Consider the following 230,686-nt stretch of genomic DNA (forward strand, 5'->3'; position numbering starts at 1 on the left):
ATACTATTTGCTTTACTGATTTTTGCGCTTTGGGGTTATGCCCAATCACCTATAAAAAATAAGGTGCTTAAATATTCGTTAAAAGATGGGCTTTCTTTTGGCATCGTAAATAGCATTACGCAGGATAATAAAGGGTTTATGTGGTTTGCCACCAATGAGGGGCTTAACCGTTTTGATGGTACCACCTTTAAGGTTTTCAGATCTCGCCAGGGCGATTCAACTTCATTGGCAAGCAACTTTGTACAAAGTATAATTTTAGGAAAACAGGGATATATCTGGGTTTCGTCCAGGAGCGGCCTGAGCAGGCTTGATACCCGTACCGAAAAATTCTCGCATTATAAATTCACGTATGGCAATAATGTTAAAAATGCCGTAAACAACATTGCCAAAAGTACCAACGGTAATCTTTGGATAGCATCATATGGCGTAGGCTTTTCCTATTTTAATACGCAAACGTTAAAATTTAAAAATTACAACAGCAAGTCGCTGCCGGGGTTGTCAAGTTACCGGATAACCGCCTTGCTCGAAGATTCAAAAGGTTTGCTCTGGTTAGGTACAGATAATGCCGGTATCAATATAGTTAATCAAAAAAATGGCGTAGTTGCCAATAAGGCAAACCTGCCTGTGCCTATAAACAACTTTATGGTTGGGCGCATAAACGATATTTTCGAAGATCATTTTCACAATGTATGGATAGCTACAGGCAAGGGTATTATATATTATAACCGCGATAAAAACATGTTTTCGCAATTGCAAACTGCCCAGCCTGCTTTTAAAAATAAAAGATATTTATCCATAATTGAAGATGGCAGTAACCAGTTGCTGGTTGGCTTACAGGATGGCGGCGTGTACAAGGTTTTGACAGACCGGGACCCAACGTCAATAAATTTTTCGCTTTTGCCAATTACCGGCGATGATGATCATTACATAACACAACGTTCTGTTCAAACCCTGTTTATAGATAAGGACAAAAATACCTGGCTTGGCACCTATGATGATGGTATTGGAATGATAAGTAATATCAAGGCGCGGTTTACTAATATCCAAAAGAAAAGGGTTGAGAAAAGTGGCGAAAGTTGGGTCCGGTTTTACGGAATGTGCCAGGACGGCGATGGCTATTTATGGCTTGGTACCGATGGCGACGGTATTTTTAAAATGCGGACCGATGGAAGCCTGGTTAAACAATACAAAGCCAACAACCGCCCTGGAGGCCTTACGGATAGCGCTTTTTTGTACGGCTATACGGATAGGAATAAGAATGTTTGGTTTGGCACTTATGCACGGGGGCTTTTTTTATACAATAAAAAAACAGACTCGTTCACAAACTTTAGCCATGACGCAGCAGATAATAAAAGTATCGGGGGGAATGATGTAAGAGCTATTTACCAGGATATACATAAAAATTTGTGGGTTGGTACCAACGGAGGTGGATTGAGCCTTTTTAATCCTGCTACCAAAACGTTTACCAATTACACCCCGGCCAACAGTGGCTTTGGGTCATATGACGTACGGGCCATAGCCGAAGACGAAAAAGGGAATTTGTTTGTAGGTACCTATGGTAATGGATTGATATACTATGATGTTGCGCAAAAAAAGTTTTCGCGGCTGTTTAAGGATGATGCCGAAAAAAGGAATTTCCCGAGCCAGATCATTTTTTCACTTTATCCTGATAAGAAAAATCAATTATGGATAGGTACCGAAGGCGATGGACTGATTGTGTATAATCTTAAGTCAAAAACGTTTAAAAAATTCAATGAAAAAAACGGACTGGCAAACAATACCATAAATGCTATAAAAGAAGCAGGTAATGGCACGGTTTGGATTAGCACCAACCAGGGTTTATCATGTATTGACACTTATACCAATAAAATAATCAACTACGATAAATCGGATGGATTACAATCAGGGCAATTTAATGCCGGGTCGGTTGTAATGGATACCGTGGGTAAACTGATGTATTTTGGCGGAACTGAAGGGCTTAATATTTTTGATCCCGAAAAAGTAAATCAAAATCATTACAAATCGCCGATAATGATAACCGGTTTGCAGATTTTTGATAAGCAGATAGAGGTAGGCATCCAGGGCAAGGACGAAACCGTATTATCAAAGACCATTAGCGAAACCGCTCAACTTACGCTTCAGCCAGACCAATCGGTGTTTTCAATTCAATACACTGCTTTAAATTATGTTTATCCTCAAAAAGGCAATTTTGCGTATCGGCTGGATGGGCTTGATAAATCATGGAACTATGTGGGTAACCAGCGGTCGGCAACCTATCGTTATCTGGGGGCCGGCGATTATGTTTTTAAGGTAAAAGCAGCCGACCAGGACGGTATCTGGATGGATGACTATGCAACATTGCATATAAAAATTTTGCCTCCATGGTACAAAACATGGTGGGCTTATTTATGCTACCTGGCTACAATAGGAGTTGTTATTTATTACTATATACAATATAGGGCCAACCAGTCGAAGCTAAAATATGATATTAAAATAGCTCAGCTCTCGGCCGAAAAAGATAAAGAGCTGAATGAGCGGAAGCTTTCGTTTTTTACTAATATATCTCACGAGTTCAGAACACCGCTAACCTTAATTATTAACCCTGTAAAGGATATGTTGTTTGGTCCGGCAGATAAGGGCGATGTGGGCAACCTGCACATTGTTTACAGAAATGCCAGGCGGCTATTAAGCCTTGTTGACCAGTTACTGCTGTTCAGAAAAGCCGAAAGCGATACCGATAAACTAAAATTAGTTAAGCTAAATATTGTAAACCTATGCCGCGAAGTTTTTTTATGCTTTAACCACCAGGCCAAAACAAAACAAATACAGTTTGATTTTATAAGCCAAACAGACGCGATTGAAATATTTGCCGACCGCGAGAAGATAGAGATTGTTTTGTTTAATTTGATATCAAACGCCCTTAAGTTTACACCGGAGCGCGGCGCTGTAAGCTGTACGGTAATAAACGAAGCCGACAACGTAAGGATTGAGATACGTGACAACGGCTGCGGCATAACCGAAGGCACGGGCGAGCAACTATTTAACAGGTTTTACCAGGTTGAAAATGCTGCCCCCATGGCAGGTGGGTTTGGTATTGGCTTGTACCTGGTTAAAGTGTTTGTTGAAAACCATAAGGGTAAAATTGCTTATGAAAGTAAACCCGGTAGCGGCACCGTTTTCAATATTTGTTTATTAAAGGGGAAAGCCCATTTTGGGCAGCAATTTGTTTTTGAGGATGTTGCTGAAACCTCTGTTTTTTTAGATGAACTGATAGAAAATAAAGGGGAGTTAACACCGGATGCCCCAGGTGGTAAACAGGCAAAAGCCAAAAATGCCGATCCGCTGAGCTCTGATACCAAAACCATGCTGCTTATAGAAGATAATCAGCAAATCCGCGATTACCTAAAGCAAATATTTAATGATGACTTTGAGATTTTTGAGGCGGACAATGGTACAGATGGGCTTGCGCTGGTTTATCAGCTTGTGCCGGATATTGTTATCAGCGATGTAATGATGCAGGGTTTAAGCGGTATCGAAGTTTGCCATAGGGTGAAGGAAGATCCTATTTTAAATCACATACCGGTAATTTTGTTAACAGCAAGTTCATCTGCCGAGATAAAATTAAAAGGGATTGAAGGCGGTGCCGACGATTATATTACAAAGCCATTTGAAAAAGAAATATTAATAGCCCGTGTTAACGGCATTTTGAAAAGCAGGAACAACCTGCAAAAATACTTTTATAACGAGATAACCCTCAAATCAAACGATCTGAAGATATCGCAGGAATACAAAGAGTTTTTAGAAAAGTGCCTGGTTATTGTAGAACGACATTTAACCGACCCCGAGTTCAGTATAAAAACACTGGCTGCCGAAATAGGGATGAGCCACTCCAATTTGTACCGGCGTATTAAGTCTATTTCGGGGCAATCTGCCAATAGTTTTATCCGGTTTATCCGATTAAGGAAGGCCGCCGAGATCCTGTTAACTACCGATAGCACCATTTATGAAACCGCCTATAAAGTGGGCCTAAATGACCTTAAATATTTCAGGGAACAGTTTCATAAGCTGTTTGGAGTAAACCCGTCAGATTACATCAAAAAATACCGAAAACCATTCCATAATAATTACAACGTAAACCGCGATGTAATTAAAGAAAATTGATGGTGATTAATTTACCCCCTAAGCAAAACCCGCTTAAATCACGTATTTAAGCGGGTTTTGCTTATTTACCCCCTATTTAATTGAGAATTTACCCCTCACTCAATTTTACTATTTAACCCCATTTTGGCCTTACCAATTAACCGGAGATAAATCGTAATTCATTACCGGCCATTTTAATAACATGTAAAAAGCTTTGTAAAATCATGAGTTTACGCGGCTTGATGCAGCTGTTTTAATTGCCCGGAAAATGCGTTCGATCGACATCCTGAATTTAGAAAACCCAGTAAAATATGAAATCAAATTTACACGTAAAGCATTCCCCTCACCGGAAAAGATTACCCCGGCTTTTCTTATTAGCCACAAGTATGGCCATTGCTTGTTTAACTACTACTGCAATACCAACCCAGGTATATGCGGGAGTTAAAAACGTTAACAAGCAAGACCTTAAAATAAGCGGTGTTGTAACCGACGAAAAAGGTGAAACCCTGCCAGGCGTATCAGTAACTTTAAAAGGTACTACTACCGGTGTTATTACCGACATTAACGGTAAGTTTACACTAAACGTGCCCGATGCTTCGGCCACATTAGTTTTTACCTATATCGGTTATACCAGGCAGGAGGTACCCGTTAACGGCCAAACAATTATCAACGTAAAATTAGAGGCCGATGCAAAATCACTAAACGAAGTTGTGGTTGTTGGTTACGGCACACAAAAGAAAGCTACATTAACCGGTTCTATTTCCCAGGTTAAGGGCTCGGAATTGGTTAAAAGCCCGCAGCCCAACCTTTCAAACGCATTAGCCGGAAGATTCTCAGGCGTTATTGTTAACAACCGCAGCGGCGAGCCTGGATACGATGGATCAAACATCACCATTCGTGGTTTGGCTACTACCGGAAGCAACAACGTGCTGATAGTGGTTGACGGCGTGCCAGGCCAAATAGGTGGTTTGGAAAGGCTTGATCCTAATGACATCGAAAGTATGTCGGTGTTGAAGGATGCATCGGCGGCCATATACGGTAACAGGGCGGCAAATGGTGTTATCCTGGTTACCACTAAACGTGGTAAATCGGGTAAGCCAACCATTAACTACAGCTTTAACCAGGGCTTCAGTTCGCCAACGCGTTTGCCAAAAATGGCCGATGCTGCAACTTATGCCCAAATCATGAATGAGATCAGCCTTGACTCGAATCCTGGCGGAGGCCCAAACCAGTCGTACTCGGCAGACCAGATCCAGAAATTTAAAGACGGTTCAGATCCATTAAATTACCCTAATACCGATTGGGAAAAGCAAACACTTAAAAGCACTGCCTTACAAAATCAGCATAGTCTTTCGGTTGCCGGTGGTAGCGAAGATGTAAAATACTTTGTTTCGCTGGGTACTATTTACCAGGATGGCTTATACAAAAATGGTGTTACCAAATATCACCAGTATAATTTCCGTTCAAATATTGATGCTAATGTTACCAAACGTTTAAAAGTAGGCTTGTCACTTTCAGGCAGGGAAGAAGACAGGCAGTTTCCTGAAGTAGGCGCCGGCGACGTATTCCGTTCTGTGTACCGCGCAAAACCTATTGTTGCAGCCTACTATCCAAACGGATTGCCAACAACAGGTATCGAAAACAACAACCCGGCCGTTCAGGTAACCGATATTGGTGGTGTTAACAATAACCCTACCCAGGTGTTTAATGGCATTTTAAAGGGCAGTTACGCACTTCCGGGTATTGAAGGTTTGTCTTTGGATGGATTCTTTTCTGTTGATAAATCGTATGCGTTTGACAAAAACTTCAGTAAGCCTTATATTCTGTACAGCTATGATGCCAATGCAAAAACTTACAACAAAAATGTGGTTGGCGGTAATAACAACGCTCCAACACTGTTTGAGTCGCAAACCAACCAGGCATTACTTACCTCAAACATTAAGCTGAATTATGCACGCAAATTTGGCAAGCACGATGTAAATGCTTTTGTTGGTTACGAGCAAAGCAAAAATCACCTTGAATATTTTGATGCCACGCGCTACAACTATTTATCATCACAACTGCCCGAGCTTTCACAGGGTGGCAGTGCCGCAACAGATTACCTGAACTCGGGCTATAGCTCAAACTATAACCGTCGTAGTGTAATCAGCCGTTTAGCATATGCCTTTGATGAAAAATACTTATTTGAAGGCCAGCTTCGTGCTGATGGTAGTTCGATATTCCCTTCTGGCAAGCAATGGGGTTATTTCCCATCGGCATCAGTAGGATGGAGGATCACCAAAGAAAATTGGTTTAAAGATAATGTTAGCTTTTTTGATGATCTAAAACTAAGGGCATCGTACGGTTCGTTAGGTAACGACAACGTAAACGGCTTCCAGTATTTTGACAATTATGTTTTGGTTAACAACGGTTTTGTAGCCAGCGTTCCGGGCAGCGGGTCAAATACCATTCAGCCAAACGTTAACCTGGTAAAACTGGCTAACCCTAACATTACCTGGGAAGTTGCCAAAAAGCTGGATATTGGTGTAAATGCTACATTCCTGCACGACTTTACAGTTGAGGCCATATACTTTAAACAAAAACGTTCTGACATCCTTGCTGCAAGGAACGCGTCGTTGCCAGGTACTTCGGGTATCGTAAATCCATACGGTTCTGATCCTTTGGTTCCGTCGGAAAATATTGGTAAAGTAAACAGCGAAGGTTTTGAGGCAACCCTGGGCTATAATCACACCACTAATAAATTTAGCTGGGGTGTAAGCGGCAACATAACCTATGCTAAAAGCAAGATTGTTTTTATTGATGAAGCCAGTGGTGCTTTAAGTTATCAGCGCCAAACCGGCAGGCCTTTGAATACTTACCTGCTTTACAATGCCATAGGCATTTTCCGTACCCAGGCAGATCTTGACAGTTATCCGCATGTTACCGGCGCCAAAATTGGCGACTTAAAATACCAGGACTTTAACGGCGACGGTCAAATAAATGCCGATGACCAAACACGAACCAAATACGGTAACATCCCACAAATTACTTATGGATTTACGCTGAATGCGGCTTACAGCAATTTCGATCTTTCGGTATTGTTTTCAGGCCAGGCGCAGGTTAGTCAATATGTTTTACCTGAATCGGGAAGTATTGGTAACTTTTACAGCAGCTGGGCCGATAACAGGTTTAGCGCCTCGAATCCAAACGGAACCTATCCAAGGGTAACAGATCGTGCATCTAACGCTATCAGCGGCGGCCAGTACAACAGTACGTTTTGGCTTAATGATGCTTCGTTCTTCAGGTTGAAAAACGTTCAGTTGGGTTATAACTTCAATACAGCTTTCCTTTCAAAAATTAAAGTAGGCGGCTTAAGGGTGTATGCAAGTGCGTTCAACTTGTTCACCATCACCAAGGTGAAGGATTATGACCCTGAAGGAACCAGTGGCAGCGGTCAGTTTTATCCGCAGCAGCGAATTATCAACTTAGGTGTTAACGTTAAATTTTAATTAGCAAACAATCATGAAACTACAATATAAAGCCCCGCTGTATTTAATGGTGTGTGGTATGCTGGGTACAACAGCGTGTAAAAAAAATATATTAGATGTGCAGCCTACCGATAGGATTGCTACATCTGCCATTCAATCGGACACGGCTGTATTCGAGGCTTATGTAACCAATCGTTATATCGGTGCTAAGTTACAGGATAAAGAGGGTGATGGATCAAACCCGGGTTTTGGCCGCGGTTTTGAATACAGTATGTGGAGTTCCCTTACCGATGAGTCTATTTATAATAACGATGATGCTACCTGGCTCATACAGCGCGGGCAATTGGCACCCGAAAATTTAGGCGGAGCGGGCGTGCTTTGGGCCCGGAGTTACCGTAGTATAAGGGAATGTAACTATGCTTTAAGCATTTTACCAAACCTGCCTTTAAGCGCCGGGCATAAAACACATATTGAAGGTGAGTTGAAATTTATCAGGGCTTTCCGTTACCAGGACCTTATCCGCAATTATGGCGGGGTAGTGCTAATGGGCGACAAGGTGGTAAATTTGGGTGATAATTTACAGGATCCATCCCTATTCAAAAGAGCAACCATTAAAGAAAGCATTGATTATGTTACAGCTCAGCTTGATGATGCCGCTGCTAAGCTTCCTTTAAATAATGACGGAACCTGGTTGTTAGGCCGTGCTACCAAAGGTGCTGCATTGGCTTTAAAATCACGACTAAAGCTTTATGCTGCAAGTCCGTTGTATAATGCCGGCACATGGGCCGATGCTGCAACAGCGGCACAAGCGGTTATCAGCTTAAATAAATACGGTATTTATTCAGGCGGTTATGATAACATGTTTTTAGTTAACGAAACTAACGAGGTGATTTTTGAGCGTTTGTACACTAAAAATGCCAACCATACCCACATGGAAATTGCCAACGGGCCAAATGGTTATGGCGGTTGGGCCGGTAATACGCCGCTGCAAAACTTAGTTGATGATTATGAAATGGATAATGGTAAGCCAATTACCGATCCTACATCAGGATACGATCCAACACATCCTTACGATCATCGTGACCCAAGGTTTGATGCAACTGTATTACACAACGGATCTCCATACAGGGAGCGTACTGTTGAAGCATTTATACCGGGTGGAAAAGACAGTAAAGATGGCGATAGCAACTGGAATACCACTAAAACAGGTTACTATTTACGCAAATATATGGACGATGCTTACCCGCTTCAAAACCCTTGGGGTAATGCTGGTTTTCATCCATGGATTTATTTCCGTTACGCCGAAATCCTGCTGAATTTTGCCGAAGCAGCCAACGAAGCTTACGGAGCCGATGTTATTCCGGCTGGTTCAACCATGTCGGCAAGGCAGGCTATCAATATGATCAGGGCAAGGCCGGGTGTTAATATGCCTGCATTAGCCGCCGGATTAAACCAATCACAAATGCGCGATGCTGTTAGATACGAAAGGCGTGTTGAGCTGGCATTTGAAGAACATCGTTTTTATGATGTACGCCGTTGGAAAATTGCCGATGTTACCGAAAACAAGCCGGCGGGAGGTGTAATAATCACCAAAAATGCCAATGGTACATTTTCATATACGCCTAAAGTGGCATTGGATGGACGCAGTTTCCAAACCAAACATTATTGGTTGCCAATACCACGCACCGAGATACAGGCATCTGGTGGTCAGTTGCAGCAAAATGCAGGTTACTAAAAAGAGCCTCACCTAAATCCTCTCCAAAGGAGAGGACTTAAAAAATGGGCTAATCAAGAACCCTCTCCTTTGGAGAGGGCAGGGTGAGGCTAAACAGAAGGGAGTATTACTTGCTCCCTTCTGTTTTAACGGGGCTAAGAAACTACATCAATCATGAAAAAAATATTTAGTTTACTAATCGCAGCGGGTATTTTAATAACCGGCTGTAAAAAAGATAATAGTCCTGCAACTCAACCTGTAAAAACAGAAGTGACCACTCCGGATAAGCCCCTCACTGTTGATTCAACCCCGGCAAGCGCGCTAAAAGGGGTTAACTGGGCTTGCGATGGTGATAACTTTAGCGATGGGATATTGGTTTTAAGCGGCCTGGCATCAACCGATAGTTATGCCACCGTATCGGCAAAGGCCGATGCTGTAATATCAGGCCTTCAAACCAACACAGGTGCAAATACGCTGCGGTTGCCGGTAAATTACCCAACAGTATCACAAACCTGGTGGAACTCCTATACAGGAGTAATTGATAAAGCCCTGAGCAAGGGTATGAACGTAATATTAGGTTGCTGGGAGTCAAAGTCGGCTGCGGATGGGGTAATAGATAATACAACCCAGTTTTGGTCTATGTGGCAAACCATCGTCAATAAATATGGCAGCAACACACACGTTTACTTCGAGATATTTAACGAGCCACACGGTTATACTTTAAGCGCGTGGACAACTATTTGCGCGCAATGGCTAAGCAATTATCCATCCATACCAAAAGGCCGCATTTTGGTTAGCGGTACTTCCTACTCGCAGGATATTACTGGCGTTGGGGCCGATAGCCGTTTTAGTGGTTGCTTGTTATCTATACATGATTATACTTTTTTCAGCAACGGCACCAACACCACTGCCGCGCAATGGGAAAGCAGGCTGCGGGGCAATATCGGCAGCTACAGCAGCCGAGCGGTATTAACCGAGTTTGGCGTACCCATGACGGGTGGTAAAAATTACACCGGCGCCATAGGCGGCGATCAGGAAATTGCGTACCTGCAGGGCTTAACCAACCAGGTACGGGCATTTGGCATGGGCAGCGTTTACTGGCCTGGCATCCGCACCGGTGATAGCTATGCCATGGAAACTTTGGGCGGTACAGGTACAAGCCTTACCGTTTCAAACACCAATGCTTCGGGTTTAAGCCGGCTAAAATATTGCTGGGGCGTGGGCGCAGGTGGTACCGATACCTTTTACCCAACAGCTTACTACCGTTTGTTAAACGTCAACAGCGGTTCGGCTTTAGATGTAAATGGCTCGTCGACAGCTAATGGCGCGGGTATAATACAATGGCCGCAAAACGGAGGCAATAACCAGCAATGGATAATAACCAGCAATGGCGGCGGGTACTACAAAGTAACCAACCGTAACAGTACACTGGCACTTGATGTTAACAGCGCATCAACCGCCAACGGCGCAAGCATTATTCAATGGCCGTGGAATGGCGGCAATAACCAACAGTGGCAGTTTACAGCCGTAACCGATGGCGTTTACAAAGTAATTAACCGCAATAGCGGGCTTGTGTTGGATGTTAATGGCGGCGTAACCACCAATGGTGCCGGCATTATTCAGTGGCCATGGAATGGCGGTAATAACCAGCAATGGCAAATTGTACAACAGTAAATTTTAAGTTCTGAGTCTTGAATGTTGAGGTCTGAATTTTGAGTAATGAGTATTTGGTCTTAAGCCGCAAATTTGATTTGTTGTTTTTTGACTCGATACTCATAACTCAACACTTTAAACAAAAAATAATACGGTTACTAAACATGAATATTAAAAACGTCATCTGCTTTTTTTTACTGGTAACGCTTCCGGCGGGTTTGTTTGCGCAAGATAAATCCAGGCCGATATTGTTTAATTCGGGATGGGGGTTCCATAAAGGGGATATTACCAATGGCGATAAAGGCGGCGCAGCCGGTGTTTTATGGAAAGCCGTTGATTTGCCGCACGATTGGAGTATTGAAGGACCCTTTAGTGAGGACTGGGCCAGCGCCACGGGCTATTTACCCGGTGGCATAGGCTGGTACAAAAAGACATTTAACGCCGAAGCCGGATGGCAAGGCAAACAGGTTTACATTTACTTTGATGGCGTTTACAAAAACAGCGAAGTTTGGATAAACGGCCATTACCTGGGCAAGCGCCCCAACGGATTTATTCCGTTTCAGTATGAACTTTCAAAATACCTTAATTACAAGGGACAAAATATAGTAACTGTAAAGGCAGATCATAGTGAGTTTGCCGATTCAAGGTGGTATACAGGTTCTGGAATCTACCGCAACGTTTACCTGGTGGTTAAAAATCCGGTCCATGTGGATCTGTGGGATGTGGCTTTTACTACACCAAAAATATCTGCAGATAAAGCGGACATCAACCTAAAAGTAAACATCAGCAACGGCACAGCAACCCAGGCAGCTATCGGCATTAAAATAAACCTGGTTGATAATACCGGTAAAATTGCCGCAGCTGTACAAAAGCAGGTTAAGGTAAAACCTGGCAAACACGAAACAAGTTTTGATGCCGAAGTATCGTCTCCTCATTTATGGGATGTTGAACACCCGGAACTATACCAATTACAGGTACAGCTAAGCCGCAACGGCAAACAAATTGATGCTGTAAACCAGGCGGTAGGTATCCGCAACATCCGTTTTGATAAAGATCAAGGGTTCTTTTTAAATGATAAAAGTACCAAACTAAAAGGCGTATGTATCCATGACGATGCCGGTGCTTTGGGCGTAGCCGTTCCGCGGGAAGTTTGGGTGCGCCGTTTAAAAATATTAAAAGACGCCGGGGTTAATTCACTGCGCCTGAGCCATAACCCTCACGCCGATTATTTATACGACCTGTGCGATAAAATGGGCTTCTTAGTAATGGATGAAGCATTTGACGAGTGGGAACTGGGCAAAAATAAGTGGGTTAAAGGATGGAATGTAGGCACCCCATCTAAAGATGGCTATCACGAATATTTTAAGGAATGGGCTACTCGCGATCTATCCGATATGGTATTACGTGCCCGCAACCATCCGTCCATTATTATGTGGAGTATTGGAAACGAAATTGATTACCCTAATGATCCATACACCCACGAAGTATTAAACACAGGTAAAAATCCGCAGATTTATGGTAAAGGCTACCTGCCTGATCATCCTGCTGCAAGTGGGTTAACCGTAATTGCCAAACAGCTGGTTAAGACTGTTAAGGCAATTGATACTACCCGCCCGGTTACTGCAGCGCTTGCGGGAGTAGTGATGTCGAACGAGGTAGGTTACCCGGAAGAACTTGATGTTGTAGGCTATAATTACCAGGAGTACCGTTACGCCGATGATCATAAAAAATACCCCAACCGCATTATTTATGGCAGCGAGAACGGCATGCAACGACAGGCCTGGACTGCGGTTGACAGTAACGAATACATATCTGCCCAATACCTTTGGACAGGGATTGACTACCTGGGCGAGGCCGGTAAATGGCCACAGCGCAGCAACGGGGCAGGGCTTATTAACCTGGCCGGCTTTAAAAAGCCCGAATACTTTTACAGGCAAAGCCTTTGGGCTGATAAGCCGATGGTTTTTATTGGCGTCAAGCCTATTACGCAACAGGAAGATAAAGGTATCTGGAGCCACAAAGCCATTGAGCCCGTATGGAACTGGCCGGCCGGCAGTAAAATAAGGGTTGATTGTTTTACCAATTGTCAGGAATCAGAATTGTTTTTAAATGGCAAATCGCTCGGTAAAATTTCACGCGCCGATGCTAAAGGCCAAATACCATCATGGGCGGTTGATTATGAGCCGGGAGAACTACTGGTAAAAGGCTATAATAACGGAATTGAAGCAGCCAGCTACACTTTAAAAACAGCCGGTGAGGCTTCTGATATCAAAATAATTGCCGATGGCACAATATTTAACACCAAAACAAAAGGATTAAGCCAGGTAGAGGTACAGGTTACCGATAAAAATGGAGTCTTGGTAGCTAATGCCGACAATGAAGTTGTGGTAAAGCTAACCGGTCCCGCTAAATTATTGGGATTAGAAAGCGGGAGTACCACCAGTCATGAAAACTATCAGTCAAATACCAGCAAGGTTTTGAAAGGCCGCCTGTTGGCCTATATACAAACAACCGGCAAGCCGGGCAAAACCACCGTGCAGTTTAGCGCTGCCGGGCTTAAGTCTGCATCAATCACTTTAACCACAAAATAGCTTCTATCGTCAACCCTAATAAACAATTGCCTGCATTTTTTTAATTTATGAAATTTTTTAAACTATTAATTTTACCCGTTATTCTACTATGTGGCATCAGCGCGAATGCGCAAATGGCCAAACATACTTTTGCATTAACCGATAGCACATTTTTGCTGGATGGCAAACCATTGCAAATTATATCCGGCGAAATGCATTACCCCCGCGTACCGCGCGAAGCCTGGCGTCAGCGTATGAAAATGGCAAAAGCAATGGGGTTAAACACAATAGGTACTTATGTTTTCTGGAATGTTCATGAACCACAAAAAGGGCATTTTGATTTTACCGGTAATAATGATGTAGCCGCGTTTGTAAAAATGGCGAAGGAAGAAGGCTTGTGGGTTATTTTACGCCCAAGCCCGTACGTTTGCGCTGAATGGGAATTTGGCGGATATCCTTACTGGCTGGAAAAAGAAAAAGGCCTGGTAGTGCGCAGTAAAGAACCGACATATTTAAAAGAATATGAGCAATATATTAAAGAGGTGGGCAAACAGCTTGCCCCCTTACAGGTAAACCATGGCGGCAACGTTTTAATGGTGCAAATAGAAAATGAATACGGATCATACTCCAACGATAAAGATTACCTGGCGCTAAACCGTAAAATGTTTATCGACGCCGGTTTTGATGGACAGCTATATACCTGCGACCCTGAAGCTGCTATTAAAGACGGGCACCTTCCCGGGTTACTGCCGGCGATTAACGGTGTTGATGACGTGGCAAAAGTAAAAAGGCTGATTAAAGAAAACCATGATGGTAAAGGCCCGTTCTTTATTGCTGAATGGTACCCAGCCTGGTTTGATTGGTGGGGAACAAAACACCATACCGTACCTGCAGAAAAATACCTGGGTAAATTAGACTCGGTTTTGGCCGCAGGGCTTTCTATCAACATGTACATGTTTCATGGTGGCACAACCCGTGGCTTCATGAACGGCGCCAACTACAACGACAAGGATCCCTATGAGCCGCAAATTAGCAGCTATGACTATGATGCCCCGTTAAATGAGGCTGGTAATGCTACCGATAAATATAATAAGTTTAGAGAGGTAATCAAGAAACACCTTCCGGCCGGCCAAACACTGCCTGATGTACCAGCTGCCAAACCGGTTATGAACCTTCCGGCCGTTAAGCTCAGCCAAACAACAGGTTTGTTTGATATACTGCCAGCTGCCAAACTTAGCAAAACACCCTTAACTTTTGAAGACCTTAACCAGGCCTATGGTTTTGTTTTGTACCGTACTACCATCAATGGTGGTAAAAAAGGTATCATCAAAGTAAATGGTCTGCGCGATTATGGGATTGTATTTGTAAACGGCAAACGCGTAGGTATCCTGGACAGGAGGCTGAAACAGGATAGCCTGTTAGCTAATTTGCCAAAAGGAAAAGTACAACTGGATATCCTGGTCGAAAATCTGGGCCGTATCAATTTTGGGCCTTATTTATTGAAGAATACCAAGGGTATAACCGAAAATGTAACTTTTGCGGGAACCGAAATAACCAACTGGAAAATGTTTGGTTTACCGTTTGACGATATCAGCAAAATAAAGCCCAAAGCAGGCAAGCTAAGGGCAAATGAGCCGGTAATTAAAACTGGAACTTTTAAACTGGCCGAAGTTGCCGATACCTATTTGGATATGAGTAAATGGGGTAAAGGCGTGGTTTGGGTAAACGGACATAACTTAGGGCGTTATTGGAATAACGGGCCGCAACAAACATTATATTTACCTGCCGAGTGGTTGAAAAAAAGTAACAATAATATTGTAGTTTTAGAACTGATTAAACCGTCGGTAAATGTGATAGACGGGTTGGATAAACCAATTCTTGACCAGCTTCAGTAACTCATCAAATGTTAAAAATATCAGGTAAGCAAAGCAGGCAAAAGCAGGGGTATCTCCTGGTATTGCTTGCTTTTATTGTTTTGGCAGGTTGTAAATCGTCATCCAGCGCCGATAAGCCAGGTGATACATTGTTTCGTTTGCTAAAACCAGAAGAAACCCATGTCGATTTCAGCAATACTTTAACCGAAGGCTTAAATACCAACGTGTTAATGTATGAGTATTTTTATAACGGTGGAGGGGTCGCCATTGGCGATCTGAACGGCGATGGCTTACAAGACCTGTACTTTACTGGTAACATGACCGATAATAAATTGTATTTGAACAAAGGTCATTTACAGTTTACCGATGTTACCGCCGCTGCAGGCGTGGCAGGGCGCCCAGGCCCCTGGAAAACGGGTGTAAGTTTGGTTGACATTAATGGCGACGGAAAAATTGATATTTACGTTTGCTATTCGGGGAAATTAAGCGCCGAAAAAAGAGTTAATGAGCTGTTTATAAACCAGGGGAATGATAGTAACGGCACGCCGGTATTTAAAGAAATGGCGGCAGATTATGGTCTCAATTTTCCCTCTTTTAGCACACAGGCCTATTTTTTTGATTATGACAGAGATGGCGACCTGGATATGTTACTGGTAAACCACAATCCTAAACGCCCAAATAGCATTGACGAGATTACCATAAGCAGTCTCATGAGTAAAACCGACCTTGAGTCGGGCATTAGGTTGTTCCGCAATGATAACGGACATTTTCAGGATATAACCAGCGAGTCGGGTATTGTAAACACTTCGTTATCGTATGGCTTGGGCGCAGGTATTGCCGATATTAATGGTGATGGCTACCCCGACATATACATATCCAATGATTACAATGTGCCGGATAGGCTGTACCTCAATAATAAAAATGGAAAATTTACCGACGAACTGTCCAGACAACTGGGACACACGTCGTTTTCATCAATGGGTAACGATGTAGCAGATATTAATAATGACCTTAGCCCCGATATCTACACATTGGATATGCTGCCGGAAGATAACAAAAGGCAAAAAATGTTATTCGCATCGGATAATTACGAAGCTTTTAACCTTAACCTTAAAGTTGGTTTTTACTACCAGTATATGCGTAATATGTTGCATGTAAATAATGGTAACAACACATTCAGCGAAATTGGGCAACTATCGGGTATATCAAATACCGATTGGAGCTGGGCTCCCTTATTTGCAGATTATGACAACGATGGCTGGAAAGATCTTTTTGTAAGCAACGGTTATACCCGCGATTACACCAACATGGATTTTTTGAAATATGCCGGCGATAAATTAAGCGACAGGCGTGTAATGCGGCAGGATCTTTTGAACCTGGTTAGCCAAATGCCATCGTCGGAAGTAAAGAGTTACTTTTTCAAAAATAACGCCGATCTCACGTTTGCCAACACAAGCGCACAATGGGGGATAACCCAACCATCAAACAGCAATGGCGCCGCATACGCCGACCTGGATAATGATGGCGACCTTGACCTGGTGATTAACAATGTGAATAAGCCGGCATTCATCTACGAAAACCAGTCGGTACAGCAAAATAAAAATCATTACCTGTCGGTACGGCTAAAAGGGTCAAATAAAAACACCGAGGGTATTGGCGCAAAAGTTATAATTTATGCAGCCGATAAAAAGCAATATCTTGAACAAATGCCCACCCGTGGGTATGAATCTACTGTATCGACGGTATTGCATTTTGGCTTAGGCGGAGCTAAGGAACTGGATTCGCTGCGTATTATATGGCAAAGCGGTAAAGCGCAAGTGGTGAAAAACGTCAAATCAAACCAGATTATTACGCTGTCCGAAAAAGACGCGGCAGCACCTTATCTCGCGCAAAATATAGCAGAACCTTTGTTTACTGAAGTGCCATCGCCGGTTAAGTATCATAGCACCATGAGCCTGGTTAATGATTTTAAACGGCAACCGCTGTTGGTTAATCCGCTATCTTACAACGGTCCATGCATGGCCAAGGCCGATGTAAATCACGATGGGCTGGAGGATGTTTACGTAGGCGGCGACAACGGTAGCCCCGGTGCTTTATATCTTCAGCAAAAAGGAGGAGGTTTCACATTAAAAAAAGAAACTGCTTTTGAATCCCGTAAAACCAGTACCGATGCCGCCGCAGTTTTTTTTGATGCCAACAACGATGGCAAGCCCGATTTATATGTATGCGCCGGTGGATACCACAATTATATGCCCGATGATGCTGCTTTACAGGACAGGTTATATATAAATGACGGTTCAGGGAATTTTACGGAATCAACTAATGCCCTGCCTAAAATGACGGGCAGCAAAAGCTGTGTTAAAGTGGCCGATATTAATGGTGATGGGTACCCCGATTTGTTTGTTGGTGGCAGGGTAATACCAGGCCGGTACCCCGAGGCGCCCGAAAGTTATGTGCTGCTAAATGATGGTAAAGGCCATTTTACAGATGCCACAACAAAATTAAATCCTGCTTTGAAAAGGATAGGGATGGTTACTGATGCCGCCTGGGTAGATATGAATGGCGACAACAAGCCCGACCTGGTCGTAGTTGGCGAATGGATGCCAATAACCGTTTTTGAAAACAACAACGGCAAACTCACCGATGCCACCGCTAAGTATTTTGACAAAAAATACACAGGCTGGTGGAACTGTTTAACCGTGAGCGACGTTAACCATGACGGCCACCCTGATCTTATTGCCGGTAACATGGGCCTCAATACACAATGCAAAGCAACCGATAGGGAGCCTGCCGAAATGTATTACAAAGATTTTGACGATAACGGATCAATTGACCCGATACTATGTTTTTACATCCAGCATAAAAGTTACCCTTATGTTAGCCGCGATGAAATGCTTGACCAGATAAGCATGATGCGTGGCCGGTTCCCGGACTATAACAGTTATGCTGATGCAACTATCGACAAGATTTTTACCCCCGAAGAAATGAAAGGAGCAGGGCACCTGTCGGCAAATTGCCTTTCAACCATGTGCTTTGTAAGCAACAACAAGGGTAAACTACACCCAATAGCCTTGCCATTGCAGGCACAGTACGGGCCGGTGTTTACTATAACAAGTTTGGATTATGACAAAGATGGCCAAACCGATCTTTTATTATGCGGAAACATTAACCATGCAAGGGTAAAGTTTGGTAAGTACGACGCCAATTATGGAGTATTACTCAAAGGAAATGGCAACGGAACATTTAACTATTTGCCCCAGCAAAAATCAGGGTTTAAATTACCCGGCGATGTAAGGGCGGTTTTAAAAGTAAATGATTTGTATTTATTTGGAATTAACGGCGTGGGCGTAAAAGCTTACCGGTAATAGTTGTCGATTTATTCCCGACACCGTTACATATATATATATACAGACGAATCCCGGATGCTACTTGCACCCGGGATTTGCTTGTTTAAAGGCATAGCAGTTTAGCCTTCGGCGCTAATCGACCCAATGTGCTCCGGCAGACTCAAAAAAATATCATTTGAGAAAACGAATAGGCGAGGCAGACAGAGGAGGTTGCCGGTTTTATTTTAATGATTTAAAATAGCTGAATTATAAACCGAAGATATTTCAACCTAAAACAGAATGCCGGTTAACGGTGCATTTACAAAAATTTAAATATCCTTTTTCAACCATTAAATTACTTATCCGCATCGCATGCATATCTATAAAAACCTTTTTAGGTTATTTTTAACCCTCGCTGTTTTGTTTGTTACCAATTTGCCCGGTATAGCCCAGGTGAAACAGCAACAAAAAAACTATTCGCAAAAACTACTTTCTGGTTTTAAAATGCCGCCCGATTCTATCCAAACCAGTATATACTGGTATTGGATGTCGGATAATATCTCGAAACAAGGTGTTATTAAAGACCTCGAATCAATGAAGCGGGTAGGCATCAACCGGGCCTTCATTGGCAATATCGGTATTCCCGAAACTCCATATGGCAAAGTGAAATTATTCTCGGCCGAGTGGTGGGATATCATGCATACCGCGTTAAAAACCGCCACAAAACTCGGAATTGATATCGGCATTTTTAATGGTCCCGGATGGAGCCAGTCTGGCGGCCCCTGGGTTAAGCCGGAACAGGCCATGCGTTATCTTACATCATCGGTAAAACAGGTAAAAGGCCCATTCGTTTTTAAGGGGAAATTGAATAAACCTGCCGATCAGTTCCAGGATGTTAAGTTGTTAGCCTATCCAGTATCCCAGGATAATGATTTAACAATTAGTGATTTAAAGCCCGTAATTAGTGCCCAGCCATCAATGGATAATATTACCAATATCATGGATGGCAATGAAAACACTGTTCTGGAACTTCCCGACAGTAAAACATTTACTGTTGATATAAAAGCAGGCACTTCATTTACCGCTCGGGGCCTAACTATTTACCCGGCCAAAACTGCCATGCGTTTTGAAGGCGACATCCAGGCAGATATCAATGGCAACTACCAAACTATTAAACATTTTGTGGTTGACAGAAGCAATAGCGAACTTAACGTGGGCTTTAGCCCCTACGGGGCAGCAGGCGTATCAATACCAGCCACCACGGCCAAAAACTTCAGGATAGTCTTTAATAACGAAAGCCAGCACAGTGCCATTGCCGAACTGAAATTATCCGCATCGCCGGTGGTTGAGAATTATATCGAAAAAACGCTGGCTAAAATGTTCCAGACACCTTTCCCGTATTGGAAAGAGTATCAATGGCCCGTGCAGCCGGCCGTTGATGCTGCACGCTACGTGATAGACCCGCAAAAAGTGATTGACATTTCAAAATATCTTGCTGCCGATGGTACTTTAAAATGGAATGTTCCGGCAGGTAACTGGGTAATTATGCGTAGCGGGATGACACCTACCCAGGTAACCAATGGCCCCGCATCGCCGGAAGGCAGGGGGCTTGAAACTGATAAGATGAGCAAAAAGCACATTGCCGAACATTTTAACGCCTTTTTAGGCGAGATTCTGCGCCGCATACCGGCTGCCGACCGCAAGAGTTTTAAGGTAACTGTTGAAGATAGCTATGAAACCGGCGGCCAAAACTGGACAGACGGATTAACCGATAAATTTAAATCATCGTTTGGCTACGATCCAACTCCCTACATCCCAGTAATGAGCGGTAACGTGGTGGGCAGCCAGGATATGTCTGACAGGTTTTTATGGGATATGCGCCGGTTTATTGCCGACGAGGTTGCCTATCAATATGTTGCAGGTTTAAGGGATGTTAGCCACAAAAATGGCCTTACTACCTGGCTGGAAAATTATGGTCACTGGGGATTCCCTGGCGAATTTTTGCAGTATGGAGGCCAGTCAGACGAGGTAGGTGGCGAGTTTTGGAGCGAGGGCGACCTGGGTAATATCGAAAACAGGGCGGCATCGTCATGCGCGCATATTTATGGCAAAAACAAAGTATCGGCCGAATCATTTACCTGCGGCGGCGGAGCATATTCGCGCTACCCGGCTGTAATGAAACAGCGTGGCGACCGCTTTTTTACCGAAGGCATCAACAATACATTACTCCATGTTTATATCGAGCAGCCCTATGAGGATAAGATACCGGGCGTTAACGCAGGCTTCTCCAACGAGTTTAACCGGTTAAATACCTGGTTTTATGATATGGATATGTTTGTCCAATACCTTAAACGCTGTGGGTATATGTTACGCCAGGGTAAATACGTAGCTGACGTTGCCTATTTTATTGGCGAAGATGCACCTAAAATGACGGGTATCCGCGATCCTGAACTGCCCAAGGGTTATTCATTTGACTACATTAATGCCGAGATATTAAATGAACGTGCAACTGTGGCGAATGGTAAACTGGTATTGCCAGGAGGTATGGCCTACAAAATACTGGTGCTGCCTAAACTGGAAACCATGCGGCCGCAATTGCTCAAAAAAATAAAAGAATTGGTAGGGCAGGGGTTAACTATTTTAGGGCCTGCGCCAAAACGGTCGCCCGGTTTGCAAAATTATGGCCTTGCAGATGTTGAGGTTAAAAAAATAGCCGCCGAACTTTGGGGAGATATTGACGGGGAAAAAATAAAAAAACATACCTATGGCAAAGGCTTGGTGATTAATGGACTGGATATGCAACAGGCGCTTAACCTGGTAAATGTTATACCCGATTGTAAATTTAATAAAGCTGATGAAGCCTTGTTTATCCATCGCAAACTTGACAATGGCGACATATACTTTGTATCAAACCAAACCAGTAAAGAAGTTGATTTAAATGCCACCTTCAGGGTTCATGGAAAACAGCCCGAGCTATGGGATGCGGTAACCGGAGCGGCCCGCGATTTGCCTTCATTCAAACAAACAGGTAGTGTTACTGAGCTGCCACTTAAACTATCGGCCAATCAAAGTGCATTCATTGTTTTTCGTAAAGAGAGTAAAGCTGGTAACGAACCTAATGTTGATGTTAACTTTCCCGAAGGAAAAAGTGTAGTTAAATTAAATACGCCATGGACTGTAAAGTTTGACAGTAACAGATGGGGGCCTGCCAAACCGGTAGTTTTTGATAAACTTACCGACTGGACTGAAAGGGCCGAAGATAGTATAAAATACTTTTCAGGACATGCCGCATATCATAACACCTTTAAAGCTTCTAAACCTGTAAATGGTCAGCATTTAATACTTAACCTGGGCGCTGTTACAGCAATGGCTAAGGTAAAGATAAATGGGGTAGATGTAGGTGGCGTTTGGACAGCCCCCTATCAGCTGGATGTTACCAAAGCCATTAAACCGGGTGTAAATACCATTGATATTACCGTAGTAAATACCTGGGTTAACCGCTTGATTGGCGATAGCAAGCTGCAGGCCGATCAAAGAAAAACATGGACTGTGGTAAACCCTTATAACGAAAATAGCAGGTTACAATCATCTGGGCTTACAGGCCCTGTAACAATAAGTTCAGTGAATTATTAATAATGGATATTTTCTGGAATAATAGATGGCTTGATAGTTGAAATCAAGCCATGATAAACTTAACGTTTATTAAAGTGATAAGGTTTAGGTTTATAAATCACTATCGGGTTGGTTAACTAACTTGCCCCTTTAGTTTCTTTATGATGCTAAATTAGTGTTAAACCATAAGCCCCGCAATACTGAAAAAGGGGTATATCATATAGCGCGAAATTTGTTTATGGCTTCCACTTTATTTTGTACCTGCAGCTTGGTATAGGTATTGCGTATGTGCTTTTTAACGGTACCTGTGCTAATATCAAGTTTGTCGGCTATTTCTTTGTATTGAAGGCCGCGCGCCAGGTGGTTAAGTACTTCTATTTCTCGTTCCGTTAGGTTTTCGGTAGCAGTGGCTTGTTTTGGCCTGGCGTCGTTAAATGAAGCAATTACTTTACGCGATATATAGGCACTCATGGGTGATCCGCCCGCTGCAATTTCGGTAATCGCGTTCCTTATCTCGTTGGCCGATGATTCTTTGAGTATATAACCTGTAGCGCCGCTTTTAAGCGATTCAAAAATGTGGGTGTTGTCGTCGTTTATAGTACACATCAAAAACTCGGCCTTGGGCATCACTGGTTTTGCCCGCCTGATGAATTCTATGCCCGACATGCCTTCCAGGTTTATATCAACAATAAAAATATCCGGCTTAAGCACGTCTATTTTTTTTAATACAGTTTCGGCATTGGTGTATGATCCCATCAGGCTTACGCCGCTCATATCATGAATAATTTGTTCCAGGCCACGCCGGTAATGTAAATTATCTTCTAACAAAATTATCTGGAGCATGCTTGCGGTAAATGTAAAATGCTAATATCCTAAAATTATCCTTGATTAAAATACCTATTATGGCCACCATTTAAAGGTTCAGTTTAAGGCTAATGGATGTGCCCTTGCCAGGAGCGGTGTCAATTTTTAAATCGGCATTCAACCTTTTTGCGCGTGCATAAATGTTACGGATGCCCATGGTTTCGTGTTTGCGTACATCGGGCACAAAGCCCCGTCCGTCATCCCGGATGCTAATATGCAGCCGGTTTTTGTAAAGGCTAATTGCCAGGAACGCGTTTTGTGCGTTGGAATGTTTAATAATGTTGTTTAAAACCTCTTTCACCAGTAGGTATACCTGCCGTCTTTTTTCGCCGCTAATGGCAATAGTGGTTTCACCAACCGAGATACTTTCCTGTAGGCTGATGTCGCTGCTGTCAAATAATTTAATAGCTTGTTTATGTATAAAATTAGCCAGGCTGCCTACCTCATCATTTTCAACGTCAAGGCTCCAGATAATTAACCTCACCTGGGTAGATATATCGGTAATGGCCTCATGAATGGCATCTATTTCTTTAAAAACCGGTTGGTTGGTTACTTTCCGGCTCAGCATTTCGGTTTGCAGTTTTATGCCCGATATACTTGCCCCCAAATCATCATGCACTTCGCTGCTGATGCGCTGGCGTTCACGTTGCAAAGCAAGTGCGTTTTCATAATCCTTTTTTTGTAATCCAATGATAGACAGGTAGTATTTTCGTATAAGCAAAAAGCTTATAAATATAGCGCCTGTAACGGCAATAACTTGCAGCCACAGTTGCTGGTACCATAACGGCATTACAGTAAATTGAAAAACAAGTGGACGGCTTAATTGGTTAAAACGATCGGCGGCTACCGCTTCTAACTCGTAATGGCCGGGTGGCAGCAGGTCAAACCGCTTCTCTCCGGTTGGCGCAGCTGCCCAATTTTTATCAACATCTTTGAGCCTGAACCTGTATTGTATTTTACCCATGCTTTTGTAGGATAAGGCAACGCAATTAAACACAACCGGCTTGCCATAAGTGAAACTGCGTTGTTTTCCGGGTATGCCATCATCAAGCAATATTGGCCTGGGCAAGTTGGTATTCCATAAATTTTGAGTAACAGCTATGCCCTGATCGGTAGCTATGTAATAATCATTTCCATGGCGAACTACATCGGCAACATTATCTGACGGAAGCCCATTACTGGTATTTAACCGGTTTACCCGGTAAGTTTGGTAATTATTGTTAAAGTTAATGATACTTACACCATTGGCCGTGCATGCCCATAGTGTATTAGCGTCTGTCCATATCAGTTTGCGGATGTTGCCCGATGAAATAGCAGGTGAGGTAAATTGGCTAATGACTTTACCGGTTAACAGGTAAACCCCTTTATCTTCGGTGCCTATCGCGCATACCTGTCCATTAGATGCCAGGCATTTTACAGCATTTATTCCTTTATCTGCCAGTATTCGCACATATTTAAAGTGGCTCGCGTTAATTGGGGGGACCATTTGATATAGTCCATAAAGTGAGCCTATAAGGATGTGTCCTTTATGGCAGGTGATGGATGTTGTGCGTATAAGGTCGAAAGGATACCCGATGATATGTTTAAATTGATTTGATACTACACAAAGCGTCGATTGCGTAAGGAAATATACTGTATCGGGCCGCTCGATAATGCCCTTTACCGGCCCATTTATATATGACACAGGGCGCCAAAATGGAGGGTTGGTATTTAATAAATCTAACCTGAATATGCCATTATCAGTACCAATCACAAGCCTATTACCGGTAATTGGCAGCAAGCTGGTTACCCGGTTAAAATCCGACCGGTTTTGTTTTAAATACAAGGTGCCTATCGAGGTGTTTTGATTAGCGCCAAGTTTCATATAGCTCAACCCGGTTAAAATGTGCCCTGCAAAAAGGTAACCACCGGCTATGCCCAGTTTTAAAACGTTTTCATTTATAAGGCCGCTTTCTTTATTGATGACTTTTACTTCGGGATTGGTACTTAAAAAAATACCGCTTTCATAGGTACCAAACCATAAATTATTTTCTCGGTCAATAAGCGTAGATGTAGTAATTTGATTGTTAAGGTAATTTTTCCGCTCGCCGGTAATGTAGTTAATGATGTATGTGCCCTGTTTTACCGTTGTAACAGCAAAAGTATTTTTACCTGTAAGGTAAACCGATGTTACATTGCCGGTAAAATTGATTTGATTAAGGGGGATGATTCCGTTTTTTTGATATTGATAAACGTGTACCCAATCTTTAGATATCAGCAACAAATGATTTTGTTGTAAGGCCAATCTATATGGCTTGGTATTGGTATTGGCTGTTATATAACTTAAATGCGCAGTGTCAAGTTCGTTTTTAAGTACGGCGAGGTCATTTTTAGATAGAATAATCCTTTCTCCTTCAGCGCCGTAAATACAGTTGCCCTGTTGTTGGCCCTGGTGATTCCGGGATACTAATTCCGCAAAACGATAAACTTTGGTATTAAGCTCATAATTTACACAAAGTTCATTGAAACGGTTAAAAAACAGGTTGGCAAATGGCGATACGAAAATTTTTTGAGTTGAAGCAAGCTTGTGTATAAGCCCGTTTTCGTAGTAACAAACCCGATAGTTATTACAGTAAAAAAAAATCCGGTGGTAATTGTCTTCGGCTACCCGGAAAACCTCGTTACTTTCAAGCCCATCGGTCGTTGTGAAATTTTTGAAGTGCTGCCCATCAAACCGGCTCACGCCCTTATCTGTGGCTATCCAGATAAAGCCTTTGCTGTCCTGCATTAAATAGTTAACCTGCGAGCCGGGAAGGCCGTCGCTTGCTCTATAGTTTTTTAAATAAACTACCTGGTACGGCGTACTTGCGTATACGCCTGTGATTAAAAATTGAAGTAGCAGTAAAAGTTTTAGAGTATGACTTCTTAGGAACATTTTATTATCTATTATGTATGGCCACCATTTAAAGGTTCAGTTTAAGGCTAATGGATGTGCCCTTGCCAGGAGCGGTGTCAATTTTTAAATCGGCATTCAACCTTTTTGCGCGTGCATAAATGTTACGGATGCCCATGGTTTCGTGTTTGCGTACATCGGGCACAAAGCCCCGTCCGTCATCCCGGATGCTAATATGCAGCCGGTTTTTGTAAAGGCTAATTGCCAGGAACGCGTTTTGTGCGTTGGAATGTTTAATAATGTTGTTTAAAACCTCTTTCACCAGTAGGTATACCTGCCGTCTTTTTTCGCCGCTAATGGCAATAGTGGCTTCACCAACCGAGATACTTTCCTGTAGGCTGATGTCGCTGCTGTCAAATAATTTAATAGCTTGTTTATGTATAAAATTAGCCAGGCTGCCTACCTCATCATTTTCAACGTCAAGGCTCCAGATAATTAACCTCACCTGGGTAGATATATCGGTAATGGCCTCATGAATGGCATCTATTTCTTTAAAAACCGGTTGGTTGGTTACTTTCCGGCTCAGCATTTCGGTTTGCAGTTTTATGCCCGATATACTTGCCCCCAAATCATCATGCACTTCGCTGCTGATGCGCTGGCGTTCACGTTGCAAAGCAAGTGCGTTTTCATAATCCTTTTTTTGTAATCCAATGATAGACAGGTAGTATTTTCGTATAAGCAAAAAGCTTATAAATATAGCGCCTGTAACGGCAATAACTTGCAGCCACAGTTGCTGGTACCATAACGGCATTACAGTAAATTGAAAAACAAGCGGACGGCTTAATTGGTTAAAACGATCGGCGGCTACCGCTTCTAACTCGTAATGGCCGGGCGGCAGCAGGTCAAACCGTTTTTCGCCCGATGGCGCAGCTGCCCAATTTTTATCAACATCTTTGAGCCTGAACCTGTATTGTATTTTACCCATGCTTTTGTAGGATAAGGCAACGCAATTAAACACAACCGGCTTACCATACATAAAATTACTCTGTTTTCCGGGTACGCCATCATCAAGCAGTATTGGCCTGGGCAGGTTGGTATTCCATAAATTTTGAGTAACTGCTATGCCCTGATCGGTAGCTATATAATAATCATTTCCATGGCGTACTACATCTGCAACGTTATCTGACGGAAGCCCGTTACTTGTATTTAACCGGCCTACCCGGTAAGTTTGGTAATTATTGCTAAAGTTAATGATACTTACACCATTGTCCGTGCATGCCCATAATGTATTAGCGTCTGTCCATATCAGGTTGCGGATGTTGCCGGATGAAATAATAGGCGCGTTAAACTGGCTAACGGCTTTATCAGCCAATAAAAATATGCCTTTATCTTCTGTCCCTACCGCGTATACTTCATAGTTAGATGCTATGCACTTTACAGAATTTATTTCTTTATCGGCAAATATGCGCTCATATTTAAAGTGATAGCTGGTTATTGGGAGTGTAACTTCATATAGCCCATAAAGAGAACCTACAAGAAGGTATTTTTTTAAACATGCTAATGATGTTATCCGGATAGGAGCAAATTCGTAACCGAATTTGGTTGATAACATTCCAATACCTTTGGTGTTAAGATAGTAAACTGTATCGTGCTGGTATGCGATTCCTTTTATCGGTCCACCGGTATAAAAAGCGGGGTGCCACGATGGCGGATTGTTGTTGGAAATATCTAACCCAAACATCCCATTATCAGTGCCAATCATTAGCCTATTGCCAGCAATTGGCAGCAAGCTGGTTACCCGGTTAAAATCCGACCGGTTTTGTTTTAAATACAAGGTGCCTATCGAGGTGTTTTGATTAGGGTTAAGTTTCATATAGCTCAACCCGGTTAAAATGTGCCCTGCAAAAAGGTAACCACCGGCTATGCCCAGTTTTAAAACGTTTTCATTTACAAGGCCGCTTTCTTTATTGATGACTTTTACTTCGGGATTGGTACTTAAAAAAATACCGCTTTCATAGGTACCAAACCACAAATTATTTTCGCGGTCAATAAGCGTAGATGTAGTAATTTGATTGTTAAGGTAATTTTTCCGCTCGCCGGTAATGTAGTTAATGATGTATGTGCCCTGTTTTACCGTTGTAACAGCAAAAGTATTTTTACCTGTAAGGTAAACCGATGTTACATTGCCGGTAAAATTGATTTGGTTAACGGGGATGATCCCGCTTTTTTGATATTGATAAACGTGTACCCAATCTTTAGTTATCAGCAATAAATGATTTTGTTGTAAGGCCAATCTGTATGGCTTGGTATTGGTATTGGCTGTTATATAACTTAAATGCGCAGTGTCAAGTTCGTTTTTAAGTACGGCGAGGTCATTTTTAGATAGAATAATCCTTTCTCCTTCAGCGCCGTAAATATAGTTGCCCGGTTGTTGGCCCTGGTGATTCCGGGATACTAATTCCGCAAAACGATAAACTTTGGTATTAAGCTCATAATTTACACAAAGTTCATTGAAACGGTTAAAAAACAGGTTGGCAAATGGCGATACGAAAATTTTTTGAGTTGAAGCAAGCTTGTGTATAAGCCCGTTTTCGTAGTAACAAACCCGATAGTTATTACAGTAAAAAAAAATCCGGTGGTAATTGTCTTCGGCTACCCGGAAAACCTCGTTACTTTCAAGCCCATCGGTCGTTGTGAAATTTTTGAAGTGCTGCCCATCAAACCGGCTCACGCCCTTATCTGTGGCTATCCAGATAAAGCCTTTGCTGTCCTGCATTAAATAGTTAACCTGCGAGCCGGGAAGGCCGTCGCTTGCTCTATAGTTTTTTAAATAAACTACCTGGTACGGCGTACTTGCGTATACGCCTGTGATTAAAAATTGAAGTAGCAGTAAAAGTTTTAGAGTATGACTTCTTAGGAACATTTTATTATCTATTATGTATGGCCACCATTTAAAGGTTCAGTTTAAGGCTAATGGATGTGCCCTTGCCAGGAGCGGTGTCAATTTTTAAATCGGCATTCAACCTTTTTGCGCGTGCATAAATGTTACGGATGCCCATGGTTTCGTGTTTGCGTACATCGGGCACAAAGCCCCGTCCGTCATCCCGGATGCTAATATGCAGCCGGTTTTTGTAAAGGCTAATTGCCAGGAACGCGTTTTGTGCGTTTGAATGTTTAATAATGTTGTTTAAAACCTCTTTCACCAGTAGGTATACCTGCCGTCTTTTTTCGCCGCTAATGGCAATAGTGGTTTCACCAACCGAGATACTTTCCTGTAGGCTGATGTCGCTGCTGTCAAATAATTTAATAGCTTGTTTATGTATAAAATTAGCCAGGCTGCCTACCTCATCATTTTCAACGTCAAGGCTCCAGATAATTAACCTCACCTGGGTAGATATATCGGTAATGGCCTCATGAATGGCATCTATTTCTTTAAAAACCGGTTGGTTGGTTACTTTCCGGCTCAGCATTTCGGTTTGCAGTTTTATGCCCGATATACTTGCCCCCAAATCATCATGCACTTCGCTGCTGATGCGCTGGCGTTCACGTTGCAAAGCAAGTGCGTTTTCATAATCCTTTTTTTGTAATCCAATGATAGACAGGTAGTATTTTCGTATAAGCAAAAAGCTTATAAATATAGCGCCTGTAACGGCAATAACTTGCAGCCACAGTTGCTGGTACCATAACGGCATTACAGTAAATTGAAAAACAAGTGGACGGCTTAATTGGTTAAAACGATCGGCGGCTACCGCTTCTAACTCGTAATGGCCGGGCGGCAGCAGGTCAAACCGTTTTTCGCCCGATGGCGCAGCTGCCCAATTTTTATCAACATCTTTGAGCCTGAACCTGTATTGTATTTTACCCATGCTTTTGTAGGATAAGGCAACGCAATTAAACACAACCGGCTTACCATACATAAAATTACTCTGTTTTCCGGGTACGCCATCATCAAGCAGTATTGGCCTGGGCAGGTTGGTATTCCATAAATTTTGAGTAACTGCTATGCCCTGATCGGTAGCTATATAATAATCATTTCCATGGCGAACTACATCTGCAACGTTATCTGACGGAAGCCCATTACTGGTATTTAACCGGTTTACCCGGTAAGTTTGGTAATTATTGTTAAAGTTAATGATACTTACACCATTGGCCGTGCATGCCCATAGTGTGTTTGCATCTGTCCATATCAGTTTGCGGATGTTGCCGGATAGTATAACAGGCTTATTAAATTGACTTATTTTTTTGTCATTCAATAAAAAAAAACCTTTTTCTTCGGTACCCACTGCGCATACCTCCCCGTTAGATGCCATGCACTTTACAGCATTTATTCCCTTATCGGCCAGTATACGTACATATATAAAGTGATCATCATTAATTGGGAACGCAATTTGATATAGTCCATAAAGCGAGCCCACAAGCAGGTGCCCTTTTCGCCATGCCAGGGATGTTACGCGTATAGGTTCAAATAGGTTCCCGTTTAATTTTTTGAGTTGATTTGATAGATTGCCAAGAGAAGATTGTGTAAGGAAATATACCGTATCGGGCCGTTCAAAGATACTTTTTATAGGGCTATCATAATACAGTACGGAATGCCACGATAACGGGTTGCTGTTTGATACATCTAACCCGAATATCCCATTATCTGTACCAATCATAAGCCTTTTGCCGGAGATTGAAAGCAAACTGGTTACCCGGTTAAAATCCGACCGGTTTTGCTTTAAATACATGGTGCCTATTGAGGGATTTTGATTAGCGCCAAGTTTCATATAGCTCAACCCGGTTAAAATGTGCCCTGCAAAAAGGTAACCACCGGCTATACTTAGTTTTAAAACGTTTTCATTATCCAGACCGTTTTCTTTATTGATGACTTTTACTTCGGGATTAGTACATAAAAAGAAACCACTGTCATAGGTGCCAAACCACAAATTATTTTCGCGGTCAATAAGCGTAGATGTAGTAATTTGATTGTTAAGGTAATTTTTCCGCTCGCCGGTAATGTAGTTAATGATGTATGTGCCCTGTTTTACCGTTGTAACAGCAAAAGTATTTTTACCTGTAAGGTAAACCGATGTTACATTGCCGGTAAAATTGATTTGATTAAGGGGGATGATTCCGTTTTTTTGATATTGATAAACGTGTACCCAATCTTTAGATATCAGCAACAAATGATTTTGTTGTAAGGCCAATCTATATGGCTTGGTATTGGTATTGGCTGTTATATAGTTTAAATGCGCGGCCCCAAGTTCATTTTTGAGTATGCTAAGGTCATTTTCAGATAAAACGGCCTCTTCACCACTTGCACCATATATATAGCTGCCGGGCCGTTGTTCCTGATGTTTTCGGGACTTTAATTCCTCAAAACGATAAATTTTGGTATTAAGCTCATAATTTACACAAAGCTCATTGAAACGGTTAAAAAACAGGTTGGCAAATGGCGACACCGAAACCTTTTGAGTTGAAATAAGCTTGTGTATGAGCCCGTTTTCGTAGTAACAAACCCGATAGTTATTACAGTAAAAAAAAATACGGTGGTAATTGTCTTCGGCTATCCGGAAAACCTCATTGCTTTCAAGCCCATCGGCCGATGTGAAATTTTTAAAATGCTGTCCGTCAAATCGGCTCACGCCCTTATCTGTGGCTATCCAGATAAAGCCTTTGCTATCCTGCATTAAATAGTTGACCTGCGAGCCGGGAAGGCCATCAGCTGCGTTGTAGTTTTTTAAATAAACTACCTGGTACGGGGTGCTGGCGTATACACCCGATAATAAAAATTGAGTAAATAATAAAAGTTTAAGAAAAGGGGTTTTTAGCGGCATTTTATTACTGTATCAACTTAACATCAGCGCTTTCATACAATTACGTGCAGGCACAATTTTGCGCGGTTGTATTACCTGATAAATATAAAATAAATAGCCAATAATCAATATTACTTCTTAATATTAAGCAAAACGGTCTCTAAACATTTATTATATTGCCATCCCTTAATTATGAGACCGCAATGAACAAATTGCCCGATTTGGAACTGAAAATTCAAGCCGAGATTGATAAAATACACGCCGTTGCCAACCTACTGCCGGGTGTAACCATTATACACCGGATGCCCGATTTTAAACTGGAGTATATGTCCCAAAATGGGTTAAACCAATTGGGAATAACTTTAGCTGAGCTCAGGAGTTATTCTACCCCTGATTATACTGCAAAATATTTTAACCCCGAAGACGCAGAAACTTATGTGCCAAAGGTAAAAGATATGGTTGAAAGAAATACCGACAATGACATCACCTTTTTTCAACAGGTAAAAATAAATAATAGCCCGGATTGGGTATGGCATTTAAGTACTATGAAAATTTTAATGCGCAATGATGAAGGCCTTCCCTTACTTGTGATTAATATGGCTTTTAAAGTTGATCCCATTCAGCACGTTACGGCCAAGGTGGAGCGGATGCTGGAAGAAAATATCTTTCTGCGTAAGAATTTCGGAAAGTTCTCCAACCTCACCAAACGCGAGTGTGAAATTTTGCGCCTGATGGTACTGGGCAAAAGCTCGCCCGAAATTGCCAGTCAATTGTTTATAGCTGCAGGCACCGTCGATACACACCGCAAAAACATCAAGCACAAATTAGGGGCAAATTCATCTTTTGAATTATCGCAATACGCGCGGGCTTTTGATTTGATATGAGCGCCGGCAACAGATTACAAAGACAGACGGGCTGCATAAACCTGTTATTCAATATGATAATAACGTAACTGTGGTTTCTTGATTCAAAATCGAAAAGAATAAAGGCTGACGAAAAGACTTGCTTAGTCAATTTTAAGCGGCATAGCCATCAAGCTACACCATTAAAATCAATATTGTAGCCCGGCTTAAAAAATTGCACCCCTAATCCAAAGCTATAGGATGTATTTTATATTGCTCTTCTTGGCCTTTTGGCTTTTGGCGTGTCGTCGGCAGGTCTTTTATAGCTGCTGTTACTTTTGCCGTAGCTGCTACCGCTACTACTACTACTACTACTGCGGTTAGTATTACTGCTATAACCTCCGAAACTCCTTTTGGGTGGTGGCGGTTTTACTGCATTTTCTTCGTTTATTTTTACATTCAGCGTCCTGTCGCCCATGGGGGTACCATCTAAGGCAATTACTGCGTTTTCAGCACCTTCACGGTCCTTCATCTCTAAAAAGGCATAACCTTTACAAATTCTCGTTTTTTTATCCCGTACTATTTTAATCGTACTCACTTCCCCGTGCAAGTTAATTATCTTAACCAGATCAAGTTCTGTCATGTCCAAAGGGAATCCGCCGACAAATAATTTCACCATTAGCTTTAATGCTTTATTTAGATTTAAAGTTACTCATTAACCAACGAATATCGGTTTCGTTTTATATTATTAGCTAAAAAAAAGAATTTTTTTTTTGAACGAGGCGGCGTATCGGAGCTTATCAAATCAGAAACTATTGGTTAACAGCAGGTTTACCAGGCTTTCGTCCTCAAAATTGTTAAGCTTAAAATGTAAAAGCTTCATCGCCTACGCTGTAAACCGGCCTGGAAAGCCAAAGATTAACTTGAAATTCCCGTTCGTCCCCAAACGGCTGCGCCTATGTATTTTCGCTTTATATTACCAAATAGTTTTTGTTGGTTTGTTAAGCCAGACAAGACAACAGTGAAACAGCAAAAAAGCATATCGTTATATTGGTCATGCCAGCTCATTGGCTGGTCATTAGCTGGTTTGTTCTGGGGATTTTCGGCCTGGATGCAAATGTTTACCGGCGGCCATAGCGGGCAATATAGTTACACGCTTGCACTGTTTCATTTTGGGTTTGATCTTGGTATTGGCATCCTGATTACCCATGCTTATTATCGCTTTGCGCATAATTTTAACTTCACCCGTTTAAAATTGCAAAACATGCCTGTGCGCCTTATTCCGGCGGTGCTTTTAATGGGTATATGCTACATGTTGCTGGTTACTGTTAAACTGTACGTAGCCCGCTATTATTTTACATTTGCTTACAGTGAAAGCTTCGGGATGTTTTTTCGTCAAAATTACCTGGTGCTGTTGGCTACCGGTATTAGGCTTATGGCCATTTGGGTGCTGGCTTTTCACCTGTACCATTATGCCCTGATGGAGATTGGCACGGCCACCGATAATGCCCGTTTACAGGTAGTTGCCCGCGATGCGCAAATGCAGCAACTATCGGCACAGCTTAACCCGCATTTCTTTTTCAACTCCCTCAATAGTGTTAAAGCATTAACAGCTATCAACCCGGTAAAAGCCCGGCGCGCGATAGATTTACTGTCCGATTTGCTGCGCGCCACTTTGTATGGCAGCAATGCAAAGCTTATATCCTTACGTGACGAGGTTAATTTGGTTAATGATTACCTGGAGCTTGAAAAGATCCGTTTTGAAGAAAGATTGCAATTTACCGTTGATATGGAAGAGGGGACAGAACACTGTTTGATACCGCCGTTAAGTATCCAAACTTTGGTTGAAAATGCTATTAAACATGGCATTGCACATCAGAAAGCGGGAGGCGAAATTAAAATAACTATCAAAAATACCGACGGGGAAATACGCATTGCCGTTTTAAACCCCGGCCGGCTCTCTGCTGCGGGTAACCAGCATGGCCTTGGTTTAAAAAATCTAAAAGACCGTTTACTATTGCAATATCAAAACCAGGCCAGTTTTGTAATTGAGGAGGTATATGGCGATAAAGTTTTATCAACCATCATTTTGCCTGCATTATGAAAAAGATAAAGATAATTATTGTGGACGACGAACGGCTTGCCCGCGAAGAGGTAAGAACAATGCTGGGCTATTATGATGATGTTGAAATTGTTGCCGAGGCGGCAAATGCCGATGATGCAAAGCTTTTAATACAAGAGCATCAACCTCAAATGATATTCCTTGATGTGCAAATGCCCGAAAAATCGGGATTTGATTTGTTGGAAATGCTGGATAGTGTGCCCGAAATTATTTTTACTACCGCCTTTGATCAATATGCTGTAAAAGCGTTTGAAGCTGACGCCCTCGATTATTTGGTAAAACCTATCCGTGATGAGCGTTTTGCCAAAGCTATGGAAAAGGTGAGGGTTAAGCTAAACACAACCACGGATAACAGGCAGATTTTTATAAAAGATGGCGGCAAATGTTATCTTTTAAAGGTAAATGAAATTCACCTGATTGAATCGATGGATAATTACGCGGTATTATATTTTGGTGATAAAAAAACGTTCCTGAAACGCTCACTAAACCTGATGGAAGAAAGGTTGGACGCCGCAACGTTTTTCAGGGTAAACCGGGCACAAATCATCAACCTGAACTACATCGATCAAATTAGCCATCTGCCGGGCGGAAAGCTGAGCATCAGTTTAAAAACCGGGCAGGTAGTTGAAGTGTCGGAAAGGCAATCCGTAAAGTTTAAGGGGAAGCTGAAGGCTTAAAGCCCGATGTAAGGAATAGGTGAAAGGATAAAACTGAAAGGCAAAAGGCCGGATTGTAATTAATTACCAATAAATAACAACTGTTAATACAAAAAAGCTTTCTGCTTTTGCTCATCATAAACTAAAAAATAAACATGAAAAAACTAATGCTATTACTGGCTTTAATAAGCCAGGGGGCAACTCTTTTTGCCCAAAAATCGGCTGATGCTGATGTGGAAAAGTATATTATTAATGATAGCGTGCTTATTAAAACCCCGCAGGGGCATACGTTATCGGCTGTTGTTGTGCGCCGGCGCGATATGGCCGGGCCGCAACCGGCAGCCCTGTTGTTTTTTATTTACTCGGATACTAAAAGAAGTTTGCTTGAAGCCAAATACGCTGCAGATCGTGGCTACGTGGGCGTAGTGGCCGATGTGCGTGGCAAGCGTTTAAGCCCCGAAGAAGTGATCCCCTATGAAAACGATGCCGAAGATGTTTATTGGGTAATTGACTGGATAAGCAAACAAAGCTGGAGCAACAGCAAAGTGGGAATGTATGGGGGCAGTTATTCGGGCTTTGCGCAATGGGCAGGTTTAAAATATAAGGTGCATCCCGCGCTCAAAACCATTGTACCCTATGTTTCGGCAATTCCGGGTATGGGGCTGCCTATGGAAAACAATGTGTTTATTAACGCCAATTATGGCTGGGCCTTTTACGTAAGCAATAATAAATACCTGGATACCGCTACTTACAATAACCAGCAGCGCTGGCGTAATTTAAATGAAAACTGGTACCAAAGCGGAGCTGCCTATAACAAAATTGATAGTGTTGACCATGCGCCTAATAAGTGGCTGCAGCGATGGCTTAAGCACCCCGATTTTGATAAATACTGGCAAGCTATGATCCCATACGGTAAGGAATTTGAAAAAATCAATATCCCGGTGCTGGCTTTTGATGGTTATTATGACGACGGGCAAACATCCGGCTTATATTACCTGCGCCAGTTGGCCAAATATAACCCCAGGGCCGACTATTACCTGATACTTGGCCCGTACGACCATTTTGGCGCACAAAGGGGAGGCGAACCTGTTTTACGGGGCTACAAGGTTGATTCGGTAGCTATCATCCACACCAAAGCAATTACTTTTGAGTGGTTTGATTATATCATGAAACAAGGTAAAAAGCCTGCCATTATCAAAGACAGGATCAATTACGAGGTTATGGGTGCCAACCGCTGGGATCATGCCCCATCCCTGGATAAAATGTACCAAAGCATGCTCCGGCTTTACCTGAGTAATGTAAAAAAGGATGATGGGTTTAGGTTATCTTCCCAAAAGCCGGTTAAACCGGCATACCTTGAACAGGAAGTTGACTTTGCCGATCGCACTACATCCAATAACTACGCATATCCGTTCCCTATTATTCAAAAAGATGTTTACAGCAACGGGTTTACCTTTATAAGCGACAGTTTAAAACAACCACTTATTGTGAACGGCGCCTTCCTTGGGCAAATCACGGCTGCTATAAACAAAAAGGATTTTGACTATAGTGTAGTACTTTATGAAGTGATGCCCAACGGCGGATATTTTGAGCTTACCTACTTTTTGGGGCGGGCCAGCTATTCGTGGGATATCAGCAACCGCAAACTGCTGCAACCAGGAAAAATAACAACGCTACCGTTTTCGAATACAAAGGTGGTAAGCAGGCAACTGCGCAAAGGCAGCCGCTTACTTGTAATTATCAACGTAAACAAAAACAATTTTTGCCAGGTTAACTACGGCACCGGTAAAGAAGTAAGCCAGGAAAATGTTAACGACGCCAAAACACCACTTAAAGTAAAATGGTACAACAGTAGTTATATCGATGTGCCGGTATCAAAATGAAGGCTGTACGACAAACTTGGCTGTACACGCAGGGTAAACGCATCTAACTGGGTTAACATAACTTAACACATTTCAGATAAAATATTTACAAATACTTTATAATCAATATTTTATATTTTATTATGGTTAACACTAAAATCATCGCCCAATTTAGCATCCAAATATTTGTGCCGGTTGCTGGCCAATATATTCGATCATCAATTAATGACATTTATTGTAACCGTTTTTTCCGGCATCAACGGGTCATATTTACGAACGGGACACTTACGCAGGTAAATATCGTGTCAAATAAAACAGCATGTTCTCAATTATAAAACAAGTCGGGCTCTATTAGTGTTAGTTATTGTACCTGCTTAACACAAGGATGATTATGGATACCTCGACATTAAAAACCATTGCTTACCAACTGATGCAAGGCAACAAAGGTTTGCTGGCCATGGACGAAAGCACTGCCACCTGTAACAAGCGTTTCCAGGAACTGGGCATCCCACAAACTGAAGAATATCGCCGCAAATACCGTGATCTGATTGTAAACGCACCAGGGTTGGAGGAATACATTAGCGGGGCGATCCTGTTTGATGAAACCATAAAGCAAAGTACTGCCGATGGCACGCTGTTCATAGATATTTTAAAGCACAAAGGGATAATTCCGGGTATTAAAGTTGATGAAGGCGCTATACCTATGGCTGGTTTTCCCGGCGAAAAGATAACCGAAGGGCTGGATGGCCTGGGCGACCGTTTGAAGAACTACTATAAAATGGGCGCCCGTTTTGCCAAATGGCGGGCTGTTATCACTATAGGCGCCGATATCCCGTCGCCAACCTGTATAAAGGCAAATGCTTACACCCTTGCCCGTTACGCCATGTTTTGCCAGGAAGCCGGTTTGGTACCCATTGTGGAGCCCGAAGTAGTGATGGATGGCGATCATTCGCTCCAAAAATGTGCCGAGGTTACTACCGAGGTAATACATGCCCTATTTAACGCCTTGTACCAGCACCGGGTCGACCTGGAAGGCATTATCCTGAAACCTAATATGATATTGCCGGGCGAAAATAGCCCCGAAAAGCCGGGTTTAGACGAAGTGGCCGAAGCAACCATTAAATGCTTCTTAAAAACCGTACCTGCATCGGTACCTGGCATAGCCTTCCTTTCGGGCGGCCAACAGGCAGCGCTTGCTTCCGAAAGGTTAAATCGTATGCACACCCGCTTTGGCGATGTAATGCCCTGGGTGCTTACTTTCTCTTTCTCGAGAGCGATACAACAACCAGCGCTGGAGCTTTGGAAGGGTAATGATGATTACATTGTTGCAGCCCAACGTGCATTAGTACACCGCGCTGCTTGCAATAGTGCCGCCAAAATGGGTGTATACAGCGCCGATATGGAAACCGGCCCTCAGTAGTTGTTTGCCGATTACGCCCTGTTTGGTAAAAATCTGTCGGTTGTTATTTTTCTAATGACCGGCACGCCCTTTTGAAAAACTTACTCCTTTATTCACGCTGTCCTATCCAGTCAGCCAAAAGTCTTAACTTGATTCCTGACTCTTGCCTCTGTTCTCCCGCTCTGTAACAATCTTTAAACATGCTCAAATAAAAAAAAGCATTAATTTGCGCTTTAAACATAAGTTGACACTCATGAATAAATATTTACTCACCATTCCGGCGTTTGCCTGGGTTATGTCGGCGTATGCCCAGCAGGGTAGCCCCTTAACCACAAAGGACTATGAACATGCCGAAAGTTTTATGACCTACAATACCGCCCCGTTTGTTGACAGGGCCGATGTAAGGCCTAACTGGCTACCAGGCGATAAATTCTGGTACCGGGTACTCACCGCCCAGGGCAGCGAATTTGTATTGGTTGACCCGGTTAAGAAAACACGCGAAGCAGCTTTCGACCATCAAAAACTGGCCCAACTGCTGTCAGCGGCTTCGGGCAACAAATACGATGGCAATATGCTGCCTTTTCAAACCATCAACTTCTCGGCAGATGGAAAAAAAATAATGTTTACGGCAGCCGATAAACACTGGCAGTATGACCTGACCACAGACCTGGTTACTGCCGGGGCGGAACCGGAACGGGGCCGCATGCAGCCTGGCGGACGCAGGGGCAAAACAGAAGAAGTATTATCGCCAGACGGCAACCGGGCAGCCTATATCAAAGATTACAACCTTTGGGTGCGCGATACAAAAACAGGCAGCCAAACCCAGCTGACTACCGATGGTATTAAAGATTTTGGCTACGCAACAGATAATGCAGGCTGGCAAAACTCCGACGCGGCAATTTTACGCTGGTCGCCCGATTCAAAGAAGATAGCCACCTTTAAGCAGGATCAGCGTAAGGTAAGCGATATGTACCTGGTTACCACCAATGTGGGCAAACCGGTATTAAAGCAATGGAAATACCCTTTGCCGGGCGATGAAATTGCAATGATAACCAGGGTGATTATTGAAGTAGACCATCCTAAAGTAATTACCCTGCAGGTACCCCCTGATGCACACCGCGCTACGCTGAGCGACGACATCAGCAGTAGCGGCACATTTGATGATGTGGATTGGAGCTCCGATGCTTCGAAACTGGCCTTTGTATCCACATCGCGCGATCATAAAAACGAGAAATTCCGCATTGCCGATGCAGCCACGGGCGCAGTTAAGGAGGTTTTTGAAGAAACCGTGAAAACTCAGTACGAATCGGGCTGGGGTACTATTAACTGGAAGTTTTTGCCCAAAACCAACGAGATCATCTGGTTTTCTGAGCGCGACAACTGGGGCCATTTGTATCTGTACGATGCAGCCACCGGGAAGGTCAAAAATCAGATTACCAAAGGCGATTTTGTAGTAACCAGGCTGTTGAAGGTTGACGAGAAAACCCGCACGGTTTATTTTATTGCCGGTGGCCTTGAAAAGGAAAACCCATATTACAGCCAGTTATGTAAAGCAGGCTTTGATGGTAAGCATTTTACCGTGCTTACGCCCGAAGAAGGCAACCATAATATTACCCCATCGCCGGGGGGAGGTTATTTTGTTGACAGCTACTCTAAACCAGACGTTCCGCCGGTTACCGTTTTACGCGGCATGGATGGCAAGCTGATAACCAACCTGGAAAAAGCCGATGTATCAAGGCTAACCGCTACCGGCTGGAAAGCGCCAACCCCGGTTAGATTAATTGCAGGTGATGGCAAAACCGATATTTACGGATTGATTTTTACGCCGACCAACATGGATGCCGGTAAAAAATACCCGGTTATTGATTACATATACCCCGGTCCGCAAGGCGGGAGCGTAGGCAGCTGGTCGTTTGTGGCTTCAAGGGGTGATAATCAATCACTGGCCGAGCTTGGTTTTATTGTGGTAGTAATTGAAGGTACCAGTAACCCGCTGCGTTCAAAAAGTTACCATGACATGAGCTACGGAAATATGTCTGAAAATACTTTGCCCGATCAGGTTGCAGGTATCAGGCAGTTATCAAAACAATACCCCATTGATACCAATAAAGTAGGCATATGGGGCCACTCGGGCGGTGGCTTTGCAACGGCTGCGGCCATGTTCCGCTACCCCGATTTCTTTAAGGTGGGCATCTCCGAATCGGGCAACCATGATAACCGCAACTACGAGGACGACTGGGGCGAACGGTATGACGGCCTGGTATCAAACTCCGATTATGCCGCCCACGCCAACGAAACGTATGCCAAAAACTTAAAAGGCAAGCTAATGCTGGCCCACGGTTTAATGGATAATAACGTACCACCGTACAATACCCTGTTGGTTATTGAAGCGCTGGAAAAAGCGAACAAAGATTATGATCTGGTAGTGTTCCCCAACATGGCGCACGGTTATGGCCCTTACTCGCCCTACATGATGCGCCGCCGATGGGATTACTTTGTGAAAAACCTGTTGGGCGCAGAACCGCCGCATGAATACGTGTTGAAATCGAAAACAGATCCGAGGAATGTGGTAAAGTAGAATAATAATATCGAACACCGGATAACCAATGTAGAATGATGAAGTAAATTCATTATTCGATATTCAAAATTCGGTGTTCGATATTTAATTGGGTTATTTATGTATTTAGCTTAATATCACAGCTTCCCCTTTAGCCTTTCCTTAACCCCGCTTTCCCATTCATCTTTTAAAATACTCAGTACGATAGAGTCGCGCCTGCCTCCATCTTCCAGGGGCATGTTACTGCGTAAAATGCCTTCAACCTGGCAGCCAATGCTTTTCATGGCGGCAATGCTGCGCTCGTTACGTGCATCGGCCCTGAATTCAACCCGCATCATATTCAATTCTTCGAACGCGAATTGCAACAGCAAAAATTTACAATGTTTATTTAAACCAGTTCCCCTGAATTTCTCGCCATACCAGGTATAGCCCAGCTGAAGCGAGTTTAGCTTGGGCTGTATATCGTAATAACGGGTACTGCCTGCAAATTCGCCGGTTTGCTTGTCAATCACTATAAAAGGATATTCACGGCCTTCTGCGAGGGCTTTGAGGGCGTCGTTAACATAACGGCGCATGCCATCCTCGTATTTGGCGCTCACGTTGGAGTATTGCCAGGTAGTAGGCTCATTAATAGCAAAAGGCAGTAGGTTTTCAAGATCATCGGCCTGTAAAGGGCGTAGTATTACGCTGTCATCCTCTAAAGTATAGTTGGCTGTTGTGTCAAAATGAGAGATCATTAATTATTGGATTTTTTATAAATCTACAGGAATAAAGTGGCTCCCTCATCCATAAAAGTTAAATTTTCAGGAGTGGGCCAGCCTGTAAGTAATAGTAAAATCGGCAGATTCTGAAGGGGAAGTTATCTTCAAAAATAAAGGCCCTGTCATCCTTGACATATTTAATATTTACACAAACATTGGCTTTTAACGCTGGCTAAGACTCACCCGGCGAGGCTACGCCCGCCACCCTCTCTTCGGCTTCGCCGGAAAGAGGGGCTTGGAAATTTATTATTTATTTTTTTTTAATGTATTGATATTCAGCGTTAAAAAACCTCTTTCCACCGCAGGTGAAGATAGGGTGGCGGGCGTAGCCTCGCCGGGTGAGTCTTCGCCTTCATGCTATATACGCCATTCCCTTCAGAAATTTACGAAATTTTACAACTCAGGATATCAATCTATTATATATTACAAAGCGCCATTTTTTATTACTGTTTATCTGCCATCACCTGCTCATACATCTGGTCAAACGGTTTGTTCTTCAGCTCGATGGCTACGCCGGAGTTGCGTTGCTCGCAAAAGCGGAGCATCTCGAAGCAATCAATTAAAATATTATCGTCTACACCTTTAAAAGTCATTTCCACAACTTTGCCCGATACCTTGTAGTATTCCTCCAGCGCGCGTAGCCCTTCTTCGGTTATTTTAATGAGTTTGGCGCGTTTATCATCCGGCGATGTCCGCTCGTCAATTTTCTTTTCGGTTATCAGCCGGTTAATTACCTCCATGCCGGTGGTGGTTTCGGCAAACATGTAGTTGATCAGGTCGCTTTTTCGTACCTCGCCTAAATAATTAAGGCCGTTAAGGTAGTAGAAACTTTCGGCGGGGGGCAAGGCAATATGTTTTACCGCCGCACGGAAATAAAGACTGTATGCACTCATGATGCGACCTATTGTTTTTAACAGGAAAGCGCCATTCATAATGCGTTCGCCTTTTTTGCCCGGGTGTTTGGGCTGTGGCCGTTGTTTTTGCAGGTAGTATCTGCAAAATGTTTCAACGGTTTGGTCCGTGCTCACCTCCTCAAATTCCGACCACGCTTTAATTAATTCGACTACTGGCTTCATGATGTTCCTATTTCGGTATAAAAATAAAAAATTATTTCTAAAAAGTTTTAATTATTCCTAAATGGTAATATATTTGAAAAGTTATTTCGGATCGGTTTTAATTATTATTCAAACATTTAAAATGTTTTTGATTATCAATCGTCCAATAAAGTAGCGTTTATTTGTAATATACTTTTACGGCATCTAATATAACTTGCATATGCAACCCAATAAAACCAAACCAAATCAAAAACCACCCGGCGTATTCAGCCTGCTGAAGCCATACATGGGCTGGGTTACACTATTATTAATATTTTCTGTAGCGGCTACGGCAATTAACCTTTGGCTACCTAAAATAATTGCCAATGGAATTGATGCCTACACCCATCACCAATTTGTGGTTAATGATGTAATTAAAAAGTTTTCACTGGCGGCTATATTGGTATTTGTTTTCAGCGCGATACAGGGTGTTATACAAACCTATTCATCTGAGTTGGTGGCTAAGGATCTGCGCGAAAAGCTGGCAGATAAAATTTCGCGCCAAAGCCATGCATTTATTGAGCAGGCCAATCCTTCAAAACTGTTAACCAACCTCACCGCCGATATCGACTCCATAAAGCTGTTTGTATCGCAGGCGCTGGTATCAATTGTTACATCGCTTTTTACCATTATTGGCTGCAGCGTAATGCTGCTTATTATCAATTGGCGGCTGGCACTGGTAGTTATTGTTATTATCCCCATCATAGGCGGTACGTTTGCGTATGTTTTAAAAAATGTGCGCGCGCTGTTCATGAAAAGCCGAGGGGTGATAGATACACTGAACAAGGTTATTAACGAAAGTATTTTGGGCGCGGCGTTAATCCGGGTCATCAACTCGCAACAATTGGAGTTTAACAAATTTTTGGCCGCCAATACCGAAGCCAAAAATTACGGCCTAAAAATCCTCACTTTTTTTGCCGGGTTAATACCTATAGTAACCTTTACTGCCAACATGGCCTCGTTAACCATTTTGGTAATGGGCGGACATTTTGTGATAAACAGCAGCATGAGTCTGGGCAGTTTTGCGGCGTTTTACAGTTATTTGTCGCTATTGATATTCCCGATATTTGTGCTTGGTTTTATGAGCAACCTGATAGCGCAGGCCAGCGCGTCATATACCCGCATTGGTGTGGTTTTGGATGCACCGGATGTTGCCGAAGGCGGCGATTTAAAAGAGGTGCTGCGCGGAGACGTGGAACTGAGGGATGTATCGGTTGCTTACGGGCAAAAACTGGCGCTTAAGGGGGTATCGTTAAAAGTTACCGCCGGGTCAAAAATTGCCATCATCGGGCCAACATCAGCAGGTAAAACCCAATTGCTTTACCTGTTAACCGGGCTTATTAACACAACAAGCGGCGAAGTGTTATACGATGGTAAAAGTATAGCTGCTTATGACAGCGAATCGTTTCACCGGCAGGTAGGTTTTGTTTTCCAGGATAGCATTATTTTTAATATGAGCATCCGCGAAAACATTGCTTTTAGCGATACGGTAACCGACGAATCGCTGCAAAAGGCGATTGATACGGCTGAGTTGAAAGATTTCATTAGCAATTTGCCCGATCATTTAAATACCATCGTATCCGAACGGGGTTCCAGCCTGTCGGGTGGCCAAAAACAGCGCATTATGCTGGCCAGGGCATTGGCGGTTAATCCCAAGGTTTTATTGCTGGATGATTTTACAGCGCGGGTAGATGGAAATACCGAAAAGAAGATATTGACCAATATTCAACAAAATTATCCGGGCTTAACATTAATATCTGTTACCCAAAAAATAGCCTCTGTTGAGCATTACGACCAGATAATTTTACTGATGGAAGGTGAAATGGTTGCCAGCGGCGTACATGACGACCTGATGAAAACCAGTACCGATTATGTACAGATCTTTAACTCGCAGCAAAGTACAAGTAATTACGAACCGGGAGTTGTTCATTAAGTCTTGAGTCTTAAGCCAAAAGTCCTGAGTTAAAAGGTAAGTTTGTTTTCCTGCTTAAGACTTAAAACTCAAGACTTCCGACTTAGAACTCTGGACTTAAGACTTCCGACTTAGAAGTGTCACAAAAAATATTATCACAAAATGAATTACGATCTTAACCAGCTTAGTAAAACTGCCCCAAAAACATCAACCTGGGCGGGTCTTGGCAAGCTGATCCGGCTGATATCGCACGAGCGGCGGATACTTATCATGGCACTTATTGCCATACTAATAAATTCTTCACTCAACCTTTTGGGTCCGTTAATTATAGGCCGCACCATTGATAAATATATCCAGCATAAAGATTTTGCGGGCGTTATTCACAATGGCATATTGTTATTGTGTATGTATGCCGTTGCGTTGTTTACCAGCTACAAACAAACCACGCTAATGGGCGGTGTAGGGCAGCGCATGCTGTTTACACTGCGCAATTCCATCTTTAATAAGCTGCAGCAATTGCCCGTAGGTTTTTTTAACCAAAATAAGGCAGGCGACCTGATATCGCGCGTAAATAATGATACCGATAAGCTGAACCAGTTTTTTTCGCAATCGCTGATGCAGTTTATCAGCAATATCTCTATCATGATAGGGGCGGGGATATTTTTACTGGTTATTAATCCCGAACTGGGGGCTGCCGCGCTGTCACCGGCTTTAATTATTCTTGCTTTAACACTGATATTATCGCCATGGATTAAACGAAAAAATGCGGCCAGCCTGAAAAGCACCGGTGGCCTGAGCGGTGAGATACAGGAAAGCCTGAACAACTTTAAAGTGATCATTGCCTTTAACCGCCGCGATTATTTCAGGAAGCGTTTTGGTATTGCCAATACTGCAAATTACAATGCTGCTATTGGGGCGGGCCTGGCCAGCACTGTTTTTATACCGGTTTACGGTTTTTTTGCCAGCATGGGGCAGCTCATCGTGTTGTCGTTTGGTATTTATCTTATAGGTAAAGGGCTTTTCACTATTGGTGTCCTGGTAAGTTATTTATCATACGCCACTAACTTTTACAACCCACTAAGGCAACTGGCCGCGCTGTGGACAAATTTTCAGCTGGCTATGGCCGGGTGGGACAGGATATCGCAGATACTATCGTTAGAGAGTGACCTACCACAGATAGCCGTTGGCATTACCGAGCCCAACGCAGCGTTGCTGGAGTTCAGGAACGTGCATTTCAGTTACGATGAAAGCAAAGAGATATTGCACAACGTTAACTTTAAACTGGAACAGGGTAAAACCTATGCCCTGGTTGGCCCCACAGGCGGTGGTAAAACCACAACGGCGTCGCTCATAGCCCGCTTGTATGATCCATCGAAAGGATTGGTATTGCTGGATGGCAAGGATATCCGCACCTATACTGCCGAAGAGCGCAGCCTTAAAATCGGCTTCATTTTACAGGAACCGTTTTTGTTTAGTGGTACCGTAAAAGATAACATCCTGTACAATAACGATATGTACAAGGAGCATACCAACGACGAATTAGAAAAAGTAATTACAGATGCCAACCTGGGCAGTTTGCTGGCCATTTTTGAGAATGGGCTGGAAACACCGGTACTTTCGAGCGGAGATAGTATTAGCCTGGGCCAAAAGCAACTGATTGCCTTTATGCGCGCCGTACTGCGTAACCCGCAGTTATTGATTTTGGATGAAGCCACCGCCAACATTGATACCATTACCGAAAAACTGCTGAGTGATATCCTGAACAAACTGCCCGAAACTACCACCCGGGTAATTATAGCCCACCGCCTGAACACCATTGAAAATGCCGACGAGATTTTCTTTGTAAATTCCGGTGAGGTGATTCGCGCAGGTGGCTTAAATGAGGCGATTGATATGCTGCTGCACGGGAAGAGGGTGAGTTAGGAGAAAAGAGTCAAGAATTAAGAGTCAAGAATCAAGACAGGAGCTTGTTGGACACGTTGTGCGCAGCTGCCGCGAGTTTAGCGTAAGCGTAACTCGTGGTATGCATAATTTAAGCTTCCAGCTTAAATTTAATTTGTTAATTTAACCTCATGAGCAGCAATTATAAATTTCGTAACCAGGAATGTTTATACTTTGCAACTTTTACGGTTGTAAGATGGATAGATGTATTGACCAGGAGAGCGTATAAGGATATCATTGTAGAAAGCCTTAAATATTGCATAAAACATAAGGGACTTCAATTACATGGCTGGGTTATTATGAGTAACCATGTGCATTTAATTATCAGTACAAATGATAAGCCCATGCAGGATATTTTACGGGATGTTAAAAGGCACACTTCAAAAGCGATAACCAAAGCTATTATCGAAAATGTGCAGGAAAGCAGGCGTGAATGGATGTTGTGGTTTTTTGAGCGTGAGGGCAAGAGTAACCCCAATAACGAAAATTACCAATTTTGGCAACAAGGCAATCACCCGATAGAAATATATACAAACAAGGTACTTGATCAGAAACTTGATTATATTCACAATAACCCGGTAACAGCTGGCTGGGTTGATGAACCACACCATTTTCTTTACAGTAGTGCAAGAGACTATGCCGGAGGTAAAGGCTTAATTGATATTATATTGGTTTAGTTTCATAATTTAAGCTGGAAGCTTAAATTATGCATACCACGAGTTACGCTGCGCTAAACTCGCGGCAGCTTTAGCGTAACTCGGGGTATGCATAAGGCTTTTTGAATGCTGCGTTATACCTAAGGTTGTTATATTTATGCAAATGATTTTTGGAATACAATGGCAGATAAAATTAAAAGTGACTTTGAGGTAGTTACGGCCGAATCGCGCAAATTGGCTATAGCCTGGCAGCATGGCTTTATCAATTACGATCACTTTTTTGTGGCTATGTTGCAAAATAAATGTAAGGCTACAAAATATTTTGACCATTTTGATTCGGATTACTGGGAAGCAAAAATAAAAGCGTTGTATCCTGCAACAGGTAAGCAAAAACAGCGGGATTTGATGCCGTTAACTGTAGAGGCCGAGCTTGTTATAAATCATGCTTACCAAATATCGGGCATTGATGATTTTGCCCCAACCAATACCATACACCTGTTGCTGGCTATTTTAAGTTACGATAATGAGGTAAGCAAAGCTTTTTGCCAGGCAGGGATATTAATTGAAGATATTACGGGTGCTGAATTTAAAAATCCGGTAAAACAGTTTCCATCTCCCGTAGAGGCTATTCGGGAAAAACCATATAGCAAAGCAGAACTCTTTTTTTTGTCAAAAGCATCGAAAAAGAAGCGGGTTGACGCTTTGTATCGAAATGCCCTTAACTTTTATTTTTATGGACAATTCGATGATGTTTTAAAAATATGCCGGATAGGTTTAAGTCTTTTGCCCAATTATATGCACTTCAAGGTGTTAATGGCTTTCGCCAGCCAAAAGCTGCGTGATTTCGATTTAGCATTGTCGCTAATGACTGAATTGGCAGAGCTTAAGCCCGACGACATTGATTTAAGCCTTTCATTGTCACTTCTGTATGGTATGATGGGAAGGTACGTGGAGTGCGGCGAGATGTTAGACGCTCTTTTGCAGGTACAACCGGATAACGTATCATTTTTAAATAACAAAGGCTTTAACCTGCAATTACAGGAGCGTTATGCTGAATCGGTGCCTTTATTTGAGCAGGTTATACAGGCAGATCCTTCAATTGCCTATGTCTGGAATAACTTAGGTTTCTCGAAGTTCAGGCTGGGAGAGAAGGAGCAAGGGGTGGGCATGATTAATAAATCGCTTGAGCTGGATAAGGGAAACCCGTACGCGTACAAGAACCGAGGTATTGTTTTGATGGAGCAAGGACACAAAATTGAAGCAAAACAAAATTTTAAACTTGCTCTGAAATTTGGCTACACCGAAAACTATGGTGATGAAGTGTCAAAATTGTTGCATAGCCTAAGCCCGGAGGATCCTAATTAAACGTTGCAAAACGCAAAATAGCCCGGATGATGATTCATCCGGGTTATCTAATTCTTCAGCAATGGGCTACTTAAAAGATCCTCATTTTAACTCAGCCGCGAAACCGCCGTTACGTACCATGGTGATGATCATTTTATCGCCGGCTTTTACCTGTTTGGTTTTACGGCGGTAATCCATAGCCTGGCTGCCCGCGTTTATGCCATCTTCAAACCATGTTATGGTATAGGTTTTGTCTTTATCCAAAAAGTCGAAATTGATTTCCAACCCCCTGGTTTTTTCTTTGCCATTGGTTATGCCACCGATAAACCATTTTTCGCCTTTGCGTTTGGCTACAACTGCAACCTGGCCGGCATCTGCAATTAGCGCCCGGGTTTCGTCCCAGGTGGTGGGCACGCTGGTTATAAATTCGGTACAATCGGCGTTGCGGTAGTAAAGCGATGGGTTATCGCACAGCATTTGTACACCGCTTTCAAATACCACATACATGGCCAACTGGTTAACCCTGGTGCCTATGGCAGCCGCATTGGGGCGTTGTGCACTGTAAACGTTAGGCTGCATGTTTATCATGGCCCCCGGTGTAAAATCCATCGGGCCTACGGCGTTACGCATAAATGGGAGGTAAGTGCTGTTATCGGGCGAGCAACCCCCCATTTGTTCAAGGCCGCGAACTCCCTCGTACGATATGAGGTTCGGATATTTATATTCGAGCCCTGCAGGTTTAAAGGCACCATGAAAATCAACAAAAACCTGGTTCCTGGCCGCTTCTTTAACCACATCTTCATAGTATTTTACCATCCATTGGTCGCTGCGGTCCATAAAGTCAATTTTAACGCCTTTAACGCCCCATTCGTGGAAGGTTTTAAACAAATTCATATTATTATGTACGGTAAGCCATGTGAGCCATAAAATGACGCCCACATTTTTTTCCTTGCCATAACGGATCAGCTCTTTCAGGTCTACCTTCGGATTGGGCGTGTACGGGTCGGTTGTGCTTTTGGCCCATCCCTCGTCCATCACAATATATTTAACGCCGTATTTGGAGGCAAAGTCGATATAGTATTTGTAGGTATCCAGGTTATACCCCGACACAAAGTTTACATCGGGCCCATAAGGGGTAGCATCGTTCCACCATTCCCAGCTGGCCTGGCCGGGTTTAATCCACGTGGCGTCGCCAATAACGCTTTTTGACGATAACCTCAACGTCATGGTGTTTTCTAACAGTTGCTTATCGGTTTTAGCTATTACAAAATACCGCCACGGAAAATTACGGGTGCCGGATGTTTTGGCAATATAATCTGCCGATTTTAAGATCTTCTGGCTCCGGTCGCCGTCGGGGCCAAATTCCAGCGGAACTTTTGGAAACGTAGCTTCGGCGCCGTTGCTGCCTGTGCCTGTTAAAAACATGCCCGGATAATCGGAAAGGTCGGCTTCGCTGATCAGTATTTTATAGTTTTGTTTGGTATCTATCAACACCGGCAGGGTCGACATTTTGTCGGCCGGTTTCCATGAAGCCGACGAAACGCGTGTATAAGCATCTTCGTATGAGGTTTTAAAGCCACCTGGCTGCTGCAGGGTTAACGCGTAATCTTCAGGAAAGTTTATACCAAAATCCTCGCTCATTACCGTTACATCTCCCTTTTTTTGGGCTATAAAACGGTATGCTATCCCATCATCAAAAGCACGGAATTCTACCGAGTAGTTCCCTTTAAAGTTTAATAGCACGGCATTATAAATGCTTTTAACGGTCGAGAATTTCAGGGAAACATATGGTTTGATGGTTTCTTCGCCATGTATACGCTTTGAGTTCAGAAGTTTGGGGTTTTCGCCTAAGCTAACATCATTAAGATTAAGTGCCAGGTGGCTTCTCGTTAGCAGTTCTTTACCGTTGCCATATACGGAGTAATATATTTTATCGCCGGTAGTTATAGTTACCTTAAGCTCGCCATTTGGCGAGGCCAGATCAATAGGTTTGTCCTGGGCAAACAGCCTGCCCGTGGCGACAGATAACAAGATAAGGCAACATAGATATTTTTTCATAAAACGGATAACGCTGTAATTGGGTTTATTGGTGAATGATGGTATTGTTGGCAAATTGCCGCAAGCATTGGCTGTGCAAATGGTGCGCTGATAATTTAGTACAGGCAATGATAACGAAACATTACCGGCCACTTTTTATCAATAGCCAAAGTTAATGTTAAGTAGTTAAAATAAAACCAGGCCAATGGCCGCGCAATGTGGATTAATCACTCATAAAACCGGGATAGCCGGGCTTATGGGTGATTTTTTGAAGCCGGTACCACTGGTAGTAGATGTAGCTTCTGAATACTAATTTGCTGATAATTTGTGTTTTAAATAACACTCTAAGTCCGGCAAGATGATTTCCCCCATTGATTTTAATAACAAGGTTCTGCAAAACTTTCAAGATACAATTCAATATCGAAATGTATAGGCCGACAATAAATATGTACGTTTTAACAAAAATGGCAATCAGATAATTTATCCTTTGGGTTGTTGTAAAATTAAAAGGTGGTGAAGGTGCGGCAAAGGTGTTGCACTGGCATTACTAAAGTGGGGGCAAAGGTGCCCGAAAGGTATCATGGGTGCTGGCTTTAAAAGTCAGACGAGCGGATAAACCTAATAATGCAGAAGATACATCCGATAATACCGGCTTTTAAAATAGTTGTCGGATTAACACTAAATAATTGCATAATTATTTTTACACTTGCATATAAACTCTAACTAAATTATGCAGAAGTATAGCGGCCAGAAGCGCATCTTAGTGGCTACCGATTGTATCATTTTTGGATTTGATGGCTGGAATATCAAATTATTGCTGGTTCAGCGTGGCCTTGAGCCCGAAAAACATAAATGGAGCCTGATGGGCGGCTTTATTCAACCTTCGGAATCGCCGGATGATGCTGCTAACCGCGTTTTGGAGTTGCGTACCGGGCTTAAAAATGTGTATATGGAACAGTTTCGCGTATTTGGCAGTCCTGACCGTGACCCGGTTGAACGCACGCTTTCGATAGCTTATTTTGCATTGATAGATATTCATCAATATGAAAAACAACTGAGTGATGAATATCATCCTGAATGGTTTTTGCTGGATGAAATGCCCGACCTCATATTTGACCATGCCCAAATGGTTAGGTTGGCACTGAGACAGTTGCGCTATAAAGCTGCGCTGCACCCGATCCTGTTCCAGCTTTTGCCCGAAAAATTTACCATCCCGCAATTGCAGGCGCTATACGAGGGGGTTTATCAAACCAAATTCGACGACAGGAATTTTAGCCGTAAACTGTTATCAACCGGTTTGTTGGTTAAGCAACCCGAAAAGGATAAGTTGTCCTCAAAAAAAGGAGCATTTTATTATAAGCTCGACCAATCGCACTACGAACAAAACTTCGAGTCGTTTTTAAATCTTGTACCAAACCCCGAGAAGTTTTTTTAAGACATATTGAACATCAAACAAGGTTTTTAGGCAATAATATTGTAAATGTTGTACCCTTGCCACGGGCAGATACCACATTAATGCTGCCCCGGTGCTTTTCGATGATGCCAAATACAATTGACAAGCCCAGGCCGGTGCCTTCGCCTACATCTTTAGTAGTAAAAAAAGGCTCGAAAATCCGGTTTTTAGTCTCGTCGTCCATCCCTATGCCAGTATCGGCAATTTCGATGGAAATATGACTGGGCAGTTCACTGGTTGTTATCACCAGGCTATTGCCCTCGTGCTGTTCTTTTGCTTTAATAGCATGTATGCTGTTTCCAATCAGGTTTATCAATACCTGGTTAATTTTCCCCGGATAACAGTTTATAGGTTTAATATTGTTTAAAACGGTTTTAACCTCGATGTAATAGGGGATAGTGCTTTTTAAAATAAGCAGATTGGCCCGTATGGCTTTATTGATATCAAGTTTCTTTAAAATCAATTCATCGGTGCTGCTAAAGGTAAAAAGGCTTTTAACAATTTCGGTGGTACGTTTGGCGCCCTCTTCAATGCCGTTTAACAGTATATGTATCTCGTCCCTTATAAAATCTGGGTTGATGGTTTGCCGGTAAGCCTGCGCTGCGCCGATATATTCTGCGCTATCTGGGTTGTTTAATACATCATCATATTTATTAAGCAAAGTAAATAATTCATCTAAATCAAGACGCAAAGGACTGATGTTTGAACTCACAAAGTTGATGGGGTTATTAATTTCGTGCGCAACACCTGCGGTAAGGCGGCCAAGAGATGCCATTTTTTCGGTATCAACCAACTGGTGCTGCGTGCTCTTAAGGTTATCAATAATTTTCGAAAGGTCTTTATTGGCATTTATCAGTTCACTTGTGCGCTCTTTTACTTTATTTTCGAGCGATTTATTTTGCTGCATAATTAATCGTTGATTTTCCCTGGCAACAGAAATGGCGAAGTTTTGTGCCTCTATTTTTTGGTTCCGGTAAAGGTTAATCTTATCTGCCAATGCGCCCGAAAATAAAACTATGCCAATTACTAAACTTAAAGATGTAAGGTTGGCTGTAAAAATATTGTTCGGGATAATATCTTTAGTTTGCGCTGCTGATATTAATATGCCAACAAAAAGAGTGCCCCAGCCCAGCATAAACAATTTGGCAGGTTTAAAGCCCTTTACATACAAATAGGTAACTATGAAAAGTAGGTAGATGGCGCTGAAAATCATCGTGATATTAATGATTCCGTAAGAGAGCGCGGTGAATTTGCCAAAAATTACGATGGTGGTAACGATGTATATTGCAAATAACAGCAAATTAATATTGTAGCCCGCCCTTAGGTTTCCTTTTAACTGTAAAAACTCGCCGGCAAATAGTAAAGTAAATACGCCAAAACACACCCTGGCCAAAGGGATGATGTAATTGTTAAAGGTAATTTTATCGTCCGCGAGGTAGTTCCCATATCCCCGCCTGAAGGTTAGGTTTAACCCCATGAAAATAATAAAAAAAACGTAGTAGAGATAACTAAGGTCACGTATGATAAAAAAAAGCATTAAATTGTACAATACGCTAATAATAATAGCCCCCACAAATGCGGCAGTAACCACGTTTTCGATGTTTTGACTCCTGAAAAACGACCATTGGCTATAAACTTTTATAGGGATAACCGACCATAGGCTACTTTTAACGCGCAGATATATTGTTTTTGATGAACCAGGTGGTAGCGGTAAACTAATGCTATTTGGGCTTTGCAATTTCGACTGACTGGGCTCATCGCTGGCCGTTAGATGGCAGATTTTATTTGCTTCATTTACATAGTACAAATCAAAAGCGTCAATAATTCCCGCGCCGGTGTTTACCAATATATTGGGCTCATCGTCGCTGTTTTTGATAGTAGCCTTTAACCAAACAGTCGAATTAAAAAAAGTCGACATAGGCAGGGAGTTAAGGCTCGTTTTAAAAGCTGTGCTTTTTATCACCTGGTTTGCAGCCAGGCTTCCGGATGGATCTTCCAGTTCGTAAAAATAACTACTGGTTAGCAGCTTTGATTGGTTGTTATTAATTACAAGCGTATCTGCATTATGTGCAAAAACTATAGCGTTTTGGAATAGTAAATATGTGGCTAACAAAAATTTCTTCATATTTACTTATTGTAATTTTTTGATAGCGCAATATTTGCTAAAAAATGGGCAAAAGTTAAAACTTTCTATAAATTTACTTTACAAACCAATTATCTAAACCAGTTTTACCTAATTTTTTCGCTATGCCCGTTGGAGTATTGTATGTTGATGATGAGATAAATAACTTAAATAGTTTTAAAGCGGCGTTCAGGCGGAGTTTTAATATTTATACGGCGCAATCGGCAGCCGAGGGGTGCCAGGTACTGCAGGCTTATGAGATAGGTGTTATAATTACCGATCAGCGAATGCCGGTTACAACCGGTATCGAATTTTTAGAATCGATTTTACCTTTGTATCCCGATACCATCCGTATACTTTTAACTGGTTTTTCGGATGTTAACGCGGTGATGGATGCAATTAACCGGGGGCAGGTTTACAAATACCTGGTAAAACCCTGGCAAAACGACGAACTGAAAATTTACATTCAAAATGCTATTGAAATATATGAGCTGCGAAAAGAAAATAAGGAACTAACCTATAAGCTTCAAATCGCTAACCTTGAACTTGAGTCGCTCCATAAAACCGGGGGATAGTTTAGGTTTAATACAGGTTTAACGGTCATCACACTACTCTTTAATAACCAACGGATGTTTAGTATTTCAAATCTTACGTTTCAAAGCTAATATGATATGAAAACGATTTGCAAATTTAATTTGTATGATTGTTTGCATAAAGCAAAGGGTAAAAGGCTCAAATCTCAACTGATAAATCTTATATCCATTTTCGTTTTTTTAATATTTTTTAATTCAGGTGCAAAGGCGCAAAATGGTTTCTCGAACCAGGGGACCGAATTTTGGACGGTTTATATGGATCATATCGATCCACCTACCACAAGCGATCCCAGGGGCAACGTGAGTAAAATGGACCTTTATATTACCGCCGATGTAAATACCAGGGTAACTGTTGCTATTGCCGATGGCACTTTTTCTGAAAGTTACGATGTAGTGGCGAGGCAAATACTTACGGTAGAAATACCGGGAAGCGCTTTTATTGACCAGCAAGGTCTGAGCTTAAAAGGTATTCATATCACATCACAAAAGCCGGTTGCTGTTTATGCCCATATTTTCGCTCAAAGTGTTTCGGGCGCCACCCTTTTGTTGCCTGTAAATGTGCTTGGCAAAGATTATCTTTCTATCAATTACACCCAGCAATCCAATTCCCTTAGCACCGAAAAAAAACCATCTTATTCCACATTTGCAGTTATTGGAACTGAAGATAATACTACCGTAGAAATAACACCAACCACATACCTGCTTAATGGCGAGCCGCCGGGCAAGCCTTTTACTGTAAATTTAAACAAAGGCCAGGTGTACCAGGGCCTGGCAAATGACGATTTAACAGGTACACGTATCCGCACCATAAGTACCCAGGCCGGATCATGTAAAAAAGTTGCCGTTTTTTCGGGGAGCTCAAAAATACTTATCGGTTGTTTAACCAAAAACAATACATCTGACAACCTTTTCCAACAGGTTTATCCCACCGCTGCCTGGGGTAAAAATTATATCACTGCACCCTTAAAAAGCCGCTATTATGATGTTTTCAGGATTGTTAAAAGCGATCCTAACACAACCGTAAACCTAAACGGCGCTAATCTTTCACCGTCGGATTTTGTAAACGGACGTTATTACGAGTTTAATTCAACCAGCCCTAATGTTATTAAAGCTGATAAACCTGTGCAGGTTGTGCAGTATGCGGTAACACAATTTAAAACAATTAACTGCATTGATACCGCACTTGATATCGGCGATCCCGAAATGATTTATCTTAATCCGCTTGAACAAACGCTTGATCATGTCACCTTAAATTCAACCGGTAATTTCAGGATAGCAAATAACTATATTAATGTAATTATAAAAACTGCTGCCGTGCCCACCTTTGCGCTCGACGGTAAACCGTATACTGAATTTACCCCCGTAAGCAATAATCCGGTTTATTCATATGCCCAGATATATGTTTACAACGGGGTTCATCATATAAGCGCGTCCGACGGATTTAACGCCATTGCCTACGGCTTTGGTAACGCCGAATCATACGGCTATGCTGCGGGCACCAACTTGAAAAACCTAACCCGGTTTATTGCTTTGGATGATCCTAAAACCAATACTACTACATTGAACGGCTGCTCTGGCGTAACCTACAAAATACAATTAACCCTGCCCTACAAAACAACGCACATCAAGTGGGATTTTAAAAATGGCATCGTATACGATGATAGCAACCCGGTTGTAAAATCAACTTCGGTAAAGGGCGGGCAAACTTTGTATTTATATGAGTATGCAGCCGATGCGGTTTATAATGCAGGCGATTACTCTATATTAGCAACGGTATTTAACCCGGTTGCTGATGAATGCGGTTCGGACGAGGATGTCGAGCTTGACTTTAATATCTCTGATCCGCCTGTTTCAAAATTTAACTTTTCGGGAGCATGTTTGGGCGATACCACTTTTTTTAGAGATACATCGGTAACCAACGGCCGCGAAATTAAAACATGGTTATGGGATTTTGGCGACGGATACACGGATGTGGTGCAAAACCCATCACATTTTTATAAAAAGGCCGGAGAATATACAGTCAGGCTTACTATTACCAATGAAAATGGCTGTACCGATATATCGGAGGCTTCAAAAGTTAGTATCAGCAATTTGCCTGTAGCAAATTTTGACGTTGCTGCTTCAGGTTGTCCTAAGCAGGATGTAAGTTTTACAGATCGGTCTGTAACCGCTGATGGCACAATATCAAAATGGATATGGGATTTTGGAGATAGTACTGCCGTGATAACTAAAACAGATAAATCGCCCATTGCACACGTTTACCAGGCTGCAGGTACTTATATTGCAAAATTAACCGTAATAAATGCCAATGGTTGCGCCGGGTTGGTTAAACAAAAGGCCGTAGTAATAAGCCTGCTTCCCGTTGTAGATTTTGTTCTGCCAGACGCCTGCGTTGCCGACTATGTTCAATTTAAAGATAGTAGCATGGTAGCCGACCATACAGAAGCCGATTTTATTTACCACTGGGATTTTGGTGATATTAACGCCATTGCCGCCAACAACACATCTGCCGAAAAAAATCCGCGACATCATTATACCGAGGCCCGCGATGATTACCAGGTGAGTTTAACAATTACTTCAAAATATGGCTGCACATACACCCAAACCAAAACTTTTGTAGTTAACGGCGATATTCCTAAAGCAAACGTGGTGTTAAAAGATCCCTCGGCAATATGCAGCAACAAGGAGGCCTTTTTTGAAAACCGGTCGACAGTTAATTTTGGTAACATAACCCGGTTGGAGGTTACTTTTGATATGGCAGATGCCTCATCATTGAGGGTTTATGAACACCCGGTTTACGGGCAGCAGTTACGCTATACTTACCCCATATTTACCGATGGCGACCGTACTTTTAATGTGCATGTTGCTGCTTATTCCGGGGGTGTTTGTGCCAATATTCAGGAATTTCCCTTAGTTGTAAAAGCTACCCACATTATTACTTTAGCGGCAGTGCCACCAATTTGTCCCGAGGCTACCGCTATACAGCTTGCTCCTTTAAGTATAGTAGGCCAGCCTGGCAGCGGCTCATATTACGGCAGTGGAGTAAGTTTAAACGGCTTATTTAACCCGGCTGTGGCTGGTGTAGGCACTGTCAATATAAACTATGTATATACAACTGCAAATAGTTGTCCTGATACTGTGAGCCAACAAATTGTGGTATCCCCTTCGCCAATTGTAACTTCAGAGGGGGCAGTAACGATGCTTGAGGGTGCAGCGATTACGTTAAAAGCATCAGCAGCCGGCCATAACCTTAGTTATAAATGGTACCCTTCAATTGGCCTTGATCATGATGATGTATTGAACCCTATAGCAAGCCCTAAAGAAACTACGGGTTACCGTTTAACGGTAACATCTGCAGAAGGGTGCTCAAGTTCGGCAGATGTTACGGTGAAGGTTTTAAAATACCTGGTAATTCCAAATGCATTTACACCTAACGGAGATGGACGAAATGATGTTTGGGATGTTAAATATTTAAATGATTATCCCGATAATACCGTAGCAGTTTATAACAGGTATGGCCAAAAACTATTTTCATCAGTTGGCTATCCAGTTCCATGGGATGGCAGATATAACGGGAATTACCTTTCGCCCGGCACCTATTATTACATTATCAACCCTAAAAACGGGCGCGGAATTGTATCCGGAAGTGTTACTATTATGAGATAATTAATGGTTTTGTAGATTACATAAAACGGCATTAATTATTAAAACATCGATATTTTAATAAATTCTATCGATAGAATATGTAATAGATACAGAGAAAGATTATATTCGTCAATTGGTTACAATGCACTCCGTAACGGCTAACAGAATGGATCTGGTTTGTCACCGGCAACGTGTTGTTGAATAATGAAGCCTAAACCGGACGGAATGTTATTAGGGTTTTTGTAGCCATCATAAGATAAATTGATGAAGAGAATTTTTTACGCTATTGTTTTTTTTATTGCAGGTGTACATTTTGCGTATGCGCAGCAAAAGCCTCAATACACCCAATATATTTTTAATAATTACCTGTTAAATCCAGCCTTAACCGGCATCGAAAATTATACCGATGTTAAAGCAGGCTACCGTAGCCAATGGACTGGTTTGGAGGGGGCACCCACAACCGGCTATTTAAGTATCAATGCGCCTATCGGCGACAGGTTTGTACAGGGGGATGCGACGGCCTTCCCCGCAAGTGGTGGGCTTAATCCCTCAAGCAGATTGTATACCCAACAGTACCAGGCTGCGGAGCCCCATCATGGTATTGGCTTAACGCTTGTTTCTGATAAAACAGGGCCCATAAGCCAAACAACTATCGATGCTACTTATGCATATCATTTAGGCCTTACCGATAGGTTAAACCTGGCGGTTGGTGTATCGGCAGGGGTGAGCCACAACGTGCTCGATCGAGCTGCACTTCATTTTGGTGGGGTAGATGATTCTGATCCAATTTTGGCCAACCTAAACACTAATCAGTGGAAACCCGATTTGGCTTTTGGAGTTTGGGCTTACGCTTCTGATTACTTTTTTGGAGTATCTGTGCAACAAATATTGCCGCAAAGCCTGTATGTAACCGGGTCATCATCATTAAACAAAACAGTGCCGCATTACTTCTTTACGGCGGGCACCAAGCTGTTTTTGTCTGATGATGTTACACTTATCCCCTCGGTATTGGTTAAAGTAATAAAGCCGGTGCCTACTACTTTTGATGTAAACATGAAAGTATCGTTCCAGGACAAATTTTGGTTAGGCGGCTCATACCGCCGCAACGATTCTTTTGCGGCTATGGTTGGTTTTAACCTCAGCTCGTTTATAAATGTTGGTTACTCTTATGATTTTACCACCTCGGCCCTAAACACCGTAAGTAACGGATCGCATGAAATTGTCATCGGAATCCTCCTTAATAACCGCTATAAAGTTACCTGCCCGCAGCATACGTTTTAGATTTCAGATGGGCAGATTTCAAATGTGCAGATTGGACTTCGTTATAAATAAAATGCCCCGATTGAATTCAATCAGGGCATTTTCTATTTTATAGCTTTATAATTTAATCCTCAAATATTTCATCTGCACATTTGAAATCTGCACATCTGAAATCTGTCTACAATTCCCTGCGTAACCTTGCAACAGGGATATTCATTTGCTCGCGGTATTTGGCTACGGTGCGGCGGGCTATGTTATAACCGGCATCTTTTAATATATCGGTCAGTTTTTCATCGGCAAGTGGGTGGCGTTTGTCTTCTTTGCCAATGTGCTCTTCCAATATTTTTTTAACCTCTTTATTAGATACCTCTTCGCCGCTTTCAGTTTGGATTGCTTCTGAGAAGAAGGATTTTAACAAAAAAGTACCAAACTCCGTTTGAACGTATTTAGAGTTGGCCACACGCGATACGGTACTGATGTCCATGTTTATCCTGTCGGCAATATCCTTCAGGATCATAGGCTTCAGGTTTTTGTCATCGCCGGTAAGGAAAAACTCATATTGGTACTGCATGATGGCATTCATTGTTTTTAACAATGTTTGCTGACGCTGTTTAATAGCATCAATAAACCATTTGGCCGAGTCGAGCTTTTGTTTTACAAATTGTACTGCTTCCTTTAGTTTTTTATCCTTTTGCGATGCCTTATCATAATGCTGAAACATTTCCTGGTATGACCGGCTAACACGTAATTCAGGAGCATTTTTGGAGTTTAAGGTGAGTATCAGTACACCATCGTTGTTGGTGATGTGAAAATCAGGAATCACCTGCATCTGTTTGGTGTTAATTTCATTACTATCGCCCGGCTTAGGGTTAAGTTTCAAAATCTCGTTAATAACACCACGCAACTCGTCCGAATCCATATTTAGCGATTTTTCCAGCTTATCGTAATGTTTGCGGGTAAACTCGTCAAGATATTGCTCGACAACGATGATCGCTTTTTTTATGATAGGATCATTAGGATCTTTTTTGCGAAGCTGGATGAGCAGGCATTCCTGCAGGCTACGTGCGCCTACACCGGCCGGATCAAAGTTTTGAATCACCTTTAACATGTCTTCAACTTCTTCATCTTCGGCCATTACATTTTGGGAAAAGGCCAGGTCGTCGGTAAGTGACATGATAGGACGACGTAGATATCCATCATCATCAAGGCTGCCAATGATCTGTTTGCCTATCCTGAAATCCTTATCACTTAGCGGTAATAGGTCAAGCTGTAGTTGCAGGCTTTCAAAGAACGAGCTTTGTACAGCAATCGGGATTTCTTTTCGCTCATCCTCATCGTCTCCGTTTTGGTCATAGCGCGATCCATAGTCATTTACGTTGTCATCCTGCAAATAATCGTCTATATTAAATTCATCCATTTCCCCCTTTTCTTCATCACCGTTAAAGGTGTCTTCGTCAGGGTCGCGGTCTGGATATTCTTCAACGGGCTCATTCAAATTTGTTAAGCTCAGGTCTTCAAGTGCAGGGTTTTCTTCCAGTTCTTCTTTAATTCGGGTATCCAGAGATACGGTAGGCACCTGCAGCAATTTTATAAATTGTATTTGCTGTGGCGATAGCTTTTGTAAAAGTTTTTGTTGAAGGTTCTGTTTTAGCATAGTTTAAGACGTGTTCAAAAATACATCAATTACCGTGAACTTTAAAATAACTTACCGTAAATGGAATAATGATGATAAATGTTAAATAAAAACTTTTGTTTGGTTAGTGTGTTAAATAATCTTAACCAAAAATCAATATCATGGCCGTAATTAAAGAATTTAAGGAGTTTGCCCTGCGTGGCAACGTTATTGACCTTGCAGTGGGCGTTATTATTGGCGCCGCTTTCGGTAAAATAGTTACCTCGCTGGTAACTGATATTATTATGCCGCCAATCGGCCTTGCTACGGGAGGTGTGGATTTTAAAGATATCAAGATATTGCTGAAGCATGGCGATGCCGAAAAAAAAATACCTGATGTAGCTGTTAATATTGGTAATTTTATTAACATCACCATTGAGTTTTTAATAGTAGCATTTTGTATTTTTCTTATTGTAAAAACAATCAATGCCATTAAACGGTCGCCCGAACCAGAAGCTGTTCCCGCGCCCGAACCCACCCCGACAAAAGAAGAAGTTTTACTTACTGAAATCAGAGATCTGTTAGCAGCCCGGAAATCTTAATGTTCGATAGCTGATAGTTCATGGATAGCAGCTTTGGTGTTAATCCATGAACCATTGGCTATGGCCTAAAAACTCTTTGGCAATTTGGCGTCTGTGAGGATAATATAATCTGCCAGTTTACTGAACTTGGCCCAGTCGGGGTTATCAAAACTTTCATCCGCATAGGCGCCTATGGTGATAACACGTGCTTTTGGTGCGTACTTTTTTAACTGGGCAACAGCACCCATTTTTTCTTCGCTGTGAAAGCCGCCGTTAATTTGCATGATTTTAAAGTCGGTATGTTTTTTATAAAACTGTGCTATTGACCAGCCCATGGTTGCATCCCAAAGATTTTGCGATTGATAAATTTGCATTCCTGCCATCGCTGCGTGGCCGCCCATTATCTTTACAAATTTATCGTAATAGGGGCCCGTAGCGGTATCAATAGGCAGGGGAGGAAGGTAGCCCCTGGCTTGTGCATCAAGTTGCTGCAGGCTGTTTAAACCATTGCGTGTTACCATGTTGGTATAACGCGATGGGGCGTTTGCTGCTACTACAGGTATTTGGCTTTGTTTGGCCTGCTCAACCAGGGGGCGGTAATCTTTATAATTGGGCCAGGTACGTGCATCGCTCACCAGATTTTTTTCGCGAATGAAGCCATTCAGGTATTCATTTAACACCAGTTGGCAATCGGTGGTAAACATTTCCATCGATAAGGCCGTTTTGCCGGGATATTGTTGCGCCAGCTGCTTAAAAAGCTCAAGTTCCAGCAGGTGCCCGGTAGAATCATTGTGTTCTTCGCCAAAAAAAAGCACATCGGCTTTAGCCATGTTATTAATAATATCGGCAACTGTTGCCGGTTTTTGGGTTGCAGTACTGAATATTTTATAATGAATGACCGGAGTAGCCTGACTTAATGCAACAAAAGGTAAGCAAATGATAAGTAGCAGGATAGATAGTTTCATATTGTGGTTTTAAAACGCTTAATTTACAGCAATAAATATAGAGCAACAAATAAGAAAAATAGTGTTTGAAATGTTTTAAAATATTACTACATTTGCGCTCTTGTTTTTAAAACGACGAATACAATAAAATAGTTATGAAAAGAACGTTTCAGCCTTCTCAAAGAAAAAGAAGAAATAAACACGGATTCCGTGAACGCATGTCAACTGCTAACGGCAGGAGAATATTAGCAGCCAGAAGAGCTAAAGGCAGAAAAAGATTATCAGTTTCTGACGAGGGTCGTCATAAAGCATAAACCGGTTGCGCTGGTGGGCATTAAGCCAGCCAATGGATACCGATTGTCTGCTTAAATCCCGGATCCAGATAAGCAACTATGTATACTTTTAAAAAAGAAGAACGGTTATGTAATAAAAGGCTTATTGATAAGCTTTTTCATAGCGGCTCTTCTTTTTTGTGTTATCCTTTTAAAGCCTCGTGGTTATATCATACCCAACCACAACAATATCCTGCCCAAATATTATTTTCGGTGTCCAAAAAGCGTTATAAGCACGCTGTCGACCGTAATTTAATAAAGCGCTATATGCGCGAAAGCTACCGGCTGCACAAACAACAAAACCTATACAATTTGCTGCAAACAGCCGATAAAACCATTGTACTATCGGTAGGTTATATTGGTAAAACAATTGAGCCCTACAGTGTCATGGAAAAAAAGATGCTGAAGATGCTTGCCCAACTGGCAGAACAGGTAACTGCTGCTAATACTACAACGGTATGATGGCACTGGTAACATTGTTTAAACAGCTTGTAGGCTATATTTTTATTGCATTGATAAAAGTATACCAGTATTTTATTTCGCCGATGACGGGTGCTTCGTGCAGGTATACCCCAACATGCTCGCAATATGGGGTAGAGGCTATCAGGAAACATGGGGCCTTCAAAGGCGGATGGCTAACTATTAAACGAATCGCCAGCTGTAACCCCTGGGGAGGGCATGGACATGATCCGGTACCTTAATTAGTTTTAAGTTTTGAGTGATGGGTTTTGAGTTTTGCCTGGCCCTAAGCTTAAAAGGTTTGATTTTTTTGTTTTGTAAAGAGCGGTGGTGATTGAATTTTTCAACTCACAACTCACAACTCACAACTCACAACTCGCAACTCACAAATGGGCCTTATTTTACAAATAGAAACTGCAACAACATCATGCTCAGTAGCATTAGCTGCTGATGGTAAGGTTTTGGATTTTAAACAGGTAAATGAGCGTAATAAACACGCCGAAGTAATTACTTTATTTACCGAAGAACTTATAACCGGCGGTAATTTTAATTACCGCGACCTGGACGCAATTGCGGTAAGTTGCGGTCCTGGCTCATACACAGGTTTGCGTATTGGGGTATCTACAGCAAAGGGGCTTTGCTTCGCGCTTGATAAACCGCTTATAGCTATCGAAACTTTGGAGGCGATGGCTTATGGTGTAATTAATGATAATACAATACCCATTAATGAAAACACATTGCTGTGCCCTATGATTGATGCCCGCAGAATGGAGGTTTATTGCAGTGTGTTTAATATTGCAGGCGAAAAACTTAAAGATACAGCTGCTGAAATTATTGACGAAAACAGTTTTGCCGATTTGTTAAAAGATAACCGGGTTCTTTTTTTTGGCGATGGCGCAGATAAATGTGAAGCTATTTTAGGCGGCAATCCTAACGCCAGCTTTTTACACAATTTCGAAAACTCCGCAACGTATCTTACCCAAAAGGCGGTCGAAAAATTTGCTGATAAAGATTTTGAAGATGTAGCCTATTTTGAACCTTATTATCTGAAGGATTTTATAGCGGGGAAAAAAAGTAAGAGTTAAGAGCCAAAAACACAGGCCAACCTAAATATCATGCTCTTGGCCCCGATTATCGACTCTTTGCCGTTTATAACAGAAACTTATATTATTTTTGAGCGGTTAATTAAATAAATGGCAAAACTATCTACCTCGCGGCAAAAAGCCTTAATGCGCAAATATGCCCGCAACGTTAAGTTTTTGATGATGCTGATGAGCATCTGCCTTATCGTTTTCTTTTTACCAAAACAGGCAAAGTTTAGTTATGAATACGAAAAAGGGCGCATCTGGAACCAAAAAGACCTGGTATCGCCCTATAATTTTGCTATTCTGAAAACTCCCCAGGAAATTGACAACGAAAAGAAAACCGCCTATGAAAGCATCACCCCCGTATATCAGCTTGATGCCGCCGCAGGCGATCAACAGATAGAAGGCTTTAAAACCGATTTGGAAATCAAGTGGCACAATGCCGGTATTAACGATAAACTTAAGTCAAAATATATTGATGCGGGCGTAGCTTTATTAACAAACTTATATAACATCGGTATTTTAAAGCTCAATGATAAATATTTGCGCCACGCAAATAACTACCCTATTACCATTTTAAATAAAAACGTAGCTACAGAAAAAAATACCAATGCTCTTTTTACCAAAGAAAGCGCGCTGGCTTATTGTGATAAGGTATTAAGTAAACGAACCGATATTGACAGGGCTTTCATGCTCGATCTGCTGCAAAACCGGATACAGAACAACTTAAGCTACGACGATAACCTAACCACGAGGCTGGAAAAAGAAGTGTACGACGGCCTTTCTATCACCCGTGGAATGGTACAAAAAGGAGAGGTGATAGTTTATAAAGGCTCGATTATTAACGATGATGTTTATCAGAAACTTGAATCGTACAAAAAAGCTTTTGAAAATAATGCCCGTGTTAATGGTAACCACGTACTGGTGCTGCTGGGACAATTTTTATTGGTATCAATAGCCATATCGTTGCTTATGATATTCCTATACCTGTTTCGTAAGGATATTTATGCCGATAACCGGCTGGTGGGCTTAATATTGCTTGTAATAACTGCTATGCTGGCTACTTTGTCGGCCGCAATTAAATTCCAGTTCCCTGTAAATTTGTATTACATTCCTTATTGTATTGTACCAATCATCATCCGTATTTTGTTTGATACACGTTTGGCGCTCAACATTCATTTACTGGTGGTTTTAATAGCAGGATTTTTTGTGCCCAATAGCTTTGAGTTTGCTTATTATGAAATAACCGCCGGGATGGTATCTATCTACAGTATCAAAAACCTAATCCGGCGCGAGCAGTTCCTGGTTTCTGCCGGGATAATCGTATTTACCTATTTCGTGGCGTTCCTGGGCATTTCGTTTATCAGGGAAGGTACCTTCTTTGAAATTGACTGGATGGATTTTTTGCCCTTTGTGGTAAGCGTACTGCTCACTTTGCTGGCTTACCCAATGATTTATATATTTGAGAAGATATTTTCCCTCACGTCGGATATTACGCTCATCGAGCTTACTAATACCAACGCGCCTTTACTGCGTGAACTGGCCTTTACAGCGCCTGGTACGTTCCAGCACTCGTTACAGGTAGCCAATTTGGCCGAGAATGCTATTTATAGTATCGGTGGCAATGCTTTATTAGTTAGGGCAGGGGCTTTGTATCATGATATTGGTAAAATGGAGAACCCGCTGTTTTTTATTGAAAATCAAAGTTCGGGCTTTAATCCGCATGATAAGCTGCCTTATGAAGAAAGTGCACAGGTAATTATACGCCACGTAAGCAAAGGGATTGAAATGGCCCGCAAAGCCAACCTGCCCGAAGTTATTATTGATTTTATCCGTACCCATCATGGTAATACCCGGGTCGACTATTTTTACCAGTCGTCGTTGAAGAATTTTCCGGAGAAATTCATCAACGAAAACATTTTTAGGTACCCCGGGCCTATCCCTTTCTCCAAAGAAGCTGGTGTTTTGATGCTTGCCGACTCGGTTGAAGCCGCATCGCGCTCATTAAAAGAGCCCGATGAAGAATCGATAAGTGTTTTGGTTGATAGGATTGTAAAATACAAGCTTGACCAGAACCAGTTGAAAGACAGTAATATAACCCTGAAAGATATCGAAACCATCAAAGAAATATTCAAGCGTATGCTTATGAGTATTTACCATGTGCGGATAGATTATTAAAAATCCGAACTTTTTTTTTGATGGGAAACATGAATTGCTATATTTGCAATCCCGAAAACGAGGGACAAGTTTAAAAATACTGGTGAGGTGCCTGAGAGGCCGAAAGGATCAGTTTGCTAAACTGACGTACGGGAAACTGTACCGAGGGTTCGAATCCCTCCCTCACCGCAACCTATGTCATCAAAAATGAACAAAAGCCTGTAAATCATTGATTTACAGGCTTTCTTTTTTTTATCAGTTGTCCAAAAAACACCAAAAATGCCCAAAAGTTTGTGGCAAAATCGTGGCAAAAATTATTTTTTGGAAATTGCCACGAATGGTCGCGTAACTTATTGATTATCAAGTTGTACATGAGGTGAACATCTTGACTTCCTGTAGCTGTATTTCGATATTTATTCACATTTAATCGTGGCAATTATGTTGGAAAAAAGCTTTGGTTTACTGTATTTTCTGAAGAATTCGGGAAACGAATCTAAAAAATTCATCTATTTACGCATCACCGTGGACGGACACCCGGTTGAGCTGTCTACAAAAAAGCAATGGTGGGAGAACCGCTGGGATAAGGAAAAATGCCGGGCCAGCGGCGTTAGGGAGGACGCCCGTGATGTAAATTTCTTCCTGGATACTTTAGAAAACAAGGTATTTAAGGCCCGTCAGAAGCTCATCGAAGAAGAGGAACTCATTACCGCTGAAATCCTGCGGGACATGCTGGCAGGCAGGGATGGGCGCAAAATGATACTCGAGTTATTTGCACAGCACAATGCCGATATGGAGGCGCTGATTGATACGGACTACGCGGGGGGCACCCATCGGTGCTTTCAAACTACTTATGAGCATGCCAAATCCTTTATACAGTGGCAGTATCATGCAGAGGACATGAGCATCCGCAAGCTCAACCATTTCTTCATCGACCGCTTTTCCTTCTGGTTGAAGACCGTTCGCAAATGCAACCATAACACCACCATGAAGTACCTGGCTAACTTCAAGAAGATTGTCCTGATCTGCGTTAAAAACAAATGGCTAGCTGCTGATCCCTTTCCTGATTTTGAATTGACGCGGAAGGAAGTTATCCGCCATCCGCTGACCCAATGGGAACTGGATAAGATCGCGGGAAAGAATTTCAATAATGAACGGCTGCGGAATGTGCGGGATGTATTCGTGTTCAGTTGCTATACCGGCCTGGCCTATGCGGATGTGGCAAAACTGACCCGCCCCGAAATCATTACAGGCGTGGATGGCGAACAGTGGATCGTCACCGAAAGGCAGAAAACCGATACGAGTTGTGCAATACCACTATTGCCTGTCGCCCTCCAATTATTGGAAAGGTATGCGAGCCATCCCAAATGTATGAACCAGGCCAAAGTTCTGCCTATACTTTCCAATCAAAAGATGAACGCCTATCTCAAAGAAATTGCCGACCTGTGCGATATTACCAAAGTTCTGACCTTTCACCTCGCCAGGCATACTTTTGCGACCACCGTTACGCTAAGTAATGGCGTGCCGATCGAAACCGTGGCCAAAATGCTCGGCCATACCACGCTCCGGCAAACGCAGCACTATGCCAAAATATTACATGGCAAGATCGGCATGGACATGGCACCGTTACGTGAAAAATATGTGGTTACCACGCCTGAGCCTGAATCTGTATTGGAACTGGAGTGTCCTGAAATGACATTAGAGCCGGTAAAGCCGGTGGCGGCATTACCTAAGTACAATTATGTATTGGTATCATCTTAGTTTTTCAAACTGGAAATTCCAGATTGGCACATCAAGTTTATGATATCAGACAACAAAATAGGAGAGGTTATAAGGCCACAGAATGTGACCTTATAACCTAAAATTACAAACATAAAGAAATCATCATGACTGAAAAATCTATAATAGCAGACGAAATCATAATGAGTAAGATTTATTATATCCGTGACCAAAAGGTTATGTTAGATAAAGACCTGGCCGAATTGTATCAGGTAACTACCGGTAATTTAAATAAAGCGGTTGCAAGAAATATCAAACGTTTTCCACCTGATTTCATGTTTCGCTTAACGGGTGAAGAATTTAAAAACTTGCTATTCCAAAATGGAACAGCAAGTTGGGGCGGAACACGTTTAGCACCTAATGTATTTTCTGAACAGGGGGTAGCCATGTTATCCGGCGTGCTGACCAGTGAAAGAGCGATCGAAGTAAACATTCAAATTATGCGGATATTTATAAAGGTTCGTGAAATGTTCCTTGATAATACAGAAATCCGTATGGAGATTGAAAAAATTAAAGGGAAACTGGATAACCACGACAAAAATATAGAAATCGTTTTTCAATGCCTGGACGAATTATCGAACCGCATTCCACTGGTGTACGAGCCGCCACCAAGAAAGCGGATCGGCTTTAAACAGGATGACCTATAGCAAAAAGGGAGGGCACAAAATGCGAACGAAAAAGCTGAACAGCATGTCAAATGTAATCTGAACAGGTTTTCCGCCCGATATGCGTTTGCGTTAAGAAATAAAGAAAATCTTATGGTCACAAAATGTGACCTTACGACAAGGGAAAAACTGGATACCAGGACAAGAACATAGAAACCGTGTTTCAATATTTTGATGAATTGTCGGGCCGTATCCCGCCGCGTCCTGAACATTGCCAGCAAAAAGGGATCGGGTACAAACCCGATGCTGAATAACGGCCTGAGTCGCAAATTCAACGTGAAGTTGTTATTATAATGCCTGCGATACTGCCTTTCGGCGTAACTCGAGGACAGGGGTTACGCCGTATTATCCGATGATATCATAACAGATCCCCGCCCTTTGAGGGAAAAGTTAAAGCCACTTCCTTATGTGATAGTGGCTTTGCTTTTTAGCGGATTCCAGGTGCCAATCCCGTACCTCTAAGTGTTTACGCTAATTTCCGGGTACCAGCAGCCTGACATAGCTGCCTGTAAAAGGATTATAGGAAGGCTCATAAACAATGTAGCCCAAGTCCATTAGCTGCCGGAGATATTTGTGGTAAGTCACGATGCTCCCAATATGGGTATGCGCCATAACCCGCTTCCGCGAGATCGGCACAGGGTTAACGCCTCCGTTCAGCAGCCATTGATGGAGCAAACTCATATAGATACTGAAATGCCAGACATTAATCCTCCGGTCGGCTGCCAGAACCCTGAACACTTCGTTAAGGTTTAACTGGCTATCCATGGCTGTTGCTTGCATTAACCAGCATGTTATGTATGTCCTGGTACCGGTAATAGTAGGTGCCACCGATCCTGGAGTAAGTTAACTTTCCGGTGGCCCGTAATGTCAGCAAGGTGCCGGCCGAAATGCCTAACAGCTTCCTTGCTTCGGCGGGCTTCAGCCATTCTTTGACCTGCTGACTGCTTTTTCCCAGCAAGGATTTAATATCAGCAAGCAGCGACTGCCGGAATATTTCTAAATCTTCTTTTGTTATCAATTCCACACTCATCTCGTATCACTTTAATATTCATAAGATAGCGCACCCCAGTCTGTAAACCAAATTTTGTAACTTCACTTAAAAGACGACTCTCTTAAGGAATATTATGCCGACTTATCCATGTTCATCTCCGGTCTTCAGGTATATGCAGCTGCGCTTATTGCGCTTATAGGACGGTTGATAAACGATGTACCCGAAATCATGCAGGTCCCGGATACACCGGTGGTAAGTGGTACTGGCTGAGATCTTAGCCAACGGCATGATCTCGTGCGCATAGGCCTGAATTTGTTCCGGACAGCCACTGGCCTGCCAGTATTGCAGCAAAGCAGCGAACAGGCCAATATGGGTGCTACAGATCCGGGGATCGTTACTGATCGCCTGGAAAAACACCGATAAAGGCCTGAGTGGGTACATACTTAAACACGTACCCCCTGTTTGCGCCGCTGGCCCTGCTGGTTTTGTTCTTCGGCTGCGACCTGTTGCTTCGCATCCGATTTCTGTGTAGTGTCCTGGCCTGACGAATGATGCTGTGCCTCGGTGCCGCTGACCGCGGCGGCATTGCTTTGGTTTTGTCCGGTACTTTGGCCCGGTTTCTGAGCGGAGTGGCTGGCAATAGCGGCACGCTGCACTTCCTGAGGTGTCATTTCCACTTTTTGCCTTTGGTCGACCGCCTGTTTTTCCACTTTTCGCACGATCAGGCTTTGACCGGTGCTATCATAGAAATCCAGGCGCGCCATACGGGGATTGGCTACCAATTTGGCCTGCGTTTCATGTCCGTCTCTTAATAAAACCACATCTACCTTGTTGCCTTTTTCCAGCTTGGCGATAAGCCGTAGCTTGTCGTAATTTTCCTCGATCCCCTTGATCGGGTATTTGCCTACTTCTTTCTGGTGGTTCCAAAACGTAACTTTTGGATTGAAGTTCCCATACTGATCAGCGTTCTTAAAATCAAGGCCTCTCCAGGCGAAATAAGTTTCGCCGGTCGGTTTCATTCTGACTTCGCCATTTTCCTCAACAGGGGCCATTTTTGGCTGTTCCCGGTAGGCGGCACGCCCGTCCATCATGTTATAACGCTCCTGCAATGTGTAGTTATATTCCTTTCCAAAGAAGAATGTTTGTGTCAGGTCTTCCTTGCCAGGTTGCTTCAGGGTAATGTCTGCCCGGTTAAAAAAAGTCATATCCTTATCTTTCTGATCTCCTTTGGAAAAATGCAGGATAGAATTGGTTTCATCCTGTCCGAACTTACGGCTGTGCGGAATAGAAAATTCGGTCAGGTTTTGTTCCATTTTTTCGCGTAGCGGTTTAGCTACTTCTTCACCAAAGCCCAGGTAAAACAACTGGTTCTTTACATAATCAAAACTTTGCTCGTTCATAATAATTGAATTTTTAAAGGGTAAATAATCGTTTATAAAATGTGTCGGGTAAAAAGGTTGCTGTACAACGTCAAGCGTGGTTGGCTCCAGCTTATCGTTAAATAAGAGTAGTCCGCCATCCCGTACGCCCATAAAAAAGTACCGGCTGACCGTCGCCGGTTCGGACAGCGGCTGCAATTCGTGGTAGTCATGGCCATTTTCATAATTATGGTGCGCAGTTACCAGCGTTAAGCCGGAATGGGGAACGGCGTAGCCTTCCACATCCAATTCCAGTGACTGTCCGGGAAAGCGCCCTACAATCAGGTAATCCGTCCCCTTGTCAGCCAGCTCATTATAGAATACCACGCTATCCATAAAAGAGCGGGCTTCCCCTGAGCTGCCAAATGATTCCAGCACGCGGTGACTGTGCCCGATCTCATAGATCATTCCTCCACTGTGCTGATGCGCGATGACATGATACTCCTCAATTTCCTTCAGTGGATCAATCGTCCTCTGCCAGGATACCGGCAGCAACTGCCCTCTGGAAAGTGCGCTTTCAAAAACATCATAGGATGTACCGGGCAGCAGGGACAGGTTTTGCTCTGCCATTTGGCGGGCCACTGCCGTAATATCCATTTTTATATTTTTCTCAACGTCCATCTCCAGGCTTGCTTTCAAAGTTGCGGCCTGCATATACCTGTAGTTGTCCGAATGAAACATTTGCTCCGCAAAATCGAATTCGCCGTTAGCGGCATCGCAGAATTTTTCGGCTGCGCCTGCAGATGAGAAGAAGCGCAGATCCTGCGGCTGTAAAATCTTATCCGGCTGGTCGTTGAATACTACCCAGGGATTGCCAACTGTTATTGCCCGGTCCAGTTCAGCGCTCAATGCTTGTTGCTCCACTCGTGTCATGTGCTAAAGGTTAGTGACTGCCCTTTACTTCCTGGTTATCCCGCAGCAAAAGCGTATGCCCGTCTTTCAGCTTGCCTTTTACACGCTTCACTTTTTTGCCGAAAAGGCCTTTAGCGGTATTGATGCCAGCCGTAGTGAGCTGCGCCGTCATGGAGGGGTCGAAGTTCATGACATCCATGTTCTGCACACCGCTGGTAGCCCCGTCACGTAAAGCATCCCCGGTTATGGCTTCGGGTACGCTGATTCCTTCCAGCCCGTCGGTCTGATCAAAAACCGTCAGGTCAACCGGGTAAAAGTTATAGCCCACGTGGATGCTTTTAATGTTTACGGTGTAGCGCTGATTGGATAAATTGCCGCTCCCGTAAATCCGCTGCCCTTTGGCGTAGCGCTGTCCGCCGAGCGTAACCGTATCGGTTAACTTCAGACAGATCACCGTGCCCTCCACGATCTTTTGTGTACCGTCGATCACGGCCGGGATAGCACGGAACTTTTTTACCGTAACCGGAGTTCCCGTTTTATCGGCGGTGGCCTTTACCCGCTCAGGATGCTGGATATCCAGTATTTTTTCGAGCAGACCGTTCATTTGCTTCAGTTCCGGATCTTCGGCAGCGGCCGTTGGTTTAGGCAGCGAATCGGGTATTGCGTTAACTGTTTTTTTAACCGGCAGACTAACAGGCTGCGCCTGGGGTTTATTAACAACTGCCTGCAATTGCACTAAGCGCTGACTTATCCTGGCTTCATTTTCGGCAGGATTGCTATTGGTTCCACCATAGTCAGCCCCTCCAAAAGTGGCCGGCTGATTGGAAAAAGCACCGCCGGGATTAGCGCCGGGAAGGCGATCAGGGCTGTCGGGCGTTTTTGGGGTATAAGGGTCGGCCTTACGCAGTTGCTGCTTTTTCAGCGAATCGGCATGCGCCTGGTCGTAAAAGCTCATTTTATCACCGGCTTGACCTGCGGCGATAATGGCCGATGGCAATTTCATATTGAGCCCTTTTTTATCACCAGCTTTGGCTTGTTCGCTTTGGCCCCCGCCGAGCGCAAGAAATAAGATCGTGGTAAAACAAAAGACGATTGGCGGTAGGGCAAGTAGGATTTTCCGCTTGCGCCGGTCCTGTAAATTGGCAGTGTTTGTTTTCATAATATGGATGTTTTTTCGTGTTTTAATTTGTTTTCGTCATCATTCAAGAGGGCTTCGCCGTTAGCGACTGCTCACGGTTAATACTTTATTTTCTACCGTGTTCCAATGCTCGATCAGAAAGCCCAGCAGGTTATTATCACTGCGGGATACCTCCCTGAGATCGCCTTCGGTGATCAGGCTTTGGCTGACATTGCTGGTGGAGCGGATCAGGTGCAGCGTGGAATAGCAGCGGAAATGATAGGGTGCACTGCGCGTATTCAACTGCACACTGTCCACATTAATGCGCTGGCTGATGTTACCGGCGATAATGCCGGAATAATAGCCGCTCACCGACAGGCTGTCATACACTCGTTTAGCGGAACCGTCAGCGAGGTAAAGCGCTTTGGAGAGATTTTTCTTGATCACTTTCTCATCAGGATCGAGTGTGAAGAAAGCTTCATGAAAAGCCCGCACGTGGCCGCGTGCCTGCATGGGCAGGTAGTCACGCTTATCAGCGGCCACGGCCGACCAGGCGGTATTGCCTGATAGAATATACACTTTGCTTTGCAGTGCGATGGATTCGCTTTTGATCTGCCAGGCCATAAAGCCGACCGCAAGAAAAGCACAGACGACAATGGCGATAGTGAAACCGCGCACGTGCTGGAAGGCGGTTTCCAGGTTTTTCATTTTCTTAAACATAGTTTACTGTTTTTTTGGAGGGCTGCCTGAAAGTTTACTCTTGCTAAAGTTTTGGGTATCACCCGCCTGGTTATTGGTTGTTTGCTTATTGTTTTGGATGGTATTGCCCCGGTTAAAGCCTTGCATTACCGAGCCGCCGAAATAGCTGACGGCCATGGAGGCCAGCGCGCTGGTTTTGGCGAATAGCGCGTGGCCGCCAACATTCATGATGTAGTTGGCGACGCCAGGTACAGTAAAATAGCCGACGATACCGATCAGCAGGAAGATCAGGTAAGCGGTGTTAGTATTCCCCGGATCGTTACCGCCGGGGTTGCCGTTTTGGATCCCGATGATCATGTTCTCCTGGATCTTGGCGATGATCGCCCCGAAGATATTGGCGACGGGCAGCCACATAAACACGTTGACGTAGCGCGCCAGCCATTGCTTTAAGCTATGCTGGAAGCCCTCGAAAATGCTCAGCCCGAAACAGAGCGGGCCCAGGATCGCCAGCACAATGAGTTTAAAAGTCCGTATCGTATCGAGGCAAAGCGCCGCCGCCTGGAAAAGGACGTTCAGCACTTCGGCGATAAATTTCCGCGCCCAGTTCTTGATACTCCAGCCGGAAAAAGCATCGGAGATCGGGTTACTGCTGCCTGCATCGGTGGCAGTCCCGTCCGGGTGGCTATACTGGTACCATTTATCCGGATCAGCATTGGTGTCGTTTGGCGAGGCATCGGCGGCATCCGGTTTCCCATCGGCCAGTAAACGGGCGATGGCCTCATTGGTATTAGTGACCATACTTTGCGTAGCGGTAACGACCGGTTGCAACACCCCGTTGATCAAACCGAGTACCGCCGGGAACGCCAGGATGCAGAAGCCGATGGCAAATGGCCGGAGTAAAGGGTAGATATCTACCGGTTCTGCAGCAGCTAAATGTTTCCAGATCCTTGCGCCGATATACCAAAGCGTGGCAAAACCGGCAATACCACGGGCGACACCGATCATGCCGCTGCATAAAGGCAGCATCTGGTTGTAAAGCTGATCCAACACGCCCTGTAAGCTGTGTAAGTCATCGGCAACACCTTCAGCATGAGAAAATAAAGGCATAAGCGTGGCAGGGATGGCTGCGAAAGCCATCTTGTGAAATTTATTTTTCATAGGTTATTGCGTCAAGCCATACATCGATTTTACCCCTTGTTTGTCTGCTGTTCCCTGCGCCCGTTGCCAGGTGATCCTTGCCGCCTGGTCATTGAATTTACGCAGGTAACTCAACTGGTTGCGGCTTTCCAGATAGATGCGGTCAATTGCCGCCAGCCGTTCGCCATCACTCATCCGCAACTTGCTGTCGGTGACGATCATAGACAGGTCATCCAGATTTTTCAGGCTTTGGCTCACGAGGTTATTGTAGATAATCATCATATAAGCCAGTTCATCGGGGCTGAAATGCTGGTCGCGGATGAAAGAGCCGGAGGCGCTTTTGTATTCACTGATCAAAGCCGCCTGATCGTTCATAATATCCGTTACACGCGGATACCTGCGTACCGTCGGGCTGACGAGGTAGAGCCCATCCAGAAAAGCTTCGTGCAAACTAAAATTGCCCTGCGCTACATCTTTTACTGCGCCGTAACCTTTGCTAAGCACCGAATAACCGGTATACATCTGGCCGAGTATATTTTTCAGGCTGGCCAGCTTTTGGTAATCCAGCACCAGTTGCTGAATCACATCGCTCACTGACTGCGCCCGGCTGCTGAGCGGCGCGCCGGCCGCCATCGCGAGACATAATAAAGCAGTTATTATCATCTTTTTCATCACTTATCTCCTTCTCATTTGAGGTTACTGAATCCCGTATAGTTTTTTAAGCTGCCCTTTATCCTGGCTTTGCTGTTTCCGGTTCAATGCCAGCTTTCGGCATTTGGAAGTAAATGAACCGGCAAAGGCGTATTTATCTTTCATGCTGTTATAGAGCTTATCCAGCCTTGCCAGGCGCTGGGCATCGGTGAGTTGTAATTTGCCTGGCGTAAGTATCTGTAGCAGCTCGTCCATATCCAGCTTGCATTTTGCGGTAAGGTTATCACCCACCTTTTGCAGGTAGCCCATTTCCGCTGCCGTTAAAATTCTTTGTTGCTGCTGCCAGTTGATCTCAGCTGGCAATAGTGCCACTGTCTGGTTATTAAGGTCCGCGATGGCTTTGCCCTTCGGGTTGTTTTGGATTACGGGGTTGACTTGCGACAATGAACTGATATAATCGCTGTGCAGGGTAAATGTGCCATTCTTCAGGTCGTGCGCCGTTTTCAGCCCCGTTTGGGTGATATGGTAACCGGTCTTTAAGGCGCCGAGATAGGTTTGGTATTCAGCGATCTGTGCGGCCATGAGTTTGCGCTGTTGCGATTGCTGGCTGAGGAAACTGCCCAGGAACTGCGCGTTGGCTGAATAACAACCGAAGTTGACAAGGAAAAAGCATAAAATGGTTTTAAGAATCGTTTTCATAGCCGTTATTATTAATTGATACCATAGAGTTGTTTTACATTTTGGCGATCCCGCACGTCCTTGGCGCGCATTAAGCTCAGGCCGGCATTCTGCCGGTTGAACTGCCGCAGGTGGTCCAGATTGGTTTGCATGGCCCTGGCAGTCTGTCCGATCTTTTGCAGGCGTTCGGCATCGTCCATCTGCGTGCTAAAGTTGCTGACTGCCAGGAGCAGGTCATCGAGATTTTGCAGGCTTTCCTGTAAAATGCCGTTGTAGATATTATCCATGTATTGGAGTTCAGCAGCTGAGAAATGCGCATCATGTTTAAAGAGAGAACTGGCCTGTTGGTATTCCTTAACCAATTGCTTCTGTTTGCTGACCACACTTTTAATCTCATCGTAATCGGCGATCAGGCCCCTGACCTGATTGAGTTCATGATAATAGTTTGCATAGAGCTCTTTTTCTTTACCCAGCCAGCCGGAGATATCGTTCAGACTGGACAGGTGCAGCGAGTTTTCCAGCCGCTGTTCCGCGTTTTGCAGCGCGATGGTCTGGTTCTGTAAAGCCTGTACTTTCAGATCGATAGCGACGATCACCTTTTTGATTACGCCGGTAACGATATTTACCACGGGTATCTGGGCTTTGGTATCGTTGGCGAAGAAAAAAAACACGCAAGCGTAGCAGCAGATCAGCTTTTTAATTTTTTGACGCATGGCTTTTAGTTTAAGTGGTAAGTATCTACGGTGCGGTCGCCTTCGTCAGGCCAGTTTTCCAGGTATAGTAATTGCCGGATCGGGTCGCAGATCAGGTAACAGGAGCGGCCAATAGCGATCAGGTGGCCGTTGCTATGCCAGCCATAGGTGGCCAGCCAGCTTTCGGTCACCTGGTACTGGTCATTACGATAATATTGCTGGGTGACCAGGTAAAGGCTGCCTTGTTGCTGGATATCCAGTTTAACCATGCAGCTTACTCCGTTTTGCGGTTCTTTCCATTCGCGGAGGTAGCGTTTTTTCAATGCAGCTAAGCTGGCCTGATGCTGCGCTCCGAAGCGCAGGAGTATATGAAGGGCCGCACGAAAGCAGCGGATCAGTTGTCTTAATCTTTTCATAATGCTTTTTGTATTGTGTTTTCAGTTAGTTTTTCCCGTACCAGGGCTTTGATGCCATCCTGTACGCTGCCATGTTTTTCGGCATATTCAAGCACTTTAACCCGCTCGCGGCCCTCGGTGGTAAAGGCATAATATTCTTCCGGGCAGAGTTCATTCTTATAGACTTTCATCACCTGCCCGCCGATGTCGATGAAGATCTCGCGGTTGTCCTTGTTCACCGAAAGCAGTATGGTTTTCCCTTTATCGGACAGGCCGAGCGCGTCCTGCAGCTTGCCGAATTTTCCCTGGAACTTCCGCATATCCATCAGTATTTTGATGTCGGCATTATTGATGATCGCATCTTTAATGACTGGTGAATTGATCAGGTCATCCAGTTCCTGGGTGATCACGACGGGGATACCGTTAAACTTGCGGATGGTCTTAAAAGCATAGCGCAGGAACTCGGCCATGCCGGATTTGGCAATCGCTTTCCAGGCCTCATCAATGGTCAGCACTTTTCGCAGCCCTGGCAGCTTACGCATTTTGGAAATGAAAAGCTCCATGATGATGAGCGTAACGACCGGGAACAGGATCGGGTGATCCTTGATCTGATCCAACTCGAAAACAATAAAGGGCTGACGGAGCAGTTCGAGGTTTTCTGTGGCGTTCAGCAGGTAATCAAATTCCCCGCCCCGGTAATAAGGGCGCAGGACATACAGGAAATTATCCATATCAAAATCCCGCTCTTTGACCCGGTGGCTTTGCAGCACTTTCCGGTAGTCGCCTTCCAGGTAATTATAGAAGGAATTAAAACCGGGGAACAAGCCGGCGTTTTGTGCCAGTTGCTCATAATAGCCCTGAAGCGCATTGGAGAGCGCGACATACTCGGCGCGGTTAAATGTTTCGTTCTCACCTTTCCATAAGGAAACCAGCAGGGCTTTTAAACTTTCCTTTTTCTCTGTGTCCAGCACATCGCCCCTGCCTAAGTAAAAAGGATTGAACCTGATCGGATTATGTTCTTCGTAAGTGAAATAATACCCGCCGACTAAACCGCAAAGCCCTTTGTAGCTGCCGCCGATATCGACCGTTACGCAATGGGCGCCCTGGTCATAGAGCGAGCGCAGGATATGATTAACGGTCATGGACTTGCCACCGCCGGAAGTTCCGCAAACCAGCGTGCCCATATTGCTGGTGACCCCGTTTTGGCGCGGCGCATCATAGAGATCGGCAAACACCGGGCGGGCGGAAAGGCGGTCACAGAAGCGGATACCTGCTGCCGGAGGGTCGCTGCGGTAGTTACTTTCCAGGTTCAGGAAGCAGGCAGCCTGTTCGGCAAATGTATCGAAGGTGTCGTTGAGCGGGAAGTCGCCGCCATTACCGGGGATGCCTGCCCACCAGATTTGCGCAGCACCGTCGGTTTCGGGTTTGCCCGCAGCATCCATTGCGGCTAATGCGGATACGACCTTATTACCATTTTCTTTCAGGCGCTTTTCGTCAGCCGACCAGATCATGACGTTGCAATGTGCCTTTACGGGAAGGCGTTGTTTGCTGATGGCTTCGTCTAAAAAGTCATTGGTCGCCTCCAGCGAAATGGCGTTTTCCCGGGAATAGGCAGAAAGGGATTGCAAACGCAGGCGCTTTTTCTCCAGTTGGCGCAGGGTGGCCTGCGCGTCACCGATCAGGATGTACTGGTTATAAATATGGCTGCAATCCAGTAGTAAGCCCAGGCCGGCGGCGAAGCTCACCGGGAAACGGGTCTGGTCGGTGGAATAGGCGTCATAGGTCAGGCGCGAGCCGCAGTGTGGTGGTAATTGTTCCGCATCACTTAAGGTGTAAACCACCATTTGCTGGCTGCCGATCCGGACGCCGTCTGAAAGATCGATGTCTTTAATGAGTAATTGCTGCTCATCTTCGGACAGGTAACAGTAGCGCTCAATGAGCCCGGTGCGTTTCAACTGGCTTTGCAGGTCTGAAGCAGTCAGCCGGGTCAGCGTAATTAAACGGGTGTCCTCGAGCAGTCGTTTGAACTGGGCGCAGGTGTCTAAAAATTCCTGCCGGGCCTGCGCCTGCAACGTTTCTTTGGGAACGAGTGCCGGACGTAATAAGGTAGAGAACAGCGAGCTGCTCTTTTGCCTGCCTGCCGGTTTCCTCGTCAGATAAACCAAACAGTCATGCGCTAAGAAATTTCGGCCTTCAAAATATTTATCTGCGCTTTGCTTTAAAAATGTTGCTTTGCCACCTTTCTCCGGCCTGTAGTTTTTTTGGGTGAACCAGTCCTGTTTATGGAGTACGCTATCTTTGGGCAGTACGCGGATGGCCTTGATCCAGGCCTGGTGTATATTTTCGTAGTCCTCATCGGACAGTGTAAATATTTCCGGCAGTTGTACGCGGTAAGCCACTGTATATTCACCCTGCTTGGACAGGATACAGTCATGTTCGATGCCCATAATGGGGAGTATATGTTTGAATTCTTTTTCCATGTCAAGATCTTTTTTGCTTTAGTTTTCAATCGGGCTTTAAAACTTATGCCGGTGTTTCGGCCTGGACCGCTGTGCATTATCCCGGTGTTCCTGCTGGAGGGCTTCCCTGTTGCGCCGGATCAGGGCGGGGATATGGGTTTCGCTCAGGGGGATGACCTCCGCTTTCAGGTCCTTTTGTATGGGATGCCGGCGCAGGAGTTCACGTTCGTCCATTCCGTATTGCCTGGCGGCGGCAACGGGGTCAAGGCCGAGTTCATTGGGTATTTTTAGTTTAACGACACCTTCGGGAAACTCCAGTAGCTTAGGGTCTATTTCCACGACCTGTTTCATGACCGGGTGGTAATAGGCTTCATAATGCCAGCCGTCATTAGTCAGCTCGAAAGATTTCAGGCTAATGACCGGGAAGAAGTAACGGCTGTTGCGCAGCTCCTGCAGACGCAGGTCAACGGTAAACTTTTCACCGGCCAGGTCGATCTGCGGCAGTGCGCCGCTTTGGCGCAATTCGAGGGCGTTTTGGTCGACAATGACCTGAAAATCAGTTTTCCCGGCCAACTGGTCGATTGGTATCCCGTATTTTGCTGACATACCTTCGGGGTCGAGCTGTACCAGTGGCGGGATTGCGATGGTTTCGATGTATTGATCGTAACGTTCCGGCTCTGGTCGTTTGGTAACATGATTATAGCGCAGCAGGTAATACTTTCCCGAGTCGCCCATGTCTTTTACGAAAGATATTTCGTTCGCCTGGTCATTGGTCTGGCGGAGCACCTGCTTATCAATATCCACCTCGAAGCTGGTGCCCCCGATCTCGAAAATCACTGGGTTTCGTAATTTGCTCATATTTTTCCTCCTGAGTTATCTAAGTTTTGAAAGAAGCGGCGGTTATAGGATTTCAGTACTTTGGGCACGCGCTTGCGGGCGGCGGCTTTCATCAGGCCATACTCGCCGTATTTACGGCTCAGACTGAATATTTTGATACTGCCATAAGTAGCGGTGCTGCCGGTGAAGGTCAAACAGATGAGCGTCCCGGCACCGATGATATATAGGGTAGCGAAAATTAGCAGCAGGCCCATGACCAGCCCGGCGAAGTACCAGATGTACTGCGCCCGCAGGCCGCGGAACTCGATGCTTTTGTTGATGCCTTTATTGATGGTATAGATGCTGTTGTTCATTTCAGTGTGTATTTTATCTTATGGACATGGACTGGTCGTTACCGGGGTACGCTGATCGGTTATCCGTTTCAGGATTTTGCTTCCGGTGATACCTTTCCACGGTGGCGATGGTATCATGAATTGCTCCGCCGTGGCTGAATAATGCCAGCCTTTCAAGATGGAATCCCCGGTGATGACCCATCACGATGGAATGGTAGCCGAAGGTGATGACCTGTCCGCCAGGTTCGAGGCAGTCTGGTATGGCATCTTTCAATTGCCGGAATGGGCTGCAAACCATCCCTCTATAGCGTTCCATGGATTTGCGGTAAGCATAGGGCGGATCAAGCAGGATCGTTTTAAATTTTTCACCTCTCCAACCGCGCAAAAGACGGAGCGCGTCCTGATGAAAATCTGCCGGCATTTCCGGATCAAGGAACCCGGCATAGCAGCCAGCGCGGCGTATGCAGCCGGTTGTGGCGTAATCCCATCGCGGTAATCCAGCGCGATGCGAATCGCTGCAATATTATCCCTTAAATGCTGTAACTGGTTGTAAGCCATTTTTCCTCACAATTTCTTTTGTACTTGTTTCTTAACGTTCCAGGTATTCAGCGATCATACCCATGACGGCGTGTTTCAGTTCACTGCTATCCTCGTTTTCCTCGCCGAAGGCGAATACCTCGAAAATGGGTTCACAGGCACCGATCAGGTTGATGAGCTCATAGGTCAGGATGCCGCTACTGAGCATCCGGCGGTAGTCTCGTTCAAATTCTGCTTCGAGCAGCTCCCGCATATAATTGAAGCGGGACGGCCGCAGGTCGCGGGTGAGTTCTTCGAGGCACAGCGCTTCGGTGACATAGGCCGGCCGGTTTTCTTCCTGCAATTGGTTGAGCAGATCGGCCACGGAATCCACCTTCTGTTTGAGGTAATGCTCCAGCCGGTGCTCTTCCTGCAAAGCGATCAGCAGGTCGGTGTGGTTATGCAGCAGGTAATTGTGCAGCTGTTTGATCAATTGTGTTTTCATTAGCGTTGCTTTTAAATGCCGAAAAAGGATTTGATGATGGTGGCTACGACCACGAGGAAAATGCAGGAGCCGAACCAGGCGGCAGCAACTTTGGAGGTATCCTGGTCTCCGGAGTTCCATTTCTGGTAGACTTTGACTGCACCGATCAGGCCGACGATGGCACCGATGGCGTACATCAGGTTGGTGCCGCTTTCGAAATAACTCCTGACCTGGGTATTGGCCTGCTGGATGCCGGCGTTTCCGTCCTGTGCGCTGACGGTCATGGCTTCAGTTGATAATATCGCGCACAGTACGCTTATTTTCAGGGCTTTGCCCACGATTTTCTTTCTGCACTTTTTCATTTTCACTTATCGTTTGGTAAAATATATTTCGGGGTATAATTTTCCTTTCACCGGACCTCAAGAAGGCTTCGCCGTTCAGGGCATAGCTTTCCCATGCCCGCTCTGTCCCGGTTTTTCGGGATGGAGGGGCTGGAAATTCGCTGCCGCCGTTTCCCCGTTTTGGATTATCCATGGCGCAGTGCGCCGGGACGTTCGGTCAGCAAAGATTGTTGTTGGTGTTGTTTTTCTTCCGTTGCCCGGCCCCGGTTAAAGGGCACGGGACGGAAGCGGCAGGCCTGCTAACGTTCCCACCACTGATCCACTTCTTCTTCGGTCAGCAGGGCGGTGCCGGTTCTTTCGCATTCGCCAACAACCAGGCGGTTGATCGCGGGCCGCCCGGATGCGTCGATATCCTGATGTTCCTGTAGGGTCTTTTTCAGCTGGGGTATCAGGATGGCCGGTGCGAACGGTTTATCGGCCACCTTAATGATACAGGCTTTGAGCTTTCCTTTGAGGATGTCGGTATTGGTGATGGCTTCCTCACGGTATGGCTCTTCTGTTTGACCATGCACGGGTACAGTATTAATTGCTTCTTCGGCGGGCTGGTATTGCAGTGCCTGTAGTTCTTCGCCCGGTTTGTCGCCGCTGAGGCGGCGCAGCAAGGTTTGCAGTTCCGGCCTGTAGCAGCGAAAGATGACGAAGAGGTAATAAATGATGGCAGCGACGAAGGCAATTACCAGGTACTGGTGCCAGCTGATCTGATGCAGGAGATGGTTCATTTTTGATTGCTTTTTGTTTCTTAATGGGCAGTGTTGCTGCCGTTTGTTGATACAAAGCAAAAAGATTTGGGTACGCCGGAAAACTTCAACTTTTGGTTGCACCCCTGTTGTAGCTTTTGAAGCCCGTTGAAAATCAGGAAATTACAATTGTGTTTATAGGTAATATGGCGGGCGGAAATGCGGTACAACCCCGCCCTCAAATGGCAAATTCAAAACACCTACGGCTCCCAAGGGTACATCATTTTGGGTTTATCTTGGCCAAAAAGAAAATGGTATTTTGCAATCCGAGGGGTTTGATATTAAAGAGTTGCCTACTGCATCTGAAACCATTGGAAGTTTAGCAGATGTTTTTGAAAGAAACGTACCACCGGTAAAAATCTCCGAGCCTGATACTTGGCAGTTCGGTAAGAAATTAGGGGTGTTGAGAAAGGGGAGCAAGGTTAAAGTATTGCAAACTGTCACATTAGAAGGAGATAATTATTGGGCTCAGGTAGTAAGGTTTTAAACAAGCATCTATTAAACAACAAATGTCCAGTGTTGACTTGGCATTTATTGTGGCCTCAAGCCGATATAACAAATTAGCTAATAACCATCTTCTTCATTAGACGAAAAAACCAGGAGTGCTTCTGTCGGTTTTATGGCTATTCACTAATTTTTTTATCCCTTTTCGGTGTCTTGAAAAAGATTTATTTCTTTACCGTCCTCAAAAAATCTAAATCTTTCAATTAACATTTTTAAAATACCCTTTACATCGGGTTGCTGCGAACGGTTTTCTAGATTAAACGAGCGGAGTAAAACCACTGGAAGCATCATTTCCAGCTCCTGCCTCATTCTTTTTTTATTTATTATGGACGCATCTAAAGGCACATACCACTCAGCCTCATCTTTTTCGAAGAAATCAAAAAACATCTTTTTTGCTTCATTTTCAGAACTGGGAGCTTTTTTAAATTGCGCTTTATAATTTACAACAAGATGTGCTAAGGCATGTAAAATTTGCCAGTCAAGCCAGCCATCGACTTTGAGTTCTGTAAGCAAGGTTTGGAACCATTCAGCCTTTATTAATAGTGGAAGAGAAACTGAAAGGGGGGCTTTAAGGTTTCTAATACGATTATCAATTGCCTCATTTGTTTCCTTTGAATTATATCGAGGCGACAACCCACTTTTCCAGGGTAAGGCAGCATTTTCAGCCATACTTTTATCGCTTACATCAAAGATATTCCAAACACCTGCAAGATGGCCAATGTTAAAGTACTTACCATCATTAAATTCCTTAAAAAGTACCTCATACGCTTGACCGAAGGTAATTTTGCTAACTACACTCTCATTTTTTAATCTATTTGCAACTATAAGATCGTAATCTTTGTAAGGCAACATTGATTGGTGATATGTCAATCCTTGAGCAAAGGCCAACCGTTCAAAAGTATGTTTAGCTCTTTGGGATGGAGTGGTTCCAGAGAAACGAGACAATGTAACAAGCATAGCTGACCTGTCTTCTATCAAAATCTCTTTTATCCCATTTTTTTTAGAATTATCGATGACGATATGTATTCTCGCCCTACCCGGCCGTAAATGCAGGTCTTCATTAGAAATATCTTGGAGGAATATTTGAAAAATGGATATAAATTCCTCGCAAATCGCACTGGTTTCGTAATTATTTTTGAAACTAAAATGCCAATCACACCCACATGCATTGAATACAATTATTCTATCAGGAGCAAGGTCATTAAATGGCGCACCCTTTATCTCACTTTCTATCTTTTTTAAGAACTCTTGTGAATCTAACTCCTCTTTTAACTTATCCTGCACATCAACAAATAGCTCTTTTAAATTACCGCAATCTGAAATAACCTCTTCTAATACTGGAACGGCCTCTGGAATAAATCGCCTCGCGGCCTCTAAGATTACAGAAGGATAATAGAGTAGTCGTATACTATCTTTGTTATCAAAAACGTCGAAATCTTTTGTTATCATTGAATGTGAACCCAGCAACATTGACATCAGTCGCATATAACTCAACCACGATCCTGTAACATAATCACAATCAGCAGCATTAGCTATTCCCTGTAAAATTTTATCGGATAGACTTGTATCTTTTGTTTTATAAGCTAAATAAGCAGCCACTAAACCATAATATTTTGAGGCTATAAAGAGTTCTTGTTTTTGATAGGTTTTCGCTAATAATAAACATGTCAAAATTGTCCCCTTAACGGTGTCTTGGTTATACCATCTTACTTTCACGTCATGGAAAATTTCTATAGCTTTCGTATTGTCTCCAGATTCTAAATATATCATTGCCCGGTCGCGTAGCTTTTGACCAGCGATGTAAACTCCGGCCCTTTTAGATAAAAGTTCGTCAACTTGATTTGCAATTTTCTCTAACTCATTAAGATTAACCGGCGAATTGATTAATATTTTCAATATTGAATTTAAACGGTCAGATAGTCGGTCTACGGGAAAGTAGTTTGATTTTGGCAACTCTTTGAGCAACTTGTTAAGACCTTCTAAATATTTACCAAAGTTTTTAACAAAATTGTGGTCGTTCCGAAAATCGTGAAAATAAAAATTGCTTTGTAGATCTAATAATCCACACCGATTATCTGCGGTTGGTGCGTTTTGTATTAATTCAGACAATAATTTATCCATCCGATTACCAATATCGTCAAGGAATGTTTTTGGTATTTTATGACGTCCTACCAAATGGGATGTCATACAAAATGATAACAAATGTTGTGCGTCTTCTAAGTCTGATGTAGACAAAAAATCCTCAAAGTGCTCAAAATATTGTTTTATATTTTGTTCTTGACCTTCAACAAAATCCAAACCTACCAGAGATGCAACAAATCTTTCATAAATAGCCTTTCTAATTAATTGATTAGGCATCTTATGATGTGTTATCAATCCATCCAATTTGGGAAGCCAAAATATGAGGTCGCTTTTTAACTCTTCATTTTTATAAATGAATCTAATTGCACTTTTAACCTCTTCAAATTCTTGGTAGCTATTGATTTCACCGCTACTCTCCTTATATTCTTTTAATAATTTGCTATACCAGTTATCTTCTTTACGTTCAGGATAAAATTCAGATGGTACTTTTAAAAATTGAGTTGCAACCCAAAAAAGATCCGCATCAGAGAGGTGTTGGGATAACGCTTGCGCATCAATTATTTCTAATTCAACATTAAAAAGCCGTTTAATATCTGCTTGTGTTTTGTGACGTGCCGCTACAGGTATGTCGTGACCACTAAAAAAATATATCCTACCGACAGAAACACCACTTGCTGTAATGGTTTTTACATCTGAAAAAATCTTTCCGTTTTTTTTAGTTGGGTTTTTTTCGAGAGAACAAGCAAACGCCACTGGCTTGTCGCTAAAATCTGATAAGAAAGCAGAATTTGCAATAGAGGAATTTCGCAGATAAGTATGAAATGTTTCAAAATCTCTGCCCTGGTCACCCCCGGCTTGCACTGGCCCAGTTGCTGGCAAAATATTTCTATGGATACGATATCGAGCAAAGTAAAAGCTTATTTTTTCAAAGTCAGCTGTTCCATTTTGAGGAGGTAGTTGCGATAAAGCGTAGCGAATGTATTGTTGAAGGCCATCTAATTGCATACCCATATTTTTCATCTAAAAAGCCTTGCGCTCAAACCGGCATTGTCCACAATTGCAAAGTATAACACTTTTCAATATTAGATCTAATTTGACAAGGTGGTTTATAAGGTTTTCACTTTCTAACAAATATAATAGATATATTGTTAAACGATGTATATTGGGAAATACGATCTATAAACAAAACAACAAACACCGAGGTGTTTGTTGTTTTGTCATCAGTAAATTTACTTCTGAATGATTACCATAACCGAATCGGTAATTACTATCTCCGGCTTGCCTTTGTAATCAATAGCAGTACCAACTATCGTAATCGTTTGCCCGTTTATTTTATCAGCCAGTTGTTTCGCATTGCCTTTTAATACCACAGTTAATAATTGATTGGGATATGCCGCCCCTAGGTTAGCAAGTACCATGCTACCAATATCTTTACAACTAAATACTTTGCCAGTCACGCGCACGTCTTTACCAATATAATTTTTAATGTCTTCAAGCTTCACAGTAGCGGCATGAAACGGTGGCGAAACCGGCGGAGGTGGGGGAAGTTTGACTACAACCACATCGCTTTTAACAGTTGCAAACAGTTTATTCAGCTCACCGGCCAAACGGATGCCTGCCTGATCTACACGCAAATGAATCGTTTTGATGTACTTTTTATAATATTCTTCATCAATACTTTGACCTGGCTTTATATCAGCATATAGTTCGGTGCTTATTTGGTAGCTTTCCCATAGCCATTCCATTGGGCTATCAGCTTGCCATTTCTTTATTTGAGCATCGTTAGCCCAATCATATTGCTTTACAATATCAGCTTCGCCCAAACCCTCATGATCTATTAATCTGCTATCCCATAACGCATGTAGGTTGGTACCCTTGCCATCAAATTGCAGTTGGATGGTATTACCACCCCTATCTTCTTTCCTACTTACATGCATCGGCTGGTGCGCATCGCCAACTAAATGAATGAGGTATTTTAATGCTTCATTTTTTTGATCTACAGTTGAAGCATTGTCCTTAAGCACCGCTTCAACTTTAAGAATTGCAGAATATACATTGTCACTGCCTTGTTTGCTCACTGCATCAACAAACTGCTCGTGATTTAACCCTAATGGCAAGTTTAAGTAATGCCACGGTGCGGTGGTTTTATCTCTATTCTCATCAGCCCACGTGCTCACGGTGGTCATGGTTTCGCCTTTTAAATAGGATTGCACCACTTTAGCGGTATTAGGCATTAGATGTTTCTCTGCGATGGTAGCGACTGCTCTATGGCCTTTAAAGCCCCAAGAAATTAAACTTAATGATAGGCCGATGACGGCCGCAATTGACAACTGTTTTCTCATATAGCAAAGCTATAAAAGCTATTGAAAGGTTAAAATCTTTATTTGATTTTTTGCTAATTTATTTAGCAAATTTGTATTTCAAATTCGGCTCAATGAATGATTACTCTTTAACAAGGCTTTACGACATTTTAAAACAAGACTTAATATCATGGATTGCTGGCAATCCTAAAACGAAGTTTAATATCACCAGTCATAATCTAAGTTATCTATTTGAGTTTCATAAGCGCAAAGGGTTGTCTATCGACTTATCTCGCTTTGAAAAAGAGTATTATCTCAAAACGTTTCACCCTCCTGAACAAAGCCAAGAGATCGTTACCGAATTTGTACGGAAAGTGACCGTCATCATCCGCAATCGACTTGCTGCCATATCTAAAGAGGAACTTGATATTACGATTACCGTTCGGTACAAGCTTTCACAGGTCAGCTACTGGCAAACCTGCTATATCGGCAAGAACCATGTGCCAGAACGCATGTCACCCTTAACCAGGAAGGAAGATGATTGGATGTGATACAACAGTGCCACTATCGATGACGACTTTATCAGCCCTGCCGAAGTATCATATTTACTTAAAGGTATTAATTGAGGGTGCGAAGAGCAAAGGGTTTAGTGCGGTGACGGTTGATAACTTTAAAGAATAATTCTTTTCAGATATTATCATATTAATATTTGTAAATTAATGGCTTGATTAACCTGAGCCCATTATGAAAAAAGGAAAAATACCTCGCAAACCTAAATCAAAAAGTCAATTATTACCTCCAGCGGTAAAAAAGGCGCAAGAAGTTACACAAATAGTTTCTCAACCGCTCAAAAAAGAAAGGAAAAGAAACTATTCAACGTTGATGATACTATTGTTTGCCGTTCCGTTAATATATGTCTTACTTGAGCATAAAAAGAGTATCCAGCCATTTAGTTGCGTGGTATCTCCCTATAAAGAATTAATTTTTAAGCCTCGGATTGATTCAGCTAAAGAAACGACCAGTGTAATGTGTGGCTGTCTTAATGATTCTATTGCTCATGAAGGCATTTTACTTGCGGGGAACAATGTAATTATTGGCAGAAAGTCCTCTACACTATTAACTAATTATTTGTTGACCGCTCCTACTCCGACTGGTAGAAACCTGAACTCGGGATTCACTTTTAATGTCTCCTTTTATTGTTTCAAAAGTAACTCTGATTTGCCTTTTTTTTCCGCCTTAGACTTGCGATCAAAAAAAGAAGCAAAACATATCCAACGAAAATTTGATAATCTTCAATATCTCTCAATAATAACTTCAGACAAAATTGGCGCATCATCATTTGGAAAATTCCAAACAGTGTCCTTTACTCCAGTAGACAAACAACGTTGTGATATAAAAATTATTAGTAACGACTATAAACAGCAGATAAGGAGCGTAGAAATAACAGAAAAGTTTGATGCACGAAAAGAGATATCTAATGTACCAAATGTCGAATTATTAGGAGATAGTGTATCAATAATTTGGAAAGGTAAGCCAAAAATTCTGGGTGAAATAGGCCAGTGGTTTTTTCCCGAAAATTTTCCCGACACTTTAAATTATATAAATGTTTTGATTATAAAATCTCCTTTCGCTACACGAATTAATGCTTTGGGCTGGCATGAAGAAATGGAAAAAAGTTGGCGAAGGGAATATATGTCGCAATTTAAGGGCTTCACAAGTGGTACATTTGTAGGGGACATACCGTTAGTACTTTTTAAGAGTGGAAAAAATTATATCATTAACCCCGATAGCATTAAACCGGCACCTATTTCTAATACGTTTTTGAGGGATACTGCACTATATGAAATTTCCATAAATAAAATACTTCCCGATTCCGCTTATAACGCGTTATACAAGCATGCAGTCAAGGATGAAGGTTTTTTCTATACTTTTAATAAAGGAGCCTACTCAGTTGGCACTGCTATAGATATGAAAATATCGCCATCTAAACGAAGCGCTTTTGAAAAGACATTTTATCGGCGAAATGATACTACAAGTTCTGCTGATGAAAAATTAGAGCTATATCATAAACTTATGGAATATTATAAAGATGCGAAAAAGGACACTACCATTAGAAAGAAAATAAAACTCTCTAGTATTTATTTCCGCTACCCCCCTTTACCAAAAGAAAATAGTATATCTCTTTATAATGAATTTGATTCGGTTAAGCTTATTGGCGCAACTGGCATGTTAAATGTTAATGGGGATCCTCATCCTGTCGATGAGAATAACATAATAGAGATGAAAGGTATTCGAGGAGAGATATTTGAATACCCTGCGCTCACCATGGGGATTAACAATCCTGGTAAATTGCGCATCAGTGGCACCGCTGATGTTATTTTGGATGGAACACATTTAGGGCGGGCATTTTATGAAACTAAGACCGCTATCATCTTATTGGCTATTATGACGATAATAGGCTGCATTGTTGCAATTTCACAGATTTCACCTGTATTTGATTCGATTTTAGGCATGATTAAAATCAAACCTAAAAGTTAAGTTGCAGAGACCTTCGTCTATTGACATTTGCTGGCTTTCGTGATATGATGATTACAAATGGATTTAATGGTTATCAGAAGGAAGATACCTTTTGATAACTATTAAATCTGAAATCATGAAACAGAATAAGAAATACGCTCTTTTGATATTAATTTGTACTTGTTTAGTAATGTGGAGTATCGCATTTATCGTTGTATTCGTGAAAGTAAATTACCAAACAAGCTTGTTGCTCGAAGTTCTTACAGGTATTGTCGGTGTAGTGGGCGCAATATTTACGATGAAAACGGCCTTTTCAAAAAGCTCTAAATGAGCTTTTTTATTTATCTTTGATAAAAAGCCTATGGGCTTATCGATTGCTATACTGGTTCTCATTCTTGTCTTAGGTAGTGTTACAGCTATCAAGGACTATAGAGAGGATTCACTTGATTTTCCTTGGCGAATTATCGGGGGGCGCTTGATATCAACGAGAGGGTTGTATTTTGGAATAATTATTATTCTGACTATTGGTGGAACGGCTTTACAAGTAATGAGTATTATTAATCAAACGGCTGCAGAGGAAGCAAAAGAGACAAAAAATGGAATTTTTAAAGATTCCGTTTATATAAGTTTTAGAAAATCCCTTATAAAAGCAGATTCCACGTTGAATAAAACGAATGTAACCTTAAAAAAAATCGATACAGTTTTTGCTCGATTAGATATAGCTAATATTAAACTTAACCATCAGCAGTTACAACACGTAAAATTAGATAGCGAGGCAAAGCAGCTTTTAGTGGAAAATAAAAACCTCGCGGTGCAGCAAAAAGACGTTTATAAAAATGTCACCAGAGTGCTCAATCCAATATTTCCATTAAATCTACACTTGTCTGTGAAGTTTAATAAAGATTATGCAGGAACGAAACAGTTGCAAAAGATTTATTTAAACAAAGAAAAGAAGTTTAATGGTTACATGGTAGATCGAATCATCAATGGTGTAGAAATTGTGACTTTATCTAACCTTGGTAGAATTGTAGAATCTGATACTATTTTTAAATGGTGCAATAAGAAATTCAGGCCGAACATTAACGCAGGATGCATTAGACGCGTTTTATAGACTATTAGATTTTCGTGCCTATTTTACGAACAAAGGCAAATGGATGGGATTTTCAGCACGAGGTGATAATCATAAATATCGCGAACTACATGCGGAGATGTTCTATGCCTCAAATTCGATTTATTTAGATATTGATTACACCGATATGGAATACGTAATGTCCACTGTCCAAAAATCAAACACTATTTTGGGTTCAAATGATTTATTAGGTGGCGCATTTGAAATTGCACGCATGGACTGTGATACAGGATACTCGATATCAGTCGTTTCTTTAAATAATAAATTAGGGTTACAGCACGGTTATTTATTTAATATGGACGACAACGCAAGCGCTGATTGCGCCATTTTACGAGGTAAACTATTGGGATTGTAACAAGACCGGAAGCATCAACGACCAGCAGCTCGCTAACCAGGTTTTTGATACGGCGGTAAATTGCGGCACGGGAACCGCTGCAAAGCTGCTCCAGCAGGCTGCTAAGGTCAAGGTTGACCTGCAGGTGGGGCCGCAGACAATCGCAGCCGTCAACAGTGCCCGCCCGGAAGCCATCTATATGGCCTTCACGACGTCTAAAAAAGACTATTACGTGGCAATTATCAAAAAAAATCCAAGCCAGGAAGTTTTCCGCCATTCCTGGTTCAGCCGCTTGCCTGAATATGTGCCGACCACCTGATAAGTCAGGCAGGAGGGATTTGTTCAGGCAATCTAACAATTCCCTGCCGAAATATCCGGTCCGGTAAATAACGGAAGCCGTAACTTTAACCTACCCGGTTATCGTCAGCTAAAAAATGTGCCTGAAATTGCGAAGGATGTCATTCCTTCGCAATTTCGATTAAGGGCCAGACGATACAAAATACATGCCCACATTTGAAAATTGATAAACTTTTTAACGAACGGCGCCGGTCCCCAACAACAAAAAAAATCAGGCCGGAGGTCAGCTGTTATACCGCTAAACAGCAACGATTAAATACACCAGTGTTTTGACCTGTCTGGTCTGGAAAAACCGGAAAAGGAGGGGCTTCGGCGGCAACCCATGGGCTCTTTTCCATCGGGCATTTTTTCTGCCGCTGCTTTCCACCCGTCTCGCCCGGTGCCCGGAACAGATGCGATGTCTTTACGCCAATGGCCGAGCGGATCACTAAAGTGTATTTAATAACTTCTGATCTTGCTGATCAGCGCTTCCAGGGTCTGTATAGCTACGTCTTTGTCGGCCCGTTCTATTTTATAGGTACTGCTACGGGCGCTTTTCCAGGAAAAATCAGCCAGGCGTTCGGTCGACAGAAAGGGGACAATAGTCCGTAAGACCAGACTGAACGAACGCGCGGTCAGCAGCCTGGTATCATCGGCCGCTTTTAAAATAACAGCAATCTGGTCGACGCTGAGCCTGCATAATATTTTGAACATGCGGGGGGCGGTCCCTTGTTCATCATCCGCTGCTGCTCCCGGGCGTGGCAGCTGATTGCCGTACCATTTCCCAATCCGCAGCAACAGGTCGTCCAGCGTGGCCAGCAGGGTATTGCAGGATGCGTGCAGCCGGTGCCCCTCGGGGTAAGCGGCCAGGCAGTGCATCGCCTGCTCACGCAGCTTTTTCAGGTGTTCATGGTAATGAACGATTAAAGCCCGGTGCTGCTTTTGGGGCAGTATAAAGAAACTTTGGCGCTTGAGGTCCTGCCAGACCTGCCGGGACTCGTTCCTGATATTTTCATGCAATACGTCGATTTCCCCGCTGCTTAAGGACAACAACTCACTGTAGTCCGGGTTGAGCGTGGTTTCTATGACCTGGTCGAGCCAGCCGAAGGGATAGGTAAATGTATGTTCGGGTTTCATAGGTATTTTTTTATATAATTCAGAGGTCTGTTTGCAATCTCTGGTATTTTTTAATATTATTTTCCAACCTTGCAGCAGACGGGACAATATTTTTTATAAAAAGTAGTTTAACTTTTAATTATTATCTGTTAACCCAAAGCTAATTCCTATAAAGTTCAGGCGGTTTGATTTCAATCAAAATCGTATGGAACCTTTACATGAGCTTTCAGGACTGGAAATGCTTTTCCGGATCCTGACCTTTATTGCACCGCTTTCCGGTGCGCTGCGCCGGCGTTTTGAGGATTTTATCATCACCAAAACCTACCACAAAAAGCACCGGCTGTTAAGCGAAGGTGAGATTTCGCGTCACATATTTTTCATATGTAAAGGTTCAGCCAGGGCCTTCTACCTGGATGCTGACGGCCGCGAGCACACGACCTGGTTTTATAATAAGGAGTTTGCCTTTGAAATCGGAGAGTTGCAGCGGTTGGCCGTTATTGTGAAGTGCCCTGGAGGGGGCAAGGTAGGGCAGGTGATCGCCTGGTTTCAGGGGCGGCAAGGTGGTTGCTGCTGTTGTCTTGTTGGCGGCGGGTAGTGATGTATATTCCTGGGCCTGGGTGCTAAAAAAAAGGCAAAGCAGGGCCAGGATGCTTAAAATCAGCTTCATTACGGTTGGATTTTTAATCGTTAAAAATGGGAACGGCTTAGTGTCGCGGGTTCCCGGTGCGGTTACATACGGGGCATTTTCCTTTTATTCCGTTTTGCTGCAATGTTTCCATGGCGCCGGTAAGGGCGATGAGGTGGTCGAACAGCCGGACGAAGCTGGCGATTTCTTCGTCATACGCTATTTTTCCGGTTGTGGCCATGGCGGTGTATCGGCAGAATACTTTGGTCAGCTGATCTCTTACGGTGCCCTGGTTGTACAGGGTATAGAAGGCTTTTATGGCCTGTTGCGGGGTACGGAAATTAAGCTGGCTGATATTGCTTTTGATGGCGTCCATGGTAAACCGATTGAATAAAACATTGCAAACCCGGTGGGTAAAACGTGGTGTTTCCCGGTAAAAAAGAAAACGGCAGCCCAGGTTTAACTATTAACTGGCGGGCTGCCGTTTTCGGGGTTTAGGTGGGCGATTTGATGACGTTTTTAATGGGGTTTTGGAGGGGAGAAGTTACAATGGCGTAATAATATCGATAGAAATTAAAATGAAATTTCCTATTGATTGTTTCAACGATCTCTAATATGTTCTTTGTCATTCCGCTCATTATAAAATTTATAATAAGCCTGTATAGAATAGCGGGTGATGCTTAAAGCAATAGGGCTGGCAACCCGTTAGTCTAATGTCCTATGGCTCTGGTGGGCCGTACCCTTTCTAAAGAAAGGGCTCACACATCGACATAAGCGAGCGCCAGCCCTATCAATTCAAATAGGGTTTGGGCTCAACTTACCGCGCGTGAATTTACCAGATTCTAGGGCGAGGCTCGTTTAGCAGCTCTATGTTACAGAACTGCAAATCTATGTTAATTTCAATTTTCTTTTTAGAAAATTATATTCTATTTTATTCCATTACCTGTTATTTTAAGATAGATTAACTTTTATATATTTGCATTAATAAGTGTTAAATTTCAGCAAATTCTTTTATTAATTCAATTACTGTACGTAATAATATAATTACTAATTATTACTAATATAACAAGGCATGGAAATAGGAAGCAAATTAAAAAAGTTAAGAGATCAAAGTGGATTTAGTCAAGAATATGTCGCAAACGAATTAGGAATAAGTCAATCTACCTACTTCAAGCTTGAATCTCAGCAAATTCGACTTACTGTAGAAAGAGCGAAACAGTTAGCTAAACTTTACGAGATTGATACCGAATATTTTTATTCTTCTGAGTCGGCTGTAGTACACAATAACTATAGTAGTGGGAGCTACAGCAACAGTAATAATGGAACAATTGACAAATATGAAAATAACAATATCTCTAAAGAAGTCATAGATTTGTTGCGTGAAGAATTAATTCAAGCAAAAGAGGAAAGGAAACTCTTTGGACAACTAATTGCAAAATTTTTAAACGATCAAAAGTAAATTCATGAGCCTATCATATCTGTTCGAATTAAACAAAGCTAAGGGCTGGGACAATAGTTATGCCGCATCTCTAGCGGAAATGGATATAGACCGTTACTTGTCTATTTTGGCTGGTTCTTTACCAATTAATTACGAGGATGCCCAAAAGCTTTCAATATTATACGATATGCCTATTTCGACTTTTCTTGGAGAGCAAACAAATTCAACTCACGTCAATATTGGGCAGGGAACATACAGCAACAGTAATCATGGTTATATTCATACAGTGACTAATAATTCAAATGCTGGGCTGAAGGAATTATTAATGGAACTCATAGATAGAATTAAAAGCTAAGAAGCTGAGCAGTGGTAACAGAAATTTAATATCTTCTTTGTCAGCGGTTCTGCGTTAAAGTGCCTTTGCCATCCTTTTAAGAGTATGGCGATTAATAGCTTGTTTTATTTTAAACAAGAACGTTGATCATGTAAAATGTAAAACATTTTTTCGTTAATAAATTTGACCATGTTGACGTATGTTGTTGTTCAGGATATTTTTCATGAAAACAAATATGATTTCATTTACACTTGTTGAACTATGATTCGCACATAAATCCTATTTTTTTTGAAAAATTTTCTACATAATACCTTTCATTTTCAGTCCCAGCCCTTCACGGTAAGTCTTTTCGACGGCCGCTGTATTGCCGGGTTCCTAGTATACAATCTTTTGATCCCTGGTTCGAGCCCAGGTGGGCGCACTTAGCACCGTAATCCGTTGCTTTTATACTATCTAAGTCGCTGATTTAGAGGGCTTTTTCTTTTTTAGTGATCCTTTTCAGTCCTTGCGAATACACACTTTGAAACCCCATTCCGGCACCCCATTTTCATAAATGGAATCGCCAAAAATAAAGCCGCCCCATTGTTGTTCTTTTTCAAGCCGTACAGCTTCGTTTAGGGGCTTGCCAATGAAAATGTTTTTTGATTTATTTAAAATGGCATTCCCAAAAGATATTGTACCTCTAAGTAAGATCCCGCTTTTTAAGGCCCAAACAAAAAAGTCTGCGCATTTTGCGACAAAGCCAGATAAATTTCCAGCGTCGCCCGGTGTCCAAAACAAAATGCTGTCACTGTAGTAAGCATATTTGAAGGGTACTGCTATGAATTCTGGAAATCCTAAATACGAATAACCGGTTTCTGATATTGGCATCGAGGTTACAATATATGGACGATTAGCCCGGGCTTTTTTTACAAGCCTATCATAAATTGCATACACCTCAAGTGGTGTTTTCTGTTCTACTAATTTTTCGAATCCCAAAACGTCAAAGAATGCCAAAAAATAGGTGCCCTCCTTAACGGTTTTATCAGACCAATATTCCGGATAAGAAGTTTTCGGCCTCTTTACCGTCGTAATTTCTTTCGTTTCAGAACTAGCAAACAGGAAAAAAATACAGCTGAGAAACTTTCCATTATCTCCTTCCTCGGCGGGGATGGTCGGTATTGTTGCGAGATACTGTGTTACTGAAAAATCTAAATGATAGCCCGCAAGTTGAATCATTTTACTGGTGCTCATAGGATAAAGCGCATCCGTAATGATTTTTACACCATTATCCTGATCACTTCCCCATGTTTGTTTGCATAATTCTATATAGTCTTTTTTCCTGATCCCATGTTTTTCATACATTTTAGCTTTTAATAGATAGCTGATTTTTTTTAAAGAAAATTTGTTTGCCATCGTGAATTTAGGTTTAAATAGTGCCTGATCTAAATTTTAGGATAATATCCTTGCGGTATATCAATTATACAAATAATTACAGGATAGTGTCTGATTGCCAGGATTTTGCGAGAGGGACTAAAAACTATTGAGAAAATATATCCCCACATATTCCGGCTTTGCTTTAAAATCGTTTAAATCCCCCAAGCTACCTCACAGGCGAAGTATTCAGCAACTACTATTCTAATGATCAATGTGCCCATATCGTCGATTGCAATATATCTATATTGATCATCTTGAACATCAATCCAGTCGTTGATAAGCATTCCGATATTCCTTTGCTCACCGGTATCGGACTGCATTGTCACTTGTGTGACAAGGAGACGTTGCATATTTCGGGATCCTACCTCACCAAAGATTTGTTGAAAGTGAACCGAATGGAAAGCTTCCTGATTCTCTTGAGGTAGCGATGAGAGTGGGCCACACCAGAAATGATCGGGCTCAGTGCGACAGGTTTGACTGAGTTCAAAAGCTGCGTGCCCCCGGGCAAGTTTCAACATTACATTGTAGATCCGCTCAGTTTCGGGTATAAAAGCAGTTTGACCATTGACCTCAGTTCGCGAATTTTCAATTCGCTTCCGAAGGCCGGGTGACTTCTGCATAATTCGAGCAACAGATGGGCGGCCAATTTTTTCAGGATCGGTTGAACCACAAAGTGCGCTTTCAATTATGCATACGAAGTACTCCTCATCCTTCGAAAAGTTTTGATTACAGGAGTCGCAACATCCGACCACAGGAAGATTTGGAGGATAAGGAGGGTCGAGGAGGCATTTCGATGGCACATGATCCCTTGTGTCTGCGGATCCGCCGCAATAGATGCACCCGCGAATTAATCTGTTGTCAGCATAATTATTTAGTTGATCCATGGTGCGTAGCAAAAGAATAGGTCTTGCTGTTGAACAAATATTCCGTAATTTTCAAGTGAACGCTAATTTAATAGAAATCAGCGAGATCAATAGCGAAATTTGGTTGAAAACTGATTGTCTGGTTCGGTCTTTCGTTTGGGTTACTAAATTGTGTTCGAATTAAAAGGTGCCTCCATTTGTCATAAACGCAGATTTCAAAAGCTGGAAAAATAAAAAAATTACTTTTACGCTATCGTAAGACCGGTTTGTGCGCGTGGTTGGGCTCGTACCAGGGACCAACTCTAATTTTGTTTGGAAAATTGCTGTTTTTTGCCTATTATTGAGTGTCTGAAAGGTGATACCCCAAAGCGGCTCCCGGGTCTGTAGTGTTCACCGTAAAAGACTAAAAATCAGCTAACAATAGAGATAGGTATATAGCCCAGGTGGGCGCACTTTTAGGATATCAACCGATATCAAAAAGCCTGTAAATTAATTGATTTACAGGCTTTTGCATTTTTAGCTATATCAAATTTTATCAAACTTTTCCGGGTTTCACGATACCTATTCCGTAACCTGTTTTCAATTTTTACCTTCGAGGTATTGAAAAGTTTTGTAATCAACTGTACTACAGTTAATTAAGAATCTCAAAAGATGGTGTTTTTTGCACTATTTTGACCCCTTTTTGATGCTTAAAACCGAAGGTTTCAATACCTATTTGTACCAAAATTAATGAAATTGAAAAGGAAGGAGGCAAAATGAAAACGGTAAACACATTCGGAATCCAGTTTATTATCAGGCCGGACAAGCTAAAAAACGGCAAAGCCCCTATTTACGCGCGCATTACGGTAAACGGAGAAATTATTCACTTTGCATTAAAGCAATGGATTGATCCAGATGCCTGGGATTTAAGGCGTGGAACGGGTAAAGGTAAAGCGGAATCAACAAAAATGATTAATAACGGATTAGAGCAAGTTAGGATGGCTTTGGGTAATTGCTACCAGCAATTACAACTTAAAGGGCGTTTAATTACCCCTAATGCAATCAAGGATGCTTTTTTCGGTACCGATAACGAAGAACCTAACACATTAAGCCGTCTGGTAGAATATCACAACGAGCAGGCCAAATACGAACTGGAACAGAGTACACTTAAACACTATTTCGTAACTCAGCGCTATTTAACCAAATTTATAGAAAGTAAGTACCGTAAAAAGAATTTACTGCTTCACGAGATCAATTATAAGTTTGTTGCCGACTTTGAAACATTCCTGCGGGCGCATAAACCTGTAGACCATCAAAAGCCGCTGCAAAATAACGGTATCATGAAACACCTAATCCGGGTACGGAAAATGACCAACTTGGCGATTAAATTGGAGTGGATGACTAATGACCCTTTTAAAAATTATAAGATAAGGCATCAAAAAGTTGAAAAGGATTTTCTTACCCAGTTTGAATTAGATAAGCTTGAAAAGAAAGGCTTTGAGATCGAGCGCCTCACCATTGTTAAAGACCTGTTTGTTTTTTGCTGTTATACGGGCCTTGCTTATGTAGATGTGATGAAACTAACTACTGATCATATCGTCACTGGAATAGATGGTGAAGACTGGATCAAAACCGTTCGCCAAAAAACAAATATCCCTGTGAATCCCCCCAATCCTTACGCAAGCTAAAAGAATTATGGAAAAATACCTTAATCATTACCGGTCTGCAAAACTGGATACCATATTCCCGGTTTTCTCGAACCAAAAGGTTAACAGCTACCTTAAAGAGATAGCCCACCAGTGCGGCATTAAAAAGACACTTACCTTTCATATCGCCAAGCACACTTTTGCGACTACGGTAACACTTTCCAATGGTGTCCCTATCGAAACAGTAAGCAAGATGCTCGGTCATACCAAGATTGCAACCACACAGATTTATGCGAGGGTGTTAGAAAAGAAAATCAGCGAGGATATGCAAAACCTTAAATTAAAGCTATCTCAAAAATTAGTGGAGAAGCCGTTAAAATCGTAAAACTAAATTATCAATAATTTAGTGCCTTTTAAGGCAACTTTACAACAAGCAAAGTATTTATCAATATCTTTTTTTCTTTGGTTCTTAATGTGATTGTCTAATCCTCAATTTCATTCCGTTGTGTTGGGACAAAGTTGCAGGAACGGGCGGTGCACATAAAGCACAATTTGCGATAGTTTCCCAGTTCTCTGCTGATAATCAGGAAGAAAAATTTCAGGCTGCGAAGTATATAAACAAAAAAGACCGTCCCGGTCAGGAGGCAGTCTTTGTTTATAGCGGCAAAATGCAGGCAATGAAACGATCAGTCCGCGGCTTTAGCAGCTGTTGTGGCTGTTGAAGCTTGTTTTCGCTTTAAAAAGGCCAGGTTATAGGTAAGGGCAATAAAGGGCGTTGCTTTAAAAGTTGATTTGTAGTTTAAGGAAGTCACTGTCGGTTTGAGGTCGTTGTAGACATCCCCCGTTTTTTCATATTGATCGCTCAGTTGTTGGAAACTTCCCCACATCGCACCGCCAGTAATACAAAAGCGATTATTACTACCCAGAAGGATGCTTCCACCGGTAAAATAACGTGGCCTGATCGTTTGAGTCAGGCTCAATCCCGCACCCAGCGTAGCGCTGACATTAAATCCACGGCTGATCTTTTGGTAAAAATGGACATAGCTGGCAAAGCCAAACTCATTCTTGCCGTCATTTTCTTTATAAATCCGCTTGATCGTAGAATCCGCGCCGGCAGTGGTTTTCACCGCGGAGGTCCGGTCGGCCAGGCCATAGGTCTCATCGCGGGTATTGAAACCCATGTAGAGGCCTGAGCTTACATCGATCTTGAAAAAATTCTTGATGTAGATCGTTTGTGTCGGTCGCTGAACGCTGGTCGACAACAAGTTGGGATAAGGTGCGTTCTTTTTAGCGATAATACCTAAGCGCAAAAACAGCATATCCTGTTCGGGCATGACGCCTAAACGGTGCGCGATTACGTAATCAGCGGCCAGGAACTCCCCGTAGCGCTCCCTCAGTTCTTGTCGCAACGTAGAATCGGCGGTGGCAGGGTCGAGGAACAGGTCGACCATCTGTAGCAGCTTATATTTGTCGTAACTCGTTCCGATGAGCCCTTTGAGTGCATTATCTAACTTGGCGACAGCAGTGCGCTTTTTATCAACGATGCAGGTATGCATGTAGAGATTGGTCTTGCGGTAGGTCTCCAGCGTTTGATACATTTCGGCATTAACGACCATTAAGGCTGCCCTAACTGTGTAATAATCCTTTTGCTCTGGGGTAATCTCTTTGGTGGCCGGCGTACCGCTGCCTTGTATCGTAACACCGGTTTCCCCTTTTTCAAAAAGTAGCTTATTCAACATATCGGTGCTCTCATTATTGGTCAGCAGCACCGAATCGGCAAGGGTGATGTCGTAAAGCGCGGGGTTTACATTCTTGATCACCAGGACCAGCGGATCACCAGCATCGAGCTCAATCTTTTTATCATGTTTCACACGATATATTTTATTGCCAACATCGGTAATGGCTCCTGTTACGGTTTCGTTCTCCTTAACAAAATAGGTCAAACCGGATCGGGCATCATAGATCAGCTGGTTGGTATTTTTGAAAATATCCTTATCGCAGGACTCGCACTCATCAGGACATTTTTTAAAATCACGTTCAGCCTTCAGGGAGAATTCAAATGTTTTATCTTTCAGATAACTCCAGTAAGGGATGGGATCGGGCTTGGCCGCCGCATCAGCATCCGCAGCAGGTGGGGTAGCGGTGGTCTTGGCTTTGCTTTTGATCACCATGGCGATATTATTATAATTCAGCGTAAAGCTTGTCCCCGAGATGACAACATCTTTTCCGACGGCATCCTTGGTGGTAACTTTTCCGTCGGCAGAGCTGAATTTGACATCGAAGTCCGTTTTGTCGCTACCTTTTTTTAAGGTGTTGGGCGTTTTATCGACGGTCAGCGTAAGGGTCATCTTATCGTCCTTGTCGTTATTTTTGAAGGTCAGTTTAAAATCTTTAGTAAAATCGGCATTATATTCCTTAAGCGGCTTTTTGATGTCAATGGCCACGACCTGGGCATCGGCTGCCTGTTGCTGAACTTGGAATGTTTTGTCACCGTACTTGATACTGAAATTCCCAGTTACCGTCACGTCCTTCTTATCGGAATTTTTTACCGTAAGTTTTTTTGCGGCGAAGGTAAAGGGAATGGAAAAATTACCGTCGGGTACGCCTTTTTGTAAGGTGGGTGAACCGTCATCGGCGACCAGCAGAACCGCCAGGTTATCGTCCTTCTTGGCGCCGGTAAAGTTGATCTTAAAGCTTTTCTTCAGATCGGTTTGGTAGGTCGCGTCGGGACTTTGCGTATTGACGCTGATATCCTGGGCTTTGAGTCTGACACTAATAAAGGCGCAGCTGATCAGGAGGAGTAAAAGGTGTTTGGTTTTCATGTTTATGTGATTATGGTGGCTTCGGTTTCTTTAAGGAGATCCACCATCGAAATGGCATAGGTAAAGCGGTTGTTGCCCGCGACAACCATTCCGATCGGCCGGTCGTCGTCATCATAAACGCAAGCGCCGGAATCTCCTTTTTGGGTGAGTGTATGGTAAGAGTTTGGATCGTTTGCGTTGCCAACATTGGACAATATCATGAGTTTGCTCATCGACCTGGTGCGGTTATTCTCCCACGTTATCGGTAGCGAATTGTTCAGGCTGGGGTTAGTGATCTTTCCCTTAGTGACCGTTCCGTTCCGGCAGACCACCCTGACAGTCGTCGTCAGGATATCCGCACCGGTTACCTGGCGTTCTGTGCCGGGACTGATCTTATAATCGAAGTTATCGTCCGCGTCGGTTAAAAGGGCAACATCAAAAAATTCATTGAGCAGGCTGAAATTAAAATTGCCGCTTGCCACGCCATTGACCATTGCGCCAACCTCGTCGATCTCGCCAAAATAGTTGACCGGCTGTCCGCCGGTAAAGACATGGCTGCAGGTCATCAGTTCATTGGTGCCATTGCGTTTCACACGGCAGCAAATGGTGCCTTTATAATTTGGTGTTGAACTGCTCGCAACGGCATCTCCCTGTCCGCCGAGAACAGCCGGCGCATCTACATCCGTTACGGTATTTACCGGAATAACGATCGTCTTTCCACTATCCAGCTTAGTCTGCACCTGGTTCGGGATCTGCCCTTTGTCGCTTGCTGACATATGGATTTCTATACAATCTGTCAACATGCCGTCCTTGAACATTTTCCCATGCATCGGTGGGTAAAGGATAGTTGGATCTTTGAATTTATTAGCGTTTTGTTGGATTGCTAGGTCAATAATATCAGTAGAACTTTTTTTCAGGAAATCATCGAACTGGTCGATGGTGTCGGAATTAAAGGTATTGGGATCGACCAGTTTACGCTTTAAATTTTTTACCTGCATTAAGGTGTCCAGCAGGTCATGGAAAAACTTTGACCCGAAGGTGAGGAAAAATCCGGTCAGCGGTATGGACAGAAAGAACAGGACGATGTCCAGCGTATTATACTTGGTTTCGGGGTTCCACATCAGCACCGTTCTGGGGTCGGTGCTGGACAGCATTTTGAACAGGTCGATCCGAAAGGCAACGGCGATGAGCACACCGACCATAAAGCTCAGGGTGTTGACCTCTCTTTCGACCAGGGTATCCATTGTTTCATTGTTGCCGGTTTGTTTTTTACTGATATGATGCCAGAACATCATCCGGTTGTCAGCCAGACCATCTTTGATACGCATGATCTTTTTAACTAAGGCTGTTAAATTGTTGAACGGTGCATATTTGCGGATTAGCTGGGTGATCTTCTCCACGATGACAGATACAATAAACAAAACGATGTTTATGGATATAATCGTGTCGAGCATGTCATAATTAGAGGTGGCCATAAGATTCAGGTAAAGGTTGTGAGTGATAATACCGGTAAATAGGCTTGTTTTTTTTAAATAAGTGACTGATTTAAAACACTTCTATAAATATAGTGAATAGGAATACACATAAAAAATATTTATACGAAATAATATTCAGGATGAGAACGGGCAGTCACTTGTAGCCTTTTATCCGTTCGATCATTTTTTCCAGAAATGCGATGTCTTTGTCGCGTTGTTCCGGATGGTCGGCCTCCAAGACGGAGCGAGCATGGGCCGCTGGCTTTGGCCGAAGACGGTCCTGCTTAAAAAGGTGACGAAAATAGCGAGTAGTAATTGCTTTATCATCGGCTTGAGTTTTAATTGTGCCTTCGGATAATTTATTGTGCTTTGGTTATGAGGTTGGTTCGGAGCGCAGGCCCGGGCGGTACAGCTTGTGGTTAGATCAGCCTGGACCTTTGACAAGGTAGGCATACGCTATAGTTTCATCCGTTAAAAAAAGTTGAAATAGGTCAAACGGATGATCCGAATAATTGGCGCCGGGGTGATGCGTTCAGGTAAAAGGAAATGGGCCGATTTCGGAGGAGATCATGCTTCTTCTTCACCAGCAAAATTGCCCAGGTAAAAGCTCTGCATGGCTTTCAATTTTGCCATGAGGCCGGCATCGCTGAAGATGACGCGACCAAAGACCTGTATAGTACCGTCGGGTTTGACAAAAACTTCCTTTTGTTCGTCGGTGATGCCTTTGGCGTTGAGGTAAAAGCTGAACATAAAGCCGTCGACGGCGATGTTCAGGATATCGCGGTTAACGCCGGTCATATAGGGCTGCAGGATAAACTTACCTGCGATCTGCCCTTCTTCGTAGAACAGCATCTGCACGAGGCAGCCGAAGTCATCAAAGGCCAGCGGGTCTTCGCTGAGGATGGCTATTCTTAACCGTTCCAGCATTTCGGCGGGCACCTCGGGGGTATGAAAAGAAGCGGAGATGAGGAGCCGCCAGAGGGTAGAGAGGAGAAAAAGCTTAAATCCGGAGTAATCAAAGCCGGTATAATCGTACATAAAAAACAGCCTGTCGGGTGTGGCACTGGAATGGGTGATATAGGTTTGGTTGCCGAGCCTTTTGCCATAAAGCGTTTCGGCGGCATAGTCTTCCCATTTGGCGAGTTTACCTTCACAGGTATCACAGAGCAGGTATTCGCGGATGCCCTTTTGCTGAATGCGCGAACTGCTTCGGTCCATTTCTTCCAAATCAAGTTTCAGCGTATAGAACCTTTTGGGGTCCTGGTCATAAACGTTCTGGTACATGAACTCGGGCAGGATATGCGACTGGCGCAGGTTTTTGGGGAGCTGGCAGAGCCGGCAGGTTCCTTCCATGGTTTTGCTGTTTAAGTTTTTTGATTGCGATCAAGCTAGGTCAAACGGCGTTTCAGGTGAAAACCGGTATTGCTGAGCGAGGAACCGGTCAGCATCAGCGCCAGTCCCGGATAGATGGCCCATTCGTATTTCAGATAAGCGCAAAGGAACAGACTGAAGAATAAGCCGAGGGTGTTGAGGAGGATGGGCGCGTAATGGCGAGAACGACTTGCGCGGTAGATCAGCACGGCGTAATTGATGGCGATCATCCCGATAAATACGGCCAGCCAGTTACGGTTATAAGAGAGTAAGGGCGAGCCGGAAATGCCGAGTGCGCTCATGTAGACTGCCCAGCATAAGGGGCATTTGGGAAAAAAGGCGACCAGGAAAGGAAAGAGTCCGGCACCGATGGTGCGCAACAGGTTTTTACCCCATTGGAAAGCTTCGGATAGCTTGCCGGATTTTGCGTTTTGGCGGGACAGTTCCTGTCCGATAGCGTGCATCACTTCTGCCGGTTGCCATTGTTTTCTTGTAAAGGTCTGAAATATCTCGCCGTCGGCATTGGTCAGGTAGACTTCGATGCGGTGCTGGTTAACGATGGAACCGATAAAGGAAACGCCGTTACGGAAATGTGCTTTGACGGCATCAAAGTCTTTGGGTACCCGGATGAGGCGGTTGCCAGCGGAGAAAGCAAAGCCGCGTTGCTCGCCGTAGTTTTTTAGTTTTTCGGCCGTATCATGGGCGGCATCATAGGTAATGCCGATTATCTGGATCGGTGCACCGGGGAATTTTTCCGGGCATTCCCGGCTGAGTTGCGCCAGGTTGCTAACTGTCAGCGAGCATTTAAAAGGGTTATCGCAGCGGGTGTAAAAGAAACTGAGCACGGTGATATGTTCTTGGAGGTGGTTTTCCAGCTGGAAGGTTTTACGCTCCTGGTCCTCGGCGGTTGCAATGAGGTATTTTGTTTTCTGATAAGAGTTTCTGATGTTGGCCGCGGGGACGGTACAGCAGGTTTGTGCTGGGGATCTCTGAAGCGTTTGGATCGTTTGCCTGAGGTCTTCGAGAATGGCGGACAATAGAATTGCTTCGTTATCGCCCAGCAGTTGGTTTAAGCTATTGAGTTCGCTTGCCGTTGCCTGCCTATACCAGCGGAGCGTCGCCAGTATCTCTTTCAGGGCTGTGGTATAGTCGGTTAATGGCCAGCGGGGTTTATAGGTAGTATAGCTCAGCGCGTCATCTTTGAGCCGGATATGGTCGAAAGCGGTGAGCAGGGATGATATGGCCACTTGGCGGGGGGGGCTGGAACCCCTCAAAGCTTTGCAGGCACCGCCGATGAGGTAGGCGTTCCGTTCGTTTTCGAGGATATTGAGGATATAGGGAAAGGCATCGGGCGGTGTCCCGGCGATTTCCATGGCGGCGAGCGCATAACCCCGAAGGCGGACGACGGCATTGGCGCTTTTACCCCGGAAGGCGGGATGATCCTCGGCCAGCAGTTCCAGTAGCAGCGGGCGGTACCGCTTTTGCGTCTTGGCGGCTTCGATGGCGCGCGCGAGTTCGTCCTCGTTTAGCTGGTCGCCTGCGGCTGTTGGGCGGTGGGGTAAGACTTTGGTTAAGGCCGGGGCGCCCATGTTTATTCGCTTTGCGTGGCCAGATCCGAATTGTCCTGGTAATTCTGCACGGCCTTTAAGAGGCCTGGCGAAAGTTTCCGGGTTTTCAGGATATCTACTTGCTGGTTGAATTCCAGGCCCATGCTGCTGGCGGTAATCTGCGGATCCTGCGTGATGGTGGTCAGCAGCAAGGATTTCAGGTCGTCGTACTCTGTATGGTCGGTGATGGCATTGGCGGCAAAACTTTTGAACTCTTCCGGAGCAAAGGACTGAACAGCCAGGGCGCTTGATGAGCGGACGTCTTTCAATTCGCCTTTATCTTTTAGGCGGTCCAGCAGGAGGTCCTTGGAGTTGGGGTCGAGCGCGAGTATCCGGGCGGCTTCGATCTTGGTTTGGGCGTTGGGCGGGTTTTCCAGTAGTTTTTGCAGCAGCGGGTATTGTTCAGCATGAATATCATAGCCGAGCAACTGTACGCCTCTTTCGGGCGGCACCAATGCTTTCCCGGGTTCTTCCAGGCCTTCGATCACGCGGCGCTGCAGATATTCATCCTTGAATTTACCGAGTACACCCATGACCTGGTCGCGGATCATCGGCTCGGGATCGTCCATCAAACCTCGTAAAGCGGCGAGGTAGGCCGGCAGGTATTTATTAAATTTAACTTCCAGGAAGGTGCTTTGCTTGAGGATGTTCAGGGCGCTGATGCGCATGGGCAATACTTCTTCCCGATCCTGCAGGATACCGAGGACCAGTTCGAAGATGTCCTGACGTTCAAAAAGCAGTCCGGCGATCTTGACTAAAACAAGGCTGCGCCAGCTGACAGGTTTGGCGCGTTCCAGAGCCGCGGCCTTGAATTGTTCAGCCAGGTCCGGGTCGCTGATATCGGGCAGGGCCAGTAAGATATCTTCGCCGGCTTCGGCCACCGGCTGGGTTCGGATGTGCTGCAGGGCATTGGCCTGGCGCTCCTGCTCCGCTTTAAGTTCCTGATCGATGTTCAGGCGGTATTGTTCTACTTCTGTTGTCATCTTTTTCGAGTTTAAAGCTTATTGTTCATAGGGAATGTTATCGTAATCAAATCCGAGATAAGCGCGGGCATCGTGTTTGCCCTGATAATCGATCATATCAGCGAGCCTTGGGCTGATGCCGGGCGCCGGTACTTCGGGGCTGCCGGGCATGCCATTACCGGGCGGTGGAAAGTTGGGCCGCGGCGGGGTATGCACATTGTTCCAGGGCCAGAGGGTGTCTTTCAGGTTATGCCCGATGCGGATGGAACCGGGTGTGCCGGCGGCACCGAGAAACGGATAAGTGGCGGTGCTGGCCAGGTCGGTGCGTTTGTATTGGGACTGCCACCTGGCCCATAGCCGATCGACATTGGTATGCAAAAGGTAAAACAAAGGGTCTTTAGGGGCGGTGGCGGGGTTACTGATCGAACCGTTGAAACTGTTATGGGCGCTGCCATGGGGATCGCCTTCCATGGAGGTGAACTGCATGAACTGGTTGCTGATGGCGATGGTCTGGCTGTCATTCCGGACGACTTCGCTAGCTTTTTCGGTTGCGGTCTGAAACTTGGGGGTACGGATGATGCCGACATCGGTATCGGTCTTCCAAGTGCGGAAAGGATGGGCATCGGTAAATTGTACATTGCCGAGGTTGCCGCTGACACCCATAAACGCAAGCGTAAAAATATTGGGCGCGGGGCTGTCGAACTTCCAGTAAGGCAGGGTGACGCTGGGGATGATGGCTTGCAGCTGCCGTTCTAGGTCGAGCAGGTAAGCGCGGTGCCAGGGCAGAAACCCGTAATTGCCATGGGCCTCGGCGAGCGAGGTTTGGACGTGCATATCCCGGAAGGGCTGGAATTTGCCGGAAGAATTAAGGACACCAAAGGCCTGTACAAAACGGTCACGTTCGGCATCGCTCAGTTTGTTGGCATCTTTTCTGACGCGAACCATGAGTTCGAGTTGACCGACGACGGCATGGGTCGCGGCATCGGCGACCAGGATGACAGCGTCCTTATCATTGCTGCTGGGTGAACCGTATTTGCCGGCGACAAAAAAGCTAACGGGTGCCACACCGGCGGTGAGCTGCAGGGTATCGCTGTAGGCTCCGTTCTCGGTTAAGGAGAAGATGACTTTGCCGCCCCCAGCCGGGCCGTTGTTGCTCAGCAACAAATTGACGTTGGCGGTACCCGCGGGGATATTACTTAGAGCCAGGCTGCAGGGTACCGGACGCCAGCTGATATAGGGCAATGAATTGGTCGAAAAAAGGGTGAGCTGTGCATTCATTGTTTGTGATAATTTGCGACGGAACAAATATTGTTTAGGACAAGGCTAATATACTAATTTATACACATTTACAAATAAAATGAAAGAAATAATATGGGTCGCAAGCTTATTATTCTGTACGGAAATAAGCGGGATATTTTCCGGGTGTCAGGCTGCGAAAAAAGGCGATTAGAATTTTACAATATCTGACCGAATTTAAAATAGGAATAGGCCAGGCAAAAAAGGATAAGCACTACAACCAAAACAACCAGAATCATTCGTGCAGCAGACGCCACCGAATAGGACAAATGATGAAACGTGGTGCTGGCAAATTGAAGGTAACGGCAGTAATTGAACTTCAAAAACCGATAAATGAGTTGATTTCATCAAACCTTTACCGGATAATCCAGGAATTTTCCACCAACACGTTGAAACATGCCATGGCGAGACAGGCCAGGATTGAACTATCGCTGATCGATAACGAAATTCCCGTTATCTATGAGGATAACGGAAAGGATTTGACGCCAATAACAACAACCTGTCCGGCATGGGCCTGAATAATATCCGGTCAAGAGTAATCCATATTAACGGAAAACTAATGGTTGATTTAGCTGAAATGCATCGAAATTTCTAAAATGCTGTTAACTCAGATTGAATTGAGTCTTAAAACTTTCTAAATACGCCAACTTCTGTTCATAAAAAAGAAATTCAGGATACAGTTCTTTGGCTTGAAGGATATTTTTTTGTGCATTATTGATTTTCGTTACTATGGTTGCTATATCACCGCCGTAACTGTTTAAACCTGCTGCTTCCAGCTTATGAGATACAATGTCGGCAAAACCGATATAACATAGTCCCATCTGTTTATTGGGACAATTTTTTGTTTGTCTGACCGCTTGAAATTTTTCGTTAGCTTTGAAATAATTATGAGCATACAGATAGTATCGCGCGATGATCAATTGCATTTCTAAACTTTCAGCGTGTGCGTGTTCAAAGTGACTTACCACGGGGTACATTTCCTTCAGTAAATGCTGATATGTAACATACTGTGTTTGTTCCTTATAACCATGGTCTATCAATCTTTTTATAATAGCCTTACTTATAAGCGAAGTCGAGTATTTCTCATGGCAAATGATAAAAAAATAAAGAATATCACCTGTGGAAGATTTGACGCTTAACAATTGGTTAAATAATTTATTGAGACAGCTTCTTACGATCTTATTCACCATTTGAAGGACTGGTGAAGTGGTTCGCATTGTTATGGAGTTGAAGTCGAAATTTAGTTCGAACAATGAATCGAAAATCAAAGATATTCCAGGTAGCGGGTTGTTTTTGGAAACGGTCAATACTCTTTTATAAAGGTTATGCAATAAGTCCGAGCTAAACGGCTGTGTAAATTCGTTGTAATCAATCCCTGTTTTTTGAACGCCCCGGCCATTGTATATACGCTTACTTTCCCTTATTTCTCCGCAAACATACAGTGTGGAACAAATATTTAACCGAATAAACTTTCGATGTTTGGGTAACCTTCTGAAATATAGGTCGAGAAGGTTTAGTTTATCTATATTCAGTTGATAGTCTACAGTTTTTGGCATCCTATTCATTAGTTTCATGAATAGATCCCAAACTAATTTATCATCGGGGTACAGTTCAGATAAAATATTGACGGCATAGCTCCATCGTTTCGTGTCGATATATATTTTTGCCAGTTCTTTTTTTAACTGAACGTCGGAACTGGTTATGAAATGCCATTTTTGAAAGACAATATTGAGATCTTTCTCGTGATTGTGATCAAATAAATATCTTGCCAACCTTACTTTGTCAACGATCTCAAAATTTCGGTAACTTAATTCATTAAGTTTATTGCTTATCGATGAGTCATTTATTTTAAAGCTTGATCTTACAAAATCAAAGATTAAACCTGGGTCTGTTGGATTAATGTTTAGGGCCGCCTTTAAAGCGGCATGAGCTTGAAGTTCATAATTGTGTTTATTTTTTAATATTTTCTTATAATCTAAAGAATCATGATTTCCTACTAAGTCATATAGACGAGACAAAAGGGAGCTGGCTTTAGTAAAAATAAACAGGTGATCTTTGTACTTTTTATGCAGGTTATCATTATCACGTATTATTTTGATTTCTTGATTACTGCCTGCGATCATTTCAGTCAGCATTGTTTCAGCGGTTAAGATTGCATTTTGAACAATATTGATGTCTACAGGGTTGATTGTTCTCAATTCGTACAAGTAGATTTCAATTTGTTTGATAAGCACAAACAAATAATAAAGATTTGCTACAGCGGTTATATGTCCGTCGTCTTTAAAATTATCCTTCTCGATTTCAGCAAATAAAATTGCATCTGACAAATAAGTTAAACGCACCGATAAAACACTTGCATTGTTTATCAATGACATATAACATTCGCATATTTTTCGAAAGACAAAAATGTGACTACTATCTATATTATAACCTTTAAGAAAATAATGCAATGCCTCCCCCCAATTGTTTTTTCTTGAACTGAAAACTCTACCAAGAATGATATTGTGAAAGAAATTATCCTCATGTCCCGGAATACTGGATATAATTGTTTGGGCAAACTCCAGTAAAGCTTCATCCGGTTCGGAACTCATTTCAAATAAATTGATCGCTGAGCGGGCTGTTTTGTTTTTATGTACATCGTTATAGGTCGTCCATTTTAATTCACATAACAGATCGAATGCCTCCGAATAATATTTTTTTAATGTAAGGACATCTATCGTCTTTAACCTTAAGCCTATATTGCTTCGCTGCATCTCCTTTATAAAGACTCTGGTGATCGGCTGAATATCGCTGAAACTTTGTTTGATAAACTCTAGAATAGAAAATGCAAAAAATGAGTTTGATTCTGCTAAATCTGCGATCTGTGTTTGAAAATCTGCTAATTTCTTAGACAGTTTGCCATCATGGTAGATCCCAAAAAGGTATAATAGCGCCTTTTCATTGTTAGGAGAAATTTTCAATACCTTCAATAAAGATTGTTCCGCTTCTTTAAGCGATCTTCCTCGAATACAGGAACTCAACCGTGTCAGCGCATAGGTGTTGTTTTTATTCCCAACTAAAATTTCTCTTAAAGCTAAAATTGCTTCGTCTCGTTTTCCCAAATTCAGAAGCAAAAAATGTTTCTCCATCAACATCTTCGCCTCCGCTTCGGTAAACAAATCTAATTTTGTTACTGCAAGATAATTTTCAACTATTCCTAGTTTTTGCTCGTTCGAAAAAGATCTATAAAAAGAAGTGGTTTCGAAATCTGGATTTTTTCGGAAAAGGTTGCGATAGAGATATCCTGAAGACGGTGTCTGAATACTTTCTGAGAAGCGTTTAAAAATATGTTTTTCCAGCTGATTTTCGATATCTGTTATTTTGAAAAACCATTCGCCTATTTTTTCATGTTTTAATCTTAAAGTCCCTTTTTCATAATTGACTACGATTGGGGATTTATCAACGTCAAAGCTTCCTATTAATTGAATTATTAAAAAATTAGGTGTAGTCTCAAACCCCAAATACTCCTGCACATAATTAATTGGCACCTCTACTCCATACTGGTAAAAAAAAGCGACCAAGCCGTACAGTTCTTTAAATGGTTGATATAATTCGATGCAGGCATTCTGCCAGTCGATCCATTCAAAATCATAACTAACTGTTGCGTTCTTATCAAGGTAGTTGAGAAGGTTATATAAGGAATCGATTAAGCTTTCAAATTCAAATTCATTAAATTTCGCTAAACAAACCTTTTTTAATGAGGATTTTAAGTGCTTGCTTTGAAATACAATCCCCATAACTTTATCAAAAACCTCGTCCCTGATCTCGGAATTGGAATAGATCATTTCGATGACGTCATCAAAGTGATCCTCAAATTTTCGTTTGTCACTGTACCTAAAATATCGGAATGATCTTTCTGCACATACTAAAATAATCGGCGTCTTTATACTATACGAAGAGATTTTGTCAGCCAGGCCAAGCAGATTAGCCTGTTCTTCATTTTTCAGTGCGTCATCTAAATAAAGAATTATTGGTTTGTTCGTGATTTCATCTTGACTGAATATATAGTCCAATGCTGCCGGATCTGCATTTTTTAAATAGTAAACCGGATTCAGTTCAAATGTTTCTCTAATCAAGTGCCACAACAATGAGCTTTTTCCTACTCCGCCAGACGAATTAATTTTCATTAGCATCGCTGGACCAAAAACATCCAGCGATAATAAGGCATCAATCGAATACTCTTTACTTAAGTTTTGACGCTGAAAATTAAACCTAAAAGAATTGTTGGGTTTTACATACAAATCATTGGCAATAACACGCTTTATATGGTTAAAATTATTATTGAACCTAGTATAATAATTTGCCTCATATTTTAACCGCGCGGTTTTATTTTCAATTATTTCTTTGCTAAAATAGTCGCCCGTTATTATTTCCAAATTATCGGGTTTAGAGGAAGCGGCTTTTGTATGATAGATACTATCGCAAAATACTGTAATCCAGCCATCTCCAAAAAAACTACCAACTATAGCGGGGAACTTTTTAAGTTTAACATTAAGTTCATGTGCGTCCCATACGATCAAGTCTACATCTTTGGATTTAAGGAATTGGCCTTGTTTGATGATTTCGTTGCTCTGTGCAATGTTTCTTAGATTTTGTCGAGTACATAAGACAAATTCCTGAACTGGCGTGCCCCAATCGCCAGATATAAATTCATTAACCGCAGCTTCAATTTTCTTTGCGCCAAATCTCTTTACATTTTTACATTGAAAAACCGAATAATTCCCGTTGCTTTTTACAGCATATAGATCGACACCATATTGCGCTTCGCCTTGCATTCCGTAGGATCTGGCACTTATAACATTACCATCCTCTTTAATGAGATATCTGCACAATAGTTCAAAATTTTCCCATGAAATTTTTTCAAAGGGAAGTTCCTGAACTTTTGTCAGGACAGGAGGAATTAAAGAACTCGTAGAGGAGGAGATCATGAGGATTATTAACGATTGTCAATTTTTTTAGTTTTACTGATCAAAATATGATTTAATAGCTAATAAAATATTATGATCAAAATAACACATTATAAATATAATACTCTTTTGCAATTACTTTTTAATAATTCCACAAGCGGATCCACTAGTGTAGGTTTTCATGGCAGAGCTTGTGAAGGTAGGCTATAGATATATTGTTAGATGATTGAATGACAGTTTAACAAATGTCGTCAGAAAAAACTTTTATAATCTCCACTGCTCAGTTAGGTCTGAAATAAACACTCACCACGGTGCCAATATGTTATCAAATTATTCTCCATAGCTAATAAATCATATTGTTCAATATTAAGGGTATTTGATTTAATTGAAACTCCCTTTATTAAAAAATAATTCGCTGACATTAAGTTGATTAGGTAAAACCACTCCTACGACAGAGATCATATTGTCAATACTTAAATACTATTTAAGTCAATTTTGAGATGAGCAAATTAAAGGACTATGGCAGCAGAAATCATCACCAAAGAAGACCTTGACCAGTTTGGGACAAAACTACTTAACGATATTAAGGCATTGTTAGGCAGATCGCCGGATGCACCCAAAAAGTGGCTGAAAAGCTACCAGGTTAAAAACCTGCTTAAAATATCCAACGGCACCCTGCAAAATCTACGGATCAACGGCACAATCCGCTTTACCAAAATCGGCGGCATCCTGTATTATAAGCACGAAGATATTATGCAGGTACTGGAGGGCAACGCCCCGACAAAATAAATAATAAACACCAAAACGAAGTTTTAACCAACGACAGTAAGGAAGCAAACCGAACACGGTAGTGTTCGGCAAGGTGTATTTTCGCATGCGAAAATACACCTTGCCCTCCCTTTAGTCGGGGGTGACCGCTGCGGAACTTGCGGTCACTTTACTTATTATGTATTGTTATATGCCAAGAAAAAAGATCGAAAACCGGGATGAAATACTGGAGCATAACCTTATCGTTAGGGTCAATAGTAAGCTGCTGAAAAAACTGGAAGACCTCCAAAAAAACAGCAACTGCCAGTCTATCGGGGAAGTCGCCCGTAAAATATTGTCCAAAGAAAAAATATTGTGTTTTTATAAGGACATATCCATGAACGACTCAATTGAACTATCAAAACAAGGTTTCAAGCCAGTCATTATCTGTTGGTTATCAGCGATGATGCTGTAAGTGATGCTCCAAATGATGCTGTAAATAATCAGGTACCGGATAGATTAGTAAAAGAATTAAAATGGATTGGGATGCATGGTGGTATACTTTGTCGTTCAATTCCTCGAAATCAGGTTTCATTACCTCCTGATAAGCAACCGGCTTAGCAGTTCTGTAATATCATAAATTGCGGTATATTAAAAGTTTTCCGTTTTAAATAAAATAATGGCCGCCTCTAATTTTTGGTAATCGTCATCCAGAGGCTTATTTGGAAATAATACGACAAAAAGCTCAATGCATTTCCGAATAGCTAAGTTGGCAAACTGAATCTTCATATATGCCTTTTTGCGATCCCCATTGAGGTAATGAATTGCTTCATAATATTCTAGGTGTGCCTCCGAGTGCAGATACTCCGGGTGACTTCTTCGCTCCACCTCGAAACGAATCATTTCTTCATCTACGAGCCTCCTTGCGTCCCTTAATCGATTATAATCCTCTGTCATGCCATAGCCCAATACCTCCAAGTAGATCAGAGTGTTCAAAATAGCCGACTGGGTTTTCCTTAATACTAAGGGATCAAATTGGGCCGTATCAAATAGGGTAAACGAACGCAGTGCCTTGATGGTACTCTGCTCGGCCTTTTTCCATGTTTTACTAGCAAAAACGCTCACTTTGAACAGTCCAATCGTTTCAACTCTTTCATCTTCTAAAAGCTCCAATAACCGGGAATAATTCAATAAGCTTTCACCGTGTACAAACCGAATATCCTTAGACAGTTCAGGATAATCTTGAATGGCCTCTTGTATGAATTTCTGGCATTTTTCAAGTTCGTTATTGCGCCGTAGTGACCAGACTCGAATATATTGAAGATTATGCAATATAATGGCTATATGATCACGGCTTGGTAACGGAATTTCTATATTTTTTAACCGTCGGGTTAATGTATTGATATCAAATAATAGTAAATCATCCAACTCACTATCCAAGTTATAATTTTCACCTTCGGTTGAACTCAGATTAGATGCAGGCAAAATCAGAGCAAATAGGTACAATAAACATTGCCTTTCATAGTGTTTCAGTTCATCAGAAAGGTTTTCAGGGTCGAACCCAGCCTGCAAATCTCCAAGTTCCTCTTTATCCTTTAATAAGAAATTTTTCAGTTCTACGGCAACAGCTTTTAATTCGCTAGAAAAATCATTTTTAGTATTAGGCGACAAGATTATCAAGATGATTCTGTCGATCAGCTTATCGTATTTGGAATCGCCATTTGCTTTGACAATGAGGGTAGGTAAATGATGGTTAATTCCAACAATATAGCCCAAGGAACTGATATCGGGTGTCACATTCGTATCGAGTACGGAAATAATTTTCTGAAAAACAGTAACCAATATATTCAGGTTACGGATCTCCTTTTGATACTGGATCACCTGTTCCTTGGATTTCACTGTGATGGTTATCTCAATCAGATCCTCAAAAGCCATTTTTAATGGCCCTAATGTAGAACGGTTTTTTAAGTCATCAAACGCCGCCCTGAGCTTTTCCGGGTAGGCGGCAATATTTTTGACCAAGCCGGTCCAGACCACCCTTTCCCGCGCCAGGGAAACTTTTTCATTAATCTCGGCTTGGTGGGTCAACAGGCGATTTTTGTAAGTGCCGTAGGTAAAGACCAGGTTGTCAATATAATCATAAATTGACTTTTCCCTTTCTGCCGGCGTTTGCGTTTCGGATGTATTGCTTTTGTTCAGGAACTTCAGGTATAACTGCCGTACATTCCGGTAAAAGTTCATTGGCCGGTCAAATACGTGCGGATAATAGCCCGTATCATCATTTACGCGCCATTCAAATTTGTTATCTGAACCCAGGTACAAAAAGATATATCTGCATTGCAGCGAATCTGCTAGTTCGGCGAATTGCTCATTGATTTGGATCAGGCGGTCGGCAGCTTTATAATCCTCCAGTGCACTCTCTTTCCGAAAATCGTCCAGTTCAATATCACGACCTTCGTAGTTATCAACAAATGCCAAATATTGACGAATCGCATTTCTGCTGGACTTTGTATTACGGAATACATCCTGAATTACACCGATATGCTCCTGCTTTTGATATTCTTTCAGCCAGGGGGCCACGACTCTTTCGTCAGTCTCTGAAACATTGACGATCATCTTCTTGAAAAGAGTCCGGTATCGGTTCGGCCCTTCATGTATCTGACTGGTTGCCGCAGCAATCAACCAAGGCAATCTTTTCTGAAATATTTCAATGTGTAGTTTTTTTTCCTCCGCCTCGGAAAGTGGCAATTTGATATTATAAATATCTTGAACCAACCTTTCAAACTGGTCGAATTCGTTGACCTGATAAGACATTTCATGGACGAGGCGGTTGCGCAACCGCCCCATTTCTGTTCGATGTTGATCCATGAGTATAAACACGCTCGAACTGGTATAAAGATCATCCCAGGCGGTCAGGCGGTCTGATAATCTATCCAGGTCATCACCTTGAATTTTGTTTTGCATCCGAAAACCAAATGGAAAACAGTATTCCATGATATCGTAGGGATCCAATACGTAATTAATATGGACACGGTGTTTAAGGGTGGATAAATCTATATCTTTAAGAACATGGCCTACCTGCGCCTGAAGCCTTTTGATAAATTTGTCCGTATGATGGAATTGGCCTAAACTGGAAGCAATTTTTTCCTGTATCAAGGGCGCAATTTGTTCAGGGGTTAAACCCTGAAATAATGAAGCAGAAGGTGTGTGCTTTTTCATATCAGGGTTATTTTAAAACTTGGTCAAAAGGTATAACATTTTCGAGCAGTTCCCAACATCGGCCAATCAAGGAAAATTGCTCTAGGTATATTTCAACCATACCGTTTGTTTCGGATGGCCATACAAAATTTGGCTGGGTACCTGCCAGCTTCAGGTTTTCAATGACAATGTGCAGAGTACCTGTATCAAAATCGATATAGAGGTTCGACTGAATGTCCTCCTGCGGACGCCTGTTCTCAATTCGGAGGTCGGAAATATCTCCATTGGCAAAGGAGATAACATCCACCAATACGAACAGGTGAAATTTGTAATAGTCTAATTCCGGATTGTCTCCAAGGGTTGCTATAAAGTCTTGGAAGGGCATATCATAAAATGATTCGTCTTTCAGGATTTTCCTTAAGGATAGTTTTGAAGTTGGCAGGTTAGTCTGCTCGAAAAATAGTGAAACATGCTCCGGGCAAACAACTGAAGGATCGCGGGAAAGATTAATCAGTAGTAAAATGGCCGTTAAAAAATGAGCACTCTCTGTTTTCGGTTCCCCGTCAGCCGTGTGATTTTCATTCCATTGTTTTACGACCAGACGGTAAAAGCGTTCATGGTTGTACAGCTTGACCAGCTTGGGTGAAAATTCTGTTTTATAGTGTTTAGACATTAACCAATTGGCGAAATATGCCCAGGAAATGCCATCATAATTTTTATAGAAAGAAACTAACGTATCGATGACGCCATCCATTTTTTCCGCTGGTAGGGTGCTGAATGCTTTCTCAAATACGGTGAAATAGCTGCGGATATCACAGATATTCCTAAAGAAGAGTAAGCAAATGTTCACCATGCGCGGTTCGGGATCCTTTTCCACCAGTTGTAAAAGGAACGCGCCCACCGACGGAAAATTCTGGAACTCTTCCACGTTGTTGTTAAACAGTTCGGTCAGCAACTGCAGACTGTCGTAATACACATCGCGAGCTCCTACTGTAACGTGCTTAAACTGCCTGTTCAGTACCACTGGTGTCAGTATAGCGATCAGATTCCTTCTGGCAATGGATTGCAAATCAGCATTAGTGAACAGGGAAATAAATTTATGAATCATTCCGAAATTCTGGTGTCGGCGTTTCAACTCCTCACTGAAGGTTGATACCAGCGCATCTTCATAGGCAAATTGAACGGTCGGGGTTTCGGGAAAATGCGCGTACTGATTGACCAAGTTTAGTGTGCGCTCTAGGACATCCATCGGATCGTTGACACTGTCAAAGGGCGCTTTCGGCGAAAAAGAAACGGATGTCAAATGCTGTCGAACCCACAAAGCAAGGCCTTCCCTTCCCAATTGTTGGAGTTCAAGGATAAATAATTCATTTGGATCACGTTCTTCTGTCATAAAGCTATAAATCTAAGCAAAGTTTCTTCAAGAATTTTGTCATAAAACAGTTCTACCGCCTCATTGACGCGCCCCAGAATTTTTGCGGCGAATTTGAGATCACTAGGTTCATTAATGATCGGAAAAACGACATGAATGCGCTCATCGATACCGTTTACACCAACCTGCACGCAGTTAAAGGTCAAACCAAAACGGCGTGAATTTTCCTTATAGCCCACGAAGCCGCCGGTATACCAGTCCGCATGGATCGCAGCCGGTTGGAAAGCCTTTCCGTCTACGCCCTTCAGGTATTTGATAGCCACTAATACGTCATAAAGCCCGGGGTCCGGCAAGGCAGTATTTTTTACTGAAATGCCCAATCTCTTGGCAATCACGGTTGGCGTGTCCATGTTTTCAGGAATATCATCTAGTATCTCTCCAGGGGCGATCCAGGCCAGTGGCTTGCCGCCGCGCATATTGACGTTATTATGGGGATACGTGTGCGGAAAATCGATCTCCATATTGTAATCATCGTCCCAGTCCTTATCGTCTAGGTAATCCTTTATTTTATTAGATTTATCTTTATAATTTTCACCTTTGCGCACATAGTTCTCAAAAAAAACCGGTAGCTGAATACAACGGACATAACCCAACAACGGGTGGTCGACATCCGAAAATTCGGTCTCATAGAAGGCCTCAATCTCCTTCAGATCAGCAGCGCTAAGTACGAGATCCCGTTCATATACAAAATTGGACGCCCGGTGAAACTGGTTGTGCAGTGGCTCCGCGTTTATCAGAGAAATAATATATTCCCCATGCTCATCTTTCCGATTTAAAAACTTTTCAATCAGCTTTTCCGGTGTAATACTACCGGTTTTAAAGTCGATAGCGATACTTACCGCTATTCGTTGGTTATGAATGGCAGATAAAGTCCCGTCGTCAATAAACAGCCGATGTAATAATATTTCGGAAAGTTCAGCTGCACGGGCTGTATCGACCAAACTGGCAATAGGCAATCCAAACTTCGTTGTCAGGAAATTGTTAGCTATATGAAGGTTAGGGTTTAGCACAATATAACAATAAGATCAGGTGGTTGTTGTAAATATAATATTTTGCTTATTTAATTACAACAACAATATCCTAAATTTTAAAAAAAATATTACAGGTATCTCAAAGCTTTCAAGCCAGTCATTATCCATTGGTTATCACCGATAATATTGTAAATGATGCTGTAAATATTCAGATACGGAATAGATTGGTAGAAGAATTAAAATGATTCGGAAGCATGGTGGTGCAAGCTCATGTTCTTGCATTTGTTTTATCGAATTAATATCAGTGTTCCGGGTCTTTTCGCTTGTTTCCTCCGGAAGATAAATAGCGTTTATTATCCCGGGCATTGCTGCTTTTACGGTAATATTACAGCGGACTGTTTCCATGTCCTCGAATCGAACTTTCAATCGCCGCGAGCAAGCAAGGCAGGTAGCCTTGCATGAAGAAATGAGGGATAACTTTCTGCCTTTTTTGGGGTAACTCTGTTATCTTTTTGATGTATGCCATGTTTACAACAAATTTAATATCTGGCTCCTTTGCCGGGATAGATTGGTAGACGCTATATATAATATATATGTTAAATATCATACCTTTTTTGCCAGGAGCATTTGACGTAACTGCAAAATTAGAATAATCCAGCCAGTAGCTGTGGCGGCGGCTTTTGAATGGGCATAGGGCCTATGCCCCGCTTTGCACTGGCTTGACGGGGCGGGTTCTGTGGCCCGGTCTGTTAAAGTGAAATCCATAAAAAAAGAACAGGCGTAAACGATGCCCTGCTGCTAACAAAATCAACACCTGGGTGTTGTTACAGCATGGATATGGAGATTTATTCCCATGCGAAGCTGAAGGCTATCCGGCGTTTCTGGCTGAAGGGGCCGGTTAACCGCAGCCGGGTATGCCTGCGGCTGGGTATCTGCCTAAATACGCTCACCAGGTATTTGAAATATATCAAAGCGCAGGAGGAACAGCACCCGGGCGTGTTCATCCTGCCGTCCAACCGCGCGAAGCTGCCTGCGCGGGGTAAGCGTCACGCTGACCTCATCGCCTTACTGCCGGGGCTGGTGGCGGGCTGCAAGCTGCCTAAAATTGAAAACTGGCCGTTATGGGAAGCTTACCATGCGCTCCGTCCGGAGGGCTATGCTTATTCGGGGTTTGTGGTGAATTTGCTGAAATGGCGCCGGGAGGTCGCGCTTTGTCCGCATGCGCACGGCAAAATCAAAACCATTACGCCGGCCGATGCGGATATCCTCCAGGAGTGGCGGAACTCCCGCGAGCTTGATAAATGGCAGAAAGCGGTCATCATACAAGGTTCCTACGAGGGGAAGAATTTGCAGGGGCTGGCAGAAAAGGTCGAGGTCGGGATGAAATGCGTCCTGGTCTGGATCAATAAGTTCAAAAAGGATGGGGCCGCCGGCCTGATCAGGAAAACATGCACGGCCGAACCCTGGGCGGCCCAGGTCAAGGACAAAATGGAAAAGCTGATGGTCTTACTGCATGAAGCACCTGAAATCAACGGTTTCAACCGGACTTCCTGGTGCCTGCGGGACCTGGCCATTGCATTTGAACGCCGGTATGGCATCTCGATATCGCCCAGCCTTGTTTCGGTCTATATACACAGGAGCGGCTTCGTGTTTAAAAAAGCTAAAGTCGCGTTGACCAGCCCGGACCCCTGTTTCCGGGAAAAGCTGGACTATATCAAAAGTGTATTGTCAGCGCTCGGCCCGAATGAACGCTTTTTCTCCATTGATGAAATGGGGCCCGTGTCGGTCAAGCTGAAAGGAGGACACTCTTACCAGAAAAGCGGCGAGGTTAAAATTATCCCGGAGTTTCAAAAGAGCCGCGGGCGCCTGATTGTAACGGCAGCGATAGAGCTTTCCCGGAACCAGGTGACCCATTTTTATTCCCCCAGGAAAGATACCAATGAAATGATCAGGCTGATACATGTACTGAGCGCGGAATGCGCCGGTACGGACACGCTATATCTGTCCTGGGATGCGGCCAGCTGGCACTCCTCGAAGCAATTGACCGGGGAGCTGGAAAGGATCAACGGCGAGGCTTACCGGCTGGAGCACCTGACACCCGAGATCCGGCTTGCGCCGCTCCCGGTCACGGCGCAGTTCCTGAATGTCATCGAATCGGTATTTAGCGGGATGGCCAAGTCGGTACTGCACAACAGCGATTACCCGGATGCCCGGGCCTGTCAGCGGGCTATTGACCGTTATTTCCTGGACCGGAATATTTATTTTCAAAAACACCCCATGCGTGCGGGTAAAAAGATCTGGGGCAAGGAAATTGTCATACCCTTGTTCAGCGAATCGAACAACTGCAAGTCCCCCAGGAATTGCCGGCCTTAAAAATACAGCAGGCTGATTTGGTGGCATAGGGGAGCGGACAGCGGGGCGTCACGCAGCTTACCGCCGCTATCCGGAATTTTACCGGTTTGATGGAAGCCCAGCCGGACAGGGCGGTTATCCAGGTTGTCCGCCGCCTGTTCATGGCCTTTAACCAGGTCGTGTAGAAATTTGTAGGTAAGGTGCTGGAGATCGCCGGGGATAGTTTATATGCTGTATTCGGTTTACAAACGGGGCTGCAGGAGGCGGTGAACAATGCTTACCGGGCTGCAAAGGTAATGTTCCGGCCGGTCACGCTTTACAATGAAGCCTATAGCGAGCCTTTTTGCGGCGGGCCGCCGGAGACCGGCGCGGGCTTACATGCCGGTAAGGTCTTTGCCCTCGGGTTCGGGCTGGACAATGCGCCGCAGTTATCGGTGATGGGCCTTCCGGTCAACATCACACCCTCCGGGCCAGGACAAAAGAACTGGATAACGATATGACCGTTTCAGCATATGCGTACGGTTTATTAACGGGTCAAGGGGCGGCCCCCGATCGCCGGACGGTACGGCTGCAGGGGATCGGCCGGGGGCTGGAGGTCTGCCTGGCAGGAAAGCCTTACAGGGGCAGCCAAACCCCTGTAGGCTATGTGCCGGCAATTTCCGGCTGAGGTATGAGGGTAAAAAGTTTGTTACGATGCGCCTCCCGGGGTATGGAGTGGTAAAAAGCGAAGGAAATGAGCCGTGGAATCGTATATTTGATATTCTTACAGGCATCTGTCTGTAATTGTGATAAGGTTTAGGTTAAAGTCCCCGGGCAGCGAGTGCGAGGGGATTTTTATTTATAGACCGGTTGTTTTTGGGTTTGCCGGTACTGTTTTGCCGGCATTGTTTTTCTGTTAACCGGGGGATAAGCTGTAACCGGCTGCCGGTCTTCCCGCCTTGAATGATACTTATATGCTGTCCGGGAATACGGGGCAGGGACATGCCGTAATCCATCGTTCATGTGTCCAGGCAAACCTGTCCGGGAAGGGCTGTATCCGGCAAACCCGGGGTGCGGTCATCCCTAAAGGGGGGCCGGCGGTTGCGGTACCTGTTCCGGGCCGTACAGGCTGGAGCCCCGGGGTACTGCGGCGAGGTAATATTCGGTATCCAGTACGGAACGGAAAAAGAAGCCTATGGCTGTTTTGAAGTCGTCAATATCCGGGGCGCGGCTGACCGGGCGGTTATCATGGCCCAGCGCTTCAAACAGATAGCGGCAATGTTCGACGAACACGCCCTCTTCCCGGTAAAGTACGGCTTCCATTACGGCCCTGCCTGCTGCGGCACCGGCATGTACGCCCTTTACCACGCTCATTTTAAACGGCGGCTCTGCGATTTCTACGGTCGTGGACCCGATTTCTATATGTATCCTGTATGCGTCCATCCTGTTTGTTTTTACGGTAAAAATACTAATATAATTAGCAAATTGCCTGTTTTTTTATTAAATTTGATTGAAATCATGACAGATGGCAGATGCTACAACACTCATCGGGGTAAGCGCGTTTTCCGGTCTTGCGGGCGCCCTGCTGACGCAAATTATCACCGGGACTTTTGCGTTTTTCGCGGACAAGCGGAAGTACCATAACGAGGCCCGGAACTTTTACCGCGCAAAAAAGACCGAGATCGGCGAAAACTTTTTTTATATGACGGGCGAGAAAATGGCCGCGATCAAAAAAAATATCGATCACTGGAAGAACTGGAACGATTCCAGGACGGAAGCGAGCCTGGAGTTCCTGAATAAGGAGCTGGCCCGGCTGAACGCGTACATGGAAAAACTGGATGCGGAAAACTGGAAATTTAACCTTATCGGTTTGTATTTTGATGTTTCCCTCAGCCACAGCGAGGTCATCGGGGCGAATGCGCGCTCCCAGCAGCGGTATTTAAGGTTTCTGGATATCTCCCATAAGATCAGGATTGCGGCGGAAACCGAAAAGGATGTCCTGTACGGGGAATACGCGCTGGCTTTGTTTGATATGTGCGCGCAATATGAAGACCTCTGCGAAAAGATGGGCAGGGACATGCAGGCTGTCAGGTCGGCGCTGCTTAATGACCTGGCCTGAAAGCCTGGCTGTCTCTCCATGCTGAAATAAGATTTCACTTTGAAAATTATGGGTGCTTTACGGTTTTCAAGTAAAGCGGTGTACTTGCCACGACCTGCATTTAGTGCCGGACTAAATGTTTACGCGGGCCATTGGGGTTACGACCCGGCAACGACAGGCACGATGCTTTAAAGAACGGGGAATGTTCCGGAATTAGCTTCCGGGAACAAGCTGCTTATGTCATTTTTGCGATTCTTTCAACGCAACGTAAGCGGCCAGGGTAAACGGGTTCTTTCCGGCATGGTTGATTGATTTAAGGGAAAGCTCGTACTGTTTGTCGCCATAGCTGAATAACAAGGGTGTCCTGATGTCGAGTTCTCCAGACGTCTCCAGCGGATGCTCGCAGGAAAATGGTGTATTGGTGTAGCAGGCTTTGACGCGGATTGTCTGCTGGCGTCTGTCCAGGTCGAGTAAGGTAAAATATATATGCCCGACCTGTATCGCATAGCCCTTCTTAAACCATTGTACCCGGTAAAAGGTGGCGGCCGATTCTGCAGGCTTGTCCGGAACCAGGTCTATGCGTTGTTTAACAATACCGCTGATCCCTGCGCTGGCATCGGAAGCGGCCTGCAGGGACGACGGGGCGCTCTTCAGGAGGCTGTCCGCTTGTTTGCTGATGGTCAGGGCCGCTTTCTGGCCGGTGGCTGTTTTTGCGTAGGCATCATTTTGTAACCTGGCCTCTTGCTGATCACTTTGGTCTAATGCCGCCAGGCGGGCTTTCACATCCGTACGTGTGGTATCGATCGTTTTGGAATTGTTTTGTGCGGCGGCACTTTTCTTATCAATCTGGTCTGCGAATTTTCTGCTTTCTTCACATTTTTTTTCATAGTCTGCTACTGAATTGATAAAGGAAGTGTCGGCATCCGTCGGCACTTTCAACCGGCTGATCTTGCAAATGATGCCGTACTTGGCCTGCTGGCTGATCGAGTTGTCTTCCAGGTCAAGGACCAGTTCCTGTAATTTAGTTTCCTGGTCGTCGATCTTTTTAAGCCTGCGTTCCGTGCTTTTCTGAAAGTAGGTGCTGCCGAAGGTGATAATTCCGGAGAAAACGGCGATAATGAACAGGCGCAGCGTTTCCTGCCGGTAGCGTACGCGGTCGCTTTTTTGTTTTTCTTTAAAGCCTGAGATTTCCAGGGCGACCTTTAATTTGTCTAATCCGGCTTTGTCTGTCGCGAGCAGTTCCTTATCTGAGGGAATTTCCATGGGGTTTGGTTTTTGGGGCCTTATTATTTAAGCTGAATGGCCGTTGGTTAATAAAATTCAGGTCCGGTTAATGGGCATTTATCGGACCGCAGACAGAGGGTTCGGTATTGGGCCCGCGCTGAAGCTTTTTAATAGGGGCCCGGATTTCAGCCGGGCCCTGGTTAAATACCGGCGGCGTTTGCCCGTGTCCCGCCGGCATTGACGGGCGTTTGCGTTACTGCTTTTTCCTTTTTATCCCGAACTCCTGAAAGACGGTGTCCAGGCCGGAGGGGCTTAGTTCGGCGCTGTATTGCATGGCCTCCAGGGCCACGTCTGAAATTTGCCAGCCCAGGGGAAGCACGGGCCAGAACTTTTTGTTCCTGAGCTTATACGGCCGGGGCTCGATCCGGACATAGTGGTAGCCCATGGCCTTCAGGCGGCTGTTGACCAGGTCGGCCCGCCTTGCGTTGGCACCGCCCAGGTTCAGGATGCCCAGAGGCGGGCCCAGCGGTTCGTAAAAACTTTTGTCGTATACCGGGTTTTCTACTTCCGGGATGCTGTTGGGCAGTGAGAGGATATTGATGCTGATATTGGCCAGCGCCGGGTGGCCTGCCAGTAGTTTTTTCCTTACCTTTTCAAATACCCGGATGACCTGCAGGGAAGTTTCCCCTCCGGAGTTTTCAATCGTACCGCCGTCTGTGAAATGCCGGTTATGGTTCAGTTTGGCGGTCGGGCTGACATAGGGGAAACGGGCGCTCAGGAACCCGGCGGTGCTCAGGAACATGCCGCCCCGCCCGGGAATTTCCTGTTCGGGAAAGATAGCAGACGGGAAATCAAGGGTGTCCAGTAATACGGGCGCGATAATACCCTTGTTGCCGGACGGAATGTCGTAGGTGTTTGAAAACAGCAGCGGGAGCTCTGTATGGGTGGCCTTCCACATGTCGGCGATTTTAACTTTCAGGTTAATGTCGTCGTCCCATGCGTTCTTTTCCCAGTCCATCTCCATTAACCTTGCCCTGTCGGGGACACCGGACAATCCGAAACCGGAATAAACAAGGTCCCGTCCCAACAGGGCTATGATATCCGATGTGAGGTTATCCGTTCCATAAAGCCGGCGGGACGCCTGGGGATAGAAGGTGCTGTCCCCGCTGATGTTATCCAGGTGGTGGTAACGGGCGCCGGACAGTAACATGAGCCCTACGGTACCGCCCGAGGCACCTGAATAGGAAAAAGCATAATGCTGAAAACCGGGTTGGCTTGCTTTTGCGGTATCCGCCCGCATTTCCTTATCCAGCTGTCCGATAACCATGGTGGCCCATACGGCGGCCCTTATGCCCCCGCCGTAGGCGTTTACAAAATACACGGGGTATTTCCGCTGCCCCGGCCTGGTGTAGTCCGCAATCTCTTTTTCACGGCCGAGCAGCCATTTCTCCGTGTAGCTGGTTAGGGAATCCTGGGTTTTGGCGCAGCTGGTGTACCTGCCCGATGCCGTTTTGCACCGCGAGGTATCGCGCTGTACCGCGACGGCATGGTAATTGGTTATGCTGCCGGTTGCGCCCAGAAAGGCGACCGTCAATAGCAGGGTTATCCAGGTAACGCCTGTCTTTTTCCCGATAAACATCAGGTAGGAAAAAAAGAGGAGATAGCCGGCTACTGCGAAGAATACGAAGGGCATGGTATAAAAGCGCGACTTGTAGATAAAGAGGTGCAAAAATGACGGCCAGTTACAGGCGATAAAAAATAACAGGCATGCCAGGCCTGTCAGGGTAACAAAGGGCGCGACCGGCCACCGGGCAATGGCAGGGCTGCAGGTCCTTAACGTCGTGGTAATCAAAAATATGATGGAAAGGATGATCAGGTCCAAAGCAAGGTGGATGACTGCATAGGGCTGCGTATTTTCCTTGTCCATGCCCCATAGCACTATAGGAATGACCAGGACTGCCACGGTCACGGCATACCTGGTGATATGGATGCCGCCGCCCGGTTTTTTAAAAAAACGGTCAATCCAGTGGTGCTCCAGGATAATTTTGTACAGGAGGAGGATAATGGCCATGATGGCAACGGGCGGGACCCCGCTGAGCCAATAATCCATGTGGTAATTATCCATTACCTTGAGGATCCCGGTGGCAGGTACGAGAAACCCGGCAGCACCCAGCAGCCGGCTGAGGTCTACTTCTGCCTTTTTCCGGTTACCGGTGGCCGGGTCCGTCTGGAAGTCCACTGACCGGTAAAAAAACTCCGCATAATTCAGCGCGCCCGGGTATTCCAGGACTTTGGGGAGGTACCAGCACAACAGGGCGATAACAGTTGCGGAAAAGAGGAAGAGGGAGACCCCTGTCCTGCTGGCGTTTATCGACAGGAGGAGATCCTGTCCCTGGTCGCTGATATACAAAACGGCAAAGACGATGAGCAGGGTAAGGAGCATGACGCGGAAGCGCCAAAATAACTTTACGCCTTTACGCAAAAAAAACGTGGCCAGTTCCAGCCACTGTAATGCGAGGTTGGTTACGATAAATTGCCATAACAATGCGCTTGCAACAATAAACAGCACCAGCCATTTCAGACGGCCGGGATAACCGACAATGGCGGCATCGGGTAAGTTAAAATTATGGTACTGCTGCCAGAGCGTTAATATCCTGGAAGTACCCAGGTCTTCTACAACGTCCAGCAACCCGGCAATGATTGTTAAACCGGCCGCGGCAAGGTAAAATAGCCTCCATTTACGGTTATAGCGCGGGGTCCTCACCAGCCGGGATATCAGGAGCAGGAAAAAAGCCACGTAAAATGCGATAAAGGCGTAATCGGCCCGGTTTTCATTCAAAACGGTCTGTATGCCCGACACAGGTACGATATCGGGCTGGTCGTTGTCCCCGTAACTGATGATATTCTTATAGGTGGCCTGCCAATCGCTGATCATGGCATTCCTGACGGTATTATTGGTATTGATTTCCCAGTTTAAAATTCCTTTCGGGGCGTTTAAGGTCGTGACGAGGGATTTGTCCTTTTGGGTCAGTGTTCCTGTTAGCAATAGTCCGGTCACGACCAGTAAGAATAATGGCCGGAAGCCGGAGGTTATCCAGTTGCTGATTTTTTTACAGATCTTTTTCATAAAGTGGTAAGGGCAAAATTAAACGGATGAACAAATGTTTTTACGGGATGCCTGCCGTCCTGGCCTGTAACCGGGCTGTTGCTGTCAGGGCAGTGCAATACCGGCGCGCGTTATGCGCGGTCCACGGGTATCAGGTGCGAGGCATATGACTTCAGTCTGCGCTATCCTGACGTTGTCGCGGTCAGCGCTTCAGGATGACCGGTAACTCACCGGGGCAGGCGGTGTGAGCTGACGTTTATTTCACCGTTTGAAATGGAGGACCGTGATAACCGCGTGTCTGACCTGTACCGTATTGGACAATTGACGCCAATTGTACGGGATGGGAGCTTGGGCCTGAAATGGTTTTTTTGACTGGCATGTTGAAAGAGATAAAGGTTTCGGATAATTATAATCCAATGTAAGTATTTAATTACAAATAGCTTATCATTATTTAATATTTATTTTTTTGGCCGGTCAATGGAACGTTACCTGCAAAACGATGAACGAACCTTTTACTTTGTAAGACACGTTTATAATGATTTGACCTGGGACGCGGATAAAATAGATTTCGGGATTTATACCAAACAGGGTAAAGCGGCACCGCAACAGGTGGGGAAGTATAAGACCGGCGCGGATGTCTTTACATGAATGAGCTGGCGGATGTTGACCTGGAAGTGCTGAGCGGCATGATCGGGGTGGTTGTCTGGAAAAGTAAATAATGTATAATCCTGCTTTTCATGCGACAGGGCAGGTTTACCTGCGCTTTGCGCGCTGTCGCGCACCCTGCTCCGGTTCACCCGCCCTGTCCGCAGGCGCAACAGCCGCGGTTTTGGTTGCGCTTTGCCGGCGCAGGCGGCTGAAGCCGTCCCTGCGCCGACCAAAACAACGGCAGTTGCTGTTTTATCTTTTCAGGGTTGTTTAGTTGAAATGGATCTCGGCCCCGCTATAGATCAGGTAAACCCGGTCGCCGTCGATATGGTAACCGTAATCGAAGCACATCCTGAAAACTTTATCGTAATAATCGTCGTTGTATTCGCTGGTAAAGTACTTGAGGTTAACGCCGAATCCGTAGAATTCATTCAGGCCCATACTGGTTTCGTAAAGGCTATGCATATGCATCAGCTTGCTACGGTTGCTGACCAGGATATCCTGTACTTTTTTTATGGCTGCTGAATCCCGGTCGGGACTGCGCTGTCCCGGGCGGGCTTCATGAGCTGCTGCGGGCTTTGTGATGTCACCGGCACGGCGGCGGTTGTTAAAGGCGGTGCGGCAAATGTCGTTGCAGAACTTTCGGTCGCTGCGCCCGGCACCGAGCGGCAGGCCGCATTCGAGGCAGTTTTTTTGATTTTCGGTGGTGGTTTCGTCAGTCATTTTAATTTTGCCGGTCCGGATGAATCGTTTATAATCGGTTAAACAACAGTAGTTACAAGGAAATGGTTGCCGTTGTTTTCAATTTTGTGCTGTATAAATCATTAACACTATGGAAGCTGTAAAACAATCCGCCCATCCGACCCTGGCCACGGAAACCTTCAGTCATGGCAGGACGCACTATTTTATTGATATAAAAAAAGCCGCGAACGACACGCATTTCTTGCTGATCACCTCCAGTGAATCTTTCCGGAATGATCCGCAATATTACCGGCGTACGATCCGGCTCTGGGAAGAGGACCTGGCGATGTTCGTCGAAGCGCTGAGCATGGTGTTGGGCCGGCTGGCGTATGGTGACCTGGCACCGGCTGATACCATGAAGGTTGTCGCAGAGCCGAAGGGTGTAAAGGCACTTGAAGTTCCGGGGCGTCCGCGCGAAAGGCTCCATGCCTTAGGGGCGCGGGCCTTGAGCAATGCGGAATTGCTGGCGATACTTTTATGCACGGGGAGTTCGGAGTTACCGGTGCTGGACCTGTGCCGGAAGATCATGAAGTCAGTGAAAGATGATCCGGCACGGTTGTTAACCCGGACGGCGGAAGATTTTTGCAGGTTCCCCGGTGTGGGTGTTGCTAAAGCGGCAACGCTGATGGCTGCGCTTGAACTGGGCCGGCGGGCATTCCTTTCGCCACAGCTTTAAGTTTTTGAATGCAAAGGTAGCGCGGGCCCAACCTGGCTGTCAAGGGTATATAAACCGCGGTGCCCGCGGCCCTTGACACCAGGCCGTGGCCGCGCTGTTGGGCATTAAAAACTTAAAGCTATGGTTACGGAAAAGTTTGCATTGACCCTTCAGTCCCAGGCTGCTATCGACGCCTATATGGCTGAACATCACCTGATGGCCTGCGAAAAAGCAATTTTATTGGAAATCTCGGAAGCCATTTCCTGCAGGGATCTGGATAAATTAGACTGGTTCGCCGGATTTGGTGACGGCTTTCGCGCGATAACGATGAACCTGAATGAATACCGCCGGGCGCTGGAGTTTGGTTTCACCGAAATTGCATTTACGGAATATGGCTGGTTCGCCTCCCCGAAGTTCCTTGACCGCGAGGATATCAAACTGGAACAAAGCGAAATTCGTATCGGCCGCGGCCCGAATGGTATTTGGGCTTATGCTTTGAGCTGTAATTACGGCACAGCCGGGAGCAGCGGGCCGCTTTGTGTATTCTGTAAAAAATTTCATACTCGCGATGCTGCGCTTGGTGCTGCGCTGGACGATATGAAAGCGCAGATGACCAAATACCTGGGTAATTCAGATACGACGAATTACAAGCAGGATGTGTTGCAGAAAACGCTGAAGGCAATAGCTGCACTGGAAGTGCGCCGGGTGCAGCTTACTTTGTTTTAATAGCTTAGTTTTCCTGCAATAGTCGGAAAAATTGATAGGCATTAGTGCGGGGATGGTTTAGATAGCTGGTTGTTTGAATGTGGTCTAAATGTACAAACAAAAACAACGAAATGGCCAGCCGAAAACAGGCCATCCCGTTGAGTCATTCATTTTCCGGACAGCTGCTTCATTTTTTCGCTGAGCTCTTTCAGGCCAGCCTTTGTTAAACAGTCGTCGGCGAATTCTTTCAACTTCGATACATCTTCCGCCGGGACCAGCCTGATCAGATCCTGGTTGATCTCCCCTTCCTTTCCGAGGCATGCTTCTATGACGCTGTTTAAAAGGAGTACTATCTTTCGGTTTAGTTTGACATCGATTTTAACCGTCTCATTCATACCAGGGCTACATAATAAAGTTTCGTAGACTGTCCCCAACACATTGTTCGTTGCCATATGTATTTATTTTTTTAGATTAATTAATGGCCCAAAGGTCGGTTGTTGTGCTGAAACGATCCTCATTAAAATATGGGGAGGATATGTGTTGCGCAGATCAACTGAGCCAGTGTTCTTCATTTCCGGATTCAAAAGTAAAGCGCTGGATAAATTGATAATGGTGTTTAAAGATTGCAGCAAGTTGATTTTGTAAAAGATGATATACTGCCTTTTCAGAAAGCACTGCATCCAACTGGTTTTTGAGGTAGTTCAGATCTCCGTCTTTTAAAATGAAGGAGGTATCTAAAAATTGATTCAGGGGCCTGGTTTCATTTCCCTTATTATAGATAAATTCAATGAAGGGCTTTTGTAGCGACCGGAATTTACCGGTCGGCAGCGCGAGCAAAAACATGCAGACTGCATATTCGCGTTCCTGATGCTCTTTAAAATAAATGAACCCCTCGTGGGCCCGCACGATCTGGTATGAATTGACGAAACGCTTGACAGCCCTGGGATTTGCTCCGAGTACCACGGACATTGATTCGATTAGAGAAGCCTCTTTTTTGGATAACTCCAGAAAAGGGCGGGCCAATTCCCTAGCTATTTTCGGTGCCGAAAATGATGTCCCGCGAATAGAGGCGTTTGCCTGGCCGACGCCGGTTGGGGTGGATTGTCCGGTGTCGAACGGCTCTCCTACAGCGGTTTCGTCCTCCACAGCAAGGCTCGGTGCGACCAACGCGTTCAGCATCTGCTTTACTTCGTCGTCGCCGGCAGGTTTAAGGTGAAATGGCACCTGAAATATTTTTTCCAAATAATCAGCGGCATCGATCGTTTCAATTCCGGCTGATAATTCGCCGTTGGCCCTGCCGGTAAACTGGAACTGGTATTTTTTGATCAGGGCGTTTTTCACCCAGCGGGGGTCTACACCAACGACTACGACAAATAATTCAAACGCCATTAATAAATTTACTGCCTCTAAAACCTCGACCACTCTTTCTTCAGGACAGCGGTCCAGGTCATCGATATAAAGTACAATACGTTCCAGGGGCCGGTCAAACTTTTTGCGGAACTCTTTAGTCGCAGCTTCTTCAGAATGTGCCGCAAACAGCTGGCTTAAGGTTTCAAAATCGTTACGAACAATCGAAACGATACCAAGCATTTTGCGATAATCCTCACTCTTACAGCGTTTCTCTATAAAGCTGTACAATGCTTCAGTCGCCAGTGCATGTTTGATCTTGAATTTTAAACTGTTCAGAGTCGTATTTGCCTGTTGGATGAGCTGGTCCAACCCATTGATCTCATTGCGCTGTTGTTCGATGGTCAGCCGGATAGCTTTCTCTCTTTGCTCATGTTCAGACTTAACGAGATCGAGCTCCTGCTGGTAGTTGATTTTGATTTCCCAGAGCGACGAGATCAGCGGCCTCATTTTTTGGAACAGATTTTTGATCCTCACCAGCGCTGGCGAGATGATCACCAGTGCGGAAGCCAGCACCTGCAACGATGGAATGGAAAAGTCGTTTGTTTTCAGCCATCTGGTGAACCCGGTCAGAATGGCCGGAAAGAAAAAGATTAAAAATAAAGCGACTGCTACAAAGACCAGGTTTAATACTAAACGCTCTTTGTTGAAAAACTCCTTTACAAAGGCAGTTGTCGATTTTGCTTGTTTGTAGGCTTCTTCGGGGTCATTCCAGTATTTTTCCGGCACAATGTTCTTTAGGCGGTCCAAAGTCTCACCAGCAGAAATATTCTCTTTCAGCGCCTGCTCAACTTTCTCTCTTACTTTAAAGGAATCACTAACTGTCTTTAGCGCTTTACTCAGTGTATCTGTCTGGATCTTGCGGATATTATTTTCCAGGGTTTGTTTTTGCTGGTCGCGCTCACGCTGCAACTCGTCGACCTTTTCCTGAACACTGGTCAGCTGGGTCTCATACGCGGATATCTCTTCGTAGGTGATGACCAATTTTTGAGAAAGTTCTTTTTCGATGTCATCCTTGAAACGTTTAGCCCGGCTATCATTGCTGATGTAGTCATTAAGTCCTTCGAAAATGCGGCTGACAATGCTCGCCCATAAATTGGCATCGAGATATGACCAGGCGTTAAAATGAATCTGTACAATACCCTGACAATAAAGATTGTCTGCTTTGATCCTGGTTAATGCATTTATTTGTTCGATCAATCGCTGCATAAAAAAGCTTTTGCCGGAACCCCATTTTCCAAAAAGTGCGATAGCGAGCGGCGGCCGAAAGCGGCGGGCTGCTATTACTTTGGCAAATGCCATTACGTCCTGGTGTATGCCTAAATAATCGGTCTTGGTATCTGTGTCCCCGATCAGCGTGGCGATACTGGAAGGCGGGTGAGTCATATCTTCTTCCTCTAATGGCCCCCCGGCAATAAAAGACAGGTCAATATTCTTCTCCTGCAGGGCCTCCAGCATTGTCCGGATATGTTCCGCTTTCATTCTTGCGATGGTACCACGGTAACTACCAAGCTTGGGGATATCTATATTGAGGTCGCGGGCCATCCAGATGACTTCAACTTTCCGGCCATCCTTAAAATTCTCGGTAACCCAACCAATGGCTTTTACGCGGAGGTAACTTATTTTATTAGCCGAATAAGATGATTTCATCACCATCAGGTCGGTCGTGCGGAGGTCGCGGACGGTGTTTAAATACCGGTCTGCATAACCGTTCTCCCAGATGTTTTCTTTGAGAAACCGCTTGTATTGGTCTGTTCCATCCCATGTGCTGCCGACGGCAAAGAACCGGTAGTGCTGATAAGGGAAATTTATGGAAGGCGGAGTGTTCTGGATATTTTGATCCTTGATATTTCCATGACGAGTGCTTTGAGCATCCTCCTCAGATACCAGCTGATCAAAAATATGCTTATCCCGTATATAAATATTGAAGAGGCAATCTGACCTTGATTCACCCTGTAAAACCTGATCAATGGTTTGAACAACCTGTTTGGGTTTCAGTTTTGCGTCGCCTGTAGCCATTAGCGGCATAGCTATTTCCTTGATTGAATCGTCGGCCCGGCTTTGTTCTGCAATACCTTTGGCGATGTTTTGGATAACAGCTAAATTGCTTTGCCCGTCTTCAGTCGTGCAGGCAAATAAGATTCTGATAGGGCGAGGCGGTTTAACGTCTTTGCGAAAGAAAACCTCGTTCAACTCGAATACGGCGCCGATACCTTCTACCGGCAAAATTTCCGGTAAATTGATCCCCCATTCATTCAGACCCATCAAAAAATCAGGGGCTACCAGCCCTTCGGTGGAACAGGGAATAACCAGCACATCGGCTTTGGTAGAAAAAAGACTGGCTGGCCGGTAAATAACTCTTTTAGTTTCCATGATGCGGATAAGGTTTTTTAAAGATATATTTTTTTTTAGGACTAATGACCCTCATTAAAATATGGGGAGGATAGGTGAATCTCATTTGATCGCTCTACTTTTGATTTTTGATGGCGAAAGAGAAGTGTGCGATGGATATGACGAACGAAGTATTTTCGCTTTCCCGGCTGCGGGAGTTAGACCTGGTTTATCTTTTGGAGATGCTGGGCCATGAGCCTGTTGCGCGAAAGAAGAATGATACCGATTACTGGTACTTATCACCCCTCCGCGAAGAAAGGACGGCGAGTTTTCATGTGGATAAGCTAGCCAATGAATGGTATGATTTCGGTCTGATGGCCGGGGGGAATCCGGTCGACTTTTTATTGCGCCGGCACGGGTGTTCCGTGGTTGAATTGCTGGAACGTATGAATGTTTCTTTTTTTCCTCACCAGCTGTCTGTTTTTGAGCCGGGTGAGCAGCAAGCACGGACCGTCAAGGAAGCCAAATTAGTGGTTACGAATGAGCGCGCATTGTACGCTTATCCGCTCAAAAATTACCTGCATGAGCGGTCGATACCGGTGGCTGTGGCGGATGCTTTTTGTAAGGAGGTCTATTATCTGGTTGGCGGACGGACTTACTATGGTATCGGCTTTCAAAATGATGCCGGGGGCTGGGAGATCCGCAATAAAAATTTCAAGCAAAGCAGCGCGCCGAAGGATATTACCTGCCTGGGTTCGGGCACTGGTTCGGTGCATGTTTTTGAGGGTTTTATGGACTTCCTTTCTTATGTGACGTTGCATCCTTACGAAGACCAGCGACCGGTCGATTATGTGGTATTGAATGGCGCGGGTCTGTTTGACCGGGCGCTGCCTTTTTTGGAACAGCATGCCGTGGTACACCTCTGGCTGGACCGGGATGTAACGGGATTGGCTTACCGGGATTATGCACTTTCACTGGGTAGCCGCTATCGGGATGAAAGCGGTTTGTACGGCGCTTATAAAGATTTGAATGACTGGCTTCGGCATAGGGGAGAGGTGAAAAAGCCGGTTTTACGGCCAGGTGGGGGCCTGCGGACAGCAGGTTGAGTTTGGGTTTTATGCCTTTTAGTTTTGGCGTTTTTTGGCTGTCGTCAGACAGCCGGGAGATCGCCGGTTTTGCGATCGGCAAGATGTACAATTGTTTAACAACAATTGAAATCTTGCCGCCCCCCTCCGAAGTCGGGGGCGGTTAGGGACCCGGATTTGGATGTATGCTTTAGGGGTGGGTGAGCTATTTGATTTGTGTGATTTGATTTGTGTGATTTGGATTTTGTGCGGAGGATTGGTGATGGAGGAAAAAGATACGGGTAGGAAGCGGATCATCGGGTTACGCCTGACGGGAGATGAATATCGCGAACTGGAAATGAACTGGAAGCGGTCAACGGTGCGCAAGCTGAGCGAATATGTGCGGCGGTTAATATTCGGCAGGTCGTTTACGGTGTTTACGCGTGATCAGTCGAAAGATGAATTGCTGGCGGAAATGGCTTTGCTGCGGCGGGAGCTGAACGCGATCGGGGTGAATTTTAACCAGGCCGTGCACCGCCTGAATATGCTCGACCATTCGCCCCAGATGCAGGAATGGCTGCGGCGTTTTGAGCGGGACAGGGAACGCTTTTTTGCAGCGGTGGAAAGTATTCAAAGCCGTTTAAAATTATTGTCTTCGGCATGGTTGCGGTGATCCATCAATCGACCAGCCTGCGCAATATATTGAACTATAATGAGCAGAAGGTAAAGGCAGGTTTGGCGGCCTGCCTGGAGGCGGGTTATTACCCGGCGGAAGCGGCTGATCTGAACTTTCACCAGAAGCTGCGGCGGTTGGAGATGTTGACGGAATTGAACCAGCGGACGAAGTATAACAGTGTGCACGTCTCGCTGAATTTTGACCCCTCCGAAAAGCTGCCGGACGATTTGCTGAAAGAGATTGCGGAAGACTATTTGGATAAGCTTGGCTTTCCGGGGCAGCCTTATTTATTATACCGGCACGAGGATGCGGGGCACCCGCATCTGCACATCGTTACCACGAACATTATGCCCGATGGCAAGGCGATTCACCTGCACAACCTGGGCAAGCGTAAATCGGAACCGGCGCGTAAGGAAATTGAAATTAAATATGGTTTGATCAAGGCCGGGGAAAGCAAGTTACAGCGGGCTTATAAGCTGAAGCCTGTGAATGCAGCAAGGGTGCTTTATGGTAAATCGGAGACCAAACGAGCCATCGGTAACGTGCTGCAAACGGTATTGCCTTTATACAAATATGCTTCTCTTGCAGAATTGAATGCGGTGCTGCGGCAGTATAATATTATCGCTGACCGGGGGGAAGAAAGCTCGCGCATATTCAGGCACAGCGGCCTGGTTTACCGGGTGCTGGATGAAAAGGGAAAAAAGGTTGGGGTGCCGATTAAAGCCAGCTTATTTTTTAAGGACACGACCTTGAAATTTCTGGAGGGCAAGTTTGAAGTCAATAAGCGGGCAAAGGATGATCCTAAAACAAAGCTGCGGTTGAGAAATGCGATAGACCTGTATTTCCTCGGGCGCGATAAAAGCCTGGAAGGTTTAGTGGCAGCTTTGAAAAAACAGGGTGTAGATACCGTATTGCGCCGGAATGAGGACGGCTTGCTTTATGGTATTACCTACGTTGATCATCAAAGCAAATGTGTTTTTAACGGCAGTAATTTAGGCAAAGCTTACAGTGCTGGTGCTTTCCGGGAACGCTGCGGGAACACGGGGCCGGGTGAGGGGAAAAAACAAAACGGCGAGGCGGAAAAAATGGGTCAGGACGGCTATGCAAACGGGGTTAAAGGGCGTGATTTTTCACCGGATTTTGCAGGTACCGGAGCGGGGAATGTTAGTGGTCTTGGATCAGTTGAAATACTGCTGGATACGGGCGGTGCCCGACAGGTGATGGACTGGGAACTGAAGCGGAAACGAAAGAAGAAAAAGCGGCTGCGGCTGTCGCCGGGTTAAGTTCACTGTTGATTTCTTGGGGTTTTTTATTGCCCCATTTTTCTGGCTTCGGAGAGAGGGCTTAGCTATTGCTGTGCATGGTTTTTCAGCGTTGGGCTGACCGGATGATGAGGGGTTTTGTGTGAATGATGTAGTGTGGACGGTTAAAGAAGTCTCCCCTTCCGGGGGAGATTTAGAGGGGGGAATTTATGCAGACGGGAGAGAACGATCAGGCGATGCGCAAGATCCTGGATATGACCAGGATGATCAGCATAGCCGTATTGCTGCTGCATTTTTATGAGACATGTTACGGGGCTTTCGCCGGCTGGCACTGGGTCTCGGCGCTGACGGACCGCTTACTGGCCAATATTGTACGGACGGGGCTGTTCAGTCCCTTTCTAAAACCCAAGCTGATCGCGCTGGTTTTTCTGGCCATCGCGCTCATCGGGGTGCAGGGCAAAAAAGATGAAAAGCAGACGGCCAAGTCCGCTTTGCTGTACCTGGTCACCGGTCTCTTTTTTTTCGGGACCAGCTATTTTTTCTTGTTGCTGCCGCTGAAAATGGAATGGGTAGCGCTGCTATATATGGGGGTGACATCTTTGGGCTACCTGCTGATGATGAGCGGCGGCACCATGCTGTCCCGCATCATCCGGGATAAACTGTCAGGCGACATCTTCAACCGCGACCAGGAGACTTTTCCGCAGGAGGAACGGCTGCTGGAAAACGAATACTCGGTGAACCTGCCGGTGAAATATATACTGAAGGGTAAAGAACGCCATGGCTGGATCAATTTTATCAATTTATTCCGCGCGCTGCTCGTGTTGGGTAGTCCGGGCTCGGGTAAGAGCTACTTCATTATCCGGCATGTGATTACCCAGCATATCCGCAAGGGTTTTGCGATGTTCGTTTACGATTTCAAAATGCCGGACCTGGCGGTGATCGCCTATAACACCTGGCTGAAATATAAAGGTGGTTATAAAGTCGAGCCTAAGTTTTTTTCGATCAATTTCGATGACCTGTCGCGGAGCAGCCGCTGTAATCCTTTAGATCCTTCTGCTTTACTGGACCTGACCGATGCGGTGGAATCGGCGCGAACGATCCTCCTGGGCCTGAACCGCGAGTGGATCAAAAAACAAGGTGATTTTTTCGTCGAATCCCCGATCAACTTTTTAACGGCGATCATCTGGTACCTGCGTAAATACAATGACGGCGAGTTCTGTACGCTGCCGCATGTCATCGAGCTGATGCAGGCGGATTATGACAGCCTGTTCACGCTGCTAAGCACGCAAAAAGAAATCGATGTACTGATCAATCCTTTTATCAGTGCCTACAAGCGGGATGCGGTTGAACAGTTGGAGGGGCAGATCGCCTCAGCCAAGATCACGATGGCGCGCATTGCCTCACCGCAGTTATATTATGTGTTATCAGGTAATGAGTTCACACTGGATATCAATAACCCAAAGGAACCGAAGGTCGTCTGCATGGGAAACAACCCGCAAAAGATACAGATCTATGGCGCTGTACTATCGCTGTTCACAAACCGGCTTTTGAAGATCATTAATCAAAAGGATAAGCTGAAATGCAGCCTGGTATTTGACGAGTTCCCGACCCTGACGACGGACATCATACCCACAATTTCCACGGGCAGATCCAATTTAATTTCGACTTGTCTGGGCATACAGGATGCCAGCCAGTTGCGTAAGGATTACGGGCGCGAGCAGGCGGATGTGATCATGAATATAACCGGTAACATGGCGGTGGGGCAGGTATCCGGAGATACGGCAAAGAGCGTTTCGGAAAAGATCGGCCGGATCATGCAGGACAGGGAAAGTCTCTCCATTAACCGCAGCGATACCTCAATCAGCCGCTCGAAACAATTAGAAGCAGCCGTGCCGCCTTCCCGTATCTCCGCTTTAAGTTCAGGTGAATTCGTTGGTATGGTAGCGGATAACCCGGATTGTAAGATTGCATTAAAAGCGTTTCATTGCGAGGTTATAAATGACCATGCGGCGCTGAAAATAGAGATCGATGGATATGTGCCGCTGCCGGAGGTCAGGAAGATCACCGGTGCTATTGTCGGGCGGAATTATTTGCAGATCAAACAGGATGTCAGGGATATTATTGAGATGGAAATGGAGCGGTTACTAAGTGATCCGGCCTTAGCACATCTGGTAATTAGAAAAAACTGAAAACTACTGGTCCTGGCATAGATATGACCGGATGTTCATTTGGTCTGCCTTGTACTTTTCAAGCCAGGAAACAATTGCCTTTTGCAATGACTTTGAGCATTCCACGAGGTTTTCAAAGCTTTCAAAGGCAAAAGCTGACGGGGCCCGCAATCTTGCCCGGGCATTGGCAGGTTTTGAAAGTCGGTCTCTTCAAATGTTTTCGAATTGGTCACGATAATTAATTCTCCTTCTGTCTGTTCCCTGATCATATCGCCGTTGTTAAACGAATGAAATTTAGATAGCTCGTTGGCAATGGAAATTGGGATGAATGGATTTGTGATATGTTTTTTGATATCCGGAATTTGATTACTGGTCCGGCTGAATGCTACGGGCTTATCAAAAAATGTTGCAGGATGTTTACCGTTTCGGGATTTTTGATTTCAAAGATATTGGTAGTATAATCACTGCTGGATGATCCACTATTTGAAAATGAGGTGAACCTGACCAGCTCGGGGATACTGGTCAGGTAATTCCTGGAGTCTGGAAAAGAATAGGGGTAAAAGGCATCGCCCCGCGGTAAAGTGACAACTCGGGGACTGCCACCGATTCCTGGCCATGCCCCTTCGAGGTTAGCGATTATCCGCATCAGACCAGGCGATGCCAATGCTTAAGAGCTCTTTCGGGTTCGAAATAACTGCTATCTCGCGCCGGGTAAGGAGGCTGCCCGGTGCTTGCCTGCAGATTGGTGATCTTTGACGGATTCGCGTTGTTTGATAACTTTCTTTGCCCTTCATTTGTTATAAAAAAATTTGCAGGGGAATGAACGTGCTCATCACCAGGACTGTCGCCGAATAGCACCGGTTAACTCCCGGCCTTTCCGATTGGCGGATAAGTTGATACGGGGCTGGAATTACCTGCCTTTTTTTGGGGCTATAGTTGTTCTTTGCCGAATTTTACCGGACTTTTTTTCTTTCACTTTTTGCGCAAGATACACGGTATATGCGGGCGGGCCCGTCTCATTTTCCCAGTTAGACGGTTCAATAAGGCGCAGGATATCGATTTGGAAGAATTTGGCGATCTGATTAAGCATTTGCAGCTCAGGTTGATGGATATTCCTGCACCACCTTGAAATGGTATTAAGATTAACGCCCAGGTAAGTTGACAGGTCCTTTTGGCTGAAGCTCAGTTCAGCGAGTACAATGTTTAGCCTGTTAAGACGAGGTCTGTCCATTCGTTAAAGTAAAATGCAAATATATACATTGATAATTAATTGAAATTCAGTTATTTATATTCGTTTAATGTATATTAATATATATTAGATGTATGTTTATACACATTAAATGTATATAAATTTGCTTCTGTTGAAATTAACGCCTATTTTTGAACCGGGATAACGGGGCTGGTTACCTAAAAGGTATTTGAAATTGAAGTAATTACATGATGACAACTGTTAAGAAAAAAAGACCCCTGGCCATCTCCTATTTTATTGGTGTCGATGTTTCCAAGAATAAACTTGACTATGCGGTGATGTATGGCCGGGACTTGATGTTTCATAAGGTAGGGGCTAATGAACCGGCCGCCATTGAAGAACTTATCGGTGAATTGAAGTCCATTGCAGGCTTCCGGTTATCCAGGGCGCTATTCTGCATGGAAAAAACCGGTTTTTATAGTAACCACTTGCTTGACGTTTTAAAAAAGCTGAAAACCAACGTTTTTTTAGAACACCCGCTGCGGATCAGGCGTTCCATGGGGCTTGTGCGCGGGAAGGATGATAAAATAGATGCCATCCGGATCGCAGTTTATGCGCAGCGGCATAAAGATTTGGTAAAATTATGGGTGCCGAGACGAGGAGAATTACAGATGCTGATGAATTTATTTACCATCAGGGAACGAATGCTGGGGATATCCGTATCCGTCAACACGCCCCTGCAGGAACAATCAGCTTTTTTTAGCAGGCAAATGCATGATAAGAGCGAACAGCTTTGCGTAAATACCATTGAGGCGATTAAAACCGATCTTGAACAGCTCAATCGTTTCATGTTAAAACTGATCGAGGAAGATGCAAGATTGAAAAGATTGACGGAGCTGATCACCTCTGTAACCGGTATCGGCTTCGTGACGGCAGTGCAAATGATCATTGTTACTAACGAATTCACGGATATCACCAATCCAAAGAAGTTCGCTTGTTACGCAGGGGTTGCACCGTTTAAAAACGAATCAGGAACTGTAAAAAGCAGGGGTAGGGTATCGCATTTAGCTAATAAGAAGATGAAAAGCCTTTTACATATCTGTGCAACTATAGCGGTTCGTTGGGATAAAGAACTTAAAGCTTATTATGAACGGAAGACAAAGGTGGAAAAAAAGCACCGGATGTTGGTGCTCAATGCGGTTAGAAATAAGTTGATACTCCGGGTCTTTGTCTGTGTAAACCAGGACAGGTGCTATCAAAAAGATTATATACGGCCGGTTGGTGTGACGGAGGATGAAGTAACTGCTGATCAGCAGGCCCTGTTAAGTAATTGATAAAGTAAATCAAAAAATGGCATAGGGCCGGGCCCCGGAACGGATGTAATGACGTTTGGGATAAAGGCAGCGGGAAGTTTTAAAACATGGACCAGGTAAGACTTATGCAATGACTCAAGTCCCGCCTGCCCTTCCCGGCATTGCTGATGATTGTAGTCGGATGAAGAAACAACAGCAGGACGAATTAGTGCCATGGCCAGGGTTGCCCTACAACATGAACTGAATCCCTGCTGTTTTTATTTATACAGGCGAATAAGCATCTTTTTTACACCGATCATGCCTGCCACGCCCCGGTAACCGGAAAAAGTAAATTATCATGCTGTTGCTATAAAAGACTATGACAACGTAAAAACAGGTTGCGATATTGAATTGCGAAAATAATCACCTGATAAGGCGTTTACATACGGGCGCAACGACAGGCGTTCTTTGATATCGAGAGGCGAAAGCTAGCATAAACGTCAGGGAATAGGCGGAAAATAACGCACTGATGATGGTGCCTGGCGCGAATATAAAAAGGCTGCTAATGAACGCCTGACTGTTTAGCCCCGGAAGCCGGCCAGGGACAGACAGGTATGCCTGCCTCGCGTGGCGAAGCATAGACATGCGGCTGATCAGCCGGCTATGTTAAGTAATTGACAGGAAAGATCATTTTGATGGGGCTTTTCGGAACAGGCAAACGATATGGAGGCAAAATCAGCGGGGAGCTTTAAAATATGGACCAGATAAGATTTATCATGTGACTAAAAAACCCGTTGGCCTTTGCCTGCATGTTGGCAAAGGCCAACGGGCATTGTAAAAAACACGGTTAAGATACCGCATTGGGTAAAAGTTCCTGAAAAGACGTTTGCGCACCGATGCGACAATGAGATTCTTGGCTATTCAAAAGCCGGAGCTTAGCATAAACTTCAGGCAATAGTGGTAAAAGTGATACGGATGACCGTGCCGGAATCGGGCCGAAATAAACGGATGATTAAGGACATGCCTGTCAAACAAGTAACCGTAGCATGGAAAGAATAGATGCGCGCCCGGTCGGTGTTGCCGGGAATGTAAATGCGGCTGAGCAGCAGGGCACGTTAAATAATTGAAAAGAAAAATCAACAAATGGGATTGGCCTGCCTTCGGGAATATATGGAAAGATATTGGTAAAGGCAGCGGGAAGCTTTAAAATATGGACCAGATAAGATTTAGGCGGTGACAGAGACCCCGCTGACCTTTTCCTCGATACATTGATTGCATTGGATTGAACAAATGGCAGCAGGCCGGATCAGTGCTTTAGAGGTAGTTCACAGTCCTGGAAGGGAACCCCTGCTGCTTTTTTGCGCTTTTAGTAATCATTCCTTCGCTTTATTTTTTTTGAGGGACGTCTAACCACAATTCGTAGTTAAGCTGTGAATACTCATCAGGATCGATAACCATCTTTTTAGGACAAATAGCGCAGTGCCTTTCAGTTCTGTTTTTATGGTAAACCATTGATGAAAGCCGAATGTACATCTTGTAATGATCATGTTCTTGACATTGGAATGGAGGGCCTGCAGCCCCTGCTAATATTTATGCGGGCCCGTTCTTTCCCTGTTTAAATATAGCTTTTTAATAAAAGAACCGCCTGCATAAGACTGGCTATATATGGAATTGGTTATTTAGCTGAATACAGTACATATTTGTCACTCAGCATGTCCATACGAAAACCTTTATAACCCGGGAAACATTTGCGGATGATGTTTGATTTTGGTCCCATGTAACTTGCCGGGAGCATGATAAAGATGGGACCGGCATGGCCATAATGTACATAGTCATCAAACGCAATTTTTACATCGGGGCCAATGGGGTCTAATATGACGTAGCGGTTATGGTTTATCTCCAGGCCCAGGTCGGGGCTGATAAATACAAAAATAGCATCGGTGTTTTTCCGGTCGAGTTCCATAATCTGGTCTAACGATTGCTGATCGATAAACAGCTGCGCTATACCCGATGTTCCCCTGGCATTTTTGGTTGCATTTTGATAATAGCTGGGGGCAAAATACCTGATACTTAAAGCAGTAATAAACAGGCACATCAAACCAAAACCAATTTTAACAGGCTGCTTACTTAAACTTACCAGGTAAACAATGCCCGGCGTTATCAGCAAGCCTATGATCCGCAAATGCCTTCCCTCGTATGAGATATTGGCCTGCTTTAAAAAGCTATACCCAAAAAACAATATGGATACCGAATAAAAAACGGCAAGCAGCAGCGTGTAATTTTTTTCAGGAAAAACCCTAACAATACGTATTACTAAAATTACGCTTAATACCGCGGCCAATATCAAAACCACTAACGACCATAACGGATTAAGTATGGGGGTATTGCTATGTGTAATGAGGCCGTTTAATATATCATCTAAAGAAAAGCCCGTCAATATCGGCGAAGCTAAAGGAAAACTTAATGCTTCCCAGCTAAATTTAAACCCAAATGATATGCCGGCCGGGTTTGCCCCTTTTGACATATATTGAAAATAAATTACAGCAAATGATAGCGTGGCGGGAATACCAATCCAGATGCCATTTTTAATCCAATCAAGTACTGCTGTTTTATTTTTAGAAAGGCTGATCCACAGGTAGATACACCCGGCGCCGTACATCCACAAAAAAGATGATTTACAGAAGAACCCTATCCAGCCGGATAGCAGCAAAAATAAGGCAAGCTTCCAGTTGGCGTTGTCGAAGCTAACACAACCATACAAAAACCAGCCCAGGAAGCCGAAAAGTAAAACCTCGCCACCATTATAAAATACATAAGGTACAAAAAAAGCCTGCTGAGTAACTATAATCAGCACGCTTATAGCTGCCAAAAGCTTTGCAAAGCCCACCTTTTTAAAAAAGGCATACAGCCCGGCTATACCTAACAAACCGGATACAGCAGTAGTAATGGCCGCTGCGCGCCCATCGTTAACACCAGGCAATGATTTAAAAAAGTACGGAACCAGATATTGCCCCGGCGACCACCACGATAAAAACTCGCTATAGTTTTTGCTGATATCAGCAGGGTCTGGCTTGTTTGTAATATTAAAAGCCCCGCCTGCCTGCATTTTATGCATCACCTGTAAACCCCAGGCCGGATCCGGAAAAATGGCTGCCGGGGCTATAAATATCATTATTCCTAAAATGAGCACAAACAAGCTTAATGCTATCAGTATAATTTTATGCGTTTGAGATTGCTGTGCGATCATATATAGGGGGTTGTTTTTTACAGACTAATTTCGCGGTCGCGGATTTTTACTGCCGGGTTACCCTGGTAAATACTGTACGGTTCCATATTTTTTGTGGCTATTGAGCCGGCGGTGAGCATAGCATGGCTGCCGGCAGTTATACCCAGGTTTACCATAGCGCCGGCGCCTATCCAAACCCCATCCTCCAAAACAACGCTTTTGGTTATCAGGTTAAACGATGCTGTTTTATAGTTGTGGCTGCCGGTTAGCAATATTGCCCCTTGTGATAAGCATACGTTGGCGCCAATGGTAATCATCACCAGGCTATCTATCCAAACGTTTTCGCCAACCCAGGTATGGTCGCCAATTTGCAAAAACCAGGGGTATTTGATATTTACGCAAGGCTTTATAGTTACTTTTTTGCCTATCCTGGCGCCAAATAACCGCAATAAAAATACTTTAAAACCACTTGAAGGTATAAAGCTGGTTTTAAAGAAAACGGCATTCACATAAAACCATAACAGCCTTTTTAAGGCATTGCCACCCGGGTCAAAAGGATGGTTGTTATAAGTTGACAGGTTGGTTTTGTGCATGTTTGTTTAAGTGATTGTCGCCTTGTTTAACCCAAAAATACAGGCTTGCCATTATAATGATGTACAAAATGATATTAAATACCGTATGATGGTCAACAATCCGGTTTGAATTTTTATTCCAGAATAATGCCAACAGCACAAAACGCAGAATGTTTAAAAACTGGATAGTTAAAATGCCCGTGATTAAAAAGATAACTTTTTGCTTGGTTTTTTTAGGGTAGGCAATAACAAATGCTGCAAAAAAGCTCATCAGCCCAAGCCCGAGGCAGGAGTATACCACTCCGAGGGTCCCTTTGCCTGCCACCAGCAATTCGGTACCATTATGAATAGCCGAAAAACCAAGCCAGTTAAGGACCTGGGTGCTGATACTCAGCAACAGCCAACGGAGACCCTGTATGTAATTGAAGTGATTGGCCAAAAACGGGTAGTAATGTTTGCCTGGATTGGTTATTCCAAAAAACAAAATGTTAAAGTAATAGAACATCAAAAACAGTGCAAGAAACCTGAAGATAAATTTCAAGGGCGAGAGCTGGCCTGTGTTTGCCGGCTTGAGGTGTTGCCCGCTTTTCAGGATTTCATCAATTTTGATGTCTACAATCAGCCTGAACCAGAAACCTTGTAAAAAATGAAAAATTATGCCTGTACGTCCTTCTAATATGCCCAATTGGAATAGCATACGATAGGTAAAGTAAAGCATTGGCCTTACATAGCGGGGCAATTGCCACCACAACTGCTTAAGCCAGGCGGTACGCTCGTCCGGCGAACCCAATAATGAGGGTTTAAGGGTTTGCTGCCGCATTTTTTGCAGGCGTTCCACCTCCTCCTGCGCCAGCAAGTCGCTGTACCGGTTATGCTTGGCTATCCAGAAACTGATGCGGTTCTCTTTCAGGTTTTCTTCCAGGATATGCCCGTCTTTCCATACTTCGGTTTTACCGGGTACGATGAAACGATGGTCCATGTTTTCATTCAGATCAGAGTAGCCGACACCAAAGCGGATCATTTTAAGCAGGTAAAAGGGATAATACCCGCCATGTTTTATCCAGCTGCCTTTAAAAAAATTCTTCCGGTTAAAGTAAATGCCGTTAACGCCCTGGTAATCCTGGTTTCTGAAATTCGCCAGTTTCTCTTTCAGTTCCGGGGTAACCACCTGGTCGGCATCTAAACAAATAATCCAGGGCGTTTTGATATCGAAGTTTTTAAGCGCGAAGTCCCACTGCTTGGGATGATTTTCAAAGTCGTGCTGCAAAACAGTCGCCCCGGCTTTTTTCGCTATGGCTAAGGTATCATCATCGCTGCCCGAATCTAAAATAAAAACAGGTGCATTAAGCCTGCCGATAGATTCCAGCAAACGGGGCAGGTGCTGCCCTTCATTGTAGGTAATGATGATAAATGAATATGCCGGGTTCAATGCGGTGTGCTGATTTTACTATACAAAACTATATATTTTTCAACGATGCTACCCGCGTTAAAATCGGTATAAATAATAGGGGGCGCCTGTTGCCTGATGCGTTCCAGTTCGCGCGGCCGGGCCGCTATCTGGTCAATCATTCCGGCGACAGATAGGGCGCTTGTTTCGCACAGCCAGCCAAGCCTGTTTTTATTGACATAATCTGCAAGACCCACTTCCCGGCTAATGAGCACCGGCGTGCCAACGCTTAGGCTTTCAATTACGGCGTTGCCAAAGTTTTCATCATAGGATGGCAGTACAAAAAGATCGTGTTTTTTTAATAGCTCAAACTTGTCCTCATTGATAAAGCCCGCCCAGGTTATTTTATCGCTAACGCTTTTATCGGCAGCGAACTGTTTCAGGCTATCAACATAGGCTTCGCTGCCACTGCCTGCAATGGTAAGATGGAAGGGGGCCTTGACGAAAGACAGTGCGTTGATCAGTATATCCAGGCCTTTTTTTTCTTCTATCCTTGAAAAAAATAGCAGTTTAATTGCAGCGTTTTTTGCGTTTTGCACCTGTACCGGCGGATGATAAACCGGCAGCTTTACAAAGTTAGGTATGATAGCCGAACTTTTGGGGCTGATGATGCTGTTGACGGCCTCATTCTCCCGCTGCGAAGTGGCATGAATATGGCAGCGTTTCAATACAGGTTTGCTCAATAAATGATGAATGAGTGATTTGATCGCCCGGTTTTTATTTTGAAAAGAGTAGGGGCTTAAAGTACCCCTCGCCGATACGGCAACAGGTACCCCGCGTATTACCGCTATCAGGCAGGATAATACCGAAACCAAATTCCACCATGCGTGGATATGTACGGCATCATAAGTTCTGACATTTTTCCAAAGGGCCGTTAACAATGCGGGCGACAGGTGGCTATGGTCTTTGGTAATCCGTTTAAAATAGGTAACGCTGACACCATCGACCATGACCGTTTGGTTGGGTTTTACATCAAGTTCGGTAGCGCCGTTGGCTGTTGTGGTAAAAACATCAACTTCACAGCCAGCCTTTGCCAGTTGCTCGCTGAGCATAGCTACCGACATGATTGGCCCGCCGTATACGTAAGCCGGTTTGTATGAGGCCGAAACCTGTAGAATCCTCAAACCTCTTTTAAAATATGACCCGCGACGAGTATTTTATGGATCAACAGCATGCTGATGTAGCTCCAGAACACATTATTAATCAGGAACTCAAAGCTAAGGCCCCGCCACATGATCTGGAACAGCCCGCTGAACACGAGCGCCGTGCCCAGGATATATCCGCCGAAGAGCTTCTCGGCTTTAACGGAGATAATTTGTGCCAACGCGCCGTAAATCAGCATGATCACAAAAACACCTACACCGCCAAAAGTAAGGTAGGCATCTACGATAAAAGCCGGTTTGGCTGATACACTTGATGCCCTGTTAACAACCCCCGCATCATAAACACGTTCCATGATCAGGTCTTCCGTGCTGGGTTTTTCGGGCCAGAAAATACGCGGGACGATAGCCATACCGGACTGTTTGAGCAGTTTGGTTCCATAAAAATCGATATTTTTCGGGGTTGACCGGGTGAATTTGATAAACATATCAATTTCGCTCAGCCGGTAAACCAGGAAGCCCCAGTTGGAATCGTCCTCGTCACCTGAATCGTTGTTTAAGGTTGCATCAAGGGCCAGTTGCGTTGCCTCTTCGGCCGAGGAATCACCCGACCAGGCGTTTTGCCTGAAAATACGGTTGTAAGTGGGCAGGAACATAAATAAAAGCAACAGCAGCGGGATAAAGATGCCCGCTACCAGCTTTTTATAACTCGGATACAGGAAAACACCCAATACCAGCACACTGATGATGATAGGCTCTTTAAACCCCGAAGTTAAGGCGGTGTAAAAGTTAAAAAAGTAAAAGGCCAGGCAAATCAGCGTATTGCCAATCTTCTTAAGCGGGATAGCAAAAGCAAGTGCCAGCGTCCCGGAGATAAAACTCAGGGAACTGAATTGGTTTGAAAACTGCGATAGCCCCGGTACCTTGATAAAAAAGAGAGACGCCGGAAAACTGGCAACCGCAAACATCATCAGTAAATTGGCCAGCTTGTCTTTCGGCATATAGTATTTGGATTTGGTACTATAATCCATAAAAATTAAAATGCCCGATATAAAAGCGGCATGCCCCAGGCAATAGTAGCGCTGGCATTGTGCCGTGTACTCCAGGCGGTTCTGGTCAACCAGTGTCGTACCCACTTTTTCAAAATTCTGATAGCCGAGTACGTCCAGAAAATAAAATATAGAGGTGCAGGCCATGTAGCCTGCAAAAATGATCTGTACCAAAAAAACCGGGCGCATCAATTGCTCGGCTACGCTCCTGTCATCCGGTATGGGCCTGACCCAGCCTGTTAAGGTCAGGAAAAATATCAGGAACGATCCAAGCCAGGCAATCAGGTACGAGAGTTGGGCATCACTGCTTAGCAAAGCCGCCAGTGCCCAGGGAATATACAATACAAGGATGCGTTCTAAGGGGGCGTGGTTAGTTTGCATGGCGGTGATTGATTATGCTCAATAGGGCATCTGCCTGCTTATTGAAACTCCAGTTGGTTATTTCCACTTTTGCGTTGCGGCCTAAAATGGCCAGTTTGTCTTTGTCCCCGACGAGCACCTGCAGTTTTTTTTCCAGGGATGCTATATTGCCGGCTTCAAATATTTCGCCCGTGGATGCCGGTCTCACCAGATCGGCTGCGCAACCGCATTTATCGGATACCAGTACCGGCCTGCCAGCGGCCATGGCCTCGTTTACGGCAAGGCCCCACGTTTCACCGGGGCCCTGGGAGGGCAGGCAAAACAGGTTACAGGCCTGGTATATAGCCGGCATGGCCGATTGATTTTGAAAGTTGATAAAATGAACGCCGTTGTTTTTACCGGCAGTTGTCATTAACGTCTCCTCCAAAATACCGTTACCAACAAATAATAAATGCGTGTCGGGCATGTCCAAAGTTAAAAAAGCATTTAGTAATAAATAGGGTGATTTCTTTTCTTCGAATTTACCGGCAAACAATATTAAAGTATCACCCGGCTTGATGCCTAAATCCGATCTGATTTTGGAAGCTTCTTCACCGCTTTCGGCGGCAAATCTGTCGTTATCTATGGCATGCGGTGCAAAAGTGAGCTGCTTATCTTTCAAACCGTATTTTTTGAAGTATGCGCCATTATTGCGGCCCACGTAAAACGCATGATCAACGTGGCCATAAACCCATCTTAAAAAAACAGCCCGCAATAGCTGTTTAGCGCCTGGTTTAGCATCCAGCAGCGTGGAGTCGCCGCGAAAGTAAACCGGTATTTTGTTTTTAAAATGTCTCATGACCTTTAAATGGCTGTCATATGCCCAGCCGTATACCAAAACCGCGTCGGCTTGCCATGATTTTATCTGATGGATAAGACCGGGATTGACAATGCCTTTAAAATGATGGGAACCCGGCTGGGGGGAGGTGTTTTTTACCCACTCGTAACGATAGCCATCCAGTAATGGGATATCCCAGGAGATGGTTTTGCCAAAGCCGGGATCAAATTTTTCCTGCGCCTCATTACCCCAGGTATAAAACACTTTAACATCAATTTTATCTGCCAGTAATTTAAATACCGGGGCGTAGTATTGGATGGGGTGTGTGGTGATAATGGCTAAGCGCATTTTAAATCGTTTCGCCCATGATTTTAAATCCCTTTGCCGCTTTTACACGTGTTTTTATAAATGCCACATCGCGGCAATAAATGGTATTGTAACTGCCAAATGAATCCATCAAATGTAATTCCCGTTGAAAAGGATCATATTGGTATGGCTTAAAACCTACTGACAAAAGTGCTTGGTGAATATCATCCTCATTAAAACCATAGCGTAAACCGCTGCCATTCAATTCAATAATGATGGCTTTAAGTATAGGCAGCTTTAGGGTGCCGGTCATTCCTTTTAACACTTCGGTTTCAAAGCCCTCCACATCAATTTTTATGAGGGCAGGTTTATCAGTAAGGCTGATAGAATCAACGCTGATCACATTGACCGTTTCTACATCCGTTGCCTGGCTTTCACCGGCACTGATAATGTGGTTGGTGGTGTCTTCGTTTTTTGAAAAAGTTAATAGGCCTTCCTTGGCGCCTGCGGCCGCGTTGATTAAAGTAACCTTACGCTCCAGTTGATTCAAGCTGATGTTTTTTGCGGTTAGGGCCGCCGTATTGGCCGATGCCTCGATGGCAAAAGTTTTGGCGTTACATACGCCTGAAGCCAATAGGGTGTACGACCCCACATTGGCGCCTACGTCAAAAAAAACATCACCGGGTTGTAAAAAATGCAGCAAAAACGCCATGTCATCAAACTCATGCAAACCCGTATAAATATTGCCTGTAATACCTGTAAGGCCCTTGCGCGCATAAAAATTGATACCGGCAATATAGGGTTTCACTATAAACTTAGCCGGTTGCATGCTGCTTTGCGCCTGCCAGGTTAAAAAACGGATAAAGGCTTTAAGCGGATGCCTTTTACCTAAAGGATGGCTGAAGATAAAACCGAATGTTCTTTTAATTTTTCCCACCGGTAACGCTGTCAAAAAGTTTGCATTGGTTGATGGTCATTTGTTTGGCCGAATATTTATTTACGGCCCCGGCATGATATTGGGGCGGTTCCGGGCTGCCGTTGGTCAGGGAAGATAAAAATGTGCTGATGTTGGCGTCGGTAACCGTTTCATAATCATATACCTGCTTAACGCCATATTCCTTCATAATGTTGATTACCGAGCTTGCCTTGTTAAATATAGCTAATAATGGTTTGGGGGTAAGTAAATACGGATAAATTTTTGAAGCCGTGTATTTAGGGTCATCTGAGCCCGGGATAAATAAGGCATCGGCCTGTTGCAGGGTTATTAATGCATGATAATAGCTTATCCTGTCGGTAATTTCAATTACGCTTTCGGCAACATCCAGTTGCCGGGCAAGCGGTAAAATGCTTGGCTTGCCCTGCCCGTTGGGTGCATAACTCGTGCCGATAAAATAAAAACGTAATGATTTGAAAGCTTCGTTGCCTTGATCCAATGCTGATTTGAGGGCTTTAAAGAGTGGGATAACCGCCGGGTGCATGTCGGCACCACCGCGGCCGATGTAAACTATATTGATGTAGGTTGAATCGAGCAGGTTTGGAAAAGTATCCCTGTTCTGTTCTGCTAGGTGCATATCCGGCTCAAACGCCCCGAAAGTGATGGTTGCTGATGGAATGTCCTGAATTGCCGGGTAGCGTTCTTTCAGGTCGCTGATATAATGAGCGGATACACTGATGAGGCCATCTACGCTGTTCATGGCCATGGGTTCCAGGTATTTGTTCAGGTGATAGGAGAACCAGTATTTGGGCGGCCTTTGCGCTTTGGGCTTGTCCTCGTAATAGTCAGAAAACCAGGGGTCCTGCATGTCAATGACGTAGGGGATTCCATAACGTTTTTTAAAATAAGCCCCCAAAATGCAAACCGGGAATTGCGTGGTCGAAAAATAGATCAGATCGTAGGGCTGTATGCTTAAAAGCTCCTTTATTTTTTGCCTGTAAAACCACAATGACCGTAAAGCAATGCTGCCCAGCCCCAGTTTGGATGTCAGGCTTTTTTTTAACGCTTTAACCGTATGGATCCTGATTGGCGTTGGGATACTTTGTAAAAGCAAGTCATCTGCGGGCAGGTCGCTGTATTGATGATCCACCGTAATAACTTCGGCTTCCCAGCCGTTGGCTTCAAAATAGGGCAGGCTCATACGTACCCGTTGCATATCCGCGGCGTTTACCGGGGGGAAATAGGGAGAGACGATGAGCAGGCGTTTGTTCAAATTGCTATAGGTGCTGGATCTGTTGGATGAATATCCGGCTTTCCGCCTCCCAGTTTAGCGCTGTTTGCCCTAGGCGGTAATTCTCCAGCCTCGTCTGGTATAACAAAGCCGGGTTTTCCGCATAATGCTTCAGCAACCCCGTTAAGGCAGCTTCGTTGTTTTTATCGTATAGCTGCCCTGATGCCGGGTATTGCTGCATAAAAAGCTGCTGGGCCTGGGTATCGCTTGCCAGGATGGCCAGCCCGCATTGCAGGTAGGTGAATATTTTGTTGGTAAGGCAAATGTCGCGGTTCAGCGTGGAACCGGTTTCGCTGGCCAAGCCAATATCAAACCGGGCAGCGAAGGTAAACAACTCGGCGGCAGCGATGGGCTTATGAAAGTGGAGCTGATCGCCGCGGAGGCCCAGTTTCCCGGCCAGGCCGAGCAGTAACTGCCGGTCGGACGCTGCACAATGCCCCAGTAAATGCAGCTGGACAAAACCGCCGGTTTGACTGATGGCTTTGATAACCAGTTCAAGGCCCCGGTCGCTGCCGATGGTCTGTGAAAACCAAAATAGCTTCAGCGGCCCGCCTTTCTTATAATTTTCCCGGATAACAAGTTTTGTTTTCGGGAACACATTATTGATAACGACTGGCTTCAGGTAAGGATACAAACGCGCATAATAACGCCCGATGAGCGGGCTCGCCGCGCTAAAGTAAGCCGCCTGCGGAAAATATTTTTCTTCAATATATTTATTGAGCTGGTACAGGTTATTCCTGGTGGAGCTGAACTGCCCGGAGTGCATGTCTTCTGCGTCATAGCCTGCTTTTGACTGCCAGTAAGCTGCCGCCCGGATGGCAGCCGGTAATGCACCCAGGTTGTGCGCTATATAAACAGCAGACCTGATTTTTTTCGCTTCGACAAGCGCCTCCGCGTGCGTACGGCTGATCGCATTTTCGGCTATCCACGTCTTCTTCAGGTATTTAAAAAGCAAGGTGCAAAGTTTCTGGCGAAGGCGGGTTTTAAAATAAAGCCATTTTTGCTGCACCGGGTCACCCCCGCAGCAAATGTACATGCCGGGCTCGCGCGCAGTTATTTCCCGGTCGAATTTTTCTGCCCAGGCCTGGTAAAAACAATAGATGACTTTTACCTGGTAGCCAAGCGCCTTTAAGGTTTCGGCCTCTTTCACCAGCCTGGGATTGGTTGTCGGCTGGCCTGTCGTAATCAAGGTGATGTGCTTCAATGCCTGGCGGTAATTTCGCGGTAAAGTTGTTCATACTGGCCGGCCAATACACCTGAACTGAACCTTTCTTCGGCAACAGCCCGGCATTTCCGACGGTCTATTTCGCCCGACCGGTCAACCGCGGTAATCATCCCTTCCAGGGTTTCGCATACAAAACCGTTGATGCCGTTGGTAATGACCTCCGGCACCGCACCCCGGTTAAAACCGATGACCGGCGTTCCGCAGGCCAGCGCTTCCGCCATGACAATGCCAAAGGGTTCATCCCAGGTTACCGGCATCAGCATAGCGCGCGCGTTCCGGAGCAATTCGTTTTTCTGGGCATTATTGACCGGGCCGATATACCGGATCTGCTGCCGGTCAATAAAGGGGGCGACCTGTTCCTCAAAATATTGCCGGTGATGTCGCTCGTCAGGGATATTACCCGCGATAATTAATCGCCGCCCTGTTTTTAAGGCGACCTGAATAGCGATATCCGTACCCTTTTCCTGTTGTATCCTACCCAGAAATACCAGCGGTGCATCCGGTGGGACCTGGCCGTTAAAAGCATAGTCATCCATCCCGACGCCGTTGTATATGGTTGTGACCTTGGCGATGCCGCCCAGCTGCCGGGCAATATGATCACTGCAGGCGGTAAAATGCAAGGAGTTTTTCCGGGCTATTTGGATGGCCTTTTTTACCTGTGCAACGGTCGGCGGAAGCTGGTAGGAAACGACTTTGGGCAGCCCGAGCGGCATCAGGAAAGCAATGTTGCTCATCCGGCCGAAAGTGTGCACCAGGTCGAACCGTTGAAACGCAATTCCTGCCGTCAGGCTGTTGATCCGGATGAAATCCCTGATGCCATATGTGGCAGACTCGCGGTAACCGACAAGCTGGCAATTTGGCCCGGAATTTTCGTGGGCGTAGAGCGTCACCACATGGCCTTTTTGAGTGAGTTCCTGTATGAGCATAAATACGATGCGCTCTATGCCACCGTATTGCTCGGGAGGGACGGGGATAAGCGGGTTAACGATGATGGCAATTTTCAATGCGATTTTTTTTGTTTGGATTCCCGGTACCGCATCCTGGTTTTCTGTAAAAGGAAATCATAGGTATCCGACTGGGAACGGAGGTATTTTTTGATATAAGCTAGCCGGTGACCGTTTCTCAACAACCATTTGCCGGTCATGAACCAATCGGAGAGCGTAAATAACCGGTTTAATTTTTTATCCCGGATAAGGAGTTTGTTCGCTAAAAAAAAGTTGGCCACCGGGCTTGGTGTCTGCTGGCGCCAGAACCTTAAGCTTTCCCGGAATGCCCCCGCCCGGTCGTCAGCCGTATCGATAAAGCTGGCCAGGAGCATGACCTGGGTCGCTATCCAGGTATACGGGTCATCTGTCCGGTTGGTCTCGAGGGTAACGGCGAAATTTGCGAGCGGCTGGTGACAAAGGCATAAAGGATGTTCGAATGAACGTTCCCTGACGAGTTCTACGGCGTTTAGCAGCACATTTTCGGGGACAATATAAGCCGCGGCGCCGCCGGTCCGGTACAACAGTCCACTGTTGGAATGAAGCGCAGCGATGGACTGTCGTGCTGAAGGCCATGAAAACAGGCTGGTTTGATCTCCGGCGGGCCAAATGGTCCGGTTAAGATTTTCCCATCGGTTGCCGGTCTTTTCCTGCCATAGCCGCATATTGCTCCAGGCGACGTTGATACCCGGCTGCTTATCCAGCAGAGCAATCATTGTTGACAAGAACGCGGGTTCCCACCAGTTATCATCTTCCAGTATACTGGCATAAGGCTCTTTGCAGCCTGAGAATGCGAGGTTAAAACTCCCGATGGCGCCCATGTTGACCGCATGGCCGTGGAACACGAACCTGTCATCTTTCAGGGAACTGATATATTGAGCAGGGAATCCGTCGGCGGGGTCGTCGTTATGCAGCTCGCAAACCCAATCCGTCAAAGTCTGGTTGAGCAGGCTGGTTACTGCACGGGGCAGTAAATGGTTTCGTTTGTACGTGAACAGGTATATCCTGCAGACAGGCATCAGGAAGGTTTTTGCTGAAGGTGTTTTTTGATTTTTTTTGCTGCTTTCCAGCCTATTAGTGCTGCAAGAATCCTGGTAGCCCCACCCGCGGAAAAAGGAAGTTCCGAACCGCCAAGTGCTTTTATCCGTTGTTCGGCCTGGTTAATGAGCTCCGGGTAGTCCGGGTAAAAGGTAAAGGTAAAGCGCCGGAAACAGTCGGCGGCTATTTGTTTTACCTCCGGGGTATCGGAATAGCGCAGGAGGTGGCCCGTGCCCAGGTCAATCGACCGGAAGGCCGAGATGGCGGCTTTTGCTGAATTTCCGGATGACAGGGAGCCGGCCAGTCCGCTGCGGTAATACAATACAGCAGTTTCGGCATACTTCAGTTTTTTCGAGTTGAGCAATACGCGGATAAAAAACTCGAAATCATTGATCAGGGAAAGCTGCTCATTCCACAGCCCGGCTTTGTCCAGCAAGGGCCTTGGAATAAGCCACAGCGCACATTGCAGCATAACCTCACGGCCGGTCATCGATGCCATCAACCAGGCGAAGGGCTGCATATCACCCCGCACTGACCCGGTTTCGGGCTTAAACGTCGACAGATCGCCGTCGTAAAACCGGCCCCAGGATGCATAAGCAATATCAAAATCTTCGTTGTTCAGAACCGCCGCCTGGGCACGCAGGAAATCCGGCGACAGCAGGTCATCTGCATCCATAAATTTGATCAGTGAGCCGCCTGAAAGACGGAATGCCCGGTTTGCCGCCGCGCATTGTCCCTGATTTTGCTGGTGATAAACCTTTATCCGCTTATCTGAAATACCCTCCAGGATGCTTGCCGTTTGATCCGTCGACCCATCGTTGACAATAATGAGTTCCCAGTTGGGGTAGGACTGGCTGATAACGGACCCGACCGACTGCAGGATATAATCGCCAGCATTATACGCAGGCATACAGATGGAAATCAGGCGGCTGTTCACGGGATAAACCTCCTCCAGGCCAGGTTAAAATAGCCTTTTTTCGAAAGGTCTACATAATGATGTAAAATGCCGGTTCCATTGAGGATTTCCCCGGTTCCGGGGTTGACGATATACCGGTCAGCCGGCAACAGGACCGCGGGGCAGGTGCCGACCAGCATCGCGGAAAGCGCCTGCTCGAGGTAATACGTTTTTCCCTCTTTTTCTTCCAGTATGCTGACCCAGGTCTCCAGCTTGTCCCAGTTGACCTGTGCGCTGTTCAGGCCAATGATCCCAACATTCAGCAGCGGCGGTATCTTGGCACCGGCCAATTGTTCCATCAGCCCGCGGGAGTACCCATAGGACTCCTGGCAGTCCTTCATGTGGATGGGCATATCGGGTTTTTTCAACCAGCTGATCATGGCAGCAGGTTCGTCCTGGAATAGCATATCAGAATCGATCACCAGTTTCCAGCTTCGACCGGGCAACGTATGGATATCGGTGAGCTTCTTGATGTGCGGGTACTCCGCCCGCTTGTTTCTCAGGCAGGGGTAGCGGCTTTCCGGCAGGTGCCGTTCCAGGTTGTGCTCCACGATATCGCGGGTTATGATCGTTGCACCCGGGAGCTGCCTGTTGACCAGGCCGATCAAGGGGGCGTCAAAAGTTCCGTCGTCGACCAGGATAAAATGGAAGTTTTCGGTACTGTGGCGGGTCAAAGACGCGATACAGAATAGTGTCTGGTAAAGGTACTTTTTGCCGGTGAGGAAGTAGACCGGCAAACCGTCGGCTGCGGTATGGACGGGAGGTAAATGCACCGCCGCTTTTTCCATCAGCCTCTGGTTATACAGCATTCGCCTGTAGCTGAAGTACCCGCCGAATTTTGCCAGTCGTTTGAGTGCGGACAGGGGATGGCGGTAAAGGGTGTCAATGACGGACTGAATCAGGTGCGTCTTCATTTTTTTAAACTTTTTTTGCCGAATGCAATCGCAGGTACTTCAACCCGGGTAAACATGACCCGGGCGAGGATAGCAATCAGGGTGAAAACCGAAAGGTCATACACCAGGTTGTAAAAAGGATGTTGTTTAATGGCTTCGGCCTCGAAGAGCCCAAGTATGAATACGCCCACAGGTACATGGATTAAATATACCGAATACGAATACTGCCCCCAGGACGCAAACCGGTTTGCGGGAACCTTGATTTTGTTGCTGAGCATGATCAGGCCGAAAGCGACCAGGGCTACCGCGATATATTCCGGGTGTGTACCAAACTTGCTCCATAACCCGAAGAGGTTGATCAGGGTTAACCCGGTGGCCCGGCACCAGGACAATAGATTTGCGGACCCGAACAAATAATAAATACTGATGCCCATCCCGAATGCCGGCCAGTGATCTAAAAAAAACAACAACCCGGTATGTTGTTCCGGGATCAAGGCCGATAAAAGGGAAATGCCGGTCAGGAAATAAATCATCCGCTTTTTATCAAAGGGAAGAGTCAGGGACACGACAAGGTAAAACAGCAGCTCACAGGTTAAGGACCAGTAGACCCAGTTGATCGTCGGGGTGGAAGAAAGCGGTGCTGTCGTCAATGTGATCGCGGTTACAACCCCGGCCGGGTTTCTGGGCAGGAAATGAACGGCATTGGAACCGATATAAAGCTTTTGAAAAAATGCCGCGGCCAGCACAACGGCCAGGCTGACCCAGTAAGCCGGATAAATACGGAAAAATCTCCTGCGCAGGAAATCCCAGGTATTACCGCCGTTTTGAGCGGACAGGATAATGCAATAACCGCTAACGACGAAAAATACGGGGACACCCAGGGAGCCGTGCCTGACGGTGTGCCGGTACCAGTTATCCTGCGTTGTTATGGCCTGGTTCAGGTGAAACAGCGCCACGCCCAGGGCGGCAAAAAACCTGAGCATGTCTATGGCATGGTTATGTCTGGGCATTTTTTTTGATGATAGCTAATCCGTCGAATAACCCGCAGGCTCCCCGCCATTTGATATAAGCGGACGGGTGCTGCCATGCCCGGTAGCGGAACCATGCCTTGATTTTCCGGATAGGGACGGTCCATGGATGGATGCTTTCCCATGGATTGATCCGGTGTTTCGCCAGTACTTCTACCCAGGAACGGTTGGTTTCGTTAAGCAGCCGCGCCAGGTAGGCTGCCTGAATCCGCTGCTGCGGTATGATATGCACCAGGGACAGGGATGGAAAATAACCAACCTGCCAGCCCGATTTTAGGATCTCCAGCACCAGGTCATTGTCCCCGCCGGAGCTGAGCGTGTTGCCGGTCCTGTCTGCGATCGCGCTTGTCCCTGCCTGTATTTTAGCGAGGTAAGCGGCCAGCGCAGCCTTTCTGATACCCATCCCGGCGCCAATCGGTGCCGAAACCGGATAGGTGTGGTCCCAGCTGCTGACCAAGGGAGCTGTTCCCAGGTCCCGGAGCGCAAGATTTCCGTAAAATTCGGCGACCCATCGGGGGGGCTGAACTTCAAATTGTGGCAATGTTTTTCCTCCGATCGCACCCAGGCTGCTGTTTTCCCGGAATATGGCGAGGGTATTGCGGAGGTAGTCCCGGCCAAGAATATTGTCGTCATCCACCATGATAATGATATTGCCCCTGGCCTGGTCAAACCCTTTCAGCCGGGCATGAGAGAGGCCCTGTTTTTCTTCCCGGATGATCCTGCTTTGCGGATGCCAGCTTAAATCGGCCGCTACGGCCACGGTTGAGTTGTTATCAACGAGGATCAGCTCCCAGTCTTCCGGTGGAAGGTTCTGTGCTTTTAACCCTGCAATCGTTTGCCGCAGCCGGGAGGGGGCCGGGTTATAGGTCGGGATAATTACAGAGATGAAATCAGTCATTTCTGAAACGGATTATCCTGGCCGGGACGCCTGCGGCAATAGCATATGGGGGTAGGCTTTTCGATACCACGCAACCCGCAGCGATAACACAGCCGTCCCCGATTGTTACGCCCCCCAGGATCCTGGCTCCCGCGCCGATCCATACGTCATTCCCGATTTTGACAGGTAACAGGATATCTCGTTCAGAACGGATCAGGGTCTTCCTGTCAGGAATGGTATGGTTGGCACTGACAATGCAAGTATGCATGGCGATCAGCGTATTGCTTCCAATTTCCACCCCGCCATGACCATAAATAATGACATATTCACCCAGGAAGGTATGGCTGCCTATTTCGATCTTTCCGCCATAAGCTTTTAAGACTGTTCCACTTGACAGTTCGCAGCGGTCGCCGATACTGACGCGGCCTTGCTTTCCGTTTGCGAAACCTTTGCTGATAAAGGTATGGGGCCATAGCATCGTATCTTTATGAATGATAATCCCGAAACTTCTCAGGACCATGACGCGCAATCGTGACAGGAACTTTAGCATGTGAATTGTAAAAACTGTTCGGCAAAAGTATTCAAACCCATGGCCGGGTCGTGTTGCTGGTTGAAATTGAGGTACATCAGCGCGTAATCCAGGCTGCAGACAGCAGCAATCCGCTGGTAGCAGGGCTGAAAACTGACGTCGCCGGGATAAATTTCCAGGATTTTCGTGCCGGGCCTGCACAGGTAGATATTGGACAGGCCAGCCCCGTGAGGGCCGATCACATGGGTGGCATTTTGCATTGCCGCAATGGTTTCAGCAGTATCCAGCTGCGAAAAATCAACACTTTCAATTTCCGGGAACCGGGCAAGGATTTCGTTTTCCCATACCAATTCCCTGGATTTAAGCCCTTTCCTGCTGATCAGGATTATTTTTTTTTCCGGCGGGCCGGGGAGCTGTACTTCCGGGATTTCAAATATCTTTTTCAACGCGTTCAGGCACCAGGGGCCGATCTGCTGGTCGGCGATCAGCCGGTTCGTAAACAGGAGTTGCCGGCATTCATAATGACTGCGGCCGTCCATCCAGATGATTTTTGAGGTATCCATCCCGGCCCTGTTCAGCCACTTCAGTTTCCAGTCCGCCACCGGTCCGTTGAACAGCAGGTGATCGGCCTGCGCCAGCAAGGAACCGTACATACCTGCTTTCACGATGGATTCCAGCAGGAAATGATAAAACCCGCCGTCGGCGCCGATGGTCAGGAAAGAAAGGGTGATACCGCCGAGGCCGGTTTTGACCGGTAAACGGAAGGCGTTCACATAAGGGGACAATTCGATATTGTCCAGCCATTCCCGGGCAGATTCATCAATAAAGCTTCTTTTTTCTCCGTCGTAGACCAATCCCAGCTGGCCAACGATACCTGCATCCGCCATGCTGTAAACATAACGGTCAGGCTCCCTGAAAATGCCTGAGGCCTGGTATCTTGGTTTTTTACCCATGTACCTTAGATGAATTGGGCCGTTGAGGCACTTTGGCTCCCGGTAATACCCGATAACGCCTCCCGGTTCGCTCAGTAAAATGCCGGTGCTTGTTTCCGGAATATCCAGCGGCGCCCCCGGCTCCGCACGGTACAATTCTTTAAATGCGGCTACGCGGTAAGGGTTACGGGTCAGGCAGGCGATCAGCCGCCTTTTGCTCCAATAAAAAATGTTGCGGGTCAAGATGGAAACTTTTTTTTCAGGTAAACCGCAGACCTGACCAGCAGGCTGACCGCCCGCGGGGGCAGGAGCCTGCTCAAGTGGTGAAGGACAGCGATGTTAAACGTTTCAAGGGGCAGGTGGTGCTTTTTTTTTATGCTGATGACTTCACCGAGATACCGGTAAGCTCCGGTATGCAGCAGGCCGTTTTTGGCTCTTTGAAGTTCATTGGTAAAAATTTCATCACCGACCTGGTTGCGGTAAGCTGCCAGGTACCTGTCCAGGAACAGCAGCCGGCAATGCCAGCAGCGGGACTGGTCCCGGCTGATGCCCCGGTCATGCCGCAGGGAGTAGGCTAAAACTTCAGTGACCAGCGCGAATCTTGCCCCGGAAGCCGCCAGGCGGATATGCAGGTCTGCGTCTTCCCAGCAGTTGATATTTTCGCTGAAACCCTGCACCGCGAGGAACGCAGCCTTTTTGTAAACGGTATTGATAACACCCAGCGGGTGGCAGACAAAGTAAGCCAGCGGGTCCGCTGCGATCCCGCCTTCTTCATACCGCCATTGAATAACGGGCTGTCTGGTCGCGGCGTCGATCCAGTCTGCGAACCCCAGAACAACGTCGGCAGATGCCAGTTTACTGCCGGTCAATATTAAAAAAGACGGGTTGAACTCGTCATCAATATCATGAAAGTGGATATAGGGACTGGAAGCCGCTTCGGCAAGCCGGTTACGGGCGAACCCGGGGCCCCGGTTCTCTTTACCGTGGATGACACGGAACCCGCGGGCTGTTAATAATTCCGCGGTGCCGTCCGTACTGGCGTCGTCAAAAAAAATAACTTCGTCAAAAGGCCTGTGCAGTGCCGAAAGGTTTTGTAGGAATTGGCCGATATAGCGCGCTGCATTAAAGCAGGGCACGAGCAGGGCGCATGGCAGCTGTTCGGGAATGTTGTGCTGGTTAGGCGGCAGGGGCATGCAAACGGTTTAGTCTTTTTGCTTTGAGCTTTTCAATAGGCTCCATCAGTAGTATATTAATCAGCAGCGCCAGCAGGATCACGGTCAGCAGGGAAGTAAATCCCAGGTCAATGATCTTCGGAAACCGCCTGGCAAAAACAAATTTGATCACGAAGCTTTGACTGATATAAACCGGGTACGACAGGTTCCCTAAAAAACGGTCGGCCCGGCTTTTCTTCGTGGCTTCAAAGGCAAATGGCATGAAGACCGCCACGCTGAGGAATAACAGTGATTGTTTCAGGTAAGTTTCCGGGAAAAACTGGTAATAAAATAATACAACCGCTATTAAAAGGCCGTAGGGCACAAACTGCATCCATAAACCCGCTTTATTTTTAACATACCGGGTGTAAAAACGGTAAGAGAAGATACCCGCGATAAAAAACATCAGCTGGGTTGGAAAGAACATATAGTTCCAGGGCATGCGGTCTGTATACTGTCCGGCCAGTATGCACCGCAGACAGAGGCTCGCCAAAAACAGCAGCAGCAGCACCGGGTATTTGCGTTTGCTGAGCCAGGGCGCGAACAGGTAAAATGCCAGTTCCACACCGACGGTCCAGGCGATGCTGTTGAACCCGAAATTATAAACCGAAGGCCGGGTCTTGTTAAAGTCATTGGTGAAATATAGCCCGCCGTTTTGGTGGATCCCGAAAAAGAATGTCCAGTCGAGCCCGATAATCAGCAGGTTAGCCAGCACCAGGTACAACAGGGTCGGTAGCGTAGGATGGGCATACCGGGTATAAAAATCGAGCGTACCAGGATAATGAAAATAGTAAACGATGATGCTCCAGCCAACCAGCAATACCAGGATAAGCCAGTACGCCGGATAGATCTTCAACGCCCGGTTGACGTAAAACTGGTAATTGCCGCCGGGGCGGTTATATTTTTCAGTCAGTACCATGGCAATATAAAAGCCCGAAATAATATAGAAACACTGGACAGCCAGGTTGCCTGAAACCGGCGAATAGCCCATAATCGTGCTGGTATGGCAGAGCACTACGGCGCAGGCCAGTAAAAATCTTATAAAACCCATTGATTTCCCTGTAAGATGAAGGTGAATAAGCTCATTTTTCGGTACCCCCTGCCGGGCCTGCCGCATCATCCGTGGCCACGTCGATCTGGATCCATGCCGGGGGAATGATGTCAGCAGGATATTGTTTACCGGTTTTAAAGCCCAGCCAGTACCGCGGGCAATAAACCCTTTTATGGCCCTTGGGGTTTAAATAGGCAGCCCACCAGGCGAAAGAACTGTTGGCGACAATACAGATATCGGCATTCATCAGCACCTGAAAATCCATAATCAGGTCGTCTCCTGCGAATATTGCATTGTTGACATCTGCAAAATTTAAGCGGACAAATTCAATATCGTCGCTTACAAAGATGACGCGGTACTTTCCAAGGTCACTGATCTGCCCCAGGCACTGCCGGTAATAACTGACAGAAAGCGTCAGGTCGGTGCTCCCGAGATTTTCCTCCCACCAGCTATTCAGGTTCAAATAGTCGCCCCGCCTGATGTGTACCGCAATGACCGGTCCGTCAGCGAATACCTGGGCATACTTCTTTTTAAAGCGTGCTGCATGGCGCTCTTTGACCCTGATGTAGGCAGGAATAGCAGATCGTATATTTTTAAAAAAGACTTCCGACTGGAAGTAACCGCGGTATATCCGGCCATCCGGCAACGCGGCAAATTCATCTTCCTGGTAATGGTCCAGGGCTATGCTCTGCAGGCTTTTGAAGGGGCTGCCGTACCGCAGCTTGAAATACAGTTTATTCCAGAAGTTGGCGGCTGGGTGATAGCCGTCGAACTCAAAATAGTCGGCTGCGGTAAAAGCCATCATGGCCTCGTTGACAAAGAACGGGGTGTTCAGTTGCTGCGACAGGTCCCTGATGAACGCATACTGAAATAGCTGGTTGCCCAGCCGGCAATCGATGGTGATACCTATCATCTGCTTGCTGAAGGTTTGGAGGGTTTCGTAATTTGGTGCGGCATCGCTGCTTTTAATTTAAACCCAGCCACCGGTATAATTTTAAGCGTAACCGGTTGATAAAAACGATTTTGTTCCAGTCCGGAACCGGGCCATGGGCTTCGGGGCTGCAGATCAGTTCATGATCATGCAGCCATTTTTCTTTCATTTTTGGGTCGGAGGTCTTGGCATCGGCATGCGAATTGGCCACGGATAAAGGCTCTTTGATCCGGCTTCTTTTCCTGCCCTTGACCAAACGCAGCCAGAGCTCGTAGTCCAGCGCGCAGTGCAGTTCTTCCCAGATGGGCTGATGGATAGCGGCAGCCCAGAAACACGAGGGCTGCGGAAGCCCGGGGAGCCTGTTAAAATAGTCGGAAAAGGGGAGTACTTTGGCCGGTTTTTTAAATTGCTGCGACGCGGTGTCCAGGTCTAAGGAATAGCCATAGACAAACTGGGCCCGGGTGGACAGGAAGCGCCGGGCGACTTTGGCAAAAGTCCCTTTCAGGTAATAATCGTCACTGTTGATCCAGGCATGGTACTCACCCGAAGCCAGGCTGAATCCAAGGTTGATGGCATTGCCCTGTCCCCCGTCCTTTTGGCTTTGCCAATAGCTCAGCCAGGGCTCATATTTTTTGATAATCCCGGCTGAGCCATCTGTGCTGCCACCGTCAATGACGATATATTCGAGGTTAGGGTAATTTTGCAAAAGCACGGCCCTGATGGTCTCCTCGATGAAACCGGCCTGGTTATAGGATGGTGTCACAATGGTCAGTTTGGGCCACCGTATGCTTTGGTCATATTGGGCGGGGCTGACTTCTGCTGTCCAGGGCCATCCCGATTTGCCCTCCAGGGCTATAGGCAGATGCTGCAGCAGCCCTTCCGGGCGGGAAGCCGAAGCGGCGAGGGGGTATGCGACGCCTTTTTGGACAAATGCTGCCCGGTAAGCCGCCAGGTCCGGCAATTTAATTTTCAACGGATTGAATGTTGCTTGTGTCATTAAAAATCATGGCTCGGCAGTGATATAAGGCCGCCAGGTTTCAGGCTCATGCTTTTCAAAAGCATGACAGCCAAAGGGTAGTACAAAGCCGAGTTTTTTTAGCGATTCCTGCGGGGATTGTTCCACGGAAAAGCGCAGCGCGACCTCATCCGGGGGCAGCCTGAAAAGGGGATATAGCAGGTTTCCCCAGTATTTAAAAAAACCGTCCTCGTTGTTGCTTCCCCAATGCTTCACTTTCCCCGGCAACAGGCGGAGCAGCCAGTAGCAGGTACGGGTCTTTCTCAGCGAAAATCCGCCGTTACCGACATTGCTGATCCGGTGGTTCGTCTGAAAAATCCCGTTCAGGCGGCCGAGTATCCGGGAATAGCCCTGCAGGAAACGGATCTCCTCCGGTGCGTTTTCGTGGGGCAGATGAGGGGCGCCGATAAAATCATAGTTTTGCCGGCACCAGTAGGACAGTTCGTCTTTGAACACGAAGGCATCGAGCTGGTAGATCAGCAGGAACCGGTAGCCGAGAAACGCTTTATAAAAAAATGGGGACAGCATGAGTTGATTATAACCGGTAATCCCGGCAAAGAACCGGTCTTCGAAGCGGACCTGTGTAAAAGGTAGCCGGTAGCTGCTGCAGATACGGTTGTAGGCGGCCGTATTTAAACTTTCCGGCGCCACAAAAATGATCGGGTGTGCTTTCAGGACGCAGCAGCACTGCCGCAGCGAGCGTATTTCGTTCTCGTTGGGCTCCGGTTTATATACCGGTATGATAATGACAGCCTGATTATTGTCCATGTCGTTTAAAGATGATCCGCTGCACCCGCCTGACTGCAGCTAAAAGCCGCTGCCTGAAGTACTGTCCGTCGGAACTGATCAGGATATGAAAACGCTCATACCGTTCTGCTGCGGCATGGACGCGGACCGTTTCCGGATGCCTGATATCCGCAATGTCGTGCTGCGTCATGCGGGCCTGCGCTGAGCCCGCATCATAGGTATGTGTCGCCTGCGGACCAAAGCCGATATTCGAAACCATGTTTTTCCATGGTGTTATACAAAGTCCGTTGTTCTTCCATATCCAGTACATCCACTGGTAATCCCAGGCATCAAGCCCGTTGGTAATATGTTTCAGGTTATGGATCCAAAGCTTGCGTTCACGCGGGTGTGTAAAAGTTTGCCGGACAACCGCAGACCGGGTCATTTCACTTTCCCGGTCAAGGTTAAAGGCATAATGTGCCCAGGCCCTGCTCCAGGTAGCCCAGCCCCAGGCATGCGGGTACCTGGAGAAATAATAGGTATCGGCATTGAGGGCCTTCGGCTGGTAACTCGTTCCGCAGATCATCATGATGCGCGGATCGGAGCGGTATTTTTCCAGCAACGTTCCGCAGAACTCGAAAAAACTGGCGTTGGGGATGCAGTCATCCTCTAAAATAATACCTTCTGCTACGTGTTCAAAAAACCAGCTGATGGCCGCCGCCGGTCCGGCGCCACAACCCAGGTTTACGGCCCGGAACAAGGTCTTTAGTTCGCAGTCCCAGTCGATCCGGGAAACGGCTTCCCTTGCTTCCGCGCAAAGCCGGATATCATCGGCCTTACCCGCGCGCGGGCCGTCGGCCGCGATAAATAAATATTGGGGCTGTTGCCTGCGGATCTCCTCAAATACTTTCCGCGTAGTATCCGGGCGGTTAAAAATGAGCAGGAGCACGGGCGTGGCTTTCAATGGTTACAGGTGGAAAAAAGGAGCTTTAGCTGGAAGCTTTATTAATACATAAATAGTTGGTCGTCAGGAATGTCTCCTCTGTTTCTGCATAGTTTGCGAGGGGTTGGAGCCCGAAAGGGGTAACCCGGTACATTTTAAAATCGTGATCTTTAAAAAAATACCAGAAGTCCCTGAAAAACGTCCGGGTATCTAAATTACAGCCGCCAAATTCAAACTGGATCACCCTGGTCCGGCGGATAGCGGCGCCAAACCCGGCCAGAACGGAGAGTTCATGCCCTTCCACGTCGATTTTCGCCAGGTCGATGTCCCGGGACCTGAGCTGCCCGGTCCAGTAGTCTTCAAACCGCATGGTCCGGACTGCTTCAGATAAATTAAACGGTATATTGAAATGGCTGAGGTCCCTTTTGCTCAGGCTGCCGAGCCCGGAGCCCGGTGTGTCGTAATAAAGCCGGGCGTCGCCGGCCAGATCAGACAGGGCCAGCTGGTTCAGGATGATGCTGCCCGCCCCGTCAAAGCGTTTGCGGAGCTTTTCCTGGTTTAATGCAGACGGCTCGAAGAGGTGTATTTCCGTTGCCGGGAAAAGCGACCTCAGTTTTGCAGTGTACTCGCCGGTATTGGCGCCGATATCGATCGCCAGGCCCGGGTTGTCGAGGAAATTCAGAAGCAGCCGGGTTTCCTGCGCTAGACTCGCGGCGCCGTAGCCTTTTCCGAGGCCGGCGGCAATGATTTTCTCCAGCCTGGTTAAAATGCGGTACAAGTAGATATGGCGGATTTTATGCATCGTCACAAAGGGTTACCCGGGATTAAACATAGACCGGATCTTCAGCACCAGGTATGCCCCCAGGCAATAAATGCGGCCGGGAAATCCCAGCGGTGAAGCCGGGGCCAGCGCCGCCCGTTTCAGGTATAGCCTCGCCCCGGTAAATGAAGGGCTGTAGATCCTGCTGCCAAAGTATCTCGTCAGCAAGGCTCCGCGGTCCCGGTGAAAAAGGTGATCCTCGGTATGGGAGCTTTGACCGCCGACGTGGAAATTGGCGATGATCAGATCGGCATACACGAAAGCTGACCTGGCGTAACAGCGGAGATTGTAATCAAAATCAGCATTCGTGATGTATTCTAAACTGAAATAACCGGCCGTTTTCACCAGCGTCGCCTTGTAGAAAATGGCCTGGTGGCAGATATTCCTGTCGATGAATTTCGGCATGGTGTACTCCCCGTCAAAGACAACATTGTCGAGGTTCCATTTATTCTGACCGCGCATGACCACGCTGCCGTATATCACTTCCCCCTGTCCTTCATCAATCTTTCCGGCAACCGCAGCCAGTACCCCGTCGTTATACAGGGTGTCATCACTGCCTAAAAAATATAACCAGTCGCCCGCAGCTATATCGATGCCTTTGTTCATCGCGTCGTATATCCCCCGGTCCGGCCCGGACCGGTAATGAATGAAGGGATACCTTTGCCGGTAATCGGTGATAATCCCCAGGGTGTCATCGGTAGACGCGCCGTCAATCAGTAATATTTCAAAGCGGTCATAGCGCTGGCTGACAATACTGTCCAGGCAGCGTTTCAGCGTGCGCCCGGAGTTGTATGTCGGGATAATGACCGAAAACCTGATATTATTGCTTGCCAAATGAGTTTATAAATGAAGGTATCGCATTAACGGCGCCTCGTCAGGGCTTTGATGCGCACGATGTCCGGTGCGATTGATTTAAACCGGTAACCGCCGGTCAGAAAGATATTTTCTTTTTCTTCTGCGGTGCTCCGCCGCTTAATCCCCATGGCAGCTTTGATAAACAGCCGGACGGCCGATTTGATCAGGATGCTGATTTTTCTGGTAAACAGCAGGTTTTCAAAGTCTATGACTTTCGCGTAGATTTTCAGGATGTCATGTGCCCGGATAAATCCCTCCATGAGTCTTTGATTGTAGGCGGCCGTCAGGCGTTCCGCGGTGATGTAATGTTTAAAAAGGAGCGTGTCAACATAGTAGAGCCGGTAGCCCATTAATAGAAAACGCATGCACATTTCGGAATCCTCACCGGAGCTTAGCTCGTCCGCCCTGCGGCCGGTCAGCAGCGAAGGGAATTCTTCGAATGCCTTTTGGTATAAGGCCTTCCGCACCACCATGCCGCTTCCCCATAAATACTTCCGCCGCGAAACGTCCCCAGCGGTGTCCGCCTGCCGGCCAACCGCGTAATTACTGGCAGAGCCGGCAAACCATCCGGGTAAGGGGATATCTGACACCGCGGTGCTTTGACCGCCGAGCGCGGCTATTGCCTGGTTGGTGCTGATAGCGGCGTAGGCGGTTTTCAAATAGGCGGGGTCCAGCCAGTTGTCATCGTCGCAAAAGATCATATAAGTGAAGCGGGACGACCGTATTCCTTTTTCCCTTGCGTGGCTCAAACCCGGCATGGTTTCAGGGATAATTTCAAACCTGACCCCGGGGGGCGCGTATTGCTGCCATTCCCGGCTGGCAACAGCCGCTGTATGGTCAGTCGAAGCATTGTCGACCAGGATAACCTCCCATGCCAGCTCCGCGGGAACTTCCTGTTGGGCCAGGTGCCTTAAGGTTTGCGGCAGGCGCAGCGCGCTGTTGTAACAACAAATGATGACCGAAATGCCGTCCCTTCCCATTTTTATCTGATGATCGACTTAATCAGTCTCCTGAGTGCCGGTATCACGCGGGGATGGTTCAGTTCCTTGTCGATGATGCCCTCCAGGTAAGCGATGTGGCCCTGGCTTTCCCGCTGCATGTCCAGCTTTAAATGGAGCAGCTCCGGGTGGACATAGGCTGGAACAGCTGCTGTGGCCTGGAAACCCAGCTGCGGTATCAGGTCTTTTTTTACATACAGGAGCATATTTTGCCTGTACCACCAGTCTACCCTGGGGTTGTTCCAAAAGACCGGACGCAGGTTGTCAACCGCCAAAAAATCATGATCTTTAAATTTAGCCTGCCAGTAGGCCGGCCACTGTTCATTGATGTGGAACTGCCCACCCTGGCCGGGTATGCCGGCGGAGAACAAAATAATATCGCTGAAGTCCGTCAGCACGCTGACGATTTGGTCTGCATTTTTTTCCGGCAGGTGTTCGGCCACCTCCAGGCAAATTGCCAGGTCGTATTTCATGTCGGCCTGTATAGGGAATGTCAGGTTATGCTGTACAAATGCATCTTCGGGGATACAAAGCATGTCACGGTCGACATGGATCCCGTCAATACCCCTGATCTTCTTGGCGCCCAAGTCCCGCGCGACCTTAAGCCAGCTTCCGGTGCCACAACCGATATCAGCGACGGAATGTGGTTTTAATAGCTGGAAGAGGTAGGGCAGTACCTCGGCCGCAGCGGCCGGATTGTGGATAGCTTCGGTGTGGATATAGTTGATTTTCATTTGGCGCGGTTACCTGCCTGGTCTGTAAAACGCAGGCATGTCAGCATGGGTTAATCGTTTTGTTCACATTGACCAGTTCCCAGTCCGGGGGATAGATACCGTCCGGCCAGGGCTCGTCGATGATGTGCCCCATGAAATGTTCGGGGGCGTATATTTTTTTGTGCGGCTTGGTGTTCAACCAGGCTCCCCACCAGCTAAAAGTGCTGTTGGCGATAACGCAGATGTCGGCGTTGAGCAGGTGTTGGAAATCGCTGATCATGTCGCTGGCGGAAACCAGCTTGTTTGGGATATAGCTGAATTCACCGGTGATCATGCTGGTGTCATCGCTGACGAAGACAAAAAGGGTATCTACAGCCTGTAGGGATGCCAGGATATGGTGGTAATAGTCCATGGGTAAAGACAGGTCGCTGCCGCCGAGGTTCAGATGGCCGAGATTCAGGTAATCAGATTTACGGATATGGACGGCAACGATCTTTTTTCCGCTGAAGAGCTGCCCGTATTTTTTCTGGTATGCCGTCCTGAAATGTTGCTTTACCCGGAAGAATTCCCGCAGGTCGTCACCGTACTCCCGGAAGTAATCCTCGGAAAGAAAGTAGCCTTCGAAAAAGGTGTTGTTTTGTATCCGGGAAATGACCTCGTTTTTTTCGGCATCCGCCGGGAAGGCGGCTTTACTGTACGCGGTATATCTTTGCAGCAAACGGTAAAATTTCTCCTTCAGAAAAACGGTAAAGAAATTGCGGAAGCCCCTGATCCGGAATACCCGCCGTTCAAAAAATATGCTGAAGCTGAATGGAATATCAAAGTAATCCTGTATCATCACTTCCTGTTCACGCTGGTCCATGTAGAAAGTGGTCCTTAATTTTTTCGCCGCCGCATAGGCAAAGGCATACTGAAACAACTGGTTCCCAAATCTACCCTGTATTTTTATTCCTATCATGGTTTTTCAAACCAGAAACATCCGCAGCCCCAGTGTTGCTGATCGGCATCACCGGGCGATGCGTTCAGGATCATGCCGGCCTCCAGGTAGTTATCCGGAATGAGCGAGAATTCTTTTAGCGTAAATGAATCAAAGTAGCTGCAAACCTGCTGATACGAATAAATCCGGTGTGCGTTGAAAGCCAGTTTCGGAATACCTGTCGGGACAACGATGATCAGGTTCCCGCCCGGGGCCACTACTCTTTTTAGCTCTTCGATCGCTTTCAAATCGGCATCAGGATCAATTTTTTCTCCATACCGGCCCAAACCAATGTGTTCGATCGTATGCATGCAGGACAACGAATGGATGCTGCCGGTTGCGAACTGGAGGTTGGTCAGGTCCGTTTTTCCCGTTGTCAGCCCATCCAGCTGCAACGGAGCGGGCCGGTAGTCATAAAACTCTACAGGCTGAAAGGCCGAAACCACGGTGCAGAAATGTAGCGTCGACGATATGTCAACATGTACCGCCGGCGCGATTTTTTTAACTACCCGGGCCGCCCAGGCGGGATGGTAGGTATAGTGCCCTTCAAAATAGGTTAAGTCCGTTTTATCATCAAGACAGGGGTAAATATCAGTCCAGTCCTGCTTGAAGCGCCCGGACTTATCGAGCCTCTTCAGCAGGTTAAACTCTTTTTTGAAGGATTTCCATTTTTCGGTTTTGTCTTTTTTAGCGTGGTAAAAGCCTCTCAGCCGGTCAAGGAAAATGGTCATGATATGCATTTGCTGAAGTTTCTGATGTGGGTAATACCTGGTAATCCTGCTGGGCCGTTGGCTAAACAAATAAAAAGCGGCAATAACCGGTTAAGAGGCACTGGATTTGTCCTGTTCCTGCATTGCCTGTGATTTCCCCCGGCTGTGCCAGTACATGCTGCTGATAAAAATCGTATTAATATAGGTGTCGGCATAAACGAAGAAGCCATTTGCTGCAAAATACGCGGCAATAGCTTCGTTTTTTGCAGCGGAATTGTCTTCCGTATAACTGAGCGTTTCCACGCAGAAAACAGTTCGGGTATATTTTGACAGATCTAAGGTTTTCAGGATCTCATAATCCAGTCCCTCCACGTCAATGGAAATAAAATCCGGGCCGTTCCCCATCGCGAAGTAGGTGTCGACAATAGTCTGCAGGGGGACTACCTTGATTTTTCTGACCGACTGGACCGTATAGGTGCCGTAGGCAGCTATACGGTCTGCTTCTTCCCTGGAGAACGTATTGAGCACCCGGTTCGACATCACAAAAAAATCGAGCGTGTCTGACGCTTCCAGGCCGACGCCGACATTGATATTCACATCGCGCGGGCGCTGCCTGTTAAAAGCCTCCAGTAAATCCGGGTCTGCTTCCACATTGATCCCGGTTGATCCCTGGAGGTAGAAGAGGTAAGTATTGTTCAGATTGGCAGGATGATTGGCGCCGACGTCAATATAAGAGGGCTTTTCAATGCCCAGGGCCTGGAAAATGGTTAGCAGTATCCGGTCTTCACCGCACTGGGCATAGGTACGCTGGAAAGTATCCGGCCTTTTGGCCGCCAATAAACGAAGACGCGACCGTAGCGCGTTAAGCACCCGCTTCATCAGTCCTGATTGTTTCAAATTTCATCTGATTGATAATTAAGCCCGTATTGACTTCATAGCTGACGATATCCGGGTTTGAAGACTGGTCCAGCCCGACCGTAAATATCAGCGCGTCACCGATATATTGGATGGTGTTTTTGGCGATGGACAGGCCAATGCCGACCGTATAGGTGCCAATGGCCAGGCGCAGGGTATCCATATAAAAAAAACTCTGGTAAATACCTTCAGAAAGACTGGCAGGTGTTGTCCAGGTAGTGGTGACCGGGATACTTTGATGCATAATGCCGACCGCGCATACGACCTCTTTTTGAGGGAGGCGCACCTGATAGGTAACTTTGATGGTAAAGTTGTTTTGAATGCTGACTTCATCGGTAGGTTTGCCTGCCGCATTAATGATATCCGCCGCCAGCAGCGATACGGATAATCCTTTATTTACTTTGAATAAAGCCCCGGGCCGGCTGTTGCCGGTTTTCAGGTAGTCATTGATGACGGCGGACGCAGGCCCCAACCGCTCCAGCTGCCCGTTGTTCAGCAATATAGCCTTCTGGCAGAGCTGGCTGATACTCGCCATGTTATGGCTGACGAACAATATGGTTCTGCCTTTTCCCTTGCTCACCTCGCCCATTTTTCCGATGCATTTTTTTTGAAAGTCGGCGTCGCCGACGGCTAAAACTTCGTCTACAATCAGGATCTCCGCTTCGAGATGGGCGGCAACCGCAAATGCCAGCCGGACATACATGCCCGACGAATAACGCTTTACAGGAGTGTCGATATATCTTTCCACCCCCGAAAAATCTACAATTTCGTCGAAATTGCGCCTGATTTCGGCTTTTCTCATGCCCAGGATGGCACCATTCAGGTAGATGTTCTCCCGGCCACTCAGCTCGGGATGGAATCCGGTGCCGACTTCCAGCAAGCTGGCTATCCGGCCTCTTATTTTAACCGTGCCCGATGTCGGCGCGGTAACCCGGCTTAAAATCTTAAGCAGGGTGCTTTTGCCTGCGCCGTTGCGGCCGATAATACCAACCGCATCGCCTTGCTCAATATCAAAATTAATATCTTTTAAACTCCACACAATATCGCTTTCTCCTTTCCTGGAGCGGTCGTTAATCTCACCGATCTTCAAAAAAGGGTCTTCTTTACCGCGGACCCTGGCCCAGTAGCGCTCCAGGTCCCTGGATATGGTACCCGTCCCGATTTCTCCCAGCTGGTAAGCTTTCGAAAGGGCTTCAACTTTAATTACCGTGGACATAGGTTAAACAGTATCAATAAATGTGCGTTCGACGCGGTTAAAAATGATGATACCGGCTAAAAGGATGAGGATGGTGATCACTGTGGTAACGCCTAAGGATACCATAGTGAACGTTCCCCTGCCCAGGAAACCGTACCTGAAGGCCTCAATGATGGGGGTCATCGGGTTATATTCGACCAGCCATTCGTATTTCGGGTATTTCTCCTTTACCGTGGATAAGGGATAGATAACCGTTGTTAAATACATCATCAGCTGTATACCAAAAGTGATCAGGAAGCTCAGGTCGCGGTATTTGGTGGTCATTGCGGAAATGATCATGCCCAGGCCGAGGCCAAGCATTGCCATCAGTATCAGTAGAAATGGGAATAATAACAGGTACATGTTGGGGTGTACATTGGATCCTTTGATGGCGTAGAAACCCATCGTAATAAAAAACAGCGCCATCTGTACGGCAAACCGGATCAGGTTAGAAACCACGATGCTGAGCGGGACAATAAGCCTGGGAAAGTAAACTTTGCCGAAAAGCCCGGCATTTGCCGTAAATACCGTGGAGGTTTTGGTGAGACAATCGGCAAAATAATTCCAGGCGGTAATGCCTGCCATGTAGAAGAGCGGCTTATCCAGGTTATCGGCCGATATATTGGCCAGGTTGCCGAATATAAAGGTGTAAATGATCGTCGTAAACAAGGGCTGGATAAAAAACCAGAGTGGCCCGAGGATGGTTTGTTTATAAAATGAAACAAAATCGCGCCGCACCAGCAGCATCAGCAGGTCGCGGTAATGCCAGACATCATTCAGCTTTAAGTCGAGCAAACTGCTGTGATGGGTTAATTCGATATCCCACTTTTCGTTATCAGGCATACTCATTCGTTTAACAGCAAGTGTAGTTTTTGCATATAATCTGTTTCGTTAAAATACTTGATGCATTTTTTTTGTAAGTTATCGCGTTTTGCCGGCGTCAGCGGCGCTTCTAAATACCCGGTAATGCAATTATACAGCTGGGCAGGGTCATCGGGATTAATGGCTTTGCCCAGTTCGCCGTCCCTGATGGCATCGATGCTGCCGTCGGCATTGCCGCAGATCACGGGCAAACCGCAGGCCAGCGCCTCTATAAAAACGATGCCGAACCCTTCTTTTTTGCTGGGCAATACAAACACATCGGCCAGTAAAAAGTGATCAGACAGCTCATCTTCTTCAATAAAGCCAGTCAAAATTACCTGTTTGGCTACGTCATGTTCTGCGATCAGTCTTTTTATCCTGGCCTGTTCTTTGGTATCGTACTTCCCGGCCAGGATATATTTGATACCGGGATAGCTACTTTTTATTTTACTTACAGCTTGTATGACATGCTCGTAACCCTTGTATTGCTCCGTAGATGCCAGGCGGGTAAGGGTGAAAATTACAGGCTGTTCCGGGTTTAATTGATAACGGGCCAACAAATGCTGTGGTTTTTGAAAATCGACAGGCAATTTCATAAAAGGGTCAATGGCATTATTCAGTACGGTGCAAACAGCAGGGTTAAGGTTATGCCTTACGATCATTTGCCCGCGGGTATAATTGCTTACACAGACCACCTTGTCGCAGCGTTTTAACAGGTATTCTTTAACCAGCGAGAGCGGCCGCCACACCTCGATGCCGTGCGCAATAACCCATACTTTGCACCCTGGATTAACCAATTTGATAAGTAAACCGATAACCGCAAGATTGATGTGGCTTAAAATCACGATATCGGGCTTTACAGATCTGCTTATAGCCCTTAACACAAAGCCTATTTTATTTATACCGAAACCTTTAAACGCGCCGGATGGCAGGTATTGTGGCATCAGGTCATTGTTTTTATCATAGGCCGACCATAACTCAAAATGCCAGTTTAGCTTTTGCGACAGCTGGTATAGTGCATGCCCCAGGGTGCGGGTCATCTTTTGTATACCACCGGTTGTGCTGAATGTCTGTAAGGTAAACAGGATCACTTTTTTAGACATAAGGTTGTACCTGGTAAAGCGCAAAGGCTTTGGACCAGTGGATTTGGTTGTTAGCGAATTTCTTAATCGTAGTTTGCGCCAGCTTGTTTTTGAATAAATCAGGGTCGCTGATGGGCCGATATTGGGCCATCCACCGCTGTAAGGGAAAGCTGAAGCCCATTTTGGGCCTGTTCCATACAGCCGTCGGCAGCAGGTCGCAAAAACTATCAATCAGGATCTTTTTGGGTTGCTGCGGGCTAAAGCGTATAGAAGGTACAATCCGTCCGGCCAGACCGGTCAGGTCTTCATCTAAAAATGGTATCCTTACTTCCAGGCCATGGCTCATACTCATCACGTCCGTGTCCCTTAATAACTGGTTTTGCATGTAAATATTTGTTTCAAACCAGGATGCCTGTTCGGCATCGTAGGTACGCATTCCAGGCAAACTGACCTGGTCGAACAGGACATCCCTGACTTCCCTGGCACTGATATCCAGCACGCGGGCGATATCTCCCGGCGAAAATAAGCCCCGAAGCAGGAGGTAGTCGGCAAGGGGGTGATCGCTGGCCAGAAAAGTAAGCTTTTTATAGGGGTCAGGAAGCAAATGGGCAACTGCGGAGAACAGGCGCGGGGGGATGTTTTTTAGACGCCCGATATAACGGATCCTGTTGAAAGAGGGATATCCGCCAAAATATTCGTCTGCACCCACGCCTGACAGCACCGCTTTCAAGCCATCATCGTGCGCGTATTTACTGATAAACCAGCTGTTGATGCCGTCGGTCGTCGGCATATCCATGGCGCTGATAATCTGCGGCAGGGCACTCTCAAAATCCTGTTGCTTGACCAGGTGCGAAAAATTTTGGCCACTAACCTTATCCAGCACCAGGCGCTGATAGGCCTGTTCATCATAACTTTTTTCGTTAAAGAAGATCGATATGGTTTTCAGCTGTTCCTTTTTCTCCCGGTCAGCCAGCAGTGTGAGGAGGCTGGAATCCGTACCGCCGCTCAAAAAAACGCCCAGGGGAGCGTCCGCGATCAACTGGCGGTGAACACCTTTAATTAAAGCCGCCCTGATAAGCTGGCGTGCTTCGCCGGCATCGGTTATCTGGTCTTTGGGCTGCCCGGTTATCTCGTAGGAATTGACCAGATGGGTTGAAGCAGCATGGTCCCAGCATAAATAATGGCCCTTGGGGACGCTGAATACATTCTTCAAGGTCGTATAGGGTTCCGGGATATGACCGAATGCCAGAAAACGTACCGGCCATGTGGCATCCTGCTCCGTGGCCAGACCTGCCGCCGGGAAAGCCCTCGTTTCTGATGCAAAACTCAACTGGCCTGGCCGGGTAAAATAATACAAAGGTTTTATGCCGGCAGTATCACGTACAAGATAAGTACGCTTTTTAAGGCTGTCAAATAAGGCAAAAGCAAACATTCCCCTGAACCTGGCGAAGGCATCAGTGCCCCATTGCAGGTAGGCAGCTATGATCACTTCGGTATCGGTAACCGTCCGGAATTCAGCACCAAGGCTTAAAAGCTCATCCCTTAGTTCAGGGTAGTTGTAAATTTCGCCGTTAAACGTTATCCAGGTTTTTTTTCTGACATCGGACATCGGCTGGTGCCCGTTTGCGCTCAGGTCAATAATGGATAACCGCCGGTGCCCAAAAGCAAGGTGGTGCTGTTCGTCAGCAAACGTACCCTCGTCATCAGGGCCGCCATGCCGCAAGGTACTGCACATGGCTTTGACCTGCCTGCTGATTACAGCGGGTGGTGCGTGTTTGTTAATTACGCCTGCAATCCGGCACATATGGAGTCTCGTCTGTTCATAGCTTCGCCCGGTAAGTCACAGGGATTGTCTGTAACCTATTGTAAAACAACTACTTGCTTATTTTAATATCAGCAGATGCTGTTCTATATACCGGCCTTTATACAGCCGGTTTTTACTTTTTGTTTAAAAATAAATATTTTCAGTTAAAATCGTTCAATGTATGATGCAGCAACATGGACGATGATAGAACATCCAATACTTTCGAGTCTCAATATCAATTGCTTTTGAGACCGTTGTGCGATGATCTCACCGGTCATGCCTTTTAACGGCCCCGCTTTAATGACGATTTTTTCCCCGGGTTGAAGGTTTTCTTCGGTTACCTCTAATTCATAGGGACTGGCCATTAATAACTTTAATTCGGTTATCTGGCGGCCGGGCATCGACGCAGGCCTGCCCATGAAATATAAAAACCTGGATATACCTCTTGTCATCAATATATCAGCCTGCTCGTGTTGGGCAATGTTAACAAATATGTATGACTTAAGAAAGGGTTCTTCCACCCATTTTTTACGGTCGCTCCATTGTTTGAGCTGGCGGTGCAGGGGCAGGTAGGCTTCAACCCCCTTGTCGGTCAATGCCTGCAACGCTTTTTTTTCGGCACGCGGCTGTGTATAAACCGGGTACCATCTTTTTGTTGAACCTGCATTTAAATCCATTTTTTACCGTCCGTTTTATTTAAACCATTGCCTGATATCCCACCATTTGTTTTTGTCCTCATCTGCGTAATACCCGGATCCCGAATAGCCGCTGTAATCCGAGTAATAGTAGTACCTGGATCCGGCATTCTCTCCGTTAAACTTGGTGGTATAATACCTGGAATGTAAAAGATCTTCCTCATAAGCGTTTAGTACGATGACGGTATTGTCGAGGTGGTATTCCTGGGCTATCCGTTGCGGCACGGAGGCTGCATAATACCTGGATTTGCCCGACCGGATTACAAAAACATTGATGTCACTGACGCGGATCAGCGGGATAGCATCGGAGACCAGTCCAATCGGGGCGGTATCGATCATGATAATATCATATCTCGTTTTTAACCAGTCTATCAAAGCCATCATCCGGCCGCTATGCAGCAACTCAGAAGGGTTAGGCGGAACAGGGCCTGATACAATAAAATCCAGATTCTCCTGACCGGAAGCTAAGATGATTTCCTCCATCTGGCTTTGATGGGCCAGGTAATTACTTAAGCCCAGGTCATTGGGCACATGAAAGGTCTTATGTATTTTTGAACGCCTCAAGTCCGCCCCTATAAGGATTACCTTTTTATCGATAAGCGATAAGGTGCTTGATAAGTTTACCGCTACAAACGATTTGCCTTCACCGGCAACTTCGGATGTAATGCAGATGACCTTACTTGATTTTTCTGAAGCCAGGAAGCTCAGGTTGGTACGTACCGACCGTACAGATTCAGCAAAAATCGAACGGGGCTTACTGAGTGCCAAAACCCGCCTGCTGTTTTCATCAATTAGTTCGGGGTATTTTCTGATTACGCCCAGTATGGGAATGGCGGTCAGGCTTTCAATAGTTTCCTTGTCATAAATATAAGGGTTTATGACCCGTATCAAAATGATGAGCCCCAGGCCGACGGCGAGGCCGAAAATAATAGCGGAACGATGAATGTCGTGCTCGTTGGGCGATACCGCGTTAAAATTGGGCTGTGCAAATTCAATAACCGTCGCGCCCGGTAATATGCCTGCACGGCTGATCTGGGCTTCCAGTTTTTTTTCTGAAAGGAATGAATAAACTTTATCGTTGATCTCAAAGTCCCTTTGCAGGCTAACGAGGTCCCGCTGGGCGGCTGGCAGCGCCATGATCGTTTGATTGACTTGTGACAGCTGGCTGTCTAAATAGGATAAGTTTTTTTCCAGGCCGTTGCGGATCCCTTTGATGTTGTTGAGCGCAGTAAGCTTCGTTTGCAGGATTTGCTGGTTAATGTCCTGTAAAGGCTGGGAGTTCAGGGTGAATGTTTTTAATAAGTCCGATCTTTCCGATATCAGCGCATCCAGCTTGCTGATCAGCGCGTTTAATGCCGGTAAATCTGTTCCGCCGGTGCTAAAGTTTACGGTTACATTATCTTTTTCCCTGGTGATCTGGTCTTTCAGCTGGTCAAGTGCTATCAGCTGTATTTTTAATAAAGACCGGTTGGATTCTATTTCGGCAGCCTTGGTAGCTGAGGTACTCGATGCCGAACTGACATCTAGTATTTTGGTCTTGTTTTTATATTTCTCGATCGAGCTTTCCGACCCTTTAACCTCGTTGGACAGGAACGAAAGCTGGCTGTCGATAAAATCGATCATCTGTGAAGCTGACTGCGCTTTCTGGTTACGGTCAAAGACTACATATTCCCTCATGATATTATTGAGCACATCGGCTGCAAACTGCGGGTTCGAGTCGGTTTCCTGCAAAGCGATGATATTGGTGTTCTTACCGGTTTCACCGGCCCTTAATCCCCCCTGTACCCGGCCTACATAATCCTCAGGTATGTTGAAATTAAACATATAAATGGTGCCGTTATCAATACTCCCGGGATACTTGATATTAAAGCTGGTGTTACCGATGGTTACCGGCCTGTTGTATCGGAACCTGTTTTTAATTTCTTTGCTGCCGGCCTCATAAGACAGGCTGAACGTTTCTTTGTCAACCGGCCTGAAAGTCATCAGCCCGTGAAAAAAATTCAGGCTGTCAAACTTGATCAGTTGAATGTTTAATGGCTTTGAGGGATAGATTTCCGACGTGCGTACCCGCCCCGATAAATAAAAACCGACCCGGTAGTCCATATCCTTGATGGCGCTGAGAATCAGGCCGCGGCTTTGCAGTACGGAAGTAATGCTTTGTATTTTAGACGGCCCCCGGTCGGGCACGGTCATGACAGCAACGAGGTCGGATACTTCAGATTTTTTTTCTTCAATCTTAAGCGTACCGGATGTCGCATAAGTTTTGGGTGTATACCACAAATAGGTATAGGAAATTAATACGGCAATGCCTACGGATGCAGCAATCCAGTACCAGCGGCTCAGCAATATCTTGCCGATCTTTAGGTAATCAATTTCCTGGCTGGGTAGTTTTCTTTGCGTTTTTTCTGTCTCTTCCATTAGCGGCGTGAAAGCGATAAAATTACTAAGGCCGTGTTAAATAAAAGCAATATGGGCTGAACCAGGGTGGACACATTTTGCAGGTTATCGTTCCGCACCGCGCGTTTGTTCTGGGATACATAGATGATATCGCCATTCTGAAGTATGGACCTGCGGTCATTGATGGATTGTATATCTCTCAAATTAACATAGGTCACCTGCGGATTTAGCTGGTCACCCCGTATAATCTTAATATTCGTTTCATTGGCCCGGTCGGTCAGGCCACCTGCCTGCCCGATCATTTCAACCAGCGTGGTCCTGTCCTTGACCAGCGGGAAACTGCCCTGTCCCCTGACTTCGCCCAGGAGTGTGACTTTCAGATTCGTAATTTTCAATTCGATGATGGGATCTTTTAGGAGGTTTTTACGGTAAAGATCTTCAATAAGTTTCGCCGCCTGGGACCGGGTCAGGCCCACTACCGCAACATGTCCAATAACAGGCAGCGCCACTGTGCCGTCTTCTTCAACCTGGTAAATCTGGGCAGCCCCGCCGCCGCCGCTACCGCCTGATGTGGAAGGGCTTTCGTCTACTACATACCTGATATTCTGAAGGTTGCGGATCTGTAGCAGGTCCTGCGGTCTGATCTGGTAACTGTGCAGATCTTTAACGGTATTTTGCGATGTATCCGTAACCGCCTGTTTTTGTTCGAAAAGCGCCTGGTATTGTTTGCCCGAGCACGAGCTTATCATAACCGATATTAAAAAAAGAAAAAATAAATAAATTGTTTGGCGCATAGGGACGGTGACTTATCCTTAATGTGTTTATAATTAACAATAATTTCAAAATTACACATTTTGCGGCTATTGCTACGGTGTATTTTTCCTATTTTTAGCGTTTGAAGATTTCAGTAATTACCGTTGTTTATAATGCACAGGATACTATTGCCGGATGTATCGAATCAGTCATCAGCCAAAAATGGCCTGAGATGGAATATATTATCATCGATGGCGGATCAACGGATAACACCCTTCCAATTATCGGTCAGTACCGTTCATTCATCAGCCATTTGGTTTCGGAACCGGATAAGGGCATATATGATGCGATGAACAAAGGCATTAAGTTGGCTACCGGCCAAATTATAGGGACGCTGAACGCTGATGACCGTTTGGCCGGTGCGGATGTTTTATCGGCAGTGGTTCAGGCCTTTATTGAAAATAAAGCCGAGGCCGTATACGGCAACCTGCTGATTGTAAACCCTGCCGGCCAGGTTAAACGCAAATGGAATTCGAAGCCTTGTGGGGCCAATTCCTTTAACCTGGGCTTTATGCCGCCGCATCCCACCTTTTACTGCAAACGGGAATTGTTCGAAAAATGGGGTTTTTACAGCCTCCAACATGGTTCGGCGGCCGACTACGAGTTAATGCTGCGGTTTATGCACCGCCATAAGATCAGGAATTTTTATTTAAATAAAGTAATGGTGATTATGCAGGGTGGCGGAGTGAGTAACAGCAGTTTAATAAACCGGCTTAAGGCCTGGAGTTTTGATTTAAAGGCGATGCGCCAAAATAACATCGTGGTTCCTGTGCTGGCACTGGTATTGAAACCGCTGCGGAAAATTTATCAATATTTTTAATTTGAAATTAAACTTTTATTAAACGCTTGCGTATAACGGCTTAACAATAACACGAATTGATCTTAATACCCCCACACAATGCTTGAACTTTTACATTCGTCTCATTTAGTTTACAATATTTTAATAGTCGTATTTTCAGCATTAATTACACTGCTATGCATCCCATCTATATTACATGTTGCGCGTTCGAGGCACTTGTATGATGACGTTGGCCATTTCAGAAAACAACATGACCACGGCATTCCGCGTTTGGGGGGTGTGGCCATTTTTGTAAGCTTTACCATTACTACGCTGTTATTTAGTATAATTGATAAGGCACTCCCGCTCGGTTATGTGCTTATTTCGTGCATTATCCTTTTTGCAATGGGATTAAAGGACGATCTTTCCGGCGTTAACTCAAGCACTAAGTTTTTAATCCAGTTTGTAGTTGCGTTAATATTGGTATTGCTCGGCGATATCCGTATTACCAGTATGTATGGTGTATTTGGCATTACGCTGTTGCCCTACCTGCCAAGCGCCGCATTATCGGTATTGCTTATTATGCTTATCGTAAATTCTTTCAATTTAATTGACGGGATAGATGGTTTGGCCGCTACTACCGGCATTATTGTAAACGGCGCATTTGCGTTTTTATTTATGTATATCAGGCAATATGAGCTTGCCGCCGTTTCGCTGGCCATGGTGGGTGCTGTTATCGGGTTTTTAAAATTCAATATTACGCCTGCCAAAATATTCATGGGCGATACAGGCGCGTTGCTTATTGGCTTAATATCGGCAGTAATGGTTGTTAAGTTTATCGAGGTAACAAAAATTGAGCATAAAAACATCCCCACTATCAGCCATGCACCCGCATTGGCCATAGCCATATTGATAGGCCCGGTATTTGATACTTTAAGGGTATTTGTCCTGAGAATAGTAAGCGGTAAATCGCCTTTTGAGGCCGACAGGAACCATGTTCATCATCGTATTTTGAGGTTAGGGCTTAATCACCTGCAAACAACCCTGTGCTTATCAGTAATAAATTTATTATCAATAGGGATGGTGCTTATGTTTGATGGCTTGAGTAATTCATTGCTTATCGTGTTCATCCTGTTTATTTCAATAATAACTAACTGGATTATTACATTTAGCCTGCGCTCAAAAGAACGCGAACGGGTTGCGCTCCGTAATTTTTTTGCCTGAGCGGGCTATTCCGCTCTTATTTGGCCGGCGATTACAGGCATCCGCATATTTTTAATCAGTCTGTTGCTGCCGCTTAATATCGCAAGCCCACTCACTTCCGGTAAGGTTGCCGCTATTAGCAGGATGGCTGTTATTCCCCTCTTTGCTATCGCCGGACCATCAAACCCGCGCGTCCGGAAAAACTCCGTATGGCTTCAGCTGGCAGGTGTCCTGTCAGTCAGAAGGAATGGAGCATGTATGCATTGATGCAGCGGCTGACCTGCCTCAGATTATTATTCTTCGTGCATTCAACGTTTGGATACTGGCCATAAAGCACTATGTCATTCCACCCGGATTTATCGTCAGGCCATTGGCGCGCTGCTTCCCGAGGCGCCTGCCGGGCCGGTTATTTATTATGGATAAAATGTGGAAAAAAAAATCTAAAAATGTTGATTATTTCCTTGTTATGCGTTTGTATTATTCAAAGACATATATTATTATTGCAGTCAATCTAACAATATCACTTCCAATATGAAGCAATTTTACTTTATTACCCCCTTTGGATTTTGCCGGTTTTTTCTCCGAGCCATGTCATTTCACGCTTTTATTGTTCCATTGATTCACCGGTTATCATTAACAGGGAATTCATCGTGGTTGACGGTTCCCCGGGCGGAACGATAAACCCCCAATAAAGCCTACAGCTCTAATTTTCCGGATACCCGCCTGATGTGCCGATACTTGATCTGCGCATAGCCAATACGTGTTTGCTGAACCCGGCGGTGTGCCTTTGCCGTTTTTGCGGCGCAGGAACAGGTAGGGAAGGGGTTGCCGGGCTGCGATAACGATGCCCGCCGAATAGCGGCACATCCAGGATTATATGCCAAATCAAATTCTTTTTGAAATAATCATGAAAAAATTATTACTGCTGTTTATACTAACCATTATTTTCAACGGCGCGTCTGCCCAGGACTTTGTCTTTAAAAACATGATCGATCGACTGTCCATATCCAAAGACGGGCAGGGGATCAATATCATCGGGAATGATATCCGGGACAACCTGGGGAATTATTTCTTAAAATCAAGCACCGGACAGCTGCCGGATGACAGCCTGTTCGTCCACCTGGCCGGTGCCGAAACGATCACCGGTGCCAAGACATTTACCAGCCGGGCGACTTTCACCAACGGCCTTCGCCTGAATACGGATGTGGCCGGGCTGAATTACCTGACGGGATTGAGCGGAATGGGCCCGATCGGTAACGCGGTTTTTGTATCAACAGGTTCCTACGCTGCGTTTGGTGTTGGCTCCAGCGATATATCCAATGCGCACTTTTTGACGTCCTGGGGATATACGAAGGTCAAGTCCGGCTTTGCGGTTTCGGATGACTTTACGGGTGTGCCGAGCATCAATGCGGGTATCCAGCTGTTTTCAACCACCAAGGGTATCCAGACCTCCAATATGAGCTTTGCGCAGCGTAGTGCCATCGGACTCGAGCCTTACGACGGGAATAACGGGCTGCTGGTCTTTCAAAGGGATGCGGGTGACAAAGGTAAAGGCCTGTATACGGTCCTTTCTGGTGGCATATGGGACCGTATACTGACAACTGCCGACCTGGCTGGCGGCGGCGGCTCCAGTCCGGCTGCCGACGACGCGGTCGTTCACCTGGCCGGGACCGAAACGGTTACCGGTATGAAGACCTTTTCCAACCTGGTCTCGATGAAGAACAGTCTCCTGATATCCGACTGGTATACCGGCTGGCCCAGCCCCAATGCCGGAATCCAGCTGCTGTCGACCACCAAGGGGATCCAGACTTCCAGCATGACCTATGCACAGCGCAGCGCGATCTCCCTGGATTATTCTGACGGCAACACCGGGATGACGGTTTACCAGCAGGACGCCGGTGATAAAGGTAAGGGGCTGTATGCCGTTATGTCAGGACGGCTGTGGGACAGGATACTGACCACTAGTGACCTCACCAACGGAACCATCCCACCGGCAGCGGCCGACAATACTGTCGTACACCTGGCCGGCACTGAAACGATCACCGGTCCGAAGACCTTTACCAGTCCGGTGTCGATCGCCAGCAGCCTCCGATTTAACAATGATGACGCCTGTAATATCAGGTACCTGAGCAGTGCGAGTTCGTTGTATATAGCGACCGGCCCTTACAGCACGTTTAGTGTTGGGCTTAGCGACGAGACCAACCAGAGTTTTCTTTCAGGGCAATCCTATACCAAAGTGAGAAAAGGCTTCGCGGTGTCTGATGACTTTATGGGTGTGCCGAGCATCAACGCGGGCATCCAGCTGTTTTCGACCACGAAAGGCATCCAGACCTCCAATATGACCTACGCGCAGCGTAACGCAATCGGGCTGGAACCTTACGATGCCAATACCGGGCTGATGGTCTTTCAAAAAGACGCCGGCGATAAGGGAAAAGGCTTGTACACCGTGCTTTCCGGAAGTGTGTGGGACAGGATACTGACCACGGCAGACCTGGGCGGCCTGGGTGGCGCGAGCCCGGCGGCTGACGGGTTGGTCGTCCACCTGGCAGGCACCGAAACCATTACCGGTGCGAAAACCTTTTCCAGCGCGATCACGGGTAGTAGTAACCTCCTTATAGCCGACTCGTACACCGGACAACCAAGTGCCAATGCCGGCATACAGCTGATGTCGACCACCAAGGGCTTCCAGACCTCGAGCATGAGCTATGCGCAACGTAACGCGATCAACCTGGATAATTATGATGGCAATACAGGACTGATGGTCTACCAGCAGGACCCGGGAGACAGGGGGAAGGGCCTGTATACCGTCAAAACCGGGCGCGAATGGGAGAGGATACTCACTACCAGCGACCTGAGCAACGGCACTATCCCGCTGGCAGGGATCCAAAACCAATACGGGGGACCACAGACTGGGAACGCCTGGGTAAGCGGCATGATCAGGGCTGATGTCGGGATGATTACACAAGGAATAGCCGCAACAAACGTTACGGTGACCGGTATCGGCTCCGTGGGGGTGAAGAATTCTGACGGAACCATTTTTACAGCCCAGACCTACGATGGTTATATTGTCTATAACACCAACGTGGATGGTGGTTATTCGAGGTATGGCAAAAGCGCCATCAGTTGGAATAGCGGCAGCTACGAATTTCAAATACATGCCCCGAATCTCACTAGAGGGCGCAGCGTCGTCTTTCCTGACCGCTCGGGCACCATCGTGGTCGCAGACGGGAACGGCTGTATTGTTACCGCCAACAAAGTGATGACTGCCGACGGCAAGGAAATATTCAAAACGCCAAACGGCAGCTGGAAGTATGTACATGTGGCCGATGACGGTTCCCGGCTTGTCGACAACGCAACAGTCACTTTTGACAGTGACGGCAACGCCTATGTAACCATTCCTTAAACCGGCTGTTATGAACAAGGAAATCATATTGATAGCAGCCCCTGAGGCTATTGTCCGGCCCAGGCTACTGTTCCGGGCGGCGCAGGCATGCGGCAGGCTGGCAGTTTGCCTGCTTCTTTTACTGGTCTCCATACGGACATGTACGGCGAAAACGGTGCTGACCTGGACCGGCGTACTCAGTTCCGACTGGAACAACGCGGGGAACTGGAGCCCGGCCATGGTCCCTGGTGCCTCGGACGAGGTAGAGATCGGCCTCAGCCCCTTCGGCTACCAGCCACTGGTCAGCTCGGCTACACAATGTTCCAGCCTCCTGCTGGGCAACAAGCAGCCCCTGACACTAACCATCGCCCCGGGGGCAGCCATGGTGGTTTCCGGTTTTATCAAGCAAGGCCACGGCGGAGATGATGCTGCCGGCTATACGATTATTGCCGGCGGCGGGAGCCTTACCTGCGGCTCACTGATTGTCGGAGACGGAATACCCGGCAAAATTATTGCGGTTAAAACTACCCGGCTGATCGCGATGATCGCCAACTTTACGGTTTCGGGTGACGTGCTGGTCAATTCGGTGACCTCGTTCCTGCTGTCCGGCGGGCTGTCCCATAATGATGGCTATTTTTCGTTAGTGGCCGGGCAGATGACCATCTATGGCCAGGTCAGGCTGACCAACTCCGTCCCGGTATTCCTGTCGGGCCTGCTCGCGGAGTCCAGGCCGGCAGCCATGTTCCACATCGATATCACTGCCGGGCAGCACCCTGGACTGAAGCTCTTCGGCAATATTTCTTTTGTCATAGCCAACCCGGTCTTTGACACCGTCGACCTGTACAACCTGACGGGTACCGGTACCGGGCTGGTCGAGTATGCCGGCGGAAACCAGATCGTGGCCAGCCGTTCGCTGGCGGGCCTCGATCTCCGGCCCAAACCCTACCAGAACCTGGTTATTTCGGGCAGCGGGGTAAAAAAGACCGCCGCCCCAAGCGGAGACAGCCTGAATGTAGACGGCTACCTGGCCGTACACGCCGGTACCCTGGACCTGCAGACCAATAACGCTTACCTGAGTGTCGGCGGCAACTTCAGCAATGCAGGAACCGTCAATTTGAACCGGGCACTTTTCCTCGGCGAAAAATTCAGTAATACGGCCACAATAACCAGCGGCAATGATACGATCCGCTTCCGCGGCGGGAACCAGGTACTGAGCGACACGACAGCGACCGGTACAGCCTTAAAAAACGTACGGCTGGTTTCCGGGACCAAAACGATTTCCAGCGGGGGATTTATCATTCTCCCCGGGGGGGTATGGCGCGTGGCCGACAATGCCACCATGGTCAGTATTGCTCCGGGGGCACAACTCGTGCTGAGGTCCGACGCAGGCGGCCAGTCAGGGCTGGTATTTGCCGGGCAGGACCCGGGCCCGGAATAACGGCAGCCGGGGAAACGGACCGCCGGCTCGAAGCAGCTGTTCCAAAGTAAAAAAGGGGGAACCGGGGCCGGTTCCCGTCAAAAATATAATTGATCCGCAAAATAGGTGCTTTTAATGAGAAAGTTTAGTATAGCAATTCTTAGCGTCGTCCTGCTTGCCTGTAGTTCCCTGGAAACAGGCGCAAGGCCCGCCGCGCTTTTTTGCAGGACAGCTAGCCAGGACACGACAGGCCGTCACCAGAAAGCGGATTCGGTCTTTTTGAAAAAGATACTGAATGCCTTATTTCCGGTACCCGGAAATACCGCCGGGTTATCCCCCGTTCCGGCCGCAACGCGCTCCCGGACCGGTCTGGTGCTTACCGCCCCCGGGTCGGACACCAATGCGGTCAAAAACAGCCTGGAGCGGCCCATGGGACTGCTCCAGGGCAGTGCCGCACAGCTGGCATCGGCAAAGGCCGCTGTCAAAAAAACGGCCCCCATAAACACCGTTGTAATAACCGACAAGATCGCCAAGCAATTGGGAGACGTCAAAATGCCGGCGGTAACCGCGGGGCTTTCCCTCGAAAATGATTTCCGGTACCATCCGGTACCTGGTATTTATACCCAGAATAAAATCGAAAACGTAGTCGGCGTCCGCGGCAGCGTGGTCGCCTTCGGTTTCCCGGTCAATATCAGCATATCGAATAATCAGGCTGTTTTTAACGGCGATAACCGTTCCGCTGCAAACCTGTATAAACTCGGGCTTAACCCGGATATGTTTTCCGGCCTGCTCAAAAACCAGCTCCAGCAATATACAGACCTGAAGAACACGGCTTTCCATGGTTTTGATTTTACGGAGTATGTACGCCAGACGCTTTCCGAACAGGTCCGGTCCATCAACGGGCAGGAAGGTTTGAAGAACGCCGATTTTCATCAGTACCTCGGCGACGCGGCTAACCTGCAGGGGCTGATCCAGGCATCCAGGGGAGAACTGAAGAGTAAACTTGCCGCCATCGCCGACCGGCAGACCAGCCGGATGGCCCATGGGGACACCGCGCTGGCTGCAGCCCTGGGGGAGCAGAACCAGCGGAAGGCCGATAGTATCGCCCTGGTCATCACTGCGATCAAAACCCTGCTGCAAAAAAAAGGGATAGATCCGGCCCGGCTCCTGCAGGAAGAGAATTACCTCGGCGGGAAAAGCAGCCCCGAGTTCAATAGTTCGGAACAACTTACCGCGCTGATGGATAAAAAACCGGCCAACGGCCTACAGTCTCTGCTGACCGGCGTCAAAGATTTCAGGTTCGGGTCTTTTGGCAGCCAGGTTCCCGGCGCCACCGATAACGAGAGCCGGCTGGTTAACGGTGCCAGCCTGGGCATCAAAGTAAGCGGTTATCCCTTAACCTTCGGTTACGGCAAGCTGGATGATATCAGCTCGCTGAAAGATGCCGGCTACCAGCATTCGGTCTATTCGGCACCCAAAAACATTACTTATATCGGGGGGGAGATCAGGCGCAGCATATTCGGCAAAGTCAAATTCTCGGTGGTGAGCTCGTTCAGCGGCCAGGGCGCTTTCAGCCGGAACAACCCGTCGATCCCTTCCAATGCGGTAGCGTTCACCCTGACCAAATTCTTGAATTTCGGGGACCTGGGAAATTTCGCGGTTAACGTATCCAAGTCATCCACCCTGTATAACAATAATTACCAGGTTGGCAGCGAGGCCGTCCTGCAGCAAATGGCGGGCGTCAGCAATACCCTGAACAATGACCTTTTTCAATCCATGGCGGTCGGGTTTAGCCATGACCTGAACAGCACGCGGCTGAACGCCACGGAGCATATTTATTTCAATTATGGCGGGCTGGGTTACCAGAACCCGGCCAATAACGGCAATTCAGGTTCCACCATGAAGTTTGGCGGGAGTGTCAGGAAAGCGATGTACCGCAACAAGCTCCAGTTTATCCTCCGTACCGATTTCAGGCAGATGCCCCTGAGTTATATCAGCAACGATAAATGGAAGAATTACCAGTTGCAGTTCACCGGCCGGTACCAGGTCAGCAATAAGCTGAATTTTAGCCTGAAATACCTTTCCGGCGGTACCGGCAAGGTTTCAGACGGCGTCTCCGTACCGGTATATAACACCCAAAAATTCGAGCTGGATGCCAATGACACCTATAAGATCGGTAAATATTATTCCACCAGCCATATCAGCATTGGTAACCAGAGCCTGAACAACAGCTATGTTTCCGATTTTAGCAGCAACCTGTTAAATGTCAGTTATATCCAAAGCATCGCCTTCAAAAGCAGCGCGGTTACGGGTACTTTGTTCTACAACAAAGAATTATCCGGCTATAAGCTGATCGGTAACTTGCTGACTTCCGATATCGCTTACCAGTACCAGCTGTTCAAAAAGCTCCAGCTGTCATCAGGGATTACCTACCTGAACAATGTCGATATTGCCAGGCAACTGGGCATCAGGCAGAGCCTCCAGCTGCTGGCCGGGAAAAATTATGATGTGAATGCAGCAGTCGACCTGCGGAAGAACCTGATTACGCCGCGGAATGCCGCATTATATGCCTCGACGCGGGGTGAGCTTTTATTCAGGTATTATTTGAAAACCAATTAGGCCATGAAAAAAATCTTAACCCTCATCGCACTGCTTTTTTCGGTACCGGCCCTGGGCCAGGTCACCTTCCAGTTCGTACCCGACGTTTACGGGCGGAGCGTCGACGGCTTGCTGAACTGCAGGATATTAAACGCTTCGGGCAACAGGTCTGCTACCCTGACCGTATCGGTAAACGAACGGAAAAGCGGTAGTATCGTGACGTTGACCACCACCAGTTTTAACCTTTCACCGGGCCTGAATTCGATACCGGGCACCTCGCTGAAGAGTTCCAATATCCAGTTTTATAATAACCCGGTTTCGGTCATTACCCGGCATGACCATAATTTCCCGGCCGGCGATTACGAGTACTGCTTTACCCTGAACTTTTCCGGTAGCGGAGCCGATCTCCCGGTCGAGCAATGTTTCAATTATGAACTGATTCCTTTTTCGGAGCTGCACCTGTCAGAGCCCTATGACCGGGACACCATTTGTGAAAAACGGCCGCTGCTGAGTTGGCAGCCACTGCTGCCCGGGATCTCCGGTTCGGCTTACCAGCTGGTTATCTCGGAAATAAAAAGCGGTCAGAATGCCGTGGAAGCGCTGAACTACAACCTGCCGGTTCTGAACCAGTCGATGATCAATTCTCCCATACTGCCTTACCCGGCTATCGCGCGGGAACTTGAAGAAGGTAAAAACTATGCCTGGCAGGTAACGGCTTACAAGGACCAGACGGTATTGAACCGTTCGGAGGTATGGTCGTTCCATGTGGGCTGCCGGGAGAACAAAAAAACGCCCGTACCCGAAGAAGGCGGTTACCGGGACATTGAGGACCTGGCCCGGGGCAATTATTATGTCGCCGTGGAGACCATCAAGTTCGCCCTGCAGAACCCTTATAACGCGCAGCCGCTCAAATACCAGGTGGAGAGTCTGAATAATCCCGGGAAAAAGATCAAAGGCCTGCCCGGAATCAAACTGCTGAAAGGAAAAAATAAGGTATTGATCGACCTGGCCAACACCGATGCCTTTTCCGACGGCAGCTCCTATATCATGAAGGTATGGCTGCCGGACGGAACGGTTAAGATTTTAAGGTTTATATACAAAGACTGAGATGAAGCGAAACTTACTTTTTTTAATCATAGTCACCTTTACAGCCTGTAAAACGCCGACAGAGCGGTGGCTGGCGGGGATGGAAGATTTCAGGGAGGTACGCTCAGCCACGCTCAGCCTGCAGGCCCTACGGATGAAAGAGTCCGCGCGGGATACGGCGGAACTGAACTATAAAGTCAGGATATACCCATCCAGGGCCTGGCTGGGCGCAAACAGCCGTAACGGCCGTGCTGCGGATTTCTACTACCACATGGATAGCGCTTTTACCGTGAAATATGGTAATCAAACCATGCAGCCCCAGCTTGTGCAGCCCGTTGCCAATGGCTTATCAACCTGTTTTGAATACCTGGTGACTATTGCTGTCACTCCGGGGCTTAAAATGAAAACGCTCAGTATCCTGTACCGGGACCGTTTTATCGACGGCAAGACATACGAAATGAATTTAAACAGGCCATGACATACGGCCGGATGAATATGAACAGAAGATCTCAAAAGAAAATCGCAGCAGGGCTGCTTTGCCTGATGGTGACCAATATCCTGACGCCCTGCCTGAGCTATGCACTGACCTCGGGGCCGACGCAGCCCGAAACGACGGCTTTTACCCCCGCCGGTACCTCCGATATGGTGGACCTGTTCACCGGGGATTTTAAATACAATATCCCGCTGATGGATGTGGACGGTTATCCTCTTAACCTGAATTACGATTCGGGAAGCGGCATGGATGACGAAGCCAGCTGGACAGGTCTCGGCTGGAATGTTAATGTCGGCGCGATCAACCGCCAGTTACGGGGACTTCCGGATGATATGTCCGGTGATTTAGTGGAAACAGAGCATTACACTAAACCCAAAGTTACCGTTGGAGGTAGCTTATCCATAAAAGCGGAGGTTATCGGGCTCGGCAAAAATCTTACCGGTTCCGGCTCATTTACCTTAGGGGTATTTAGCGATAATTATACGGGTATAGGTGCCACCGTGGGTGTCAACGCGGGTATTTCATTTGGTTCACCGAATGAAGGCGGGATGACCGCAGGCCTGGGTACCGGGCTTACCTCCAGTACGGCAAGTGGGGTGGATGTGAGCCCCTATTTAAGCCTTGGTATCAAAGAAAAAAAAGATAAAAACGTTTCTGAACGTGCCAGTTTAAGTGCTTCTCTCGGGTTTAACAGCCGGTCTGGCATGAAGAGCCTTACGCTTGGTTCAAGCTATGGAATAGCCGTTACCAGAGAAAAAAAGGCTGCAGACGGCAAAAGAAAAGGCAAAGAAAGAGAAGGGCTATCCGGCTCAACGAGTTCCTCCGGTTCCTTTATATCATTCAATACCGAACCGATATTACCTAATATTGATATTCCTTACAAATCGAGATACGGCTCATTCAGTATAGATGCCGGGCCTGCTGCGGAAACGTTTTTCGTTGGTTTTGGCGGATCCGGTTATAAAAGCGTCCGGGAGGTTGCCCAGCAGCAGCTGTTTAACCCCGCTTACGGCTTTTTATACGCGGAAAGGGGAAAAAATCAAAAGAATGCAGCTATGGATTTTATCCGGGAAAAAGAGAACCCGGTTATACCGGACATCCCGAACCTGGCATTGCCAGTGCATACACCCGATCTTTTTTCTTATACCAGCCAGGGCGGCTCAGGCCAGTTCCGGTTATACCGCGGTGGTTCGGGCGTTTTTTTTGATAATGAAGTGAGCGACGACAACAAGGTGACCACTATTGGCGGTGACATAGGGTACGGCGCTACTTTTCATGCCGGTGTCACGTTATTCAAGCAAAGCACCAAAAGTACGAGCCGCAAGTGGGTCGATAATAATAATTACCTGAACAAAGGTGATTTCCAGGACGTCTCCTACGATAATCCAAATGCGCAGCATGCCTATTTTAAAGTAGTTGGTGAGAAAACAGCGGAAGATAACGATATGGTTTCCAAACTCCATGGCACACAACCGCTGGAAGTAAGTATCACAGGTAAAACGGCTAATGCCGCTTTTACCAATGCCTCGTTAACAAGCCTGAAAAAAAACACCCGCCAGAAAAGCAGTGATGTAATCTCTTATCTCACTGCGGAAGAGGCGGCCAAAACTGGCCTGGATAAGGATATCAGTAATTACAGTTTTAATGATTCCGCCAGCTTTCAGCTCCCGGTTAATCATAAACCGGTACCGGCCAGTCATTTGCCCCGTGTTGATAATGCCTATCACCAAAAGCACCATATATCCGAAATTACTGTAACCAATCCTACCGGTAAAAGATTGATATATGGTATACCTGTTTACAATACCAAACAGTCGGAATATAGTTTCGCCGTAGGCGCGAAAGGAAAGGACTACGATATTGTTGCAGGTACCAATAACCAGGTGCCATTGCTGGTTGACGGTTCAGGTATTAACCATACCAAAGGGATAGATAACTATTATCAGAAACAAACCACGCCCGCATATGCGTCCAGTTTTTTATTGACCGCCATATTATCACCGGATTATATCGACCGTACCAATGACGGGATAAGCGACGACGATCCCGGTACAGCTATTAAATTCAATTACTCCAAACTTCCCAGTCTGTTTAAATGGCGCACCCCTTTCCATAATGCCACGTTAAACAGGGGGCAGCTTGCCGATCCCGACGATGACAAGGCCAGTATTGTATATGGCGAAAAGGAAGTCTGGTATGCAAATTCTATTGAATCCAAGACCAAGATTGCTTATTTCATCACACAGGACAGGCGGGACGCGCTTGGGGTGACCGATTACACCGGGGCAAGCACGGACCTCAATAACCGGCAAAAATGTCTCAAAGAGATCCGTCTTTATTCCAAGGCGGATATGAGCAAGCCCATTAAGGTAGTTAAGTTTGAATATAACTATGAACTTTGCAAAGGAGTGCCAAACTCGGCCGATAATCAAAGCGGGTTATCCGCAGATCCCAATAAAGGGGGTAAATTAACTTTAAAAAGGATTTATTTTCAATATGGTAACAGCACCAGGGGAAGTAAACACCCCTATGATTTCTCCTACAGCAAAGCTGTAAACGGTCAGGACATAGGCTATGCTGATATGGCAACGGATCGCTGGGGGGTATATAAAGCTACAGGTGAAAATAACCTGCCCCTGAAAAATGACGAATACCCTTATACCAACCAGGACGAACCTGGCAGTCATTCTGTAAAGGATCGGGTGGATCAGAATGCTGCCTTGTGGCATTTGAATAAGATCAAGTTGCCGACCGGCGGAGAGATCAATGTCAATTATGAATCCGACGATTATGCTTATGTACAAAATAAGCGGGTCATGACCATGTCGGGCATCCAATCATTTATCGATGCCCGGGGAAACGACCTGGACGCTGCCTCTGACAGCTGTTTAAGAGTTGCCAAAGGGTTCAAAGTCAAAATTTCGACCGCCCCGGGCAACACCGAAAACCAGACCCAATGGTTCAAAAAGAACTACCTGAACGGTGCGGACTATATATACTCCAAGGTGTTCACCAAAATGTCGACGCCCTACAGCTACAGTACCCCGGAAACGGATTATGATTTTGTGCCCTGTTATTCGAAGGTAACCTCGGTATCTGTATCCGGTCAGTATGCCAGCATCATGCTGGAAGACAGGAGTGATGGCGGGGTTACGGCTAACCCCATTATTTTTTCTGCCTGGCAGAAGATCAAAAATGAATATCCCCGCTTTGCTTATCCCGGCTTTGACAAAAGAGCGGGGAGTGAAACCGCGCAATCCTCGGTGTCTAAAGCGGTGTCCGCCATCTTTAGCGCGTTCGGGAATTTAAGCGAACTTTCCCAGAATTTCTACCAGAAGTCCTTTAAACGAAATTTTGCTGCGCAAATTCAACTGAACAAATCGTTTGTGAAACTCACCAAACAGGACGGTTTTAAATTAGGTGGAGGAGTAAGGGTAAAAAAGATCCGGATCAGCGACGACTGGCAGGAGATGTCGGGCAATACCAAGGGGTTCACCGCAAGCTATGGCCAGGCCTATGATTATACGACAGTAGACACCGACAGTGGGATAACCATAAGTAGCGGCGTAGCTGCTTATGAGCCATCGGTAGGTAATGATGAGAACCCTTTAAAACAACCTGTTCCTTATGTGCAAAAAATAAAAGGAGCCATTGATAACTTCTTCGAACTGGAAGAGCCTTTTGGGGAATCTTTCTTCCCGGCCCCGACGGTCGGATATAGCAAAGTTACGGTTACCGACCTGGACAAGTACGGTAATCCTGACCCTGCATTGCGCACCGGCTATATCGAGAATGAGTTTTATACGGCGAAGGATTTCCCGGTTAACGTAACGGTAATGCCTATTTTGCCCAAGCACAATAAACCCATTAACTATCTTTCTTTTCTCGGGGCTACCAGTATAGATGAATTATGCCTGTCCCAGGGTTATGCTGTGGAGCTCAACGATATGCACGGCAAGGCGAAGGCGGTTAAGACATACAATTCGGCGCGTTCGGAGATCGCTTCAACCATCTATTATTATAATGCGGAACCCAGGGGCGCCTCGGAAATGCGCCTGAAAAACCTGGTTAATATCGTCAACCCAGACGGCACGGTCTCGCCCAACCAGGTGATCGGGCGAGATATCGAGTTTTTTACCGATTTCCGCGAAAATGAATCCCGGAACCCCGGCCATTCCTACAACCTTGGATTTGATATGGTTGGGTTAAGTTGGTTCAGCTTTCCCCTGCCGCATTTTCCGAACGGGGATAATTCTGAATATAAGTTATTCAGATCGGCTTGTGCTGTCAAGATCAGCACCTGCTACGGTATTATCGACAAAGTGGTGCAGACAGAAAACGGATCATCTATCACCACACAAAACTTAGCCTATGATGGTGTAACCGGCAAAGCGCTTGTTACCAAGACCCAGAACGAGTTTAACAAAAATATCTATTCGCTGAACCTGCCGGCCTATTGGGCTTACAAAGGGATGGGGGCAGCCTACCAGAACCAGGGCATCGTGCTGAAAAATTTCAGTACCAACGCCAACGGTGAGCCGGCCGGTTACAGCGGGTTTTTACAGGCCGGCGACGAGATCGCGGACCTCACAACCGGTACCCGGTACTGGGTCATCGACAACCGGGCCGACCAGGCAACCGGCACGTCCAAAAAGCTCATCAACCGCAAAGGCCAGCTGATTTCCTATTTTAATGCCGCCGGCCTGGTCAAACTGGTACGTTCGGGCTTCCGGAACCTGCTGGACGAGGAGACCGCCGCGATCGTTTCGCTTAATAACCCGATCCAGGGCGGGAAGCTCCGCATCACTGCCAACGAAGATATGACCGGCCTGGGGGTGATCAACGCGTCCGCGGCTACATTTAACCAGAGCTGGCCGATAGAACGGAGCAATAACCCTTCCGACAGCACCCGCGTGGAAAATACTTCCGCGGTATTTACCTTTACCGCTTCGGCAGGCAATGCCAACCATGGCCACGACGGGGCGATGCTGCTCGATACACCCGGCACGCGGATCGTGCAGAACGCCTTTTTAAAAGGCGGGCTCGACCGTTCCGGTATTTGGCTTAACCCGCCGAATACCCAGTACCTGAATGTCAGCCAGGGTTTTGAAACGACCTTCAGCGTCGCCAGCGAGGGCTTGTATACCCTCGGCTATTCGGGCGACGACGATTTTCATTATTCGATCGATAACGTGCCCCTGCCCAACCCTGCCCAAAGCCCGTTGTACTGGACGGTGCTGCCGCTGCACCTGACGGCCGGGAAGCATTATTTAACGGCGGAATGTACCAACCTGCCATTGCAAACAGGACAACCGGACAACCCGTCCAGCAACCCCGGCGGGATCGGCCTCGAGCTGTACCACAATACGCTCAGTCAACTGGAAAACGCACCCGCTGACGGTTCGGGCATCCAGGTGCTGTTTACCACCAGGAACCTCGTGAATAACCCCGACCTGCAGAGCTTCCGGACTGTCAATGGTGTGAAAACCTACCGCTTTACCTACCGCCGGTTCACCAACCCCTATATCGGCGGTTACCTGGGCAACTGGCGGGCTTACCAAAGCAAGGTGTTCCAGCAAAGCCGATACAGCTCCAGTTTACCCGAAAAAGGCGTTGACGTGAAATCTGGCGGTTATATTCAAAATTTTGCTTCTTACTGGTTTTACGGGGATATTACTAAAGGAGAAACGCCCGGCTGGCAAAGCAACCAGGCCGGCAACCGGGCGCGCTGGGTGACCGCCAATACGGTTACCTCTTATGATAAATTCGGCCAGCAGCTCGAAAACAAGGATGCCCTGAACCGGTACAGCGCAGCGAAATTCATCTTCAACGGGGAACTGCCCGCCGCGGTGGCTTCCAACGCGATGAACCGGGAGATCTATACCGGCAGTTTTGAGGATAGCTTCTTTACGCCGGGCACCGTGCCGGACAGTACGAAGTCCTTTGAATTCGTGCAGGCGGGCACAATGGCTTCGATCAAACCGCTGATCGTCGCCGATACCGCGCATTCGGGGAACTACAGCGTGCTGCTGCCCGCCGCCGGGATACAGCTGAACACCCGTATCCACGAACGAAAGCTAGGTATCGACAGCCTGCTTACCATTAATGAATACGGCGAATACAATACCCGGAACGATGTCGGCATATATCCCAATGGTTTTGAGCCTAATCCGGCAAAGAAATATATTTTCAATGCCTGGGTGAGGGACACGCATCCCGCCGACAAATCGGTTAACCTGACCCTGTCGGTCAACGGAACGAATGTACCGCTTATCTGCAAAGCACTCGTTGAAGACTGGAAACTCGTTGAAGGCGCTATCACCACATCCGCACTTGGTACAGATAACAGCTTTCATGTATTGATCAGTCCGGTTGACCCGGCGGTGTATATTGACGATATCCGGATGCACCCTTTTGACTCGCACATGAAAACTTACGTGTATGATGACAAAACGATGCGCCTGATGGCTGAGCTGGACGAAAACGGCTTCGCAACCTTTTACGAGTATGACGATGAAGGCCTGCTGATCCGGGTCAAAAAAGAAACCGAGCGGGGGATCATGACCATTAAGGAGACCCGCTCATCCTATAAAAAAAGCGGTTCCTGATTTATTCCGAGTTTGTTATGAAAAAAATAGCTAAAGTTAAAATTACCCTATTGATTGCTGCCGCCTTAACCGGGCTTGCCCTGCTGGGCCGTGCCGTCGGCCTTGCTGTCAGCAGCCGGCCGGCTGCGCCGCGGAAAACAGCGCAGGCCAGCACCCTGCCCGTTTTGGTATATGATACCCTGACGGTCGGAAAGTTCAACAGCCTGCTGCGTTCTATGGACTATAACAAAGTCAACTGCCTGTATGCAGGCAGCATCGATGTAACGGATGGCAAAGACTCGGCCAATAATGTCCGCAACCTGAAATTCCTGTTTAACAAACGGGGCAAAACCATTTATTACCTGCTTGGCCGGACTGAGACCCTCAACCAGGACGGGCTGAACATTTTTATCGATCATGAAAATCAGAAGATCGCCCTGTCCAACGAACACTTCGAGGCGGCACCGCCGGTAAAAAGCACCACGCTGATCATTTCCCAGATGCGCTCGGAGAATTACAGTCTGCTCGCCGTAGCGCAAGGCGCGTCAAAAAAGATCTCCATCCGTAACGAAAGGCATGTGACCTGTAAGGAATTGTCGGTGACCTATGATACCCTGTCCAATAAGCTGCAGCAGGTCTACAGCCGTTTTACAGACATTACCGACATCCCCAATACAACCACCGAGAAGCAGGTCCGGATCCGGGTCGACCGGCAGGAGGACCGGGCCGAAGCCGGCCTGTACCCGGTGGCCGGGGATGTCGTGCGGAAAGCAAATGGAAAATGGGCGCTTCAGCAGAAGTACGCCAGTTATGAATTGATCATCCTGTAAACCTGAACCGATGACCAGAACGCTGAAATTCATCGCCGTTACCTTTATTTGTGCCTTTTTGCTCCGGCTGGCGGCCTTTGCGGGCACTGAACCTTATGAAAACTTCATCAAGGGCAGGATCAAGCGGAACGATACGCTGATTGTTAAGGACGAAAAGTTCAACAATGCAAAATTCAACTGGGGCGATATCACCAATATCTCGGTGAAGGATTTTATCGCCCTGCGCATTACCGACGAGGCTTTGTTAACCAAAGATTTCAGCTGCCAGCTCAAACTGAAGGTCGAATACCTGAGCTCACCCGGCCAGCTCGTACCGGAGGTTAAAAATATCGGGCTAAACGTCAATTATTCAGTAAAAAAAGGAAGCAATTATAAAATAACCGATTCCTATTCTTTTGCGGGTGCGTACTGGATCAGGGTAACCGTTGAAAATATCTACAGCCCGGAATACGGGAACGACCTGCCCGCGGCCTTCCAACTGAGCAGCCATATCGTGATCGACAGGCAGTACCGTTTCAGGCCGCACCAGGGCATCCGGCCAAACGTCGTGATGGCTGCGGGCCTTGACAATACTTCACAGGCCGCTCCGGCGACCGGCTTTTCTGCGAGCCATAAATCCAAATTACTGATGAGTCTGCGCAGCGGTGCGTCAGGCTCAAGTCCGGCAACAGGACTGGTTAACGGGGGCAACCAGCTCCAGCTGACCTGGTCGGTCATCAGCGGCGCGGAAGAATATGATATTGAATGGACCACGGTCAACAACGGCAACCCTTATTTCAGCACCGTGCAGCAAATGGCCGCCGGGACGGCAGGGAATGTCAGCCCGGTTATCCTCGGCAAGCTTTTCCTGCACAATGCCTCCAGGATCACCACCCATGACCAGGCTTACCTGCTTTCCCTGGTTTATAACGACGACTATATCCTCGTGCGTATGCGGCAGGTGCAATACGCTGCGGACGGCACGCGGCTGCTCGGCGACTGGGATTATCGCCAGGACAACAACAGCTACGCGGCCTGGGCGCTCAACTGGTACCAGGACAGCCTCAACTGGCAGTACTCCGCCAGTTTTGCCGAAGAAGGCAAGAAAAAAGAAGTGGTCAGCTATTTCGACGGCTCGCTCCGTGGTCGGCAGACCGTAACGATCAACAATTCCGATAATGTCGCGGTCGTACAGGAAAATATCTATGACGAGTTCGGCCGCCCCACCGCCAGCATCCTGCCCGCGCCCGTCAAAGAGAGCGGCAGCGGCAACCCCTACCTGCATTATTTCAAAGATTTTAACCTCAACGCGAACGATTCGTCGTATAACGCGGCCAATATCAAGGGCGCAGTCCCGGCCGCCTCCTGCGAGTTCAACCCCGACCCGCTGAAAACTTCCTCCGGCGCTTCGCTGTATTATTCGCCCCAGAACCCTTTTATGGGCGATAAAAACTACAATAAATATATCCCCGATGCCGAAGGTTTCCCCTTATCGGTCAATGAATATACCGCCGACAATACCGGCCGGATGAAGGTACAGGGCGGCGTAGGCAAGGTCTTCCAGCCGGGCAATTCCTATCCCAGCAAAACCACCAAATTCTATTACGGGAAACCCGAGCAATGGGAGCTGGACCAGCTGTTTGGCAACGATGTAGGCTTTGCCAGCCACTACCTGAAGAACATGACCGTCGACCCCAACGGGCAGGCCAGCATCAGCTATGTCAATGCCAGCGGCAAAACCATCGCCACCGCGCTAACCGGCCCGGCACCTGCGGGCATGGATTCGCTGAGCTCTATCGTACCGGCACAGTACAAGGCGATCAACCTGCTCGATCAAAGTAAATTCGCCTTTGATAACTCGGCCTTAAAAATTTCGGCCACGACCACCTATCTGGCGGCCATCAGCGGGGACGTGTTATTGAATTACAATGTCGAAAAACTTGTCGACCAGTATCCCGGCGGGGCCAAGGCCATCTGCAGCAATTGCTATTATGACCTCCGCATCAAAATCGTGAATGACTGTAACAGCGTTGTCTATTCGACCACCACTCCTATACAGATTGGCGCCAGGACAGCGGATTGCAACGACCATGGCTATGCCACTAATTCGTTTACCGTTAATTTTCCGCAAATAGGGGAATATTACATCTCCTTTGAGTTGGCCTTCAGCAAGACGGTGATGGAAAACTATGTGGACCAGTTTGTGATCAAGGGGCAGCAAAACGGTGCTTTGCGAAAAGAGTTCAGTTTTATTTTGCCTTATTTGGACAGCATCGATTTTAAAGGATGCCTGAGTGATTGCAAAACCTGCGTGAAAACATTGGGGCTTAAAAATGATTTTATCAGCCTGTTTTCCAATAGGCTGACCGCCCTTGATGTGGATTCGGCAAGTGTGCAGGGCACCGCTTTTCAAACCTGGGTAAACGCCAAATACGACTACCTGAAGGTTTATTGCGATTCCTTAGCGGCCACCTGTAATTTGCACCCGAGCGTTTCGCCGTGCGACCAGTATGAAAAACCGATGCTGGATGACGTATCGCCGGGAGGACAGTATGCCTTGTTTGATAAAAACGGCGTGGCGCTGGAACCCGCCACCAATGTGATCTCCGCCAACTGGAGGACCCAGTTCCCGGTACTGGCCAGTGGCGACAGCCGCTACCAGGCCGAGCTGATCACCCTGCCCGATGGCAGCATCACCTCGCCATATGATGCTTCCTTTACCCTGCCGCAACTGGTAGAATACTGGAAAGCCAGCTGGGCATTTGATTTCTTACAATACCACCCAGAATATTGTAAGCTGCAGTTTTGTATCGCCAACGCCTCCTTTAAAAGCTGGGACCAGCAGGTGCAGGATGATATTGACAAAGCTACAGACATCGCGGCTATTCCTAACGCGCCCGCCGGCTTTCAATATGATCATGCCAACGGGGCCTGGCTGCTCAGCGCCGATCCGTTCTTTCAAACCGGCGCCCCCGGTGCTTCATTCAAAGGCGCTATACAAAACGATTTGTTAAATTACTCGCTTAATGTCGCCAACAACCAGGTTTCTACCGTAAAAAGCTTAACCGGATTTGTTGACTACCTGACCTATTGCGGGGATGTCAATGGGAATACCAATACCTCAAATGACCCCAATAATAACTGGGACAATTGCTCACCCACGGCCTCCTGCCGGGTACCCGACCGGGAGTGGAGCAGCTATAAAGAACTATATTTTTCCCTGAAAGATATATACTACGAAAAATTAAGGGCGACAACCACCTGCGCCGGGGCCTGCCCGGTCGGTACACCCCTGGCACTGCCGCCGAATAACCCCTGCCCGGTACCGTCTGATTTTACGATAGCTGCCTATTCCGCCGTGGACGGCCCGCCAACCAGCCAGTGCCCCGCGCCGCAGCAGACCATTTCCTTGTCCTATGTACCCGGCAAACTCGGTACCGCGGTTACGGTAACGATCGCGTACCCCGCCGGTACGGATATTTCCGGCCTGCAGACCGTGTTCCAGTTCGCGGCCGGGCAGGGCCAGCAAACCTTCTGTATGCCGGAGCATATCCCAGTGCAAGGCCTGAGCATCCAGTCGATCGTTTGCCCGGACTGCCTGGCCAACCCGCTGCTGTTCAATTCCTGGAACAACGCGCATATCGTACAAAAAACATTCGACAGCAATAACCAGCTGACCGGGACCACGACCCTGCAGCCGGGCAGCAGTTCCTATTTTTACGGCACACTGACCATCCGGCCGGACAATACTTATGACGTGGCCGGCGATATCCATAATTATTCCGCCAACTGGGAAATGGACCCGCACTGCAACTTCGCCCTTTACAGCAACGGCGTAAAATATACCCTGTACAGCGTGACCGATCATCAGCTGGTACTCGGTCACCGCGAAGGCAATACAGAGGAAACCTGGTATTTCGACGGCACGGCGGACCTGACCGTATGCAGTAACCCTGTCGTGGTGGAGGCAGTATCGGTGGCAGGTCATAACACGTTCTTCAGCGGCACCTTCCCCCAGCGGCATTTGCTGACCGTGATACCAGGCACTGCCGGCAGCCAGCCTGTTTTTAACGGCACCAACGCCCTGGGCCAGGCTGTCGCCGCGACCGCCACGTTCTATACCTGCCTGAGTATCCACCAGGCCAATAATACCACCGTCAACCGGCAGAATGTCTGGCTGTTCGACGCCCTCTACGACACGGCGCCGAACAGTTGTCCTGCGGTGCTGCTCGTTAAAGAATCCCGGTTTAACGAAATAAACCGGAATATAATCACCGGCGACGTAACCAGCGAGGTACAGCAGAACAAGGATAAGGTCGTGCAGCAGGTGCAAAGCTCCTGCGAGGCCAATGCCGACGGCTGGATGGCAACGTTGAGACCGGGCCTCAGCGGTTACGCCACCGCCGATACCACCGCCCTACGGGCGAAATTGATCGAGATCTGCGCTGCGGGCGGTGACCTCGACCATCCTTTCGGCGCCAGCACACTGCCCCCCGGTCAGCTATCCGCCTCTGGCTACGCGAGCTTCGGCGATGCGATCAAAGGGACGCTGCACATCGGCAGCTTTACCAGCCAGCTCAATCCCTGGCTAATCGGCTCGCCCTACCCGTATACCGCGAAACAGCAAAGCAGCCCGATGAGCATTTCGGCCAGCAGCAGCGACATTTGCGACCGCCTGCAACAGCTGCAGGGGCAAAAAGACGCGTATAATGCCGCGCACGGTAGTTCCCTGTCGCTGTTTGATTACCTGACCCAGCTGTACGGCACGGCCATGAGTTTATCGGCAGCAGACCTCGCCACCTTGCAGAACTCCTGCACGCAGTGCCGGTTTCTATTAGCCTACGATATGATCCTGCCGGTGTTTATGCAGCCGGGTACCAGCGGCTGCGTAATGGCGACCGATTATACGGCAGCCAAAGCCGACCTGCAAACCGGGTTCCCCGGCGGACTGGCTACGACGGACCCGAACTACCAGCTGATCTTTACCAATTTTATGAACCAGCGCTGGGGTTTCGTGTTGACCTATGACCAGTACATGGATTACGAAGCCGCCTTGGCGGCCAGTCCCGGCAAAATACTTTGTAACCAGGTGGGGGCCGCGGCAGCGCAGCCGGTCAATACGTTTGACTGCATCGCGGGGCAGATGGCCGCCGAAGTCGCCAACGGGAAACGGGATTACCTGGCCTATATCGAGGAACAAAAAAACCTGTTCCGGGCCAGCTATATCAGTACCTGCTCCGCGGCCCAGGCCAACCTGAACCTGTTCGCCTCGCAGAAAGTATACCACTATACGCTGTATTATTACGACCAGGCGGATAACCTCGTGCGGACCGTCCCGCCCGAAGGCGTTTCTTTGTTAGATGAATCCGCTTTCCCGGCGGTCGATAATTACCGGCAGCAATTCGCCGTAGCGGCGGACTATGACGTGTACGACCATTCGATGGTCCATACCGATAAACCGTCCGCGCTGGATTCCCTGTCCAAAATGCTGGCCGCCAAAGACACGGCGGGCCGCAGCATCGAAATGTGGTTTTACAATAATCACCAAAACGGCAACCAGCTGGTGGCCACCACGCCCGATCACAAGATCCTGTTCCAGACCTGCGTTCATGACACGCTGATGAGCGTAGATGTTTATAAACTGGACTCGGCAGCCACCAATTCGGTCAGCATACTGGCAGCGAGCCATTATACTGTGAGCGTGGCGAAACAAACACCTTTTACCAACTGGCAGCATGTCGTGCTGACCAGCGGCAATTTTTTAACGGATACGATTAAAGCCTATTATAACGGGAAGCTGATGCCGGCGGTATCCGGTGCGCCTTACGCGGGCTGCGGCCTGAATATCGGCCCCGGCGGCCTGGCGGCCAATGTGCCGGATAACTTCGGCACGCTGAAGCACCTGCGAATGTATAACCGGATCATGGATTCGGCAGAGGTTTACCATAATGCAACCAACCCCTACTTCCTGCCGACCAATGACACGGCCATGTACTGGTACCGGGCCAATATCCCGGACCCGAACTCCGTCACTTCCATCGATAACCTGAATACGGACGAGTTCGCCTATGCCCCGGTATTCCCGAACCACCGGATGCCGACGACCTATGCCTACAACAGCACTAACCAGGTCAACAAGCAGCAAAGCCCCGATGGCGGCATCAACCGCTATTGGTACGACCTGCTCAGCCGCCTGGTCACCTCGCAGAACGACAAACAGCTGCCGAATAACGACTACAGCTATACCGTTTACGAACCATTGGGCAAGATCACCGAGGTCGGGCAGAAAAAGCAAACCGCTGTCAACCTGGGTAACCCGGATTACCTCAGTGACAGCACCTATAACGCTTTCCTGGCCACAGGTACCAACGTGCAGATCACCAACACCTATTACGACATGCCTGCCCCTGCAACCAACGGCATCCAGTCCGTCAGCCAGGATAATCTCCGTAAACGCGTTGCCGCGTCCACCTACCGGGATACCGAGGCCGGGCCGGTGCAGCAGGCGACCTATTACAACTATGACCTGGACGGTAATGTCAAAACGCTTTACCAGCAGATCGCGGGGTTGGAGCTCAAACGGATAGACTACGAATATGACCTCGTGAGCGGCAAAGTGAACTTTGTCAGTTACCAGAAAAACCAGCCCGACCAGTTTTACTATGATTATAATTACGATGCCGAAAACCGCTTGACCGAAGCCTGGACCAGCCCGCTGGCCGATATCAACGCCACCGGCAGGGGTAGCCAGCTCGATCCCGATAAAAAGCGGATGGACGCCTCCTACCAGTATTACCTGCACGGTCCGCTGGCCAGGTACGAACTCGGCGATATCAACAACAAAGTGCAGGGAATCGACCATGCCTATACGCTGCAGGGCTGGGTAAAGGGCGTGAACCGCACCGTCAACGCCGCGCAGCCCGCCTTAACCACCGATATAGGCAACGACGGCGCCAACGGCGTCGGCCAGGACGCTTTCAGCTATAACCTGTATTATTACCCGAACGATTACAAACCCATCGGCGGGGTCAACCCTTTTGATAAAGTACTGGAGACCCAGCCTGATTTCTACCCGCTCTATAACGGCAATATCGCCGGCATCGCCCAGAACCTGCCCGCCATCGGCCAGCCGCCGATGCTGAATACCTACCGGTACGACCAGCTGAACAGGATCACGGGCAATATCCCGCACGAGAACACGCTCCCGGGAACATTGACCGTCTACGACGGCATGAACGAGCGGTTCAGTTATGACGGCAACGGCAATATCAAAACCGCCTTCCGCCAGGGCGACGCCTTTGCCGCCCCGAAAGCAATGGATGACCTGTCCTATAACTATAACCGTGACGGCAACGGCAACCTGGTCAATAATAAATTAAGGCATGTCAACGATGCCGTACCTTACAACAGCGCTGATAACCCGCAGGACCTCCACGACCAGGTCACCGATAACTACCAGTATGACCCCATCGGTAACCTGGTCAAAGACCAGCAGGCCAATATCGCTAACATCGACTGGACCGTTTACGGCAAGATCAAAGGCATCACCAAAACGGAGGGCCCGTCTGTCGCCTATAATTATGACCCTGCCGGCCAGCGTGCCAGCAAAACTGTCAACGGACTCACCACCTGGTATGTAAGGGACACGCAGGGCAATACGCTGGCTGTTTATGACAATAAACAAAATCAGGTCAACTGGCGCGAACAGAACCTGTATGGCAGAAGCCGTTTGGGAACCTGGGAACCCAATGTTAACCTGTCCAATAACAACGCCGCAACCGTTTGGGATACCATCGGGCATAAACAGTACGAGCTATCTAATCACCTCGGGAACGTACTGGCTACGATAACGGATAAACGTTTAGCCCACAGCAGCAACGGAACCACCATTGACTATTACGAACCGGAAGCGACTACTGCCCAGGAATATTTTGCTTTCGGCGCCCTGATACCAAAAAGGAGCTTCGATTTAGGGAAGGCATACCGATATGGCTTTAACGGGAAGGAAAATGATAACGATATAGGCAAAGGTATCGGTAACCAGCAGGACTATGGCATGCGTATCTACGATCCTCGTGTGGGCAGGTTTTTGAGCGTAGATCCGTTAAGCCCTAAATACCCAGATTTGACCCCTTATCAATTTGGAAGTAACAGGCCGATTGATGGCATTGATCTCGATGGCCTTGAATGGCAAAGATTTGATAATAGTTACACCTCGACAATAGTTTATCCACTTGATAGGGACGCCACTATCGAGCGTGAGTACCAAGCCGCTTTGCATTCAAAAATGAACGTGATGACTGCCGAGGGTGTATATGAAGTGAATAAACAATTAGAGCTCATAGGAAAGAAATTTGACAATATAATATTTTCGGGACACGGTACTGCTTCTGTCTCCTCAATTACTATGGGTGATGAGCGATACACGTTGGATGCAAAAACAGCAGCCTCTTATGACAATGCGTACCCAATAAATGATTATGAGGCTCAGTTAAAAAAATTAGGTTCTTTTGTGAAAGAAGGAGGAATGGTAGTATTATTAGGGTGCTTTCAAGCTACACCGGTACACAATGAAAATACAGGCCGATATTGGAAAGATGGGAATCCTGGCAGCGGGGAAATACAAATTAGAATGAACGGCGACCCACTTGTAAGAAAATTAAGCCAAATACTAGGTAGAACAGTATTAGCTTGCCAGGGCGAAAACTATTCCAATTCTAACATATTTTCCGGAACAAGGTCTCTCAGCGCTCGTCCTGGTGGGGATCATTATTACAATAAAATGGCTGCGCTATTTTACGATAAATGGGAGATCATACAACCCAATGGCAATATATATAATATAAGTGGAACAGTTACCATGAATCAACAAGGGCAACCAAATTTTAAACCGGTAGAAACTCCTTCCCTTACAGGCAATGAACATACCGCAGAGATAACGGAAGGAGTACATTAAAATGAGAAATAATAATAAAGTATTTTTTGTAACAAAAAAAATCGTTAAAATCATGTTATGGGCTATATCGATTTTTTTAGTGGGATGCGAACAGAATGTAAAAAAAACTAAACGACATTTATACCGCGATTATGACCTTTTCAATCGAAAAGGGATTTATCCGATAGATGAAGATATGGCCGATAAATTATATAAAAAGAGGCAGCCTTTTTTTGAATTGATATTCCATAACCAAAAATTAGACTCGATTTTCGCGTATAATATTTATGAGAGGGAAAAAGTTATGCCTTTAAAAGTTAGTTTCAATGAGTCCATTTCGGTTTATGAAATAAATTATCCTAAGAATTCGGATGGAGCAAAAGTTTATTATGCTTTTAATGTTAATAAAGCAATTCAATATTTTATCATCAATGATCTTACTTGCATTGTCACAGTCACGGGAAAGGATTTTTGCGAAGGGAGCCAAGGTTTTATCAGCCCAAAGGACACAATCAACTTTACAAGCAAATTGCTTGGGAACAAAGAAATTCACACTAATAAATTAGCGGTGTTCGATACTTACCAGTATAGCAATCGCCTTAATAAAAAATTTACATTTTTAAATTGGTTACACTATAAGGATAGGAAGATTATAAAAAAATAAGTTTAGATGTTTTCTATGTTTCATTTGAAAGTTTTATATTATTCTTTAGCTTATATATGTGAATATGAATTTTCTTTACAGATTTATGAAATATATGAGTGAAATGGCGCTTGAACTGATTTAATCTTTTAGTAACGTCGGGGACAGATTTACAGGTAAAAAAAATATAGCGGTTGGGTTTTGAGGCGTCTTAAGTTAAGGCAAAATGGTAGGATGACAACATTAATTCTTACTGAATATAATGTTCTTAAACCCGTATAATGGAACTTAGAAATAATAACCCATGCAAATAAACTATACCCTAATCATTATTCTGCTAGTACTTATTGTCGGCATTAGAGCATCGGGATATTTTCGGCGCCAATCTTGTGTGCGGAATAGAGCGTAGACAGACTTGTGATAGGGGAAGAATAACTTATTTAATAATTAAAACAAACCCAATGTGCATACTTGTTATTTGAAAATAAATGCATGGGCAGATATCCGTGAAGGCGCAGTACGACAGGCTACCCATCATAGCTATGGCCAGGGCGATAGCGTAAGTGCGCTTTGGCAACTGTTAACGGAATGCCTGCCCAATGGTAGGCTTATTGCGATCAAACCAACCGCCCAGACCCATCGGTGACTTAACCAATTACTACACCTGCGACATCAATTGTAAGCAAACGAACAATAGGTTGGGTTATACACAGGATGACATAGGAGCAAGTAATAACAACGAGGAACTACTAAGATAATCGAGCGGCAACTACGGATATGATATGATACCATCGGTAATCTGACAAATGGAAACGAAGGGGATTTATCGGCTATCGATTGGAATGTTTCTGGGAAAATCACGGGTGTACCCCATCATTTAACTGCCTTTTTTCTGATGCTTAAATTTCTTTTTGGTCTTAGGGCGTCTGCTTAAAAGGCCGTTCCCCCCCATTATTTGAAAATAGTTTGATTTTCCTGCTTTTTATGCAAGTTGAATTAAAGAAAGAAAATCAACGCGATACCTTTTTGTTCTTTTATTACGGTTGCAATTTTTGAATCGCGTTCTTTTAAATTTGATTCTCCGGAATGAATGGTAATTATATTTAGCCAATCCTTAAAAAGTCAATAAACAACGCGGATGGATATTTCTGGTGCTTTAAGTGTTTGACAAATGCAATTGGTAATCCATATAAAAGGAGGCAAAAGATTGTCTTTCCAGATAATCATCATTCTTTTAAAGTTCATTGCAGCAGCGGCCCGCATGACATTGATGTTATCGCCTTTGATTCCTTTGTAAAAGTTACGGCTTAGTCGGTGATCTGCTTTCAGGTGACCGATTTTAGCTTCAATGGCTCCTTTTTTGATAAGGCCTTTCTTCAATTTGGCTTTCTAATAGTTCGTTAGTTTGCTGCTGAAAGTTGTGGGTGTATGGATAGTGGTTCCAAGTACCTCTTTTCTTCCCCGGTAGCCTCGGTCAACAAAGGCTTCTTTGAGCCTGTGGCCAGTAAGTCTTTGCTGTAGCTCCAGGACGGCATCCGGTGTATGATCGTCGTAATCATTACCGGCGATGTTCAGCGCCCTATGATCACCCTGCTGTTTTGGATAACCGTGATAGATACCTTACTTCCGAACTCATATTTTTTGGTGCTCTTTACCTTTGCTGATGCATATTGCCTCCGGTTCATGAAGGCTATAAACGTTATTCTTGTCCTGTCGTTTTTGACGGAGTACCCGATTAAACAAGTCCAGCTCTGTTTTGTAGCTTTTCGCCGGTAAATTCCTTTGCCGTTCTCTTACTAACCCGCCGGCTATCGTTTTTACTTTTTAATCCGCTTTACCTGCTTTCGCGCCATTTTTCGGATGGTTTCTGAACCATTGATCGACGCTCAGCTTCTTTAATGTCCGGGTATAGCTATGACGAAGAACTATTCCTTCTTTTTCGGCTATCTCTACACACTTTTTAATGATCTTAGGATGCAGTTTGCTATCGGTTGGATAAGTGATATTCTTCTTCTGGTCAGTCGTATCATTACTGCCCTTATCTTCTTTACCGCCTTAGCCATTAATGCGGATACTTGAGTCCACGCCTTCGGCACCGATGTGGTTACGGAAATGCACCAATTCGGACGCTTCACAGGGATCTTTTGCTGTAAAGATTCGCTCCCATTAAAGTATTGATAATACCCATTTTCAGCCCAACGCTCCACTAAGCTCTCATCGCTCAGGTTACGGATGTACTTCAGCATCAGCAACCCTACCATAAGTCGTATCGGTTTGGCCGGCGGGCCGAAGTCTCCCCAGTAGTGTTTCCTAAATGCATCTTCAAATAGCTGCCAATTGATCTCATTCGCTAAAATGTTAGCGGATGTTTATTTGATAGCTGTTCCTTTAAACCAGGCTGTAAAAAACTCAATTGACTCGTGTTTATCGGTTTATTGAGCATAGTTATCTGCAAGCTTTTGATCTCAATATCGGAAAAATCTACAGATTGCACCTTCGTTTTTTATAAATTAATTATTGATAAACAGTATGTTAAGTGTTTTTGATGGGTGGCTATTTAATCATTGGGGTCATCTCAACAGCGTAACACAGCCTCCACGGCTAATTTTATTCCCATTATTACTAATTGATTTTAACTCATAGTAAAACACCCCAAAAGGTACCGCCTGGCCCTTATACATCCCGTCCCAGCTGTTATTAATATCATTCGATTCAAACAACTGCTGCCCCCAACGGTTAAAGATCCGGATATGGTAAGCTTTGATATTTGTGATCGTCACTTTAAAAGTGTCGTTAATGCCGTCGCCGTTGGGACTGAATGCATTCGGGATGAAGATATAATTGTCCAGCTGGATGATGGCCAGGTTCGCTTTGCTGACCGAAGAAAAGCAGGAATTACTTTTCGTGGCCGTGAGCTTCACCGTGTATTCTCCTTTATTGTTGTACGTATGCCCCGGTTCGCTTTCCGTGGAAGTGGTGCCATCCCCGAAATCCCAAAGGTAGCTATCTGCATTGACCGACCGGTTTTTGAATTGTATAGCCAGCGGGCCGTAAAGCGCCGTCGTGTTCGACGGGTCGGTATCAAAAGCGGCAACAGGGCTGGGTAGGGGAGCAGGAAGTTCAACGCTCGCTGCGGCACTGCTGCACTGGTTGTAGGTGATCGTCAGGTTATAGGTGCCGGCTACTTCGCTGCCTGTAACGGGTATAACCGCGACAGCTGAATCCGACCGGAAGTTATTCGGGCCGGTCCATTTATAGCCCGTACCTGCCGGCTGCACAGCGCTTAATCTCGCCGTGTCGTTCAGGCAATAAGCCGGCTTGCTTAATTGGATCTGCGGCAGAGCCGGCGTAAAGCCAACCGTGATCTGTTTGGTGGCGATAACCTGGCAGCCGCCCGCGGACTGGGTCGTAAGGGTAATCGTTTTAAGCCCCGGTGTGGTATAAGTGACCCTATGTGGTCCCGGTGTCGTAGCCGAGGCCATGCTGGCCCCTTCGCCGAAGGACCACTGGAGCGTTTCGTAACCCGTGGACAGGCTCGTAAATGTATGCTGCTGCGTAGCCGTGCAGTCATTGGTGCCGCTATAGGCGATCACCGGCCTCGGGCCCACGAATTCCCCCGTGCCCGCTTTACCCGCCTGGTCCGTAAATGACAGTGTAAACCCGTTGTTCCCGCTTGAAAAATTATTGACCAGCAGGCCGTACACATGGCCCGCCAGCATCGTGATGAATTTTACCTTCCCGTTCTGCCCCTTGCCGCAGCCCGGCGGCTCCGACAGGTCCGTCTCCCTGAAATCCAGCCCGGTTTTAAAATAGATGCTGTCCCCCGGGCAGTCAATATTGTCTACCCCATAACCGGCCTTGCAGCGGATCGCGTTGGCCGCTTTGACATTGGCGCAGTCTCCCGTCGTGCCGAGGTCGAACAGCACCCAGTCGATATCATCATGGATGCTGTTGGGTGTGATCGTAAAGACAAGGGTACCGCTGTTGGCAGCCTGCCATTTGTACCAGACGCTGTTGGATTCGGAAGTCAGCCCGTCGGCGTTGAGACAGGTACCGGCCGCTTCGTTGCTGTTCGTCCCTGCGCCGCTGACATTACTTTGTGAAATGGTCTGGGTCGAGCAGAGGTAGGAGGCCGTCGCGCAGTCCTGCCCTGCCTTCAGCACGGGGTTATAGTTGTTGAGGCACAGCTGGAAAGTGCCCGTTTTTTTGTTCTCCCCGCTGATAGCGATATAGTAAGTGGCGCCGGTCACCAGGCCGCCCTTGTAGAGACTGGTCACGTTGTTCTCGGATATGCCGGTACCCACCAGCTCGGTGCCCTTACAGTCGCTGTAGATCCGGATGACCGGGGCTACCAGCGTCCCGCCGGAGCCCTTTCCGCTCACATTGATGTTAATATCGGCGGCGACAGCGATAAATTTAAACCAGCTTGTTTTTTCGGCATTGTCGTTGCTGAATTCCGTACTGCCGGAACAATAGGAGCTGACCTCACTCAAAAGCCGGGCATTACCGCAATCGGCCCCGGCTTTCAATGCGGTGATAAATAACAAGATAACCCACAATGTGGTTGTGACTGGCCTCGGCAACATATTTTTTGAAGATAATAAAATATGCCGGAACGCAAATCCGTTTTTTGAATTTAGCGCCCGGGGCCAAATGTTCGCCGGTTAAGGTGACCGGTCAGTCGGATCTGGGGTCAAACCGTGGAAAACAGCCCGGGTCCCTTTATTTCACGGCACTTTTCCCTCCCTGTCTTCCCAGGTCGACCTCAAAAGCGCCGAATTTGTCCCGGCAGCTGAATGGGGCTGTTACCCGGAAGCTCGCAATATCAATCGTATCGATCACTCTTACCCCGCTTTCATCATCATTGAGTTTGTGGCTTTGGAAATAAGCCCAGCGGCTGTCGCGGGCGATACCGCCGCTATTGGGATATAATACCATGTGGGGGTAATCTCCGGAAGGGATTTTATAATGCTGAAAAAAATAGGAGACCCCGTCGGTTGTCCACCTGCCGGCATCTTCTTCACCAGACTGGTAAACGAAACGGAAATTTTTAACGGATGCCACGTGCAGGGGTTCGGTCCGGAAAAATACATCCCTGCCATCTGTGGTATAATACGTGGCAATGATCCTGAAATTACGCCCGCCTGCCGTTTTAACCGGCATGTTTTCGTAATAGCCCCGGTATTGATCGCGGGCATAAAAATCGCCCAGGGACTCAAAAGAAGCAGCATCGGCGCCCGCGATAGGTATGCCCTGGAAAAAGGCCAGCCGCCGGTCCTTGCCGTAAGAATTACCTTTCAGCTCCTGAAATGTTTGCGCGTCTGCGGCTTCCACCAGTATGGCGTGGCGGCCGGTTAGTTCGTCCTCGTACGCGTAGTAAACCTCGTCCCCCCGTGTATGGTAATTTTTGCAGGCCGTAAAAAAAAGGATAATAAGCGCTGCGGTTATGTTTATTTTGCCCATATCATGTCCGGTAAATTTGTTAACTAAATTAAAATTATTTGCGGAATTTGCCACTATATCGCTAAAAGGTCAGGAAATGCGGTGCAGTTGGTTGAGACGCCTGTAAAGCTTTCCGGCTAACTGTTTTGACGGGGTACCCGCTTAACCGTTACCCCGGGATTCTTTAATTATTTCCCGCAACAAGCCCCCGACTTTTGATGTTTTTAACTGTTGCTTCATACCGATGTACCGGTACCAGCTTGTTTAAAAAAAAAGCCAACATGCTCCGTCAGCGGTTTATTGCCGGTCAATAGCATGCTTCCCCCCGGTGCTTTCTCCAGTCCGCGAACAAAGTAAAGGCTCCCGTGAACATTTGCGTCAGCAGGGCATCCGGGAGGCCGGAAAACACGCTGACCCGGTGAGTGTAGCAGAGTTTGCCATTAGCATTGATTTTAAACAAATTCAATAAAAAACGAATGGATTGTGAATATATAAGTGCTTTTATCGTTAAACCAGACAACGGTGGGAGCCTGCGGGGTATACATGGAGAGCGGGGAGTATGACCGGGGAAGTATCCGGGCCGTATTTTAAACTGAACGTTGCAAAGGAGCGAAGGCCGCTCCCGGTGCCGGCACGGCTTTAATGAGAGAGGTGCTTTACCGGGAAGAAGGCGCGTTCGTCTAAGATTGCCGCTACCTGTTTGAAGCGTTCGGCCAGGATAACCGGCCGGTCAACCTGGTTTTCAGCCTTGATGACTTCAGGGCAGCCATCGGCTCTTTTTCCGGTCGGTAGCGGATCCGGAATCTTATTTGTTGCCGTACCGGAAGGATCCGCCTGTACGGACAAGACCAGGTCCCGCTACCACCAGCCGCAGGCTGCTGTTGAAACCGCCGTGGTGTTTAACTCCTGGTTTATACCGTATTCCGGATTGTTTTCAACAAAACGTGTATTAATACTTAATAATTAAACATTTAATTTAGGATACCCGTACAAAAGGGGGATGGCGTAGCTGCAGCTTTAAACCTTTTGCCTATGAGCACCCGTTTTATTTTCGTCTATCTGTCGTTGGCCCTGGCTCTGCTGTGTAATGATGTTTGGGCTGCTCTTTCTATTACTTATTCCCCGTCCACGAACGTGTATACGGCCGGAACCGCGATTGCGACCCTGTCACCAACCGTTGCCGGCGGATCGGTTGCCGCCATCAGCTTCGGCACCGCTACGGCGCTGACCGGCGCTACATTGAACAACCCTAGGGGGATAGCCCTTGACGCTTCCGGCAATATTTATGTAACCAACAGCGGCAACAATACCATCAGTAAATATAATTCAAGCGGCACGTACCTGGGCACATTTGGTACAGGCGCTACCATGTCGTTGCCAAAAGACCTGGTTTTTGACGCGTCGGGCAACGCTTACGTATTAAACCTGGGCGCCACGCCCGGTACAGGCTCTGTGTATAAATATAATTCGAGCGGCGTTTATCAGTCTACCATACTTAGCGGTTTAAACTATGCTTTGGGGCTTACCATTGATAATTCAGATAACCTTTATATAGCCGATCAGGGCGCTGTCACGGTAAAAAAGTACAACACCAGCGGTACACTTTTGCTGTCGTTACCCACTACCAATCTGAGCACCCCGCTTGGTGTAGCTGTAGATGCATCGGGTAATATTTATGTCTTAAATAACGGATCCGGCAACGTAACAAAATATAATTCGGCCGGTACATTTCAATCTACTTTTCTCAGCGGGTTTACATCTGCGCAATCCATAACCATTGACGGCGTCGGAAATTTTTATGTAGGCGATGATGCGGCTACTAACATCGTACGCGTTTATAACCCAAGCGGTACCCTGCTTACCAGTAAAGCCATTAACGATCCCCAGGGAATTGCTGTCGACAGCAAGGGCGTCATATACACATCGGCCTATTATGCCAATACCATGAGCAAAACTTCCCCAACGGGCGGTTATTTTTTGAACACGGCCTTGCCCGCGGGATTAAGCTTTAACAGCAGTACGGGCAGTATCAGCGGTACGCCTACTGCAGCAACGGCAACAACCACTTTTACGGTGACCGCCTATAACGGTACCACCGTGGTCAGCACTACGGTTACGATCACGGTAAACCCCACGGCCCCTACAGGCACAGGCGGTTCCATATGCGGCCCTGGGACATTAACCCTTACGGCATCCGGAAGTTCGCCCTCGGGTGGCGTATATAACTGGTATGCGGCGCTGACCGGCGGTTCATCATTGGCAACAGGAACAAGCTATACCACCCCCAGTCTGACTACGACCACTAATTATTATGTAAGCTATACCCAGAACGGCGCAACAAGTACGCCGCGCACGTCCGTAACGGCAACGGTAAATGCTGTGCCTTCAGCCACATTTACCGCAACTTCGTCGGTTAACGTTAACTCGAATGCCACCATTACTTATACCGGAACAGATCCTTCCTCATCAACGTATAGCTGGGATTTTAACGGCGGTACGCCTTCAACCGGCACAGGGCAGGGGCCGTTTACCGTACAATGGACTTCACCCGGCAGTAAAACAATAACGCTCAATATCACCAACGCCGCAGGATGCGCCTCTTCATCTACACAAACTGTAACGGTAAGCATGCCCGCTTATGGTAACTATGCTTTCGGGGAAACGATTACCTTGAACACCACCTCGCTTGGCATTACCTCGAACCTTACCAATTTTCCTGCATTATTGAGTATACAGGATAATAACCTGATTATTTCAAATACCTGTACCGACAAGGTGCAAAACCCCAACGGCACCAATTATGATTTTGCTTTTGTAAGCGGCGGCAGCGAGCTGTATTACCAGGTAGAGAGCTATGACCAAACTACAGGCACCCTGCTGGTTTGGGTACAAATACCCTCTTTAACTTATGCAACCAACAATAACATCCTATTTTATTACGGGTCTAAGTCGCCGACGGTAACGCATAACACCGCTTTTTTTGCAAATACCTGGGCCAGTAACTACCTGGCTGTGTTTCATTTTAATGAGGCCAGCTACACGGGTTCAGTTACCGATGGCACGGCGGGCGGGCATACCGGTACCACCAGCGGGATGACATCTGCCGATCTCATTACCGGTAAAATTGGTACGGCTTACGCCTTTAACGGGTCGAGTAAAAAAATTACCGCCAATGCTGTATCCGTTACCGGGCCCTTTACGATTTCCGCCTGGATCAAATTAGGCGCGACAGGCCTGGATCAAAAAGTGATGACCAACCAGGATGCCAGCGGTTATTCCAGCGGAGGGTACAAGATGTCCGTTTTTACAACCAATATCCCGGAATCGGAAGGTGGGGTCGCAGCGAACAGGAACAGCACACCCAATCCAACGTCTTTTGCCGCCGGGGTTTGGCATTATATCCAGAGTGTCTATACCGGCTCAACGCTGAGCACCTACGTGGACGGAACACAATATAAAATTTTATCGACCAGCACGAATCCGACTGCCAATAGCAGCTTTTATATTGGCGTTGGCGAAGGGGGCACCGGTTTTTATTTTAACGGGGTCATCGATGAACCCCGGGTATGCAATGTGGCAAAAACAGCCGATTGGCTTAAAGCGGAGTATGTGAACCAAAACAGCCCGGCAACATTTACGACCGTTGGCACCACCGTAACCAATACGACCAACGCGGCGGCTATTCCGGGGGCGTTAACTTATACCTATAAAGGGGTTACGAGCACTTATACCGATGCTGCCAACTGGGATAATACTACGGCAGGCACAACCAACCAGGCACCGGCGTTTGATGGTACCGCTACCCTGGTTATCCCAACCGGGAAAAGCATCACGATTAATTCCGATGCGGCTGTTTATGGGCTTACCCTGAGCGGTACAGCTACGATAAGCTTAAGCGCGAACTTGAGTGTAGCCTGCAACATCTACAACCAGGGCACCGGGAAAATAGACTGGAATAATTTAAATACATCAAAAATAACCTGGAACGGGAGCAGCACCGCCCAAAGCTATAATGGTGCAGCCTCTACCGGCTACGCCCACGTGGGCACTATGGAGATCAATAACTCGGCAGGCGGAACGGTAACCATTAACAGCGATACATTAGACATTTACAGCGAACTCAAAATTACGAAAGGTAACCTCGCCATTGCCTCGGGTGCTATCATGGCGCTCAAAAGCGGCGTATCCCAAACTGCCTCTGTTGATGCTATTCCAAGCGGGTACAGTATTACAGGAAATGTATACGCCGAGCGTTATTTTAAGGCAGGCACCATTGCCGCCAATACCCGCAATTACCGGCTTTTGTCTTCGCCGGTAAATACGGCCACCGGGGTTTATAACCTGAGTTTCCTGAACACCAATTCCGGGGCATTCTCTGGTGTATTTACGGCGGGTCCTACCGGTACAGGCGGCGGGTTTACGGTTACCAATGCGGCATCTACGCTTTATTTATACAAAGAAGACCTGCCGGCAAGCAACGCGACGTTTAACTCGGGAAATTTTAAAGGCTTAAGCAATATTTTGGGCAATACGATTTCCTACTATACCGGCAGCGGACTCACCACGGCGACAACTACCCTTCCGGTGGGTAACGGCTACCTGTTATATTATGCAGGCAATAATGTTAACAACATTACATCAACAACTGCGCTTAATAAACAAAACCGTTTCGGGGGCAGCTATATTGACCCGGATGCGGCTACTGCGGTTGCGGTTGGTACGCTTAACCAGGGCAGCATACCGGTAAAATTATGGTGGAATAGCAGCAGCACTACATTGAGCAAAGCCCAAACAGGTTACAACCTGGTTGGCAACCCATACGCCTCATCTATTGATTGGGATACGTTTTCGCAAAGCACCTCCACAAACGGCATTTACGGCCCGTCGGTTTCTGCCACGATGTACGTATTTAATTACTCCAGCAAAAATTACGGCGCTTACACCGCCTTAACGCCCGGCGGAATAGGCACCAATAATGCAACACGCTATATTGCCAGCGGCCAGGGCTTTTTTATCCAGGCTACAAGTGCAAGCGGCTCTTTGACCTTTAATGAGGTTGCCAAAACAACTACACAGCCAAATTCATTGGGAAGCACATTGTATTTGTTGATGGGCCTTCCAAAAGAAGCAAAAAACCAGCTTATGCGGGTGAAACTGGCTGCCGACCAGGTAAACACAGATGATATCATGATAGTCTTTGACCCGGATTCGAAAAACGAATATGAGCCTTATCACGATGCAGACCGCTTAAAGGGAATTGGTAATATAGCTACCCTGGCAAGTTATGGCCGCTTAAGTTCAACGATGCTTTCTATTAACCGCATGCACTCCATTGATTCGGCAACCCGGATTAAGCTTCATGTAAATGCAACAAAATATGATAATGCCGATACCTTGTCGGGAACAGGATTTGAATCGCTCGACCCACGGTATGAGGTATACCTGCTGGATCATTACAAAAAAGATTCGTTGTTTTTCAGCAAATACCATCAGTACTTGTTTAATATTGATAAAACCGATACGGCAAGCTTTGGCGCCAACCGGTTTGAGCTGGTGTTTCATAAAAAGGCAGCTTATAACTACAAGCTGCTGGGGTTCTCGGCCAAAATGGTCAAAGAAGGGGTGCAGCTCACGTGGAAAACGGAAAATGAAGGAAACCTGACCGGTTTTAATATCGAGCGGAAAGATGGCACAAGCGACTTTGTTTCTTTACAAGCTATACAAAGCAACGGGAGCGGTGAATATACCTACATTGACAGGTCGCCTGCTGCCGGCATCAATTATTACCGTTTACTGCAGGCCGATCCTTTTGGCCGTGTTAGTTACAGTAAAGTGATAGCGGTTAATACGGTCTCCAATAATATCGTCAATGATCCGATGACCCTGTACCCGAACCCGGTATCAACACAATTTACCATAAAAATCAATACAGATATACCGGCCAAAGTGTTACTGCGTGTAACCAACGCTACCGGGCAAACCGTCATTTACAGGGAAACCGACGGGAATAACATACAGCAAACTGTTACCGGCCTGGCACCCGGGACTTATATCGTAGAAATTACTGATAAAGCGACCAGGCAACTGATTGGCACCAAAAAATTTATAAAAAGATAGACAAGTGAATATGATGTATAAAAAAATATGGCCAACGATTATTATTTTAGTTTTTTCCCTGACGACGTTTGCCCAGGGCATTGACGAGCCATGCGGCGGCAGTGACCCGCTGGATAACAATTGCCCGCTGGATACCGGGATTATATACCTGGTGTTATTAGCCGCGGTTTTTGCAACGGTACAGCTTGGCAGGGGCCGGCCCCCTCGTGGTCAAATGCCTGGTGATCAGGTTTTGGCGCCCGGCGGCGAGTGCCCGCAGGATAACCGGCTTTAACCTGAAGTTGTTCGGCGCGTAAAAGACTTGCTGCGCTGATCTGATATAATTAGTCCGATAGGGAAAACTATATTGACAGCAGGAGCGGAGCCTGTAGAATCAATTGCCGGTTATTTCGACAGTAGCGATACCCGTCGGAGGTCCTGATATTATTTTCTATGCGACAGATCGGTTGACGGAAGTTTTTGGGCGCAACGATGGTTGATGACCAAAAAATGCCTGGCTATGTTGTTTCATGGTTATTGTGCAATGCCTGCTTGTCAATTCCGGCTGATTGGTTCCGCGAACGATTGAAGCGATCCGGCTGTTCAGCGAAAACAGGCAGCGCAGGAACGGGATGCACTGCCGGGCACCGGTGTTTGATCAATTATTGTTTAAGTGATCGCCTTAAGGTACCGGGAGGGGGCACCCCACTGCGGCTTCGTAAAAGATTAGCGGATTTTTAGCTGATTCACCGTTCCGGTCTGAAGTGGAACCGGCGGAAATGCGTATTATTGGACATGCTTCCTGTACAAGACAAAATCGCAATTCCCGAAGCTTTGGCAAGTCCCTATGTTCCCGGGCTCGATGGTCTGCGGGGCGTCGCCATCCTGATGGTTTTACTTGATCACCTGTTGTTAGACACCAGGCTGGCAATGCCCGCATTAGGCAGCGGGGGTGTGGAAATTTTTTTTGTATTAAGCGGCTTCCTGATCACGGCGCTCCTGCTCAGGGAGAAAGTGAAAAAAGAAAGCGTATCCCTCAGACGGTTTTATATCAGGCGTGCACTAAGAATCCTGCCGGTCGCCTATTTGTTCCTGGCGGTATTGCTTTTATGTCATTACCTGTTTGACCTCCGGCTTTCGGCCGGTTCATTTATGGCCGCCGCGTTATACGTGAAGAATATTCAGCTGAACTATATATCCAATTGGTTCAATGGGCATTTCTGGACTTTGTCGGTCGAAGGGCAGTTCTACCTGATTTTTCCTGTTGTACTGGTATACAATCTGAAAGTGTACACCCGGCTTGCCATGGCGGTCATTTTGCTCGTCCCGGTATTGCAGTACGCTGCTGTCAGCCAGGCCGGTTGGTTATCCACCCATCATTTGCTTTTTGAATTTATCCATCTGCTGCTCGGGCTGCTGGAAAATGGCGCTACCTCGATCCTGACCGGTTCTTTGCTATCGGTCCTGATGTTTAAAGGCCGGCCGCAGTCAGCCGCCGTTAAATTAAATCGTTGTGTCAGTTTACCGCTGCTGGCCACAGCCATGGCGGTCAGGCTTTCCGGCTGGATGGTCGGAGGCTCCGGGTATCTGATTTCACTGGTTTCATCCGTGATGATCGCTGCGGTCATTTACCTGGTGGTTACTAACCCGGATGACCTCCTGGGCAAAATCTTAAAAATGAAAATGCTGGCCAGGCTTGGCGTTTTGTCTTACAGCCTGTATATCTGGCAGCAGATTTTTTTGTACCGGCAGCCCTGGGGCCATACATTTAGGTACAGCGACTCCCCGCTGGTCAACGTTCCCGCTTTATTCCTGGTGGCTTTTTTATCCTATTATGGTTTTGAACGGCAATTCTTAAAGATGAAGGCAAAATTCAGGTAATGAATAGACAAGCTTTTTACGGTTGACCACCTGCTACAATAGGGTCCGGCGATGGCTGATCGCCCCTTGATCTGCGAGCAGCCGGTATACCTGCCCTGGAATGACCAGGTCGTTATCCAGCCAGCTGGTCCTGGTCTGGAGTATGAATGTATTGCTGAAGGTGGACGTTCCGGGGCCATCGACCATCAGGTTCCGGAAATATAGCGTAAACAATTCTGTTACGCTTTGATCATGTTAAACAACTGAAGATAAAGATGCCTTTTTATCTCCAATCTACACAAATTGGTGCTCCGAATGGCCAGGAATTGCCTGATTAAGGCTTTCGGAATCTCCATGTAGCTGGTAAGCGCAAAGATATTATCGCCCTGATACAGACAGTCAATCTCAAACTAACCAATGCTAGAAATAAATATTATTCAGGTGAAATAGATGCGAATGAATACCGAAATTTTAAATCGGATTGCGATCAAAAAATCAGACAATTCGAAGTTCAGCTTGAAAGTGCGGTTTCGGGCGCTGTCAAGATAGAACAATTGCTTAGAAAAGCCGTTTCCTGCGTTTCAAGGCTACTTTCATTGTATAAATATGATTCGGTGGGTAAAAGACAGCTGGTAATGTATATTTTCCCTCAAAAATCATACTTCGATGGAACACGTTTTCGAACTGTTTTGCTTAGTGAGGCTGTCGCTAAAATCTTCTTGATTACCAGTAGTTTACGGGTGAAAAAAAGCAGGGAAGTGAAAAATTTTTCACTTCCCTGCTGTAGTAGCCGAAAGTGAAAGATTTTCGACCCGCTTTGTGGAAGATTTGGAACGTTTAAGCCGAATTGATAAACTAATCGAAAATTCGTAAATCTTATGCTTCTATGGTACCTTTATCAGATATAGACAAGGGGGAACTTTCGATTGATTAATCACGTCCCATCATGACTGTCCACTTAAAATAAGCTGAGTGACAGTTGGTTACAATTTAGTTCTTTGACATCTTTGTAGTCTATCTTTTTAAGCAGCTCATTTACAGGAGTTTTATCCAGTAACGATATACTGATTACCTGTAACATTTCGTAGGTTGAACGACCGGTTTTCAAGTCTTCGGCGACTATTGCCACAAGACAGTAGGCGATAATTGCTGAATAGAGCTGAATACGAACCGCATTTTCAGAGGTTCCCCAAAAGGACTTGACCTTTAAATGTTGTTTTATCCATTTAAAGAATAGCTCTATTTGCCAACGGTTTTTATAAAGAAGTGCAACCTGTGCCGCTGTTACTTCCATATTATTGGTCAGAAAAACAAATGTCCTATCACTTTCCTTATCGTAATACTTTACCCTGCGTAATTTTTCCGGGTAATCTTTGGCAGTGTAAAAGCCGGTCAATCTACCTGTTTGATCACATAGCACTCCGGTGGGTTTATCAACCTTATTGGAATATATTCTTCGATATTTTAAACTCGATTTAGCACGGATCACGAAGTAAGCCTTTCTTTGAGTAATGGTATACAGCCTGGAAAAATCTACGTAACCACGATCAAAAATGTAGTAAGCATCTTCTTCATAGGTGATATAATCCATAGCATTCATGTCATTTACCGCAGCTGAAGTGATGTGTATAAAGGCTGGAATCTGTGTTGTAATGTCAAAAAGGGTATGAATTTTTATTCCCCCTTTGGTTTTACGAAACTTTGCCCACCAAAATACACTTAGGCACAAGTCTATGGTGGACGAATCAAACGCATATATCTTGCCTTTTATCTCAAAATCTTCATTAGCGCGTTTATTCCGGGCGATGCCGATCACGTGATAAGCAAACTCCTCGAATATCTTGCTGTTCCTGTTTTCATTGGCTTTGGCAAGATTACTTCGGGTCACGCTTTTTCCAAGACCTAAATGATATGATTTTTTACTATGGGCTTCCAACGTAATGATCAGATCACGTAAGCTATCTCGGTTTGTAAGTTGACCAAACAGCATACAGAGCAACTGGTTCCAACAGGAAAAGTGCCTTACATACTTATCCCCGTCATACTTCTTTACAATCCCATCAAATACACGTTGGGGAAGAAACTCTGATAATTGCGAGAAAACGTATTTACCTTGATTCATTTTTGTCGGTTGACCGACTAACCTAATCAATTCAAATCGTCACGCGCTAAATGAGCATTTAACTAATAGACTATCAATGATTTCAAAGAACAATTTTTATTTTTTAATGGACACTAATGACGTCCCATGATAAGTAAGTTTTTTTGCTTATCATCGGCTATCAGGTACCACATATCGATTAATTATAGATCAAGCTTGAACTAACCATTTAAAGTTGTTATATCGCTCACTTAGATATCACGAAGCATCAACGCTTTCATCTGGACACAGTTCCAGCAATACCGAATGATTTTCAATGGTTATTGGATTTGGGCGTACGATACCGCTATGACAATCATGTGGTTAGAATTACATGTAAACACCTCCCGCACTATTACGTAATCTCATCAGATCTTCAAACTATTGATTAGCGTGGCTTCAAATTAGGGTAATATATTATCACTTACTCAGTGGTATTCTCGGCTTTTAATGTAAAAATTAAAAGTTCTTAAGATGACAAAGAGAAAGTTTACACATCTTATTATATTATTCATCAAATAGATGCTTGATCAACGGCATGTATAAAAAGTCATACCTATATTTTCATTATGTCTGCGGTCGGCAAAACCATATTCGATTAGTAAAGCGAACGTATCGTATACTTGGCTGCGCTCGATCGTCAAATCAGATTTTCTCAATTGTGAGATGAAGGAATCCGGATCTATAGGGTCCTTCAGAACAAAAAAAGCCCGCCATATGCGGCGCCTGGCCTGTAATTCCTTCGCCTTATCTTTACTGGTTTGTCTGTAAGTCATCTGCTGCAAATAAGGAATTAGGAATCTCTTTAAAAAAGAGTATCGACAGAAAGGCGATATGTTCCGGTAGAAATATCCATATCAAGAATTAGCTGACTTTGGATTTGGAATTAAAAGCCGGTAATTTGTAGCTGTGGTATCTCTTGTTAAAATTACCCGTTTGCGGTCTATTATCTTTTCTGTACACTTTGCTGTGCTACTGGGGTTGCTCGTCTTTACATGTATCCCGTTAACGATTACCGCTTCCCTACCCGTACAGATCTGGACCAAGCAATTAGCGCTATATGCCGCCATGGTGGGGGTGTTTTACCTCCACCTCCGGGTGCTTATACCCAAACTGCTCTATAACAACCGCGGTGGCATTTTCGCACTGCTCGTTTTCCTGATCTGCATCGCCGCGCCAGTAATAAACCACCAGGCCGATAAACTGATAGACCTGCCGGGATTGCTCCACAGGTTTGCGCCGGGACACCCTCCGATTGACGATCGTTATACACCCGTGGGAGACCTCAGTATCATGATCATTACCATGATCGTTATCGGGGTTGCTATCATCATGTCGGTCACCCAAAAAATACAGGCCGACCTATTGAAAGAAAAAACGCTGGAGAACGACCGCATCGCAGGCGAACTGGCCGTTTTACGTTCACAGATCAACCCGCATTTCTTTTTCAATGTATTGCATACCATTTACGGGCTCACCGAGATTGATACAGACCGGGCCCGTGAAGCTATTTACACGCTGTCTCATATGATGCGCTATGTCTTATACGATACCCGACAGCAATCAACTACCCTCGAAAAAGAGCTACACCTTATCGACAGTTATCGCCAGTTAATGCAATTGCGACTGCCTGAGCATGTTCAGGTCTTTTTTAACCGGCCCGAATTCCCGGTTAATGCCCCTTTGGCACCGATGCTACTATTACCTTTTGTAGAGAATGCTTTTAAGCATGGCATCAGTACGGTGCAGCCGAGCCATATCTATATATCAGCGAAGTTATGCCAGGGAATGCTGCGCTTTGAGGTACGTAATACTTTATTTGCGGAACCGGCAAAGGAAACGGACGAGGGCAGCGGGATCGGTCTGGCCAATACGCGCCGCCGCCTGGACCTGATCTATCCGGGCAAATACAAGCTCACCGTTAAAGAAGATCGTGAGCTTCAGGAATTCAGGATCGAACTTCAAATAGCTTTGACATGACCATTCAATGTATCGCCGTTGATGATGAGCCGGTGGCTTTAGAGATGATCGCCGCTTACGTCGCTAAAACCCCATTTTTAAAACTGGTTGATAAATGCGCCAGTGCCATAAAGGCCCTGACCGTTCTGGATGAACATCCTGAAGTACAGCTTGTTTTTTTAGATATTAAGATGGCTGACCTGAACGGCCTGGAGTTTGCCGGTAGGATTGACCGTGGTGACACCCGCCGGTCGGTGCGGATAGTTTTTACAACCGCTTTTGATCAGTACGCGCTGGAAGGGCACAAGCTTGCCGCATTGGACTATCTATTAAAACCTTTCAGCTTCGCTGATTTCACCCGAGCCGCCAACCGCGCACTGGAATATTTCACACTATTGGAACAGGATCACGAGCCGCAGTACCTTCATGTATATTCCAATTACCAACTCGTACGCATTGATATAGCGCGAATCC

167 protein-coding genes, 1 tRNA gene and 1 pseudogene (2 of these 169 only partly in view) are annotated in these 230,686 nt (G+C 45.9%); 73 read left to right on the forward strand and 96 right to left on the reverse strand.

All coding sequences use genetic code 11. From position 1 onward, the window contains the following. The 8 genes from ACFGVS_RS00265 to ACFGVS_RS00300 all read left to right on the forward strand — a co-directional run. Positions 1-4,161 carry the 3' portion of a hybrid sensor histidine kinase/response regulator transcription factor gene (locus tag ACFGVS_RS00265; RefSeq protein WP_439696952.1) on the forward strand. Its footprint begins 15 nt before the window's first position, so only the last 4,161 of its 4,176 coding nucleotides appear in the window; its start codon lies beyond the left edge, outside the window; its stop codon occupies positions 4,159-4,161. Positions 4,162-4,451: 290 nt separating this feature from the next. Continuing rightward, positions 4,452-7,628: a SusC/RagA family TonB-linked outer membrane protein gene (locus ACFGVS_RS00270; RefSeq protein ID WP_439696953.1), complete on the forward strand. Its 3,177-nt coding sequence runs from the start codon at positions 4,452-4,454 to the stop codon at positions 7,626-7,628. A 13-nt stretch (positions 7,629-7,641) separates the two neighbouring features. Then, positions 7,642-9,342, forward strand: a complete 1,701-nt coding sequence (locus ACFGVS_RS00275; protein WP_439696954.1) for a RagB/SusD family nutrient uptake outer membrane protein — start codon at positions 7,642-7,644, stop codon at positions 9,340-9,342. Between the two features lie 153 nt (positions 9,343-9,495). Further along, positions 9,496-10,995 carry an RICIN domain-containing protein gene (locus tag ACFGVS_RS00280; RefSeq protein ID WP_439696955.1) on the forward strand — a complete coding sequence of 500 codons (1,500 nt, stop codon included), beginning with the start codon at positions 9,496-9,498 and terminating at the stop codon, positions 10,993-10,995. Between the two features lie 143 nt (positions 10,996-11,138). After that, complete coding sequence (locus ACFGVS_RS00285) at positions 11,139-13,565, forward strand: glycoside hydrolase family 2 TIM barrel-domain containing protein (RefSeq protein WP_439696956.1); 2,427 nt, start codon at positions 11,139-11,141, stop codon at positions 13,563-13,565. A gap of 47 nt (positions 13,566-13,612) precedes the next feature. Beyond that, a complete protein-coding gene (locus ACFGVS_RS00290) occupies positions 13,613-15,439 on the forward strand; it encodes a glycoside hydrolase family 35 protein (protein ID WP_274208742.1) in 1,827 nt (608 codons plus the stop codon). A gap of 8 nt (positions 15,440-15,447) precedes the next feature. Beyond that, complete coding sequence (locus ACFGVS_RS00295; protein WP_439696957.1) at positions 15,448-18,783, forward strand: VCBS repeat-containing protein; 3,336 nt, start codon at positions 15,448-15,450, stop codon at positions 18,781-18,783. A gap of 333 nt (positions 18,784-19,116) precedes the next feature. Continuing rightward, on the forward strand, positions 19,117-22,377 hold the full coding sequence (locus tag ACFGVS_RS00300; RefSeq protein ID WP_439696958.1) for a glycosyl hydrolase: 3,261 nt from the start codon (positions 19,117-19,119) through the stop codon (positions 22,375-22,377). Between the two features lie 195 nt (positions 22,378-22,572). On the opposite strand, the gene ACFGVS_RS00305 is transcribed toward ACFGVS_RS00300, so the two are convergent. From ACFGVS_RS00305 to ACFGVS_RS00320, 4 genes are all read right to left on the reverse strand, one after another. Next, positions 22,573-23,199 (reverse strand): LuxR C-terminal-related transcriptional regulator, encoded by a 627-nt coding sequence (locus tag ACFGVS_RS00305; protein ID WP_090653089.1) that lies wholly within the window; start codon positions 23,197-23,199, stop codon positions 22,573-22,575. Between the two features lie 70 nt (positions 23,200-23,269). Next, on the reverse strand, positions 23,270-26,134 hold the full coding sequence (locus ACFGVS_RS00310; RefSeq protein WP_439696959.1) for a sensor histidine kinase: 2,865 nt from the start codon (positions 26,132-26,134) through the stop codon (positions 23,270-23,272). Positions 26,135-26,162: 28 nt separating this feature from the next. After that, positions 26,163-29,015: an ATP-binding protein gene (locus tag ACFGVS_RS00315; protein WP_439696960.1), complete on the reverse strand. Its 2,853-nt coding sequence runs from the start codon at positions 29,013-29,015 to the stop codon at positions 26,163-26,165. 28 nt (positions 29,016-29,043) lie between these two features. Next, positions 29,044-31,908 carry an ATP-binding protein gene (locus ACFGVS_RS00320; RefSeq protein WP_439696961.1) on the reverse strand — a complete coding sequence of 955 codons (2,865 nt, stop codon included), beginning with the start codon at positions 31,906-31,908 and terminating at the stop codon, positions 29,044-29,046. A 182-nt stretch (positions 31,909-32,090) separates the two neighbouring features. Between ACFGVS_RS00320 and ACFGVS_RS00325 the strand changes: the two genes are divergently transcribed. Beyond that, positions 32,091-32,771: a response regulator transcription factor gene (locus tag ACFGVS_RS00325; RefSeq protein WP_439696962.1), complete on the forward strand. Its 681-nt coding sequence runs from the start codon at positions 32,091-32,093 to the stop codon at positions 32,769-32,771. A gap of 226 nt (positions 32,772-32,997) precedes the next feature. Here the strand turns inward: ACFGVS_RS00325 and ACFGVS_RS00330 are convergent, their stop codons facing one another. Further along, a complete protein-coding gene (locus ACFGVS_RS00330) occupies positions 32,998-33,408 on the reverse strand; it encodes an RNA recognition motif domain-containing protein (protein ID WP_439696963.1) in 411 nt (136 codons plus the stop codon). Positions 33,409-33,750: 342 nt separating this feature from the next. Here ACFGVS_RS00330 and ACFGVS_RS00335 point away from each other — a divergent pair, with 342 nt between their 5' ends. From ACFGVS_RS00335 to ACFGVS_RS00355, 5 genes are all read left to right on the forward strand, one after another. After that, positions 33,751-34,833, forward strand: a complete 1,083-nt coding sequence (locus ACFGVS_RS00335) for a sensor histidine kinase (protein WP_439696964.1) — start codon at positions 33,751-33,753, stop codon at positions 34,831-34,833. Further along, the gene (locus ACFGVS_RS00340) at positions 34,830-35,528 is read left to right on the forward strand and encodes a LytR/AlgR family response regulator transcription factor (RefSeq protein ID WP_439696965.1); all 699 of its coding nucleotides are present in this window, start codon (positions 34,830-34,832) and stop codon (positions 35,526-35,528) included. The genes ACFGVS_RS00335 and ACFGVS_RS00340 overlap by 4 nt, the downstream gene beginning before the upstream one ends. A gap of 134 nt (positions 35,529-35,662) precedes the next feature. After that, positions 35,663-37,390, forward strand: coding sequence for a CocE/NonD family hydrolase (locus ACFGVS_RS00345; RefSeq protein WP_439696966.1), 1,728 nt, complete (start codon positions 35,663-35,665; stop codon positions 37,388-37,390). Positions 37,391-37,760: 370 nt separating this feature from the next. After that, positions 37,761-38,789, forward strand: a complete 1,029-nt coding sequence (locus tag ACFGVS_RS00350; RefSeq protein ID WP_439696967.1) for a class I fructose-bisphosphate aldolase — start codon at positions 37,761-37,763, stop codon at positions 38,787-38,789. Between the two features lie 232 nt (positions 38,790-39,021). Then, positions 39,022-41,346: a DPP IV N-terminal domain-containing protein gene (locus tag ACFGVS_RS00355; protein ID WP_439696968.1), complete on the forward strand. Its 2,325-nt coding sequence runs from the start codon at positions 39,022-39,024 to the stop codon at positions 41,344-41,346. Positions 41,347-41,462: 116 nt separating this feature from the next. Here ACFGVS_RS00355 and ACFGVS_RS00360 read toward each other — a convergent pair whose 3' ends face one another. Next, on the reverse strand, positions 41,463-42,062 hold the full coding sequence (locus ACFGVS_RS00360; RefSeq protein ID WP_439696969.1) for a GNAT family N-acetyltransferase: 600 nt from the start codon (positions 42,060-42,062) through the stop codon (positions 41,463-41,465). 467 nt (positions 42,063-42,529) lie between these two features. Continuing rightward, a complete protein-coding gene (locus ACFGVS_RS00365; protein WP_090652935.1) occupies positions 42,530-43,162 on the reverse strand; it encodes a MarR family winged helix-turn-helix transcriptional regulator in 633 nt (210 codons plus the stop codon). Positions 43,163-43,361: 199 nt separating this feature from the next. On the opposite strand from ACFGVS_RS00365, the gene ACFGVS_RS00370 reads away from it, so the two are divergent. The 4 genes from ACFGVS_RS00370 to ACFGVS_RS00385 all read left to right on the forward strand — a co-directional run bounded on the left by ACFGVS_RS00370 (position 43,362) and on the right by ACFGVS_RS00385 (position 49,054). Next, positions 43,362-45,113, forward strand: coding sequence for an ABC transporter ATP-binding protein (locus ACFGVS_RS00370; protein ID WP_439696970.1), 1,752 nt, complete (start codon positions 43,362-43,364; stop codon positions 45,111-45,113). 141 nt (positions 45,114-45,254) lie between these two features. Continuing rightward, positions 45,255-47,015 carry an ABC transporter ATP-binding protein gene (locus ACFGVS_RS00375; RefSeq protein WP_439696971.1) on the forward strand — a complete coding sequence of 587 codons (1,761 nt, stop codon included), beginning with the start codon at positions 45,255-45,257 and terminating at the stop codon, positions 47,013-47,015. 149 nt (positions 47,016-47,164) lie between these two features. Further along, the gene (locus ACFGVS_RS00380) at positions 47,165-47,710 is read left to right on the forward strand and encodes an REP-associated tyrosine transposase (RefSeq protein WP_439696972.1); all 546 of its coding nucleotides are present in this window, start codon (positions 47,165-47,167) and stop codon (positions 47,708-47,710) included. Positions 47,711-47,869: 159 nt separating this feature from the next. After that, on the forward strand, positions 47,870-49,054 hold the full coding sequence (locus ACFGVS_RS00385; protein ID WP_439696973.1) for a hypothetical protein: 1,185 nt from the start codon (positions 47,870-47,872) through the stop codon (positions 49,052-49,054). Positions 49,055-49,135: 81 nt separating this feature from the next. Here the strand turns inward: ACFGVS_RS00385 and ACFGVS_RS00390 are convergent, their stop codons facing one another. Then, positions 49,136-51,223, reverse strand: a complete 2,088-nt coding sequence (locus ACFGVS_RS00390) for a glycoside hydrolase family 97 protein (protein WP_439696974.1) — start codon at positions 51,221-51,223, stop codon at positions 49,136-49,138. 577 nt (positions 51,224-51,800) lie between these two features. On the opposite strand from ACFGVS_RS00390, the gene ACFGVS_RS00395 reads away from it, so the two are divergent. Continuing rightward, positions 51,801-52,505: an NUDIX hydrolase gene (locus ACFGVS_RS00395; protein ID WP_090652941.1), complete on the forward strand. Its 705-nt coding sequence runs from the start codon at positions 51,801-51,803 to the stop codon at positions 52,503-52,505. A gap of 13 nt (positions 52,506-52,518) precedes the next feature. Here the strand turns inward: ACFGVS_RS00395 and ACFGVS_RS00400 are convergent, their stop codons facing one another. Further along, positions 52,519-54,648 (reverse strand): sensor histidine kinase, encoded by a 2,130-nt coding sequence (locus ACFGVS_RS00400; RefSeq protein WP_439696975.1) that lies wholly within the window; start codon positions 54,646-54,648, stop codon positions 52,519-52,521. Between the two features lie 122 nt (positions 54,649-54,770). On the opposite strand from ACFGVS_RS00400, the gene ACFGVS_RS00405 reads away from it, so the two are divergent. From ACFGVS_RS00405 to ACFGVS_RS00415, 3 genes are all read left to right on the forward strand, one after another. Continuing rightward, a complete protein-coding gene (locus ACFGVS_RS00405) occupies positions 54,771-55,220 on the forward strand; it encodes a response regulator (protein WP_090652943.1) in 450 nt (149 codons plus the stop codon). 96 nt (positions 55,221-55,316) lie between these two features. Then, the gene (locus tag ACFGVS_RS00410) at positions 55,317-58,904 is read left to right on the forward strand and encodes a PKD domain-containing protein (RefSeq protein WP_439696976.1); all 3,588 of its coding nucleotides are present in this window, start codon (positions 55,317-55,319) and stop codon (positions 58,902-58,904) included. A gap of 243 nt (positions 58,905-59,147) precedes the next feature. Beyond that, positions 59,148-60,164, forward strand: coding sequence for a PorP/SprF family type IX secretion system membrane protein (locus tag ACFGVS_RS00415; protein ID WP_274208721.1), 1,017 nt, complete (start codon positions 59,148-59,150; stop codon positions 60,162-60,164). Between the two features lie 157 nt (positions 60,165-60,321). Here ACFGVS_RS00415 and rpoN read toward each other — a convergent pair whose 3' ends face one another. Further along, the gene (gene rpoN / locus ACFGVS_RS00420; protein ID WP_090652946.1) at positions 60,322-61,797 is read right to left on the reverse strand and encodes an RNA polymerase factor sigma-54; all 1,476 of its coding nucleotides are present in this window, start codon (positions 61,795-61,797) and stop codon (positions 60,322-60,324) included. A 140-nt stretch (positions 61,798-61,937) separates the two neighbouring features. Between rpoN and mscL the strand changes: the two genes are divergently transcribed. After that, a complete protein-coding gene (gene mscL / locus ACFGVS_RS00425) occupies positions 61,938-62,357 on the forward strand; it encodes a large-conductance mechanosensitive channel protein MscL (protein ID WP_439696977.1) in 420 nt (139 codons plus the stop codon). A gap of 65 nt (positions 62,358-62,422) precedes the next feature. Here mscL and ACFGVS_RS00430 read toward each other — a convergent pair whose 3' ends face one another. After that, positions 62,423-63,301 carry a ChaN family lipoprotein gene (locus ACFGVS_RS00430; RefSeq protein WP_439696978.1) on the reverse strand — a complete coding sequence of 293 codons (879 nt, stop codon included), beginning with the start codon at positions 63,299-63,301 and terminating at the stop codon, positions 62,423-62,425. Positions 63,302-63,435: 134 nt separating this feature from the next. Between ACFGVS_RS00430 and rpmH the strand changes: the two genes are divergently transcribed. From rpmH to ACFGVS_RS00470, 8 genes are all read left to right on the forward strand, one after another. Continuing rightward, complete coding sequence (gene rpmH / locus ACFGVS_RS00435; RefSeq protein ID WP_076375290.1) at positions 63,436-63,594, forward strand: 50S ribosomal protein L34; 159 nt, start codon at positions 63,436-63,438, stop codon at positions 63,592-63,594. 78 nt (positions 63,595-63,672) lie between these two features. Further along, on the forward strand, positions 63,673-64,074 hold the full coding sequence (gene rnpA / locus ACFGVS_RS00440; RefSeq protein WP_090652949.1) for a ribonuclease P protein component: 402 nt from the start codon (positions 63,673-63,675) through the stop codon (positions 64,072-64,074). Next, positions 64,071-64,313, forward strand: coding sequence for a membrane protein insertion efficiency factor YidD (gene yidD, locus ACFGVS_RS00445; RefSeq protein WP_439696979.1), 243 nt, complete (start codon positions 64,071-64,073; stop codon positions 64,311-64,313). The genes rnpA and yidD overlap by 4 nt, the downstream gene beginning before the upstream one ends. A gap of 147 nt (positions 64,314-64,460) precedes the next feature. Then, positions 64,461-65,156, forward strand: coding sequence for a tRNA (adenosine(37)-N6)-threonylcarbamoyltransferase complex dimerization subunit type 1 TsaB (gene tsaB / locus ACFGVS_RS00450; RefSeq protein ID WP_439696980.1), 696 nt, complete (start codon positions 64,461-64,463; stop codon positions 65,154-65,156). Between the two features lie 108 nt (positions 65,157-65,264). Then, the gene (locus tag ACFGVS_RS00455) at positions 65,265-67,334 is read left to right on the forward strand and encodes an HD family phosphohydrolase (protein WP_439696981.1); all 2,070 of its coding nucleotides are present in this window, start codon (positions 65,265-65,267) and stop codon (positions 67,332-67,334) included. A gap of 81 nt (positions 67,335-67,415) precedes the next feature. Then, positions 67,416-67,502, forward strand: a tRNA-Ser gene (locus ACFGVS_RS00460). A 249-nt stretch (positions 67,503-67,751) separates the two neighbouring features. Beyond that, positions 67,752-69,071 (forward strand): site-specific integrase, encoded by a 1,320-nt coding sequence (locus ACFGVS_RS00465; RefSeq protein ID WP_439696982.1) that lies wholly within the window; start codon positions 67,752-67,754, stop codon positions 69,069-69,071. A gap of 125 nt (positions 69,072-69,196) precedes the next feature. Continuing rightward, entirely contained in the window at positions 69,197-69,736 is a 540-nt protein-coding gene (locus ACFGVS_RS00470) for an ORF6N domain-containing protein (protein WP_439696983.1), read from the forward strand. Positions 69,737-70,225: 489 nt separating this feature from the next. Here ACFGVS_RS00470 and ACFGVS_RS00475 read toward each other — a convergent pair whose 3' ends face one another. The 17 genes from ACFGVS_RS00475 to ACFGVS_RS00555 form a co-directional block, all read right to left on the reverse strand. Beyond that, on the reverse strand, positions 70,226-70,534 hold the full coding sequence (locus tag ACFGVS_RS00475; RefSeq protein WP_439696984.1) for a hypothetical protein: 309 nt from the start codon (positions 70,532-70,534) through the stop codon (positions 70,226-70,228). Continuing rightward, positions 70,512-70,784 (reverse strand): helix-turn-helix domain-containing protein, encoded by a 273-nt coding sequence (locus ACFGVS_RS00480; RefSeq protein WP_439696985.1) that lies wholly within the window; start codon positions 70,782-70,784, stop codon positions 70,512-70,514. The genes ACFGVS_RS00475 and ACFGVS_RS00480 overlap by 23 nt, the downstream gene beginning before the upstream one ends. 404 nt (positions 70,785-71,188) lie before the next feature. Beyond that, positions 71,189-73,036 (reverse strand): hypothetical protein, encoded by a 1,848-nt coding sequence (locus tag ACFGVS_RS00485; protein WP_439696986.1) that lies wholly within the window; start codon positions 73,034-73,036, stop codon positions 71,189-71,191. Positions 73,037-73,046: 10 nt separating this feature from the next. Then, on the reverse strand, positions 73,047-74,174 hold the full coding sequence (traM, locus tag ACFGVS_RS00490) for a conjugative transposon protein TraM (protein WP_439696987.1): 1,128 nt from the start codon (positions 74,172-74,174) through the stop codon (positions 73,047-73,049). A gap of 60 nt (positions 74,175-74,234) precedes the next feature. Beyond that, entirely contained in the window at positions 74,235-74,840 is a 606-nt protein-coding gene (traK, locus tag ACFGVS_RS00495; protein WP_439696988.1) for a conjugative transposon protein TraK, read from the reverse strand. Positions 74,841-74,855: 15 nt separating this feature from the next. Beyond that, positions 74,856-75,989 carry a conjugative transposon protein TraJ gene (gene traJ, locus ACFGVS_RS00500; RefSeq protein ID WP_439696989.1) on the reverse strand — a complete coding sequence of 378 codons (1,134 nt, stop codon included), beginning with the start codon at positions 75,987-75,989 and terminating at the stop codon, positions 74,856-74,858. Between the two features lie 3 nt (positions 75,990-75,992). Further along, entirely contained in the window at positions 75,993-76,640 is a 648-nt protein-coding gene (locus ACFGVS_RS00505) for a TerB family tellurite resistance protein (RefSeq protein ID WP_439696990.1), read from the reverse strand. A 24-nt stretch (positions 76,641-76,664) separates the two neighbouring features. Continuing rightward, positions 76,665-77,318 carry a hypothetical protein gene (locus ACFGVS_RS00510; protein WP_439696991.1) on the reverse strand — a complete coding sequence of 218 codons (654 nt, stop codon included), beginning with the start codon at positions 77,316-77,318 and terminating at the stop codon, positions 76,665-76,667. Between the two features lie 11 nt (positions 77,319-77,329). Beyond that, on the reverse strand, positions 77,330-78,010 hold the full coding sequence (locus tag ACFGVS_RS00515) for a conjugal transfer protein TraI (RefSeq protein ID WP_439696992.1): 681 nt from the start codon (positions 78,008-78,010) through the stop codon (positions 77,330-77,332). A gap of 5 nt (positions 78,011-78,015) precedes the next feature. Beyond that, on the reverse strand, positions 78,016-78,405 hold the full coding sequence (locus tag ACFGVS_RS00520; protein ID WP_439696993.1) for a hypothetical protein: 390 nt from the start codon (positions 78,403-78,405) through the stop codon (positions 78,016-78,018). Continuing rightward, entirely contained in the window at positions 78,402-80,864 is a 2,463-nt protein-coding gene (locus ACFGVS_RS00525; RefSeq protein WP_439696994.1) for a TraG family conjugative transposon ATPase, read from the reverse strand. The genes ACFGVS_RS00520 and ACFGVS_RS00525 overlap by 4 nt, the downstream gene beginning before the upstream one ends. Positions 80,865-80,900: 36 nt before the next feature. Further along, positions 80,901-81,701 carry a hypothetical protein gene (locus ACFGVS_RS00530; RefSeq protein ID WP_439696995.1) on the reverse strand — a complete coding sequence of 267 codons (801 nt, stop codon included), beginning with the start codon at positions 81,699-81,701 and terminating at the stop codon, positions 80,901-80,903. Further along, positions 81,698-82,033 (reverse strand): DUF4133 domain-containing protein, encoded by a 336-nt coding sequence (locus ACFGVS_RS00535; RefSeq protein ID WP_439696996.1) that lies wholly within the window; start codon positions 82,031-82,033, stop codon positions 81,698-81,700. The genes ACFGVS_RS00530 and ACFGVS_RS00535 overlap by 4 nt, the downstream gene beginning before the upstream one ends. A 13-nt stretch (positions 82,034-82,046) precedes the next feature. Next, complete coding sequence (locus tag ACFGVS_RS00540; RefSeq protein WP_439696997.1) at positions 82,047-82,433, reverse strand: hypothetical protein; 387 nt, start codon at positions 82,431-82,433, stop codon at positions 82,047-82,049. 168 nt (positions 82,434-82,601) lie between these two features. Continuing rightward, positions 82,602-83,033, reverse strand: a complete 432-nt coding sequence (locus tag ACFGVS_RS00545) for a DUF1896 family protein (protein WP_439696998.1) — start codon at positions 83,031-83,033, stop codon at positions 82,602-82,604. An 11-nt stretch (positions 83,034-83,044) separates the two neighbouring features. Further along, complete coding sequence (locus ACFGVS_RS00550; RefSeq protein WP_439696999.1) at positions 83,045-83,374, reverse strand: DUF4134 domain-containing protein; 330 nt, start codon at positions 83,372-83,374, stop codon at positions 83,045-83,047. 278 nt (positions 83,375-83,652) lie between these two features. Then, positions 83,653-84,132 (reverse strand): hypothetical protein, encoded by a 480-nt coding sequence (locus ACFGVS_RS00555; protein ID WP_439697000.1) that lies wholly within the window; start codon positions 84,130-84,132, stop codon positions 83,653-83,655. Between the two features lie 277 nt (positions 84,133-84,409). On the opposite strand from ACFGVS_RS00555, the gene ACFGVS_RS00560 reads away from it, so the two are divergent. After that, positions 84,410-84,637, forward strand: a complete 228-nt coding sequence (locus ACFGVS_RS00560; protein ID WP_439697001.1) for a hypothetical protein — start codon at positions 84,410-84,412, stop codon at positions 84,635-84,637. Positions 84,638-84,789: 152 nt separating this feature from the next. Here the strand turns inward: ACFGVS_RS00560 and ACFGVS_RS00565 are convergent, their stop codons facing one another. Together ACFGVS_RS00565 and ACFGVS_RS00570 are read right to left on the reverse strand one after the other, a co-directional pair. Then, positions 84,790-87,756, reverse strand: a complete 2,967-nt coding sequence (locus ACFGVS_RS00565) for a hypothetical protein (RefSeq protein WP_439697002.1) — start codon at positions 87,754-87,756, stop codon at positions 84,790-84,792. 209 nt (positions 87,757-87,965) lie between these two features. After that, positions 87,966-89,078 (reverse strand): S1/P1 nuclease, encoded by a 1,113-nt coding sequence (locus ACFGVS_RS00570; RefSeq protein ID WP_439697003.1) that lies wholly within the window; start codon positions 89,076-89,078, stop codon positions 87,966-87,968. Between the two features lie 92 nt (positions 89,079-89,170). Between ACFGVS_RS00570 and ACFGVS_RS00575 the strand changes: the two genes are divergently transcribed. The 6 genes from ACFGVS_RS00575 to ACFGVS_RS00600 all read left to right on the forward strand — a co-directional run bounded on the left by ACFGVS_RS00575 (position 89,171) and on the right by ACFGVS_RS00600 (position 93,335). Next, complete coding sequence (locus ACFGVS_RS00575; protein ID WP_439697004.1) at positions 89,171-89,587, forward strand: hypothetical protein; 417 nt, start codon at positions 89,171-89,173, stop codon at positions 89,585-89,587. Positions 89,588-89,780: 193 nt separating this feature from the next. Continuing rightward, the gene (locus tag ACFGVS_RS00580; RefSeq protein ID WP_439697005.1) at positions 89,781-91,574 is read left to right on the forward strand and encodes a hypothetical protein; all 1,794 of its coding nucleotides are present in this window, start codon (positions 89,781-89,783) and stop codon (positions 91,572-91,574) included. A gap of 115 nt (positions 91,575-91,689) precedes the next feature. Continuing rightward, positions 91,690-91,884 (forward strand): hypothetical protein, encoded by a 195-nt coding sequence (locus ACFGVS_RS00585; protein ID WP_439697006.1) that lies wholly within the window; start codon positions 91,690-91,692, stop codon positions 91,882-91,884. A 30-nt stretch (positions 91,885-91,914) separates the two neighbouring features. Next, the gene (locus ACFGVS_RS00590) at positions 91,915-92,664 is read left to right on the forward strand and encodes a hypothetical protein (RefSeq protein WP_439697007.1); all 750 of its coding nucleotides are present in this window, start codon (positions 91,915-91,917) and stop codon (positions 92,662-92,664) included. Between the two features lie 43 nt (positions 92,665-92,707). After that, positions 92,708-93,037 (forward strand): hypothetical protein, encoded by a 330-nt coding sequence (locus ACFGVS_RS00595; RefSeq protein ID WP_439697008.1) that lies wholly within the window; start codon positions 92,708-92,710, stop codon positions 93,035-93,037. After that, positions 93,000-93,335 carry a putative peptidoglycan-binding domain-containing protein gene (locus ACFGVS_RS00600; protein WP_439699229.1) on the forward strand — a complete coding sequence of 112 codons (336 nt, stop codon included), beginning with the start codon at positions 93,000-93,002 and terminating at the stop codon, positions 93,333-93,335. The genes ACFGVS_RS00595 and ACFGVS_RS00600 overlap by 38 nt, the downstream gene beginning before the upstream one ends. A 476-nt stretch (positions 93,336-93,811) precedes the next feature. On the opposite strand, the gene ACFGVS_RS00605 is transcribed toward ACFGVS_RS00600, so the two are convergent. The 3 genes from ACFGVS_RS00605 to ACFGVS_RS00615 form a co-directional block, all read right to left on the reverse strand. Next, a complete protein-coding gene (locus tag ACFGVS_RS00605) occupies positions 93,812-94,576 on the reverse strand; it encodes a hypothetical protein (protein ID WP_439697009.1) in 765 nt (254 codons plus the stop codon). 283 nt (positions 94,577-94,859) lie between these two features. Next, positions 94,860-95,135 carry a hypothetical protein gene (locus tag ACFGVS_RS00610; RefSeq protein ID WP_439697010.1) on the reverse strand — a complete coding sequence of 92 codons (276 nt, stop codon included), beginning with the start codon at positions 95,133-95,135 and terminating at the stop codon, positions 94,860-94,862. Between the two features lie 37 nt (positions 95,136-95,172). Continuing rightward, positions 95,173-95,469, reverse strand: coding sequence for a hypothetical protein (locus ACFGVS_RS00615; RefSeq protein ID WP_439697011.1), 297 nt, complete (start codon positions 95,467-95,469; stop codon positions 95,173-95,175). 696 nt (positions 95,470-96,165) lie between these two features. Here ACFGVS_RS00615 and ACFGVS_RS00620 point away from each other — a divergent pair. Together ACFGVS_RS00620 and ACFGVS_RS00625 are read left to right on the forward strand one after the other, a co-directional pair. Beyond that, entirely contained in the window at positions 96,166-96,552 is a 387-nt protein-coding gene (locus ACFGVS_RS00620) for a helix-turn-helix domain-containing protein (RefSeq protein ID WP_439697012.1), read from the forward strand. 4 nt (positions 96,553-96,556) lie between these two features. After that, the gene (locus ACFGVS_RS00625) at positions 96,557-96,886 is read left to right on the forward strand and encodes a hypothetical protein (protein ID WP_439697013.1); all 330 of its coding nucleotides are present in this window, start codon (positions 96,557-96,559) and stop codon (positions 96,884-96,886) included. 477 nt (positions 96,887-97,363) lie between these two features. Here the strand turns inward: ACFGVS_RS00625 and ACFGVS_RS00630 are convergent, their stop codons facing one another. After that, positions 97,364-98,260 carry a hypothetical protein gene (locus tag ACFGVS_RS00630; RefSeq protein ID WP_439697014.1) on the reverse strand — a complete coding sequence of 299 codons (897 nt, stop codon included), beginning with the start codon at positions 98,258-98,260 and terminating at the stop codon, positions 97,364-97,366. Between the two features lie 173 nt (positions 98,261-98,433). Then, a complete protein-coding gene (locus ACFGVS_RS00635) occupies positions 98,434-99,165 on the reverse strand; it encodes a hypothetical protein (RefSeq protein ID WP_439697015.1) in 732 nt (243 codons plus the stop codon). 734 nt (positions 99,166-99,899) lie between these two features. Between ACFGVS_RS00635 and ACFGVS_RS00640 the strand changes: the two genes are divergently transcribed. Together ACFGVS_RS00640 and ACFGVS_RS00645 are read left to right on the forward strand one after the other, a co-directional pair. Further along, positions 99,900-100,811: a site-specific integrase gene (locus ACFGVS_RS00640; RefSeq protein WP_439697016.1), complete on the forward strand. Its 912-nt coding sequence runs from the start codon at positions 99,900-99,902 to the stop codon at positions 100,809-100,811. A gap of 7 nt (positions 100,812-100,818) precedes the next feature. Further along, the gene (locus ACFGVS_RS00645) at positions 100,819-101,154 is read left to right on the forward strand and encodes a site-specific integrase (RefSeq protein WP_439697017.1); all 336 of its coding nucleotides are present in this window, start codon (positions 100,819-100,821) and stop codon (positions 101,152-101,154) included. A gap of 301 nt (positions 101,155-101,455) precedes the next feature. On the opposite strand, the gene ACFGVS_RS00650 is transcribed toward ACFGVS_RS00645, so the two are convergent. From ACFGVS_RS00650 to ACFGVS_RS00675, 6 genes are all read right to left on the reverse strand, one after another. Continuing rightward, positions 101,456-103,591: a hypothetical protein gene (locus ACFGVS_RS00650; protein ID WP_439697018.1), complete on the reverse strand. Its 2,136-nt coding sequence runs from the start codon at positions 103,589-103,591 to the stop codon at positions 101,456-101,458. 2 nt (positions 103,592-103,593) lie between these two features. Then, on the reverse strand, positions 103,594-105,045 hold the full coding sequence (locus ACFGVS_RS00655; protein ID WP_439697019.1) for a hypothetical protein: 1,452 nt from the start codon (positions 105,043-105,045) through the stop codon (positions 103,594-103,596). 567 nt (positions 105,046-105,612) lie between these two features. Next, positions 105,613-106,398, reverse strand: a complete 786-nt coding sequence (locus ACFGVS_RS00660) for a hypothetical protein (protein WP_439697020.1) — start codon at positions 106,396-106,398, stop codon at positions 105,613-105,615. A gap of 35 nt (positions 106,399-106,433) precedes the next feature. Continuing rightward, positions 106,434-108,005 (reverse strand): SCO family protein, encoded by a 1,572-nt coding sequence (locus ACFGVS_RS00665; protein ID WP_439697021.1) that lies wholly within the window; start codon positions 108,003-108,005, stop codon positions 106,434-106,436. A 2-nt stretch (positions 108,006-108,007) separates the two neighbouring features. After that, the gene (locus ACFGVS_RS00670) at positions 108,008-109,006 is read right to left on the reverse strand and encodes a hypothetical protein (RefSeq protein WP_439697022.1); all 999 of its coding nucleotides are present in this window, start codon (positions 109,004-109,006) and stop codon (positions 108,008-108,010) included. Between the two features lie 18 nt (positions 109,007-109,024). Next, a complete protein-coding gene (locus ACFGVS_RS00675) occupies positions 109,025-110,263 on the reverse strand; it encodes a tyrosinase family protein (protein ID WP_439697023.1) in 1,239 nt (412 codons plus the stop codon). 287 nt (positions 110,264-110,550) lie between these two features. Between ACFGVS_RS00675 and ACFGVS_RS00680 the strand changes: the two genes are divergently transcribed. Then, positions 110,551-110,799, forward strand: a complete 249-nt coding sequence (locus ACFGVS_RS00680; protein WP_439697024.1) for a hypothetical protein — start codon at positions 110,551-110,553, stop codon at positions 110,797-110,799. Positions 110,800-110,883: 84 nt separating this feature from the next. Here ACFGVS_RS00680 and ACFGVS_RS00685 read toward each other — a convergent pair whose 3' ends face one another. After that, on the reverse strand, positions 110,884-115,248 hold the full coding sequence (locus ACFGVS_RS00685; RefSeq protein ID WP_439697025.1) for a tetratricopeptide repeat protein: 4,365 nt from the start codon (positions 115,246-115,248) through the stop codon (positions 110,884-110,886). Between the two features lie 498 nt (positions 115,249-115,746). On the opposite strand from ACFGVS_RS00685, the gene ACFGVS_RS00690 reads away from it, so the two are divergent. Next, positions 115,747-116,016: a helix-turn-helix domain-containing protein gene (locus ACFGVS_RS00690; protein ID WP_439697026.1), complete on the forward strand. Its 270-nt coding sequence runs from the start codon at positions 115,747-115,749 to the stop codon at positions 116,014-116,016. Between the two features lie 169 nt (positions 116,017-116,185). Continuing rightward, positions 116,186-116,449 carry a hypothetical protein gene (locus ACFGVS_RS00695; RefSeq protein WP_439697027.1) on the forward strand — a complete coding sequence of 88 codons (264 nt, stop codon included), beginning with the start codon at positions 116,186-116,188 and terminating at the stop codon, positions 116,447-116,449. A 176-nt stretch (positions 116,450-116,625) separates the two neighbouring features. Here the strand turns inward: ACFGVS_RS00695 and ACFGVS_RS00700 are convergent, their stop codons facing one another. Genes ACFGVS_RS00700 through ACFGVS_RS00710 form a run of 3 tightly spaced genes read right to left on the reverse strand, consistent with a single transcriptional unit; the run spans position 116,626 to position 121,614 of the window. Next, positions 116,626-119,193: a hypothetical protein gene (locus tag ACFGVS_RS00700; RefSeq protein WP_439697028.1), complete on the reverse strand. Its 2,568-nt coding sequence runs from the start codon at positions 119,191-119,193 to the stop codon at positions 116,626-116,628. 7 nt (positions 119,194-119,200) lie between these two features. Continuing rightward, on the reverse strand, positions 119,201-120,565 hold the full coding sequence (locus ACFGVS_RS00705; protein WP_439697029.1) for a hypothetical protein: 1,365 nt from the start codon (positions 120,563-120,565) through the stop codon (positions 119,201-119,203). Beyond that, complete coding sequence (locus tag ACFGVS_RS00710) at positions 120,562-121,614, reverse strand: hypothetical protein (protein WP_439697030.1); 1,053 nt, start codon at positions 121,612-121,614, stop codon at positions 120,562-120,564. Before ACFGVS_RS00710 ends, ACFGVS_RS00705 begins: the two co-directional genes overlap by 4 nt. Positions 121,615-122,406: 792 nt before the next feature. On the opposite strand from ACFGVS_RS00710, the gene ACFGVS_RS00715 reads away from it, so the two are divergent. Then, positions 122,407-123,948 carry an IS630 family transposase gene (locus tag ACFGVS_RS00715; RefSeq protein ID WP_439697031.1) on the forward strand — a complete coding sequence of 514 codons (1,542 nt, stop codon included), beginning with the start codon at positions 122,407-122,409 and terminating at the stop codon, positions 123,946-123,948. Between the two features lie 179 nt (positions 123,949-124,127). Then, positions 124,128-124,427: a hypothetical protein gene (locus ACFGVS_RS00720; RefSeq protein ID WP_439697032.1), complete on the forward strand. Its 300-nt coding sequence runs from the start codon at positions 124,128-124,130 to the stop codon at positions 124,425-124,427. Between the two features lie 562 nt (positions 124,428-124,989). Here ACFGVS_RS00720 and ACFGVS_RS00725 read toward each other — a convergent pair. Then, complete coding sequence (locus tag ACFGVS_RS00725; RefSeq protein ID WP_439697033.1) at positions 124,990-125,349, reverse strand: hypothetical protein; 360 nt, start codon at positions 125,347-125,349, stop codon at positions 124,990-124,992. An 82-nt stretch (positions 125,350-125,431) separates the two neighbouring features. On the opposite strand from ACFGVS_RS00725, the gene ACFGVS_RS00730 reads away from it, so the two are divergent. Beyond that, complete coding sequence (locus ACFGVS_RS00730; protein ID WP_439697034.1) at positions 125,432-126,025, forward strand: hypothetical protein; 594 nt, start codon at positions 125,432-125,434, stop codon at positions 126,023-126,025. A 219-nt stretch (positions 126,026-126,244) separates the two neighbouring features. Here ACFGVS_RS00730 and ACFGVS_RS00735 read toward each other — a convergent pair whose 3' ends face one another. The 4 genes from ACFGVS_RS00735 to ACFGVS_RS00750 form a co-directional block, all read right to left on the reverse strand. Beyond that, entirely contained in the window at positions 126,245-127,267 is a 1,023-nt protein-coding gene (locus ACFGVS_RS00735) for a hypothetical protein (RefSeq protein WP_439697035.1), read from the reverse strand. A 214-nt stretch (positions 127,268-127,481) separates the two neighbouring features. After that, entirely contained in the window at positions 127,482-130,355 is a 2,874-nt protein-coding gene (locus tag ACFGVS_RS00740; protein WP_439697036.1) for a hypothetical protein, read from the reverse strand. 554 nt (positions 130,356-130,909) lie between these two features. Further along, entirely contained in the window at positions 130,910-131,152 is a 243-nt protein-coding gene (locus ACFGVS_RS00745) for a hypothetical protein (protein WP_439697037.1), read from the reverse strand. Between the two features lie 100 nt (positions 131,153-131,252). Then, positions 131,253-131,705, reverse strand: a complete 453-nt coding sequence (locus ACFGVS_RS00750) for a hypothetical protein (protein WP_439697038.1) — start codon at positions 131,703-131,705, stop codon at positions 131,253-131,255. Between the two features lie 109 nt (positions 131,706-131,814). Here ACFGVS_RS00750 and ACFGVS_RS00755 point away from each other — a divergent pair, with 109 nt between their 5' ends. Together ACFGVS_RS00755 and ACFGVS_RS00760 are read left to right on the forward strand one after the other, a co-directional pair. Further along, on the forward strand, positions 131,815-132,399 hold the full coding sequence (locus tag ACFGVS_RS00755) for a UPF0758 domain-containing protein (RefSeq protein ID WP_439697039.1): 585 nt from the start codon (positions 131,815-131,817) through the stop codon (positions 132,397-132,399). Between the two features lie 120 nt (positions 132,400-132,519). Continuing rightward, positions 132,520-133,104: a hypothetical protein gene (locus ACFGVS_RS00760; RefSeq protein WP_439697040.1), complete on the forward strand. Its 585-nt coding sequence runs from the start codon at positions 132,520-132,522 to the stop codon at positions 133,102-133,104. 146 nt (positions 133,105-133,250) lie between these two features. Here the strand turns inward: ACFGVS_RS00760 and ACFGVS_RS00765 are convergent, their stop codons facing one another. Both ACFGVS_RS00765 and ACFGVS_RS00770 read right to left on the reverse strand, forming a co-directional pair. Continuing rightward, positions 133,251-133,535, reverse strand: coding sequence for a hypothetical protein (locus ACFGVS_RS00765; protein ID WP_439697041.1), 285 nt, complete (start codon positions 133,533-133,535; stop codon positions 133,251-133,253). Between the two features lie 97 nt (positions 133,536-133,632). Beyond that, the gene (locus ACFGVS_RS00770; RefSeq protein WP_439697042.1) at positions 133,633-136,863 is read right to left on the reverse strand and encodes a P-loop NTPase fold protein; all 3,231 of its coding nucleotides are present in this window, start codon (positions 136,861-136,863) and stop codon (positions 133,633-133,635) included. Positions 136,864-136,973: 110 nt separating this feature from the next. Between ACFGVS_RS00770 and ACFGVS_RS00775 the strand changes: the two genes are divergently transcribed. From ACFGVS_RS00775 to mobC, 4 genes are all read left to right on the forward strand, one after another. Then, a complete protein-coding gene (locus ACFGVS_RS00775) occupies positions 136,974-137,927 on the forward strand; it encodes a toprim domain-containing protein (protein WP_439697043.1) in 954 nt (317 codons plus the stop codon). 241 nt (positions 137,928-138,168) lie between these two features. Then, positions 138,169-138,558 carry a plasmid mobilization protein gene (locus ACFGVS_RS00780; protein WP_439697044.1) on the forward strand — a complete coding sequence of 130 codons (390 nt, stop codon included), beginning with the start codon at positions 138,169-138,171 and terminating at the stop codon, positions 138,556-138,558. Beyond that, positions 138,546-139,844 carry a relaxase/mobilization nuclease domain-containing protein gene (locus ACFGVS_RS00785; protein WP_439697045.1) on the forward strand — a complete coding sequence of 433 codons (1,299 nt, stop codon included), beginning with the start codon at positions 138,546-138,548 and terminating at the stop codon, positions 139,842-139,844. The genes ACFGVS_RS00780 and ACFGVS_RS00785 overlap by 13 nt, the downstream gene beginning before the upstream one ends. A gap of 188 nt (positions 139,845-140,032) precedes the next feature. Next, positions 140,033-142,012, forward strand: coding sequence for a conjugal transfer protein MobC (mobC, locus tag ACFGVS_RS00790; RefSeq protein WP_439697046.1), 1,980 nt, complete (start codon positions 140,033-140,035; stop codon positions 142,010-142,012). 889 nt (positions 142,013-142,901) lie between these two features. Here the strand turns inward: mobC and ACFGVS_RS00795 are convergent. Further along, entirely contained in the window at positions 142,902-143,222 is a 321-nt protein-coding gene (locus tag ACFGVS_RS00795) for a helix-turn-helix transcriptional regulator (protein WP_439697047.1), read from the reverse strand. A gap of 206 nt (positions 143,223-143,428) precedes the next feature. On the opposite strand from ACFGVS_RS00795, the gene ACFGVS_RS00800 reads away from it, so the two are divergent. Then, positions 143,429-144,514, forward strand: a complete 1,086-nt coding sequence (locus tag ACFGVS_RS00800; protein ID WP_439697048.1) for an IS110 family transposase — start codon at positions 143,429-143,431, stop codon at positions 144,512-144,514. Between the two features lie 1,633 nt (positions 144,515-146,147). Here ACFGVS_RS00800 and ACFGVS_RS00805 read toward each other — a convergent pair. The 37 genes from ACFGVS_RS00805 to ACFGVS_RS00985 all read right to left on the reverse strand — a co-directional run bounded on the left by ACFGVS_RS00805 (position 146,148) and on the right by ACFGVS_RS00985 (position 184,720). Beyond that, positions 146,148-147,719: a hypothetical protein gene (locus ACFGVS_RS00805; RefSeq protein WP_439697049.1), complete on the reverse strand. Its 1,572-nt coding sequence runs from the start codon at positions 147,717-147,719 to the stop codon at positions 146,148-146,150. Positions 147,720-147,736: 17 nt separating this feature from the next. After that, the gene (locus tag ACFGVS_RS00810) at positions 147,737-148,291 is read right to left on the reverse strand and encodes a putative colanic acid biosynthesis acetyltransferase (RefSeq protein WP_439697050.1); all 555 of its coding nucleotides are present in this window, start codon (positions 148,289-148,291) and stop codon (positions 147,737-147,739) included. Further along, complete coding sequence (xrtY, locus tag ACFGVS_RS00815; RefSeq protein WP_439697051.1) at positions 148,263-149,699, reverse strand: exosortase Y; 1,437 nt, start codon at positions 149,697-149,699, stop codon at positions 148,263-148,265. Before xrtY ends, ACFGVS_RS00810 begins: the two co-directional genes overlap by 29 nt. Beyond that, positions 149,696-150,841, reverse strand: a complete 1,146-nt coding sequence (locus ACFGVS_RS00820) for an XrtY-associated glycosyltransferase XYAG1 (protein ID WP_439697052.1) — start codon at positions 150,839-150,841, stop codon at positions 149,696-149,698. The genes xrtY and ACFGVS_RS00820 overlap by 4 nt, the downstream gene beginning before the upstream one ends. After that, positions 150,838-152,247, reverse strand: a complete 1,410-nt coding sequence (locus ACFGVS_RS00825; RefSeq protein WP_439697053.1) for an exosortase Y-associated Wzy-like protein — start codon at positions 152,245-152,247, stop codon at positions 150,838-150,840. The genes ACFGVS_RS00820 and ACFGVS_RS00825 overlap by 4 nt, the downstream gene beginning before the upstream one ends. After that, positions 152,237-153,391, reverse strand: a complete 1,155-nt coding sequence (locus ACFGVS_RS00830) for a glycosyltransferase family 4 protein (protein WP_439697054.1) — start codon at positions 153,389-153,391, stop codon at positions 152,237-152,239. The genes ACFGVS_RS00825 and ACFGVS_RS00830 overlap by 11 nt, the downstream gene beginning before the upstream one ends. A gap of 1 nt (position 153,392) precedes the next feature. Continuing rightward, positions 153,393-154,286 (reverse strand): FkbM family methyltransferase, encoded by an 894-nt coding sequence (locus ACFGVS_RS00835; protein ID WP_439697055.1) that lies wholly within the window; start codon positions 154,284-154,286, stop codon positions 153,393-153,395. Next, the gene (locus ACFGVS_RS00840) at positions 154,273-155,556 is read right to left on the reverse strand and encodes a hypothetical protein (RefSeq protein ID WP_439697056.1); all 1,284 of its coding nucleotides are present in this window, start codon (positions 155,554-155,556) and stop codon (positions 154,273-154,275) included. The genes ACFGVS_RS00835 and ACFGVS_RS00840 overlap by 14 nt, the downstream gene beginning before the upstream one ends. A 4-nt stretch (positions 155,557-155,560) precedes the next feature. Next, positions 155,561-156,778 (reverse strand): hypothetical protein, encoded by a 1,218-nt coding sequence (locus ACFGVS_RS00845; RefSeq protein WP_439697057.1) that lies wholly within the window; start codon positions 156,776-156,778, stop codon positions 155,561-155,563. Beyond that, complete coding sequence (locus tag ACFGVS_RS00850; RefSeq protein WP_439697058.1) at positions 156,775-157,803, reverse strand: glycosyltransferase family 4 protein; 1,029 nt, start codon at positions 157,801-157,803, stop codon at positions 156,775-156,777. The genes ACFGVS_RS00845 and ACFGVS_RS00850 overlap by 4 nt, the downstream gene beginning before the upstream one ends. After that, positions 157,800-158,801 (reverse strand): glycosyltransferase family 2 protein, encoded by a 1,002-nt coding sequence (locus tag ACFGVS_RS00855; protein WP_439697059.1) that lies wholly within the window; start codon positions 158,799-158,801, stop codon positions 157,800-157,802. Before ACFGVS_RS00855 ends, ACFGVS_RS00850 begins: the two co-directional genes overlap by 4 nt. Then, positions 158,801-159,730 (reverse strand): glycosyltransferase family 2 protein, encoded by a 930-nt coding sequence (locus tag ACFGVS_RS00860; protein ID WP_439697060.1) that lies wholly within the window; start codon positions 159,728-159,730, stop codon positions 158,801-158,803. Before ACFGVS_RS00860 ends, ACFGVS_RS00855 begins: the two co-directional genes overlap by 1 nt. 23 nt (positions 159,731-159,753) lie before the next feature. Beyond that, positions 159,754-160,689, reverse strand: a complete 936-nt coding sequence (locus ACFGVS_RS00865; protein ID WP_439697061.1) for a hypothetical protein — start codon at positions 160,687-160,689, stop codon at positions 159,754-159,756. After that, on the reverse strand, positions 160,686-161,678 hold the full coding sequence (locus tag ACFGVS_RS00870; RefSeq protein WP_439697062.1) for an acyltransferase family protein: 993 nt from the start codon (positions 161,676-161,678) through the stop codon (positions 160,686-160,688). Before ACFGVS_RS00870 ends, ACFGVS_RS00865 begins: the two co-directional genes overlap by 4 nt. Next, on the reverse strand, positions 161,665-162,594 hold the full coding sequence (locus tag ACFGVS_RS00875) for a glycosyltransferase (RefSeq protein ID WP_439697063.1): 930 nt from the start codon (positions 162,592-162,594) through the stop codon (positions 161,665-161,667). Before ACFGVS_RS00875 ends, ACFGVS_RS00870 begins: the two co-directional genes overlap by 14 nt. Then, a complete protein-coding gene (locus ACFGVS_RS00880) occupies positions 162,587-163,123 on the reverse strand; it encodes an acyltransferase (RefSeq protein ID WP_439697064.1) in 537 nt (178 codons plus the stop codon). The genes ACFGVS_RS00875 and ACFGVS_RS00880 overlap by 8 nt, the downstream gene beginning before the upstream one ends. Further along, a complete protein-coding gene (locus tag ACFGVS_RS00885; RefSeq protein WP_439697065.1) occupies positions 163,117-164,277 on the reverse strand; it encodes a glycosyltransferase family 61 protein in 1,161 nt (386 codons plus the stop codon). Before ACFGVS_RS00885 ends, ACFGVS_RS00880 begins: the two co-directional genes overlap by 7 nt. Then, complete coding sequence (locus ACFGVS_RS00890) at positions 164,274-165,227, reverse strand: glycosyltransferase family 2 protein (protein ID WP_439697066.1); 954 nt, start codon at positions 165,225-165,227, stop codon at positions 164,274-164,276. The genes ACFGVS_RS00885 and ACFGVS_RS00890 overlap by 4 nt, the downstream gene beginning before the upstream one ends. Continuing rightward, the gene (locus tag ACFGVS_RS00895; RefSeq protein ID WP_439697067.1) at positions 165,211-166,296 is read right to left on the reverse strand and encodes an acyltransferase family protein; all 1,086 of its coding nucleotides are present in this window, start codon (positions 166,294-166,296) and stop codon (positions 165,211-165,213) included. The genes ACFGVS_RS00890 and ACFGVS_RS00895 overlap by 17 nt, the downstream gene beginning before the upstream one ends. 31 nt (positions 166,297-166,327) lie before the next feature. Further along, positions 166,328-167,209, reverse strand: coding sequence for an alpha-1,2-fucosyltransferase (locus tag ACFGVS_RS00900; RefSeq protein ID WP_439697068.1), 882 nt, complete (start codon positions 167,207-167,209; stop codon positions 166,328-166,330). Positions 167,210-167,261: 52 nt separating this feature from the next. Then, a complete protein-coding gene (locus tag ACFGVS_RS00905; protein ID WP_439697069.1) occupies positions 167,262-168,224 on the reverse strand; it encodes a glycosyltransferase family 2 protein in 963 nt (320 codons plus the stop codon). A gap of 6 nt (positions 168,225-168,230) precedes the next feature. After that, positions 168,231-169,010, reverse strand: a complete 780-nt coding sequence (locus tag ACFGVS_RS00910) for a DUF5672 family protein (protein WP_439697070.1) — start codon at positions 169,008-169,010, stop codon at positions 168,231-168,233. After that, complete coding sequence (locus ACFGVS_RS00915; RefSeq protein ID WP_439697071.1) at positions 169,000-169,932, reverse strand: nucleotide-diphospho-sugar transferase; 933 nt, start codon at positions 169,930-169,932, stop codon at positions 169,000-169,002. Before ACFGVS_RS00915 ends, ACFGVS_RS00910 begins: the two co-directional genes overlap by 11 nt. 25 nt (positions 169,933-169,957) lie before the next feature. Continuing rightward, a complete protein-coding gene (locus ACFGVS_RS00920; RefSeq protein WP_439697072.1) occupies positions 169,958-170,713 on the reverse strand; it encodes an FkbM family methyltransferase in 756 nt (251 codons plus the stop codon). Positions 170,714-170,725: 12 nt separating this feature from the next. Then, complete coding sequence (locus ACFGVS_RS00925; RefSeq protein ID WP_439697073.1) at positions 170,726-171,565, reverse strand: glycosyltransferase family 2 protein; 840 nt, start codon at positions 171,563-171,565, stop codon at positions 170,726-170,728. 26 nt (positions 171,566-171,591) lie between these two features. Beyond that, the gene (locus tag ACFGVS_RS00930; protein WP_439697074.1) at positions 171,592-172,566 is read right to left on the reverse strand and encodes a glycosyltransferase; all 975 of its coding nucleotides are present in this window, start codon (positions 172,564-172,566) and stop codon (positions 171,592-171,594) included. Between the two features lie 2 nt (positions 172,567-172,568). Then, positions 172,569-173,318, reverse strand: a complete 750-nt coding sequence (locus ACFGVS_RS00935; RefSeq protein WP_439697075.1) for a class I SAM-dependent methyltransferase — start codon at positions 173,316-173,318, stop codon at positions 172,569-172,571. Between the two features lie 40 nt (positions 173,319-173,358). Beyond that, complete coding sequence (locus ACFGVS_RS00940; RefSeq protein WP_439697076.1) at positions 173,359-174,255, reverse strand: alpha-1,2-fucosyltransferase; 897 nt, start codon at positions 174,253-174,255, stop codon at positions 173,359-173,361. Then, a complete protein-coding gene (locus ACFGVS_RS00945; RefSeq protein WP_439697077.1) occupies positions 174,252-175,004 on the reverse strand; it encodes a DUF268 domain-containing protein in 753 nt (250 codons plus the stop codon). The genes ACFGVS_RS00940 and ACFGVS_RS00945 overlap by 4 nt, the downstream gene beginning before the upstream one ends. Before the next feature lie 90 nt (positions 175,005-175,094). Next, positions 175,095-175,862, reverse strand: a complete 768-nt coding sequence (locus ACFGVS_RS00950) for an FkbM family methyltransferase (protein WP_439697078.1) — start codon at positions 175,860-175,862, stop codon at positions 175,095-175,097. Next, positions 175,846-177,114 (reverse strand): ABC transporter ATP-binding protein, encoded by a 1,269-nt coding sequence (locus ACFGVS_RS00955; RefSeq protein WP_439697079.1) that lies wholly within the window; start codon positions 177,112-177,114, stop codon positions 175,846-175,848. Before ACFGVS_RS00955 ends, ACFGVS_RS00950 begins: the two co-directional genes overlap by 17 nt. A 3-nt stretch (positions 177,115-177,117) precedes the next feature. Further along, on the reverse strand, positions 177,118-177,975 hold the full coding sequence (locus ACFGVS_RS00960; RefSeq protein ID WP_439697080.1) for an ABC transporter permease: 858 nt from the start codon (positions 177,973-177,975) through the stop codon (positions 177,118-177,120). A gap of 2 nt (positions 177,976-177,977) precedes the next feature. Beyond that, entirely contained in the window at positions 177,978-179,096 is a 1,119-nt protein-coding gene (locus tag ACFGVS_RS00965; protein ID WP_439697081.1) for a glycosyltransferase family 4 protein, read from the reverse strand. After that, complete coding sequence (asnB, locus tag ACFGVS_RS00970; RefSeq protein ID WP_439697082.1) at positions 179,089-180,879, reverse strand: asparagine synthase (glutamine-hydrolyzing); 1,791 nt, start codon at positions 180,877-180,879, stop codon at positions 179,089-179,091. Before asnB ends, ACFGVS_RS00965 begins: the two co-directional genes overlap by 8 nt. Positions 180,880-181,043: 164 nt before the next feature. After that, complete coding sequence (locus tag ACFGVS_RS00975) at positions 181,044-181,556, reverse strand: UpxY family transcription antiterminator (protein ID WP_439697083.1); 513 nt, start codon at positions 181,554-181,556, stop codon at positions 181,044-181,046. A 15-nt stretch (positions 181,557-181,571) separates the two neighbouring features. Next, positions 181,572-183,992 carry a GumC family protein gene (locus ACFGVS_RS00980; RefSeq protein ID WP_439697084.1) on the reverse strand — a complete coding sequence of 807 codons (2,421 nt, stop codon included), beginning with the start codon at positions 183,990-183,992 and terminating at the stop codon, positions 181,572-181,574. Further along, a complete protein-coding gene (locus tag ACFGVS_RS00985) occupies positions 183,992-184,720 on the reverse strand; it encodes a polysaccharide biosynthesis/export family protein (protein ID WP_439697085.1) in 729 nt (242 codons plus the stop codon). The genes ACFGVS_RS00980 and ACFGVS_RS00985 overlap by 1 nt, the downstream gene beginning before the upstream one ends. A gap of 146 nt (positions 184,721-184,866) precedes the next feature. Between ACFGVS_RS00985 and ACFGVS_RS00990 the strand changes: the two genes are divergently transcribed. Both ACFGVS_RS00990 and ACFGVS_RS00995 read left to right on the forward strand, forming a co-directional pair. Continuing rightward, positions 184,867-185,604: a glycosyltransferase family 2 protein gene (locus ACFGVS_RS00990; protein WP_439697086.1), complete on the forward strand. Its 738-nt coding sequence runs from the start codon at positions 184,867-184,869 to the stop codon at positions 185,602-185,604. 78 nt (positions 185,605-185,682) lie between these two features. Then, positions 185,683-186,786 carry an MraY family glycosyltransferase gene (locus ACFGVS_RS00995; RefSeq protein ID WP_439697087.1) on the forward strand — a complete coding sequence of 368 codons (1,104 nt, stop codon included), beginning with the start codon at positions 185,683-185,685 and terminating at the stop codon, positions 186,784-186,786. Positions 186,787-187,460: 674 nt separating this feature from the next. On the opposite strand, the gene ACFGVS_RS01000 is transcribed toward ACFGVS_RS00995, so the two are convergent. After that, a complete protein-coding gene (locus ACFGVS_RS01000; protein ID WP_439697088.1) occupies positions 187,461-187,649 on the reverse strand; it encodes a hypothetical protein in 189 nt (62 codons plus the stop codon). A gap of 23 nt (positions 187,650-187,672) precedes the next feature. Here ACFGVS_RS01000 and ACFGVS_RS01005 point away from each other — a divergent pair, with 23 nt between their 5' ends. The 10 genes from ACFGVS_RS01005 to ACFGVS_RS01050 all read left to right on the forward strand — a co-directional run bounded on the left by ACFGVS_RS01005 (position 187,673) and on the right by ACFGVS_RS01050 (position 213,361). Further along, positions 187,673-190,168 carry a hypothetical protein gene (locus ACFGVS_RS01005; RefSeq protein ID WP_439697089.1) on the forward strand — a complete coding sequence of 832 codons (2,496 nt, stop codon included), beginning with the start codon at positions 187,673-187,675 and terminating at the stop codon, positions 190,166-190,168. Between the two features lie 10 nt (positions 190,169-190,178). Further along, on the forward strand, positions 190,179-191,585 hold the full coding sequence (locus tag ACFGVS_RS01010) for a hypothetical protein (RefSeq protein WP_439697090.1): 1,407 nt from the start codon (positions 190,179-190,181) through the stop codon (positions 191,583-191,585). A gap of 114 nt (positions 191,586-191,699) precedes the next feature. Continuing rightward, positions 191,700-194,183, forward strand: a complete 2,484-nt coding sequence (locus ACFGVS_RS01015; protein ID WP_439697091.1) for a hypothetical protein — start codon at positions 191,700-191,702, stop codon at positions 194,181-194,183. Positions 194,184-194,186: 3 nt separating this feature from the next. Then, the gene (locus tag ACFGVS_RS01020; protein ID WP_439697092.1) at positions 194,187-195,269 is read left to right on the forward strand and encodes a DUF928 domain-containing protein; all 1,083 of its coding nucleotides are present in this window, start codon (positions 194,187-194,189) and stop codon (positions 195,267-195,269) included. Position 195,270: 1 nt separating this feature from the next. Next, positions 195,271-195,726, forward strand: coding sequence for a hypothetical protein (locus tag ACFGVS_RS01025; protein WP_439697093.1), 456 nt, complete (start codon positions 195,271-195,273; stop codon positions 195,724-195,726). Between the two features lie 17 nt (positions 195,727-195,743). After that, entirely contained in the window at positions 195,744-202,349 is a 6,606-nt protein-coding gene (locus ACFGVS_RS01030) for a hypothetical protein (RefSeq protein WP_439697094.1), read from the forward strand. A gap of 17 nt (positions 202,350-202,366) precedes the next feature. Further along, positions 202,367-203,158, forward strand: a complete 792-nt coding sequence (locus ACFGVS_RS01035; protein WP_439697095.1) for a hypothetical protein — start codon at positions 202,367-202,369, stop codon at positions 203,156-203,158. A gap of 10 nt (positions 203,159-203,168) precedes the next feature. Continuing rightward, a complete protein-coding gene (locus ACFGVS_RS01040; protein WP_439697096.1) occupies positions 203,169-212,093 on the forward strand; it encodes an RHS repeat-associated core domain-containing protein in 8,925 nt (2,974 codons plus the stop codon). Position 212,094: 1 nt separating this feature from the next. After that, positions 212,095-212,736: a hypothetical protein gene (locus ACFGVS_RS01045; protein WP_439697097.1), complete on the forward strand. Its 642-nt coding sequence runs from the start codon at positions 212,095-212,097 to the stop codon at positions 212,734-212,736. A 457-nt stretch (positions 212,737-213,193) separates the two neighbouring features. Next, positions 213,194-213,361, forward strand: coding sequence for a hypothetical protein (locus ACFGVS_RS01050; protein WP_439697098.1), 168 nt, complete (start codon positions 213,194-213,196; stop codon positions 213,359-213,361). A gap of 476 nt (positions 213,362-213,837) precedes the next feature. Here ACFGVS_RS01050 and ACFGVS_RS01055 read toward each other — a convergent pair. From ACFGVS_RS01055 to ACFGVS_RS01065, 3 genes and pseudogenes are all read right to left on the reverse strand, one after another. Next, a pseudogene (locus ACFGVS_RS01055) lies at positions 213,838-215,158 on the reverse strand (IS5 family transposase). 127 nt (positions 215,159-215,285) lie between these two features. After that, positions 215,286-217,262: a gliding motility-associated C-terminal domain-containing protein gene (locus ACFGVS_RS01060; RefSeq protein WP_439697099.1), complete on the reverse strand. Its 1,977-nt coding sequence runs from the start codon at positions 217,260-217,262 to the stop codon at positions 215,286-215,288. A 175-nt stretch (positions 217,263-217,437) separates the two neighbouring features. After that, complete coding sequence (locus tag ACFGVS_RS01065) at positions 217,438-218,178, reverse strand: DKNYY domain-containing protein (RefSeq protein WP_439697100.1); 741 nt, start codon at positions 218,176-218,178, stop codon at positions 217,438-217,440. A 1,011-nt stretch (positions 218,179-219,189) separates the two neighbouring features. Between ACFGVS_RS01065 and ACFGVS_RS01070 the strand changes: the two genes are divergently transcribed. The 4 genes from ACFGVS_RS01070 to ACFGVS_RS01085 all read left to right on the forward strand — a co-directional run bounded on the left by ACFGVS_RS01070 (position 219,190) and on the right by ACFGVS_RS01085 (position 226,363). Continuing rightward, positions 219,190-224,274, forward strand: coding sequence for a DUF2341 domain-containing protein (locus ACFGVS_RS01070; RefSeq protein WP_439697101.1), 5,085 nt, complete (start codon positions 219,190-219,192; stop codon positions 224,272-224,274). A gap of 10 nt (positions 224,275-224,284) precedes the next feature. Continuing rightward, on the forward strand, positions 224,285-224,548 hold the full coding sequence (locus tag ACFGVS_RS01075) for a hypothetical protein (RefSeq protein WP_439697102.1): 264 nt from the start codon (positions 224,285-224,287) through the stop codon (positions 224,546-224,548). 500 nt (positions 224,549-225,048) lie between these two features. Beyond that, positions 225,049-226,134, forward strand: coding sequence for an acyltransferase family protein (locus ACFGVS_RS01080; RefSeq protein WP_439697103.1), 1,086 nt, complete (start codon positions 225,049-225,051; stop codon positions 226,132-226,134). A 100-nt stretch (positions 226,135-226,234) separates the two neighbouring features. Beyond that, positions 226,235-226,363: a hypothetical protein gene (locus tag ACFGVS_RS01085; RefSeq protein ID WP_439697104.1), complete on the forward strand. Its 129-nt coding sequence runs from the start codon at positions 226,235-226,237 to the stop codon at positions 226,361-226,363. A gap of 708 nt (positions 226,364-227,071) precedes the next feature. Here the strand turns inward: ACFGVS_RS01085 and ACFGVS_RS01090 are convergent. After that, positions 227,072-228,235, reverse strand: coding sequence for an IS4 family transposase (locus tag ACFGVS_RS01090; protein WP_439697105.1), 1,164 nt, complete (start codon positions 228,233-228,235; stop codon positions 227,072-227,074). Positions 228,236-229,309: 1,074 nt separating this feature from the next. Next, on the reverse strand, positions 229,310-229,501 hold the full coding sequence (locus tag ACFGVS_RS01095; RefSeq protein ID WP_439697106.1) for a hypothetical protein: 192 nt from the start codon (positions 229,499-229,501) through the stop codon (positions 229,310-229,312). Positions 229,502-229,528: 27 nt separating this feature from the next. On the opposite strand from ACFGVS_RS01095, the gene ACFGVS_RS01100 reads away from it, so the two are divergent. Together ACFGVS_RS01100 and ACFGVS_RS01105 are read left to right on the forward strand one after the other, a co-directional pair. Further along, a complete protein-coding gene (locus tag ACFGVS_RS01100) occupies positions 229,529-230,233 on the forward strand; it encodes a sensor histidine kinase (protein WP_439697107.1) in 705 nt (234 codons plus the stop codon). After that, on the forward strand, positions 230,230-230,686 hold the 5' portion of the coding sequence (locus tag ACFGVS_RS01105; protein ID WP_439697108.1) for a LytR/AlgR family response regulator transcription factor. It continues 272 nt past the right edge of the window; the window shows 457 of its 729 coding nt (coding positions 1-457); the start codon lies at positions 230,230-230,232; its stop codon lies off the right edge, out of view. Before ACFGVS_RS01100 ends, ACFGVS_RS01105 begins: the two co-directional genes overlap by 4 nt.

This window comes from Mucilaginibacter sediminis (genome assembly GCF_051903035.1).
Taxonomy (GTDB): Bacteria; Bacteroidota; Bacteroidia; order Sphingobacteriales; family Sphingobacteriaceae; genus Mucilaginibacter.

What these genes read in the sequence shown, in the direction of transcription:
- ACFGVS_RS00985 (WP_439697085.1), bottom strand. Translation starts at nt 184,720, where the DNA reads ATGATAAGCTCGTGCTCGGGCAAACAATACCAGGCGCTTTTCGAACAA.
- ACFGVS_RS00880 (WP_439697064.1), bottom strand. Translation starts at nt 163,123, where the DNA reads ATGCTAAAGTTCCTGTCACGATTGCGCGTCATGGTCCTGAGAAGTTTC.
- ACFGVS_RS00875 (WP_439697063.1), bottom strand. Translation starts at nt 162,594, where the DNA reads ATGACTGATTTCATCTCTGTAATTATCCCGACCTATAACCCGGCCCCC.
- ACFGVS_RS00870 (WP_439697062.1), bottom strand. Translation starts at nt 161,678, where the DNA reads ATGCCCAGACATAACCATGCCATAGACATGCTCAGGTTTTTTGCCGCC.
- ACFGVS_RS00955 (WP_439697079.1), bottom strand. Translation starts at nt 177,114, where the DNA reads ATGTCCACGGTAATTAAAGTTGAAGCCCTTTCGAAAGCTTACCAGCTG.
- ACFGVS_RS00810 (WP_439697050.1), bottom strand. Translation starts at nt 148,291, where the DNA reads ATGCACAAAACCAACCTGTCAACTTATAACAACCATCCTTTTGACCCG.
- ACFGVS_RS00930 (WP_439697074.1), bottom strand. Translation starts at nt 172,566, where the DNA reads ATGGGAAGGGACGGCATTTCGGTCATCATTTGTTGTTACAACAGCGCG.
- ACFGVS_RS01040 (WP_439697096.1), top strand. Translation starts at nt 203,169, where the DNA reads ATGACCAGAACGCTGAAATTCATCGCCGTTACCTTTATTTGTGCCTTT.
- ACFGVS_RS00400 (WP_439696975.1), bottom strand. Translation starts at nt 54,648, where the DNA reads ATGAAGAAATTTTTGTTAGCCACATATTTACTATTCCAAAACGCTATA.
- ACFGVS_RS00430 (WP_439696978.1), bottom strand. Translation starts at nt 63,301, where the DNA reads ATGAAACTATCTATCCTGCTACTTATCATTTGCTTACCTTTTGTTGCA.
- ACFGVS_RS01065 (WP_439697100.1), bottom strand. Translation starts at nt 218,178, where the DNA reads ATGGGCAAAATAAACATAACCGCAGCGCTTATTATCCTTTTTTTTACG.
- ACFGVS_RS01080 (WP_439697103.1), top strand. Translation starts at nt 225,049, where the DNA reads ATGCTTCCTGTACAAGACAAAATCGCAATTCCCGAAGCTTTGGCAAGT.
- ACFGVS_RS00865 (WP_439697061.1), bottom strand. Translation starts at nt 160,689, where the DNA reads ATGAAGACGCACCTGATTCAGTCCGTCATTGACACCCTTTACCGCCAT.
- ACFGVS_RS00715 (WP_439697031.1), top strand. Translation starts at nt 122,407, where the DNA reads ATGGATATGGAGATTTATTCCCATGCGAAGCTGAAGGCTATCCGGCGT.
- ACFGVS_RS00640 (WP_439697016.1), top strand. Translation starts at nt 99,900, where the DNA reads ATGAAAACGGTAAACACATTCGGAATCCAGTTTATTATCAGGCCGGAC.
- ACFGVS_RS00785 (WP_439697045.1), top strand. Translation starts at nt 138,546, where the DNA reads ATGGTTGCGGTGATCCATCAATCGACCAGCCTGCGCAATATATTGAAC.
- ACFGVS_RS00935 (WP_439697075.1), bottom strand. Translation starts at nt 173,318, where the DNA reads ATGAAAATCAACTATATCCACACCGAAGCTATCCACAATCCGGCCGCT.
- ACFGVS_RS01070 (WP_439697101.1), top strand. Translation starts at nt 219,190, where the DNA reads ATGAGCACCCGTTTTATTTTCGTCTATCTGTCGTTGGCCCTGGCTCTG.
- ACFGVS_RS00285 (WP_439696956.1), top strand. Translation starts at nt 11,139, where the DNA reads ATGAATATTAAAAACGTCATCTGCTTTTTTTTACTGGTAACGCTTCCG.
- ACFGVS_RS00750 (WP_439697038.1), bottom strand. Translation starts at nt 131,705, where the DNA reads ATGACTGACGAAACCACCACCGAAAATCAAAAAAACTGCCTCGAATGC.
- ACFGVS_RS00945 (WP_439697077.1), bottom strand. Translation starts at nt 175,004, where the DNA reads ATGACCATTTTCCTTGACCGGCTGAGAGGCTTTTACCACGCTAAAAAA.
- ACFGVS_RS00665 (WP_439697021.1), bottom strand. Translation starts at nt 108,005, where the DNA reads ATGGGCGCCCCGGCCTTAACCAAAGTCTTACCCCACCGCCCAACAGCC.
- ACFGVS_RS00855 (WP_439697059.1), bottom strand. Translation starts at nt 158,801, where the DNA reads ATGCCTGTCTGCAGGATATACCTGTTCACGTACAAACGAAACCATTTA.
- ACFGVS_RS00520 (WP_439696993.1), bottom strand. Translation starts at nt 78,405, where the DNA reads ATGAAAAGATTAAGACAACTGATCCGCTGCTTTCGTGCGGCCCTTCAT.
- ACFGVS_RS00680 (WP_439697024.1), top strand. Translation starts at nt 110,551, where the DNA reads ATGATGAAACGTGGTGCTGGCAAATTGAAGGTAACGGCAGTAATTGAA.
- ACFGVS_RS00780 (WP_439697044.1), top strand. Translation starts at nt 138,169, where the DNA reads ATGGAGGAAAAAGATACGGGTAGGAAGCGGATCATCGGGTTACGCCTG.
- ACFGVS_RS01090 (WP_439697105.1), bottom strand. Translation starts at nt 228,235, where the DNA reads ATGAATCAAGGTAAATACGTTTTCTCGCAATTATCAGAGTTTCTTCCC.
- ACFGVS_RS00305 (WP_090653089.1), bottom strand. Translation starts at nt 23,199, where the DNA reads ATGCTCCAGATAATTTTGTTAGAAGATAATTTACATTACCGGCGTGGC.
- ACFGVS_RS00910 (WP_439697070.1), bottom strand. Translation starts at nt 169,010, where the DNA reads ATGGACAATAATCAGGCTGTCATTATCATACCGGTATATAAACCGGAG.
- ACFGVS_RS00690 (WP_439697026.1), top strand. Translation starts at nt 115,747, where the DNA reads ATGGCAGCAGAAATCATCACCAAAGAAGACCTTGACCAGTTTGGGACA.
- ACFGVS_RS00830 (WP_439697054.1), bottom strand. Translation starts at nt 153,391, where the DNA reads ATGCGCTTAGCCATTATCACCACACACCCCATCCAATACTACGCCCCG.
- ACFGVS_RS00320 (WP_439696961.1), bottom strand. Translation starts at nt 31,908, where the DNA reads ATGCCGCTAAAAACCCCTTTTCTTAAACTTTTATTATTTACTCAATTT.
- ACFGVS_RS00315 (WP_439696960.1), bottom strand. Translation starts at nt 29,015, where the DNA reads ATGTTCCTAAGAAGTCATACTCTAAAACTTTTACTGCTACTTCAATTT.
- ACFGVS_RS00965 (WP_439697081.1), bottom strand. Translation starts at nt 179,096, where the DNA reads ATGTCTAAAAAAGTGATCCTGTTTACCTTACAGACATTCAGCACAACC.
- ACFGVS_RS00455 (WP_439696981.1), top strand. Translation starts at nt 65,265, where the DNA reads ATGGCAAAACTATCTACCTCGCGGCAAAAAGCCTTAATGCGCAAATAT.
- ACFGVS_RS00650 (WP_439697018.1), bottom strand. Translation starts at nt 103,591, where the DNA reads ATGAAAACCAAACACCTTTTACTCCTCCTGATCAGCTGCGCCTTTATT.
- ACFGVS_RS00795 (WP_439697047.1), bottom strand. Translation starts at nt 143,222, where the DNA reads ATGGACAGACCTCGTCTTAACAGGCTAAACATTGTACTCGCTGAACTG.
- rnpA (WP_090652949.1), top strand. Translation starts at nt 63,673, where the DNA reads ATGTATACTTTTAAAAAAGAAGAACGGTTATGTAATAAAAGGCTTATT.
- ACFGVS_RS00660 (WP_439697020.1), bottom strand. Translation starts at nt 106,398, where the DNA reads ATGGAAGGAACCTGCCGGCTCTGCCAGCTCCCCAAAAACCTGCGCCAG.
- ACFGVS_RS00515 (WP_439696992.1), bottom strand. Translation starts at nt 78,010, where the DNA reads ATGCGTCAAAAAATTAAAAAGCTGATCTGCTGCTACGCTTGCGTGTTT.
- ACFGVS_RS00905 (WP_439697069.1), bottom strand. Translation starts at nt 168,224, where the DNA reads ATGACACAAGCAACATTCAATCCGTTGAAAATTAAATTGCCGGACCTG.
- ACFGVS_RS00505 (WP_439696990.1), bottom strand. Translation starts at nt 76,640, where the DNA reads ATGAAAAAGATGATAATAACTGCTTTATTATGTCTCGCGATGGCGGCC.
- ACFGVS_RS00535 (WP_439696996.1), bottom strand. Translation starts at nt 82,033, where the DNA reads ATGAACAACAGCATCTATACCATCAATAAAGGCATCAACAAAAGCATC.
- ACFGVS_RS00700 (WP_439697028.1), bottom strand. Translation starts at nt 119,193, where the DNA reads ATGAAAAAGCACACACCTTCTGCTTCATTATTTCAGGGTTTAACCCCT.
- ACFGVS_RS00415 (WP_274208721.1), top strand. Translation starts at nt 59,148, where the DNA reads ATGAAGAGAATTTTTTACGCTATTGTTTTTTTTATTGCAGGTGTACAT.
- ACFGVS_RS00860 (WP_439697060.1), bottom strand. Translation starts at nt 159,730, where the DNA reads ATGCCTGCGTATAATGCTGGCGATTATATCCTGCAGTCGGTCGGGTCC.
- ACFGVS_RS00760 (WP_439697040.1), top strand. Translation starts at nt 132,520, where the DNA reads ATGGTTACGGAAAAGTTTGCATTGACCCTTCAGTCCCAGGCTGCTATC.
- ACFGVS_RS00510 (WP_439696991.1), bottom strand. Translation starts at nt 77,318, where the DNA reads ATGAAAACGATTCTTAAAACCATTTTATGCTTTTTCCTTGTCAACTTC.
- ACFGVS_RS00295 (WP_439696957.1), top strand. Translation starts at nt 15,448, where the DNA reads ATGTTAAAAATATCAGGTAAGCAAAGCAGGCAAAAGCAGGGGTATCTC.
- ACFGVS_RS00310 (WP_439696959.1), bottom strand. Translation starts at nt 26,134, where the DNA reads ATGTTCCTAAGAAGTCATACTCTAAAACTTTTACTGCTACTTCAATTT.
- ACFGVS_RS00655 (WP_439697019.1), bottom strand. Translation starts at nt 105,045, where the DNA reads ATGGCCACCTCTAATTATGACATGCTCGACACGATTATATCCATAAAC.
- ACFGVS_RS01010 (WP_439697090.1), top strand. Translation starts at nt 190,179, where the DNA reads ATGAACAAGGAAATCATATTGATAGCAGCCCCTGAGGCTATTGTCCGG.
- ACFGVS_RS01035 (WP_439697095.1), top strand. Translation starts at nt 202,367, where the DNA reads ATGAAAAAAATAGCTAAAGTTAAAATTACCCTATTGATTGCTGCCGCC.
- yidD (WP_439696979.1), top strand. Translation starts at nt 64,071, where the DNA reads ATGATGGCACTGGTAACATTGTTTAAACAGCTTGTAGGCTATATTTTT.
- ACFGVS_RS00385 (WP_439696973.1), top strand. Translation starts at nt 47,870, where the DNA reads ATGGCAGATAAAATTAAAAGTGACTTTGAGGTAGTTACGGCCGAATCG.
- ACFGVS_RS00395 (WP_090652941.1), top strand. Translation starts at nt 51,801, where the DNA reads ATGCAGAAGTATAGCGGCCAGAAGCGCATCTTAGTGGCTACCGATTGT.
- ACFGVS_RS00575 (WP_439697004.1), top strand. Translation starts at nt 89,171, where the DNA reads ATGAATGATTACTCTTTAACAAGGCTTTACGACATTTTAAAACAAGAC.
- ACFGVS_RS00375 (WP_439696971.1), top strand. Translation starts at nt 45,255, where the DNA reads ATGAATTACGATCTTAACCAGCTTAGTAAAACTGCCCCAAAAACATCA.
- ACFGVS_RS00485 (WP_439696986.1), bottom strand. Translation starts at nt 73,036, where the DNA reads ATGACACGAGTGGAGCAACAAGCATTGAGCGCTGAACTGGACCGGGCA.
- rpmH (WP_076375290.1), top strand. Translation starts at nt 63,436, where the DNA reads ATGAAAAGAACGTTTCAGCCTTCTCAAAGAAAAAGAAGAAATAAACAC.
- rpoN (WP_090652946.1), bottom strand. Translation starts at nt 61,797, where the DNA reads ATGCTAAAACAGAACCTTCAACAAAAACTTTTACAAAAGCTATCGCCA.
- mscL (WP_439696977.1), top strand. Translation starts at nt 61,938, where the DNA reads ATGGCCGTAATTAAAGAATTTAAGGAGTTTGCCCTGCGTGGCAACGTT.
- traJ (WP_439696989.1), bottom strand. Translation starts at nt 75,989, where the DNA reads ATGAAAAATAAATTTCACAAGATGGCTTTCGCAGCCATCCCTGCCACG.
- ACFGVS_RS00570 (WP_439697003.1), bottom strand. Translation starts at nt 89,078, where the DNA reads ATGAGAAAACAGTTGTCAATTGCGGCCGTCATCGGCCTATCATTAAGT.
- ACFGVS_RS00405 (WP_090652943.1), top strand. Translation starts at nt 54,771, where the DNA reads ATGCCCGTTGGAGTATTGTATGTTGATGATGAGATAAATAACTTAAAT.
- ACFGVS_RS00725 (WP_439697033.1), bottom strand. Translation starts at nt 125,349, where the DNA reads ATGGACGCATACAGGATACATATAGAAATCGGGTCCACGACCGTAGAA.
- ACFGVS_RS00900 (WP_439697068.1), bottom strand. Translation starts at nt 167,209, where the DNA reads ATGATAGGTATCACCATCGATTGCCGGCTGGGCAACCAGCTATTTCAG.
- traM (WP_439696987.1), bottom strand. Translation starts at nt 74,174, where the DNA reads ATGAAAACAAACACTGCCAATTTACAGGACCGGCGCAAGCGGAAAATC.
- ACFGVS_RS00345 (WP_439696966.1), top strand. Translation starts at nt 35,663, where the DNA reads ATGAAAAAACTAATGCTATTACTGGCTTTAATAAGCCAGGGGGCAACT.
- ACFGVS_RS00290 (WP_274208742.1), top strand. Translation starts at nt 13,613, where the DNA reads ATGAAATTTTTTAAACTATTAATTTTACCCGTTATTCTACTATGTGGC.
- ACFGVS_RS00330 (WP_439696963.1), bottom strand. Translation starts at nt 33,408, where the DNA reads ATGGTGAAATTATTTGTCGGCGGATTCCCTTTGGACATGACAGAACTT.
- ACFGVS_RS00635 (WP_439697015.1), bottom strand. Translation starts at nt 99,165, where the DNA reads ATGGATCAACTAAATAATTATGCTGACAACAGATTAATTCGCGGGTGC.
- traK (WP_439696988.1), bottom strand. Translation starts at nt 74,840, where the DNA reads ATGAAAAACCTGGAAACCGCCTTCCAGCACGTGCGCGGTTTCACTATC.
- ACFGVS_RS01005 (WP_439697089.1), top strand. Translation starts at nt 187,673, where the DNA reads ATGAAAAAATTATTACTGCTGTTTATACTAACCATTATTTTCAACGGC.
- ACFGVS_RS01020 (WP_439697092.1), top strand. Translation starts at nt 194,187, where the DNA reads ATGAAAAAAATCTTAACCCTCATCGCACTGCTTTTTTCGGTACCGGCC.
- ACFGVS_RS00825 (WP_439697053.1), bottom strand. Translation starts at nt 152,247, where the DNA reads ATGCAAACTAACCACGCCCCCTTAGAACGCATCCTTGTATTGTATATT.
- ACFGVS_RS00755 (WP_439697039.1), top strand. Translation starts at nt 131,815, where the DNA reads ATGGAAGCTGTAAAACAATCCGCCCATCCGACCCTGGCCACGGAAACC.
- ACFGVS_RS00670 (WP_439697022.1), bottom strand. Translation starts at nt 109,006, where the DNA reads ATGACAACAGAAGTAGAACAATACCGCCTGAACATCGATCAGGAACTT.
- ACFGVS_RS00590 (WP_439697007.1), top strand. Translation starts at nt 91,915, where the DNA reads ATGGGCTTATCGATTGCTATACTGGTTCTCATTCTTGTCTTAGGTAGT.
- ACFGVS_RS00280 (WP_439696955.1), top strand. Translation starts at nt 9,496, where the DNA reads ATGAAAAAAATATTTAGTTTACTAATCGCAGCGGGTATTTTAATAACC.
- ACFGVS_RS00675 (WP_439697023.1), bottom strand. Translation starts at nt 110,263, where the DNA reads ATGAATGCACAGCTCACCCTTTTTTCGACCAATTCATTGCCCTATATC.
- ACFGVS_RS00895 (WP_439697067.1), bottom strand. Translation starts at nt 166,296, where the DNA reads ATGGGTTTTATAAGATTTTTACTGGCCTGCGCCGTAGTGCTCTGCCAT.
- ACFGVS_RS00475 (WP_439696984.1), bottom strand. Translation starts at nt 70,534, where the DNA reads ATGCAAGCAACAGCCATGGATAGCCAGTTAAACCTTAACGAAGTGTTC.
- ACFGVS_RS01085 (WP_439697104.1), top strand. Translation starts at nt 226,235, where the DNA reads ATGACCAGGTCGTTATCCAGCCAGCTGGTCCTGGTCTGGAGTATGAAT.
- ACFGVS_RS00580 (WP_439697005.1), top strand. Translation starts at nt 89,781, where the DNA reads ATGAAAAAAGGAAAAATACCTCGCAAACCTAAATCAAAAAGTCAATTA.
- ACFGVS_RS00585 (WP_439697006.1), top strand. Translation starts at nt 91,690, where the DNA reads ATGAAACAGAATAAGAAATACGCTCTTTTGATATTAATTTGTACTTGT.
- ACFGVS_RS00995 (WP_439697087.1), top strand. Translation starts at nt 185,683, where the DNA reads ATGCTTGAACTTTTACATTCGTCTCATTTAGTTTACAATATTTTAATA.
- ACFGVS_RS00380 (WP_439696972.1), top strand. Translation starts at nt 47,165, where the DNA reads ATGAGCAGCAATTATAAATTTCGTAACCAGGAATGTTTATACTTTGCA.
- ACFGVS_RS00360 (WP_439696969.1), bottom strand. Translation starts at nt 42,062, where the DNA reads ATGATCTCTCATTTTGACACAACAGCCAACTATACTTTAGAGGATGAC.
- ACFGVS_RS00695 (WP_439697027.1), top strand. Translation starts at nt 116,186, where the DNA reads ATGCCAAGAAAAAAGATCGAAAACCGGGATGAAATACTGGAGCATAAC.
- ACFGVS_RS00525 (WP_439696994.1), bottom strand. Translation starts at nt 80,864, where the DNA reads ATGGAAAAAGAATTCAAACATATACTCCCCATTATGGGCATCGAACAT.
- ACFGVS_RS00340 (WP_439696965.1), top strand. Translation starts at nt 34,830, where the DNA reads ATGAAAAAGATAAAGATAATTATTGTGGACGACGAACGGCTTGCCCGC.
- ACFGVS_RS00920 (WP_439697072.1), bottom strand. Translation starts at nt 170,713, where the DNA reads ATGCATAAAATCCGCCATATCTACTTGTACCGCATTTTAACCAGGCTG.
- ACFGVS_RS01045 (WP_439697097.1), top strand. Translation starts at nt 212,095, where the DNA reads ATGAGAAATAATAATAAAGTATTTTTTGTAACAAAAAAAATCGTTAAA.
- ACFGVS_RS00550 (WP_439696999.1), bottom strand. Translation starts at nt 83,374, where the DNA reads ATGAAAAAGTGCAGAAAGAAAATCGTGGGCAAAGCCCTGAAAATAAGC.
- ACFGVS_RS00610 (WP_439697010.1), bottom strand. Translation starts at nt 95,135, where the DNA reads ATGAAGCTGATTTTAAGCATCCTGGCCCTGCTTTGCCTTTTTTTTAGC.
- ACFGVS_RS00470 (WP_439696983.1), top strand. Translation starts at nt 69,197, where the DNA reads ATGACTGAAAAATCTATAATAGCAGACGAAATCATAATGAGTAAGATT.
- ACFGVS_RS00805 (WP_439697049.1), bottom strand. Translation starts at nt 147,719, where the DNA reads ATGATCGCACAGCAATCTCAAACGCATAAAATTATACTGATAGCATTA.
- tsaB (WP_439696980.1), top strand. Translation starts at nt 64,461, where the DNA reads ATGGGCCTTATTTTACAAATAGAAACTGCAACAACATCATGCTCAGTA.
- mobC (WP_439697046.1), top strand. Translation starts at nt 140,033, where the DNA reads ATGCAGACGGGAGAGAACGATCAGGCGATGCGCAAGATCCTGGATATG.
- ACFGVS_RS00625 (WP_439697013.1), top strand. Translation starts at nt 96,557, where the DNA reads ATGAGCCTATCATATCTGTTCGAATTAAACAAAGCTAAGGGCTGGGAC.
- ACFGVS_RS00620 (WP_439697012.1), top strand. Translation starts at nt 96,166, where the DNA reads ATGGAAATAGGAAGCAAATTAAAAAAGTTAAGAGATCAAAGTGGATTT.
- ACFGVS_RS00270 (WP_439696953.1), top strand. Translation starts at nt 4,452, where the DNA reads ATGAAATCAAATTTACACGTAAAGCATTCCCCTCACCGGAAAAGATTA.
- ACFGVS_RS00735 (WP_439697035.1), bottom strand. Translation starts at nt 127,267, where the DNA reads ATGGAAATTCCCTCAGATAAGGAACTGCTCGCGACAGACAAAGCCGGA.
- ACFGVS_RS00595 (WP_439697008.1), top strand. Translation starts at nt 92,708, where the DNA reads ATGGGATTTTCAGCACGAGGTGATAATCATAAATATCGCGAACTACAT.
- ACFGVS_RS00615 (WP_439697011.1), bottom strand. Translation starts at nt 95,469, where the DNA reads ATGGACGCCATCAAAAGCAATATCAGCCAGCTTAATTTCCGTACCCCG.
- ACFGVS_RS00775 (WP_439697043.1), top strand. Translation starts at nt 136,974, where the DNA reads ATGGCGAAAGAGAAGTGTGCGATGGATATGACGAACGAAGTATTTTCG.
- ACFGVS_RS00355 (WP_439696968.1), top strand. Translation starts at nt 39,022, where the DNA reads ATGAATAAATATTTACTCACCATTCCGGCGTTTGCCTGGGTTATGTCG.
- ACFGVS_RS01015 (WP_439697091.1), top strand. Translation starts at nt 191,700, where the DNA reads ATGAGAAAGTTTAGTATAGCAATTCTTAGCGTCGTCCTGCTTGCCTGT.
- ACFGVS_RS01030 (WP_439697094.1), top strand. Translation starts at nt 195,744, where the DNA reads ATGAACAGAAGATCTCAAAAGAAAATCGCAGCAGGGCTGCTTTGCCTG.
- ACFGVS_RS00800 (WP_439697048.1), top strand. Translation starts at nt 143,429, where the DNA reads ATGATGACAACTGTTAAGAAAAAAAGACCCCTGGCCATCTCCTATTTT.
- ACFGVS_RS00545 (WP_439696998.1), bottom strand. Translation starts at nt 83,033, where the DNA reads ATGAAAACACAATTGATCAAACAGCTGCACAATTACCTGCTGCATAAC.
- asnB (WP_439697082.1), bottom strand. Translation starts at nt 180,879, where the DNA reads ATGTGCCGGATTGCAGGCGTAATTAACAAACACGCACCACCCGCTGTA.
- ACFGVS_RS00630 (WP_439697014.1), bottom strand. Translation starts at nt 98,260, where the DNA reads ATGGCAAACAAATTTTCTTTAAAAAAAATCAGCTATCTATTAAAAGCT.
- ACFGVS_RS00730 (WP_439697034.1), top strand. Translation starts at nt 125,432, where the DNA reads ATGGCAGATGCTACAACACTCATCGGGGTAAGCGCGTTTTCCGGTCTT.
- ACFGVS_RS01075 (WP_439697102.1), top strand. Translation starts at nt 224,285, where the DNA reads ATGATGTATAAAAAAATATGGCCAACGATTATTATTTTAGTTTTTTCC.
- ACFGVS_RS00465 (WP_439696982.1), top strand. Translation starts at nt 67,752, where the DNA reads ATGTTGGAAAAAAGCTTTGGTTTACTGTATTTTCTGAAGAATTCGGGA.
- ACFGVS_RS00370 (WP_439696970.1), top strand. Translation starts at nt 43,362, where the DNA reads ATGCAACCCAATAAAACCAAACCAAATCAAAAACCACCCGGCGTATTC.
- ACFGVS_RS00555 (WP_439697000.1), bottom strand. Translation starts at nt 84,132, where the DNA reads ATGAACCATCTCCTGCATCAGATCAGCTGGCACCAGTACCTGGTAATT.
- ACFGVS_RS00685 (WP_439697025.1), bottom strand. Translation starts at nt 115,248, where the DNA reads ATGATCTCCTCCTCTACGAGTTCTTTAATTCCTCCTGTCCTGACAAAA.
- ACFGVS_RS00540 (WP_439696997.1), bottom strand. Translation starts at nt 82,433, where the DNA reads ATGCCGGCAGATTTTCATCAGGACGCGCTCCGTCTTTTGCGCGGTTGG.
- ACFGVS_RS00765 (WP_439697041.1), bottom strand. Translation starts at nt 133,535, where the DNA reads ATGGCAACGAACAATGTGTTGGGGACAGTCTACGAAACTTTATTATGT.
- ACFGVS_RS00275 (WP_439696954.1), top strand. Translation starts at nt 7,642, where the DNA reads ATGAAACTACAATATAAAGCCCCGCTGTATTTAATGGTGTGTGGTATG.
- ACFGVS_RS00890 (WP_439697066.1), bottom strand. Translation starts at nt 165,227, where the DNA reads ATGCCCCTGCCGCCTAACCAGCACAACATTCCCGAACAGCTGCCATGC.
- ACFGVS_RS00565 (WP_439697002.1), bottom strand. Translation starts at nt 87,756, where the DNA reads ATGAAAAATATGGGTATGCAATTAGATGGCCTTCAACAATACATTCGC.
- ACFGVS_RS00740 (WP_439697036.1), bottom strand. Translation starts at nt 130,355, where the DNA reads ATGAAAAAGATCTGTAAAAAAATCAGCAACTGGATAACCTCCGGCTTC.
- ACFGVS_RS01025 (WP_439697093.1), top strand. Translation starts at nt 195,271, where the DNA reads ATGAAGCGAAACTTACTTTTTTTAATCATAGTCACCTTTACAGCCTGT.
- ACFGVS_RS00950 (WP_439697078.1), bottom strand. Translation starts at nt 175,862, where the DNA reads ATGAAGCGGGTGCTTAACGCGCTACGGTCGCGTCTTCGTTTATTGGCG.
- ACFGVS_RS00530 (WP_439696995.1), bottom strand. Translation starts at nt 81,701, where the DNA reads ATGAGCAAATTACGAAACCCAGTGATTTTCGAGATCGGGGGCACCAGC.
- ACFGVS_RS00480 (WP_439696985.1), bottom strand. Translation starts at nt 70,784, where the DNA reads ATGAGTGTGGAATTGATAACAAAAGAAGATTTAGAAATATTCCGGCAG.
- ACFGVS_RS00770 (WP_439697042.1), bottom strand. Translation starts at nt 136,863, where the DNA reads ATGGAAACTAAAAGAGTTATTTACCGGCCAGCCAGTCTTTTTTCTACC.
- ACFGVS_RS00410 (WP_439696976.1), top strand. Translation starts at nt 55,317, where the DNA reads ATGAAAACGATTTGCAAATTTAATTTGTATGATTGTTTGCATAAAGCA.
- ACFGVS_RS00325 (WP_439696962.1), top strand. Translation starts at nt 32,091, where the DNA reads ATGAACAAATTGCCCGATTTGGAACTGAAAATTCAAGCCGAGATTGAT.
- ACFGVS_RS00960 (WP_439697080.1), bottom strand. Translation starts at nt 177,975, where the DNA reads ATGCCTGATAACGAAAAGTGGGATATCGAATTAACCCATCACAGCAGT.
- ACFGVS_RS00350 (WP_439696967.1), top strand. Translation starts at nt 37,761, where the DNA reads ATGGATACCTCGACATTAAAAACCATTGCTTACCAACTGATGCAAGGC.
- ACFGVS_RS00980 (WP_439697084.1), bottom strand. Translation starts at nt 183,992, where the DNA reads ATGGAAGAGACAGAAAAAACGCAAAGAAAACTACCCAGCCAGGAAATT.
- ACFGVS_RS00705 (WP_439697029.1), bottom strand. Translation starts at nt 120,565, where the DNA reads ATGACAGAAGAACGTGATCCAAATGAATTATTTATCCTTGAACTCCAA.
- ACFGVS_RS00940 (WP_439697076.1), bottom strand. Translation starts at nt 174,255, where the DNA reads ATGATAGGAATAAAAATACAGGGTAGATTTGGGAACCAGTTGTTTCAG.
- ACFGVS_RS00365 (WP_090652935.1), bottom strand. Translation starts at nt 43,162, where the DNA reads ATGAAGCCAGTAGTCGAATTAATTAAAGCGTGGTCGGAATTTGAGGAG.
- ACFGVS_RS00645 (WP_439697017.1), top strand. Translation starts at nt 100,819, where the DNA reads ATGGAAAAATACCTTAATCATTACCGGTCTGCAAAACTGGATACCATA.
- ACFGVS_RS00300 (WP_439696958.1), top strand. Translation starts at nt 19,117, where the DNA reads ATGCATATCTATAAAAACCTTTTTAGGTTATTTTTAACCCTCGCTGTT.
- ACFGVS_RS00975 (WP_439697083.1), bottom strand. Translation starts at nt 181,556, where the DNA reads ATGGATTTAAATGCAGGTTCAACAAAAAGATGGTACCCGGTTTATACA.